The following is a 228879-nucleotide window of genomic DNA, read 5'->3' on the forward strand; positions in this document are numbered from 1 at the left end:
CATCGGCGCGACGAGCTGCGGGAGTTCCTGATGAGCCGGCGGGCCCGGGTCAGTCCCGAGGAGGCCGGGCTGCCGGCCGGGGGCGGGCGACGCCGTACGCCCGGACTGCGCCGGGAGGAGGTCGCGGTGCTCGCCGGCGTGGGCGCCTCCTGGTACCAGTGGCTGGAGCAGGGGCGGGAGATCTCCGTGTCCCCGCAGGTGCTGGACGCCGTCGCCCGGGTGCTGCGGCTGAGCGACGCCGAGCGCCGGCATCTGTACCTGCTGGCCGGGATGAATCCGCCGGCGCCCGAGGTCGCGCCCGAGCAGAAGCGGGCCAACTGCGACGGGCTGCGGCGGCTGATCGACACCTGGATGCCGTATCCGGCGCACATCATGGACCTGTACTACAACTGCGTGATGTACAACGACGCGGCCGCGATCGTGCTCGGCATGCGGCCGGACATCACCCAGAACTGTCTCATCGACTTCTTCGTGGACCCGCTGTACCGGTCGCGCAGCCACAGCTGGGAGCGGAACGCGCGCACGGTCGTGGCACAGTTCCGGGCGGCGTGTGCGGCGCGTCCGGACGACGAGGGGTTCCAGGCGGTGCTCGCCGAGGTGAGCGAGGCCAGCGCCGAGTTCCGGGCGATGTGGGACCGGCGGGACATCGAGGACCAGGGGCAGATCCGCAAGGAGCTGGAGCATCCGCTGGTCGGGCTGCTGGTCGTGGAGTCGACGGCGATGAAGGTGCCGGCCCGGCCCGATCTGAGCATCGTGCTGCACACTCCGCTGGACGAGGCGAACACCGCGGCGAAGCTGGAGTGGCTGGCGTCTCCGGCGGGGCGGCGGGGCGCGATGTATCCCGTGGCGGGGTGACGAACCCCCTTGGCGGGGTGACGAGCCCCCCATGGCGGGGTGCGCGGGCTGTCGCTTCGTATGCTCTGGGCATGACCGAGAGCAACGCGCTTGACCCCGAGGACCGCAAGATCGTGACCCTGGCCCGTTCCGTGCGGGTCCGCAACGGTGTGCCGGAGGGGGCGGCCGTACGGGACGACACCGGGCGTACGTATGCCGCCGGGTCGGTCTCGCTGCCCTCGTTGAAGCTGAGCGCGCTCCGCACTGCCGTGGCCATGGCGGTGGCGTCGGGGGCTACGTCGTTGGAGGCGGCGGCGGTGGTGAGCGACGCGGAAGTCCTGCCGGACGAGGACCGGGCTGCTGTCGCTGACCTCGGCGGTGTGGAGACGCCGGTGTTGCTGGCCGGCCCTGACGGCGTTGTGCGGGTCATCGTTTCCGCCGGCTGACGTACCCGAGTACCAGCCGAACAAGAGGTCGGCTGGAATTCAACCTTGTTGGGTTCCTTCCCTTGCGCATCAATGAAGCCGTTACGCCCGACGGGTCGTCAGATCCGCACCCGCCCGTCGGTGTCCCCCCACATCGCACTCCCCACAGGGAAGGGAAGCGGATCCCCATGAGAGGCAAGCGCACGGCAACGGGTGCGGCACTGGCCGCCGGGGCCCTCGCGGTCACCGGACTGGCCTTCGCGCCCACTGCGGCCGCCGTCACCCCACAGTCGGCGACCATCACCGCGAGCTGCGGCGTCTTCGGCGGTGGCGCGGCCACGCTCACCGCCACCCAGAGCGGCACCTCGGCCACCATCACCCTCACCTCCTCCGCGATCACCGCGCCGGTCGCGGTCGCGCAGGACTCCATCTCCTCCACCCTCACCCTGGCCAAGGCCGGCGGCGGGTCCGTGGTGTTCAGCGGGACCAAGAACCCCGCCATGAACACCGGCGACGCCGTCAGTGTCGGCCCGCTCCCCGGCACCGTCGCCTCCGGTGACAGCCTGGACGCCTACGGCGGCTCGCTGACGATGGTGATCTTCGGGGTCACCGTGACGTGCACGGCGAACGGCCCGCAGTCGCCCGGCCCCTTCGTCTTCGACTGACTGAACTGAGCGATCTGTTCCGGATGCCGCAGAATCCGACGAGAACTGATGATCCGTCAGATTTCTGCGGCATCTCCATTGACTTCTCACCCCGGCTCCACATCAATGCCCCCTGTCGGCGCAGATGAGCCGCTGCGCCCGCAACCCTCAGGAGGGGGCCCCATGGGTTCGACACCCCCAAGACCACGAAGATCCCGACGGTGGCGCTGGGCGTCCCTGTTCGGGGCGACCGCGCTCGCGGTCACCGCGGGCGGCGCGCTGGCCGGTCCGGCCGGTGCCGCCGGCACGAACGTGGACTTCGCCACGCACTGCATCCCGCCCGCCGTCGCGGGCATCCCGCCGATCGACGGCACCACGACCGCGAACGTGTCGGTGGACAACACCAGTCCCAAGGTCGGCGACACCGTCACCGTGACCTACACCGTGGTCACCGCCGCCGCGAGCAACCCCACCGACCTCGCCCTGCCGGCCGACATCATGACCCCGACCGGGAAGGTGACCCTCGGCGGCGCCCAGACCGGGGACGTGACCGTCGCCGGGCCGAAGAAGAACCCGCCGGTGCCGGGGAAGGCCGCCTTCCCGTCCTTCTCCATGACCGGCACGTTCACCGTCACCAAGGCGGGGCAGATCACCCTCTCGCCCGGCGACTACAACATCCACACCAGCTACATCCTGGAGCTGGACACCCCGTGCACGGTCACCAACCCGCCCGCACCGGTGTCGCAGACCGTCACCGCGACGGACGGCACTCCCGCCAACACCCGTTCCATCTCGCTGAGTTCGGCCTCCGGTGACCCGGGTGCCGGTGTCATGGTCAACGGCACCAACTTCACGCCGGGCGCCACCGTCACCCTGGCCGGGCGGTCCGGGGACCGGCAGACGGCCGACACGGCGACCGTCACCGCGAACTCCCAGGGCTCCTTCAGCGGTTCCCTCGTCGTCAACGACAAGACGACGACCGGGATCGTGGCCTACGAGGGCGGCTCCTGGAGCGCGGACAAGGGCGCCGGGCCCGCGGCCTACGCCGTCAACGACAACACCCCCGTCCCGCCCGGCAGTCAGAAGCTGACCACCACCGTCAAGGCGGGCACGCTGTCCATGTCCCAGGCCGGGGACTCCGTCGCGCTGTCGGCGGTCGACTTCGGCAAGGGCGGGGCCTCGACCGGCAAGCTGCAGACGGTGACCGTCCAGGACTTCCGCGGCGGACCCGCGGGCTGGTCCCTGACCGGCAAGGTCACCGACTTCACCGGTCCTGGCGGCAAGATCGACGCGGGCAGACTGAGCTGGACGCCCGCGTGCGCGACCAAGGCCGGCAGCCCCAGCACCTGCAAGGCGGGCTCGGCGGGCAGTGTGGGTGCCTCGGGAGCGACCCTGGCGTCGACCTCCGACGGCACGCTCACCGGCGGTGAGTTCACCGTCGACGCCGCACTCTCCCTCAACGTCCCGGCGTTCACGGCTCCGGGCGCGTACTCCGGTGTGCTCACGCTGACGCTCACCTGAGCGTGCGGGCGTCCGCACCCGCCCGTTCCTTCGTCACTCCTCTGCGGGGGTCCGCACCCATGCGCAAGCTGTACGTCCTCCTCCTGGGCCTGATGCTGGCATGGCAGGCCGCACCCGCCCACGCCGCCGACAACGGCAGCTGGTCCGTCTACCCGGTCGCCTCGAAGATCGCCGCGCGGCCCTACTTCTACCTCTCCGCCGACCCCGGACAGACGCTCACCGACACGGTCGCCGTACAGAACAGGACCGGCAGGCCGCTCACCTTCCGGCTCTACGCGGCCGACGCCTACAACACCGCCAGGGACGGCGGTTTCGCCGTACGCGCCCTGAAGGAGCGCATGCTCGGGGTGGGCGCCTGGGTGCGGATCGCGAAGTCCCGGGTCACCGTCCCCGGGCACAGGACCGTCACCGTGCCCTTCACGCTGCACGTGCCTGAGGGGGCCGAACCCGGTGACCACCCTGGCGCGGTCGTCGCCCTGGACGAGCACGTCGACCCCGGCAGCGGCTCACCGGCCCTCGGGGTGCAGCGGGCGGTCGGCGCCCGAGTCTACCTCCGGGTCAGCGGGCCCACCCTGCCCGCGCTCTCCGTAGGGCAGCTGCACATCAGCCACCACCAGCCCCTCATCCCGGGCATCGGCACCGGCACGGCGACCGTCTCCTACACCCTGCGCAACACCGGGAACGTCATCCTCGACCCCAAGGTGGAGCTGAAGGCGCGCGGGCTGTTCGGCCGTACGCTGCTGGAGCGCGAGCTGACCCGGGTGCCGTCCGAGCTGCTGCCGGGGCAGTCGGTACGGCTCACCGAGACCTGGCGCGGGGCGCCGCAGCTCGACCGGGCGGACGTGACGCTGACGGCGAGCGCGCCCGGCACCCGGCAGTCGGCGAGCGCCTCCTTCCTCGCGCTGCCGTGGCTGGTCGCGGCGCTGGTGCTCGTCGCGGGCGCGGCGGTCGGGATGCTGCTGGTCAGAGCGCGTCGGGGCCGCGTTCGCCGGTCCGTACGCGGACGACCGTCTCCACGGGTACGGCCCACACCTTCCCGTCCCCGATCTTCCCCGTCTGCGCGGCCCTGACGATCGCGTCGATCACGGCATCGGCGTCCGCGTCCTCGACCACGACCTCGATCCGCGCCTTCGGCACCAGGTCGACCCGGTACTCGGCACCCCGGTACACCTCGGTGTGGCCGCGCTGCCGGCCGTAGCCGCTCGCCTCGGTCACGGTCAGACCGTGCACGCCCAGCTCCTGCAGGGCGGTCTTGACCGCGTCCAGACGGTACGGCTTGACGATCGCGGTGATGAGCTTCATGCCTGGGTGTCGACCTTCTGCGTGCTGATGCCGGTGAGGACGGAGTGGGAGACCGGGGCGCCGTGGCCCAGGACCCCGTGATCGTAAGCCGTCTCGGCGTGCACCGTAAGGTCCAGGCCGGTGTGCTCCTGCTCCTCGCTCGCGCGCAGGCCCATCGCCTTGTCGAGCAGCTTGCCCAGGCCGTACGTCACCGCGAAGGAGTACAGCGCGACGGCCACCACGGCGAGCGCCTGCCTGCCGAGCGGGGCGAGCCCGCCGCCGTAGAAGAGGCCTTCCGTACCGCCGGTCATCGCCTTCTCGGCGAACAGCCCGATCAGCAGGGTGCCGATGACGCCACCGACCAGGTGGACGCCGACGACGTCCAGGGAGTCGTCGTAGTTCAGCCTGAACTTCCAGCTCACCGCGTACGAGCAGACGACACCGGCGGCGATGCCGACGACCAGCGCGCCGAGCAGGGACACCGTGCCGCAGGAGGGCGTGATCGCGACGAGGCCGGCGACCGCGCCGGAGGCGGCGCCGAGCGTGGTGGGGTGGCCGTCCCTCTTCTGCTCGACGAAGAGCCAGCCGAGCAGGCCGGTGCAGCCGGCGGCGAGGGTGTTGAGGAAGGCGGCGGCCGCGAGGCCGTTCGCGCCGAGCGCGGAGCCCGCGTTGAAGCCGAACCAGCCGAACCAGAGCAGACCGGCGCCGAGGATCACCATGGGCAGGTTGTGCGGGCGCATGGCGTCCTTCTTGAAGCCGAGCCGCGGGCCGAGGACCAGGCACAGGGCGAGGCCGGAGGCCCCGGAGGCGATCTCGACGGGCATGCCGCCCGCGAAGTCGAGCGCGCCGAGCGCGTTCGCGATCCAGCCGCCCGGGCCCCACACCCAGTGGGCGATGGGAACGTATACGAGGAGCGTCCAGAGGGGGACGAAGACCAGCCACGCCGAGAACCTGGTCCGGTCGGCGACCGCACCGCTGATCAACGCGGCCGTGATGATCGCGAAGGTGAGCTGGAAGGTGGCGAACAGGAGCGTGGGGACGGTGCCGTGCACGCTGCCGGGGCCGAGATGCGCCATCCCGGCGTGCCGGAGTGAGCCGATGAGCCCGCCGAACGCGTCGTCGCCGAAGGCGAGGGAGTAGCCGGCCGCCAGCCAGACCACCGTGACCAGGGCGATCGACACGAAGCTCATCATCAGCATGTTGAGGACGCTCTTCGTGCGGACCATGCCGCCGTAGAACAGGGCCAGGCCCGGGGTCATCAGCAGGACGAGGGCGGTCGCGGCGAGCAGCCAGGCGGTGTCGCCTGTGTCGACGTGCGCGGCGGCGAGGGGCACGGGCGTCTCCAACGGGTGTGCGGGCTCGTCAGAGCGTCACCGGTGGGCGTTTCCGGTTGCGTACGGGTGTGTTTCCGTGACGTTTCGTTGCGCCGGGGTTACCGAAACCTCACGGTACGGCGGGGCCTCGTGGATCAGGGACAATGAACGGCATGAGCGTTCGTACCCAGTCATCCGAGCAGTCGGCCGAGGCCGTCCACCGTGCCGGTTTCGCCTGCTTCGTGGGCCGCCCCAACGCGGGCAAGTCCACCCTCACGAACGCTCTGGTCGGGCAGAAGGTGGCGATCACCGCCAACCAGCCGCAGACGACGCGGCACACGGTGCGGGGCATCGTGCACCGTCCGGACGCCCAGCTGATCCTGGTCGACACCCCGGGCCTGCACAAGCCGCGCACGCTGCTGGGTGAGCGCCTGAACGACGTCGTACGCACGACGTGGGCCGAGGTCGACGTGATCGGCTTCTGCCTGCCGGCGAACGAGAAGATCGGTCCCGGCGACCGCTTCATCGCCAAGGAGCTGGCCGGGATCCGGAAGACCCCGAAGGTCGCCATCGTCACCAAGACCGACCTGGTCGACTCCAAGACCCTCGCCGAGCAGCTGATCGCGATCGACCAGCTCGGCAAGGACCTGGGCATCGAGTGGGCCGAGATCGTGCCGGTGTCGGCGGTGGGCGCCAAGCAGGTGGACCTCCTGGCCGACCTCCTCATCCCCCTGCTCCCCGAGGGCCCGGCCCTCTACCCCGAGGGTGACCTCACCGACGAGCCCGAGCAGGTCATGATCGCGGAACTGATCCGCGAGGCCGCGCTGGAGGGCGTCCGCGACGAGCTGCCGCACTCCATCGCCGTGGTCGTGGAGGAGATGCTCCCGCGCGAGGACCGCCCCGCCGACCGTCCCCTCCTGGACATCCACGCCAACGTCTACATCGAGCGCCCCAGCCAGAAGGGCATCATCATCGGCCCCAAGGGCAAGCGCCTGAAGGAGGTCGGCATCAAGTCCCGCAAGCACATCGAGGCGCTGCTGGGGACACCGGTTTTCTTGGACCTGCACGTGAAGGTTGCCAAGGACTGGCAGCGGGACCCGAAGCAGCTGCGCAGGCTGGGGTTCTGAGTCCTTTTCCCACCCGCCCACCCGACTCGGTCGGCCGAGAGGTGGCCGTCACGGGGCCTGGCTGGGATGGGCGGTGATGTGGCGGTGCTTGTGTGCCCTGGCAAGTGCCTGATGGAGGTCGGTATCAAGTCCCGCAAGCGCATCGAGGCGCTGCTGGGCACGCCGGCCGCGCGGCGGTAGCCGCACATTGATGCACCTGGACCTGCATGTGAAGGTCGCCAAGGACTGGCAGCGGGACCCGAAGCAGCTGCGCAGGCTGGGGTTATGAGCCACCCGCATCGAGAGCCGAAGCAGTCGTTCGGACTCGGCTTTTGATCACTGCCCTCCCCGTACGTCGAGGACCACGCGCCGACCGCGGGTCTCGCCCTGTTCCAGGCTGCGGTGGGCCTCCGCGGCCGCGCTCAGGGGGAAGGACGAGACGGCGCGGGGGCGCAGGCGGCGGTTCGCGAGGAGGCGGTTGATGGTGACGGCGGCCTCGGCGAGTTCGCCGGTGGTGGCATGGGAGATGACGAACCCCCGGATGCTGCAGTCCTTCATGTAGAGGGCGCCTGCCGGGAGTTCGGGGCGCGAGGAGGCGCCGGCCAGCAGGACGATCCGGCCGCGCGGGGCGAGGAGCGGGACGGCGAGGCCGAGGTCGTTGGTGCCGCTGGTGTCGACGTAGAGGTCGACGCCGTTCGGGACGTGCTCGCGCAGGGCGTCCAGAAGGCGGTCGGAGCGGTAGTCGACGACCGCGTCGGCACCCAGGGAACGGCAGTGGTCCGCGTCGCGCGCGGCGGCGGTCGCGACAACCCGGGCACCCGCCTCGACGGCCAGGACCGTCAGCGCGCTGCCGACGTTGCCGGCGGCCCCGGCCACGACCACGGTCTCTCCGGGCCGCAGCTGCCCGTGCGTGAACAGGCCCAGGTAAGCGGTGGCCGCCGGGTGCAGCACGGCGACCGCGGTCCTCGGATCGACGCCCGCGGGCAGGTGGTAGAGACGGTCGGCGGGTACGACGGCCCGTTCGGCCGCGGCGCCCTGCCGTCCCTCGTGGCCGAGGCTGTTGCACCACACGGTGTCCCCGACGGCGAACCCGGGAGCCCCGGGTCCCGCCTCGGCGACCGTGCCCACCAGGTCGCGGCCGACGACGAACGGGAACGGCAGCGGCGTACGGAAGACACCCGACCGTACGAAGGTGTCGACGGGGTTGACGGTGGTCGCGGTGACGTCGACGAGGACATCGGTGGGGCCCGGGCTGGGATCGGGCAGTTCGCCGTGGTGAATGGCCTCCGGGGTGCCGAGCCGTTCGATGTAGGCGGCGCGCATGGCGAGTGGTCTCCCTTTCGAGGGCAGGGGCGTCAACGGGTCCTACGTTGTCGAGTGGATTGGACGGGGCCGGCGGGTCACGGTTTCCGGGGCACGGCCGGCGCACTCTCCGGCCCGCCGATGGCCAGCGCCGCGTCCACCAGCTCCGGTGCCGCCCCGAGGTACTGGACCGGATCGCACAGCGTGGTCAGCTGCTCGGGTGGCAGGGCGTCCGGGTGACCGGCGCGGGCGAGGTGCTCCGACAGCAGGTCGGACAGGGGCCGCCCGGAGCGTTCGGCGGCGGCCGAGGCGCGAGTGAGCAGTTCCTTGGCGGTCGCCCTGCCCAGGTGCGGGGCCAGTGCGGCGGCCACCCGCTCCGAGACGATGCGGCTGCCGGTCAGGCCCAGGTTGCGGCGCATACGGTCGGGGTGCACGCGCAGTCCTTCGGCGAGTTCGGCCGCGGTGTGGGCGGCGCCTCCGGTCAGCCGCAGGCATTCGCGCAGGGGCTGCCACTCCGCGTGCCAGACTCCGCCGGACCGTTCGTCCTCAGTCGTCAGACACCCCGTCAGGGTCGCGGCCAGCGAGGGAACTTGGAGTGCGGCGCTGCGGATCAGGGTGCTCAGGACCGGGTTGGCCTTGTGCGGCATCGCGGAGGACGCCCCGCGGCCGGCCGCCGAGGGTTCCGTGAGTTCCCCCACCTCCGTACGGGCCAGGGTCTGGACATCGACGGCGATCTTGCCGAGGGCGGCGGCCGTGAACGCCAGGGCGGCGGCGAGGTCGGCGATCGGGGTGCGCAGGGCGTGCCAGGGCAGGACGGGCCGGGCCAGACCGGTCTCCTCGGCGAAGGCGTCCGTGAGCAGGGTGAGGTAGTCGGCCACGAGGCGGGGCGGACCGTCGAGGCGGGCGTACTCCAGGTAGCCGGCGAGCGTTCCGGCGGCGCCCCCGAGGACGACGGGCAGTCCGTGGTCGAGCACGCAGGCCAGCCGCCGGTCGGCGTCCAGGACCAGCTGCCGCCAGCCGGCCGCCTTCAGTCCGAAGCTGGTGGGAACGGCGTGCAGGGCGAGCGTGCGCCCGGCCATGGGGGTGTCACGGTGGCGGGCGGCGAGGGCGAACAGGGCCCGTTCGGTACGGGCCAGGTCGGCGCGGATGATGCGCAACGCGCGGGCGGCCACCAGCATCGCGCCGGTGTCGAACACGTCCTGGCTGGTCGATCCGCGGTGCACGTACTCGGCGGCCACCGGGTCGCGTTCGGCCACCGCACGGGTGAACTCCCGCACCAGGCCGACGACCGGGTTGGCCGTCTCCCGGGCGGCCAGAGCCAGCGCCCGCAGGTCGAGTCGGCCGTCGCGGGCGACACCGGTGATGGCGTCGGCGGCTTGCTGCGGCAGCGCGCCCAGCCGTGCCTGAGCGCGGGCCAGCGCGGCCTCGGCCGCCAGCATGGCCTGGAGCCAGGCGCGGTCTGAGACCGCTGTCTCGACAGGGGTGCCGGCGCGCACGGGGGAGAGCAGCCCGGCGTCGAGCCCTGTCCAGCCGCCCGCATCGGCGGTCGGCTCCGTACGGTCATCCTGCACGGTGGACTGCCCCGCAGGGTCTGCCGGGTCGGCCGTCGGTATCGCGGCGGCACCGTTCATACGATCACCTCCAGGGTGTCCGCGGCGGTGCGGTGGCCGGCGGGCGCGTGCGGGGTGGTCGCGGGCTGGAGGGAGAGGATGGCGCGCGCGATGGCGTCGGAGTCGCCGAGGGTGACGGAGTCGACGCCGGGGCGGATGCCGGAGGCGGTGGCCCAGTGGACGGCCTCGGTCGGGATGCCGTACGCGTAGCGGCGCGGGTGGATCCGGCCGCGGGCGTCGACCAGACGGGAGGGGCGCGCGGTGACAGCCAGTCCGCCGGTGGTGTAGTCGCCGGCGGGGGATCCGACGCGGTGCGCGGTGGCCTGCTCGGTGTCCAGGAGGTGCCGCAGCAGCGGGTCGGCGGTGCGCAGCAGGTCCGCCTCGGGCAGCCGGGCCTCGATCAGTGCGCCGGCCCGTACGGGAGGTCCGGGCACGGCCGAGGACTCCGCCACGAAGGCGGCGCCCGCTCCGGAGGGGCCGCCGCCGTCGCCGGAGGCCTCCAGCCGTACCCGCGTCCGTGGCCCGAGCACCGTCAGCACTCCGGCCTCGATGAGCGCGGCCATTTCCTCGATGCGCGAGACCGGCGGGCCGATGGACAGGAAGGCGTTCAGCGGGGTGTACCAGCGGTCCAGGTCGTCGCGGTGGGAGGTGCCGTCCAGCCCGCTGTGGTCGACCGCGAGCCGGACCTCGTTGCGCAGATCGCGCAGGATGTCGAGGGCGGCCTTCAGCGGGCCGCTGAGGTTTCCGGCGCGGGCCGCGGCGACATCGGCGGCCAGGTGGCCCAGCAGCCAGTCGTGGAAGGCCGCGCGGTCGCCGAAGGTCCGGCCGCCGCACGGGTCGGCGAGCGCCTCCCAGTCCCAGCGGTCGGCCGCCTCGATGCCGTACGCGTCGAGCAGCTCGGCCGGATCGCCGTCCAGGGGCAGGGCCAGGAAGGCGTCGGTGAACGCGGCGCGCTCCGCGTCCCGGCCGCGCGCGGTCAGCAGGGTGCCGTAGTAGACGCTCTCCACTTCCCGGGAGATCAGCGGCCACAGGTCCCGGCGCAGGTGCACGGCATCGCCGCGGGCCGCCGACCGGGCCCGCAGGTCCGCGATGAACTCGGGGGTGAGCAGGCGCGGGTGGTAGCGGCCGGTGGCGCCCTTCTCGTTCTCGCCGCGGGCGTGGTACGGGACGCCGCGCCGCGAGAAGGCGTACAACCGGGGTTCCCTGCCCGAGGGTTCGTAGACGAGCCGGTCGCCGTGCCGGGTGAAGGTGCCGCCGCGGCCGGCCGTCAGCAGCGCCATGTGGTCGAAGAAGTTCAGCCCGAGGCCGCGCAGCAGGACGTTCTGCCCGGGGGCGAGGGCGCTGAGGTCCAGGTCCGCGGGGTTGGCGGGCGGCAGGTAGGTGAGGTGGTGGATGCGGGCGAGGCTGGCGGTGCGCGCCTCGGCCGGCGTGGGACGGGCGGGGACATGGCCCTGGCAGAGGACGACGGCGTCGAGGTCGTCGAGCCGGGTGCCGTCCTGAAGGCGCAGGCCCTGGGGGCCGTCGGCGACGCCGTGGGTGTCGGCCAGGGCGACCGCGCGCGAGCGGTGGACGCGCACGGTCACCTGCGCGGGCGCGCCGGCGACCGCGCGCCGGAAGCAGTCGCGCAGGTAGTGGCCGTAGAACGCGCGGGTGGGGTAGGAGTCGGGGCCCAGTCTGCGGGCCTCGGCCAGGGTCTCGGGCGGGTAGTCGCCGGCCTCGCCCAGCAGGGCCAGGGAGGTGGCCCACTCGTGCAGGCTCGGGCCGGGCTCGACGGGGCCCGCGACCCGCACGCTGTCGTCCGTGTAGACGGTGATCTGCGAGGCGACCGTGTTCATCAGCAGGTGCCGGGACTGGTCGGTGCGCCATACCTGGCCCGCGCCCGCCGGGGCCGGGTCGATGACATGGACGGTGACGGGGCGTCGGCCCGAGGAGCGTCGTGCGTAGGCGCACAGCCGTTCCAGGACGGACAGCCCGCGCGGTCCGGCGCCGACGATGGCGATCCGGAGGGGGCCGTCGCCCGGGGTGCGGCGCTCGCCGTCGCCGGGGAGGTTGCTGATGCTGTTCATGCTGTCTCCGAACGGTGGAGGAGGAGGGAACGGGGGATTCAGCCCAGGGCGAGCGCCGGGGCGGTGGTGATCGGCGCCGGGGTCAGCAGCCGGGCGAGTGCGTCGGAGACGATGCCCAGGCCGCCGGGCGTGAGCAGCGATTCCGGGTGGAACTGGACGGACGCGAACGCCGGGCCGCGCAGGGCGTGCACCTCGCCGGTCTCCGGGGCGCGGCAGACCTCGACCGGGCCGGCCGCGAGCGGGTGGGTGAGCAGGTCGCTGTCGTGCACGGCGGCGAAGGTGTTGTAGAAGCCGACCGGCTGGCGCTGTCCGAAGTAGTCGATGCTCTCCTGCTGGCCCTGGTGCGGACTGTCCCTGCGGACGACGGGCAGTCCCAGCAGGGTGGACAGCACCTGGTGGCTCAGGCAGACCGCGAACGTGGGTCGGCCGTGGGCGAGCTGACGCAGGGTCAGTGCGCGCAGTGCCGCGATCTTGGGGTGGTGGATGTCGCGCGGATCGCCGGGCCCGGGCCCCAGCACCGTGAGGTCGTACGCCGAGGCGTCGACGTACGCGTCGTGGTCGCGTACCGTCACCGTCGCACCGAGCGAGCGGATCTGCTGGGCGAGCATCGCCGTGAAGCTGTCCTCCGCGTCGACCACCAGGACCCTGCGGCCGGCCACCGCCGCGGTCACGGCGTTGCGTTCCTCCGGCCGGGCGAACCAGTACGGCGCCAGGCGGGCGTTGCGTCGCTCCAGGGCCTGGCGCACCTGTGGGTGCGCGGCGAAGCAGCGGGGCCGGACCGCGGGGGACGCCTGGGCGGAGGCGGAGGGGCCGGCGGCGGCGTGGGCCGTGGCATGCGCTGTGGCGATGGTGGCGGTGGTGGTGGTCCGGGAGGCGGAGGGCGCGAACGCCCGCCACAGCGCCTGCGTCTTCGCTCGTGTCTCCGCCGCCTCCGCCGCCGGGTCCGAGTGGCGTACGAGGGTGGCGCCCGCGCCGATCTCCAGCCGTCCGGCCGCGTCGATGTCGGCGGTGCGGATGAGGATCGCCGAGTCCAGGGTCGGGCCGTCCGCGTCCCGGCCCAGCAGGGCGATCACGCCGCTGTAGTAGCCGCGGCCGCGCGGTTCGTGCCGGGCGATGACCCGGCAGGCGCTGGCCAGCGGGGAACCGGTGACGGTCGGGGCGAAGAGGCCGGCGCGCAGGATGTCGGCGGGCGCCGCCTCGCTGCGGCCCTCGATGACGTACTCGGTGTGCGCCAGCCCGGACATCTCCTTGAGGTACGGGCCGTGCACGGTGCCGCCCTCGGGGCACACCTGGCCCATCATCTTCAGTTCCTCGTCGACGACCATGTAGAGCTCGTCGCGCTCCTTGGCGTCGTCGAGGAAGGACAGCACACCGGGCAGGTCCGGTCCGGCGGCGGGATAGCGGTAGGTACCGCTGATGGGGTTCATGACGACGGTGCCGCCGCGCTGGGACATGTGGCGTTCGGGGGTGGCGCCGATGAAGGTGCGGTCGCCGGTGTGGACGAGGAAGGTCCAGTAGGTGCCGCGCTCGCGCTCCAGCAGCCGCCGGAAGGCCGCGGTGACCGGCCGCAGGGAGGGGGTGCCGAGTTCGGCGACCAGGGAGCGGCGGATGACGAAGTTGGCGCCCTCGCCCTGCCCGATCTCGTCCTCCAGGACGCGGCGGACGGTCGCGGCGTACGTTGCGTCGTCGGGTTCGAAACGCGGCGTGGACGGCTCGGGGGCGTCCTCGGGCAGGCAGGCGATGACCTCCTCCAGCGGCAGCCGGTGGTGGGTGTGCGGGACCAGCGCGAGCACCGGCTCGCCGTCGTCCTGGCAGGCGAAGCCGCGTTCGGTGATCTGCCGGTAGGGGATCAGCGCGAGGCTGTCGATCACCGGTGCGGCGGGACGGGCGGCGGCGCCGCGCGGGGGCCGGGGCAGGTCGTCGAGCCGGTCCAGCCGCTGGACGTCACCGATCAGGAGGTCCACGAGCCCGGGCCCGCCGGTCTGGGGGCGGTACAGGAGGGCGAACGGGGGAAGGGCGGCGCGGAGCAGGTCCGCGAGCCCTCCTTCGAGGGCCGGCGCCTGGTGCGGGGTCATGTCATCTCCCTTTCGTGGCGGGCGCGTTCAGCGCGCGGCGGTCGCGAGGGCGGGTACGGTGGCGGGTACGGGGTGCAGGGCGGCCAGGACGTCGGCCGTGGTGGGGGTGGCGGCACAGCGCTCGGCGGCGTACGTCAGGGCCTGGACGTGGTAGTCGTAGGAGAAGTCGGCCACCGCGTCGGCGACCAGGAACGGCTGGATGTCCCGGGTGAACGCGTCGCAGGCCGTCATCAGGCAGCCGACGTGCGCGTACACGCCGCAGACGACCAGCTGGTCGCGGTCGGCGGCGGCCAGCCGGTCCGCCAGGTCGGTGCGGGCGAAGGCGCTGTAGCGCCACTTGGTGAGCACGGTCTCGCCCGGCCGGGGCGCGAGCTCGGCCAGGATGCTCCGGTCGGCCGCGTCGGCCCGCATCCCCGGTCCCCACACGTCCATCAGCAGTCCGCGCTCGGCGGGCGTCATGCTGCCGGGCTGCGCGGTGTAGAAGACCGGCATCCCGGCCCGGCGGGCGGCGTCCAGCAGGGCCCGTACGTGCGCGGTGACCGAGCGGCGGGGCTCGGCGTCCGCGGCGTACGGCGCGAGGAAGTACTCCTGCATGTCGTGGACGAGCAGCGCCGCGCGGGACGGGTCGGGCCGCCAGCCGACGGCCTGAGCCGGCCAGGCGTCGCGCCCGGGGAGCGGGTAGGCGGGGATGGGGGCGATGGACATGGTGGGTCCTCCCGGTGCGGAGAGAAGGCGGCAGAGAAGGCGGCGGGGCGAGGGAGAAGGGCGGCCCGGTGGGGAAGAAGGGGGCGGCCCGGTGACGAGAAGGGGCTCGGCGGGCCGTCAGGCGCGCAGTGACTGTCCGCCGTCGACGTAGATGTCCTGCATCGTGATGTGCCGGCTGCGATCGGAGGCCAGGAAGGCGACGGTCTCCGCGACGTCCTCGGGGGTGGCGAGCCGGCGCAGCGGGATGCCCAGCCGGTACGTGGCCGGGTCGCCGTCGATCACCTTCTGCCGGGCGTCGGGGCCGTGCCACAGGGCGTGCTGCATGGCGGTGTCGACGGAGCCGGGCGCGACGACGTTGCACCGCACACCGGCGGCGGCCAGTTCCAGGCCGAGGCACTTGGTGAAGATCGTCGAGGCGGCCTTGGAGGCGGCGTAGGCGGCCATGTTCATCCGCGGCAGCGCGGCCGCGTTGGAGGCGACGGTGACGATGCTGCCACCACCGCGGGCCGCCATCCGTCCGGCCACCGCACGGGAGACGAGGAAGACGCCGGTGGCGTTGCAGCGCAGCACCTCCTCCCAGGTCTCCTGGGTCAGCGCGGCGATCGGGCCGGTGCGCAGGATGCCCGCGCAGTTCACCGCGATGTCGACCGGACCGAGTCCGGCCTCGATGCGGTCCAGGGCGGACTCGACGGCATCGGCGTCACGTACGTCCAGCTCGACCGCCATGTGCCGGGCGGCTCCGGGCAGTTCGGCGATCGCCTCCTTCAGCGCGACGGGATCGGTGTCGCTGGCGGCGATCCGGGCGCCGTCCTCGGCAAGCCGGCGGACGACGGCGCGGCCGATGCCGCCCGCCGCGCCGGTGACCCAGGCGACGCGTCCGTGCAGTTCCATGCGGTGCTCCTCGGGGTGGGCGGGTACGGGCCGCGCGGTGGAGGGACCGGTCCGTACCCCGTCGGCGGGCGGGTACTTCAGGCCGGCGAACCGGCGAGCGAGGCCGTCTCCTTCGGCTCCCGGGCGAGCGAACCGGCGAGAGAGCCTGCGAGAGAGGTCCTCTCCTTCGGCTCCTCGGCCGCCGCGGCGAGCATGCGTCCCAGCTCCAGCCGCTTGATCTTGGTGGTGGCGGTGTGCGGCAGATCGTCGATGCGCCACTGCACGGGATCGGCCATGTCCGGCAGCCCGGCCGCCGCGGCCTTCCAGGCCGCCAGGTCCAGCGGCCGGTCCTCCCGCGTGCACACCACCGGCACCGGCCGGCCGTCCGCGCCCCGTACGACGATGACCTCGGTCAACTCGGGCAGCTTCGCCAGCAGCGTGTCCTCCGCGGTCAGGGTGGAGCCGAAGCCCTCGATGACATCGACCTCGCGGTCCAGCAGGTACAGGCGGCCCAGCCGGTCGCGGTAGCCGACATCGCCCATCCGCCACCAGCCGTCGGCGGTGACCTGCCGTGCGTAGCGCTCCGGTTCGCCGAGGAAGGTCACCGCGCGGCCGTCGCTGCGGACGTCGATGTAGCCGGGGTTGTCGGGCGTGACGGGCCTGCCGTCGCGGCTGACCACCCGGACCTCGGTCATACCGGGGAAGGGGACGCCGACCCGGCGCCCGCCGGCGTCCGCGGCCTGGCGGCGGGTGAAGCAGGAGGCGACGACGGGCCCGGTCTCGCTCTGCCCGTAGAGCTGGACGAACAGCGGGGCCGTACGGCGGGAGGCGTGCAGCAGGCGGTGCACGGTGCGCGGGTGGATCGCGTCGAAGGTGCTGGAGAAGTACTTGACGCGGGCCAGCGGGCCGCGCGGATCGTCCGCCAACTCCTCCCACTCCATGAAGGAGTTGGGGTGCGCTTCGAGGATCCCGGGCCGCAGCCGGGCGAAGAGGTCGGCGGTGTGCCGCGGCGAGGAGTCCTTGAGGACGAGCAGCGGGAAGCCGCGGTACAGGGAGATGGCGATCGCGCTGATGACCCGCGAGTGCACGAAGGAGACGTGCATGGCCACGGTCTCGCGCCCCCGGACCAGGGCGACCGCGGAGGCCTGCGGCCGGTAACGGGCCTGCAGCGTACGGCTGGTGTGCACGGCGAGCTTGGGCAGGCCGGTGGTGCCGGAGGTGTGCGTCACCAGCGCCGGGTGGTCGGCCGGCAGGGTGACCGGGGCGACCCGCGCCACGCCGGCCAGGTCCGTGAGCGCCGTGGCGCCGGGGTGGTGGCCCGCGGCGAGCAGCACGCTGGTCGCGTACTCGTGGACGGTGTCGGGGAGTTCGCGCTCCAGCTTGCTCTGGTCGGTCAGCAGGTGGGCGGGGGCGGCCCGGCGCAGCAGCTCGGCGACCGACGCGCCGTCGAGCTTCGGGGACAGCAGGACGGGTACGCCGCCGATCCGGGAGACGGCGAAGGCCAGCAGGGGGATGTCGAAGCCGTCGGACTTGTGCAGCACGACGCGCTCGCCGGAGCGTACGCCGGCCGCCCACAGCCGGGCGGCGAAGTCGTCGACCAGATCCGCGGCCTCGGAGACGGTCAGCCGGCGGCCGCGCTCGGGGGCGATGTCCAGGTCGTGGTCGAGGGTGATGACGTTCGCCGGGTGCTTGGCCGCGGCCCGGTCGAGTATCGTGCCGAGACCGATTCCCTTGTTGCCGATGCGCTGCAGAAACATGGTGCTTCCTTTTTTCGGAACGGGCGGACGGTGGTGCGGGGAATTTCCGGGTGGTGCGGGGAAGTTCTTCGGGGCGAGCGGGGAGGTGTTTCAGGGCGGGGTGGCCGCTATTCGGCGCTCATGAGCCGGGCAATGCGCTCGACGGTCTTCCGGAGGTCCTTCTCGATCTTCACCTGCCATTCGCGGATGAACTGCGCCCGCTCGGCACGGCACATGTCCGCGGTGATGCCTTCGATGCCCTCGGTGGCCCGGCCCATCCGGAAGTGGTGGGTGAGGACGGTGCCGCCGGGGGTCTCCGCGAGGTCGAAGCCCCAGACGCTCTCCTGTGCGTGGCCCGCGCTGTCGCGCATCGCCCAGCGGAAGGTGCGGCCCGGCTCGGCCGCGGTGACCTCGGCCTCCGTGGTCCACTCGCCGCGGACGACCGGGGCCCAGCCGACGACGTCGGCGGCCCGGTGGTTGGTGCCGCGGAACACCGAGCCGACCTTCGCGGGCGTTCCGTCGACCCAGCTGCCGCCGGTGCACTCCGGGCTCCATTCGCCGCTGCGGGGCAGGTCGCTGACCATGCCGTAGACCTCGGCGGGAGGCGCCGGGACGAAAATCTCGGCACTGGCGCGGAAGGTTTCCTGGGCTTCGAGCATCGTGTTCGTCATGGGAAAGAAACTCGCAGCATTTCCCGGGGTGCGCGATGCTTTCGGCCCAGTGCCCAAAGGATGGGAGAGGGGTGGGACACGGTACGGCGATCCGTCGAAGGGTTCGGATACCGGAGAACCGCGTTCTGGAGCAACGAGAAGCCCCGGCACGGGCTTGCGCCGCGTACCGGGGCCATGAGACGTGCTTAAAAGGAGAACGTGCGTAAAAGGAGAACGTGCGTAAAAGGAGAACCTGCGTGGAAGGAGAATGCGCGTAGAAGGAGAACGGCGCAAGGGGACAATGCGCGGTACCGAAGGCGGAGTTACTCCTTGCGGCCGCGACCGGTCACCGTCAGGAACGCCAGCGCGACGACGGCAAGCACCGCGCCCAGGCCGTACGCGGCCGCCGGCCCGTGGGCCAGCGCCAGGCCGCCCAGGCCCGTACCCGCACTGATGCCCAGATAGATCGCGGAGGAGTTCAGCGACACCACAAGCGGCGCCTCGGACGGCGCGGCGGCGATCAGCCGGTGCTGCTGCGGCGGGGTCTGCGACCAGCTGCTGGCGCCCCACAGCAACACGAGGAGCCCGACGGCGAGTTCGGTTCCGCCGCCGTGGGCCGCGATCCCGCCCAGCAGCGCCAGCGAGCCGCCCATGGCGACGTACGCGCCGGTCAGCAGTCGCACGGCACCCCAGCGGTCGGTGACCACTCCGGCCAGGAGGTTTCCGAGCACCGCCCCCAGCCCGTACAGGAACAGCATCAGCGTGCCGTGTGCGGTGGGGACTCCGACCGCGTGCAGGGTGGGAACGGCATAGGCGTAGACGGTGTAGCAGGCGGCCATGCCCAGCACGGTGAGCGGGAGCACGGCGAGCACTCCGGGACGGCGCAGCGCGTCCAGCCGGTCGCGCAGTGGCACCCGGGGGTTGCCGGGCAGCCTGGGCATGATGGCGGCCACGCCGACGCCGGCGAGCAGGCACAGCGCGGCGACCAGCGCGAGGGCGCTGCGCCAGCCAAGCCACTGGCTTGCCACACCGCCCAGCGGCACACCGAGTGCGGTGGCGATGGTCAGCCCGCCGATGACCACCGCGAGGGCACGGGCCCGCTGTTCGGGGCGGACCAGGGCGGCGCCGACCGCCCCCGCGTTGGGTGTGTACGCGGCGGCGCCGACTGCGGCGAGGACGCGGGTGACGAGCAGCACGGAGAGGCTGGGTGAGAGCGCCGAGCCGAGGTTGGCGAGGGCCAGCACGCCCAGCGCGCCGACCAGCAGGGTGCGGCGCTCCAGGCGCGCGGTGAGGGTGGCGACGACGGGCGCGAGCAGCGCGTAGGCGATTGCGAAGACGGTGATCGCCTGGCCGGCGGCGGCCTGCGAGACGTGCAGCCCCGTGGCCATCGAGGGCAGGAACGCGGCCAGGACGAAGGCGTCGGTGCCGACCGCGAAGGTGCCGAGGGCCAGGACGAGCGTGGAGGTGAGACCGCGGCGCGGCGGCTCGGGGGCCGCGCCGCCGGCCTGTGCCGACTTCGGCGGCCGGGTGGCCGCGGACGTGGTGGACATGACGGTACTCCTGCGGGTGGGGGGGACATCTCCGGGACGGGGCGGACACCTTCCCGGATGGGACGGACACCTGCCCGGATGGGACGGACACCTGCCCGGATGGGACGGACACCTTCCCGGATGGGGCGGATGCGCCCCAGCATCCGCCCGGCGCCGCCGTCCGCGCGATGTATTCGACGCAGCGCCAAAACCAGCGCTCCATGCCCTGGCGCAACGGCGCAGCATTCGACCAACGGCCGAACAGATCGCGGGAATTGACCGGGCTCGCCTAATGTCCAGGGCATCGGACGAGCCGGTCGCCCCACCGGTCACCGATCACCACATTCCCCTTTCTTCAAAGCCACCCCATTCCCTCCCTCCCCAGCCCACACCACACCTGTACCCAGGGGGACCCATGCCCGGTCGGTTTCCACATCAGAAACGGCACGCGATCATCTCCAGCGTCTCTTCGGACTCGCACACCTGGAACCTCGTCTTCCTTCAACTACTGCTGGAGGAGAACGACTTCGAGGTGACCAATCTCGGCGCCTGCGTACCGCCCGACATGCTCACCGAACGCGCCCTGGAGCTGCGGCCCGACCTCATTCTGCTCTCCAGCGTGAATGGCCACGGCGGGCTGCAGGGCGCCGATTACGTCAGGGAATTGAAGAGCCGTGAGGAACTCGCCGACACCCCGGTCGTCATTGGCGGAAAGCTCGGTGTGGCGGGTGAAGCGGACCGCAATCTCGTTCCCGAGCTGCTGGACGCCGGCTTCGACGGCGTGTTCGTCGGCGACGAGGCCGTGCCGGAATTCCTCCGCTACGTCGAGAACCTGAGCCTGGTGACGGCGGCATGAACAGCCCACCCGTCGCCTTCGGTCGTTACGTCGCCGAGCGGGCCGCCGCGGGCTCCCTGGTCGTCCAGCCCCGCCTCGGCTTCGCCACCACGGCCCGGATGCGCGCCGCGCTGGAGGCCGTACGACGTGCCGACGCCGACACCGTCGGCACGCTCACCCTCGACAGTTACACCCGCGTCAACGACCACGCCGCGGCGGCCCGCGCCCTGGCGGCCGGAAAGGACCTGAACGGGTTTCCGCTCGTGGCGCACGGCGCCGACCGCACCCGCGGAATGCTGGACGGACTGGCCGGCCCCGGCTTCCCGGTTCAGGTACGGCACGGTTCCGCACAGCCGCTGCAGATCTTCCGGGCGCTGCTGGACTCCGGTCTGGACGCGACCGAGGGCGGCCCGGTCTCGTACTGCCTCCCCTACAGCCGCGTGCCCCTGCGCCAGGCGGTCGCGGCCTGGGCGGAGTGCTGCCGGCTGCTCGCCGACGGCCCCGGCGACGGGCGCCCCGGGCACCTGGAGAGTTTCGCCGGCTGCATGCTGGGCCAGCTCTGCCCGCCTGGCCTGCTGGTCGCGCTCGGTGTCCTGGAGGGCCTCTTCGCCCGTGGGTACGGCGTGCGCAGCCTGTCGCTGAGCTACTCCCAGCAGGTGCACGCGGGCCAGGACACCGAGGCGCTGCGCGCCCTGCGGGCACTGGCCACGGAGTTCCTGCCGGATGTGGACGTTCACCTGGTGGTCTACACGTTCATGGGGCTCTTCCCCAGGACCCCCGCCGGGTCCGCCGCGATCCTGCGGGACAGCGTCGACCTGGCCAGGGCCGCGGGCGCCGAGCGGCTGATCGTGAAGACGGCGGCGGAGGCCATGCGCATCCCGACCGTCGGCGAGAACGTCGAGGCCCTCGAGTCGGCCGCCGCCCGCGCCCGCGAGGTGCCCGCGCAGCGGCCAGAGGACGGCGCGGACCTGGCGGACAACGAGACCTATGCCGAGGCCCGCACCCTCGTCGAGGCGGTGCTCGACCTCCATCCGGATGTCGGGACCGCACTCGTCACGGCCTTCGCCCGCGGCCTGCTGGACGTGCCGTACTGCCTGCACCCGGACACCGCGCAGCGGGCCCGCGCCCGCATCGCGCCGGACGGCCGGCTGCGCTGGTCCGATCCGGGCCGGATGCCGCTGCCGGCCGCCGTGATACCGGCCGCCGAGCGGCTGCGCCGGGTGGGCTCCGCCGAACTCCTGCAGATGCTCTCGCACAACCAGCGCGCCTACGACGGCATCACCGACACGTACGACCGCACCGCCGACACCCACGATCACCTCCCCACCCGTCCCACCCTCCGAAAGGCAACGGCCCTCGCATGACCACCGACACCACCACCGAATCGACGGCGTCCCCCACCCTCGCCGCCGTCCGTGCCCGCGGCCGGCTCCGCGTCGGCGTCTCCACCGGCATCAAGGGCCTGTCCTGGACCGATGAGCAGGGCGTACGCCGGGGTCTCGACGTGGACACCGCCCGCGCGGTGGCCGCGGCCGTGCTCGGCGACGCCGACGCCGTCGACTACGTCGAGCTGACCCCCGAGCAGCGGATGCCCTCCCTCGCGGACGGCTCGATCGATCTGCTCAGCTGCAACGCCACCTGGACGCTGACCCGCGAGTGCGGGGCCGGGGCCGTGTTCCTGCCCACCACCGCCTACGACGGCGGCGCGTTCATGGTCAAGAAGTCCACCGGCATCACGAAGGCCGCCCAGCTCGCGGGCCGCAAGCTGGCGGTGCTCGGCGGCACGAGCAGCGCGGCCAGCCTGGACGCCTACTACGGGCCACAGGGCCTGGAGGTCACCGCCGTCCCGTTCGACACGCCCGCCGAGGCCCTGGCGGCGTACGCCGACGACAGTGTCGACGGCTACGTCTGCGACCGCATCGTGCTGGCCGGTGAGCGCACCCGGATCGGCGACCCGGACGACCACGTCATCCTGGAGGAGACGATCTCGAACGAGCCGATGGGTCCCGCCGTCCGCGACGACGACCCGGCCTGGCTGCGTATCAACCGCTGGGTGTTCTTCGCCCTGGTCACCGCCGAGGCGGAGGGCCTGACCGCGGCCGGCGTCGCGGCCGGCACCCCATCGGCGCTGCTGGACCGGCAGGCCGGGCTGGGCGCCGCCGCCGGTCTGCCCGCCACCTGGATCCAGGACGCCGTCGGCCAGGTCGGCAACTACGGCGAGATCTACGACCGCAACCTCGGGGCCGCCTCCGGCCTGGGCATCCCGCGCGGCCTCAACGACCTGTGGCTCCGCGGCGGCCTGATCTACGCCCCGCCACTCGCCTGATCCACAGGGCCGGCTCGCTTGGTCCACGGGCCGTGGCCGGCCTGGTCCAGGGGCTGCTGCCCGCCTGATCTACGGGCCGGCTCGCCTGGTCCACGCGCCGTGCCCGGCCTGGTCCATGCGCCGTGGCCGGCCCGGTCCGGGGGCTGCCGCTCGTCTGGTCCACGGGGCTGGCTCGCCTGGTCCACGCGCCGTGGCCGGCCCGGTCCAGGGGCTGACGCCCGCCCGGTCCACAGAGTGTGGCTCGCGCTTGGGCCACGGGCCGCCCCCCATCTGCTCCACTCGCCATCGCTCGCCCGCTTACGGCCGTACCGACCATCCACCGACCGTCCATCGGCCGTGGCCGTCCCCTCCGGTCACGGCCTGTCTCCGGAGACCCGACTCACCTGGAGTTCCCACCATGCAACCCCCCTCCGCTGCCCGGCCCTTGCTCCAGATCGGTACCGCCATGGCCGGCTGGGGCACCATCGGGGCCTTCGTGCTGGCCAGCGGCCAGCCGTCCTTCAACGTGGCCTTCGTACGGTGCCTGCTGGGCGCCGTGGCCATCGCCGTGATCTGCCTGGTGCGCGGCGACTTCCGCGACACCAACCTCACCAGGCGCAACCTGTCCCTGATCGTCGGCGGCGGTGTCTGCCTGGTCTTCAACTGGGTCTTCCTGTTCACCGCGTTCAAGCTGACCTCGATCACGCTGGCCACCGTGCTCTACCACACCGAGCCGTTCTTCGTGCTCTTCATGGGCGCGCTCGCGTTCAAGGAGGCCGTCACCGGGCACAAGGTCGCCTGGGTGGTCCTCGCCTTCGTCGGCCTGGTCGCCACCACCGAGATCTGGAAGCTCAGTTCGGACGACCTCGGCGACGGCTATCTCCTCGGCATGGGCTGCGCCACCGCCGCGGCCGTGCTCTACGGCATCGCCACCGTCACCGCCAAGCAGGTCAAGGGCGTCAAGCCGCAGCTCACCGCGCTGATCCAGTTCACGGTCGGCGTGCCGCTGCTGCTGCCCTTCGCCGACCTCGGCTCGCTGGCGCACGCCGGCAGCCGCTGGGGCTGGCTGGTCCCGATCGGGCTCTTCCACACCGCGCTGCTGTACTTCCTCATGTACTCCGCGGTGCCCAAACTGCCCAGCGCCACCATCGCCGTGGTCGCCTTCGTCAACCCGGTCGTGGCCATCCTCTCCGACCTGGTCTTCTTCGGCCACCACCTCTCGCTGGGCGAGGGCGTCGGCATCGTCCTCATCACTGTGGCGAGCCTGGGCGTCACCCTCGGCTGGCGCGCCTACCCCGTGAGGAAGTCCACCCCGCCCGCCGAGTCCTCTTCTCCGTCTTCCTTCTCCTCCGCACCCACCGCCTCGTCCACGTCCTCCCCTTCCCCGGCACCCGCCGTCGCCGTCGACACCAGGAGCTGAACCACCGTGACCGCCACCCTTCCCGAGACCGGCGCCCGCCCCGTGACCGGCGCCCCCCGCATCGCCCTGGTGGGCGGCACCGGGGCCGTCGGCCGTACCTTCCTCGAACTCATCGCCCAGCGCGGCTTCGAGACCTCCTCGATCCGGCTGATCGCCTCGGCTCGTTCCGCCGGCCAGGTGCTGCCCGTGCCCGGCGGCGCGGAGGCCGTCGTAGAGGACCTCGGCACCTGCGACTTCTCCGGAGTCGACCTGGCGTTCTTCTCCGCCGGTACGCCCATCAGCGCCGAGCACGCCCCACGTGCCGCCGCGGCCGGCGCCCTCGTCGTCGACAACACCAACGCCTTCCGCATGGACCCGGACAGCCCCCTCGTCGTCCCCCAGGTCAACGGGCACCTCCTGGCCGAGCGCCCGAAGAGCGGCATCGTAGCCAACCCCAACTGCTCCACCATCCCCCTCGCCCGGCTGCTGAAGCCGATCCAGGAGCGCTACGGGCTGCGCCGGGTGACCGTGTCCACGTACCAGGCGGCCTCCGGCGGCGGGCAGAGCGGGATCGACGAGCTGCGCGCCGACACCGCCGCCCGGCTTGCCGACCCGGCCGCGCCGGCTCCCCAGAACAGCCGCTTCGGTCCGGGCCTCGCCTTCAACGTCGTACCCGCCATCGACCGCTTCCTGGAGCACGGCGGCACGCTGGAGGAGCAGAAGATGCGCCAGGAGTCCCGGCGCATCCTCGGCCTCGACGGCCTCGACCTCACCGCCACCTGCGTCCGCGTCCCGGTCGTCAACGGTCACTCCGAGGCCGTGGTCATCGACACCGAACACGCCGCGGACGCCGCCGAGATCGCCGCGCTCCTCGCCGCACAGGAGGAGGTGCGGGTGTGGACCGAGGGCTTCCCCACACCCCGTACGGTCACCGACCAGCCCGATCTGGTCCACGTCGGCCGGGTGCGGACCGACCCGGAGAACGCGAACCGCCTCCTGCTGTGGCTGGTCGCCGACAACCTGCGGATCGGCGCCGCGCTGAACGCCCTGCAGATCGCCGAGAAAGCTGTTTCCCACGGCATCGTCGGAGGTGCGCTGTGAGCCTGCACGTTCTGAAGTTCGGTGGATCGACCTTCCCGTCCACGCACCAGTACCGGTCCATCGCCCGCTATCTGCGTCGCCGCATGGCGCGTGGCGAGCAGCTGGTGATCGTCGCCAGCGGGATGCAGGGCGCCACCGAGAACCTCCGCTCGCTGGCCACCTCCATCGACCCCGGGGTGGGCACCGCGGCCCTGCACGGTGTGCTGCCGCTGGCCGACACCACCGGCGCCGGTCTGCTGCGCATCGGCCTGGAGCGCGAGGGCGTGCCCGCCACACTGCTGCACGGCCACCGTACGGGCCTGGTCACCGAGGCCGTCGAGGACCGCGCGGCGCCGCTGCTGCGCACCGAACTCGGCGAGATCAAGGACCTGTTGGACCGCGGCATCACGCCCGTGCTGCCCGGCGGGCAGGGCGCGGACGACCAGCACCGGCCCACCTGGCTCGGGAAGAACAGCTCCGACCTGAGCGCGGTGGCACTGGCGGGCGCCCTGGGCCTGCCGGAGGTGGAGATCTTCTCCGACGTGGAGGGTGTCTACTCGGCCGACCCCTACATCATCGACGCCGCCCGTCCGATGCCGCGGATCGGCTACGAGGAGATGATCACGCTGGCCGGGCACGGTGCGAAGGTGCTGCACCCGCAGGCCGTACGGACCGCCCAGCGGCATGGCGTCCGCATCGTCTGCCGCCTCAACTACGGTGACTTCACCTCGGGTTCGGTCATCGGCGACACCGGTGGTGTGCGGGCCGTGGTGGTCGACCTGCGCTCGGTGGTGGCGTCCTTCCCGGACGCGGCCACGGCCGACGCGGCCTACGAGCGCCTGCTCGCCGACGGCGCCCAGGCCCACCGGCCGCAGGTACCGGGCCGTCACCTGGCGGCCGTCACGGGCGGCTTCTTCGACGTCGGCCGCGCCCTGGCGGACGCCGGGCTGCCGGTCTCCATCGGTAGCGAGCGGCTGGTCACGGCGGTGCGCGACGGCGTGGCGACGATCCATGTGGCGGACGACGAGCAGGCGGCGCGCCGGCTCGGCGCCGAGCTGCACGACGAGCTGACGACGGCGCGGGCCGGGCGGGAGAGGGAGGCGCTGGTCCGGGCCTGAGGCAGGACGGTTCGGGCCTGAGGCAGGACGCACGGTGGCCCCGGGGCGTGTGCCCCGGGGCCACCGTGCGTCGGCGGAGGATGCAGGCCGCGGCCCGCGACGCGGGACGGCTCAGCCGTGGCCCGCGGTCAGCAGTTGCGAGCCCAGCTCCGTCAGCAGATGCTCCACCTGCTTGCCCCGCCGGTGCGTGACGATCAGCCCGGCCCGGCGCAGTGCGGCGGCATGGCTGGAGGCGGTCGCCGCCCCGACACCGAGCCGGCAGGCGAGCTCCGTCGTGCTGCAACCGGTGCCGATGGACGTCAGGGCGTCCGAGCGGGCGCGGCCCAACAGGGCGGCCAGCGGCGTCGGTTCGGTGGCCGCGCGGGCCTCGTCCCGGGTGGCCCGGACCGTGCACGGGTACCGCAGCACCGGCAGCTCGCCGCCGCTGAGCACCGTGGGGTGCGCGGCCACCGCGCTGGGCACCAGCAGCAGCCCGTCCACGCTGTGCTGGGGCGGCTGCACCGCGGGACCCCGGCCGCCGCCCTGCGCCGCGTACGGGGGCGGGGAGACGTACAGGATCTGGTCCGCGTAGGCGATCCGGTCGTGCAGCGTGTCCAGCAGCCGGGCCGCCCCGTGCCGGGCGAGTTGATGCGCGCGGCAGGCGACATCGTCCTCCAGCGCGCGGCGGTGTGCGGGCCAGTCCTCGGCCAGCCACAGGCCGAAGGCGGCGCGCAGCGCCTCGATCAGCTCGCCGATCTCCTCGACGGGCACCGACGGGGGGCCGTCAGTCCTGTCGTACGCGAGGACGGCGGGCTCCGGGCCGAGGGGTTCCGGACCGCCTGGCGAGGGCCCGTAGGCGCGACCGGAGTAGGTGCTGTCGAACGGGCGGCAGCCCTCGGTCATCCTTGCCCGCAGCGCCTCCAGTTCCTCCTCGAAGCCGGGGCAGCTGGTGCGGTCCAGCAGTGTGGGAGAGAGCAGCCTGGCCACCGGCCAGCGGACCGCGCGCAGGGCGGCGGTCAGCCGCCGCACCGTCGCCTCGGTCCGCGCGTCGCGCCGGGGGGCCTCACTGCGGTAGGGGCGGGCCGGCCCCGGTCCCGCGGCCCCCGCGTGCCGGGCGGCCTGGGCGAGCAGTTCGTTCATCGGCGAGACCATGAAACGGGTACGGGACAGGGCGGCGCCGTCCAGGACGAGCGCGGCGCGCAGTCCGGTGCCGAGGTGCTGCCCCCCTGGCGCGAGCGGGGCGCGGGACGAGCCGGTGGAGAGGTCCATGACGGTCACGGGTGCCTTTCGGGATGCGTAAGGACGAGTAGCGATGAGTGGGGATGAGGGCCGGGTGGAGCCCCGGGGTAATCACATTCCTTCTGGAAGGTATGTTTTTGGCCCACAGGGCGGCCCCGGACGGTCGGCTGTCGGGTGATACGGCCGCATGACTGTGCCGCCTGGCCGGTGCGGCTCAGGTGACCGGGCCCGGACCGCCCGCGCGCAACGACGCCAGGAACGCCCACAGTGCCTCCCGCCAGCGGGCCGGTTCCTTCCCGATGGCGGGCCAGCCGGCGAAGACCGCGCCGTAGACCATGGCGAGCAGCACCTGGGCGGCCACCTCGGGCCGCCATTCCGGCGCCAGCCGGCCGAGCCGGTGGGCACCGCGCAGCTGCTCCAGCAGGCAGTGGTGCACCTCCTCCAGGAGGTTGGGTGTCCCGCCGCCACGGCGCCCGCTGTCCGCGGCCAGCCGCAGGGCCGCCCGGATGCGTGGGTCGTCCAGCTGCCGGGCCAGGGCCAGCATCGTGTCGTGCAGGGCCTGTTCGGGGCCGGCGCCGGGTGCCTCGGCCGTGGCGCGCAGCGCGTGCCAGCGCTCGGCGGCCTCGCGCTCCAAGGTCTCCGCGAGCGCCTCCTTGGACGCGAAATGCCCATAGAGCGCACCCTTGGTCGTGCCCAGGCGGTCGGCCACGGACTGCAGGTTGGTCCGTGCGTATCCGTGCGCCGCGATCTCCTCGGCCGCCAGCTCCAGCGCCCGCTCTCTGGTGCGCCGAGCACGTTCCTGCCGCGCCATGCGCCCTCCCTTCCGTTCCGTGCACTCGTCCGTACTCTCGCCACTGGGATGAAACATACCTTCCGAAAGGAATGTTTTCAGCTTCGAACGATACGGGCCGCACCGGGCCCGCATCGCGGCGCCCCCGCTACCGGGGGCCGCCCGAGGCAGGCACGCGTGGCCAGCCCCGGTGTGCGGCATGAGCCGCCAACTCCGGGTCGTCGCCCACGACATGGGGACGCCCCACGGCTTGCAGCATCGAGAGGTCACTGGCGTGATCCCCGTAGCCGTAGGCCCGCTCCGCCGGCAGCCCGTACCGCTCCAGCAGTCCGGCCACCGCCTCGCCCTTCGCCGCGCCGACCATCGGCCGCCGCACCTCCCCGGTGAGCAAGCCGCCCTCCGTGACCAGGAGTTCGGTGGACAGGACCTCATCGGTGCCCAGATCACGGGCGATCGGCTCCAGCATCGGCCGCGCCGACCCGGAGACCAGCACGACCGCGTCTCCCGCTGCCCGATGCCGCCGCAGCGCCTCGACGGTCGCGCCGACGAAGGCGGTCGGCCCGGTGCGGTAGCCCTCGTACCACTGGCGGGCGGCGGCGCGCAGCTCCGCCAAAGGGACCCCGGCGTACCGCCGGAAGTGCGCGCGATTGCGTGCGGCGCGGTCCGGTCCGCCGTCCGGGACGGCCGCCGTACCATGGCGCTCGGCCGCACCGGAGGCCACCCAGTGGTCCCAGAACGCGAGCATGCTCTTCGCCGTGATCAGCGTCTCGTCGACGTCGAAGAAGGCGATCCCCCGCGCGCGGGACAGCGTCCCCGTACCCGCGCCTGAGCCCGCACTCGTCCTCGTGCCCGTCATCGGCCCTCCGCCCTGTCCCGGGCGCCCGCGCCGCCCGCGAACACGGCATGCGCGTACGCCCCCGCCGCCGCTTCGAAACTCACCGCCGGATGGGCCGCCACCGCCGCCGCATCGCGCCACCGCCGCTGCACCGGATCGTCCTCCGCGAGGCCGCCGGCGCCCAGGGCCCGCCACAGCCGTTCGGTCTCGGCCGCGCACAGCTCCACCGCCAGCGCCGCGTCCCGCCGGTTCGCGGCCACGGCGAGCGGGGTCGCCTCGGCGTGGTCCGCCCGGTGCGCCGCCTGTTCCAGCAGCAGCTGAGCGGACTCGATGTGCGCGGTGCTGCGGGCCAGCACCTGCTGCACCGCACCGCTGTCGCGCGCCGCCCGCCCGTCGGCCCCCGTCCTGCCCGCCATCCGGATCTCCCAGTCGCGCACCGCGCCCCGCGCCGCGCCCAGGGCCGGCGCCGCGAACATCAGCGCGGCGACCATCGCATACGGCACGCGGTGGCAGCGCGCCGCCCCCGGCCGTACCCGTCCCAGGTCGGCCAGCGTGAAGGAGCGGTGCTCCGGTACGTAAACCCCGTGCACGGCAACCGAGTTGCTGCCCGTACCACGCAGCCCGAGGGTGCGCCAGGTGTCCGCGACGGTCACTGCCGTCCGCGGCACGGCGAAGACGCGGTGCCCGGCCTCCCCCTCGCCGGGCGTCCTGCTGGCCAGCAGCACCCACTGCGCGTGGTCCACTCCGCTGGCGTACGCCCAGCTGCCGGTCAGCCGCCAGCCACCCGGCTCGGGTAGGGCCTCGCCCTGCGGCGGTACGACCGAGGCGGCGATCCGCACATCCGGGCCGTCGGCCCACACCTCGCGCTGCCCGGCCTCGGGCAGATACGCGGCAAGCCGGCCGTGCGCCGCGTACAACGCCGCGCACCACGCGGTCGACGCGCAGGTCTCGCCCACCGTGGCCACCGCCTCCAGCAGCTCGGCGAACCCGCCCGCGCGGCCGCCCCGTTCCACGGGGACGAAGTGCCGGGCGAAGCCGGCCCGGCTCAGGGCGGCGGCCACCGCGGCGGACAGCCGACGCCGGCCGTCCAGGGCACCGCGGTCGCCCGCCGCCGCCGCGATCACCTCGGCGTACGACAGCGTGCCGGGCGCGGGGTCAGCCGTCCGCCCGTCCGGCTGCCGGACCGGCTGGGGCATCCTCACGTCGAGCATTCCGGCCGTCGGCATCAGGCACCGCCCACGGGGATGCGGGCACCGGTCAGTTCGGCGGTGGCGAGGGTGCGCTCCCCCTGGACGGCGGTCAGGCGCAGGGCTCCGTCGCCCGGCCGGCCCTCGGCCAGGGTGATCCACACCGGTGTGTCGAGCTCGCCGAAGGAGTCGAACGTGATGGACGCCGAGATCGCCTCCCAGCTCTCCGGGTCGCTCGTCGCCCCGGCCGAGGCCGCGCGGGCCGCCTGCCGGAAGGCCTCCAGCAGCGCCATCCCCGGGATGTGGTCGCAGGCGTGGTCGAAGAGCACGGGGTGCCCGAGGTCCAGCCGCAGCTGCCACCGGCCCCCGGCCGCCGCGCCCTGAGCGTCCCTCAGTACGGAGTCGCGGTCGGCGCACCCGGCTCCCGCACGTACCGGCACGTGCCCGGCCGCGCCCGCCACCGCTTCGTCCAGCGTCGCGTTGGAGTGCACGGTCGTCCCGCCGGTCCGGCGCCGCAGCGCCGCGTACCGCCGGCGCTCCATCGTGGTCCAGCGCATTCCGGCCCGGCCGATCCGCACCCCGCCGGCGTACACCTCGACCGCCATGCGCGTGCCGCGCCCGGCACGGGTGCAGTCGATCTCCAGCATCACGGGGGCCGCCTGCGCGCCGCCCGGCGGCAGCGGCGCCTCCAGGGCGAACTCCAGGTCGCACAGGACGAACGCGCGATCGCGCGGCACCTCGTGGAAACGATGCGAGAGGTAGATCGCGGCCTGCCGGACCGCCTCGGCGAGCAGCAGCGGGTCACCCGCGGGCCGGTCGCCCCGGTGCCCGAGGAAGCGGTCGCGGGGCCAGCGGACCGCGACGGTGAAGCGCGCCTCGGCCACCTGGACGGCGTCGCCCAGCAGGACCTCACCGGCCGCGGCCTTGTGCACCAACTCCTTGGGGACATGCGTGCGTTCCGCTATCATCCGGCCCGCGCTGCGGATCGCCGAGGCGGACTGCAGCGTGCAGCGCGCGCCCCTCGGCGCCCTGGACCTGAATCCCCCGCAGGTGCGAGCCGCGTGCGTGCCGCCATGCGCACACTGGTGGTATCCCCCCGGCCCGGTGAGCGCGTCCCCCGCGACGACCACGGCACTGACATCCATGTTGAGCTCCTCCCCAAGAGGGAATCGCCGATGCCCAGCGACGTGCGACCACATCGGAGCGCATACGTACGCGTGCGCACGCATCCCCCGATGCCTCAGCACGTCCTTGAGCAGCGGATTCCTAGATCACAAGGACGATCGCGGGTCGAAAATATACCTGCGGGAAGGTATATTGCAAGGGTCGCCCAACAGGCGGCGCACGATGCGACAGAGGAGAGAGCCACCACCCATGACTCGGACCCCGTCCGCTGCGCAGACAGCGTCAACTTCCTTTCCCAGCAAGAAGATCGCCGCCGCCCGAGGCCCCGAGCCACGCCAGGACCGCGCCGTGCGGACCAAGGCGATCGTGCTGAAGGCGGCCGCCGAGCTGTTCGCCGCCCACGGCTTCCGGGAGACCTCCGTGAAGGACGTGGCCGAGGCGGTCGAGATGACCAAGGGCGCCGTCTACTTCCACTACCCGAACAAGGAAGCCCTCGCCGTCGCCGTCGTGGAGGAGCACTACGCCCAGTGGCCGCGCCTGCTTCAGGAGGTCCAGGCCGAGCAGCTGTCGCCCCTGGAGACCGCGATCGCCATGCTCGACCGCGCCGCCCTCGCCTTCCGTGACAACGTCATGGTCCAGGCCGGGGCCCGCCTCCAGATCGAGCGCCTGCAGATCGACGCCGAACTCCCGACCCCCTACGTGGACTGGACCAACCTCCTGCACTCCCTCCTGATCCAGGCTCAGGAGCAGGGCCAGCTCCGCTCCGACGCCGACCCGGCCGCCGCCGCCCGCGCCCTGGTCGCCGGCTTCTTCGGGATGCAGCACATCTCCGATGTCCTCCACCAGCGCACCGACATCGAGGACCGCTGGCCCGAGGTCCGCGACCTCTTCCTGCGCGCCCTGCGGGCCTGACGAACGCGGCCCGGCTCATTCCACGCCCCGTATCCGCCCCACCAGCACCGCCCCCGCCAGCCCGATCGCCGCCGCCGCCAGGTACAGGACCCGGTAGCCGCCGAGGTAGGTGACGATCGGTGCCGCCAGCGCGGGGGCGGCCACCTGGGGCAGGGCGTTGGCCACGTTGATGACGCCCAGGTCCTTGCCCCGGTCCAGCGCCGTCGGCAGGACGTCCGTCATCAGTGCGAAGTCGACCGAGGTGAACACGCCGAAGCCGACGCCGAGGACGGCCGCCGCCACGATCGCGCCGGGCCAGGTCTGCCAGCCGGCCAGGGCCGCCGTCGCCACCGCCATCAGCACGCCCGACCAGACGACGAACGGCTTGCGCCGGCCCACCCGGTCCGACCACACCCCGCCCGCCACGACGGTCGCCATCAGCGTCAGGCTGTTGACCGCCGTCAGCACCAGCACGCCCTGGCCGGGATCGGGGCGGTGCAGGCGGTCGCGGAGGTAGTACAGCAGGTACAACAGCACCAGCGAGTTGCTGAGGTTGATCAGGAACCGGGTCAGCCAGGCCCAGCCCAGGTCGGGGTGGCGGCGCGGGCTCAGCCAGAAGCCCGCGAGGAAGCCGCGCCAGGACCAGGGCGGGCGGTCCTCGGGCGGCAGCCGCAGGTCGTCGTAGCGCAGGACGTACGGCAGCACGCCCGCCGCCGTGAACACCGCGCACGCGGTGTACCCGGCCCCGGTCCCACCCACCACGGTCGCAAGGCCCGTCCCGCCGACCACGCCCAGGATCTGCGCCGCGCCCAGCCAGCCGCCCACCGCGCCGCGTTGGCGCCGGGGCACCCGGTCCGGCACGGCCGCCGTCACCGCCGCGAACGCCGCGTTCAGCGTGAGCTGCACCAGGCACCAGCCCAGCGCCATGGACCACACCCCGCCCGCCCGCGCGAGCAGCAGCAGCGACAGCGCGCCGCCCGCCGTCCCGGCCACGATCCACGGCGTACGGCGGCCGGGGCGGGCGGTCGTACGGTCGGACAGGGCGCCGAAGAGCGGGTTGGCGAGCAGGGAGACCACCGCGCCGGCGCCGGTCACCCAGGCCAGCATGGTCTCCTTGGACATCCCGGAGCCGGGCGCGAAGTCCTTCGCCTGGGAGGCGAGCAGGATCTGCAGCGGGCCGAACCAGCCGACCCAGATCGCCCCGTTGGCCAGCGACAGGGCGGCCGTCCAGCCACGGCCGACGGGTTCTACGGGTTCGGCGAGGGCGGCGGCGAAGCGGCCGACCGTGGTCATCTCTGCGCCCGGAGCACGTCCCGGAACCAGTGGTAGGAGGCCTTCGGGGTGCGCCGCAGCGTCGCGTAGTCCACGTGCACCAGGCCGAAGCGGCGGGCGTACCCCTCCGCCCACTCGAAGTTGTCCATCAGGGACCACACGAAGTAGCCGCGCACGTCCACGCCGGCCTCCAGCGCGGTGTGCAGGGCGCGGATGTGGGCGTCCAGGTAGGCGATGCGGTCCTGGTCATCGAGGCCGTCGTAGGAGCAGCCGTTCTCGGTGATGACGATCGGCGGGAGTTTGTCGCCGTAGGTCTCGCGGAAGCCGCACAGCAGCTCGGTGAGGCCTTCGGGAACGATCGGCCAGCCGAAGTCGGTCACCGGCCGGCCCTCGATCTCCCGCACCGAGAACGGCAGTTCGGCGGGGAGCGCCAGGCCGCCGTACTCGCTGTCGGTGCCGCCGGGTGCCCCCACCCGCGTCGGCGCGTAGTAGTTGATGCCGTACCAGTCGACCGGTTCGGCGATGACCTTCAGGTCCGCCGTGACGTCCCCCGGCATCAACTCGCCCATCCCGTCCGGGTATTCGCCGAGGATGACCGGCTCGGCGAACAGGCGGTTGAGTAGGACGTCGTAGAAGCCGGCCGCCTCGGCGTCGGCCGGTTCGGCGGAGGCGGGCCAGGTGGGGCCGTGGGAGTTGGCGATGCCGATGTCCCTCGCCCCGGCCGCGCGCAGGGCCCGTACCGCGAGACCGTGGGCGAGGAGCTGGTGGTGGGCCACCGGGAGCGCGTCGAAGAGGAGCCGGCGGCCGGGTGCGTGGGCGCCGAGGGCGTGGCCCAGGAGGGTGTGCTCGGCGGGCTCGTTGAGGGTGATCCACTGGGTGACGCGGTCGCCGAGCCGCTCGGCCACCACGGAGACGTACTCGGCGAACCGTTCCGCCGTGTCCCGCTCCAGCCAGTCCAGCGAGGCGGGCAGGTCCCAGTGGAAGAGGGTGGGCACGGGCCGTACGCCCGCCGCGCACAGCTCGTCCACCAGGCGGTCGTAGAAGTCCAGGCCGCCGGGGGAGTTGACCCGGGGCCAGGAGACGGAGAAGCGGTACGCGTCCACGCCGAGGCCGGCGAGGAGGGCCACGTCCTCCCGGTAGCGGTGGTAGTGGTCGCAGGCCACCGCCGCCGTCGTACCGTCCTTCACTCGCCCCGGTTCGGCCGTGAACACGTCCCACACGGACGCCTCGCGCTCGTCCGCCGCCCCCTCGATCTGATGGGCGGAGGTCGACACACCCCACAGGAAGCCGGCCGGGAACCGAGGTATCGGATTGCCTGCGTCAGTCGCCATGCCGGGATCATCCTTACCCCCGGTAACGTAAGTCAACGCCCCGGCGGGAACCGGCGCTCACGCCCCCTCCTTCAGCACCCGGGACACCAACTCCCGCTGCTCCTCGGTGAGTCGGGGATCGGCCGCGTACACCGTGCGGCCGTCCACGGTGATCTCGTAGCGGAAGCCGTCGGGGACGCCCGCCGGCGGGGTGCCGTGGCCGGACGCGAGGACGCGTTCGGCCAGGGTGTGCCAGGCGTCGGCGTCGGGCCGGGCCGCGGTGTCCACCTCGGCCCGGCGCTCGATCCCCGCGAAGCCGCCCGTGCGCCGTACTCGGATACGCATGGGAACTGTCTAGTACGGAACTACAGCGTCCGCACCCCGACCTGTTCCCACGCCTTCTGCACGGCCTGGAGCTCGTCGCCGGCGCCGTACCGCTCCCGCGCCGCCTTCACCGTCAGCGTGGCGAAGTCGGCGAACTGGGCGTCCGTCTTCAGCGCGCCGCCGGTCAGCACGTCGTACCAGATCTGCCCGGCCTTCTCCCAGGCGTGGCCGCCGATGGCGCTGGCGACCAGGTAGAAGGCGTGGTTGGGGATGCCGGAGTTGATGTGCACGCCGCCGTTGTCGCGGCCGGTGCGGACATAGTGGTCCATGCTCGCCGGCTGCGGGTCCTTGCCCAGGTTGGGGTCGTCGTAGGCCGTGCCCGGGGCCTTCATCGAGCGCAGCGCGGTGCCGTGCACGTGCGGGGCGAGCAGGCCCGCGCCGATCAGCCAGTCGGCCTCGGCGGCGGTCTGGCCGAGGGTGTACTGCTTGATCAGCGAGCCGAACACATCCGAGACCGACTCGTTCAGCGCGCCGGACTGCCCGAAGTACTCCAGGTTCGCGGTGTGCTGGGTGACGCCGTGGGTCAGCTCGTGGCCGATGACGTCGACCGGGATGGTGAAGTCGAGGAAGATCTGGCCGTCGCCGTCGCCGAACACCATCTGCTCGCCGTTCCAGAACGCGTTGTCGTAGTTCTGGTCGTAGTGGACGCTGGCGTCCAGCGGCAGCCCGCGGTCGTCGATGGAGTGCCGGCCGTACGCCTTCAGATACAGCTCGAAGGTGGCGCCGAGGCCCGCGTAGGCACGGTTGACGGTGGCGTCCGACACCGGGTCGGAGCCCTCCGCGCGCACCTGGGTGCCGGGCAGGTCCTGGGTGTGGTGGGCGTCGTAGATCGTGCGGTGCGGCTGGTCGGCGGCGGTGCCCTGGGGCGCGGCGACGGAGGGCGCACCGATGACCGTGGTCAGGCGGCGCTTGGTGCGCTGGTAGGCGTCGTGCTCCAGGGACCGGCGGGCCGGGCCGGAGAGCGCGGCGTCCTCGGCCTGCGCGAGCCGGTCGAGGACGTGCGGCGGCACGATCGTGCAGAAGACGGGCTCGAAGCCCCCGTTGGTCGTCATGCCCGCACCATTGCACTCTGTGACGCCGGTGTCACTAGAGGCCACCATGATTAGTGAAATACCGGGACAGGGAACGCAACGCTCCGTGACGCTGTGGTACGCCCGCTGTGGTGCGGCGCACTATTTATCCACTTTCTAGTGGGTTTATAGGTGCGGTCCCGCATACTGGGACACGCCCCCCGCGCCGGGGCGGCTCGGCTAGGCTGCGGAGCATCATGCGTTTCGGGCTGCTTCTCCTTAGCTGCCGCGGCGAGGGCCTGTAGACATAGGCCGACTCCCTCCCCGCGGAGCTTGGTGTTGCGTCGTCGGCCGTCCACCGGACCCGCACCCGCGGAACCTTCGAGGAGCCACGCAAACATGGCCAACCGCCAGCAGCCCAGTTCCATGCCGATCCACAAGTACGGCCGCTACGAGCAGGTGGACATCCCGGACCGCACCTGGCCGGAGCAGCGGATCACCGCCGCCCCCCGCTGGCTCTCCACCGACCTGCGCGACGGCAACCAGGCCCTGATCGACCCCATGTCGCCCGAGCGCAAGCGCCGCATGTTCGACCAGCTGGTGAAGATGGGCTACAAGGAGATCGAGGTCGGTTTCCCCGCCTCCGGCCAGACCGACTTCGACTTCGTGCGCTCGATCATCGAGGAAGAGGGCGCGATCCCCGACGACGTCACGATCTCCGTACTGACCCAGGCCCGCGAGGACCTGATCGAGCGGACCGTGGAGTCCCTGAAGGGCGCCAAGCGGGCCACCGTCCACCTGTACAACGCCACCGCCCCCGTCTTCCGCCGGGTGGTCTTCCGCGGCTCCAGGGACGACATCAAGCAGATCGCCGTCGACGGCACCCGCCTGGTGATGGAGTACGCCGAGAAACTGCTGGGCCCCGAGACCGAGTTCGGCTACCAGTACAGCCCGGAGATCTTCACCGACACCGAGCTGGACTTCGCGCTGGAGGTCTGCGAGGCGGTCATGGACGTCTGGCAGCCCGGCCCCGGCCGCGAGATCATCCTCAACCTGCCCGCCACGGTGGAGCGTTCGACCCCGTCCACGCACGCGGACCGCTTCGAGTGGATGCACCGCAACCTGACCCGCCGCGAGTACGTCTGCCTGTCCGTCCACCCGCACAACGACCGCGGTACGGCCGTGGCGGCGGCCGAGCTGGCCCTGATGGCCGGCGCCGACCGCGTCGAGGGCTGCCTGTTCGGGCAGGGCGAGCGCACCGGCAACGTCGACCTGGTCACCCTGGGCATGAACCTGTTCTCCCAGGGCGTCGACCCGCAGATCGACTTCTCCGACATCGACGAGATCCGTCGTACGTGGGAGTACTGCAACCAGATGGAGGTCCACCCGCGCCACCCGTACGTGGGCGACCTGGTCTACACGTCCTTCTCCGGCTCCCACCAGGACGCCATCAAGAAGGGCTTCGACGCCATGGAGGCCGAGGCCAAGGCCAAGGGCGTCACCGTCGACGACATCGAGTGGGCGGTGCCGTACCTGCCGATCGACCCCAAGGACGTCGGCCGCTCCTACGAGGCCGTCATCCGCGTCAACTCCCAGTCCGGCAAGGGCGGCATCTCCTACGTCCTGAAGAACGACCACAAGCTGGACCTGCCGCGCCGGATGCAGATCGAGTTCTCCAAGCTCATCCAGGCCAAGACCGACGCCGAGGGCGGCGAGATCACGCCGAAGGAGATCTGGGCGGTCTTCCAGGACGAGTACCTGCCGAACCCGGACAACCCGTGGGGCCGCATCCAGGTGAAGACCGGCCAGTCGACCACGGACACCGACGGCGTGGACACGCTCACGGTCGAGGCGACGGTCGACGGCGAGGACACCGTCCTGACCGGCTCCGGCAACGGTCCGATCTCGGCCTTCTTCGACGCCCTGGAGTCCATCGGCATCGACGTACGCCTGCTGGACTACCAGGAGCACACGATGAGCGAGGGCGCCTCCGCGCAGGCCGCCTCCTACATCGAATGCGCGATCGACGGCAAGGTCCTGTGGGGGATCGGCATCGACGCGAACACGACGCGTGCCTCGCTGAAGGCGGTCGTCTCGGCGGTCAACCGAGCGGCCCGCTGACCACTCCCGACCAGGAGTTTCGGGGCCCCGACCGCTGTATACGGCGGCCGGGGCCCCGGCTGTTATCGGCCACGGGGCCGGTCAGGTCACAGAAAGGTCTCGTACGGGGTACTGACTCAGCCTTGGTGATGTGGCTAACATCACGCCAGCGCCGCGATGTTGCGGCGTCGTTACGGAGGTGCGACGTGCTGCCAGTACGGGGACGAGACGGCCGGACCCTGCGCTTCCTGGGTACGCGCACCGCATGGACACCGATCGGGGACGGCGAGTTCTACTGCCCCGGCTGCGGCGGCGACCGCAACTACCAGCGGCTCACCGGCCGCCGCAGGCTCACCCTGCTCGGCGTTCCCCTGCTGCCGCGCGGCACCGCGGGCCCGGTCGTGGAGTGCGCCGCCTGCCGCCAGCAGTACGGCACCGACGTCCTCGACCATCCCACCACCCGCCGCTTCTCCGCGATGCTCCGCGACGCCGTGCACACCGTCGCCCTCGCCGTGCTCGCCGCCGGCGGCACCGCCTCCCGTACGACCCTGGAGACAGCCGCCGCCACGGTCCGCGCCGCCGGCTTCGACGGCTGCACCGAGGACCAGCTGGCCGCCCTGGTCGAGGCCCTCGCCGCCGACACCGGCCGGGTCCTGGGAGCCGAGTGCGGCACCAGCCTGACCATAGAGCTGCACGAGGCCCTGGACCCGCTCGCCCCGCACCTCGCCCCGGCCGGCCGCGAGTCCCTCCTCCTCCAGGCCGCCCGCATCGCCCTCGCCGACGGCCCCTACACCCCCGCCGAACGCGACGCCCTCACCACGGTCGGCGCGGCCCTGACCATCTGCGCCGACGACGTGACCCGGCTGCTCGCGGCGGCACGGACGCCGTCCTGATACTCCCCCGGGAGTAACGGCGCGTCCCGGTCACCCCCGGCAGTAGCGCCGAACTCGCCTTCACGCCCGACGAACGGCATCCCTTTCGCCGGAAGTCTGGAAGCCGTATCCAGACATCCGCAGTGGAGGGAGGCCCGCGCCATGGAATCCGTGGGGGCCGGGAGAAAACAAGGGAGCCGGGGCCTGCCCTGGCTGGTGCTCGGGCTGTGGGCGGTGCTGCTGGCCGTCGCCGCGCCGTTCGCCGCCAAGCTGGCCGATGTGCAGCACGACCGGGCCACCGACTATCTGCCGGCGTCCGCCGACTCCACCCGGGCCGCGAAACTCCAGGACCGGCTGCCCGGCGGCGAGACCACCGAGCTGGTCCTCGTCTACCACCGGGCGACCGGGCTCACCGCCGCCGACCGGACCACGGCCGCACGGCAACTGAGCCGGATCGCCCACCGCCACACCCTGACGGCCGGCACCCCGCACGGCATCCCGTCCGCCGACGGCACCACCCTCATGTACCCCGTCACCAGCAACGAGCCCGGCACGGACGAGAAGAAGCGGAACACCTTCGTCGACGACGTCCGTCACGTCGCCCACGACCAGGGCGGGTTGAGCGTCCAGGTCGGCGGTCCGGCCGCCCTGGCCACCGACGCCTCCGGCGTCTACGCCTCGCTCGGCGGCCCCCTGCTCTACACCACCGTCGCCGTCGTCGCGCTCCTGCTCGTCCTCATCTACCGCAGCCCCCTGCTGTGGCTGGTCCCGCTCGTCGTCGCCGGCGTCTCCGACTTCCTCGCCCGCGCCGCCGCCTACGGCCTCAACCAGGCCTTCGGCACCACCGTCTCCGGCCAGAGCGCCGGCATCATGACCATCCTCGTCTTCGGCGCCGGCACCGACTACGCCCTGCTCCTCGTCTCCCGCTACCGCGAGGAGCTACGGCGCCACGAACGGCCGTACGACGCGATGCGCGCCGCCCTGCGCGGCTGCGGGCCCGCCGTCCTCGCCTCCTCCGGCACGGTCGCCGCCGGACTGCTCTGCCTGCTCGCCGCCGACCTCAACTCCAGCCGGGGCATGGGCCCGCTCGGCACGGTCGGCGTCCTGTGCGCGCTCGCCGCGATGCTGACCCTGCTCCCGGCCCTCCTGGTGCTGCTGGGCCGCCGGGTGTTCTGGCCGCTCGTGCCCGCCTACGGCAGCACGCCCAGGGCCCGCCGGTCCCTGTTCGCGGCGATGGGCTCCTCGGCCGGGCGCCGCCCGCTGACCGTCCTCGCCTCCGGCGCCGTCCTTCTCGGCGCGCTCGCGCTGGGCACCCTGAACCTGCCCGGTGCGATCAAGCAGCTGGACACCTTCGTGCACCGGCCCGAGTCCGTGACCGCCATGGAGACGGTGGCCAGGGCCTACCCGGAGCGGTCCGCGCAGCCCATCGAGATCATGACCCCGGCCGGGCGTGCCGACGCCACCCTCGCCGTGGTCAGGGGCACCCGGGGCGTGGCCGATGCGCGGCAGGGCCGTACCGGCGGGGGCTGGACCGAGATCACCGTGACCGCCTCCGCACCGCCCCAGTCCGACGCCGAGACCACCACCATCGAGGCCCTGCGGCACCGGCTGCCCGGCTCCCACGTCGGCGGGCCCAGCGCCCAGCAGCTCGACCTGAAGGACACCGGCGCCCGCGACCGCCTGGTGGTCGTCCCGATCGTCCTCGCCTCCGTGCTGCTGATCCTGGTCGTCCTGCTGCGCTCCCTTCTCGCCCCGCTGCTCCTGGTCGCCGCCGTCGTCGCCGTGTGGGGCGCCGCCCTCGGCCTCGGCGGGCTCGCCTTCGGGCCGCTGTTCGGCTTCCCCGGCACCGACCCCGGCCTCGGCCTGCTGTCCTTCGTCTTCCTGGTCGCGCTCGGCGTCGACTACGGCATCTTCCTGATGCACCGGATGCGGGAGGAGTCGGTCAAGGGCGCCGAACCGGCTGCGGCCGCGCTGATCGCCCTGCGCACCACCGGCGGGGTCATCGCCTCCGCCGGGCTGGTGCTCGCGGCCACCTTCGCGGTGCTGACGAACATGGGCCTGGTGCCGCTGGTCGAGCTGGGCTTCGTCATCGCCGTCGGCGTCCTGCTGGACACCTTCCTCGTCCGCACCTACCTCGTGACCAGCGCGAGCGTCGCGCTCGGGCGCCGGGTGTGGTGGCCGGGCCGGCTGTCCCGGCCGGCGCCGGACGCCGACCGCACACCGGAGCCCGTGGGCGCATAGCGGAAGATGAACCCCGTGCAGGCAACCGTCACGAACCTCGTGCAGGCGACCATCGCCGCGTCCCGGCCCGGCCGGACCCTCGCCGCCCTGGATCCCCGGCGGCAGGACGCGCTCCTGGCCGCCGGGCTCGCGGCGCTCGCCTCCGGCATCGCCGTCACCGTCGGCAGCGGCCGGCACCCGGACGCGCTCGGCTGGGCCCTGCTGCTCGGTCTGCACGTGCCGCTGGCCTGGCGCCGGCGGGCCCCGCTCACCGTGCTCGCGGTCATGATCACGCTGATCGCGACCTACCACCAGCTGGACTACAACCACTCGGCGCCCACCGCCGCCTCGATGGTCGTCCTCTACACGGTGGCGGTGACCCACGGCCCCCGGCGCACGGCGTTCATCGGCACCGCCGTCGTCACGCTGATGCTGCTCCTGAAGATCCGACACGGCATGGCCGGGGTCCAGGTGAGCTTCCAGATCACCGGCTGGATCGTCTCCATGCTGGTCCTCGGCGGCTACATCCGCGTCCACCGGGAGAACGCCGCCGCGGCCGTGGAACGCGCCGAACGCGCCGAACGCACCCGCGAGGAGGAGGCCCGGCGCCGGGTCGCCGAGGAACGCCTGCGCGTCGCCCGCGACCTGCACGACCTGCTCGCCCACACCATCACCCTCATCGGCGTGCAGACCTCGGTCGCCGCGCACGTGCTGGAGGCCGACCCCGAGCGGCTGGACCGGACAGCCGTCGCGAAGGCCCTCGACGACATCGCCGAGACCTGCCGGACCGCCCGCGGCGAGCTCCGTACGACCCTGGAGGTGCTGCGCGACCCCGGCACCCCGGACGCCCGCGGCCCGCTGCCCGGCCTCGACGGCCTCGCCGAACTGGCGAAGTCGGCGGGCGCCCGGGTGGAGCTGGCCGTGCGGGCCGACGGGGTGCCGCCCGCCGTCGGCGCCGCCGCCTACCGGATCGTGCAGGAGGCGCTCACCAACGCGGTACGGCACGGCGACCGGGCCGACCTGACCGTGCGCGTGGGCGTGTACGAGGAGCAGGGCGGCCTGCGCGTCCAGGTCACCGACGACGGAGTGGGCGGCGCGGCCGGGGCCGGTGCCGGCCCGCCGGGATTCGGGCTGGTCGGGATGCGGGAGCGGGCCCGCAGTGTCGGCGGCACGGTCGAGGCCGGACCGCGCGCCGACGGACCGGGCTTCGAGGTGAGCGCCGTACTGCCGCTGCGGGAGAGGGCGGGGGAGCAGGGATGATCCGGGTGCTGCTCGCCGACGACCAGACCCTGGTGCGGGCCGCGTTCGCGATGCTCGTGGAGTCGGCGCCGGACATGGAGGTCGTCGGGCAGGCCGGCACCGGGCGCGAGGCCGTCGACCTGGCCGGCGCCGAGCGCGCCGACGTCGTCCTGATGGACATCCGCATGCCCGGCCTGGACGGCATCGAGGCGACCCGGCTGATCGCCGCCGACGAGGACCTCGCCGGGGTCAGGGTCCTGGTGCTCACCACCTACGACACCGACGAGCACGTGGTGGAGGCGCTGCGGGCCGGTGCCTCCGGGTTCCTGGTGAAGGACACCCGTCCGGCCGACCTCCTCGACGCGATCCGCACGGTCGCGGCGGGCGAGGCACTGCTCTCACCGGGGCCCACGGCACGCCTGATCGAGCGGTTCCTGCGCAGCCCCTCGGCGCCGGTGACGGGCGGCCCCGAGTGCCTCTCGGACCGCGAGCGCGAGGTCCTGACGCTGGTCGCGCGTGGCCTCAACAACACCGAGATCGCCGAGGTGTTGGGGCTGAGCCCGCTCACCGCCAAGACTCACGTCAGCCGGATCATGGGCAAGCTCGGCGCTCGCGACCGCGCCCAGCTGGTGATCGTCGGTTACGAGTCCGGGCTGGTGATTCCTGGGACCATGGGCGGGTGACCCCGAAGAGCCGCACCCTGCTCACCACCCTCGCGCTCCTCACCGCCCTCACCGCCGGCCTGCCCGCGACGGCTTCCGCCCGGGCGATCCCCGGCTGCGTCTCGTCGGTGCCGTATGTCTCCGGTCAGGGGGGCTACGCCGCCTACCGCATCCCCGCGGTCGTGGAGACGGGGTACGGCACCCTGCTGGCCTTCGCCGAGGGGCGGCGGGACGGTCTCGCCGACACCGGGGACATCGATGTCGTCCTGCGCCGCTCCACCGACGGCGGCTGCACCTGGGGCCCGCTGACGGTCGTGGCCGACGGACACGGGGACACCCGGGGCAACCCGGCGCCGGTCGTGGACCCGCGCACCGGTGACGTCGTCCTGGTGACCTGCGCCAACAGCGGGACGGCGACGGAGGACCGGATCCGGCGCGGTGCGGCGCAGCGCCGGGTGTTCGTGCAGCGCAGCCGGGACGACGGCCGGCACTTCACGCCCCCGGTGGACATCACGGCCCAGGTGAAGCGGCCCGGCTGGCGCTGGTACGCCACCGGCCCCGGCCACGCCGTCGCCCTCACCCGGGGCCCGCACGCCGGCCGCCTGCTGGTCCCCGCCAACCACTCCGTCGCCCCGCCCGACGGCTCCTCGGGCCCCGGATCCCGGTACGACGGCGGGCACGCGCTCTACAGCGACGACGGCGGCCGCACCTGGCACCTCGGGTTCGTGACCGACACCCGCGACGGCGTGACCAATGTCAACGAGACGACCGCCGCCCAACTCCCGGACGGCAGGCTCTACTTCAATGCCCGCGACCAGTACGGCACCGCCCCCGGCAACCGCCTCGACACCTACTCCGGCGACGGCGGAACCACCCTCGACCGCCCCTACGCCGTCCAGCCCACCCTGAACGACGTCCCGGTCGTCCAGGGCAGCGTCCTCCAACTCCGCGGCCGCCGAGCCCCGTTGCTGTTCTCCGCCCCCTCCGTACCGACCGCCCGCCGTGCCCTGGCGATCTGGTCCAGCACGGACCACGGCCGCACCTTCACCAGGCTGCGCACCCTCTCCGACCGCCCGGCCGCCTACTCCGACCTGGTCCAGCTCGCCCACGACACGATCGGCGTCCTGTACGAGACGGGGAGCGAGCAGGCGTACGAGACCCTGGAGTTCCGCAGACTGACCCTGTCGGGGGACTAGAGCAGTCCCGCCGCCGCCAGGAACTTCCCCACCCTCTCCGTCTCCTCCCCGGACAACGGCACCTGCGGCTCAGCCGTCACCGCACAGTCGATGACCCCCCGCAGATGCAGCGCGGCCTTGAACGCCCCCAGCGCCGACGAGCTGCCGCCCATCCGTGCCGGGTCCCCGGCCGTGACCATGCCGAAGAGCGCGCACAGCCGCTCCTGCTCCACCCGCGCCCCCTCCCAGTCACCCGCCCGGCACATCCGGTACAGCCGGACGTACCCGTGCGGGTCGACGTTGGCCAGCCCCGGCACGGCCCCGTCGGCGCCCAGCGCCAGCGCGGAGTCCACGATCAGCTCGGAGCCGGTCAGCACGCTGAACCCGGGGTGCGCGCGGGCGCCGGTGACGATCTCGCGGAAGGCGCCCAGGTCCCCGCTGGAGTCCTTGATCCCGGCCAGTACCTCGTCGGCGGCCAGGCCCAGCACCACGTCGGCGGGGAGCTTGGTCTGCACGGCGACGGGGATGTCGTAGGCGATGACCGGCACCGGCGACGCGGCGGCGATCCTGCGGTAGTGGTGGACGATCTCGGAGCGATGGGTGCGGGCGTAGAAGGGCGCGGTGACGACCACCGCCTCCGCTCCGGCCGCCGTCACCGCCGTGACGTGGTCCAGGACGCGCGGCGTGGTCATGTCGATGGCGCCGGCCAGGACCGGCAGCTGACCGCCCACATGGGCCACGACCGCCTCCACGACCTGCCCGCGCTGCCGGTCCGTGAGGAACGCGGCCTCGGACGTGGACCCGAGCAGGAACAGCCCGTGCACCCCGCCCTCCATCAGATGGTCGACCAGCCTGAGCAGCGAGGGCACGTCCACCTCGCGCTCCGGTGTCAGGGGCGTGCAGACGGGCGGGACGACACCGGTGAGCGGGGTGGGGAAGGGCATGTCAGGGCTCCTGGCGTGCTGGGTCTGCGAGGCCTGCCGGGTCTCGGGTCGGATCCTCCTCCTCGACAGGATGGTGGCACCGGTAGCGGTGTCCGGGCCGCGACGCGGCCGAGAAGTCCGGCATCACCTCGGCGCACACCCCGTCCGCCCGCCGGCAACGGGTGCGGAACGGGCAGCCGCTCGGCGGCCGGGTCGCGGACGGCACCGGGCCGGTCAGCGGGATCGGGTCGATGGGGTCCAGCAGTCCGGGCGTGGCGGAGAACAGGGCACGGGTGTACGGGTGCCGGGCGGCGTCGGTGACCCGGCCGGCCGGGGTCTCCTCCACGATCCGGCCCAGGTACATGGTGATCACCCGGTCGCTCATCCGCCGTACCGTCTGGATGTCGTGCGAGACGAACACCAGGGCCAGACCGAGGCGTTCCTTCAGGTCCAGCAGGAGGTTCAGGATCTGGGCGCGGACCGACACGTCCAGGGCGCTGGTCGGCTCGTCGGCGACGACCAGCGCCGGGTCGAGGGCGAGGGCGCGGGCGATGGCCACGCGCTGCCGCTGCCCGCCGGAGAGCTGTCCGGGCAGTGCGTCGGCCAGGGCCCGGGGGAGGCCGACCAGGGCCATCAACTCCCGTACCCGGTCCTCCCGTTCGGCCCTGGTCCCGCGGTCGTGGACATCGAGCGGGTCGCGCAGGATCCGCCGTACGGTCAGCCGCCGGTTGAGCGCGGTCGACGGGTCCTGGAAGACCATCCCCACGCCCGCGCCGACCGTGGCCCGGCGCTCTGCGGGCGGCATCGTCCACAGGTCACGGCCCTGGAACGCCACCGACCCCGAGACCGGCCGCTGGACGCCCACCAGCACCCTGGCCAGCGTCGACTTCCCGCACCCCGACTCGCCGACCACGCCCACCGTCTCCCCGGCGGCCACGGTGAGGTCGGCGCCGGTCAGGGCGTACACCCGGTCGCGCCTGAGCAGTCCGCCGGTGCGGGCCTTGTGCACCACATGGGCGCCCCGGACCTCGATGACGGCGTTCACTGGAGAGCCTCCTGAACGGGTACGGCCGGATGATGGCAGGCGGCCGTGTGGGTGGCCGTACCGGCGAGCACGGGTGCGCGGGCGTGGCACACCTCGCTCGCCAGCGGGCAGCGGTCGGCGAAGCGGCAGCCCGCCGGGAAGTCGGCCGGGGCCGGTACGACCCCCTTGATCTGTGTCATCCGTTCCTCGGCCGACTCCAGCGACAGCACGCTGCCGAGCAGACCGCGCGTGTAGTGGTGGGCCGGCGCCGCCACCAGGTCGGCGGTCACCCCGCTCTCCACGATCTGGCCGCCGTACATCACCACCACCCGGTCGGTGACGTCGGCGACCAGCGCCAGGTCGTGCGAGACCAGGATCAGCGCGAAGCCCAGCTCCTCGCGCAGCCGCAGCAGCAGCTCCATCACCTGGGCCTGCACGGTGACGTCCAGGGCGGTCGTCGGCTCGTCGGCGACGATCAGCCGTGGGTCGCGGGAGAGCGCCATGGCGATGAGCACGCGCTGGCGCTGCCCGCCGGACAGCTCGTGCGGATAGCTGCGCAGGGTGCGCTCGGGGTCGAGCCCGACCAGCTCCAGCAGCTCCCTCGGGCTACGGCGGCCCCCGCGCCGGACGAGCTGCCTCAGCTGGGCGCGCACGGTCATCGCCGGGTTCAGCGAGGACAGGGCGTCCTGGTACACCATCGCCATCTCGTGCCCGAGCAGCCGCCGCCGCACCCGCATCGGCTCGGCGAGCAGGTCCCGCTGCCGGAACCGCACCTGGCCGCCGATGCGCGCCTGTCTCGGCTGGAGCCCCATCACGGTGAGCGCGGTCAGCGACTTCCCGCAGCCCGACTCGCCCACCAGACCGAGCACTTCACCGGGGTGCACCTCGAAGCTGACACCGGCGACGATGTCCACGCCCCGGTGCCGGTCCGGGAAGCCGATGGTGAGGTTCTCCACGGCGAGCACCGGCTGACCGGAGGAGTCGGGGCGGGGCCGGGCCCGGGAGCGCAGCCGCCGGGCCGCTTCGGTGAGGCCGGGCAGCTCGAGCACCTCTCCGCTGCCGGGCTCCGGCGCCTGCAGCCGGTCCGAGGGCGTCTCCACCTCCATGGGCGCCGGTGCCGCCCATGCGTCGGACACGCCCTCGGAGAGGATGTTCAGCGACAGCACGGTCAGCAGGATCAGCAGCCCGGGGAAGACGGTCGCCCACCAGCCGCCGGTCAGCACCATGTTCTTGCCGTCGGCGATGACGCTGCCCCAGGACGGGTCCGGGGGCCGCACCCCGGCGCCGATGAAGGACAGCGACGCCTCGAACACGATCGCCTCGGCGACCTGCACCGTGCAGAACACCAGCACCGGGGCGGCGCAGTTGACGGCCACGTGCCGGACCACGATGTGGGGCGTGCGGGCGCCGATCACCCGTTCCGCGGTGACGTAGTCCTCGCCGTACTGGTCGAGGACGTTGGCGCGGACGACCCTGGCCACGGGCGGCGTGAACAGGAAGGCGATGGCACAGATCAGCACGCCGATGCCGCCGCCGAAGACCGCGACCAGGACGGCCGCGAGGGCGATCCCGGGGAACGCCATCACCACGTCCAGGCAGCGCATCAGCGTCTCGTCGACCGCCTTGCGGGAGGTGGCCGCGACCGCCCCGATGACGGCACCCACGACCAGCGCGAGCGCCGTCGCCCCCAGCCCGATCGCCAGCGACCACCGGGCGCCGTACATCAGCCGGCTCAGGATGTCCCGGCCGAGGCTGTCCTGCCCGAGCCAGTGCGCGGCGGACGGATGCCCGCTGCCGCCGACGGGGTCCTGCTGGTCGAGCGGATCATCGGGCGCGAGCAGCGGGGCGAGTACGGCGACGAGGATGACGAAGGCCAGGAAGCAGACGGCGACCTTCGACGGAAGGGGCAGCCGGCGCCGGCCCCGCAGCCGCACGCCGCCGGGCCGGGACAGCCGCTCGGCAAGACTCGCGCGCGTGACCATCAGCCCGCCCTCAGACGTGGGTTGACCAGCAGATACAGGATGTCGATGACGAGATTGACGACGACGAACCCGGTGGCGGTCGTCAGCACCACCCCCTGCACCACGGCCGGATCGCCGTTCTGCACGGCGTCGATCATCAGCTTGCCCATGCCGGGCAGCGAGAAGATCGTCTCGATGACGACGGCTCCGCCGAGCAGATAGCCGACCCGCAGCCCGAGCACGGTCAGCGGATTGACCAGGGCGTTGCGCAGGACGTTCCGGCCGACGACGACCCACGGCGGCAGCCCGCTCCCGATCGCCGTCCGCACGTAGTCCTTGTCCAGCTCCTCCACGACCGAGGTGCGGACGATCCTCGTCAGTTGCGCGGCGACCGGCAGGGAGAGGGCGAAGGCGGGCAGCGCCATGGTCCTGAGCCAGCCGGTGACCGAGTCGGCCGGGTTGGTGTAGCCGCCGGTCGGGAACCAGCCCCGGTCCACCGCCAGGTACTGGATCATCAGCAGCGCCAGCCAGAAGCCGGGGGCGGCCACGCCGACGAGCGAGACCACCCGGATGACCTGGTCCGGGATCCGGTCCCGGTACACGGCCGCCGTGACCCCGCCCGCCAGCGCCAGTACGACCGCGACGGCGAGGCCGAGGAAGGTCAGCTGGAGGGTGAGCGGCAGTGCGGTGGTGACCTGGTCGGCCACCGGGGCCCGGGTCAGGGCGCTGGTGCCGAGGTTCCCGTGGAGGAGGTCGCCGACGAAGTGGACGTACCGGACGGGGAGCGGATCGAGCAGGCCGTTCCGCTCCCGGAAGTCGTGCAGCTGCTGCGGAGTGGGATTCGCCCCCTGGAAGAACGCGGACGCGGGATCGACGTCCGAGAACCGCATCACCAGGAACACGAACAGCACGATCCCGAGCATCAGCGGCACGAGCAGCGCGACACGGCGGAGCAGGATCCGTACGACGGCCGTCATGCCGTCAGACCCACTTGGCCTGGAGCAGGTTGATGCCGGGGTAGGGCTGGGCCCTTATGCCCGTGAGTTTGCGGGGATCCCAGGCGGTCATCAGCTCGTTGTGCACCACCGGGTAGAGCACGGCCTGCTCGGCGACGACGTCGATGTAGTCCTGGACGATCGCCTTCTTCTTCTCCGGATCCGGCTCCCGGGTGGCCCGGTCCATGTCCTTGAAGAGCCGCTGGGCGACGGGGTCGCCGGCCCACCGGGTGTATCCCATCCACAGGTTCTGCGGCCCGTAGTTGTAGTGCATGATCAGGTCGGCGTCGAGCCCGAACTGATTGGGATTGGAGGCCGCGGCGACGACCTGGTAGTCCTGCTTCTGGTCCATCTTGGTGAACACGGCCGTGGTCTCCTGCGGCGCGAGGGTGGTCTCCACGCCGATCGCGTCCCAGGAGGACTTGATGGTCGGCAGACAGTCCACGATCCAACTGACGTTCACAGCAAGGAGGTTGACCTTGAGGCCGCTGACCCCGGCGGCTTTCAGCAGAGCCTTCGCCTTGCCCGGGTCGTAGTCGTAGACGGTCTTGGCCCGCCGGTAGGCGGGGTTGCCCTCGTTGAGGAACGAGGAGGCGGGCTTGCCGTGCCCCTTCAGGGCGACCTGCACCATCTTCTCGGTGTCGATGGCGTAGTGCAGCGCCTGCCGCACCCGCACGTCGTCGAAGGGCTTGTGCCGGGTGTTGAACATCAGGAAGAGGTTGTTCATCCCGGCGCCACCGGCGACCTTCAGGCCCCCCTGCTCCAGCCGCGCGATGTTGGCGTACGGGATGTTGTCGGCGATCTGTGCCCCGGCACCGCTCCCCGAGATCTTCGCGACCCGCGGCGCGGCATCCACGATGGTCAGCCAGTTCATGCGCTTGAAGGCGGGCGGGCGGGGCCCGTTGTAGCCGGCGTACGCCTCGAAGGTGGTGTTGGACTTCGGGTGGTGCGCGGTCTGCCGGTACGGCCCCGAGCCGACGGCCAGCCCCCTGATGGCGTCGTCCCAGGCGCCGGGCCTGGAGAAGACGTGCTTCGGCATGATCTTGGCCAGGGTGAGCCGGGAAAGCCCGTCCGGGAAGGGGAACTTGAGCACGAGCTCGACGGTGCGCGAGCCGGCCTTCCTGACACTGCCGAGCCAACTGGCGAAGAACCCCTTGGCGAGGGTCTGGGTGCCGGGGTCGAGGATCCGGTCGAAGACGAACACGACGTCGTCGGCGGTGACGGGCCTGCCGTCGTGGAAGGTCGCGCCCGAGCGCAGGGTGAACCGCCAGGTGGTGGCGTTCGGGTGCGTCGGCACCTCAGTGGCGAGCGCCGGATACGGCACCCGGGTGATCGGGTCGGTGTCCAGCAGCCCCTCGTAGACATGGTTGTTGGCCGCCATACAGAACGCCGAGGCCGTCTGCGTCGGATCCCAGCTGCCGTCGTTGCCGTAGCCGATCACGGCGGTCAGCGTCCGGTCCTTGCCGGTGCCGCCGCTCCCGGTGTCGTTCGTGGACTGCGGCCCGGAACAGGCGCTCAGCGCGGGCGGCAGGGCGGCGGCCAGACCGAGCGCACCGACACCCTTCAGGAAGGACCGGCGGTGCGGGGCGGGCACGTCAGGGCTTACGTCGTCACGCACGGGTCCTCCAGGGAGGGTGGAGATACGACGTCCTACGTCCGGTTCGGTCAGCGTGACCATAAAAGCGCCGATAGGGGCGGTCAAGGGGGCGCACGCGAAGAGGGGCCCCGGCTCCCGTTCGGGTGAAGATCAGCCGGGCCGCACTGTGAGCAGCGACTCATCGACCGGTCGAACCCCGCCTGAACTGGGGCCATTCATCATCCGCATCAATCTTGCGGACCCCGTATTGGTGTATGGAGCACTTATCTGCCTGTACTGACCCGGCACAACACGCACCAAAACGGGGATGACGGGAATGTACGAAGACCTTCTGGCGGCCGAACTCGACAAGCTGCGCACCCACGGGCAGTACCGCGAGTTCGTCGACATCAACCGGCGGGCCGGGGAGTACCCGAGGGCGCTGCGGCGCGCCGCCGACGGGAGCAGCCACCAGGTCACGGTGTGGTGCAGCAACGACTACCTGGGCATGTCCCAGCACCCGAAGGTGCTGGACGCCATGCACCGGGCGGTGGACGAGTACGGCGCCGGATCGGGCGGTTCGCGCAACATCGGCGGCACGCACGCCCATTACGCGCGGCTGGAGTCCTCGCTCGCCGACTGGCACGGAAAGGAAGCCGCCCTGGTGTTCCCCACCGGGTACGGCTCCAACGACGCGACCCTGCAGTGCCTGCTGCGGGTGCTGCCGGATCCGTACGTCGTCTCGGACGAGCTGAACCACGCGTCGATCATCAACGGCATCCGCAGCACCAAGGCCGCCCCGCCGGCCACCCTCCACTACGTCCGCCCGCGCACCAACCCGCACCCGCACGCCGCCACGCTGGAAGACGCCCTCCTCACCCGGGCGGCGCCGCGGTCCCGGCAGCCGGCGCGGGCCGGGAAAGCCGCCGCCTGACCCGCGTCCCGGCGAGGCCGGGCGTGAGTGAGGTGACGGTCACCCGTTCCCGCTCGATCGCCTGGAAGGCCGTATCCGGTGCCGGGTCGTCGAGGAGGACCACCCTGCCACCCGCCGCGAGCGTGCCGAGGATGCCGGGACCAGCCTCGGCGGTGGGGGGCCCGACCGTCTTCAACATATTGTTTAGCGGCGTCTGCGGGGGAGGGCGTGGGTGAGAATGGGCCCATGACTCTGTTCCGCGACGACGGCATCGTGCTGCGCACCCAGAAGCTGGGTGAGGCGGACCGGATCATCACGCTGCTCACACGCGGTCACGGGCGGGTACGGGCCGTGGCCCGGGGGGTGCGGCGGACGAAGTCGAAGTTCGGGGCCCGGCTGGAACCCTTCTCCCACGTCGACGTGCAGTTCTTCGCGCGCGGGAGCGAACTGGTCGGGCGCGGGCTGCCGTTGTGCACGCAGAGTGAGACCATCGCGCCGTACGGTGGCGGGATCGTGACCGACTACGCGCGGTACACCGCCGGGACGGCCATGCTGGAGACCGCCGAGCGGTTCACGGACCACGAGGGGGAGCCGGCGGTGCAGCAGTACCTGCTGCTCGTCGGGGCGCTGCGCACCCTCGCCCGGGGCGAGCACGCGCCGCATCTCGTCCTCGACGCCTTCCTGCTCCGTTCCCTCGCCGTCAACGGCTACGCCCCGAGTTTCACCGACTGCGCGAAGTGCGGCATGCCCGGACCGAACCGGTTCTTCTCCGTGGCCTCCGGCGGCTCCGTCTGCGTCGACTGCCGGGTGCCCGGCAGTGTCGTACCGTCGCCGCAGACCCTGGTGCTCCTCGGTGCGCTGCTTACGGGAGACTGGGAGACGGCGGACGCGTGCGAGGCGCGGTACGTCCGCGAGGGCAGCGGGCTGGTGTCCGCCTACCTGCACTGGCATCTGGAGCGCGGGCTGCGTTCGCTCAGGTACGTCGAGAAGTAAGAGGGAGACGAGAAGCACATGGTCGTACGCGGGATCCTGGGGCGCCAGCGGCGCGAGTACAAGGCGCCGGAGCCGCACCCGTCCGGTGCCCGCGCGCCCAAGCTCCCCGGCGAGCTGGTCCCGAACCACGTGGCCATCGTCATGGACGGCAACGGCAGGTGGGCGAAGGAGCGGGGGCTGCCGCGGACCGAGGGGCACAAGGTCGGCGCCGAGCGGGTGCTGGACGTGCTCCAGGGGTCGATCGAGATCGGCGTCCGCAACATCTCCCTCTACGCCTTCTCCACCGAGAACTGGAAGCGGTCGCCCGACGAGGTCCGCTTCCTGATGAACTTCAACCGCGACTTCATCCGCAAGACGCGGGACCAGCTCGACGAGCTCGGCATCCGGGTGCGCTGGGTGGGCCGTATGCCCAGGCTGTGGAAGTCGGTCGCCAAGGAGCTGCAGGTCGCCCAGGAGCAGACGAAGGGCAACGACCTGCTCACGCTGTACTTCTGCATGAACTACGGCGGCCGGGCCGAGCTCGCCGACGCGGCGAAGGCGCTGGCCGAGGACGTGGCGGCGGGGCGCCTCGATCCGTCGAAGGTCAGCGAGAAGACCATCCAGAAGTATCTCTACTACCCCGACATGCCGGACGTGGACCTCTTCCTGCGGCCCAGCGGCGAGCAGCGTACCTCCAACTACCTGCTCTGGCAGAGCGCGTACGCCGAGATGGTCTTCCAGGACGTGCTGTGGCCCGACTTCGACCGCCGTGACCTGTGGCGGGCCTGCGTCGAGTTCGCCTCCCGCGACCGGCGGTTCGGCGGTGCCGTCCCGAACGAGGAACTCCTCGCCATGGAGGCCGCGATGAAGGGCGACGAGTCCACCTCGTAGCCACCCCCGGTTCACCCGGGCTGCCGAGGATGCGGGGGCATGAGACGTCTTCCGCCTGTCCTCGCCCTCGGCGCCCTGCTCCTCACCGCGTTACCCGCGCACGCCGCCGACGGCCTCGCGCCCCGCGAGAGTTACGGCACCAAGGCGCCGTACGAGCCCGAGCAGAGCGCACAAACCTACCAGCGGCCCCCGGCCGGTTACGCCGCCGTCTTCACCGAGAACGTCTCCCGGCACGGCTCCCGCGCGGCGACCGGCAGCGAGGACGGCGACCTGATCCTCGGGCTGTGGGACAAGGCGCAGGCCGAGGGCCAACTCACCAACAAGGGCGAGGAGTTCGGGCCGACGGTGCGGGCGCTCACGGCCGCCATGGAGAAGGTCGGGTACGGCAACCTCAGCGGGCGCGGCCGGCAGGAGATGCGGGACACCGCGACGCGCATGGAACAGCGGCTGCCCACGCTGTTCGAGGACATCGCCGACCAGGGCGAGAAGATCGACGTGGTCAGCTCCGGGCAGGGGCGGGCCGTGGACAGCGCGGGCGAGTACACCGGGGCCCTCGCCGCCGCCGACCCCGTGCTGAAGCCGCTGATCGGTCCCACCCGCACCGACAAGGACCTGCTGTACTTCCACAAGGCGGCGGGCGGGGCCGCCTACCGCGACTACATCGCGAACGACCAGCGCCTCAAGGACACGCTGAACGCGATCACCGACCAGCCCAGGACGCACGAGGCCGCGCGCGGTGTGCTGCGCCGGATCTTCAAGGAACCCTTCGTCGACGGGATCACCGACCAGGTCGGCGCCGCGCAGGCCGTCTACAACCTGTACGCCATCGCACCGGCGATGACCGAGGAGAGCCCCGCCCCGGACGGCAAGGGCTGGGACATGGACCGCTACATCTCGCCCGCGGACGCCTCCTGGTTCGGCTACCTCTCCGACGCGGAGGACTTCTACGACAAGGGCCCGGGGTTCTCCGACAGCGACATCACCTACAAGATGGCCGGCGTCCTCCTGGACGACTTCTTCCGGCAGGTCGAGGCCAAGCGCGCCGGCACCAGCGACCTCGGCGCCGAGCTGCGCTTCACCCACGCCGAGGAGATCATCCCGCTGGCCGCGCTGATGGGGCTGCCGGGCAGCACGAAGCCGGCGACGCCGGGGGAGCCGTACACCTACGCCGACAACCCCTGGCGGGGCGCGTCGGTGGCGCCTCTGGGCGCGAACATCCAGTGGGACGTGTACGAGAAGGACGGCCGTTACGTCGTCCGCATGCTCTACAACGAGCGGGAGGTCCCCTTCAGGGCGGGGTGCCGTCCGATCGCGGAGGGCAGCGCCTTCTACGACATCGACGAGCTGGAGCGCTGCTTCGGGCGCGGTTGATCACCGTACGGGGACCGGCTGTACGATTCCGCCTCATGGTCATGGACATGGGGCGGGACGCCGGACAGGGCGTGGTCGAGCTGGCCTACCAGCCGACCGTGGACGACTACACGGCGGCCCTGCGGGAGCGTCGGCGGGTCAGCAAGGCGGGACGCAGGCAGCGCCGGACGGCTGTGGTGGCACTCGTCTGCGGCGCTGTGGGCATCGCGATCGGGCTGACCCAGGGGCATGTACCGCTGTTCCTGATGATCTGGTTCCCCACCTTTGGCGCCCTGCTCCTGCTGTCGCCCTGGTTGCAGGCCCGCCAGCTTTTCCGTCTCGCCGAGCGCCACGGCGCGCACCGCGTGACGGTGACCGAGGCCGGGCTCACCATGACCACCCAGAACGCCTCCACGACGGTCAACTGGGTAGCGCGGCCGCGTTACCGGGAGAACAAGGAGGTGTTCGTGCTGTTCGGCGACGACAAGAACGCGGCATGCCTGACCGTGCTGCCCAAGCGTGGCCTCGCCGGTCCCGCCGATGTGGACAGGTTGCGGGCGACCCTCGACCGCAACCTGCGGCGCGCCTAGGAAACTCAGATGTCCTGAGCCGCGCAGTCAGCACAGGTGCCGAAGATTTCGACCGTGTGTGCCACGTTGACGTAACCGTGTTCCGCCGCGATCGCCTCCGCCCACTTCTCCACGGCCGGTCCCTCGACCTCCACCGCCTTGCCGCAGACACGGCACACGAGGTGGTGATGGTGTTCGCCGGTGCTGCAGCGGCGGTAGACCGACTCCCCGTCGGACGTGCGCAGGACGTCGACCTCGCCGGCCTCGGCGAGGGACTGCAGGGTGCGGTAGACGGTGGTGAGCCCGACCGAGTCGCCCTTGTGCTTGAGCATGTCGTGCAGTTCCTGCGCGCTGCGGAACTCCTCGACCTCGTCGAGGGCCGCCGCCACGGCTGCACGCTGGCGGGTCGCGCGGCCCTTCACGGGCGGTCCAGCGGTCGTCACCGTTGTCTCCTCACGTCTCGCTTCTGCCCGGGCGGCCATTGTGCCAGCCCGGGCTGTCAGCAGTCAGACGCCGATCTTGCTCCCGGCCTCTCGGGTGGCCGGAATCGAGCACTCTGCCGGGTCTCCGGCGGGCCCGGCCGCGGCCGCCGCGCGGGCGCGTCGGCGGGCCAGCGGCGTGGCCAGGGCGGTCAGGGCGACGAACGCGGCGATGGTCAGCAGGACGATTGTCGCGCCGGGCGGCACGTCCTGGTAGTACGAGGTGATCGTGCCGCTGACGGTCACGGCCACCCCGAGCGCGACCGCGATCACGAAGGTCGCCGTGAAGCTGCGGGTGAGCTGCTGCGCCGCCGCGACGGGTACGACCATGAGCGCGGACACCAGCAGCAGGCCGACCACGCGCATCGCGACCGTGACCGTGACCGCCGCCGTGACCGCTGTCAGGAGGTTCAGTGCGCGTACCGGCAGGCCGGTGACCCGGGCGAACTCCTCGTCCTGGCTGACCGCGAACAGCTGGCGGCGCAGGCCGAGGGTGACCAGGACCACGAACGCGGCGAGCAGGCAGATCGACACGACGTCCGACGGCGACACCGTCGACAGCGAGCCGAACAGATACGTCGTCAGGTTCGCGTTGGAGCCGGTCGGCGCGAGGTTGATGAACATCACGCCGCCGGCCATACCGCCGTAGAAGAGCATCGCGAGGGCGATGTCGCCGCGGGTCCTGCCGTACCAGCGGATCAGTTCCATCAGGACCGCGCCGAGGATCGAGACGGCCGTCGCCATCCACACGGGGGACGTCGACAACAGGAAGCCGAGGCCGACACCCGTCATCGCCACGTGCCCGATGCCGTCGCCCATCAGGGCCTGGCGGCGCTGGACCAGGTAGATGCCGATCGCGGGCGCCGTGACGCCGACCAGGACGGCGGCGAGCAGCGCCCGTTGCATGAAGGCGTAGTTCAGGAAGTCCATCAGCTCAGCAGTCCCGTCCGCAGGGGTTCGGAACCCGCGGGTGCGTGCGGGTGTACGTGGTCGTGGCCGGGGAGCGCGTGCTGGCCGACGGCCTGCGTGGGCGGGCCGTCGTGCAGGACGCAGCCGTCGCGCAGGACGACCGCCCGGTCGATCAGGGGCTCCAGGGGGCCCAGCTCGTGCAGCACGAGCAGGACCGTCGTACCGGAGTCGACCTGCTGCTTCAGCGTGCGGGCGAGTACCTCCTGGCTGGCCAGGTCGACGCCGGCCATCGGCTCGTCCATGATCAGCAGTTCGGGCTCGGCGACGAGGGCGCGGGCGATCAGCACGCGCTGGTGCTGGCCGCCGGACAGGGCGTTCACCGAGTCCTTGGCGCGGTCGGCCATCCCGACCAGCTCCAGGGCCTGGTGCACGGCTTCCCGGTCGGCCCGGCGGAAGACGCCGAAGCGGGTGCGGGACAGGCGCCCGGACGACACGATCTCGGTGACCGTCGCGGGCACGCCGCCCGCCGCCGTCGTGCGCTGCGGTACGTAGCCCACGCGCGCCCAGTCGCGGAAGGCGCGCCGCTCGGTGCCGAACAGCTCGACCGTGCCGCCGCTGACCGGGACCTGGCCGATGATCGTGCGGATCGCCGTGGACTTGCCGGAGCCGTTGGCGCCGAGCAGCGCGACGACCTCGCCGCGGCCGACGGTGAGGTCGATGCCGCGCAGCACGGGACGCGCGCCGAGTTCGGCGGTGACCCCGCGCAGGGATATGACGGGTTCGCTGGTCATCTCGTGTCCCCTCACTTCGCGCCCAGTGCCTGCCGGAGCGCCTTGAGGTTGGCCTCCTGGACGGAGAAGTAGTCCTTGCCGCGGGACTTGGCGGTGATGCCCTCGATCGGGTCGAGGACGTCCGTCTTCAGGCCGGCGTCGTTCGCGATGGTCTTCGCGGTCCTGTCGCTGACGAGCGTCTCGTAGAAGACGGTGGAGACGCCGTCGGCCTTGGCCAGGGTCTCCAGGTCCTTCACGCGCGCGGCGCTGGGCTCGGACTCGGGGTCGAGGCCGTTGATGGCCTCCTCGGTCAGGCCGTAGCGCTCGGCGAGGTAGCCGAAGGCGGCGTGGGTGGTGATGAAGACCTTGGTCCTCGTGTGTGCCAGGCCGTTCCTGAACTGCGCGTTCAGGTCGTCGAGCTGCTTGACCAGGGCCGTGGTGTTCTTCCGGTAGTCGGCGGCGTGCTTCGGGTCGGCCTTCTCGAAGGCCTTGCCGACGCCCTCGGCGACCTGGGCGTAGCGCACCGGGTCGAGCCAGATGTGCGGGTCCTTGCCCGCGGACTCCTCGTTCTTGTGGGTGTCGTGCGCGGCCGCGTGGCCGCCGACCTCGTTGCCGTGCTGCTCCAGCGTGGTGAGGGAGGCCGCGTCGATCTTGGTCTTGACCGGGGACTGGGCCACCGCGTCGTCGACGGAGGGCTGGAGGTTCTTCAGGTAGAGGACCGCGTCGGAGTCCTGGAGCGAGGCGATCTGCTTGGGGCTGATCTCCAGGTCGTGCGGCTCCTGGCCGGGGGAGGTGAGACTGGTGACGTGGACGTGGTCCCCGCCGATCCGCTCGGCGAGGAAGGCCATGGGGTAGAAGGACGCGACGACGTCGAACTTGCCGGTGTTCGCCGCCTCCGCCCTGTCGCCGGAGCAGGCCGTGAGGGTGCCGAGGCCGAGGGCGGTCACGGCGGTGAGCGCGGCGGTGGGTATGAGGCGTCGTCGTGCGTTCATGACAGTCATTTTCAACAAATATGGAAACCGTTGTCAAAAAAGACCGGTAAGGGGCCGGTGAGAGCCCGGGAGGCGGGCCGGGGGAGGGGGCCGATTTGGTCCGGGGGGAGCCTGCGCCGGTAACCTGAATCATTCGCTGGAAGCATCTCGCTTCAACGCCCGTCGTCGTAATGAAGAGAGCACCGTGGCCGCCGACAAGATCGACACCATCGTCAGCCTGAGCAAGCGCCGTGGCTTCGTTTTCCCGTGCAGTGAGATCTACGGCGGACAGCGTGCCGCCTGGGACTACGGACCGCTGGGTGTCGAGCTCAAGGAGAACATCAAGCGCCAGTGGTGGCGCTACATGGTGACGTCGCGCGAGGACGTGGTCGGTATCGACTCGTCCGTCATCCTGGCCTCCGAGGTCTGGGTCGCCTCCGGCCATGTCGCCACCTTCACGGATCCGCTGACCGAGTGCACCGCGTGTCACAAGCGGTTCCGCGCCGACCACCTGGAAGAGGCGTACGAGGAGAAGAAGGGCCACGCCCCGGCGAACGGCCTGGCCGACATCAACTGCCCGAACTGCGGCAACAAGGGCCAGTTCACCGAGCCCAAGCAGTTCTCCGGTCTGCTCTCGACGCACCTCGGCCCGACCCAGGACAGCGGCTCCGTCGCCTACCTGCGCCCCGAGACCGCCCAGGGCATCTTCACCAACTTCGCCCAGGTGCAGACCACCTCGCGCCGCAAGCCGCCGTTCGGCATCGCCCAGATGGGCAAGTCGTTCCGCAACGAGATCACGCCGGGCAACTTCATCTTCCGTACCCGCGAGTTCGAGCAGATGGAGATGGAGTTCTTCGTCAAGCCGGGCGAGGACGAGAAGTGGCACGAGTACTGGATGGAGCAGCGCTGGAACTGGTACACGGGCCTCGGTCTGCGCACTGAGAACATGCGCTGGTACGAGCACCCGAAGGAGAAGCTCTCCCACTACTCCAAGCGCACCGCCGACATCGAGTACCGCTTCCAGTTCGGTGGCTCGGAGTGGGGCGAGCTGGAGGGTGTCGCCAACCGGACCGACTACGACCTCGGCGCCCACTCCAAGGCCTCCGGCCAGGACCTCTCCTACTTCGACCAGGAGGCCGGCGAGCGCTGGACGCCGTACGTCATCGAGCCCGCGGCGGGTGTCGGCCGCACCATGCTGGCCTTCCTGCTCGACGCCTACGTCGAGGACGAGGCGCCGAACGCCAAGGGCAAGATGGAGAAGCGGACGGTGCTGCGCCTGGACCACCGTCTGGCCCCGGTGAAGGTGGCCGTGCTGCCGCTGTCCCGCAACCCCGAGCTGTCCCCGAAGGCCAAGGGTCTCGCCCAGGCGCTGCGGCAGCACTGGAACATCGAGTTCGACGACGCCGGCGCGATCGGCCGCCGCTACCGGCGCCAGGACGAGATCGGTACGCCGTACTGCGTGACCGTCGACTTCGACACGCTCGAGGACAACGCGGTCACGGTGCGTGAGCGTGACTCGATGAAGCAGGAGCGCGTGTCGCTGGACCAGATCGAGGGCTACCTCGCCGGCCGTCTGCTGGGCTGCTGACGTCCCCTGAGGTTGCCGTTCCGGGGGCTCCGCCCCCGGACCTCCGGCCTGCGCCCACCCCCACCCGACTCGGTCGGCTGGAGGGTGGGCGTTCTGCATTGTGGGAACCCTGCGTCACGACCTGGCCGCCGCCATCCCCGCGCCGTCCATGTAGTCCCGGACCCGCGTGAGCAGGCCGTCGTGGACATGCAGGACCAGGAGGCCCGGGACGCTGAACGAGGCGCCGGTGGCCGGCAGTGTGCCCAGTACCGTCTGCTCGGCGACGAGCACTCCGGGCTCCATGGTCTCGTAGGTCGCGACCCTCCTGATCTCCTCCACCCGGGCGGGACTCGCTCCCCAGGCCGCCCGGTACCCCGCGCGCACCGCCTCGCGCCCCTCGAAGCGCGAGGGAAAGCCGGGGGAGGTGAAGGGGAACTCATGCACCGCGTCCATGGCGTACAGGTCGGCGAGGTCGTCGGCGGACATGTCGAGCATGGCGCGGTAGTAGCGGTCCAGCACCTGGCGTGGGGTGCGCGGGGCGGGTGACTGAAGGTCGTCCGGCACGGGTCGCTCCATTCGCTCAACGGGCGTTGACCCAGCCAGCCTAGGAGTCGGCCGCCTGTTCGGTCAACGGCTGTAGAGTGAACTCATGTCAGCCCCTCACCAGACCCGCGCCGAACGCCGCCGCGCCACCGAGGCGCGCATCCTCGACCGTGCCCGGGAGCTGTTCGCCGAGAAGGGGTTCGACCGCACCACCATCCGCGCCGTGGCGACCGCGGCGGGCGTCGACCCGGCGCTGGTCATGCAGTACTTCGGCTCCAAGCGCGAGCTGTTCACCCGGGCCGTGCAGGCCGTTCCCGCGCTGCCGGCGGCCACCGACGCCGACGCGCTCGTCGACCAGTTGCTGACCACCCTCGGTCTCAAGCTGGGCGGCCTTCCCGAGGGCACCCTGGCGATGCTGCGCTCCATGCTCACCGACCCGGCCGCCGCCGAGCAGGCCCGCGAGGCCCTGGGCCGGCAGGTCGAGGGCGTCGGCGGCGCGCTGCCCGGGGCCGAGGACCGCGAGCTGCGCGCCGCACTGCTCGTCACCGCCTTGCTGGGCGTCACGATCGGCCACCAGCTCCTCGGCCTGGCCCCGCTGCGGAACGCCCCCGCCGACCGCGTCGCCGCGCTGCTCCGGCCGGCGATCAAGGCCCTGGCGGAAGAACCCCTGACATCTATGGAATGACAGATATTGAAATCTGTCAGCTGTCATGGCACGGTGGAGCCATGACGATGCGAACCCGAACCCTCGGAACCACCGGCCCCCTCACCTCCGCGCTCGGCCTCGGCTGCATGGGCATGTCCGCCCTCTACGGCGACGCCGACCGCGCGGAGTCCGTCGCGACCATCCACGCCGCCCTGGAAGCGGGCGTGACCCTGCTGGACACCGGCGACTTCTACGCCATGGGGCACAACGAGATGCTCATCGGCGAGGCCCTGCGCACCGCCCCGCCCGCCCTCCGCGAGCAGGCCCTGACCAGCGTGAAGTTCGGCGCCCTGCGCGACCCGGAGGGCAACTGGAGCGGCTACGACGGCCGCCCCGCCGCCGTGAAGAACTTCGCCGCCTACTCCCTGCAGCGCCTCGGCGTCGACCACATCGACGTCTACCGGATCGCCCGCCTCGACCCGGACGTGCCGATCGAGGAGACCGTCGGCGCGATCGCCGAACTGATCGAGAAGGGGTACGTCCGGCACGTCGGCCTGAGCGAGGTCGGCGCCGAGACCATCCGCCGGGCCGCCGCCACCGCCCCCGTCGCCGACCTCCAGATCGAGTACTCGCTGATCAGCCGGGGCATCGAGCAGGACATCCTGCCGACCACCCGCGAACTGGGCATCGGCATCACGGCGTACGGCGTGCTCTCGCGCGGGCTGATCTCCGGGCACTTCTCCCGCGACCGGCAGCTGGCCGCGAACGACTTCCGCGCCCACTCGCCCCGCTTCCAGGGCGAGAACCTCCAGCACAACCTGAACCTGGTCGAGGCCCTGCGCAAGATCGCCGAGCAGAAGGGCGTGAGCGTCGCGCAGATCGCCATCGCCTGGGTGCTCTCCCGTGGGGAGGACATCGTTCCGCTCGTGGGGGCCCGTACCCGGGAGCGGCTGAGCGAGTCGCTGGGCGCGCTGGACGTCACCCTGGAGGCGGCCGACCTGGCGGCGATCGAGGAGGCCGTGCCGGCGGACGCGGCGGCCGGCGACCGCTACCCGACCGCGCAGATGGCACACCTCGACAGCGAGCGCTGACCATGGCTGCAGGTACGGTCTAAGGCATGGCACCGCCCTCTGAGACCCTGACCGCCGAACGCATCCTCGAAGCCACCGAGGAGGTGCTGCGCCGCCACGGCCCGGCCAAGGCCACCGTGGTCGACGTGGCCCGCGCGCTCGGCGTCAGCCACGGCAGTGTCTACCGGCACTTCCGCACCAAGGCGGCCCTGCGCGAGGCGGTCACCAAGCGCTGGCTGGACCGGACGTCGGCGAAGCTCGCCGGGATCGTCGTGGCGGACGGCACGGCCGAGGAGCGGCTGCGGGCCTGGCTGGCGGCGCTGTTCGAGGCCAAGCGGCACAAGGCGGGCGACGATCCCGAACTCTTCGCCACCTACACGGTGCTGACCGACGAGAACGGCACGGCGGTCGGCGAGCACATCGCCGACCTGACCGGCCAGTTGACCCGGATCATCGCGGACGGAGCCGGGTCGGGCACCTTCCCGGTGCCCGACCCGGCCGCCGCGGCCCGAGCCGTCTTCCAGGCCACCGGCCGCTTCCACGACCCCTGCTACGCCCGGGAATGGACGGCTCCCGGAGTCGACGAGGAGTTCACGGCCGTCGTGGACCTGCTGGTGCGGGGCCTCAGCTCACCGTCACGGTGACCGGCGAGGAGTGGAACGTGCCGGACCTGGTCGCCACCCGCACGTGATGGGTGCCCTTGGCGGTGAAGGTCCGCTTGATCGTGTAGCGGCCGTTGTTGCCGACCACCGTCCGGTAGTTGAGCGTGGCCCACTTGCCGTTCACCAGGTGCTGGAGCACCAGCGTGGAGCCGCGTCTGACGCCCGTGGCCCGGCCGGTGAACACCACCGTGTCCCCGACCTTGATGGCCGTGCGGTTGGCCGCGACGGTGATCGAGCCCATCACGGTCGGCATCCGCGACGGTTTCATGGTCGGCCTGCCGGTGCGGGTCACCGAGGGCCTGGCGGTCGGCGTCCGCGTCAGCGAGGGCCTGGCGGTCGGCGTCCGCGTCAGCGAGGGCCTGGCGGTCGGCGTCCGCGTCACGTTCGGCATGCCGGTGCGGGTCGTCGTGGGGCTGGGGGTCGTCGTGGGGGTGGGGGTCGGCGCGCTGGGCGCGGCGAAGGCTCCGGTCGTACCGCCGGAGAGCAGCGCCACGGACAGAACACCGGCGCCGAGCGCGCGGCCGTAGCGGTGGTGGCGGAGTTCGGAGTTCATGGTCATCTCCTGTCGATCGCTCGATCGGACGTCTCCCAGGCTGCGCCGACTTCGCTCCGTCGGCCACTCGAGACGCTGCGTGTCCGCCCTTCGATCAAGCAAATGCGCAGGTCAACCCCGGGTTTCCCGGGTTCGTCGACGCCCGCGCGCTCAACGGGAGGGCTGCCGGGCCGCCGCCGGATCCACCGTCGCCTGATGGGCCTCGGCCAGATGCTCCTCCGCCTTCAGCCACGGCAGGAACTGGGCTCCTCTGCGCCAGCCGCACGTGTCGCATCGGATCGTGCGCTGCACCCCCGTGCGCTGGACCCGGACGACGTGCTCCCGGCCGTGCTGGTCCCAGCGGCTGACCTTGCTCGTGCTGTTGTCCTGCGCCATGACGCCTCGCGCCTCCTCGGCTCCTGTGGCACACCCGGCCGGGACAGGAGTGTGCAGCAAGACGAACATCAACAGGGGGAGCTTCACGCGGAGTTGTCCAAGCCGTGGCCCGGCCCCGGCCGCCTCACCCGACCTCGCGCGGCAGCCGCAGGCTGAGCAGCCCGGTCAGCACCACCCCGGCCAACTGCACCAGCAGCGTGGTGACCAGCGCGTCCCGCATGCCCAGGCGCGGCACGAGGGTGAGGAACAGGGTGCCGAGCGTGGCCACACCGAGGGCGAGCGCCGACTGCTGGGTGGTGACCATCACACCGCTGCCGACCCCGGCCCGGGCGGGCGGCACCTCGGACATCACGATCCGGAAGACATTGGGCAGTTGGAGCGCCTGCCCGGCACCGGCCACGGCGGCGCCCGGGAGCAGCGAGCCGAAGTCCAGGTGCGGCCAGTCGCGCCAGGCGGCCAGCACGATCAGCAGCACGCCCACGCCCTGGATCACCGAGCCGGCGGTGACGACCCGGGTGCCGTGACGGGCGGTCAGCCGGGGCCCGGCGAGGGAGGTGAACAGGAACACCACCGCCATCGGTGAGAGCGCGAGCCCGGCCGCGACCGGACCGAGCCCGGCGCCCTGCTGCAGCGCCAGCGCGATGACGAACATGAACCCGCTGAAGCCGATGGAGAACGGCAGGATCAGGACCAGACCGCGCCGCAGCGAGGCCAACGCCAGCAGGCTCGGCGGCACCAGCGGCGTCCGCCCCGCCCGGTCCGCCCGCCGCTCCACGGTCCAGAAGGCGCCGGCCGCGAACGGGAACGCGGCCAGCGACAGCCAGGTCCACAGCGGCCAGCCCGCGGCCCGGCCCTCGGTGAGCGGGGCGAGCAGCGTCAGCAGGGACACCGCGAGCAGGACCGTGCCGGGCCCGTCGACGGGCTCGGGGTGCGGCGAGGTGGTCTCGGGCACGACCCGCACGGCGAGGGCCAACCCCAGTACGACCACGGGCACGTTGACGAGGAACACCGCGCGCCAGCCGGTTCCGGCGACATCGGCGGAGACGAGCACCCCGCCGAGTATCTGCCCGGCGACCATGGACAGTCCGGCGGTCGCGCCGTACAGGCTCATGGCCTTCGCGCGGCGCGCGCCGCGGGTGGTGGCCTGGATGGTGGCGAGCACCTGCGGCAGCATCGCGGCGGCCGAGGCGCCCTGCGCGACCCGTGCCGCGACCAGGCTCCAGGCGCCGGGCGCAAGACCGCAGGCCAGCGAGGTCAGCCCGAACGCGGCCATCCCGCCGAGGAACAGCCTGCGGCGCCCGAACAGGTCCCCGAGCCGCCCGCCGAGCACCAGCAGCACGGCGTACGCGACCCCGTACCCGGCCACCACCAGCTCCAGCACGGCCTCGCTCGCGGCGAGATCGGTGCCGATGGCCGGCAGGGCGACATTGACGATGAAGAAGTCGACGAGCGGCAGCGCCGCGGCCAGCAGTACGGTGAACAGTCCTGGCCCGCCGAGTGCGGGCGGTGCGGCTGTCGCGCGGACGGCCGGTGTGGTGACGGTTTCACTCATGTCCCCGAGCCTGCGCCACCGCGCAGACTGGTACCAGAGTGTCCTGATCCTGGTACAAGAACTACCTGGCAACAGGATGAGGGGGCGGGCACCCTGGAACCATGACCACCATGGCCACGGACCGCAAGACGTCCGCCCCGCAGCCGCCGACCCGTGGCTCGGACATCCGCCGGCACGAGCTGGCCGCGTTCCTGCGCAGCCGCCGCGAGCGCATCAGCCCCGAGCAGGTGGGCCTGCCGCGCGGGACCCGGCGCCGTACGCCGGGACTGCGCCGGGAGGAGGTCGCCCAGCTCTCCGCGGTCGGCGTCACCTGGTACACCTGGCTGGAACAGGCCCGCGACATCCAGGTCTCCGTGCAGGTCCTGGACGCACTCGCCCGTGCCCTGATGCTGGACGCCAGCGAACGCGCCCACCTCTTCCAGCTGGCCGGCACCACCGACCCGACCCCCGCCGCGAGCTGTGCGAGCGTCACCCCGGCCCAGCGCGAGCTGCTGCGCCGGCTGGAGCCGATCCCGGCGTGCATCCAGAACAGCCGGTACGACATCCTCGCCTACAACCTCACCTACGGCCGCCTCCTGTGCGACCTGGACGCGATACCGGCGGAGGACCGGAACTGCATGCTCCTCGTGTACACGAACAAGGACTGGCAGTCCTCGGTCGTCCACCTGGAGGAGACCCAGCGGCTGATGGCCGCCCGCCTGCGCGCGTCCATGGCCGGCCACCTCGGCGAGCCGGCCTGGAAGATGCTCCTGAAGCGGCTGACGGCGGAGTCTCCCAAGTTCCGGGAGAACTGGGAGCGTTACGAGGTGGTCGCGGCCCGCACCAAGACCAAGGAGTTCCTCAACGCCCACGTCGGCCACCTCAAACTGGAGCACACGGACCTGTGGCTGAGCCCCGAACACGGCCCCCGCATGGTGACGTACACCCCAGCCGACGACCAGACCCGTGAACGCCTGGAGAGGCTGTACGACATCGCCTGCGCGGCCGGCGCCTGAGACAACCGGGGAAGAGGGGGACCGACGGCGCCGCCCCCGCACGGGAGCGCTCAGCCGCGGTTCGAGGTTGCCACGGTCTGGCGGATCTCCGAGGACTTGAGGGTCTCGGCCGCGCGTTCCGCCGTGCGGTGGGCCCAGCGGCCGCTGGTGAGGAGGCCGAGGAGGAGGACGGCCAGGCCGCAGGCGGTCAGGATCCACCAGCCGGGGCGGGCCGCGGAGACGAAGGCCTGCTTCATGGGCGACGAACCGATCCCGGAGGCCAGGACCGCGCCGACCACCGCCACGCCGAGCGTCTGGCCCAGTTGCCGGCTCGTGGAGGCGACCGCGGCGGCGACGCCGGCCTGGGTGCGCGGCATGCCGGAGACGGCCGTGTTGGTGATCGGCGCGTTCACGAAGCCGAAGCCGATGCCGAACAGGACGTACCCGACGAGCAGGCCGGTGTTCGACGTCTCCGCCGCGAAGGCCGCGAAGAGGGCGCCGCTCGCCGTCATCGCCGTACCGGCGACCAGCAGCGGCAGGCGGGGGCCGCGGCTGCCCACCAGGCGGCCGGACAGCGGGGCGCACAGGAAGGTCGGCGCGGCCATCGGGAGCATCCACAGGCCCGCGTGCAGGGCGTCGAGGCCGCGGACGTTCTGCAGGTAAAGCGTGGACAGGAAGAGGAAGCCGCCCAGCGCCGCGAACGCGCTGATCGCGATCACCGTGGCGCCGCTGAACGGAGCCGAGCGGAAGAAGCGCAGGTCGATGAGGGGTTCGGCGCGGCGGGGCTCGTAGGCGAGCAGGGCGAGGAGGGCCGCGAAGGCGATCGCGAAGAAGGGGGCCACCGCGGTCGGGCCGTTCTCCGGCGCCGCGATGATCGCGTACGTCAGCGAGCCGAACAGGGCGATGACCAGGAGCTGGCCGACGGGGTCGGGGCGGCGGGCCTTCGGTGCGCGGGACTCGGGGACGAAGCGGAGGGTGAGCAGGAGGGCCGCGAGGCCGACCGGGAGGTTGATCCAGAAGATCGAGCGCCAGCTCACCGACTGCACCAGCAGGCCGCCGACCAGCGGACCGGCCGCCATCGATATGCCGACCACCGCACCCCAGACGCCGATCGCGCGGGCCCGCTCCCGGGCGTCGGTGAAGGTGTTGGTGATGATCGACATGGCGACCGGGTTGAGCATCGAGCCGCCGACCGCCTGCACCATGCGGAACACCACGAGCAGGGTCAGGCTCGGAGCCACGGAGCAGAGGACGGAGCCGATGGTGAACACCGTCAAGCCGGTCATGAACACCCGCTTGCGGCCGATCCGGTCGGCCGTCGAGCCGGCCAGCATCAGCAGCGAGGCGAGGACGAGCGTGTAGGCGTCGATGGTCCACTGCAGGCCGGAGGTGGTGGCGTGCAGATCGCGCTGCAGGGACGGCAGCGCCACGTTCAGCACGGTGTTGTCCAGACTCACGATCAGCAGGCTCATGCAGCAGATCGCGAGCACGAGAAGACGACGGCGGTGGCTCAACTCGGGCATGGACTCATCGTACGCCTACTTCGATAGTGCGTCTAACTAATAGTGTTCCTAAATAGGGCCCCTAAATGATGTGCGGTACACGATCATCGCGGTCGCCCGGCCGGGCTGTCGGCGCAGTGAGGGACAATGGGTTCTTGCCCGTGCTGTACGTCCGTCCCGGAGTCGTCTGATGACCCACCCGCTGTTCATTGGCCCGCACGCCGTGACACCGCCCGTCGTGCTCGCCCCCATGGCGGGGATCACCAACGCGCCCTTCCGCACGCTGTGCAGGGAGTTCTCCGGCGGTAAGGGGCTGTTCGTCAGCGAGATGATCACGACCCGGGCGCTGGTCGAGCGCAACGACAAGACCATGCAGCTGATCAGGTTCGACGCGAGCGAGCAGCCGCGTTCGATCCAGCTGTACGGCGTCGACCCGGCGACCGTCGGCAAGGCCGTCCGCATGATCGCGGAGGAGGACCTGGCCGACCACATCGACCTGAACTTCGGCTGCCCGGTCCCGAAGGTGACGAGGAAGGGCGGCGGCTCCGCCCTCCCCTACAAGCGGAACCTGCTGCGGGCGATCCTGAAGGAGGCCGTGACCGGTGCCGGTGACCTGCCCGTCACCATGAAGATGCGCAAGGGCATCGACGACGACCACATCACCTACCTCGACGCCGGCCGCATCGCCGTCGAGGAGGGCGTCACGGCCATCGCCCTGCACGGCCGTACGGCGGCCCAGCACTACGGCGGTACGGCGGACTGGGACGCCATCGCCCGCCTCAAGGAGCACGTCCCGGAGATCCCGGTGCTCGGCAACGGCGACATCTGGTCGGCCGACGACGCGCTGCGGATGGTGCGGGAGACCGGCTGCGACGGGGTGGTCGTGGGCCGCGGCTGCCTCGGCCGCCCGTGGCTGTTCGCGGACCTCGTGGCGGCCTTCGAGGGGCGTAAGTCCTTCGCGCGCCCCACACTGCGCGAGGTGGCCGACGTCATGGTGCGGCACGCGACCCTGCTCGGCGAGTGGATCGGCGACGAGTCCAAGGGCGTGGTGGACTTCCGCAAGCACGTCGCCTGGTACCTGAAGGGCTTCGCGGTCGGCTCCGAGATGCGGGGGCGGCTCGCGATCACCTCCTCGCTGGCCGAACTCCGCGCGGGACTGGACGAGCTGGACCTCGACCAGCCGTGGCCGGCCGGCGCGGACGGGCCGCGCGGCCGTACGTCCGGCAACAACCGGGTGGTGCTGCCGGACGGCTGGCTGAAGGACCCCTACGACTGCGCGGGCGTCAGCGAGGACGCGGAACTGGACACCTCCGGCGGCTGATCAGTCCTTCTTCGGGTGCGGTGTCGAGCCGAACGCCGTCAGGAAGCGGTCGCGGAACGCGCTCATCTTCCACACCGGGGCGTTGTGGGCGGGACGCAGACCGTCGGTCCAGTTCCAGCTCGAGATCTTGTCGAGGAGCTTCGGGTCCTTGGCGACGATCGAGACCGGGACGTCACGGCTGGCGTGGTTGCCGCTGGCGTGGGCGTTCGGCTGGTGGTCGCCGAGGAAGACCAGCACGGTGTTCTCGTTGCCGTAGCGCTCCAGCCACTCGGTCAGCGCCGTCACCGTGTACTGGACGGACTTGCCGTACTCCTCCTTGGTGTGCGTGTCGTCGGTGAGGGTGTAGGTGGACGGGTGGCCCGCCTTCTCGATGCCGTTGAAGACCGAGCCGTCGCCCAGCTGGTTCCAGGGGACCATCTTGGGGATCGGCGCCCAGGGGGTGTGGCTGGAGGTGAGGATGAGCAGCGACATCCGGGACTTGCCGTCGGCCGGCTTCTTGCTGTGCACGCGGTCCTGGTACTGCTGGAGCGTGTACTGGTCCGGCATCGTCGACCAGCTGAACTTCGGTCCCTTGTAGCCGAGTTCGAAGGCGTTGTAGACCTTGTCCAGGCCGTACCACTTCTGCTCCGGCCAGGCCTTCTGCACGCCCGGCATGACGCCGACGGTGTCGAAGGCTCCGGTCTTCTTGAAGGCGTCGGTCAGGCTCATGTGGTCGCTGGCCATGACCGTGCGGTAGCGCTGCTGGTCGCTGATCCACAGCCCCGACATGGTGGTGGAGTGGCCGAGCCAGCTGCTGCCGCCGTAGGTCGCCGAGGTCAGCCAGCCGCTCTTGGCGTGGAAGCCGGCCTTGGCCAGCGCCTTGGTGCGGGCGTCGAGCGTGCTGTCCACACCGGGCGCCATGAGCGGGTCCTCGATCGCGCTGCGGCCGTAGCTCTCGATGAACGTGAAGATCATGTCCTTGCCGCGCAGATCCGGGACCAGCTGGCTGCCCGGGGTGTTCCCGAAGGCGTCGACCTTCGCGACCTTCTCGAACTCCGCCTCGTCCTTGAGCGTGGCCCTGATCAGGTGGGCCTGGGCCTTCAACGCGGTGGCGGTGCTGTCGGAGGCGAGCGGCACGCCGGACAGCTGGAGGCCGAGGGAGGAGCAGGTGATCCAGACGACCCCGGCGATCAGCGTGCCCCGGGTGGCGATCGCGGTGTGCCGGGCGAGCAGATTGCTCAACCGGACCATGGCCAGCGCCAGCAGCACGAAGAGGAGCAGGACGACGATGATCACCCCGGCCACGGCCGCGAGGGTCTTCGTACGGCCGAGCGAGTCCTCCAGGTACGACTCCGCGTCGCCGAACAGGCTCCAGTCGAGAACGACGTTGAAATCACGGCCCAGATACTGCTTGAAGCCCATGTCGAGCGCGTTCAGCACGGTCATCGCGCCCAGCGCCACCCCGGACACGGCCGCCAGCACCACCCGCGGCCGGCGCGGCAGTGCGATCATCACGGCCGCGCCGATCACGGCTTCCGCGGGAAGCCGCACGAACTGGTCGGGCGCCAGCTGGTCGACGGAGTTCGGCATCACCAGCGCGGCGATGACCAGGGCGGCGGCCAGGACGGTCACGGTGACGGACAGGGCCTGGGCGGCGGTCGGATGCTCCTCCCGCCGGCGCCGTACCCACGCCCTGCACGCGGTCCAGGGGCGCGGGAAGGGGCGGCGCGGGCCGGGTATGGGTACGGCGGGCTGCTCCGGCTCGGCTTCTTCTGCTTCCGCTACGGCTGATTCGCGCGTGCTCATGTCCTGGGACAACCCGGCGTCCTTCCCTACGAGACCCGTCCAGAGTTCCGTACGGTCATTGCGCGGGGCCCGTTCAGGGTACTGAGCAAACACCGGGCAAATACGGTCCCCTAAGCCCCGCCCACCGCCGTCAACAGGGCGAGCGGTGCCGCGGCGGACCGCGCCTCCCGCACACACGCATGCGGATAGGGGACCGGCTCCGGATGGGTGTCCCTCCCGTACCCGGCCAGCACCTCCGGCAGCCGGCACCCCGCCACCGTCGCCGCATCGACCAGCGAACGCGCCACCGCACGGGCCTCGTCATGCAGCCCGTACCGCGCGAGACCGAGCGTGATCAACGCGTTGTCGTGCGGCCACACGGAACCCCGGTGATAGGAGAGCGGGTGGTACGCCGCCTGCCCCGCGGCCAGCGTCCGCACGCCCCACCCGGAGAAGAAGTCCGGCTCCAGCAGCCGCCGTCCCACCACCTCGCCGTACTCCTTGTCCAGCAGCCCGGACCACAGCAGATGCCCGGCGTCGGAGGCCAGCGCGTCGATCCGGCGGCCCTCGCCGTCCAGCGCGAGCGCCGGGAACGACTGCTTTGGCATCCAGAAGTCCTGCTGGAAACGGTCCCGGAGATCGGCGGCGGCCTGCTCCAGCAGCGCACCGTAGGTCTCGTCGCCCCACACCGTCCGCGCCAGCCACGCCGTGCGGCGCAGCGCGTCGTAGGCGTACCCCTGCGCGCCCGCCGCCATCACCGCGCCGGTGGGCCGGGTGCCGTCGGCGCAGCAGATCGCGCCGGGGGAGTCCTTCCAGTTCTGGTTGGCGAGGCCGCCCTCGTCGGCGCGGTAGACAAGGTAGCCGCGCGTGGTCAGGCCGCCGTGGTCCAGCATCCAGCCGACGGCGGCACGCGCGTGCGGCTCCAGGCGCGCCGCCGGGCCGGTGTCCCCGGTCTGCTCGACGTACGCGCCGAGCAGGATGAGGAACAGCGGGGTCGCGTCGACCGAGCCGTAGTACCGCCGGAACGGCACCTGCCCGAAGTGCGCCAGCTCGCCGTGGCGTACCTCGTGCACGATCTTGCCGGGCTGGGCCAGCGGGGACTTGCTGCTGCCGGTCGCCTGGGTCGCGGCGAGCGCGGGGAGCGTGGCGGCGGCCAGTTCCGGGCGGTACGGCAGCGCGAACAGGGACGTGAGCAGGGCGTCCCGGGCGAGGAGGGTGAGGAACCAGGGGGCGCCGCCGGCCGGGACGCGCAGTGCCTCGTCGTCGGGCCCGCGCGCCGGCACCTGGAGCGCGGCCAGGTCGGCCAGGCCCCGCACGCAGGACGCCGCCAGTTCCGGCCAGCCGGTCGGGAAGGCCACGCCCTCCACGAACTCAGCTTCCCGCGCGCGGAGTTGCTCGTGCACGGCCGCCGGGTCGCGCGGCACGCGCAGGGCGCGCTTCTCGCCGTGCGGCCGGGCCATCACCCGGAGCACCAGCTCGGTCGTGCCGTGCGGCGCGAGGTCGAGGGTCCACACCAGGCGGCGGGCGCCCGTGCCGGTCTCCTCCACGGCGTCGGGCGCCGGGTCCGCGGTGATGGTCGTACGGGACTGCCATTCGGCGCGCCGGTAGGTGAACTCGATGCCGTCGTCGAGGACTTCACGGGAGCGCACGGCGCCGGGCTTGGCGTAGGTGCGGTGGTCGGAGCGGAGTTCGAACTGGTCGGTGAAGTCGGCGTCGGCGGTGATGGCGAGCCGGACCGTGGTCGGCACCGGGCGGTTGCTGGTCACCCGGAGCGATTCGGCGAACGAGCTGTCGCCGACGGCCTGTCGGCGGAAGAGGGTGTGGGCCGGAGGCTCCTGCCGGCCGCCACGCGGGACCAGCACACAGCAGGCCGCGTCGCCGTCCGTGACCGGGGTGAGCACCTCGGGCACCGCGCCGTCGACGGTGAGCTGCCAGCGGCTGAGGTGCCGGGCGTCCCGTACGAACAACCCGTCCGGGGAGCCGCTGCCCCGGACCCCGCTGATGTCGCCCCGGTCGCCCACGGCGGCGAACGTCGCCCCGTGCACGAGCAGATGATGCCGGTCCGTCATCGCCGGTGCCCTCCTTCGTCACTCCTGTCGAACGTGCCGCCGCCCGTGGGGGACACGGTGTGCCCGGGGGGCTTGGAAAGCTCTTTGTGCAGGCCTTTGTGCAGGCCGTCGTGCAGCTCTTCGTGCAGCTCGTGGTGCAGGTCGAGGGCGAGCGCGGCGGTCCAGCCGAAGCCGGTCGCGCCGCAGGCCTCGCCGGTGTACGGGTCGACGTACTCCGCGAAACCGGTGGCCTCGGCGAGCTCCAGCACGGCCGCGCGCAGCGCGTCGGCCCGCTCCCGCTCGCCGTGCGCCCGCAGGCCCCGCTCCAGCAGCCAGCTCGTGTTGAACCAGGCCGGGCCGCGCCAGTACCGGTGCGGGTCGAAGGCCTCGCCGAGGAGGTCGTAGCTGGGCACGAGCCGGGTGCGCCCGCCGAGCCCGAAGTGCGGCCCGCACAGCGTCCGCACCAGCGCTGCGGCGATCTCGCGCGGCAACTCGGGGAGGATGAGCGGAACGAGTCCGGAAACACCGCGCTCGGGGATGAGACCGGGGCCGGCTTGTTCGGGGGTCGGGTCGGCGGTGCTGCGCTCGGGGACCGGACCGGAACCGCCCCGCTCGCGGTTGGGGTCGGCGGTGCTGCGCTCGGGGACCGGACCGGAACTGCCCCGCTCGCGGTTGGGGTCGGCGGTGCCCCGCTCGCGGTCCGGGCCGGAACTGCCCCGCTCGCGGCCCGGACCGGACGCGGCCCGCTCGTGGATCTGCCTCCCGCCCAGCGCAGCGTCCCGCAGGTCCCGGCACAGGAACATCCCGTACGCCGGGTCCCACAGCCGGTCCACCAGGACCTGGGTCAGCCGTTCGGCGCGGGTGTGCCGTGCGGTGCCGGCCGCGCCCAGTTCCTCGGCGATCCGGGCCAGCGCGTGTTCGGAGGCGATGAGCAGGGCGTTGAACGCCGGGTCCTCCACGGCGAACTCCCCGCTGCCGTCGGCATAGCCCGCGTCCCGGTAGTCGGCGGCCAGCCGCACGTACCGTCCGTAGTCCAGATCCGTCGGCCGGTCCTCCGGCGCCCCGTGGGCGAGGTCGGCGCGGCGGAAGGAGCGGGCCGGGGCCGGGGTGATCCGGGCCAGCGGGGCGTCCCAGCAGGGGCTGTTGTCCATGCCCTGCTCCCAGGGGTGGACCACGGACACCAGCCCCGCGCCGCCCAGGTCCCGGCGGTGCAGCAGATAGCGGTGCCAGGCGGCCAGCCGCGGGTACACCCGGGCCAGGAAGCCGCGGGCGTGCGACAGCCCGGGGTCGGCGAGGTGCACCAGCCAGGCCGCGAGCGCGTGTACCGGTGGCTGCACGATCCCCGACGTCTGTACCGTGCGCGGGGCGCCCGCCCTGCGACCGGCGGTGGAGGAGCGCCAGAAGTCGGGGCTGGGGAAGTAGGCGTCGAGGGGCACGGAGGGGTTGAAGACGATGTGCGGGACGCGCCCGTCGGCCCACTGGGCGGCCAGCAGCGTCTCCAGCTCGGTCTGGGCCCGCAGCGGCGACACGTGCCTGAGGCCGATCGCGATGAACGCCGAGTCCCAGGACCACTGGTGCGGATACAGGCTCCGGGAGGGGACCGTCGAGCCGCCCGTCCAGTTCGCGTCGAGCACCTGGGCCGCCCGGAGGTGCAGGGGCGTGCCGGAGACCGGCGGACCACCCGCGGTCTCGTACGGCGAGGGCTTCGCGGGCTCCGCGGGACGGACGGTGAGCTGCGTGCTGCTGCGATCCACTCGGGGCTCCCCGAAGACGAAGACGCCCGGCCGGGCCGACCGGGTTTGGTGTTAACCGTCGTAGAGTTACGTCTATTTAACACGCAAAACCCAATATGTAATGCAGGCTTGAGGAACACAAGGGGGTGCGCATGACCGAACGTCCGGGAAGAGTCGGAAGGGCCGGCGGTCCGGCCGCTGCCGGAGAGCTCCTCGAACTGGTCCGCAGCGGACGGGCGGTGACGCGTGGTGCGCTGCAGCAGGCGACCGGACTGTCCCGGGCGACCGTCGGCCAGCGCCTGGACCGCCTCTTCCGGGCCGGCTGGCTGCGCGAGGGAGCCGGCGGCCCGGTCGGCTCGCCGCTCGGCGGCCGCCCCTCCATCACCCTGGAGTTCGACGACTCCCACGCCGTCGTCCTCGCCGCCGACCTGGACACCCGGCACGCCCGCGCGGCCGTCCTGACGCTGACCGGCGAGATCCTCGCAGAGCACTCGGGGACGCTGGTGATCGGGGACGGCCCGGAGGCCGTACTGTCCGAACTGGGCCGCTGGTTCGGCGAGTTGCTGGTGAAGGCCGGGCGTCCGGCGGCGGAGGTCTGCGGCATCGGGCTCGCCGTGCCCGGCCCGGTGGACACCGCCACCGGCCGGGTGGTGCAGCCGCCGATGATGCCGGGCTGGGACGGCTACGACATAACGGGCCGCCTCTCCCGCGCCTTCGCCGAGCACACGGGCGCCCCGGGCGTCCCCGTCCTGGTCGACAACGACGCGAACCTGATGGCGTACGGCGAACAGCGCGCCGGACACCCCGACTGCGCGGCCTTCGTCCTGGTCAAGGTGTCCACGGGCATCGGCGCCGGGGTGGTCGTGGACGGCTCGATCTACCGGGGCGTCGACGGTGGCGCCGGCGACATCGGGCACATCCGGGTCGGCGCGGACGCGCTGTGCCGCTGCGGTTCCCACGGCTGTCTCGCCGCCGTCGCGAGCGGGGGCGCCGTGGCCCGGCGGCTGGCGGAGAGCGGGGTGCCGGCCGCCTCCGGCGCGGACGTACGGGATCTGCTGGCCGCCGGGCATCCGCAGGCGGCGGCGCTGGCCCGGGAGGCCGGTCGGCGGGTCGGTGACGTGCTGGCGACGGTGGTGACCCTGTTGAACCCCGGGGTGCTGATGATCGCGGGCGATCTGGCCGGAACCCCCTTCCTCACCGGCGTCCGGGAACTCCTCTACCAGCGGGCGCTGCCGCGTTCCACGGCCCACCTCGATGTGGTGACCTCCCGGCTGGGGGAGCGGGCCGCGCTCATAGGAGCGGGGGCCCTGGTCGTCGAACACCTCTACGCGCCGGAGCGCGCCGAGGAGCGGCTGCGGGCGCTCGGCGTCTGACCCGGCCGGTGACAGGGGTCCGACGTGGCCGTTCCGGGCGTGTGACGTGGGTGTTTCCGGGTACCGGGAAGCGGTCCGCATGGTGAAATCCGGCGGGCTGTGGCAGCGTGATTCTCGCCACCCTTGATAAGGCTTGCGCTCAGATGAGCGGATCATGGGCGACTGCACTTCTCCAAGGGGTGGCACTGGGTGCCACCCCTTGATCGTTCATCGATCGAAATCAGACGTGCGGGATAGCCGCTCATCTGAGCAGAATGCTCGGGGTTTGGAGGTTCTTGCATTCAAGAAGTGAACACATCTGATGGTGCTGGCTTGCCAAGCCTTGACTTTCGATCCGCTGGCGGACGACTGGTTACGGGCTCATGACGCACAAGTGGACGTACCCATGCGCCTTCGATCTGGGTATGTTCCTCGCCGTCAGGGCAGCCACCGTGGCCTCAAGGAGTCGAGACCCGTGTCGGAAAACAAAGAACCCCACGTAGTGAAGTTCGTTTACGACTTCACCGAGGGCAACAAGGACCTCAAGGACCTCCTCGGCGGCAAGGGCGCCAACCTCGCCGAGATGACCAACCTCGGTCTCCCGGTCCCTCCCGGCTTCACCATCACCACCGAGGCCTGCAAGGTCTACCTGGAGAGCGGCGAGGAGCCGGCGGCACTGCGTGACGAGGTGAGTGCGCACCTCGACGCCCTCGAGTCCCGCATGGGCAAGAAGCTCGGCCAGCCCGACAACCCGCTGCTGGTCTCCGTCCGTTCCGGCGCGAAGTTCTCCATGCCCGGCATGATGGACACGGTCCTGAACATCGGCCTCTCCGACAAGTCGGTGCAGGGCCTGGCCAAGCAGGCAGGCGACGACCGGTTCGCCTGGGACTCCTACCGCCGCCTGATCCAGATGTTCGGCAAGACCGTCCTCGGCGTCGACGGCGACCTCTTCGAGGAGGCCCTCGAGGCGGCCAAGGAGGCCAAGAAGGTCACGGTCGACACCGACCTGGAGGCCGCCGACCTGAAGAAGCTGGTCACCACCTTCAAGAAGATCGTCAAGAAGGAGGCCGGCCGGGACTTCCCGCAGGACCCGCGCGAGCAGATGGACCTCGCCATCAAGGCGGTCTTCGACTCGTGGAACGGCGACCGGGCCAAGCTCTACCGCCGCCAGGAGCGCATCCCGCACGACCTCGGTACGGCCGTCAACGTCTGCTCGATGGTCTTCGGCAACCTCGGCCCCGACTCCGGCACGGGCGTCGCCTTCACCCGTGACCCCGCCTCCGGCCACCAGGGCGTCTACGGCGACTACCTGCAGAACGCCCAGGGCGAGGACGTGGTGGCGGGCATCCGCAACACCGTCCCGCTGGCGGAGCTGGAGTCGATCGACAAGAAGTCGTACGACCAGCTCATGCAGATCATGGAGACGCTGGAGAACCACTACAAGGACCTGTGCGACATCGAGTTCACGATCGAGCGCGGTCAGCTGTGGATGCTCCAGACCCGGGTGGGCAAGCGCACCGCGGGCGCCGCCTTCCGCATCGCGACCCAGCTGGTCGACCAGGGCCTGATCGACGAGACGGAGGCGCTCCAGCGCGTCACCGGCGCCCAGCTGGCCCAGCTGATGTTCCCGCGCTTCGACGAGGACGCGAAGGTCGAGAAGGTCGCGCGCGGCATCGCCGCATCCCCGGGCGCCGCGGTGGGCCGGGCGGTCTTCGACTCCTACACGGCCGTGAAGTGGTCCCGCTCGGGCGAGAAGGTCATCCTGGTCCGCCGTGAGACGAACCCCGACGACCTGGACGGCATGATCGCGGCCGAGGGCATCCTGACCTCGCGCGGCGGCAAGACGTCCCACGCGGCCGTGGTCGCCCGTGGCATGGGCAAGACCTGTGTCTGCGGCGCGGAGGAGCTGGAGGTCGACACCAAGCGCCGCCGCATGACGGTCCCCGGCGGCCACGTCGTCGAGGAAGGCGACGTGATCTCCATCGACGGCTCGAGCGGCAAGGTCTACCTGGGCGAAGTCCCCGTGGTCCCCTCCCCGGTGGTGGAGTACTTCGAGGGCCGCATGCACCCCGGCGCCGACGACGCGGACGAGCTGGTCGAGGCGGTCCACCGCATGATGGCCTTCGCCGACCGCAAGCGCCGGCTGCGGGTGCGCGCCAACGCCGACAACGCCGAGGACGCGCTGCGCGCCCGCCGCTTCGGCGCCCAGGGCATCGGCCTGTGCCGCACGGAGCACATGTTCCTCGGCGAGCGCCGCGAGATGGTCGAGAAGCTGATCCTGGCGGACACGGAGGAGGAGCGCGAGGCGGCCCTGTCGGACCTGCTCCCCCTGCAGAAGAAGGACTTCGTAGAGCTCTTCGAGGCGATGGACGGCCTCCCGGTGACGATCCGTCTCCTGGACCCCCCGCTGCACGAGTTCCTCCCCGACATCACGGAACTGTCGGTCCGCGTGGCCCTGGCCGAGTCCCGTCAGGAGCCGCACGAGAACGAGCTCCGCCTGCTCCAGGCGGTGCACCGCCTGCACGAGCAGAACCCGATGCTGGGCCTGCGCGGCGTGCGTCTGGGCCTGGTCATCCCCGGCCTCTTCACGATGCAGGTCCGCGCGATCGCCGAGGCGGCGGCGGAGCGCAGGTCCGCCAAGGGCGACCCGCGCGCGGAGATCATGATCCCGCTCGTCGGCACGGTCCAGGAGCTGGAGATCGTCCGCGAGGAGGCCGACAAGGTCATCGCGGAGGTCGAGGCCGCGACCGGTACGGCGCTCAAGCTGGCGATCGGCACGATGATCGAACTCCCGCGGGCGGCGTTGACGGCAGGCCAGATCGCCGAGGCGGCCGAGTTCTTCTCCTTCGGCACGAACGACCTGACGCAGACGGTGTGGGGCTTCAGCCGCGACGACGTCGAGGCGAGCTTCTTCACCGCATACCTGGAAAAGGGCATCTTCGGCGTCAGCCCCTTCGAGACGATCGACAAGGACGGCGTCGGCTCCCTGGTGAAGTCGGCGGCGGAGGCGGGCCGGCGTACCCGCCCCGACCTCAAGCTCGGCGTCTGCGGCGAGCACGGCGGTGACCCCGAGTCCGTCCACTTCTTCCACGAGGTCGGCCTGGACTACGTCTCCTGCTCCCCCTTCCGCATCCCGGTGGCCCGCCTGGAGGCAGGCCGCGCGGCGACGCAGTCGGCGGGCAGCGACCACCGCTAGGCCCGTCCGGGCCGGTTGAACCCCGGAGCCGCCGCTGGTCCCCGACCCTCACCGATCGGCGACGGCTCCGGCGCACGAAGAGGAGAGGCGGCACCCTGTGCGGGGGTGCCGCCTCTCCGGCGTTTCTGGTACGAGGAGCGGCGGCTTTCGGCCGCTGTCTGGTTGTCGATCACCTGATGTGGTGGTGATGGGGAGGGTAGATCGTTTCTTTGCGTTTTCATAGCGTTACAGTCCGTGATCGCGCGGTGGCTGTCGGAGCCACCGGCGATGACGGAGGTACCAAGATGAAGAAGGCGTTGACGGGCTTGGCGGCGGCCGGTCTGATCCTTACGGCTGGGGGGACGGCGGCTGCGGCGTGGTCCGCGGCGATTCCTGTGCTCAGGTCGGGAGGCGTCGAATTCGCGGAGGGCCAGTACAAGTTCAATCCCGCGGGAGTGAACCATGGCGCCTTCGAGTGGTCCGGCAAGCTCCGCGACGCGAATGGCGATGACGGCCACAACGTCTACATGCAGGTCCGCGTCGAGGGCCACGACTGGGTCCGGTACGACGGCAAGCAGAAGCGGTCGGTGTGGATGCATCACTCCAATTGGGACGGTGCTCAGCAATACACCAAGAACGCCTACCTGCGTGCCTGCCGCGACCGGGGAAGCCTCCGTCCGGACAACTGCTCTCCCGGGCAGCACTTCGTCAACCACCAGGACTAGTCCGAGCATCCAGAGCCCGGATCCCCGCATCCGGGCTCGCACCCTCCCTAGGGGAACGCCATCAATACGTCAGAAGTCCTGTCCGCGGCGGACGTCGACCTCTTCTACGGTGACACCCCCGCGGTCCGGAACGCGAAGATCTCCCTTCGTCGCGGCGAGGTCGCGGCGATCACCGGGCAGAGCGGCTCGGGCAAGTCGTCGTTGCTGTACTGCCTGGCCGGAGTGCTGCCCGTCGCCCGCGGTGAGGTCCGATTCGAGGGGCGCGTCCTCACTGAGCTGCCCGACGAGGAACTCAGCACCCTCCGCCGCGAGCGCTTCGGGTTCGTCTTCCAGTACGGCGAACTGCTCCCGGAGCTGACCATCGAGGAGAACACAGCCCTACCTCTTCGCCTGGCCGGACAACGCAAGGCCCCCGCCCTCGCCGCCGCGGGCGAGGTGCTCGGTCGGCTCGGCCTCGCGGATCTGCGGCGCCGTCGGCCCTCGCAGGTGTCCGGAGGGCAGAACCAGCGCGTCGCCGTCGCCCGGGCGCTGGTCCACCAGCCGGCCGTTGTGTTCGCCGACGAGCCCACTGGTTCCCTCGACAGTGCCAACGCCGCGGCCGTACTGGAGGAGTTCCTCGCGCTCGCGCGATCCCAGGGGACGGCCGTCGTACTCGTCACGCACGACCAGCAGGTGGCAGCTCGAGCAGATACTCGCTACACGATGTGCGACGGCGCTCTCGCCTCCCAAGGCCGGGAGACGACGTGAGAGAACTGATTCTCGGGCTGCGCCTGCTCCTGGGCAGTGGCCGAGGGAACCGGGTGAGGTTCCTCCTCATGGCCTTGGGCAGCGCAATCGGCGTGAGCTGCCTCGCCGTAGTCCTGACCATTCCGGGGATCCTGGCAGCCCAGGACGCTCGCATGGCCGCACGCCAGCCGACCTGCGCCAGGGACTCACAGGCACACTGCATCGGTTGGCAGGGGGCCCCACGGGAACTGACCAGGACGGACCCGCTCGGCTCCCGGCCCATGACCCGCGTCTTCATCGCGTCCGGTACCAAACACATCGAGCCGCCACCGGGGTTGGTGGCACTTCCGCGTCCGGGTGAGATCGTCCTGTCTCCGCGGTTGCACGAGGTGCTTCATGGGGATCCAGGGCTCGCCCAACTCCTCCCAGGGCGGGAACGCGGGCTTATCGGTGCCCAAGGCCTCGCACATCCCGATGAGTTGTACGCGTACATCGGCGTCTCCCCGCACAAGCTGAGGGTTGCCGACGTCGTGACGCTCTTCGGCGAGCCCGATCCGCCGAGCCCCACGGTGGAGAAGTCGACCCTCGGCATCGTGCGGTTCACGCTGGCCGGTGTCGTACTGCTGCCACTGGCGGTCTTCCTCTCGGTGTGCGCCAGGCTCTCCGCAGCCGTTCGAGCACGGCGGTTGGCCGCACTGCGCCTTCTCGGCTTGAGCGCGAAGGCTGTTCAGCGGGTCAATGCGGCCGAGACGGTGGCTGCCGTACTGCTCGGTGCCGTGGTCGGCCTCGGAATCTACGAGTTGACCAACCAAATGATCAGCCGTGCGGGCCTCCCTGGCTTCAAGTGGTATCCGAGTGATGGTGCCCTCAGTCTCTCGACCATCCTCGTCTGTCTGCTCGGCTGTCCTGCCCTCGCATGGTTCGTGGGGCGGGCGAGTGCCCGGAAGGCGGCGGCGAACCCGCTGGCCGTGCGACGCAGTGCCGTGCAGAAACCGCTCACCAAGTGGGGCTTGCTCCCACTCGTTCCTGGGCTGGGTGTCGTCGTCGGGTACTGCGTGGCGGGTGCGACGGGCCACGCGCCGCGGGACACCTCAGTGTCCGCCGTCCTCATGCCATCAGCCGTCGTACTGGTTGGTGCCGGTCTCGTACTGACGCTTCCGTTTCTCTCACAGGTCCTTGCCCGTAGGGTGGCCCACTCGAGCGGCTCGCTGTCCCTGGGCCTCGCCATGCGCCGCAACGAGGCGGAACCCGGTGGTGCCCTCCGCGTGGCGACCGGGCTGATCCTCTTGGTGTACGCGGCCTCGCTCGTCCAGGGCGTCCTCATCGAACTCGACCAGGTTTCCAGGCACAACTCGCCCGCGCAGATCTACAGCATCGAACTCGACGGTGTGACGGCCGAGCAGCAGCACGCTTTGGAAAGCATCAGGGGCGTTCGGGGGCATGCCATCCGATTGAGCTCATGGACGGAGCCCCGCGTCGACTCGTACCAACCCGTTCTCGACGCGGTGATCGCCACATGCAGCCAGTTGCGAGAGTCGGTGTCGAAGGTCGACGGCTGCGTCGATGGCCGTCCCGTCCGGCTGTTGGACGTGGCCAACGGATCTCCTCATGACGACGTCAAACCGGGAGAGACCTTCCGCTTCCACTTCTGGAAGGACGGACACCGCCGCCTCCAGCCACTGAAAGTCCCGCAGGACGTCCTCCGGTACCGCGACTGGGACGACATCCAGGCGATGGACGCGGACCTCCTCCTGCCGCCGTCCTTCGTCCCCGCCGGTTATCGTCCTGACGGCGCGACCCTGGTCCTGGTCAGTGACTCGGACCCCGCAACCGTCCGAAACGTACTGGACGGAATCGGCGGCGTCGATCCCACGATCGCCGTGGACCCCTACGGTATCAACGTCACCGCCCTCCAGCAGATCGCCGTCGTCAAAACCCTGCTGGCCATCGGCATGGTGCTCGGCCTGATCATCGGTGTGGCCGCCTACCTGGTCGCGGCCACGGACCGCGCCATGGAGCGGAAGCCGCAGGTCACGGCTTTGGCCTTGCTCGGTGCGCGGCCCCGCACCCTGCGGGCCGCGCAGGTTGCGCAGGTCGTGGTGCCGTTGGCCGTAGGGCTCGTATTGGCCGTCGTCACCGGCAAGGCCGCCGAGTCGAGCTACCTCGTCACTGGTGGCGGTGCGATCTTCTGGGACGGGAAGGGCGTGCCGTTGCTGCTCGCCTGTGCGGTCGGGGCGGTAGCCGTAGCCGCCCTCGGCTCGCTGCCGCTCGTCGGGCGGCGGATCGATCCGGAGTTGATTCGGCGGGACTGAGGGGACAGCGGAGTTGGGGCAGTACTGGTGTGGTGCCGCCCCTCTCCGTCCTCGTCGACCGACATGGCAAGGCCCGCCCATCCGCCACGAGGGAAGCAGACGAGCGGGGCCGGTTGGCGGGGGCGGGGTCAGGTGGTGTACTCCAACTCCTTCACAGCTGCCTGTCGCAGGGACGGGGCAAGGCCGCCGAGGTCGAGGCCTTCGAGATAACTCACCAGTTCCTGGCGGGCTTCCTGCACCCGTTCGGTGAGCGTCGGCCCGTGGATGTCACCGGGAAGGATGATCCGGCGGAAGCGCGGGTCGGCGATGATGCCCTCGACGAGCTTCTCGGCGAGCCACACAGGGGTGCGCTCGCGGATGGCGAACGTCAGGTGGACGCTGTGTTCGGCGGCCCCGGCCGCGTGCGGGTTGTGGACCCAGCCCCGGGGCAGGAGAAGCGATTGCCCGGCATGCAGGTCAACCTCCAGGTCCGGGCCGGCGGCTTCCCAGTCGGGGATGTAGTTGTCCCGCCAGACCCGCCAGGACTCGTTGTAGTCGCGCATGGGGGCCCCGACCGCGGGCCGCCACAGTTGCCAGCGCTTGATGCCCGCCGTCTGCACGATGACGGCCATCTGCTGGTCCCAATGGTGCCGCAGCCCCTGGTTGCCGGGAGGGGTCAGGAAAGCGTGGATGTAGTTGCTGTAGCCGGTCTCCCGCTGGATGTTCCGTGAGACGCGCGCCATGAACGGGATGACCCGCTGGAGGTTGCCCAGGCGGAGCGTGAACCCCTTCTCATACAGCTTGCGGAGCTTCGCCGGATCCGTGCGGCCGCCTGCCATGTAGGCGTTCTGGTTCAGGGATGGTCCGGGCGCCTTGACGACGGCGATCTCGCTCACCGGCACACAGCCTGTGTCGACGTAGTCGTGGAGGTAGGCGGCGGTGACCGTCTCGTCGAGGGCCGTCCTGCCGCGCTCGAAGACACGCGGCTCATCGGGCCACTCGGTCAGCAGTTCCGTCACGCCGTTCTCGGGCAGTAAGAGGCTCAGCGACATGGCTTGTCCTTCGGTTCAGGAGGGCGGCAGCGGGCACGCCAACTCGGGGTGATGGCGGTTCGGGCAGCACACGACACTGGTCGAGACGATGTTCCCGGAGCGGTTGTAGTAGGCCCACGTCACATCGACGCCGACTGGCAGGACATCGGTGGCGTAATCGCGCTTCGTGCCCAGGCCGGCGTACGCCTGCCTCCCGTCCTCGCGCTCGAACGGAGGGTTGGCGAGGTAGTGCTTCGTCATCCACTCCAGCGCCACCGCCGGGTCGGTCCATGTGCGGTCGACGGAAGCCTGGTTGCGCTTCAGGAGCCAGTGCCCCGTCATCATGGGCGGCAGGTTCGACGTCGGGAACTCGGCGGCGACCTCTCGGTACCGGGCGAGCGCTCGCTCGGCCAACTTGTCGTCAGTCGCCAGCGGGGCGGGAGGGTCAGGATGCGGTGGGCGCCGGTTGCCTTCCTTGTGGTAGCTCTCCGGTGTCCCGATCCAGGGACCGTACCCGTGATAGTGCCCTGACCAGCTCATTTGTGCCCTTCTAGGGAGTGCGGGCCGCCCCGCGTGCGGAGCGGCCCGCGTGTGGGTGCTGTGGAAGGGGGGCCAGATTAGAGCTTCAGACCCCGCTGGGCGGCGTAGCCGACGACGAACGTGTCGAGCTCGCCCTGAGTGAACCGCAGCTCCTTCCCCGCGCCCTCCGGCTTGCTGTCACGCAGGACGTACGCCTCGGTGGTGCCGGGGATCTGACCGACCTCGACGCAGGACTCGTGCTCGCCCTGGAGGTTGCCGCCGCAGAACTTCTGGAAGCTCGCTGCCTCGATCGGGAGGCCGTAGATGCCGCTCATGGAACACTCCTTCTGGTGCATCCGTGCGCGCGGAGACCGTTTCTCCGCGCTCTGGCGGTGTTGCTGGCCCGCCCCAGGCTCGACCTGTCCAGGGTTGGGGGCCTGGGGCGGTGTCTTGCAGACCCGCCCCGTCGGCGTCTTGCGGGACACCGACGGGACGGGCGTCATGGGGTGCGGCCCTGACCCGGAGCGGCCGCCATGGGGGTGGCGTCAGCGCGGCTTCCTCGCGAGCACCAGGGCGAGGACCGGGGCGGACACTGCCGCCACGTACACGAGCAGCCCGGTGATCGTCTTCACGGCTGCTCGCCCGTCGGAGCCTGGCAGTCCAGCAGCTCGTAGTGACGGCACAGAGCGTTGAGGGAGCGGGCGAGCTTGCGCGCCACGGCCACGCGGACGGCCGGCGTGCATCCGTCGCCGACCCGCAGCTTCCTGTTCGCCTCGTCAACGCAGGCAACCGCGCAGTACCGGCGGACGCTGTTCTTGGGCAGCCGCCTGGCCTTCGCTTCGACCTCGGGGATGAGTTGCGCCAGGTGGCCGCGCAGCATCGTGGTGAGGGTGTCCAGCTCAGTGGGGACGGGCGGGAGTGTGTCGGGTCCGTCGTCCGGCCCGAGCAGTAGGGCCGCGGTCTCGCGCATCGTCGCGATGTCGACCATGCCCATGTCGTTGTCCTGCTTCACAGCGGTGCTCACCGGCTCACCGCCTGCCCAGCCTGGCAGCGCGGGCACTCGCACGGCGGGAACGCGGTGTCCATGCCCACGGGCAGCGGCTCGTTGCCGAACGCCACGGTGACCGTTCCGCGGTCCCGGGTGATCGTGCCGTAGCGGTCCACGGTGTAGACCCGCATCGTCATGCCACCCTTGGGGGAGGTGTCGGGTGAGGCTGTACCGTTCATCATGTTGACGCTCCACGCAGCGTTGGCCATGCCCCGGGACCGTTCGCGCGGTCGCCGGGGTCCGTGCATCGAGCGTCCTCCCCAGCGTTAAGTCACGGGATGACCGGCAGGGGTTACCGAGGCGGTAATACACTCGTTGCTGATTCGGTACGGCGCGACGATGCGCATACGATCACTCCGGAAGTTGGCCCCATGGACGCCGCCACCCCCGGCCCGCTCGCACCCGAAGTCCTCGACAGAGACGACCTGAAGCGAGCCCTGGCAGAGCACGACTTCGCCGCAGCCTTCACCCTCATCAAGAAGTGGGGCGGCCTGTCGCAGAACCGCATCGCGTCCGCCTGCCAACTCACCCCCGGCAAGGTCTCGACGATCATCAGCGGTCAGCAGCAGGTCACCAGCTTCGAAGTGATCTGCCGCATCGCCGACGGGCTGCGAATCCCGGGCCGGATGGTGGGACTTGCCGAACGCCCCTGGGAGAGACAACCCGAGGCTGCAGACTCGCGGCCTCAACAGCCTCCAGCCGCACGGTTATCAGATGACGCGCCCTGGCGCTCCACTGCGACCGTGCACCTGGCCGCAGACCTGACCAGGAGCGATCTCGTGATGGACCGCCGCGCAGTCACCCGCGCCCTCGCCGGCGCCGCCCTGTCCGGCGCCGCCCTCCTCGACTCCCTCGAGGGCTGGCTCCAGCCTGCACCGGCATTCGAGAACGGCCACCGCAGGGGCCGCATCGGCATGCGGGAAGTACAGGAGCTGGAAGCGACGGCGCGCGCCTTCCGAGCCTGGGACCACCGGTTCGGCGGAGGCCTGCGCCGCAAGGCCGTCGTCGGCCAGTTGAACGAGGTCGCGAGCCACCTCGAAGAGCACCAGGCGCCGGACGTCGAACGAGGCCTGTTCCGGGTGATGGCTTACCTCGGAGGCACGGCCGCGACGATCGCGTGGGACTCGGGCCTCCAGCGGCAGGCCCAGTCCTACTACCTGCTCGCGCTGCGTGCGGCCCACGCCGGCGGCGACGCCGTCTTCGGTGCCAACGTGCTCGCGGGCATGGCCCGGCAGATGTTGTACCGGGACCGGCCGCATGACGCCCTGGAACTCATGCACCTGGCGCAGAAGGGTGCGGGCAGGCAGGCCGGTGCGCGTCTGCGCGCGATGCTGCACACGCGGGAGGCTTGGGCGTACGCCGCGATGGGACGCCCGTCTGCCTTCAGGCGCGCCACCGACGAAGCAGCCGAGGCTCTCGCCGACGCCGGAACCGAAGAAGAGCCGTATTGGATCGCCTACTTCGACGAAGCCGAGCTGGCGGGCGTCACCGGCGGCCGACTTCTCGACATGGCCCGGCAGCACCCCCAGGAGCACGCCGAGCCAGCCGCAGACTCCATCCGTCAGGCTGTGAATCAGCGCGGCCCCGAAGCAGGCCGCAGTCACGCCCTTGACACGATCGGCCTGGCAGAGTGCCACTTCCTCATGGGCGACGTGGCTGGAGCCGTCGACCACACGCGGCGCGCCGTTGAAGCCGCCGCTCGCACCCAGTCCGCCCGCGTCCGCACCCAGCTCGGCCAGCTGTACCCGTACACCGTCGGCCGGGCGGCTTCGCAGCGCGTCACGGAAGCCCGCACAATGATCCGCGACCTGCTGTCAAACTGAGGGAGAACCGTGACCAGGATCGCCGTCACCGGGCACATGGACCTGACCGACTCCAGCGTGCCTCTCGTACGTGACGCCCTTGTGGAGACGCTCAAGCCGTATGCTGCGGGCGGAGACCTGACCGGCGTGTCGTGCATCGCCAAGGGCTCGGACTCGCTGTTCGCCGAGGCGGTGCTCGAACTCGGCGGCCGCCTGGTCGTGGTCATCCCCTCGAAGGACTACCGGCAGGCGAAGGTCAGGCCTGACCACGCGGAGACGTTCGACCGGCTCATGGCGGCCGCCGCCGAGGTCCTGGTCCTGGACCACGAGACCGCGAACCGCTCCGCATACGAGGATGCCAACCGCACGGTCCTCCGCCGTGCGGACCGGCTCGTCGCCGTCTGGAACGGCGAGCCGCCATCCCCCCAGGGCGGCGGCACGGCCGACACCGTCATCGAGGCCCGCGAAGCCGGTCTCCCGGTGGACGTCGTGTGGCCAGAGGGTGCGGCACGGCAGCGCTGAAACGCGTCACCGCGTGAGACGGATGCTGCGCGGCTGCCACCGTTCGCGGACGATGACGCCCTCCTTCTCCAGCTGCGTCAGGTGGTGCACCGAGCCGATGCTGCTGAGCCCCACCTGCTCGCCGGCTGCCGTGGCCGTAGCCGCCCTCGGCTCGCTCCCCCTGGTCGGTCGCCGTATCGACGCGGTGCTGATCCGGCGGGACTGAGAGGCGTGGGAGTCGCTCGGGGCGGTACCCGGTGGTGGGTGCCGCCCCTTCGGCTCTTCTGTCCCCCGCTCAGAAAGCGCCCTGCACGTTCACCGGGCCGACCTGGAAGATGCCGGAGCAGATCGTCCACGGCGCCGGGACCAGGGTCGCGGTGCGGGAGGCCGGGGGGTAAATCCGCAGGTAGGTGCCGGTACGGAGGCAGGGGCCGCCGACCGGGCCGTTGGTGGTGCGGACGACCGCCGACGCCGTATGGGCGGGGGCGAGGGTGACCGTGTCGTAGGACCGGCCGCTGCGGGTGGCGGCCGGGCCTGTCTGGTGGTGCGCGGTGTCCAGGACGCTGACGCCCGGGTAGCCGCGCAGGGCACAGCTGGTCGTGCTCGTGTTGGTGAACCGGATCGACCAGTACAGCGACCCCGCCGCGCCTTCCTTGCGGCCCATCGAGAGGTACAGGTCGCCCACGCCGCAGGTCCGGGCGGCGGTCGAGGTCCGTTCTGCCGCCGGGGTCGCGCTCCACGCGGCTCCCGCGGCCGTGAGGCGCAGGAGAGCGGCTGTCAGTACGGCCGCCGGGCCGCGCCTGGGGAGTGTCCGGAGGAATCTCAGAGGATTCGGATACTGAAACATGACACATCCGCCTCCATCGGGCGAAAGGGTGGATGAAGGTCACTGTGTTGGATGCACCCCGGGCCGGAAAAGTTGTGCCCGTCCCTTGTACCCATGCCTCCGGGGCACCTGACACACGGCCGCAACGCCCCTTTCGTAATCATCGCGCATGGTTGATCGTTGGGCCGTGCATCGATGACGAGGACGACGACCGACGTCAGGGGGCGCCGACGATGACGATGAGCCGTAGGGCACTGCTGGTCGCGGGAGCCGGGGTGGCGGCGGCAGGGGCCGGATCAGTCGCCGGCTGCGGGTCCAACACCGGGCGCGGGGGCGGGGACGGCAAGGGGACGGAGCTGTCGCAGTGGTACCACCAGTACGGTGAGGCCGGTACCGAGCAGGCCGTCGAGCGCTATGCGGGCGCCTACCGCAAGGCGCGCGTCAGGGTGCAGTGGCGGCCGGGGAACTACGACCAGCAGACCGCCGCCGCCCTGCTCACCGACTCCGGGCCGGACGTCTTCGAGGTCAACGGGCCGACGCTGGACCAGATCCAGGGCGGGCAGGTCGTCGATCTCACCGATGTGCTCCAGGGCGTCCGGGGCGACTTCAACCCGGCCGTGCTCGCGCCCAAGACGTACGACGGCCGGGTCTGGGGCATCCCGCAGGTCATCGACATGCAGATGCTCTACTACCGCAAGAGCCTGCTGCGGGACGCCGGGGTCCAGCCGCCGGACACACTGGACGCCCTCGTGGACGCGGCGAAGAAGCTCACCAGCAGCAAGGTCAAGGGCCTGTTCCTGGGGAACGACGGGGGAGCCGGTGTGCTCGGCGGCACGCCCCTGTACGCCGCCGGGCTGCAGCTCGTCACCGCGGACGGCAAGGTCGGCTTCGACGATCCCGCCGCCGCCCGCACCCTCGGCAAGCTGCACCGGCTCTACGCCGACAAGTCCCTCCTCCTCGGCGCGCCCGCCGACTGGTCCGACCCGTCCGCCTTCATCCAGGGGCTGACCGCGATGCAGTGGTCCGGGCTCTGGGCGCTGCCGCAGATCAAGAAGGAGCTGGGGGACGACTTCGGTGTCCTGCCGTTCCCGAAGGACGGCGGTCAGGGGAAGCCCTCCGTGCCCGTCGGGGCGTACGGCGCCGCCGTGAGCGCGCGCAGCAGGCACAAGGAGGCGGCGAAGGAGTTCGTGCGCTGGCTGTGGGTCCAACGCACCGACTACCAGGAGGACTTCGCGCTGTCGTACGGGTTTCACATCCCGGCCCGGATCTCCCTCGCCAGGAAGGCCACCGCGCTGCGGTCCGGCGCCGCCGCCGACGCCGTGCGCTTCACCACCGACCACGGCTACGCCCAGCCCCTGCTGTGGACGCCGGCCGCCCAGACCGCCTACCAGGACGCGCTCAGCCGGATCATCACGAGCGGGGCGAGTCCGGAGGGCGAACTGCGGGCCGTCGTACGGAAGGTGAGTGCGGAACTCGCCCGGGTGAAGAAGGTCTCGTGAGGCGCCGCAGGACCCTCTGGTTCTGGGTGTTCGTGGGGCCGTTCGCGTTCGGGCTCGCACTGTTCACCTATGTTCCGCTGCTGTGGAGCGTGGGCCTGAGCTTCTTCGACGCGCACAACACCGTCACGCCCACGCACTTCGTCGGGCTGGACAACTACACGGCGATGCTGGGGGACGACGCGTTCGTCGGCAGCCTGCGGACCTTTCTCCTCTTCACCGCCTTCATCGTGCCGGTCACCTATGTCCTCTCCCTTTCGCTCGCGCTGATGGTGAACCGCCTCGAACGCGCCCGGGCCTTCTTCCGGTCGGTCTTCTTCCTTCCGGCCGCGTGCAGTTACGTCGTCGCCGCGCTGGTGTGGAAGATGTCGATCTTCAACGGGGTGCGGTTCGGGCTCGCCAACACCGTCCTCGGATGGCTCGGCCAGGATCCCGTCGCCTGGCTGGCCGGCACTGATCCGCCCTGGTACTGGCTGGTCATCGTGACCGTACGGCTGTGGCTGCAGGCCGGTTTCTACATGATCCTGTTCCTGGCCGGGCTGCAGCGGATCGACCCGGTGCTGTACGAGGCGGCCGCCGTGGACGGGGCCCGGCCGGGCTGGACGGTGCTGCGGCACATCACCCTGCCCCAGCTGCGGGCCACCTCGGTCGCGGTGGTGCTGCTGCTCGTCATCAACGCCTTCCAGGCCTTCGACGAGTTCTACAACCTGCTCTCGGACGCCCGGGGTTATCCCCCGTACGCCCGGCCGCCGCTGGTCTACCTCTACTACACCGCTCTCGGTCAGGGGCAGAACCTCGGGCTCGGCAGTGCGGGCGCGGTGATCCTCGCGCTGATCATCGCGGTCGTCACGGTGGGGCAGGCACGGTGGCTGCGGCTGGGAAGGACGGACGCCGATGGATGACGCCCTGGTACGGGCCGGGCGGGCGCTCCGGCTGGTGCTGCTGATCGCGCTCGCGCTGGTCTTTCTGATCCCCTTCTATCTGCTGGTGCGCAACGGGCTGTCGAGCGAGCAGGACATCACCTCGCCCGGATGGACGTTCTTTCCGGGCGAGGTGAGGTGGGGAAACGTCCGGGAACTGTTCGACGATCCCTCCGTCCCGTTCGCCCGCTCGCTGCTGAACTCCGCGCTGATCGCCGTCGCGACCACGCTGGGCACCCTGCTCCTGGCGTCCCTCGCGGGCTACGGCCTCGCCCGCATCCCCTACCGGCACGCGAACAAGGTCTTCTACGGCATCCTCGGCACGCTCATGGTCCCGGCCGCCGTCACCTTCGTGCCCAGCTTCGTGCTGGTGTCGTCGCTGGGCTGGATCTCCACCTACCGGGGGCTGATCGTCCCGACGCTGTTCTCCGCCTTCGCCTGTTTCGTGTTCCGGCAGTACTTCCTCGGTTTCCCGCGGGAGTTGGAGGATGCTGCACAGGTCGACGGGCTCGGCTACTGGCGGACGTACTGGCTGGTGGTGGTGCCGAACGCGCGGCCGGTGTTCGCGGCGGTCGGGACGATCGTGTTCCTCGGCGCGTGGAACTCCTTCCTGTGGCCGCTGGTGATCGGACAGGACCAGAACGCCTGGACGGTGCAGGTGGCCCTGTCGTCGTTCACCACGTCCCAGGTCGTGCGGCTGCACGAGCTGTTCGTCGCCGCCGCCGTGTCGATCCTGCCGCTGCTCGTCGTGTTCCTGTTCTTCCAGCGGTGGATCGTGGCGGGGGTGGAGCGGTCGGGGATCGACTGACCTCCCTTCGGCCACGGCGGGCTTGGTCGCGCTCCAGCGCCCTCAGACACAGTCGGAACTACGCCGCGCGCACCTCGTACGCGGCCACCCGCACCTCCTCGTCGTCCAGGCACTGGCCGCTGACCAGGTCGAAGCGCTGCTTCAGCAGGGGCGAGGCGACGAACGGGCGGCCGGCGTGGGTGCCGGTCAGGCCGCGGGAGAGGACGGCCGCGCCGGTGAAGGGGTCCCGGTTGTCGACGGCGTACAGGCGGTCGGCGCGGTCCCGGAACAGGGCCACCTGGCGGCCGTCCGGCAGCAGGGCGGCCACCCCGCGGCCCGGGGTGAGCGCGCTCAGGTCGCAGGCCGTGAACCAGTCGTCGTCGGCGAGCCGGAGCTGGACCTTCAGGTCGGTGGTCTCGACAGCCAGGGTCATCGGGCGCTTCCTTCCAGGACGTCGTCGGCGGGCCGCAGGCCGATGGACAGCAGCGGCAGGTCGGGCTTGATCTGGTCGCGCTCGGGGACGAACGCGACGACCGGGTCCGGGGTGTCCGGGGCGTTCACGAAGGACACGAACCGGGCGAGCTTCTCGGGGTCGTTGATGGTCTCCGCCCACTCGTCGCGGTAATGCGCGATGTGGGCCCGCATGAGCTGCTCCAGCTCGTCGCAGATGCCGAGCGAGTCGTGCACCACCACGTCCCGTACGTGGTCCAGGCCGCCCGGGATCCGCTCCAGCCACACGCTCGTGCGCTCCAGGCGGTCGGCGGTGCGGATGTAGAACATCAGGAACCGGTCGATGAGGCGGACCAGTTCGGCGTCGGACAGGTCCTGGGCCAGCAGGTCCGCGTGGCGCGGGGTGGCGCCGCCGTTGCCGCCGACGTACAGGTTCCAGCCGTTGGCGGTGGCGATCACCCCGAAGTCCTTCGACTGGGCCTCGGCGCACTCGCGCTGGCAGCCGGAGACCGCCGACTTCAGCTTGTGCGGGGAGCGCAGTCCGCGGTAGCGCAGCTCCAGGTCGATCGCCATCCTGACCGAGTCCTGGACGCCGTAGCGGCACCAGGTGGAGCCCACGCAGGACTTCACCGTGCGCAGCGACTTGCCGTAGGCGTGCCCGGACTCGAAGCCCGCGTCCACCAACCGGGCCCAGATCAGCGGGAGTTGCTCCACGCGCGCGCCGAACATGTCGATCCGCTGGCCGCCGGTGATCTTCGTGTAGAGGCCGAAGTCGCGGGCGATCTCACCGATCGTGATGAGACCCTCGGGGGTGATCTCGCCGCCGGGGATGCGCGGCACGACCGAGTACGAGCCGTTCTTCTGCAGGTTGGCCAGGAAGTGGTCGTTGGTGTCCTGCAGGGCCGCCTGCTCGCCGTCCAGGACATAGCCGCTCGCGCCGATCGCCGGGGCGAGCGAGGCGATGATCGAGCCGACGGCCGGCTTGCACACCTCGCAGCCGTCGCCGCCCTGGGCGCCCTCGCGGCCGTACCGGTCCAGCAGGTCCTGGTACGACGTGATGCGCAGGGCGAGGACGATCTCGTACAGCTCCTCGCGGGTCTGGGAGAAGCAGCCGCACAGGCCCTTGTCGACCTCGACGCCGGACGCCTCCAGCTCGGCGTTGACGAGCTGGCCGAGCACCTTGACGCAGGAGCCGCAGCCGGTGCCGGCCTTGGTGCACTTCTTCACCTCGGGCACGGTGGTGCACGTGTGCTCCGTCACCGCGCCGCGGATCGTGCCCTTGCTGACGTTGTGGCAGGAGCAGATGATCGCCTCGTCCGGCAGGGCGGACGGACCGAGCTGGGCCCCCGAGTCGGCTCCGGCGGGCAGGACGAGCGACTCGGGGGAGATGGGCGGCACCGAACCGGTCAGGGCGCGCAGGGTGCCGTACGCCTCCGCGTCGCCGACCAGGATGCCGCCGAGCAGCGTGCCGTCCGGGCCGATGACGAGCTTCTTGTACAGGCCGGTGCGGGAGTCGGAGTAGACGACGTCCAGGCAGTCCTCGGTGGTGCCGTGCGCGTCACCGAAGGACGCCACGTCGACGCCGAGCAGCTTCAGCTTGGTGGACAGGTCGGCGCCGGTGAAGGACGCCTCGTCGGAGGCGATGGTGGCGGCGGCCGTCTCCGCCTGCTCGTAGCCGGGCGCGACCAGGCCGTACACCCGGCCGTCCGCCGCCAGCGCGCACTCGCCGATCGCGAACACATGCGGGTCGGTGACCGTACGGCACTGCTCGTCCACGGTGATGCCGCCGCGCTCGCCGACCGCGAGGCCGCAGTCCCGGGCCAGCTGGTCGCGGGGGCGGACGCCGGCGCTGAACACCACCATGTCGGTGGCCAGTTCGGAGCCGTCGGACAGCTTCATGCCGGTGACCGCGCCGGAGGCGTCCGTGACGATCTCCTGCGTGCCCACGCCCGTGTGCACGCTCAGGCCCATGCCCTCGATGGTCCGCAGCAGCGCCGCGCCACCGCCCTCGTCCACCTGCACCGGCATCAGGCGCGGCGCGAACTCCACGATGTGCGCGGTCAGTCCGAGCCCCTTCAGCGCACCGGCCGCCTCCAGGCCGAGCAGACCGCCGCCGACCACGGCGCCGGTCGTCGCCCTGGTCTTGGCGTACTCCTCGATGGCGAGGAGGTCCTCGATGGTCCGGTAGACGAAGCAGCCCTCGGCGTCCTTGTTCGGGACCGGCGGCACGAAGGGGTAGGAGCCGGTGGCGAGGACGAGGGTGTCGTACGCGAAGACCCGGCCGGACCTGGCGGTGACCTTCCTCGCCTCGCGGTCGATCGTCTCCGCCGGGTCGCCGACGTACAGCTCGATGCCGTGCGTGTCGATGAACTCCATGTCCGTCATGGAGAGGTCCTCGGGGGTCCTGCCCGAGAAGTACGAGGTGAGGGCGACGCGGTCGTAGGCGGGACGCGGCTCCTCGCACAGCACGACCACGCGGTGCGTGGCGGTCAGGCCGCGCTCGGCGAGCGCTTCGAGGAAGCGCTGGCCGACCATGCCGTGGCCGACGAGCACGATCGTGGGGGTGGCCCCCAGGGCGGTGGTCATCAGGAGCCTCCATCATTGGTGAGCAGGTGGAGCAGGGGCCCGCCGTCGGAGGGCAGCGGCTCTGCTCCCTCCCAGGCGCGGGCGAGCGCGCCGACGGTGCCGAGTTCGCCGACGAGGACCCCGCCGACCAGGCGGTCGTCACGGACGACGACCTTGCGGTAGGTGCCGCGGGTGGCGTCGGCGAGCCGTACCACGTCGTCGCCGGGGCGCGCCTCGGTCTCGCCGAACGCGGCCAGGTCGAAGGGGGAACCCGGGCCGTTGAGGGTCAGCCGGGTCAGGGAGCGGGTGCCGGTGTACCGGGCCGCGGGGTCGCCCGCGAGCAGTTCGGCGAGCGCGTCGGCCTGTTCGAGCGCGGGGGAGGCCAGGCCGTAGACCCTGCCGTCGTGCTGGACGCAGTCGCCGACGGCGTGGATGTGCGGGTCGGAGGTGCGCAGTTCGTCGTCGACGAGGATGCCCTTGTGCACGGCGAGACCGGCCTGTTCGGCGAGTCCGGTGCGTGGCCGTACCCCGCAGGCGAGGACGACGAGATCGGCGTCGAGGGCGTAGCCGTCGGCCATCTCCACCGAGCGGACCGCGCCCGCGACCGAGCGCACGTCCCGCACCCGGCACTCGGTGTGCACCTCGACGCCCAGGCCGGTGAGGTGCCGCAGCACCAGCCGGGAGGCGTCCGGGTCGAGCTGGCGTTCCATGAGCCGCTCGGACTGCTGGGCGAGGACCACCTGGGCGCCGCGCACGGCGAGCGCGCGGGCGGCGGAGACGCCGAGCAGGCCTCCGCCGACGACGACCGCGCGCACCCCCGGCCGGACCGCCTTGGCCAGCCCCAGGCAGTCGTCCATCGTGCGGAACGCGTGGACGCCCTCCGGGAGTTGGTGGTCCGGGGTGAACAGACCGCGCAGCGGCGGCAGCACCGGGTTCGACCCGGTGGCGAGCACCAGCGTGTCGTATGCGATCGAGGAGCCGTCGGCGCAACTGACGGTCCGGGCGCCCCGGTCGATGCCGGTGACCTGGGCGCGCAGCAGGCCCTCGGGCGCCGGCAGGCCGATCACCTCGGGGGCGTACCGCCCGGCCAGCACCTCGGCGAGGAGTACCCGGTTGTACGGCGGGTGCTCCTCCTCGCCGACGAGCAGCGCGGGCGTGCCCAGCTCGCCGAGCCGCTGGGCGAGCCGTACGCCCGCGAGGCCGGCGCCGATCACCACCACACGCGTATTCGAGGTCATGCCGTTGAGCGTGCGGCGTGGACGTTACCCGGCCGCATCACGTCTGTTTCCCGTGAGGAACGCTGCGCTCAGCGACACCGTGCAGGGCGTGTGAGGGGTCCGTGCGGGGGCGGAGGCGGGCTGTGAGGCCGGGGTGTGCCGGGGTGGGCTCAGCCGCGGCTGCCCGTCAGATGGGCGAACACCACCACGTTGCCCTGGTAGCCGGTGGCCTTCGAATAGCCGCCGCCGCAGGTGATGACGCGGAGCTCGGGGCGGGGCGCCGCGCCGTAGACCTTCTCGTCGGGGAAGTCGTGCGCCGCGTACACCTCCACTGCGTCCACGGTGAACACGGCCACGGAGCCGTCCCGGCGGTCCACCTCGATGCGGGCGCCCCGTTTCAGCGCGCCCAGGTCGTAGAAGACCGCGGGACCCTCGGCGTTGTCGACATGGCCGGCGACGATCGCGGTGCCCGTCTCGCCGGGTATGGTGCCGGCCTCGTACCAGCCGGCCAGGTTCTTGTTCTGGGCCGGGGGGACGTCCAGGCTGCCGGAGCGGGTCAGGGCCAGGCCCATGAGCGGGGCGTTCACGCGGATCGCGGGGATGCGGATGCGGGTCGGGGTGGAGGGGACGAGGGCGGGCGCCGTGAGCCGCTCGTCCCGCTGGTCCGGGCGTCCCTCGGCCGCGGCGGGCTGGGGCGGCGTGTGCGTCCCGGCGCCGCCGCCGAGCAGCCACACCCCGGAGCCGAGGGCCACGACGGTGACCACGGCTATCGCGGTGTCGCCGAGCCTGGCGCGCCCGTCACGCCTGGTCCTGCTGCGCATGCGAAGCCCTCTCCCGGGGGCGGACCCCGAAGACGGGGGGCCGCACCCCGTAACGCCGGGGGCCGTGCCCCGTGATCCGGGGGCCGGACCCTGGAAAGCCGGGGGCCGTGCCCCGTAAAGCCGGGGGGCCGGACCTCCGTAAGCCGGGGGCCGGACCCCGTGAATCCGAGGCCGGTCTCCGCGGGCCGGCGGCCGGACCCCGCAAACCGGGGGCGAACCCCCGAACGCCGGGGCCGTACCCCGAACTCCGGGGGCCGGACCCCGTGAAACGGAGGCCGGCCCCATAAGCCAGGGGCGAACCCCGAACACGGGGGCGAACCCCCGAGCACCGAGGGGCGAACCCCCGGAGACCTGGGACGGATCCCCGGAGACCCGGGGCGGATCCCCGGAGACCCAGGGCGGATCCCCGAGGGCCTGGGACGGAGCCCCGGGGACCCGGAGCGGATCCCCGACGGCCCGGGGTGGCCCCTGGAGGCCGGGGCGGGCCCCCGGAGGCCGGAGCCGGTCTCATGGGCCCCCTCCCCCTCCGGGCCGCGAGGGGCGTCGGACCCGGAGGGGGCGGGATGTGGCGGTACCGAGTGACGGACAGCGGAGGGTGTCCGTCAGAACCCGTCGCCTCTCGCCCGGCGATGCAGGAGCCAGGTACCGCCCGCGGCGGCGACGGCCAGCGCCGCCACACCCGCCGCGGTCTGCACGGGATCGGCGCCGAGTGCGCCGCCGACCCCCGTCTTCACACTTCCTCGCGGCTGCACCTGCTCGTGCGCCGCGCTCAGGGCCACCACCAGGTCGCCGGTCACCTGCCGGCCGCCCTCGGCACACCTGGCGACGATCTCGTACGTCCCCGGCTGCGCGCTCTCCGGCACCTGGAACTGCCCGATCGCCTCGCCGTTGTGCGAGCTGGGCGCCAGCGTGAAGGCACCGGAGCCCACCGCGCTCGCGTCCCCGGCCGCCGAGCCCCGGTCGCCGCACGCGGCGGTGTTCACCGTGACCTGGCTGCCGGGCGCCACGCTGGAGGGGTACACGTCCAGGCTGCCGGTGCCGGCCCAGGCGGGTGCCGCGGCCACCACGACGAGCGCGGTACCGGTCAGCAGACGGGCGGTGCGTCGCATGGTGCCTCCCGGGGTTCGCGTCTCGGTCCGTCCGTTACCGAGGTAAGTCGCAGTCCGGGAGTTCCACTTCCTGAGGGTTCGTCAGAAATTGCGGTGAACGGGTGGCGCCCCGACCCCCACGCGGCCTGGCCCGTGCGAAGTCGGAGCAGGTCACATGGGGTGTGCGGGCCTGGGAGGGATCGGTGCGAAAAGGACACGAATGGCCGCGCAACCCGATCAGCCGTGTGCGCGGCTCGGGAGACCGTGGGTGCGGATCAGTTCACGTTGACCGCGCTCCAGGCCGCCGCCACCGCGTTGTACTCCGTGCTGCCCGCGCCGTACAGGTCCTTGGCGGCGTTCAGGGTCGCCGTGCGGGCCCCCGCGTAGTTCGTCGAGGAGGTCATGTAGACCGTCAGCGCCCGGTACCAGATCCTGCCGACCTTGTCCCGGCCGATGCCGGTGAGCGTGGAGCCGTTGTACGTCGGCGAGTCGTAGCTGACGCCGTTGATGGTCTTCGGGCCGCTGCCCTCCGCCAGCAGATGGGCGAAGTGGTTGGCGACGCCGGAGGAGTAGTGGACGTCGAGGTTGCCGACCGAACTGCTCCAGTAGTCCGCCGAGTTGCCGTCCTTCGACGGCTTGTCCATGTAGCGCAGGGCGGTGTGGCCGAAGCCGGACTCCCCGGAGTAGGTCAGCGCGGCGGTCTTCGACGTCACCACGGTCCGGGCGACCGGGTTGCCGAGCGAGTCCAGGCCGACCGCGTCGGTGCGCCAGGCGAGCTTGGGGGTGCCGTGCAGGGCGTTCACGGCCAGGTCGGCGGCCTTGGTCGCCGAGACCTTCGGGAGGATCGACGCGAGGGACATCTCGCTGCGGGTGGCTCGGTCCGCGCTGCGGTAGGCGCCGTCCGGGGCCAGGTGGACCACGAAGTCGCCGCCCAGCACGGGCAGTCCGTGGTACGTGCGGTCGTAGCGGACGTGCTGGGTGCCGTCCTTGTCCACGATCACGTCACGGACGCTGGTGTTCTCGGCGGAGGTGAGGCCCAGGCTCGCGCCATGGGCCAGCGCCGACGCCGCGTGCTGGATCGCGGTGGCCCGGGTCGGTCCGGCGTCGGCGTGGGCGGCGAGGGAGAGGGCCATGGTCAGCAGTTACTTCATGGAGATGTGTGAGGAGCCCAAGGGGGTACAGAATCGTTCCCGTGATCACCGAGGAGCCCGAGGGACGCGGCACCCCCTTGCCCTTCTTCGTCTACGGCACCCTCCGCCCCGGCGGGGCCAACCACGACCTGTTCCTGCGGGGCCGCACCGCCTCGGAGGAACCAGCCCGCCTGCCCGGCGCGACGCTCTACGACGGCCCCGGCTACCCCTACGCCGTGGAGCGCCCCGGCGCCGGGATCCGGGGCGAACTGATCATGGCCCGCCCGGAGTCGTACGCCGAACTGCTCGCCGCCCTGGACCACTTGGAGGAGTACGCGCCGGACGACCCGCGCAACCTCTACGAGCGCGTCGCCCGCGACGTCATCCGCACCACCGACGGCACCACCACCCTGGCATGGGTCTACCTGGCCGCCCCGCGGGTCGCCACCGAGCTGCTCGCCACCGGCACCCCCATCCAGGGCGGCGACTGGCTGTCCCGGCGCTGACCGCGCGGATCTCGGTCAACCGGACGCCGTCCAGGGAGGGATCTTGCCCCGCGGAGCGGTCCGCACTACTCCGGTGGCCCCACGACCTCCACCCGCACGGCGCACGACTTGAACTCCGGCATCCGGGAGGTGGGGTCGAGGGCCGGGTTGGTGAGGGTGTTGGCGCGGCCCTCGCCCGGCCAGTGGAACGGCATGAAGACGGTGTCCGGGCGGATGGCGGAGGTGATCCGGGCGGGCGCGGTGGCCCGGCCCCGGCGGGAGGTCACGGCCACCGGATCGCCCTCGGCGGCGCCGATGCGGGCCGCGAGGCGCGGATGCAGCTCCACGAAGGGGCCGGGCGCGGCCGCGTTCAGTTCGGCGACCCTGCGGGTCTGCGCCCCCGACTGGTACTGGGACACCACCCGGCCGGTGGTCAGCAGCAGCGGGTACTCGGCGTCCGGTTCCTCCGCCGTGGCGCGGTGTGCCACGGCCGCGAACCGGGCCCGGCCGTCGGGTGTGGCGAAGCGGTCCTGGAAGAGGCGGGGGGTGCCGGGGTGGAGCTCCCCGTCGGTGTCCCGGGGGCACGGCCAGAACACCCCGCTCTCCTGCGCCAGGCGCCGGTAGGTGATCCCGGAGTAGTCCGCCGGGCCGCCCGCGCTCGCCCGGCGGAGTTCGTCGAAGACCTCCTCCGCGTCGGTCGGGAAGCCCTTCTCCACCCCCAGCCGGGCCGCCAGCTCGTGCAGGACGTACAGGTCGCTGCGGACCCCGGGCGGCGGGGTGACGGCCCGGCGGCGCAGCAGGACCCTGCCCTCCAGGCTGGTCGTCGTGCCCGTCTCCTCCGCCCACTGCGTCACCGGCAGGACCACGTCCGCCAGTTCCGCCGTCTCCGACAGGACGACGTCACAGACGGCCAGGAAGTCGAGGGACCCGACCCGCTCCTCGATGTGCGCCGCGCGCGGCGCCGACACCACCGGGTTGGAGCCCATCAGCAGCAGCGCCCGGATGTCCGTGCCGAGGGCGTCGAGGAGCTCGTACGCGCTGCGCCCGGGACCGGGCAGGGTGTCCGGGTCCACGCCCCACACGCCCGCCACATGCGCCCGCGCCGCCGGGTCGTCCAGCTTGCGGTAGCCGGGCAACTGGTCGGCCTTCTGGCCGTGTTCGCGGCCGCCCTGCCCGTTGCCCTGCCCGGTCAGACAGCCGTATCCGGACAGCGGGCGGCCCGCCCGGCCGGTCGCCAGGCACAGGTTGATCCACGCGCCCACCGTGTCCGTGCCCTTGGACTGCTGCTCCGGCCCGCGGGCCGTCAGCACCATCGCGCTCTCCGGCTCGCAGAACAGCCGTACGGCTTCCCGGAGTTGGGGAACGGACACCCCCGTGATCCGCTCCACGTGCTCCGGCCAGTGCGCCATCGCCACCGCCCGCGCCTGCTCCCAGCCGGTGGTCCGGTCCCGGATGTACTCCTCGTCCGTCCGCCCCTCCGCCACCACCAGGTGCAGCAGGCCGAGGGCCAGGGCGAGATCGGTGCCGGGGCGGGGGGCCAGGTGGAGGTCCGCCTGCTCGGCCGTCCTCGTCCGGCGCGGGTCCACGACGATCAACGTGCCGCCGTTCTCCCGCAGTTCGGTGAAGAAGCGCAGCGACGGCGGCATGGTCTCCGCCAGGTTCGAGCCGACGAGGATCACGCACCCGGTCTTCGGTATGTCCTCCAGAGGGAAGGGCAGGCCGCGGTCCAGGCCGAACGCCTTTGTGCCCGCCGCCGCGGCCGACGACATGCAGAACCGGCCGTTGTAGTCGATCTGCGAGGTGCCGAGCACCACCCGGGCGAACTTCCCGAGGGCGTACGCCTTCTCGTTCGTCAGCCCGCCCCCGCCGAACACGCCCACGGCGTCGGCGCCGTACTCCTGCCGCGTGCTCCCGAGCCGCTCGGCGATCAGGTCCAGCGCCGCCGCCCAGCTCGCCTCGACCAGCCGGCCCCCGGACCGCACCAGCGGCGAGGTCAGCCGCACCCCCGGCGACAGCACCTCGGCCGCCGTACGGCCCTTGCCGCACAGCGCGCCCCGGTTCACCGGGAAATCCGTCCGCTCGGTCACCCGGGCGCCACCCTGCGGCAGGGGCGTGACATTCATCCCGCACTGCAGGGCGCAGTACGGGCAGTGGGTGGGCGTCGAGGCGATCGTTTCCATGCCGCCAGCGTGCGTCGGGCGTGTTACGGCCCCGACCGCTTCCCGTTACACGCCCGGCACGGCGACCTCCCCGCCGCACCGGTGACGCCGTGAGGTCCCTACTGCCGGCTCAGCGAGCGGCTGACACCCGCCGCGATCGTCGTCGCCAGCACCCAGCCGGTGACGATCAGCAGATACGACAGCCACTGGTACCACCCGAGCGGCGCGTACGCCCCCTCCTGGCCGAAGTCGATGATCGGCAGCAGCAGGTCGAGGGTGTAGAAGAGCGGGTTGAACGCGGGCGCCTCGGACGGCTTGAGCGCGGGCGGATGGTGCAGGGCGAAGGCGAGCGTACCGGTGCACAGCAGGAGCAGCAGCCAGCCCGCGGCCCGCATCGGGCGGAAGCCGTAGCCGACGGCCGTGTCCTGGAGCCACCCCCACAGCCGGGCGTACGGCGGCAGGGTACGGCGGTGGCGGCGGAGCTTGGCCAGCTGCACGGTGCGCGCGGCGGCGTCGTCGCCGACCGTGCGGTAGGCGGTGGTCAGCTGCTCGTACGGGTGGGGAAGAAAACCGTCCGGCTCACGTTCCAGCAGGGGAAGACGCTGCTCGGCCGGGAGGTGCGGGGTCAGGACGCGATAGCTGAGCCCGTCGAGCTGGACCTGCCCGGGCCACACCTCGGGGGGCACATGCAGCAGGTCGAGTTGAGCGCGGCGCAGATTGACGGATCCCTCGATGGGCGCGGCGTCCCGCAGCCACAGCTCGCCGATGACAGCGCTGCTGGCGCGCAGGGCCTGGCCGCCCGGGTTGGAGAGCCGGGCGTGGGCGAGGTTGAGCTGACGTGGAATGCGGGCACCGGCCAGATTGACCCGGCCGCGGGTCCGCAGCCGCATGGCGTGCAGATCGGTGCCGACCGCCAGGACCTCGGCGTGCAACGCGGATCCGCCGGGGGCGTTCAGCTCCGCGTCGTTGAGATTGACCTGCCCGCCGACGACCGCCCCGTTCACATGGACCCTGCCGTGCGCGACCAGCTCCGGGGCCCACACGTCCGTGCCCACCTCGGCGTGGCCCAGCTGGAACACCGGCTCCTCGGGGACCTCGCCGGGCCTGCCGAGGTGGGCACCGTTCGCGAAGAGCGCCCCGGACAGCTTCGCGCCCTGAAGCCGTACCGGCCCCGTGATCCGGCAGCAGGTGATCCGCACGACCCCTTCGGCGCGCAGGTTCCCGGCCGTCAGCCCCGGCAGCACCGAGTCGCTCAGGACCAGTGCGACGACCTTCGCCGCGTACAGATCGAGCGCCTCCTCGAAGTGGCAGAGGCGCAGCCGGACCGGATGGCCGACGGTGCCGTACTTGAGGTCCAGCCGCCCGGTGATCCGCGCACCCCACACCTTCAGCCCGGCGATCCGCCCCTCCCGCACCGGCCCGCTGAGCAGCAGCTCCCGCAGCACCTCCGCCCGCAGCGTCCGCTCCGGACCCCATGAGCCGCCCTGCTCGGGGTCCTCGTCCTCGCTCTCCCGGAAGTCGACCCCCTCGCCGAGCGGGAAGGCGTCCCACACCCGGCGCTCGGCCGGCGTCAGGTCCGTGATCTCCATGCTCAGTCCCGCGCCCCCGCCAGCGCCTTGGTGACCCCGTTCTCCCGCGGCCCCAGGAACGTCGGATCCGGGTGGAACACCGCGTCCAGCACCGCCTTGCCCGCCGCGAACACCTCGCGCGTCCCGCCGTAGTACCAGGTCACGTCGTGCTTGTCGGCCACCCCGACCCCGTAGGAGTCGACCCCCGCCGCCTCGCACAGCGCCACCGCCCGCCGGATGTGGAAGCCCTGGCTGATCAGCGCCGCCCGGTCCACGCCGAAGATCTTCCTGGCCCGCACACAGGAGTCCCAGGTGTCGAACCCGGCGTAGTCCCTGACGATCCGGTCGCCCGGCACCCCGTGTTCCGTGAGGTAGGCACGCATGGCGTCGGGCTCGTCGTAGTCCGTGCGGCTGTTGTCCCCGGTGACCAGGACGACCTTGACCCGCCCCGCCCGGTACAGCTGCGCCGCCGCGTCCAGCCGGTGTGCGAGGTACGGCGACGGCTCCCCGTTCCACAGCCCGGCCCCGAACACCATGGCGACCTGCGTCCGCGGGGCGTCCGCCGTCGTGCGCAGCCGGTCCGCCGTGGACACGAACAGCCAGGTCACCGGCAGCAGCGCCAGCACACACCCGGCCATCACGGCCTGCACCAGCCGCCGCTGCCCCGTGCGGGTGCGCGGCAGCCGGGGTCGACGGATCTTCACAAGGCCCCCCAGGGATCGGTTCCGACCGGTTCCGACCATTCAGGACGCCGGCGGCGGCCGTCCGGTTCGCCTCACATCGAGCATCCGTACGACGTGAAGCAGCGGAAAACCCTCGTGACGGCCCGGCAACGGCCACGCAACCTGCCGCCGTCAGGATCCTTGCATGACGGCGTCGCATCCTCCCCGGTCCGAGTCCCGCGTCCACCTCGACAGCACGGCGCACCTCATGAACAGCATCGGCAGCCAGCTCGCCGTCCGGCTCCGGCTGGTCTCCCCGCTCGGCCACCGCCGCACGGCCCCGCCCGCCCTGGTCCTGGTCGCCCACGGCAGCCGCGACCCGCGCGCGCTGGAGACCGTACGGACGCTGGTGGACCGGGTGCGCGAACTGCGCCCCGGCCTCCCCGTCCACCTGGGCCACATCGAGCTGAACGCCCCCCTGCTCCCGGACACCCTCGCCGCGCTCGGCGACGCCCCGGCCGTCCTGGTTCCGCTGCTCCTCTCCCGCGGCTACCACGTCAAGCAGGACATCCCCGAGATGGCCGCCGCCGCACCGGCCCCCAGCCGCCTGGCCGCGCCGCTCGGCCCGCACCCGCTCCTGGTGGAGACCCTCTACGACCGGCTGCTCGAGGCCGGCTGGCCCACGGCCATGGACCCGGTCACCCGCCGTTCCAGCGCGGTCGTCCTGGCCGCCGCCGGCTCCCGCGACCCCGACGGGGCGACCGACACCCGCCGCACGGCCCGCCTCCTCGCGGACCGCCTGGGCGTGCCGGTGGTCCCCGCCTACGCCTCGGCGGCGACCCCGACCGTCCCGACGGCGGTACGCGCCCTGGCGGCCCGCGGCCGGCACCGGGTGGCGATCGCGTCGTACTTCACGGCGCCGGGACGTTTCGCGACGCAGTGCGCGCAGGCGGCACCATGGATAGCCGCGGCCCCGCTGGGCGCGCACCCGGGGATGGCCCGGCTCATCCTGCACCGGTACGACCAGGCGAGGGTGATGGGGCAGGCGGAATTGGCCTCGGCTTGATGCGAGCTGTGGCGGAAACACCCCAGGGGCGCGGGGCTGTATCGATATGCGGCTCCGCCGCGATGGGGGTCCCCCCGGGTCCGAGCGAAGTCGAGGACTTGGGGGGAGCGACCGGCCACAAGGCACCCGCACACGCCACACAAGCGAACCCGGCAGATGACTGGGCGCCCGGCACCACCCTTTTGTCACTGCCGACGCTTACTGTCGAATCATGGAAGGCGCACCCAACGGAACCTACGACCCGGCCTCAGCGGAGCGTTACGCCCCCGAACCGGACAAACGGCCCGGCCGCACCGCCTTCCAACGCGACCGCGCCCGCATCCTGCACTCCGCCGCCCTGCGACGCCTCGCCGGCAAGACCCAGGTCGTCACCCCGGGAGCCCACAGCCAGGTGTGGGACGCCAGCCCCAGAACCAGGCTCACCCATTCGCTCGAATGCGCCCAGGTGGGCCGGGAGCTGGGCGCGGCCCTCGGCTGTGACCCCGACCTGGTGGAGGCCGCCTGCCTGGCCCACGACCTCGGTCACCCGCCCTTCGGCCACAACGGCGAACAGGCCCTGAACGCCTTCGCGGACGACATCGGCGGCTTCGAGGGCAACGCCCAGTCACTCAGACTCCTCACCCGCATCGAACCCAAGCGGTTCACCCCGGAGGGTTCCGTCGGCCTCAACCTCACCCGCGCCACCCTCGACGCCGCCACGAAGTACCCCTGGCCCCGCGGTGCCCACCCCACCGACCCGGCGTCGAAGAAGTTCGGCGTGTACGAGGACGACCGCCCGGTGTTCGACTGGGTCAGAGCGCACGCCCCCGGAACCCGCACCTGCTTCGAGGCCCAGGTCATGGACTGGTCCGACGACGTGGCGTACTCGGTGCACGACGTCGAGGACGGACTGCACGCCGGACACATCGACCCCAACTGCCTGCACGCCGAACCCGAGCGGCGGGCGGTGTTCGAGGTCGCCGTCGGCCGGTACGTCCCCGCCGGAACCGATCCGGAAGAACTCTCCGCCGCCCTCGACCGGCTCCAGGACGAGGAGTGGTGGCCGCACGGCTACGACGGCACGGCGGTCGCCCAGGCCCGGCTGAAGGACGCCACCAGCCAGCTCATCGGCCGGTTCTGCCTGGCCGCCGAGGGCGCCACCCGCGCCGCGTACGGCACCGGCCCGCTCACCCGCTACGACGCCGAACTCGTCGTACCCCGCGAGGCCCGCATGGAGTGCGCGGTGCTCAAGGCGGTCGCGGACCGGTATGTGATGCAGCGCGCCGAGCAGGAGCGGCTGCGCGCGGACCAGCGGGTCGTCGTGGCGGAGCTGGCGGAGGCGCTGACCGCCCGCGCACCGGACGGACTGGATCCCCAGTTTCGGGCACTCTTCGACGGGGCAGGCGACGACCACGCACGCAAGCGGGTGATCGTCGACCAGATCGCCTCCCTCACCGACGCCTCCGCGCGTTCGCTGCACGCGAGACTTACGGGGCATATGTGAGTGGAACATGACCGTCCGTGGCCTGATCGGGTCACTCCCTCTTCCCGCAGCACGGCGTGTGCGGGACGCTCGCATGTGGCGGCACCCTTACGAGGAGGCATCAAGTGGTCGACGCGGATCAGACATTCGTCATCGTGGGGGGCGGTCTCGCCGGCGCGAAGGCGGCCGAGACGCTCCGGGCGGAGGGCTTCACCGGCCGGGTGATACTGATCAGTGACGAGCGCGACCACCCCTACGAGCGACCGCCGCTGTCCAAGGGCTATCTGCTCGGCAAGGAGGAGCGAGACAGCGTCTTCGTGCACGAACCGGCCTGGTACGCGCAGAACGACATCGAGCTGCACCTCGGCCAGTTCGTGGACCGCATCGACCGCAGCGCGAAGACGGTCCGCTTCGGCGACGACGGCACCCTCGTCCGCTACGACAAGCTGCTGCTCGTCACCGGCGCCGAGCCGCGCCGGCTGGACATCCCGGGCACCGGCCTGGCGGGCGTGCACCATCTGCGCCGCCTCGCCCACGCCGAGCGACTCAAAGGCGTCCTCACCGCCCTCGGCCGGGACAACGGGCACCTGGTGATCGCGGGCGCCGGCTGGATCGGCCTGGAGGTCGCGGCGGCGGCCCGCGAGTACGGCGCGGAGGTCACCGTGATCGAGCACGGGCCGACCCCGCTGCACGGCGTCCTCGGCCCCGAGCTGGGCGGGGTCTTCGCGGAGCTGCACCGCGAGCACGGCGTCCGCTTCCACTTCGGGCGGGAGCTCACCGAGATCGTCGGCCAGGACGGCATGGTCCTCGCGGTCCGCACCGACGACGGCGAGGAGCACCCGGCGCACGACGTCCTCGCCGCGATCGGCGCGGCGCCCCGCGTCGGTCTCGCGGAGGCGGCGGGCCTGGAGATCGCCGACCGGGCGCACGGCGGCGGGATCGTCGTCGACGAGCGGCTGCGGACGTCCGACCCGGACATCTACGCGGCCGGTGACGTGGCGTCCTTCCCGTTCGACCTCTTCGGCACGAGCGTCCGGGTCGAGCACTGGGCGAACGCCCTGAACGGCGGACCGGCGGCGGCACGATCGATGCTCGGCCAGGACGTGACCTACGACCGTCTGCCCTACTTCTTCACCGACCAGTACGACCTGGGCATGGAGTACAGCGGATGGGCGCCGGCCGGGTCGTACGACCAGGTGGTGATCCGGGGTGACGCCGGGAAGCGGGAGTTCATCGCGTTCTGGGTGAAGGAGGGACGCGTGCTGGCCGGGATGAACGTGAACGTGTGGGATGTCACAGAGCAGATCCAGAAACTGATCCGCTCCAAGGCCCAGGTGGACACGGAGGCCCTGGCCGACCCGCACGTCCCGCTGGACAGCCTCGCTTCCTGAGGACCGGGACTGTCACACCACCCCCTTAGAATTCACGCGTGGCAGGACGGATCAACGACGAGGACGTGAAGGCGGTACGGGACGCGGTCCCGATCGACGCCGTGGTCTCCGAGTACCTCCAGCTGCGCAGCGCGGGCGGCGGCAACCTCAAGGGCCTGTGCCCGTTCCACGACGAGAAGTCGCCGTCCTTCCAGGTCAGCCCCAGCAAGGGACTCTTCCACTGCTTCGGCTGCCAGGAGGGCGGCGACACCATCACCTTCGTGATGAAGGTGGACCACCTCTCCTTCTCGGAGGCGGTGGAGCGGCTCGCCGCCCAGGCCGGCATCACCCTGCGCTACGAGGAGGGCGGGTACAACCCGGCCCACCAGCGCGGCGAGCGCATCCGCCTGGTCGAGGCGCACAAGATCGCCGCGCAGTGGTACGCCGAGCAGCTCGCCACCGGCCCCGAGGCCGAGACCGGCCGGATCTTCCTCGCCGAGCGCGGCTTCGACCAGGCCGCCGCCGTCCACTTCGGCGTCGGCTACAGCCCCCAGGGCTGGGACCACCTCACCCGCTACCTGCGCGGCAAGGGGTTCAGCGACAAGGAGCTGATCCTCTCCGGCCTCGCCCAGGAGGGCCGGCGCGGGCCCATCGACCGCTTCCGGGGCCGTCTGATGTGGCCGATCCGGGACATCGGCGGCGAGGTCGTCGGCTTCGGCGCCCGCAAGCTGTACGAGTCGGACAACGGCCCGAAGTACCTGAACACGCCCGAGACGGCGATCTACAAGAAGAGCCAGGTCCTGTACGGCATCGACCTGGCGAAGCAGCACATCGCCAAGACCAGCCGGGCGGTCGTGGTCGAGGGCTACACGGACGTCATGGCCTGCCACCTCGCCGGTGTGACGACCGCGATCGCGACCTGCGGTACGGCCTTCGGCGGCGAGCACATCAAGATCCTGCGCCGGCTGCTGATGGACAACGGCTCGGCTCGCGTGATCTTCACCTTCGACGGCGACGCGGCCGGACAGAAGGCCGCCCTGCGCGCCTTCGAGGACGACCAGAAGTTCGCCGCCGAGACCTACATCGCCATCGCGCCCGACGGCATGGACCCCTGCGAGCTGCGCCTCGCCAAGGGCGACGAGGCGGTTGCCGACCTGGCCGAACCCCGCACCCCGCTCTTCGAGTTCGCGCTGCGCCAGGTAGTGAGCCGCTACGACCTGGACACCCCGGCGGGCCGGGCCGCCGCTCTGGACGAGGCGGCGCCGATCGTCGCCCGCATCAAGAACAGCGGCGCCCAGCACGAGGTCGCCGTCGAACTGGCCGGTCTGCTCGGCATCCTCGACACCCAGTTCGTGGTCCGGCGCGTGGCCCAGCTGGCCCGCTGGGCCCGGGAGGGGAAGGGCGCGCAGCAGCAGGGCCGCTCACGCCCCGCCGACCAGCAGTGGGCGGCGGCCCCGCGCCAGGCGGCCTCCGGCCCCGCCCTCACCCTGCGCAACCCTGTCTACGCCGCCGAACGCGAACTGCTCAAACTCGCCCTCCAGCGCCCCGAACTGGTCTCCCCGGCCTTCGACGCCTACGGCGTGGACGAGTTCACCGCGCCGCCCTACGCGGCCGTGCGCCAGGCGGTCGCGGAGGCGGGCGGTGCGGAGTACGGCGTCCAGGACCCGCAGGAGTACCTGGTCCGGGTCCGCGAGGCCGCGCCCGACGACACCGTCCGCGCGATGGTCACCGAGCTGGCCGTGGAGCCGATCCTGCGCCGCACGGTCGACGAGACCTACGCCGGCACGGTCCTGGTCCAGATCCGCCGCCGCGCCGTCGAACGCCGCATCCACGACATCCAGTCCCAGCTGACCCGCCTCGCCACCGGCGGCGACCCCGCCCAGCTGGCCGCCGTACAGAACGAGATGTGGGTGCTGCAGCAGTACGACCAGGCGCTGCGGGAGCGGGGCGCGGAGGCGCTGTGAGGGCAGCCCCGCGAGGTCACGCCTTCGTGGCGGGTGGCTCGACGCCGAAGTGGTTCAGTACCGCCTTCTGACCGGCGACAAGGGCACGCAGCACCCTGCCCTGCGCCTGCTGTCCTGCCACCAATGTACGGAGCAACTCCGCGTCGGCACGCCGCTGGTCGCGCGCCGTTGCCGCGTCGATCTCCGCCGTGGCGGCGAGGTGCCGCGTGCCGGCCTGCTGCTTCTCCACCTGGTCGAGCAGCGTCTCCAACTCGTCCATGCGCCGCCGCAGCTCCTCGATCCCGCTCAACCCATCCCTCTTTCACGTCGGTGCGGTCCAGAGCCCGCATATGCCAGTCGGATGGTCCAACGAACTGAGTAACCGACCGGTCACGGACCGGACGCAAAAAGTCACCGCAAGCCCCTCGTGGCGGGGATGTGTCTTACCCCACACTGGGGGCGGTGCCCGAGTCCGCGGAGCGCAGGCCGTCGACTCTCCGCTCCCGAAGAACCGCTGCCGCACACCTTCAGCAGCGATCATCCTGGAGGTCGCCCCCGTGCAGACCCAGACCCTCACCCAGACCGACAGCGCCACCAGTGCCACCAGTACCACCAGTACCACCGGTACGACCGCGGACGAACCGGACGCGGAGTTGGACGTCCTCGTGGCCGTGCCCCCGCAGAGCCGTTGCGCCCGCCACCCGGAGGCGGTACCCGCCGAGCCCACGGAACCACCGGCGGAGGCGCTCGTGGAGGAGCCCGAGGAGCCCGACGAGCCGCTGGAGGCCGCCGAGCGCGTCGAGACGCCGGTCTCGGCCCGGGCCGACACCGGCGGCCCCTCGGCCGATCTGTTCCGCCAGTACCTGCGCGAGATCGGCCGCATCCCGCTGCTCACCGCCGCCGAGGAGGTCGAACTCGCCCGCCGCGTCGAGGCCGGCCTGTTCGCCGAGGAGAAGCTGGGCAACGCCCCTGATCTGGACAGCGAGTTGGCCCTCGACCTGGACCGGCTGGTCGTCATGGGGCGCATGGCCAAGCGGCGGCTGATCGAGGCCAACCTGCGGCTCGTCGTGTCCGTCGCCAAGCGGTACGTCGGCCGCGGCCTGACCATGCTCGACCTGGTCCAGGAGGGCAACCTCGGGCTGATCCGGGCGGTGGAGAAGTTCGACTACGCCCGCGGCTACAAGTTCTCGACGTACGCCACCTGGTGGATCCGCCAGGCCATGTCCCGGGCCCTGGCCGACCAGGCCCGCACCATCCGCGTCCCGGTGCACGTGGTCGAGCTGATCAACCGGGTCGTCCGGGTCCAGCGGCGCATGCTGCAGGAGCGGGGCTACGAGCCGACGCCCGAAGAGGTCGCCGCCCACCTCGAACTGCCGCCCGAGCGGGTCACCGAGGTGCTGCGGCTGGCCCAGGAACCGGTCTCGCTGCACGCCCCGGTCGGCGAGGAGGAGGACGTGGCCCTCGGCGACCTGATCGAGGACGGGGATGCCGCGAGCCCCGTGGAGTCGGCGGCGTTCCTGCTGCTGAGGGAGCACTTGGAGGCCGTCCTCTCCACCCTCGGCGAGCGGGAGCGGAAGGTCGTCCAGCTCCGCTACGGCCTCATCGACGGCCGGCCCCGCACGCTGGAGGAGATAGGCCGGCTCTTCGGGGTGACCCGGGAGCGGATACGGCAGATCGAGTCCAAGACCCTGAACAAACTCCGGGACCACGCCTTCGCGGACCAGTTGAGGGGCTACCTGGACTGAGCGGGGGCCGCCGGCGCCGGCGGCCCCCTCGCGGCTAGTCCACCTCGGCCACGGCCTGCGCGAACTGGGCCTTGTACAGCCGGGCGTACGCACCGTCGGCCGCCAACAGCTCCGCGTGCGCGCCCTGTTCCACGATCGACCCGTTCTCCATGACCAGGATCGTGTCCGCGTCCCGGATCGTCGACAGCCGGTGCGCGATCACGAACGACGTCCGCCCCGCCGCCAGCTTCGCCATCGCCTTCTGGATGAGCACCTCGGTCCGGGTGTCGACCGAAGAGGTCGCCTCGTCCAGGACCAGGATCACCGGGTCGGACAGGAACGCCCGCGCGATGGTGATGAGCTGCTTCTCACCGGCGCTGACGCCCGTGCCCTCGTCGTCGATCACGGTGTCGTACCCGTCGGGCAGGGTGCGGATGAACCGGTCGGCGTGGGCCGCCCGTGCCGCCTCCTCGATCTCCCCGCGGGTGACCTCCCGGGACGCCCCGTACGCGATGTTCTCCGCGATCGTGCCGCCGAACAGCCAGGTGTCCTGCAGCACCATGCCGATCCCGGACCGGAGTTCGTCCCGGGACATCTTCCGGATGTCGACCCCGTCGAGAGTGATCCGGCCGCCGGACACGTCGTAGAACCGCATCAGCAGGTTGACCAGCGTGGTCTTGCCCGCACCCGTCGGACCGACGATCGCCACCGTGTGACCGGGCTCCACCGCGAGCGAGAGGTCCTCGATCAGCGGCTTCTCCGGGTCGTACCGGAAGGACACGTGCTCCAGCCCGACCCGGCCGCGCAGCTCCTCCGGCCGCTCGCCCGGCACCGGATCCGCCTCCTGCTCCTCCGCGTCCAGGAGTTCGAAGATCCGCTCGGCCGAGGCGACACCGGACTGCACCAGGTTCGCCATCGACGCGACCTGCGTCAGCGGCATCGAGAACTGCCGCGAGTACTGGATGAACGCCTGGACGTCGCCGATCGACAACGCGCCGGACGCGACCCGCAGACCGCCGACGACCGCCACCAGGACGTAGTTCAGGTTCGACACGAACATCATCAGCGGCTGCATGACACCGCTGTTGAACTGCGCCTTGAACGCGGCGTCGTACAGCGCCTCGTTCTGCTCGGCGAACTGCTTCGCCGACTCCTCCTGCCGGCCGAACACCTTCACCAGGGTGTGCCCGGTGTACATCTCCTCGATGTGCGCGTTCAGCTTTCCGGTGGAGCGCCACTGCTGCACGAAGTGCGGCTGCGAGCGCTTGCCGACCCGGGTGGCGACGACGAACGACAGCGGCACGGTGACCAGCGCGACCAGCGCCAGGATCCAGGAGACGTAGAACATCATCACGAGCACGCCGATGATGGTCAGCAGCGAGTTGATCAGCTGGCCCATCGACTGCTGCAGCGTCTGCCCGATGTTGTCGATGTCGTTGGTCGCACGGGAGAGCACCTCGCCGCGCTGGCGCTTGTCGAAGTACGACAGCGGCAGCCGCGACAGCTTCGTCTGCACGGACTCGCGCATCCGGTACATCGTGCGGTTCACGGCCCGGTTGACGAGCCTGGTCGCCACCGCCATCAGCAGGCCGGCCACCAGGAACGTGCAGAGCGCGAGCAGCAGGACGTTCCCGACGGCACCGAAGTCGATGCCCTTGCCGGGCGTGAAGTCGGTGCTCTTCAGCATGTCCGCGATCGAGCCCTGACCGTGGGCCCGCATCCGGTCGAGGACCTGCTGCTTGGTGACCCCGGCCGGCATCTGCCGGCCGATGATGCCGGCGAAGACCAGGTCGGTGGCCCGGCCGAGGATCTTCGGGCCGATCACGCTGAGGGTCACGCTGACGACCACGCACAGCAGCAGGCCGTAGATCGTGAGCCGTTCCGGTCTGAACTGGGCGACGAGCCGTTTGCCCGACCCCTTGAAGTCCATCGAGCGCTGGTCGGGGCCGCCCCCGGCCATCATGCGTCCCATGGGCCCTGCCATCAGGCGGCCTCCGCTTCCGTCAGCTGGGAGAGCACGATCTCCCGGTAGGTCTCGTTGCCCGCCATCAGCTCCCGGTGCCGGCCGGAGCCGACCACCCGGCCCTCGTCCAGCACGATGATCCGGTCCGCGTCCCGGATGGTCGCCACCCGCTGGGCGACGATGACGACGGTCGCCTCGGCGGTCTCGCGGGCGAGCGCGGTGCGCAGGGCCGCGTCGGTGGCGTAGTCGAGCGCGGAGAAGGAGTCGTCGAACAGGTAGATCTCCGGCCGCTGCACCAGGGTGCGCGCGATGGCGAGGCGCTGGCGCTGGCCGCCGGAGACGTTCGTACCGCCCTGCGCGATCGGCGCGTTCAGGCCGCCCTCCAGCTTGCTCACGAAGTCCTTGGCCTGCGCCACCTCCAGCGCGTGCCACAGCTCCTCGTCGGTGGCGTCCGGGTTGCCGTAGCGCAGGTTGGTGGCGACCGTCCCCGCGAACAGGTACGGCTTCTGCGGCACCAGCCCGACCGTCCGCGCGAGCAGCAGGGGTTCGACCTGCTGCACGTCCACGCCGTCGACCAGGACCTCGCCCTCGGTGGCGTCGAACAGCCGCGGGACCAGCCCGAGCAGGGTCGACTTGCCGCTGCCGGTGGAGCCGATCACGGCCGTCACCTCACCGGGCCGGGCGACCAGGTCGATGGACTTCAGCACCGGCTCCTCGGCCCCCGGATAACGGAAGCCCGCACCCCGGATCTCCAGATGCCCGTGGCGGCGCAGCTCGGTGACGGGCGCGGCCGGCGGCACCACGCTGGAGTCGGTCCCGAGGACCTCCTCGATGCGCTCGGCGCACACCTCGGCGCGCGGCACCATCATGAACATGAAGGTGGCCATCATCACGGACATGACGATCTGCATCAGATAGGCGAGGAACGCGGTCAGGTCGCCGATCCGCATCCCGCCGCTGTCGATGCGGTGCGCGCCGAACCACACGACCGCGATCGACGACAGGTTCACCACCGTCATGACGATCGGGAACATCAGCGCGAGCATCCGGCCGGTGGCCAGCTGCATCTCGGTCAGCTCGCCGTTGGCCTTCCCGAACCGGCCCTGCTCGTACTCGTCGCGCACGAAGGCGCGGATCACCCGGTTGCCGGTGATCTGCTCGCGCAGCACCCGGTTGACCGTGTCCAGGCGCACCTGCATCGAGCGGAACAGCGGGCGCAGCCGGCGCACGATGAGCGTGACGCAGATCGCCAGCACCGGTACGACGGCGACGAGCACCCCGGACAGCGGCACGTCCAGGCCGAGCGCCAGCACGATGCCGCCCACGCACATGATGGGCGCCGACACCATCAGGGTGAACGTCATCAGGGCCAGCATCTGGACCTGCTGTACGTCGTTCGTCGTACGCGTGATGAGGGAGGGTGCCCCGAAGTGACCCACCTCACGCGCGGAGAAGGACTGCACCCGGTCGAAGACGGCGCCGCGCACGTCCCGGCCGAGCGCGGAGGCGGTCCGCGCGCCGTAGTACACGGCGCCGATGTTGCACACGACCTGCGCGAGCGAGATACCGATCATCAGCGCGCCGAAGGACAGGATGTAGTCCGTGTCGCCCTTCACGACACCGTTGTCGATGATGTGCGCGTTCAGGGTGGGCAGGTAGAGGGTGGCGCAGGTCTGCAGGAACTGCAGCAGCACCAGGACGGTTATGGATTTTTTGTAGGGCCTGAGATAGGTCCGCAGAAGTCGTATGAGCACGCTGGGTCTCTCGGAGTCGGCGGGGAGGGGCTGGTCGGTTGCCCCTGGCCCCTATCGTCGGGCACTCCACCCGCGTTACCTCAACCGATTAATCCGACAGTGGACCAAGGACCGACGGTGCCTCGGCCGCCGGCCCTACGTCTCACACGCGGAACGCTCCCGGGTGGGTCTGCTCCCGCACCGCCGTGAACTGCTGCCGCACCGCCTGGCCCACGGCCAGCTCGTCGCCCGGCTCCAGCACCTGTGCCGCCGCGCCCTGCCAGGCCGGCGGGGTGCGCGGATCGAGTGTGCCCTGCGACACACCGAGCGCCCAGGCCGCCTGCCGGGCCGCGCCGATCGCCGCGTAGTCCGCGGGCTGCGGTACGACGACCTGCACGCCGAACAGCGAGGGCGCCGAGGCCTGCACGGCGGGCAGCTCGGCGGCCGGGCCGAGCAGGAAGATCCGCCGCACGTCCACGCCCCGCCCGCGCAGCACGTCCAGCGCGTCGCCGAGCCCGCACAGCATGCCCTCGAACGCGGCCCGCGCCAGATGCTCGGGCTTCATCGACTCGCGCCTGAGCCCGGCGAGGGTGCCCGCGGTGTGCGGCAGGTTCGGCGTCCGCTCACCCTCCAGGTACGGCAGCAGGACCAGCCCGTGGGAGCCCGGCGTGGACTTCGTCGCCAGCTCGGACAGGCTCTCCAGGTCCGGCAGCCCGAGGAGTTCGGCGGCCCCGCGCAGGGTCCGTACGGCATTCAGGGTGGTCACGACCGGCAGGTGCATGCCGGTGGCGTCGGCGAGCGAGGTGATCATCCCGGACTGGTCGGCGAGTGCGTCGGGGTGCACGGCCATCACGGACCCGGAGGCACCGAGGGACACGACCGCGTCCCCCAGCCCGATCCCGAGCCCGAACGCGGCGGCCATGGTCTCCCCGGTCCCCGCGGAGATCAGCAGCCCCTCCGGAGTGGTACCGGCCGCGTCCGACGGGCCGATCACCTCCGGCAGCATCGCCTGGTGCCCGAGCGCCAGCTCGACCAGGTCGGGCCGGTAGGCGCCGGTCGCGGCCGACCAGTACCCGGTCCCGGACGCCCCACCGCGATCGGTGGTCCTGCGCACGGGCCGTCCCAGCAGCTGCCAGACCAGCCAGTCGTGCGCCTGGAGCAGTACGGCCGTGCGGCGGGCGTTCTCGGGTTCGGTCTTGGCGAGCCAGCGCAGCTTGGTGACCGGCTGGGCGGCCGACGGGACGCACCCCACGGCCTGCGCCCAGGCCTCGCGACCGCCGAGCGCGTCGACGAGGTCCGCCGCCGCGACCTGCGCCCGCTTGTCGCCGCCGACCAGCGCCGGACGCACGGTGTTGCCCTGGGCGTCCAGAGGTACCAGTGCGTTCTGCTGCGCGGAGACGCCGATCGCCTGCACGCCCTCCAGCAGGCCGCCCCCCGCGGCCTCGCCGAGGGAGAGCAGCCAGGCCTGCGGATCCACGTCGCTGGGACGCCCCTCCATCGGATGCGGGGCGTATCCCTGCCGCAGTACGGCACCGGTGTCCGCGTCGCAGACCACGATGCGAGTGAAATCAGGCGAGCTGTCCAAGCCGGCGACTATCCCCATGCACCGAATTTTGCAGCATTCCTGCGCGTGCGGTGTCCGAGGGCGCCCAAGGGGGTGCCTGTCAGGTGTTGCTCGTGCCCCAGTCGTCCTCGGGCGTGCCGTTCAGGTTCCGCTCGCGCAGGGAGCGCACCCGCTGGGCGACCGTCTCGGGAACCCGGTCGCCGACCTTGTGGCTGACCGTGTGGAAGGCCTTGCCGGCGTACTGGCGGCCCTGCTGGGCGGCGGTCTCGGCGGTGTTGCGCACGGCCGGGTTCTGCGCGATCCGCTGGGCGGACTTCTTCAGCTGCTCGTAGCGCTCGCGTCCGGCCCTCGTGCCGAGTACGTAACCGAGGGCCAGTCCGGCGACGAACGTGAGCCGGTAGCGCATGGCTGCCACCCTTCCCTTGCCTGGGTCTGCTGGAGCGACGTGGGCGCCGGGGGAACCGATTGGCGGAGCACCCCCCTGCTTGCGCTAATGTATGTGTCGCAGCGAGCGCCCGCCCCCTGGCGAATACCCAGGTAGGTACGTTCGATGCAATCGAGGCGATCCTCCGTAGCTCAATTGGCAGAGCAGCCGGCTGTTAACCGGCAGGTTACTGGTTCGAGTCCAGTCGGGGGAGCTTCGGTCCTCCGTAGCTCAATTGGCAGAGCAGCCGGCTGTTAACCGGCAGGTTACTGGTTCGAGTCCAGTCGGGGGAGCGCGATGAACGAGGACCCCTTGGGGGTCCTTTTTCATGCCCGCGGGAACCGCCGCGCCTGCGCCGATGTCCTCAAGGTCACGAGCAGCACGGAAGCCGACCATCCGAGAGCAGGAGATCGTATGAGCGGCTATGCTGCGGCAGACGGCGCGCACACTTGTACGCGACACGCCGCTATGGGGCGGTAGCTCAGCCGGTTAGAGCAGCGGACTCATAATCCGTCGGCCGTGGGTTCGAGTCCCACCCGCCCCACCAAGAGCAGGTCAGAGAAACGTTCTGACCTGCGGAAATGCCCAGTTGCTGCTGGGGCTGTGACCTGCGGTGATGCAGTGGCTGCAGAGGCAGCAGGTCGCCGCGGAAGCGGGGCCAGGGGACATGCAGGGGACGCGGGGGCTCTGAGCCGGAGTGCGAGGCGCCCGCGTGGCGGGGTCGACGGGCCGGGAGAGCGTCACCGAGGCAAGTCGGCGACGGTGGTGTCCCGCCGATCCGGGTCGACCGGGGTCTTTGGGCTCCCTGATGTGCCGCTCCGCGGTTGAATAGCCGGTGTGGCACGGAACGTTGTGGGGTTCGGCGAGGACGATCTGCGGGCGCTGGCCGGGGCTCGGTCGTTCGAGCGGGGGCTGGGTTACCTGGACGCGGTGAACGGTCTTGAGGTGGGGGAGAGTTCGGTCACCGCCGTGGTGCACGGTACGGATGTCTACGAGGTGGAGCTCCACTTCGACGGGGACGAGGGGATCTCTGGGTGGTGCGACTGCCCGTACGGACAGGAGAGCAACTTCTGCAAGCACTGTGTTGCGGTCGGGCTGACCGTGCTGCAGCGGGCCACGGTGATTCCAAGCCAGCGAGCCGAAGCGCGGGCACGAGCTTCCGGCTTGGAGGCGTGGCTTTCGGCGCTGTCACGTGACGAACTCCTGGCGCTGGTGCGGGAGCAGATCGCCGAGGACCGGGAACTGCGTCGGCGCTTGGAGCTGCGAGCCGCCGCTGCTCGTTCCGACTTCGGTGCGGTCCGGGGCCGGATCATCGCGCTCATCGATCCTCGGCCGTTCGCCCGGTACGGGGACGTCGGGTACGCGGATGCCGCGGGGTATGGGCGGCAGGTGGACGAGGCGGCGGCCGCGCTGCGCGCTCTGACCGCCGACGGGCAGGCGGCGCAGATGGTCGGTCTGGCACAGGAGGCGCTCCGGGTGCTGGGGGAGGCGTACGGGGAGATCGACGACTCCGATGGGGTGGTCGGGCAGGCCGCTGCCGCGGTGGCCGAGGCCCATCTGGAGGCCTGCCGAGTCGCCCGCCCTGATCCGAAGCGGCTGGCCGAGTGGCTGGCCGGCTCGGTGCTCGATGACAGTACCGACGTGACGGACCTGGATCCGCTCGACTACGCCGACGTGCTGGGGCAGAGCGGACTGGCCCGCATGCGGCAGCTGGCGACCGAGGCATTCCGGCGCGGGCCGTCCGGCTGGGCGGCGCGGTACCTGATGGAACGCCTGCTCAAGGCGGAGGGCGATGTCGACGCGCTGGTCGCGCTGCACGCGCAGGACCTCGACCCGTCCGGCGCCACACATCTGCTCATCGCCGAGGAACTGGAATCGGCGGGCCGCTCGGACGAGGCACTCGCCTGGGCGGAGCGGGGGCTGCGGGACTGCGCCGCCGAGACACACATCGACGGTCGTCTGGTCGACCATGTGTGCGCCCGGTACGCGAAGGCGGGGCGGGCGGACGACGTGGTCGCGGTGCGGCGGGACCGGTTCCGTGTCGAGCGGTCCCTGGCCGCCTACCGGCAGTTGCGCTCCGCCGCCCGGGCCGCGGACTGCTGGGAGGCTGAGCGCGCTGCGGCGCTGGCCGCCTTGGAGGAGGACGCCCGTCGTGCGCGCGGCGGCCGGCACGGCGGGCCCCTGCTGATCGACGCGTTGCTCGACGACGGCGACCTGGACGCCGCCTGGCGGGAGGCCGTCGGCCGCGCCGGCGACCAGCAGTGGGAGCAGCTCGCCGACCTGTCGCGCCAGACACGCCCGGCCGAGGCGCTCGGCGTGTACCTGCGGCTGGTCGATCGATCGAAGGAGCCGACCGGGGACCGCGCCTACGAGCACCTGGCACGGCTGCTGCTGGGTGCACGTGAGTGCCATCGTGCCCTGGGGACCGAGGAAGCGTTCACCGCACATCTCGCCGGCCTGCGGGCGGAACTGAAACGCAGGCGCAAGCTGATGAGCATCCTCGACCGGCATGGGCTGTGAAGGGGCGGGCCCGGCGCCCGCCCACTGCGTGCTGGACGGCGTATGTCAGTCCTTGAGATCGATCAGTCCTTGAGATCGATCGTCCTTACCGGCTGTCCGGTCGTACGGGCGATCGTCTCGAAGTCGCGGTCGTAGTGGAGCAGTGTCAGCCCCGCCTCTTCCGCGGCAGCGGCGACCAGCAGGTCGACGGGGCCGGCACTGCGGTGCTCGCCCTTGGCGGTGAGCAGTTCCTGGACGACGCGTGCGCGCCGGTAGATGCCGTCGGGCACGGGGCACCAGGTGTAGTGGGCGTTCAGCGCGCGCTTCACGCGCTCCCGGTCCGCTGCCGAACGGGCTGAGTAGAGGACTTCCAGTTCGGTGATGTCGCACAGGGCGACGAGTCCCGCACCGATCCTGTCGTCCCACTCGGCCGTGGTCCGGCCGAGCATGACGCGGGCGAGGGCGGAGGTGTCGATCAGGTAGTCGGCGACGGTCACGCATCTGCTCCTGCGTCACGGACACCGTCCCCGCCGGTCGGCCGGTATGTGCTCTTGTCGAGGAGGACGTTCATGTCCAGTGCGCCCTCGGCGACCAGCTCGCGGGCTTCTGCCAGCGCGCGCAGTCGCCGGTAGCGAGCCGTAACCTCCCGCAGGGCGGTGTTGATGGTGTCGCGCTTGGTCGTGGTGCCGAGTTCCTTGGCCGCGGCCTCCAGTGCCTCGTCGTCGAGATCGATCACGGTGCGGCTCATGGCGCTCCCTGTGTATACGTAGTCGTATATCAATATACATGATCCTTGATGTCTGAGCGAGGGCTGAGGACGGGGGCCGCGATTGCCGTCGCAAGCACCGATTGGGAAGAATGCCGGGACGATGACGTCACGCCCTGTCGAACCGGACCGCGCCGGCCCCGCCGAGGCCGCCCACTCTGCGGGGTCCTCCACAGAGACCCCGTACGCCCCCTTCGCCCACCTCACCGCACCCAACGCCACCCTCTACCGCCAGGTGATGCGCGTGTTCCTGACGGCCAAGGAGCGGTTCGCGGTGCATCTGCGGCCCGAGGACGTGCACGCCGCGCTGCCGCCGGAGCACCGCCCCGCCGGCCCCGACGCCGTCGTCAAGGCGCTGGACAGCCTCGTCGGATGGGGCAATCTGCGGGCGGATCCGGACACCTCCCGGGTCACCGCGGTCGAGGACTTCTACCGCAGACGCTTCATCTATCAGCTCACCCAGGGCGGCGAAGCCGCCGAGCAGGCGCTGTCCGTGTACGACGAGGCGCTGGGGCGGCGCGGAGCACTCCAGGCGGTGGCGCTGCACGACATCGTCACGCACCTGCGGGCGCTGCTCGTGCTCGCCGCGGAGGAGGAGCCGGACGCGGCCAAGGCGCACCTGGCGCTGTCCGCGCTGACGGGTCGGTTCGAGGCGCTGGCGGAGAACGCGCGGGCGTTCATGGGGTCGCTGCAGCGCACCATCGACCTGCACGGCGTCGAGGTGGAGGTGTTCCTCGCCTACAAGGACCGGCTGATCCAGTACCTGGAGCGGTTCATCCAGGACCTGATCACGCTCGGCGGGCGGATCGCCCTGCTCATCGCGGAACTGGAGGACCGGGACAGGGTGGGCCTGCTGCTGCGGTTGGCGGCCGCGCGGGAGGCGGCCGATGCCGCTCCGGACGAGGCGGACACCGCCGAGGCGCAGGCGTACGAGCGGTGGGCGGGGCGCTGGGCCGGACTCACCGCCTGGTTCGTGTCGGCGGACGGCCGCGAGTCCCAGGCCCGCCTGCTGCGCAGCCGCGCACTTGGTGCGATCCCGCAACTCCTGGCGGTCGTACGGCAGCTGAACGAGCGGCGGGCCGGGCGCTCGGACCGGTCGGCGGACTTCCGCGCTCTGGCGCGCTGGTTCGCCGAAGCCCCGGACGACGACGCGCGGCACCGGCTGTGGCGCGCCGCCTTCGGCCTCTACTCCGCCCGTCATTTCACCGTCGACGCCGATACCCTCGCCGACCGCGCGGCGCGTCCGGTACCCCCGGCCACCCCCTGGGCCGAGGCCGAACCGCTGCGGATTAGCCCGCAGTTGCGCCGTACCGGTAGCTACGAGCGGCGCGGCAAGCCCCGCAGAGTGCAGGACCGCTCCGAGCAGCGGCGGCAGCTGGCCGAACTCGCCGCGAAACAGGCGGAGGAGATCGCTGCCGCCCGCGCCCGGCTGGCCACCGACGGCACCACCCGGCTGTCCGCGCTCGGCGAGCTGGACCCGGTGGCCTTCGCCCTGTTCCTCCGGCTGCTCGGCGACGCCCTGGCCACCTGGCGGCCCGGCACGACCACGACCGCGGCGACCAGCAACGACGGCACGATGGAGATCCGCCTCACCGCTCTCGACGACGGGACGAAGGCTGAGATCCGCACGCCGGGCGGGGTGTTCCGGGGCCCCGACCACAGCGTTGAGATCACCGACCTCACACAGGGCATCCCTGCTCGGGAGGTGCGATGACCACTTCCCTGGGCGAGGTGCTGGACAACCGGCGCACCGCCGAGTTCCACAAGGCCGCCCGCGCCCTGTTGAAGGAGCCGCTGCTGCTCGCCCGCGGCCCGAGTGCCGACGCCTACCGCCTGGTCCGCCGGTACGCCGCCGAGCTCCGCGACTGGTTCGACCGCAACACCGGCTGGTCGCTGCGGTTGGACGCGGAGTCCGCGCGGTTGCGCAGGACGCCCGGGACCCTGGCCGACGCGACCCACCCGGCGCGCGAGGCGTCCCGCGCCGGAGTGCCGTTCACCCGCCGCCGCTATGTCCTGCTGTGCCTGGCGCTGGCCGCACTGGAACGCGGGGAGGCCCAGATCGCGCTCGGCCGCCTCGCCGAACAGGTGGTGCTGGACGCCGCCGACCCGCATCTGGCCGCCGCCGGCGTGGAGTTCACCCTGGAACGGCGCGACGAGCGCCTGGACCTCGCCGCCGTCGTACGGCTGCTGCTGCGGTACGGGGTGCTGCGCCGGGTGGCCGGGGACGAGGATGCCTACGTCAGCGGGGCGGGCGACGTGCTCTACGACGTGGAGCGCCGCGTCCTGGCCGGGCTGCTGGCCGCCCGCCACGGCCCGTCACTGATCGACGCGGTCGGATTCGAGGAGCGGCTGGGCGCACTCACCGCGGAGAGCGCCCTGGACAGCGACGAGCTGCGGTTCCGCGCGATCCGCCAGAAGCTCACCCGCCGACTCCTCGACGACCCGGTGCTGTACTACGACGAGCTGACCGACGACGAGCTGGTCTACCTCACCCGCCAGCGCGCCTTCCTCACCGCACGCGTCAGCGAACTGACCGGCCTGTTGCCCGAGGTGCGGGCCGAGGGCATCGCCATGGTCGACCCCCACGACGACCTCACCGACGTACGCATGCCCGAACAGGGCACCCACGGGCACGTCACCCTGCTGCTCGCCGAGCACCTCGCCGCCGCGGACGGCGAGGTGAGCCGGACCGAACTGGAACTGCGCGTGCGCGAACTGGCGGCCGTCCACGGCGCGTTCTGGTCCAAGAGCGCCAAGCAGCCGGGCGCGGAGGGTGAGCTGGTCGAGCAGGCGCTGGCCAGACTGAGCGCGCTCGGCCTGGTCAAGCGCACGCCCGCCGGCGCGACCCCGCTGCCCGCGCTCGCCCGGTACGCGGTTGGCGAGACCGTCGTCGTCGAATCCTCAAGCCGCCCCCAGCGAAAGGCACCACGACCGTGACGGCCCTGCCCCAGCCCACGCCCGGCCGGTGGCGGCCGCTGCGCCTCGGCCTGGTCGACCTCTTCTACTACGACACCGAGGAGTTCTGGTTCCGCGACGGCCGCCTGCTGCTGCGCGGCAACAACGGCACCGGCAAGTCCAAGGTGCTCGCCCTCACGCTCCCGTTCCTGCTGGACGGCGACCTGTCGCCGCGCCGGGTGGAGCCCGACGCCGACCCGGGCAAGCGCATGGAGTGGAACCTGCTGCTCGGTGGGGAGCACCCCCACCCCGAGCGGCTCGGATACACCTGGATCGAGTTCGGCCGCGTCGACACCGACACCGGACAGACGCACTTCCGTACCCTCGCCTGCGGGCTGAAGGCCGTCGCGGGCCGCGGCGTCGCCCGCCACTGGTACGCCGTCACCGACCAGCGGATCGGCCAGGACCTCAGCCTGCTCGACGCGACCGGCACCGCACTGTCGCGTGACCGGCTCGCGGAGGCTCTCGCCGGGCACGGCATGGTGTACGACACTGCAACGGCGTACCGACGGGCCGTCGACGAGGCGCTGTTCGGCCTCGGCGAGCGACGCTACGCCGCCCTGGTCGATCTGCTTATCCAGCTGCGCCAGCCGCAGCTGTCGAAACGGCCCAACGAGGCCGCCCTGTCCCGTGCCCTGACCGAGGCGCTGCCCCCGATGGACCAGGCAGTGATCGCCGACGTGGCGGAGGCGTTCCGCTCCCTGGACGAGGAGAAGGACGAACTGCGCGCGGCGAGCGAGGCCGAGCGGGCCGCCTCCGCCTTCCTGGACCACTACCGGCGCTACGCCCGGGTCGCAGCACGCCGCCGCGCCCGGCTGCCCCGAAGCGAGCACGCTCGCTACGAGCAGCTGCACCGCGACCTGGCCCAGGCCCGGACCGAGCGGGAGCAGGCCGAGGCGGACCGGGAGGCGGCGGCCGGGCGGATCGCGGAACTGGAGGAGACGGCCACGCGGCTGAAGGCACAGCAGGCCGCGCTGCGCGAGGGCCCCGAGATGCGCAGCGCTCGGGAGCTGGAGCAGGCGGCGGCCGAGGCGCGCCGCAGTGCCGAGGATCTGAAGCGCGCCGAGGCCGACCGCCAGGACGCAGCCCAGGCGCACACCCGGGCCCTGGGCCGGCTCGGCACGGCCGAGCGACGCCTCGCGGCGGCCGAGGACCGCATCCGGGACCTGGCCGCGCGCGCCCGGGACACGGCCGCGGCGGCTCGCATCGACGAAGCGCCGCGCACCGACGGGGCGCCGGAGGCCGAACTGCGGCGGGCCGCCGAGGAGGCGGTGGCCCGCAGACGGCGCACCATTGAGCATGTGGAGGAACTGGCGGACCGCACCGACCGGGCCGCCGCCGAGCGGCGCTCCGCCGCTCGCCGCCTGGACGAGGCCGAGACCGAGGCGGGACACACCGCACGGCGGCAGGCCGAGGCGGAAGAAGCCGCCGAGGCGGCGGGCACGGACCTCGTCGCCCGCGTCCGCGCTCACCTGGACGCCTGCGAGGAACTCGCCGTCCCCGATGCCGCCGGGCTGCTCGACGCGACCCAGGACTGGGTGACCCACTGCCAGGGCCCGTACCCGGCACGGGAGGCAGCCGGTCAGGCCCATCGCGCACGCGCGGCACACCTCGCCGATCAGGCCGCCGTCCTCGGACAGGAACTGGCCGGCCTGAAGGCCCGGCGTGCCGAGGCCGAGCGGGAGCTGGCCGAGCTGGAGGCGGGCGGCCAGCGCGGGCCGGCGGCTCCGCACACCCGTACCCCTGGCCTGCGTGAGCAGGTCCCGGGCGCGCCCCTGTGGCGGCTGGTCGAGTTCCGGGACCATGTCACCGCCGGTGAACGGGCGGGTCTGGAGGCCGCGCTGGAGGCGTCCGGGCTTCTGGACGCCTGGGTGTGCCCGGACGGTACCGCCCTGCGTGCGGACGGGCACGACATCCTGCTGTCCCCGCTGTCACCCGCGGGCCCGCTGCCCGACAGCACGCTCGCCGACGTACTCCGCCCGGCCGTGGACCACGGCGATCCCCGGGCCGCGGCGGTCGGGGAGCAGACCGTCGCCCGTCTCCTGACCGGTGTGGGGCTCGGCTCGGGATGGGGGTCCCCCCGCTCGAGCGAAGTCGAGAGTGGGGGAGACACCTGGGTGAGCGCGGACGGTCGCTTCCGCGTCGGCGCGCTGACCGGCAGCTGGTCGAAGCAGGTCGCCGTGTACGTCGGTGAGGGCGCCCGCGAGGAGGCCCGCCGGGCCCGTATCACCGCCCTGCACGGCGAACTCGCCGCATACACCGAGGACCTGGCACGCCTCGACGCGGAACGCGCCACGGTCGCACGGCGACGCGGCACCCTGGACGCCGAACTGACCGGCCTGCCGGACGACGCAGCCCTGCGCCACGCGCACGCCCTCGCCGCCGCGGCCTCCGACACCGCCCACCGGGCTCGGGTCCGCCGTGACGAACGCGCCGCCGAACTCGCCGAGGCATCCCGGCAGGAGGCCGAGGCCACCACCGAACTCGCCGATACCGCCGCCGCGGTGAACCTGCCCACAGGCCGGGCGGACCTCGCCGCCGTCCGCCAGGCCCTGAGCGACCACACCGTCGTCCTCGCGGGGCTGTGGCCCGCGCTCGGCGAGCGCGCCGACGCGGCACGGGCCCTTGCCGACGAGCGTGCCGAAGCCCAGCGGGCCGGGGAGAAGGTGGCGGAACTGGCCCGGCGCGCCGAGGAGGCGGCCCGCATCGCCACCGCCGCCGACGAGCGTCACGCCACCCTGCGCTCCACCGTCGGCGCCGCCGTGGCCGAGCTGGAGCGGCGCCTCGCCGACACCGCCGACGCGCTCACCGCGTGCGACCGCGAGCAGCGCCGGGCCCGCGAGGACATGACGGCCGCGGACCGGCGCGCCCACCTGGCACTCGGGCACATCGAACGCCTGGAGGTGGACGTCCGCGAGGCCACCGCGGCCCGTGCCGTGGCCATCGCCGCACTCCAGCGGTTCGCGGCCACCGGGCTGCTCGCCGTCGCCCTGCCCGAGACGGCCGTACCGCCCTTGGACGCCGGATCCTGGGCGGCCACCCCGGCCATCGCGCTCGCCCGCGCGATCGAGAGCGACCTGTCCGCTACCGACGACTCCGACGGCGCCTGGCAGCGCGTGCAGAAGCGGCTCAGCGAGGAGTACAAGAAGCTCCAGGACGCGCTCTCCCGGGGCGGTCACAGCGCCTCGGCCCGGATGACCGAGGATGGCATGGTCGTCGAGATCGTCTACCAGGGCCGTACCCGGGCCGTCCCCGACCTCGCCGAGGCCCTCGCCGTGGAAGTTGCCGAACTGACCCGCATCCTGTCCGCGCACGAGCGGGAGATCCTCGAAACCCACCTGCTGACCGAGGTCGCCGGCACCCTGCAGGAGCTGATCGGCGCCGCCGAGCGCCAGGTGCAGGCCATGAACGAAGAACTGAAGGAGCGGCCCACCTCCACCGGCATGCGACTGCGGCTCGTCTGGCGCCCCTCGCGCAAGGCGCCAACGGGTCTGACGCAGGCTCGCGAGCGGCTGCGCCAGTCCGCCGACGCCTGGACGGCCGAGGACCGGGCCGCAGTCGGCGAGTTCCTCCAGGCCGAGATCGCCCGCCGGCAGGCCGACGACACCGCGGGCAGCTGGCTGGAGGTGCTCACAGGGGCCCTCGACTACCGCGCCTGGCACGAGTTCGGCATCGAACGCCACCAGCACGGCAAGTGGGTTCCCGCCACCGGGCCCGCCTCCGGCGGCGAGCGCGTCCTGGCCGTGAGCGTGCCGCTGTTCGCCGCGGCCTCCTCCCACTACGCCACGGCCGCCCCCCGCGCCCCCCGGCTGGTCACCCTGGACGAGGCCTTCGCCGGCGTCGACGACGACTCCCGCGCCAAGTGCCTTGGCCTGCTCCATGCTTTCGACCTGGACGTGGTGATGACGTCCGAACGTGAATGGGCCTGCTACCCGCAGGTCCCCGGCATCGCCATCGCCCAGCTCTCCCGTGTCGACGAGATCCCGGCGGTCCTGGTGACCCGCTGGGAGTGGGACGGCACCGCACGGGGCAGGGGCAGTGAACCGGGTCGCCCGACGGGAGGCATCCCCGAGCAGACCGGTCCACGGGCGATTCCGGAGGTGGCCGGAAGCGAGGACGCCGCGTGGGCATGAGCGAGAGGGGCACCAACGAGCGGCAGGACATCAGGGAGTGTACGAGCACCCCCCGGCGGCTCGCCGCACCCGTCGACCGCGACCGGCTGACCCGGTTGCTCGGCGGGGCCGACCTCGCCTGGCTGATCGACCGCGTACGCCACCGTATGGCGCGGGACGAACGCCTCACCGGCTCGGTCACGCTGACCGCCCCCACCTCCGCGCAGCGGGCCGCCGTCGAACGGCTGCTGGGCCGCGCGCCCGGCGCAGGGCGTGGGCTGAGCGTTCGCCTCGAGGCCGTGGACGCCGTCCTGCGCCGCTCCGGCGTCAGCCCTGACGGGCTGGGCGCCGCCGTCACCGCCCTCACGGGACCCGTCACTCGGCTGGCCGACGTACGCGAGCGGGAGGAGCGCGCCTGGCGGGAGGCGTACACGCCGCTCGATGAACTCGTCCGCACTGACAGGCCCCAACTGGACGACTGGGCGGAGAGGGTCGTCTCGGACGGCCTCGTACGCCGGCTCGCCCGCACCCCACAGGTGGCGAAGAACCTGCTGGACAACGCCGCCCAGGCCCTGCGTCGGCTGCCGGTCGATCCCGCCCTGTCCCTGCCCGTCTTCTCAGGCGCCACCTTCGGCGACGCTCACGCCCTCGACGACGGCACCCCGCTCGCCACCCTCGTCCTGTCCGGCATCCGCGCGCTGACCGGCTTCCCGGACGGCAGCGGAGCCGACTGGCGCCGCGAGGCATGGGCGTCGGCCGGGCTCCTCAGGGACGCCCTGTCCGCCACGGTCCTGACCCTCGGCCTCCGCGGCTCCCCCGCCCTTGACTGGTCGGCCGACGAAAGCGAACCCGCGGTCCTGACGCTGCGGCAACTCATCCGGCACCCGCCACGCACGGCACCCGCCGTTGTCCGCGTCTGCGAGAACCCGGCCGTCCTGGCCACCGCCGCCGACGCCCTGGGCACTGCCTGCCCGCCCTTGGTCTGCCTCCAGGGTCAGCCCTCGGCCGCCGCCCTCACCCTGCTGCGCCACCTGCACACCCAAGGAAGCACGTTGCGCTACCACGGTGACTTCGACTGGGGCGGCCTGCGCATCGCCTCGGCCCTGCTGCGCCGCATCCCCTGGCACCCCTGGCGTTACACGGCCGCCGACTATCGCAGCGCGGTCGCCGCCGCCTCACTGGCCCCGCGCCTGACCGGCACGCCGACCACCGCCGCGTGGGACCCGGACCTGCCCGCGGCCCTCACCGAACTCGGCGTGCGCATCGAGGAGGAGACAGTGCTCGACGACCTGCTGGCCGACCTCGGCCACTGAGCGAGGGCGAGCCAGGGGACACGCAGGGGACGGAAGGACCCGGAAGAATCAGGAAAGCCGACGCAGAGCCAGAGCAGCCAAAGGTCTCTGACCTGCGGCTACAGGGAGATCGAGGCAATACCGGGGACTGATCGGAAGATCATGAAAGGACTCATAATCCGTCGGCTGTGGGTTCGAGTCCCACCCGCCCCACCAAGAACGGGTAATAGAATCGTTCTGAACTGGGGAAACGCCTGCGGCGGCGCGAAGTGGGGGCCGGTGTGGCCCCGTTCGCGCCGCCGTGTGGGACGTCGGGGTGCGGCCTCAGGCGGTCGGCACCTTCACGGGCTCCTCACCGCTCAGGGGCTCCTCCTCGACGCGCGGCAGACACCGGTCGAGCCAGGACGGCATCCACCAGTTCGCCTTGCCCAGGAGTTCCATCGCGGCCGGCACCAGCACCAGCCGCACGATCGTCGCGTCGACGAGCACCGCCACCGCGAGCCCGAGGCCGATCTGCTTGACCGCCACGTCGGGCGTGGCGACGAAGCCGAGGAAGACCAGGAACATGATCGCCGCGGCGGCGGTGATCACGCGCGCGGTGACCACGAGGCCCCGGGTCACGGCCGTGGAGTTGTCCGCACCGCGCAGCCACACCTCCCGGATCCGCGACAGCAGGAACACCTCGTAGTCCATCGACAGCCCGAACAGGATCACGAACAGGAAGACGGGCACCCAGGTCGTGACGGGCATCTTCTCCGGGAAGCCGAACAGCTTCCCGGCCCAGCCCCACTGGGCGACGGCGGTGAGCACGCCGTAGGAGGCGGTGACCGACAACAGGTTCATCACCGCCGCCGTCAGCGCGATCACCACCGACCTGAACATCGCGAGGATCAACAGCACCGACAGCACCACGACGGTGGCGATCACCCAGGGGAGCCTGCGCCCCATGAAGTTGGCGAAGGTGACGTTCCCCGCGTTGGGTCCGGTCAGGTACGCGTGCATCCCGGTTCCGGCGGTCGCTCGTGGCAGCGTCGTTGTATTCAGCGTGTTGACGAGCGCGTTGGTCTCCGGGGCCTGCTTCTGCGTCGTGGGGTAGGCGACGATCATCAGGGCCTCGCCGTCGGAGGAGGCGACCGGCGGTGTCACCTCGGCCACGCCCGGCACCGTCCGCAGCGCGCTGACGATACGCGCGCCGTCCGAGGCGGCGGCGTCCGGTCGGGGCAGCTTCGCCGCCACGATCAGCGGGGCGTCGAACCCGGGGCCGAATCCCTCGGACATCGTCGCGTACGCCTTGTAGCCCATCGAGTGACGCGGCTGGGTCGAGTCGTCCGGCATCGACAGCTTCATGGCCAGCGCGGGCGCGGCCAGGGCCAGGATCACCACCGTGGAGGCGGCCACCGCCGTCACCGGGCGCCGCTGGATGAGCCGTGCCCACCGCTCGGCGGGATGCGGTCCGCTCTCCACCGCGTCCGGAGCCTCGCCCGCGGCGGGCCGCCGGCGGCGGAGCGTGAAGCGCGACGGCCTGGCCAGCCGCGTCCCGCTGAATCCGAGGAGTGCGGGCAGCAGCGTCAGCGAGGCCAGCACGGTCATGGCCACCGTCGCGGAGGCGGCCACCGAGACGCCGTTCATCAGCGATTCGCGCAGCACCAGCAGTCCGAGCATGCCGATCACGACCGTGGCCCCCGCGGTGAGCACCGAGCGGCCGGCCGTACGCATCGTGGTCACCGTCGCCGTCTCCGGGTCGGCACCCGACCGCAGTTCGTCGCGGAACCGCGTGACGATGAACAGCGCGTAGTCCACACCCACGCCGAGGCCGATGCCCGAAGCGATGATCGCGGAGTAGGACGGTGCCGGGAAGAGGTGGCCGAGCAGCGCGAGCAGCGACAGGCCGGTGCCGATGCCGAAGAGGGCGGTCGCGACCGGGAGCCCCATGGCCAGCAGCGAGCCGAAGGCGATGAGCAGCACGATCATGGCCGCGACGACACCGAACGCGTCGGAGGATCCGCCGCTGGGCGTGTCGATGGTGTCCACGACGTCTCCGGCGAGGGTGAAGTCCACCCCGTGGCCGGAGGACGCGGTCGCGCTGTCCATCATCTTCTGGACCTCGCCGGTGGGGATGGACGCGCCCGGTTCGTCGAACTGCACCGTGGCGAACGCGATGTGCCCGTTCCGGGAGACGTGCGTGTAGGGGTCGCTCACCTCGGTGACGTGCGGCGCGCCGCGCAGCGGTGCGATGGCCGTGCCGACGCGGGAGCGCACCGAGGCGTCGGTGACGGGCGCCGTGGACTTGATCGCCAGTGTGAAGCGGTCACCCGACTGCTGGTGGAAGTGCTGATCGAGCAGCGTCTGCCCGGGATCGCTGGTGTTGAAGTCGTTGTCGGGGGCGGCGCCGTACAGCTGCCACAGCGTGACCAGGCACGCCAGCGCGGCGATCCAGGCCATCAGTGTGATCCAGCGGTGACGGAAGCAAGCGCGGCCGACGATTCCCAGTGTCGACATCGTGATCTCCTACGAGCCTCGAAGTCGCGTTGCGTGCCGCAAGGCGGACCGGCCCGGTCGCATGGAGGGAGAGAGGAACCTGCCGGGAATCAAACTAGGTCTGACCTAAATTTATGTCAAGCCTAATCTTCGGCCCGCCCTAAAGTTGGGGTATCGTGGCAGCGTGACGACAGGACTGCGGGAGCGCCGGAAGCAGGAGGCCCGGCGGGCGATCTCCGGTGTGGCGATGGAGATGTTCGCGGCCAAGGGCTTCGACGAGGTGACGATCTCTCAGGTCGCCGAGGCGGCCGGGGTGTCGAAGATGACCGTGACCAACTACTTCCCGCGCAAGGAGGACCTCGTCTTCGACCGGGCCGAGGTGATCATCCGCAGCCTGGCCGACGCGGTCGCCGCCCGGGCGCCCGGCGAGAGCCTGCTCACCGCGATCCGCCGGGACTTCGCCGAGCGGATCGCCGAAGGTGACGTCACTCTCGGCGTGCCCACGCCGACGTTCGCCCGCATGGTGCAGAACAGCCATGTGCTCACCGCCCGGAGGCGGGAGATCGCCGACCTGTGCGAGCAGGCGCTCGGCGACGCCATCGTCACCGAGACCGGTGTGGACGACCCGCAGCAGCGGATCGTGGCGGCCCAGCTCGCCTCGGTGCACCGGGTGCTGTTCGCGGAAGGCGCCAGGCGCATCCTGGACGGCCAGTCGCGGGACGTGATCTGCCGGATCCTCGCGGAGGCGGCCCGCCGGGCCTTCGACCTGCTCGAGCCGTCGCTGGGGGGCTACGGCGTCAAGGCCTGAGTGGGTCGGGTCGGGACCTGAGGGGCATCAACAGGCGGATGTCCGTGCATTTCTGACGGTATGTCATGTGGTCCGGGAGGCCCCCGGCTCGGTCCGCCGGCGTGTTCGTCCCTGCCGTCGACCGTCTCGTCCCCGCTGTCGACCGGCCCGATCCGCCGTCAGCCGCCCGGTCGGCGCGCCGGCGGCGGTGTGTCCCTGCGGACCCGGTGGGAGGCGGTGGTTCAGTCCGCCCGCTCGGAGGAATCGGGCCGCTGCGGGTGGCCGTACGGGCGCCGTACGACGGGTATGTCCTGGCGGAGCACGCGCAGATGCGCGTCCGTGAGCGCCTTGCCGGGGTAGATCGCGAACTCGCGGTTCAGGCGATCGCGCAGCTCCTCGTAGACGCGGAGGGCCGCCGCCTGCCGCCCGACCCCGGCGAGCGCGATCATCAGGTGGGCGTGGACGCGTTCGTCCAGCGGCTCCGCCGCCGCCAGCGCGTGCAGGCGGGGCAGGACCCGGTCGTGGAGCCCGAGGCCGCAGGCGACCTCGGCGTACCGCAGGATCACGTCGGCCTGCTGGCGCCGCTGGGCCGCGACCCCGGGCTGGTCGTGCAGCACGTCGAGGTCGGCCAGCGGTTCGCCGCGGCACAGTCCCAGGGCCTGCTCGTACAGGGCGCACGCCCGCACTCTGTCGTCGCGCGTCCGCGCGGTCTCTGCATCGGCCGCCAGCGCCCTGAAGGAGAGCAGGTCGAACTGCTCGACGGGGACGTTCAGCCGGTATCCGCCGCCGGCGGACGCGATGATCTCGTGGCCCTTCTCTCCCGGTGCCAGCAGCCTGCGGAGCCGGCTGATGTGTGCCTGGATCAGGTTCGGCGCGGTGCTCGGGGTCGACTGGCCCCACAGTGCGTCCATGATGGAGTCCCGCCGTACGACACCGCCCGGATTCATCGCCAGCAGTCCGAGCACCGCGCGTCGTCTGGGCGGTCCGAGCGGCAGCGGCGTGCCGTCGAGCGAGGCCTCGAGCGGGCCGAGGGCCCTCAGCCACAGCCCCTGCCGTAACTCTGCCCGGCCCTGTCCCCGCGACGGCCCGGCGTCCGGTGCCGTGGGCTCGCCCGCCGGGATGGTGCGCTGCCGTGGCACCGCCGCGCTGGAAGCCAGTTCCGCGGCTTCCCGGGGGTCCAGGTCGAGCGCCTGCATCAGGGCCGCCTGGGATCCGGGTCTGGGCCGGCGCCTGCGCCCTTGTTCCAGATCGCGAAGGGCGGCGAGGCTGAGGCCCGCCCTGGTGGCCAGTTCCTGCTGGGTGAGCCCCGCTCTGCGGCGATGGTTGCGTATCACGTCAGCCAGGCGAGCTGTGGGCTCCCCGTTCTCTCGGCGCATGCGCTTCCCGTTCCGTCAGCCTCGTGGAGGCAGTTCCGTGTGTCCTTCGGATGAGGGGGGTGGCACAGCCCCTCCATTCAGCGGTGTTCAGGCCACTCGGGCAACCAGTCCCCAAACAAGGGAAGTTAAAGAACCGGTTGGTTGCGTGAACCGGCCGTTCCGGACCCTCCAAAAAGTTAGGTTTGACATAAACTTAGGTCAGACACACACTGTGGGCATGACCCGAGAGACCACCGAGGCACCTCCTGTGACCGGCGGCTCGCGACAGGACAGCGGCCGCCATGGCTGGCGGGCCGTCGCCGTCGTCCTCGTCGGAGCTTTCATGGCCCTGCTGGACACCACGATCGTGAACGTGGCGCTGCCCTCGATCCGCACCGCCCTGCACACCTCGTCCGCCGGCCTGGAGTGGATCGTGTCCGGGTACGCGCTGGCCTACGGCCTGGTACTGGTTCCCGCGGGCCGCGTCGGCGACCGGATCGGCCACAAGCGGCAGTTCATCGCCGGGCTGGCCCTGTTCACGCTGGCCAGCGTGGCCTGCGGGGTCTCCCGCACCACCGGCGAGATCATCGCCGCCCGCGTGGTGCAGGGCATCGGGGCCGGGGTGTTCTACCCGGCCATCTCCGCCACGATCCAGCTCACGTTCAGCGGCCCGCAGCGGTCGAAGGCGTTCGCGACCCTGGGCGCCGTGATCGGGGCGTCCACCGCGCTGGGCCCGCTGCTCGGCGGCCTGATCATCCAGGCCGCGGGCACGGCCGACGGCTGGCGGTGGGTGTTCCTGGTCAACCTGGTCATCGGCGCGGTCACGCTGCCGGCGGCCGCCCGGCTGCTGCCGTCGCCCGTGGCGCGCGTGCGGCGGGGGATCGACCCGGTCGGTCTCGCCCTGTTCACCGCGGGCCTGTTGCTGCTGCTCATCCCGCTGATCGAAGGGCAGCCGAACGGCTGGCCCGGCTGGACCTACGCATGCATCGGCGCGTCCGTTGTGACGCTGGCCCTGCTGGCGGTGTGGGAGGTGCGCACCGACCGGCGCGGTGGGGACGCCCTGCTCAAGCCGACGCTGCTCGCGCGCCCGTCGTTCGCCGCCGGCGCGAGCCTCGCGATCTTCTTCTTCGCCGGCTTCACCAGCGCCTTCTTCGCGCTGTCCATCCTGTGGCAGGTCGGTCTCGGGCACGGTGCGCTGGCGAGCGGGCTGGTCGTGATGCCGTTCGCCCTCGGCAGTCTGGCCGGGGCCGCGACCAGCGCCGCACTGTCGGCGCGGCTGGGCCGTAACGTGCTGCTCATCGGATGCCTGCTCGTCTGCGCGGGCCTCGCGGGTACCGCCGGGGTGCTCCATCTCACGGCGCCGCATCCGGGCGGGTGGCAGCTGGCGGGCCCGCTGCTGGCGGCGGGGCTGGGCAGCGGCATGGTGATCGCGCCCAACCAGGACTTCGTCATGGCACACGTGCCGCGGCAGGAGGCCGGCACCGCCGGCGGCACCCTCACCACCGCGCAGCGCATCGGCAGCGCGCTCGGTATCGCGGTGGTCGGCACCATCCTGTTCGGCACCCTCGACATCCAGCCCGGCCCGGACGCGGCGGCACGGGCGTACGGTCACAGCACCCAGCTCGCCATGCTCGCCGGCGCGGGTCTCGTCCTGATCGCGCTGCTCCTGGTGATCGCCCTCCCACGGCAGGCCCCGGCGCGCCGCTGAGGCCGATGTGCGCGTTCGACGCCCGCGTGGGTTTCGTCCTGGTCGCGCGTCCTGGTCGCACGTCCGGCGGGTACGGCGGCCCCCGTATCGGCGGCTTGAACCGGTACGGAACGGGCGCGCGCAGCCGGTGGTGAACGCGGCGGTCAGCGGGTCGTCGTACGGTTCGTCAGTTGTGTTGCGGACCGCAGGCCGAGGGAGGCGGCGGTGGTGGCGGGGTCGGTCGTGTCCAGGTGGCCGGAGGCGGCGAGGTAGCCGTCCGGGCGGATCAGCAGCCAGATGCCGGGCCGGGCGGCGAGGCCGTCCGCCAGCAAGCCGTCCGGATCCGGCAGCCGATCCGGCACCGTGTCGTCCTCGGCGCCCGCGTCCGGCGCCGGGACCGTGCGGACCCGCAGCACGCCGTCGTACTCCTCGGCCAGTCGGCGCAGCGCCGGGCCGTCCCCGCCCCGGGCGAAGGCCAGCAGCAGCCAGCCGGGCCTGCGCAGCTCGGCCAGCAGGGAGCGCCAGCCGGCCGAGGCCGCCTCCTGGTCAGCGGTGACCCGGGCGACGCGCTCGCCGGCCGCCACCGCGAGCGCGGCGCCGGACCCGGCCGTCGGCTCGGCCGGATAGCTCAGGCCGAGCGCCGACATGCCGGTCATGATCTTCCGTTCGACCCTCGACTTCAGCGGCCCGACATTCCGTACGACCGTGAACACCGTCCGCAGCCAGGCCGCCGCGACCGGGCTGCGCAGCTGCGTCAGCACGGTGACGAACCGGGTGGAATCCAGCAACTTCTGTGCGACCGGGAGGCGTTCGGCGCCGAAGCCGTCGAGCAGGCGCGCATCGGCGCGGCCGCAGCACACGTCGGCGAGCCTCCAGGCCAGATTGCGGGCGTCCTGGACACCGGTGTTGAGGCCCTGTCCGGAGGCGGGGCTGTGGACGTGCGCCGCGTCGCCCACGACGAAGCAGCGGCCGGACCGCATCGCGGGGACCATGCGCTGCTGGATGGTGAACACCGAGACCCAGGTCGGGACCTCGACGGTGACCGGGGCGCCGATGCCGGCCCGGACCTTGCGGGCCAGGCGCGCGGCCAGGGCCTCGCGGCCGCCGGTGTCGAGGCCACCGACGTCCCGGGTGTCGACGAGCCGCCACCTGCCCTCGTCCGGGAACGGCACGAGCATCACCGTGCCCTCGCGGGTGCGCATCCAGTAGATGGAGTCGGGAGGCAGGTCGCAGTGGACTTCGGCGTCGGCGACCAGCCAGGTCTCGGTCTGTCTGCCGTGCATCCGAAGGCCGAGGCGCTTGCGGACGGTGGAGTGCCCGCCGTCGGCGCCGACCAGCCAGGCAGCGCGGACGGACTCGGTGCGGTCGTCGGCCCGCGCGAGCTCGGCCGTGACGCCGTGGCCGTCGTCGGTGAGGCCGACGAGCTTCGTGCCCCATTCGACGCCGACGCCCCGGCACACCACGGCCTCGCGCAGGATCCGCTCGGCGCGGGCCTGGTCGATCATCACCGTGTAGGGGTAGCGGGTCGGCAGACGGCTGTAGTCGGCGTCGAACCGGACCAGCCGGCTGCCGTTCTGGTAGAGCGTGAGGTGGTCCACCTTGCGGCCCTCGGCGAGGATCTCGCGGACCACCCCCATCTCGTCGAACGTCTCCAGCGTGCGGGCGTGCATGCCGAGGGCGCGACTGGTGGCGGCGGGGCCGTCGGCCGCGTCGATCAGGCGGACGGACAGACCGCCTCGGGCCAGCTCGTGGGCGGCGGTCAGGCCGGCCGGACCGGCCCCCACGACCAGGACGTCGCAGACGGCGGTGGACTGGGGCATGGCAGCTCACTTTCTCGCTCGGCGTGGGTGCGGTGAACGCCCGGCGCGGGCGCGGTGAACGGTTCCCCGGCGATGCGGGTGCCCGGGCGCGGGCAGGGCCGTGGCGGTGCCCGGACCGTCCGGGGGCCGGGGGCGGACGCGGTCCGATGGCGGCCGAAGGGGCCGTGACCGGCCCGGCGAAGCTCCGGTCGGCGACGGTGAGTCCGCTCGCTCGCCCGATCCGCCGGAGCCCTGACGGCCCGACAGTCTGCCACGGCACACACGCCCAAGTCGCCCGTCCGCGACCTGCGTTCACCTCCCGGGCCCCGCCCACCGGCCGGCCGCCCCGGTCGTCTCCTCGCAGCCGTCGGCGCTCGCTGTTGAACGCCGCGGTGCCAGCGCTAGCGTCGGCACCGCCGGCCTGCGACCCCCTCCGCGGCGCCGTGTCGGTGATGCCCGCCGGGGCGTGCCCGCCCCGCCCGCCGCCCGGCGGCACCGTCCGGACCGAGCCGTCGCAGGACGGCGTGACTTCGCCCTCGCGAGGGTGCCCGCGTCGCGCGCGTCTTCACCGGCACGCCGGCATCGCACACGCCACGTATCGGGATCGGTTCCGGTCCACAACGACAAGGCAGGTACACATGAGCACCTACGGAATGCTGATCTTCGACGGCGCGGACGAACTGAACTTCACCGGCCCCTGGGAGGTGTTCAACGTCTCCTCGATCCTGCGCGACGACGCGGACACCTCCGTGCTGATCGCCCAGAACCGGGACGTCGTGAGCTGCCAGAAGGGCATGAAGGTGGTGCCGAGCCACACCCTCGAGGACCACCCGCCGCTGGACGTGCTGGTGGTGCCCGGCGGCAGCGGGACCCTGAAGCAGCTTCAGAACCCGGTGGTCACCGAGTGGATCAGGAAGACGGCCCCCAGCACCGCCTGGACCTCCAGCGTGTGCACCGGCGCCTTCCTGCTCCGCGAGGCCGGTCCGGCGCGCGGGCGCCGGATGACCACGCACCACGCCTACACCGAGAAGCTCAAGGCCTTCGGTGATGTCACGGTGGTCCCGGACGCACGGTACGTCGTCGACGGCAACCTGATCAGCACCCAGGGCATCACGGCCGGCATCGACATGGCGCTGTGGGTCGTGGGACAGCTGCACGGCCGGGAGCACGCGCGGGCGGTGCAGTGGCGGCTGCAGTACTACCCCGCGCCGCCGTACCAGGCCGACGAGCCGCAGTAGTCCGCGGTGCGGCCATCCGGACCCGTACCAGCCCTGCCAACGAAGGCGAGGAGACAGTGCCCTTCATCAATCCCAAGGACGGCTACCTCACCGTCATGAACCTGCTGAAGACCGACTCGGCGGAGAAGCAGCAGCGGCTGCTCGGCGCGGCGCGGCAGATCATCGACCAGGCGGATTTCCCCGGATGGGTCTCGAGCACCATCCACAGCGGCCAGGACAGGTTCGGCACGCTGAACTTCATCCAGTGGCGCAGCGCGGAGGACCTCGCGGCGTGGTACGCCGGTGAGATCTTCAACCACCACGACACGGCGCTGTTCCTGGAACTCCTCAGCGTCGCCCGGCTGTTGCAGGCCGAGGCGGAACTGAGCCAGTGCCGCCCCGGACTGGGCGACGTCGCCGAGATCTCACCGGACCACGACGACTACACGGTCGTCGAGGTCCTCGACGTGGCACCGGAAAGCCAGAGCGCCCTGATCACCGCTGTCGGCGCCGCTCACGAATGGCTTGTGGAAACGCCCGGTTACCGTTCGCAGAGCGTGCTGCGCGGCGTGCGCGCCCGCGGTCCCGAGGGCGAGAAAGCCATCAAGGAGGTGGGCGCCGAGAACTCCTTCGTCGTCGTCTACTCCCAGTGGGACAGCAAGGAGACCTACGACGCGTTCCGTGCCGTTCCCGCCGAGCGGCAGCCGCCGGAGCGGCGCGCCACGGAAATCAAGCGGAACGCGCTGACGATTTCCAGCGACTGGAACAGCTATCGGGTCGAGCACTCCGGCTCCGCCGCGTAGCCGGTCGCTCTTACGTACCTGTGTCACCGGGTCCTCCCGGCGCACCCCTGACCCGGGGTGCGCCGGGAGGACCCGCTTTTTTCGTGCCGTTCAACTGCTCAGGCGCAGCGGTTGAACACCGCACGTCCTCGCCGGGGCCGGCCTGTTCAACCGCCCCCGGCCGAACTGGATTTAACCCGGGGTCGCCGGGATCATTTTCGAAGAGGTCACACGATTCCCAGGCGAGGAGTCCATGAGCGACCAACAGTCCATTCCAGCCGAAACACCCGTCCTCATCGTCGGAATGGGGCCGACCGGCCTCATGCTGGCGAGTGAACTCCAGTTGTGCGGAGTCGACTGCCTCGTGCTCGGCACCACGGCGACTCCGGAGTGGGAGTCGCGCGCCCTGGGTTTCACGCCCAGCACTCTCGAGATATTCGCGCACCGGGACATGCTCGAGGAGTTCGGCCCGCTCGAGTTGAGTCACGCCGTACATTTCGCGGGAATCGTCATTCCCGCCGACCGCATTTCGTCCCCGCATCCGTCGGCCATGCGTTTTCCGCAGTACCGGACGGAGGCCGTGCTGCGGGACAGGGCCACCCGCCTGGGCGCCGCGGTCCGGCCGGGACACACGGTGCGCGACGTCCGGGAACACGCAGGAGTCCTTCAGACCCTCGCCGAGGGCCCCGGCGGCCCCGTCACCGTACGCTCCCGGTACGTCGTCGGCTGCGACGGGGCGCACAGCACCGTCCGGAGGGCGGCAGGCCTCGACTTCCCCCTCACCCCGCCCAGCGTGCAGATGCTGCTGGCCGACATCGAGCACGTGGGACTGCCGAACAACCGGTTCGGGAAGAAGACGCCCCACGGCATGGTGATGTCCGGACCGCTCACCGACTCGGTGGACCGGCTGATCGTCTGCGACTTCCACGCCGAGCCCCTCGAACGCGGCACCCGGGTCGAGGCGAAACACCTGGAACAGGCGTACCGGAACGTCACCGGCGAGGACCTCCCGGCGGGCAGGATCCGCTGGGCGAGCTCCTTCAACGACGCCTCCGGCATGGCCCCGTCGTTCCGCAACGGCAGCATCTTCCTGGCCGGCGACGCGGCCCACATCCACCTCCCCGCCGGCGGGCAGGGGATGAACGTCTCCCTCCAGGACGCGGTGAACCTGGGCTGGAAGCTGGCGGCGGCCGTCCAGGGCTGGGCCCCCGACGGCCTGCTCGACTCCTACGACACCGAACGCCGCCAGGCGGCCGCCGAGCTGCTGGCGAACACCCGGGCCCAGGGCCAGCTCTTCCTGCGCGGCGCCGAGGTCGACCCCGTCCGCGCCCTGCTGCAACGCCTCTTCACCGTCCCCGAGGCCGCATCGCTGGCCGCCGACGAGGTCACCGGAATGGCGCTGCGCTACGACACGGGCGACGGCGCCCCCGAGCCCGTCGGCCGCCTGCTGCCCACGAGGCACCTGCGGCTGCCCGGCGAGGAGGGCCCGCCGCACGGGCTGCTGCGCGAGGGCCGCGGACTCTTCGTGCGGTCCGGCAAGGACACCGCCGACGACGAGACCGAGGCCCTCCTGCGCCGGTGGAAGGCGCGCGTGGACGCAAGGACCGTCCCCGGGACGGACGAGCGGACGGACGCCGACCTGCTGGTGCGCCCCGACGGCCACGTGGCCTGGACATCCCACGGGAGCGAACCGCTCTCCGACGCGCTGACGCGCTGGTTCGGCTTCGCCGGCTAGCGGACCTCCGACACACAGAACGGAGCACCCCATGTACAGCACGCTGATCATCGCACGGTTCAGGAAACCGGACTTCGGCGCCATCTCCGAGCTCTTCGGGGAGTTCGACAGGACGGACATGCCGCACCGCATGGGCACCCTGCGGCGGCAGCTGTTCCACTACCACGACCTGTACATCCACGCCCAGGACTTCGCCGAGGACCACGGCCCCGAACAGGTCGAGGCGGCCCGCAAGGACCCGCGGTTCATCCAGATCAGCGAGGACCTCCGCCCGTTCTTCGACCCGTACGACCCCAACTGGCAGAGCCCGAAGGACGCCATGGCGTCCTGCTTCTACCGCTGGCAGCCGTGATGACCGGGCTGTGGGACGTCGTCATCGTCGGCGCGGGTCCGGTCGGAACCCTGCTGGCCGGCGCCGTGGCCCGGCACGGAGCCTCCGTGCTGCTGCTGGAGCGGGACACCGGCATCACCGACCAGACCCGTGCCAGCACCCTGAACTCCCGCTCGATGGAGATCATGTCCGCGCTGGAGGTCCCCGGCCTTCAGGACAGGCCGCGCTCGACGGCGGGGCACTTCGGGGGCATCCCGGTCGGCCTCGACGAGGTCGACAGCCCCTGGGCCGGCCTGTGGCGGATACCGCAGCCCGACCTCGTACGGCTGCTGCGGGACTGGGCGGCGGCGAGCGCGGTCGCCGTCAGGACCGGCACGGCCTTCACCCGGGCCGAGGTCCGGCCGTCGTCGGTGGTCTCGTACGGCGCGGCGGGCGAGACCTACGAGAGCAGGTACCTGGTCGGCGCGGACGGAACCGGCAGCGCGGTGCGGGCCGCCCTGGGGTTCACCCCGCTGCATGTGGCGGCCACCCGGCACATGATCCGCTGCGACGTCAGGGGGATCAGCGTGACACCGCGCAGGTTCGAGCGGTGCGGCGAGACGGTGATGACGGCTGGTCAGATCTCGCCGGACATCGCCCGTCTGATGCTCTACGCGCCCCGGTACCGGGCCACGGACACGGTCACGTTCGAGGACGTGTGCCGCGACTGGTTCCAGGCCACCGGTGAGCGGGTCGACCAAGGCGAGTGCGTCTGGCTGGACCAGTTCTCCAACGGCTGCTCGACCGTCGCCCGGTGGGACGCGGGCAACGTCCTGCTCGCCGGTGACGCCGCCCATGACCAGCCCCCGGTGGGCGGCAGCTCCCTCAACTCCGGTCTGCAGGACGCCCACAACCTGGCATGGAAGCTGGCGGCCCTGTGCAACGGGGCACCCCGCGAACTGGCCGACAGCTACGGACGGGAACGGGCGGAGGCGACGGCGAGGATGCAGGAGAGCGTCCGGGAGCAGGAGACCCTGATCTTCGGGGCCGACCGGCGACCGGGAGAAGCCACGCGGGCCCGGCTGGAGCGGTCCCCCGCGTTCCGGCGGCGGGTCGCGCGCTCCATAGCGGGGCTCGACACCCACTACATGGGCAGCACCGGGACCGGGCCGCGGCTGTCTCCGGCCCGGCTCGCCCAGGCGCTGCGCCGGGAACCGCTGCCGAGCGAGACGGCCGCGCTGGGCCGGCAGGCCGTCATCGTGACCGGGGACCGCGAGCAGGACGTGCGGCTCGTCGTCCGTCCGGACGGGCACGTGGCCTGGGCCACCGGGCATCCGGACACGGATGCGGCAGGCGCCCTGGAACGCTGGTTCGGGGACTTCCTCAAGCCGGTCGTCATGAAGGCGAGCCCGCGGTGACCGGGCGGGCGCGACGGGCCGTGATCACCGGCCTCGGCGTGGTGGCGCCGGGCGGTATCGGCACCAAGGCCTTCTGGGAGATGCTGACCGCCGGGCGCACCGCCACCCGCCCCATCACCCTGTTCGACGCCTCGCCGTACCGCTGCCGGATCGCCGCCGAGGTCGACTTCGACCCGGCCCGGGAGGGACTGTCGCCCAAGGAGATCCGCCGCATGGACCGGGCGGGTCAGTTCGCGGTGGTGGCCACCCGTGAGGCGCTGGCCGACAGCGGGCTCGACGACAGCGTCGACCGCTCGCGGCTCGGGGTGAGCCTGGGCAGCGCCGTCGGCAGCTCGACCCGGATGGAGGAGGAGTACGTCGCCATCAGCGACGGCGGGCGCGACTGGCTGGTGGACCACCGGTTCGCCGTCCCCTACTCCTACTCGTACATCGCCGCGAGCTCGCTGGCGACCGAGGTGGCCTGGGCGGTCCGCTGCGAGGGCCCGGCCATGGTCGTGTCGGCGGGCTGCACCTCGGGCCTCGACGCCGTCGGCCACGCCGTGCAGCTCATCGAGGACGGCACCGCGGACGTGATGGTCACGGGCGCCACCGAGGCCCCGCTGACCCCGATCACGATGGCGTGCTTCGACGCGCTGAAGGCGACCACGCCGAGGAACGACGACCCGGCCGGCGGCTGCCGTCCCTTCCACCGGGACCGGGACGGGATCGTGCTCGGCGAGGGCGCTGCCGTGTTCGTCCTGGAGGAGCACGAACACGCCCGGCGCCGCGGGGCGAACATCCTGGCCGAGGTGGTCGGCTACGCCAACCGCGCCAACGCGTACCACATGACGGGTCTGCGGCCCGAAGGGCTGGAACTCGCCGAGGCGATCCGGGCCGCTCTGGGCGAGGCACGCCTCGCCCCGGGCGACGTCGGTTACGTCAACGCGCACGGCTCCGGCACCCGGCAGAACGACCTGCACGAGACCAACGCGGTCAAGAACGCCCTCGGCAAAGCCGCCTACGAGGTTCCCATGAGCTCCATCAAGTCGATGGTGGGCCACTCGCTCGGCGCGATCGGCGCGATCGAGATCGCGGCCTGCGTGCTCGTCATCCGGGACGGGATCATCCCGCCCACCGCCAACCTCACCGAGCAGGACCCCCAGTGCGACCTGGACTATGTGCCGTTGGCGGCGCGCAGGCAGCCCACCGCCACGGTGCTCACCATCGGCAGCGGCTTCGGCGGCTTCCAGTCGGCGATGGTGCTTGCCGCGCCGGATCGGACGGTGTCATGACCGAGGCCGTCATCACCGGAGTCGGTGTCGCCGCCCCGAACGGCGTCGGCACGGAGGAGTTCTGGAAGGCGACCCTGGCCGGCCGCAGCGGCATCCGCCCGATCCGCCTGTTCGACGCCGAGCCCTACCCGGTGAAGCTCGCCGGCGAGGTCGAGCTCGATGCCGCCGCCTACATCCCCGGCAAGTTCCGCGTGCAGACCGACCACATGACCCATCTGGCCATGTCGGCCACCGTGATGGCCCTCAAGGACGCCGGAGTGGACCCCGCCGAGCTGCCCGAGTTCGACATGGGCGTCACCGTGGCCAACTCCTCCGGCGGGATCATGTTCGGCCAGCGGGAGCTGCAGCGCCTGTGGTCGCAGGGGCCGACGTACGTCTCGGCGTACATGTCGGTGGCCTGGTTCTACGCCGCCACCGCCGGACAGCTGTCCATCCGGCACGGCATGAAGGGGCCGGCGCTCGTCCTCGCCGCCGAGCAGGCGGGCGGGCTGGACGCGGTCGGTCACGCCAGGCGGCAGATACGGCGCGGCACCCCGCTGATGGTCACGGGCGGCAGCGATGCCTCGCTGTCCCCCGGCGGACTGGCCTTCCAGATCGCCACCGGCATGCTCAGCACCGAGGACGATCCGGCCCGCGCCTATGTACCGTTCGACCGCGACGCCACGGGATACCTGCCCGGCAACGGGGGCGCGGTCCTCGTCCTGGAGGAGGCGGCCGCCGCACGGACCCGGGGCGCGCCCGGCCGCTACGGCACCGTCACCGGCTACGCGGCCACCTTCGACCCGCCCGCCGACGACGACGGGCTCGGTCCCGACGCCCGCGCCTACGACCCACCGCGCGGCTCCGTCCGGCTGCCGCGGCTGCGCCGTGCCGCCGAACTGGCGCTCGCCGACGCCGGGATCGGGCCGGACGACATCGACGTCGTCTTCGCCGACGCCTGGGGCCTGCCCGGTCCCGACCTGGAGGAAGCCGCCGCGATCACCGGGCTGTTCGGCCCGCGCGGCGTCCCGGTGACCGCGCCCAAGACCATGACCGGCCGCCTGTACGCGGGCGGCGGCGCCGTCGACCTCGTCACCGCGCTGCTGGCGATCAGGGACCGCGTCATCCCCCCGACCGTCAACGTCAGAACGCAGGCGCCCGGCATCGACCTGGACCTGGTCCTGGACGAGCCCCGCCCGCACACCATCCGGCACGCCCTGGTCCTGGCGCGGGGCCTGGGCGGCTTCAACTCCGCGGTGGTCCTCACCGCGCCGACCGTGAACGCCACGAAATCCGCCACGAAAACCCGAGGGAGCGAATCATGAGCGGTTTCACCGTCCTGCAGCTCAAGGACATCATGCTGGGCATCGCCGAGGAGATCGGACTGGACCTGGAGGGCGAGTTCCTCGACAAGCCCTTCACGGACCTGGCGTTCGACTCGCTGGCCGTGCTGGAACTCGTCACGCACATCCAGCAGGACTACCACCTGGCCATACCCGACGGGGCGGTGGCCGGCTTCACCACTCCGCGGGACGTGCTCGACTACGTCACCGGGCAGCTCCACGAGAGCGTGCGATGACACGCCACAGCCGCATACTCGGCCTCGGCGTGCACCGGCCCGGGCGCTCGGTCGGCAACGCCGAGATCGCCGAGCGCCTGGGCATCGAGGAGGACTGGATCGTCAAGCGCTCCGGGATCAGACACCGGGGCTACGCCGAGCCCGACGAGACGCTGCTGATGATGGCGCGCGAGGCGGCGGGGAAGGCGTTGGCGAGCGCGGGTGTCGAACCCTCGGCCGTCGGCTGCGTCGTCGTGGCGACGACCACCCACCTGACCCAGATGCCGTCCCTGGCCTCGCTGGTGGCCCACGCGCTGGGCGCGCGGAACGCGGCCGCCTTCGACATCCTCGCCGCCTGCGCCGGCTTCCCCCACGCGCTCGCCCTCGGCTCCGACCTGGTCAGGGCGGGCACCGCGGACCACGTCCTGGTGATCGGCGCGGAGCGGATCACCGACATCCTCGACCGCGACGACGCCTCCACCGCCTTCCTGTTCGCGGACGGCGCGGGCGCGGTCGTCGTCGGCCCCAGCGACCGGCCGGGCATCGGCCCGGTCGCGTGGGGCAGCGACGGGTCCCGCGCCGACGCGGTCGGCATGACCGGCTACTGGGACCCCGCGCTGCACGGCGACCCGTCGCTGCCCTGGCCGCGGCTCGGCATGTCGGGCTGGCGGGTCTACCGGTGGGCCAGCACCGAACTGGCCCCCGCCGCGCGCCGGGCGGTCGACGCCGCCGGGCTGACCGTCGCCGACATCGACGTCTTCGTCCCCCACCAGGCCAACCTCCTGATCATCGAGGAACTGGTCCGGCAGCTGGGACTGCGCGAGGACACGGTGGTCGCCCGCGACATCGTCGAGAGCGGCAACACCTCGGCCGCCTCCATTCCGCTCGCCCTGGACCGGCTGCTGGCGGCCGGCGAGGTGAGCAGCGGGATGCGCGCGCTGACGATCGGCTTCGGTTCCGGCCTGGTCTACGCCGGCCAGGTCATCGAGATCCCGTAAGGAGCGGTGATGGCAGACGACAGCACGCGGGTGGCGCTGATCACCGGCGCCACCAGCGGCATCGGCCTGGAGACGGCCCGGACCCTGGGCGCGTCCGGCCACCGGGTGTTCCTGTGCGCGCGGGGCAGCGACGGTGTCGCCGCGGCCGTCAAGGAGCTGAGCGGCGAGGGCATCGAGGCCGACGGCGCCGTGGCCGACATCTCGTCCGGTCCGGACGTGGCGGCGCTCGTGCGCGAGGCCACGCGTCGCTTCGGGCGGATCGACATCCTGGTCAACAACGCGGGGCGGGGCGGTGGCGGGATCACCGCCGACCTCACCGACGAGGTGTGGCAGTCGGTCATCGACACCAACCTCACCGGCACCTTCCGCGTCACCCGTGAGGTGCTGAAGGCGGGCGGACTCGCCGGGCGCCCCTGGGGGCGGATCATCAACATCGCCTCCACCGGCGGCAAGCAGGGCGTGGTGTACGCCGCCCCGTACTCCGCCTCCAAGCACGGGGTGATCGGCTTCACCAAGGCGCTCGGGCTGGAGCTGGCCGGGACCGGGATCACCGTCAACGCGGTCTGCCCGGGATACGTGGAGACGCCCATGGCCGTCAAGGTGCGCCAGGGCTATGCGGCGGGCCTGAAGATCTCCGAGGAGGAGGTGCTCAAGCGCTTCCTGGCGAAGATCCCGCTGGGCCGGTACTCGACACCGCGGGAGGTGGCAGGCCTGATCGGCTACCTGGCCACGGACACCGCCGACTCCATCACCGCGCAGGCCGTCAACGTCTGCGGTGGCCTGGGCAATTACTGAGAGGCAGTCATGCGAACCCGGCACACCGAACACGTCATCACCGTTCCCGCCGCGGCCGACACCGTCTACGACCTGATCGCGGACGCCGAGCGCTGGCCCGCGATCTTCACCCCGACCGTCCACGTCACATACCTGCCGCCCGGTCCCGGTGGCGAACAGCGGCTGAGAATCTGGGCGTTCGCCGGGGACTCCGTGAAGTCCTGGGTCTCGCACCGCACCCTGGACCGCGACGCGCGCCGGATCGGCTTCCGCCAGACCGAGCCGGCCCCTCCGGTGGCGGCCATGCGCGGGGAGTGGGTGGTCACCCCGGCCGGCGACACCTCCCGTGTCGTCTTCCGGCACTGGTTCTGTGCCGAAGGCGACGACGCGACCCTCCTGGACCGGATCGAGGAGGTCGTTGACCGCAACTCGCTGGCCGAGCTGGAATCGCTGCGCCTCGCGGCCGGCCGCACCCACCTGCTGGTGGACTTCGAGGACGAAGTGGCCGTCGGCGGCGGGCAGCGGAAGGTCTTCGGCTTCCTCGCCGAGGCCGGGAAGTGGCCCGGGCTGATCCCGCACGTGGCACGGGTGGAACTGACCGAGGAGCCGCAGGGCGTCCAGCACCTGGAGATGGACACCGTGGAGAGCTCCGGCGGCGACGACATCCACACCACCGTCTCGGTCCGTGTCCTGCTGCCCGCGGACACGATCGTCTACAAGCAGACCACGCTGCCCGCCTTCCTCCACGCCCATGTCGGCTCGTGGCACGTGCGGGAGGACGGCACGACGGTCGCCCGGCACACGGTCGTCCTCAAGGAGGAGGCCATCACCGCGATGCTCGGGCCCGAGGCCACCGTGGAGCAGGCCGGCGCGCTGGTCCGCCGGTCGATCGGCGGCAACAGCGTGGCCACCCTGTGCCGCGCCCGCGAGCTGGTGGCGGTCGGCTGATGACCGGAGTACTCGCGGGCAAGCGCATCCTGGTGACCGGGGTGCTCACCGAGTCCTCCATCGCCTTCGCGGTCGCCCGCCGGGCCCAGGAGGAGGGCGCCGAGGTGCTGCTCTCCTCCTACGGGCGTGCGGGCCGTATCACCCGGTACGTCGCGGAGCGTCTGCCGGCCAAGGCCCCCGTGATCGAACTGGACGTGACCAGCGAGGCGGACCTCGCCGCTCTCCCGGAGCGGGTCGGTGCGTATCACCCGCAGCTCGACGGCGTGCTGCACGCGATCGCCTTCGCGCCGCAGTCCGCGCTGGGCGGCGAGTTCCTCAACACGCCGTGGCCGGACGTGGCGACGGCCGTGCACGTCTCGGCGTACTCCTTGAAGGCGCTCGCCAGGGCCTGCCTGCCGGTGCTGGCCAGGCCCGCCTCGGTGGTCGGGCTGGACTTCGACGCCTCTCTCGCCTGGCCCGGCTACGACTGGATGGGCGTGGCGAAGGCCGCGCTGGAGTCCGTCACCCGGTATCTCACCCGTGACCTCGGTCCTTGTGGCGTCCGGGTCAACCTGGTGGCCGCCGGACCGCTGCGGACCCAGGCGGCCACCAGCATCCCGGGCTTCGCCCGCTTCGAATCCGCCTGGCGGGAACGCGCCCCGCTGGGCTGGGACGTCACCGATGCCGAACCCGCGGCCCGCGCATGCGTCGCCCTGTTGTCGGACTGGTTTCCCAGCACCAGCGGTGAGATCGTCCATGTGGACGGCGGCTTTCACGCCGTCGGAACGTGAACAATTCTCACAAAGAAAGGGCCGGTCGGCTTGCCGACCGGCCCTTTCTCGCACTTCTGCGTTCTGTTTCCGTGAGGTTTCTGTTTCCCTGAAACTGTGTTTCCCCGAGGTTTCCGGGGGTCAGCGTCCGGCGGCCGACGGGTCCGCGATCCGCGCCCTGCCGTCGAGTTCCCTGGCGAAGTCCTGCCACATCTTCGAGTAATGCCGGGCGAGTTGCACGACGATGGCGGCGCAGTGCGGAGGAACCGCCTCGACCGTGTCGGGTAGTTGGGCCTCCCCGACGGCGTTGACGTGCAGCAGGCGGAGCATTCCCTTTCCGCGTTCGTTGTTCCGCAGAGACGGGTCGCGCAGCAGTTTCTCCACGGTGGCGGCCGGGCCGGCGGGAGCCGGCGTTCCGGGGCCCGGCCGCCGTGGCGGATCGGGCGGCGCCGGGGCCGGCGAGGCGATCGGGGCCGCCGCGCCCACACCGCCGTCGCCGGACCCCGCCGCACCGGCCGCGGCCGTCCGCTGCGGCACCGGTGACTCGCCGCGCTCGAGGCGCTTGCGCACGTCGAGGACCGTCGCCGGGGAGATGCCCGCCGCGCGCGCCACGTGCCGCAGCGACGCCCTCGGCTGCCCGGTGAGCAGTTCCGCGGCGCGCCGCCGGGCCTCGCTGCTGTCCAGCGGCCGGACCCTGCCGTCCCTGCCCACCCGGGCGTTCGACTGTGCCGACTCCTCGGTTGAACGTCTCCTGATCGCGGCGACGGTCTTCGCGGCCAGGCCCGTCACCTGGCCTATGGCCCGGTCGGACAGGTGCGGGTGCGTCCCGACGATGCGTTCGGCGGCCGCCCGGCGGTCGGCCTGGGTGAGCGGCAGGCCGTGCGTGACGTTCTCCTGGACGCCACGCAGGAACGCGTCGGCCTCGGTGCCGTCGAAGAACACCACGTCGATGGACTGGCGCCCTTGGAGGGACGCCGCCATCAGGCGGTGCATCCCGTCGATCACCCGCATGGTGCGCCGGTCCACCAGGATGGGCGGCAACGGCCCCTCCGTCTCGGCGAGCCTGGCGATGTGTGCCTTGTCGTCCCCGTTCAGCCGCGGCGACTCGCCGGCCCGCAACGACATGATGGGGACGCTTTCGACCTGAGTCGGATTGATGCCTGCCGGTTGAATCACACTGGCCCCCGATAGTTTCACGCCACCTACCCTCGAATGAAAGCGCTTCTCCTGTGGCCTGATACCGCCAGTCTCTCGGGCGTGCTGTGTTCTCGACTGGTGTTGCGCTGACCGGGAATTGCCGTACCCGGGCGATCGCGGCGAGCGCGTTCACCCACGCGTCACCGAAACAGTTCGCGTTCGCGGGAATCCCTCAACCGATAAGACACCGAGCCGCTGCCGGAAACCGTGAACGAGGCCGGCGCCGTTGTTTCCTTCCTGGCCGGTGAGTTCGCCAGCTACATTACCGGCGCGGCATTTCCGGCGTTCCCCCGCAGGCGGAAACGAGGAGGAGGCTCACGTGGTGACCACGGACAGCACCCGCAGCCGGGTGGCTCAGCTGCGGGCCATCCGGGAACAGGTCACGGCCGGCCCGGGCGAGAAGTCGACGCAGGCGCAGCACGCCAAGGGCAAGCTGACCGCGCGGGAGCGGATCGAACTGCTCCTGGACAAGGGATCGTTCCACGAGGTCGAGCCGCTGCGCCGGCACCGGGCCACGGGGTTCGGGCTGGAGAACAGGCGGCCCCACACCGACGGCGTGGTCACCGGCTGGGGCACGGTGCACGGGCGGACGGTGTTCGTGTACGCGCACGACTTCCGCATCTTCGGCGGCGCGCTGGGGGAGGCGCACGCCACCAAGATCCACAAGATCATGGACATGGCCATCGCGGCCGGCGCGCCCCTGGTCTCCCTGAACGACGGCGCCGGGGCCCGCATCCAGGAGGGCGTCAGCGCCCTGGCCGGCTACGGCGGCATCTTCGCCCGCAACACCAGGGCCTCCGGGGTCATTCCGCAGATCTCCGTCATGCTCGGCCCCTGTGCGGGCGGCGCCGCGTACTCCCCGGCGCTCACCGACTTCGTCTTCATGGTCCGCGAAACCTCGCAGATGTTCATCACCGGGCCCGACGTGGTCCAGGCCGTCACCGGCGAGCAGATCACCCACAACGGCCTGGGCGGCGCGGACGTGCACGCCGAGGTCTCCGGCGTCGCCCACTTCGTCCACGACGACGAGGAGTCCTGCCTGGAGGAGGTTCGCTACCTGCTGTCCCATCTGCCCCAGAACAACCGCCAGACCGCGCCCGCGGCCGTCACCAGGGACCCGGCCGACCGGCGCTGCGAGGAGCTGCTGGACCTGGTCCCCGCCGACGGCAACCGGCCCTACGACATGCGGGCCGTCCTGGAGGCGGTCGTGGACGACGGAGAGTACCTGGAGATCCACGAGCGCTGGGCGACCAACGTGCTCGTCGCCCTGGCCCGGCTGGACGGCCAGGTCGTCGGCATCGTCGCCAACCAGCCCCGGTCCCTCGCCGGAGTCCTGGACATCGACGCCAGCGACAAGGCCGCCCGCTTCGTGCAGATGTGCGACGCCTTCAACATACCCATCGTCACCCTGCTGGACGTGCCCGGCTTCCTGCCCGGCGTCGACCAGGAGCACGGCGGCATCATCCGGCACGGCGCCAAGCTGCTGTACGCCTACTGCAACGCCACCGTGCCGAGGATCCAGCTCATCCTGCGCAAGGCCTACGGCGGCGCCTACATCGTCATGGACTCCCGCTCCGTCGGGGCGGACCTGTCGTACGCCTGGCCGACCAACGAGATCGCGGTCATGGGCGCCGAGGGCGCCGCGGGCGTGGTCTTCCGCCGTCGGATCCAGGCCGCCGAGGACCCCGAGGCCATGCGCCGGCGCGTGGTCGAGGAGTACAAGGCCGAGCTGATGCACCCCTACTACGCCGCCGAGCGCGGCCTGGTCGACGACGTCATCGACCCCGCCGACACCCGCCAGGCGCTCATCCGCTCCCTGCGCATGCTGCGCACCAAGCACGCCGGCCTGCCCGCCCGCAAACACGGCAACCCGCCCCACTGACCGGGGCAGAAGGAGTGAACCCGTGACCACCGTGAGGGAACCCGCCGACCAGCCGTCCGTCCGCGTCGAGCGCGGCACCCTCTCCGACGAGGAACTGGCCGCCCTGACCGCCGTACTCCTCACCCGGGTCGCCCGGCCCGGGGACCAGCCGGTCGCCCCGGTCGTCCCGGCCGTCCCGGGCTGGGAGCGACCGGAGCGCCACGCGTTCTACCGCTCCCCGACCAGCTGGCAGCACTGAGAACCCGTCACCGGCCGGACCGACGAAGGAGAGGCACCGATGGAGCCGCCGCCACGCACCCGCCCGCCCGAGCAGCCCGCCGAGGGCGAGGAACACACCGTGCCCGTGCCCCTGCTCGCCGGGGAGGACGAGGAAGAGGCCGTGCTCGACCCGCACATCCACCGCGGCATCGACTGATCGCCTCGGTGGCCGTGTACGCCGCCCCGGGCCGGGACGCCCCGCACGTCCGGGCCGCCGCCGACTCTCCTTCCCGGGCCTCTGGTTGACCCGTACATGCTTGAACGGCCCGCATCCTGGGCACCCACCTCCTACCGGCGTTCGATCGCCGGGCCACTTCGGCAGAGGGAGGGCGTCATGGACCGTCGCATCCGGGTACGCGTCATCCGACGCCCCGCCGCCCCACGCGACCGGGAGATCGACCGCAGGACGCCGTCGGGGCGCATCCTGCCGTACTGACCGACCGGGTTCGCACAGGCCGGAGGGCGCGGGAAGCCGACCGTGCGTCAGGACGCGCGCAGCGCCCGCGTCACCTCCGGCAGCGGGTCCGCGCGGTGAGCCAGGTCGAGCAGGGTCCGCACGGTGCGTTCGGCCTCGCCCAGGCGGGGGCGCCACTGGGCCATGATGGCGACCGGGCGGATCCGCTCGGCCAGGGGCAGTTCGACCAGTTCGCCCTCCTCCAGCTCCCGCGCGACCGTCAGGTGCGGGAGCAGGGTGACGCCGTGGCCGTGGCCCAGAAGGCGGAGCAGGGCCGCCATCGAGCCCTGGAGCAGGGTCTGTTGGGCGCCGGCCAGCAGGTCACGGCCGAAGCGGTCCACCAACATCTGTGAGGTGCAGCCGCGTTCGGCCACCAGGAAGTCGTGGCACAGCAGTTGCTCGGGAGTCACCGTCTCCCGCCGGGCCAGCGGGTGGCCGGGCGCCGCCACCAGGACCGTACGGTCGTGCCCCACGACCGCGTGCGGGCGGACCGTGCGGGCTCCGTTGTCGTACCGGAACACCAGGTCCGACTCGCCCGCGTCGAAGGCCCGTTCCAGCGCCTCTCGCGGGGCCACCGTCAGCTCGATGTCCGCGCCGGTGCCGGTGCCGCCCGCGCCGTACTCCAGGGCGGCCAGCACCTCGGGCAGCCACACGTGGGCCAGTGACTCCTGCGCCCCGATCCGCAGCCGGGTCCGGTCGCCGCGGGCCGCCCGGCGCATCCGCTCCTCCAGCTCCAAGGACTCGCGCGCGTGCGGCAGCAGCCGGGAGCCCGCCTCGGTGAGCACCGCGCCGGTGCCCGTCCGCACCAGGATGCTCACACCCAAGTCGGCCTCCAGCCGCTGGAGTTGGGCGCTCACGCTGGACTGTGCGTAGCCCAGGGCCTGGGCGGCGGCGGAGATGCCGCCGTGCTCGGCGACGGCGACGAAGGCACGCAGATAGCGGGAGTCCACGGCGGAAGGGTAACCAATCCATCGGACTTTCCGATGCCCCCATCGGAAGTGCGGCGTCGCGAGCACCACGCCGCCCGGGACACGCTGCCCGCATGACCACAGCCGAACCCACCTGCCGGCCGGCCCCGCCGACCGCCGGTCCCGCCCCGCACGGGACCGGCCGAAGCACGTCCCGACTGGCCTTCGCCGCCCTCGCCACCGGCAACCTGCTCGTCCTGCTGGACACCTCGATCCTCAACGTCGCCGTCCCCGACATCCAGGCCTCGCTACACCCGGCCGCCGCCGCGCTGCCCTGGACCGTCGACGCCTACACGGTCGTCTTCGCCGGGCTGCTCCTGGCCGGCGGGGTCATCGCCGACCGCTTCGGCGCCCGCCGCGTCTTCACCCTGGCGCTCGGCCTCTTCGCCGCGCTGTCCGTGGCCTGCGCCCTCGCGCCCGGCTCCGGCGCCCTGATCGCCGGACGCGCCGCGCTCGGCGCCGCGGGCGCCGGTCTGGTGCCCGCCTCCCTGGCCCTCCTCATCCACCAGCACCCGGATCCCGCCCGCCGTACCCGCGCCATCGGTGCCTGGGCGGCGCTCAGCGGACTGGGAGCCGCCGCCGGACCCGTGCTCGGCGGGGCCCTCGTCGAACTCGGCGGCTGGCGGCTGGTGTTCCTGGTCAACCCGCCCCTCGCGCTCGCCGCTCTGCTCCTCGCCCGCCGGCTGCCCACGCCGCCCGCACGGACCGGCCGTGCCCTGGACCGTCCGGGCCTGGTGCTGTCCACCGCCGGTCTCGGTCTGCTCACCTTCGGTCTGGTCGAGGCCGGCATCGAGGGCTGGGGCGCGGCGGCGGCGCTGCTCCCGCTCGCCGCCGCGCTCGGCTGCTTCACCGCGGTGGCCGCCGTGGAGCGCCGGGCCGCCGCCCCGGTCCTGCCGCCCGCACTGCTCGCCCTGCCGAGGGTACGGGCGGCGCTGGTGGCCGCCGCGGTGTCCTGCTTCGCCTACTTCGGCGGCCTGTACCAGCTCGCCGTATGGCTCCAGCACACCTATCGCCTGACCCCGTTCGACGCCGGCCTCGCCGCCCTGCCGCTGACCTTCCCGGTGTGCGTGATGCCGTTCTTCACCGGCCGGCTCGTGGCCCGCCACGGCGCCCGCCCGGTGCTGCTGACCGGCATGGCCGCCACCGTCGTCGCCGGGGCGCTGCTGGCCTGTGCGGCGGGCGGGCACCCGCCGCTGCCGCTGATCGTGGCCGCGGAGCTGGCGCTCGCCGCGGCCGGCACGCTGTCCATCCCGGGCGCGGCCGCGGCGGTGGCCGTCGCGGCGCCGGGGGAGTACGCGGCGACGAGTCAGGGCGCGCTCAACGGGATACGGCAGGCCGGGTCCGCGCTGGGGGTGGCGGTGCTGGGCACGTCGGGCGCGCTCGCCGGCTCCGGTTACCTGCTCATGGGGGTCGGGGCGATCGCGGTGCTGCTGGTCTGCCGTACAGGTGAGTGAGAGACGGCTCGTCTCCGGCGCCGTGCGCGGTCAGGCGGCCAGCGGGTTCAGGACCAGGGGTTCGATCCGGCCCTCCAGCATGGCGCCGATGCCCTGGGCCGCGCAGATGTCGGGCCGCTCGGCGATGTGCACCGGCATCCCGGTGGCCTGCCGCAGCATCTGGTCGAAGCCGGGCAGCAGGGCCGAGCCGCCGACCATCGTGATCCCGCGGTCGGCGAGGTCGGCGACCAGGTCGGGCGGGCAGTCGCGCAGCACCTTGCCGATGCCGTCGAGGACGGCGGTCAGCGGGGTCTGGATCGCGTCCCGTACGGCGGCGGTGTCGACGCGCGCACTGCGGGCGAGCCCGGTGGCCACGTCCCGGCCGTGGATCACCGTGGACGCCGGGCCATGCGGGGTCAGCCCGTTGCCGGACAGCGCCAGTTGCAGCGGACGTACCGACTGGCTGGGCAGGATCAGCGCGTGCGCGTGCCGCAGATGCTGCACGATCGCGTGGTCCACGGCCTCGCCGCCCACCGGTATCCGCTCGGCGGTCACGATGGAGCCGAGCGAGAGGACGGCCACCTGGGTGGCGGCGGCCCCGCACACCATGATCATCGAGGCCTCGGGGAGCTCCACCGGCAGCCCGCACCCCACGGCGGCGGCGATCAGCGTGTCCACCAGCTCGACCCTGCGCGCCCCCAGCCCGACCAGCGTCTCGATGGTCGCCCGCTGGGCCAGCGGATCGGCGTCGTGCGGGGTGCAGGCCGCAGCGCGCAGCCGGAGATTGCGGCGCAGGCTACGGCGCATCTTGTCGCCGAGCAGCTGCCGCAGCATGCGCTGGGCCATCTCGATGTCGACCACCGTGCCGCCCGAGATGGGCCGGACGACCCGGATGTACCCCGGCGTCCGTCCCGTCATCTGCTCCGCGAACTCACCCACCGCTATGAGCGCCCCGGTACGGGTGTTCACGGCGGCGACCGAGGGCTGGTCGACGACGAGTCCGGCGCCCTTCACATACACGCGGGTGCGGGCCGCCCCCAGATCGACGGCGAAGTGGCAGCGGCGCAACTGCTCCAGACTGACGGTCACGGCGGATCCTCCCGAGTGCGCAGGCCTTGGGCGCCCGCCCGGTCGGCGGGTGTCTTTCTCTCCCTGCATCCTGCGCGGGGGCCGGTGCCGGGCGCCTTCTGGAGGGGGCCGGGCGGGGTGCCGCCGAACGGGGGGTCTTCACGGCCTCGGGTGTGTCACAGGCTCTGTGTGGCGCGCGGAGGAGGTAAAAGGCCGAGGCCGGTCGGCACCGCGGGCCGTGCAGCCCACCAGGAAGCCCGCGCCGGCCGCCGCGCCCGCGCACTCGATCCGGGCGTGCCGGGACGCACCCCTCATGAGCGGGACGTCGGCTCCGTGGTGCTCGCCGCCGCCGGGAGCGCCGCCGTGGCCGGCTCGGCGTCCGGACCCCGCGACGACCATGCCAGGCGCACCACCAGCTGCCCCTCCGCCGCTCCCTTGGCGATGACCGCGCCGGCCTCCGCGGTCAGCTTCACCCCGAACTCCAGCTCCACCGAGTCGGGACGCAGGCTGCCGTCGCGGAAGACCCGCAGCGCGGACTGGGCCGCCGAGCGCACACCGTCCAGGGCGCCCTCGAAGGTGCTGGACGCCTGGGCCGCCGGGCCGGCCCCGCCACGGCTGACGAGCTGGGTCCCGGTCTCGGACTCCCCGCTCTCCACGACGACCACGGCGCCGTCGTCCGTGGTGAACTCCAGCAGTCTGCCCATGGTGTTCATCGCCCCCGTGTGCTCGCCGTGCGGCCAAGTCCATTGTGGCCGGAGGTTCCTGACGGTGTCTCGGGTCTCACAAGAGTGAAGTGACCTACGGCCGGGGGTGGTCCACGATCCCCCTGATCACCCCCAGTTCCACCAGATCCTGTGGCCGGATGCGCAGTTGCCCGGCGGTCGCCTCCACGGCTTCGCTCGGCCGTTTGAGGATGGCCGCCGCCAGCTCCGGGGCGATCACCGAGAAGTAACTGTCCGGTGTGGCCCAGGTGTTGCCCGGTGCGGCCAGCGCCAGGGCGCCGCCGGAGCCGCCCTCGCCGATGACCAGCGTGGTGATCGGGACCCGGGCGGAGGCGACCGCCCCGAAGACCTCCGCGATCGCCGCGCCGGCCCCCTGCCGCTCCGCCTCGGCGTCATTGGCCGCCCCCGGAGTGTCCACCAGCGTCAGCACGGGGATGCCGAGCCGGTCCGCGAGCCGGATCAGCCGGGCCGCCGTCCGGTAGCCGGCGGGCCGGGTCGCCGCCCCGGTCTGCGCCGCGTAGGCGACCGTACGGCCGTCCCGCTCGCCGAACCCGCACAGCATGCCGCCGGGATCCGTACCCCCGCACCGGTCGCCGCTGATGTCGCGGCGGTGGGTGAAGCAGGCGTCCAAGTAGGCGTGCGCCCGCGGCCGTTCGGGGGAGCGTGCGCGCCGGACGGCGTCCCAGCCGGTGGCGGGGAGACCGGCCAAGCCCAGCGCCCGTGGCGGGGGCACATCGGTGGCCGGAGCCGTGAGCAGGCGGAGCCACGACCCCAGTACGGTCTTCAGCTCGCCGGGATCCACCACCGCGTCCACCGAGCCCACCGCCAGCTGGGACTCCGCCGTGTACGCGGACGGGTCGGCGTCGGCCGGGCGGACCCGGGAGCCGGCGAAGCCGACCTGGGCGCCCGGCAGGGCCAGGACGACGTCCGCTCCGGCGCCGAGCGTGGCCCAGCCACCGCCGGTCGTCGGGTCCCGCAGGACCGCGATCTGCGGCAGGCCGGCCTCCCGGGTGAGCGCCGACTGCCGGGCCACGCGCTGGAGTTGGCTCAGCGCGAGCATGCCCTCCTGCATCCGGCTGCCCCCGGTCGCGATCAACGGCACCACCGGCAGCCGGTGGGCGCGGGCGTGGGTGTACGCCGCCTCCAGCCGGTCTCCGGTGCGCTCACCCAGGGAACCGCCCAGGAAGCCGAACTCGAAGGCGATCAGCACGGCCGGGGTGCCCTCGACGCGCGCGGTGCCGCAGACGACCGACTCCTCCTCGCCGGTGCGTTCGGCGGCGCGGGCGCGCGAGGCGTCGTAACCCTGCCAGCCGAGGGGGCCGTCGGGCCTCAACTCGCCGCGGGACGCGGGGAATTCCCTGAAGGTGTCCCGGTCGGCGACCAGGGTCAGCATCTCCCGGGCCGAGCGGCGCTCAGACATCGGCCAGCGCCCGCTTCATGATCTTCCCCATGTCGTTGCGGGGGAGCGCGTCCAGGTAGCGGACCACACGGGGGCGCTTGTGCGGGGCGAGGCGACGGGCCACGTGGTCCGCCAACTCCTCGGCGGCGGGCGGTGCCTGCGGGTCCGCCGGGACGATCCAGGCGACGATCCGCTCACCCAGGTCCGCGTCCGGCTCCCCGGTGACGGCCGCCTCCCGCACTCCCGGGTGCTCCAGCAGCGCGTTCTCGATCTCACCGGCCCCGATCTTGTACCCGCCGCTCTTGATCAGATCCGTGGCCTTGCGCCCGACGATCCGCACATAGCCGTCGGGCTCGCGGACGGCCATGTCACCGGTGCGGAAGAACCCGTCGGCGGTGAACGCCGCGGCCGTGGCGTCGGGCCGGTTCAGGTACTCGGTGAACAGGTTCGGCCCGCGCACCTGGATCTCGCCGACGCTCTCCCCGTCGTACGCGGTGATCGGGGTCCCGTCCTCCTCCACGAGCCGCAGCTCGACACCCGGCAGCGGCACGCCCACCGTGCCCGCGCGCGGCTCGCCGTCGGCCCGCACGCTGGTGTTCATGAGCGTCTCCGTCATGCCGTACCGCTCGATCACCCGGCGGCCGGTCGCCGCCGCGATCCGCTCGTGGTCGTGCACGGGCAGTGCGGCCGAGCCGGAGACCAGCAGCCGGGCCCGCCCGAGGGCCTCGGCCAGCTGCGGGTCGCCCGGCAGGGACTCGGCGATGCGGTGGTACATCGTCGGCACCCCGAACAGCATGGTCGCGCCGGCGTTCAGCTCCCGCGCCACGCCCTCGGTGGAGAACCGCCCCAGGTGCCGGACGGCGCCGCCCCGGCGCAGCGGACCGAGGACGCCCAGCACGAGCCCGTGCACATGGAACAACGGCAGCCCGTGGACCAGCACGTCGTCCGCCGTCCACTGCCAGGCGTCGGCGAGCGCGTCCAGGGTGGTGGCCAGGGCCCGGCGGGGCAGGACGGCACCCTTGGGCGGGCCGGTGGTGCCGGAGGTGTAGACGATCAGCGCCGGGTCCCCGTCGCCGGCCGTCTCCTCCGGTACGGCACCGGGCCCGGCGGACGAGTCGACGTCGATCCGTTCCAACTCCCGGAGTTCCTCGGAGAGTTGGTTGCCCGGCGCGGCCAGCACCAGCTTCGGCGCGCTGTCGGAGACGATGTGCGCGAGTTCCTTCCCGCCCGACTTCGGGTTCAGCGGCACCGCGGCCGCCCCGGCGAGCAGCACGCCCGTCACGGCGACGGCGGTCTCCAGCTCCGGGGTGGCCCACACGGCCACCCGGCCGGCCCCGCGCAGCCGGGCGGCGAGCGCACCGGCGGCCCCGGCCAGCTCGCCGTACGTCAACGACCGCTCACCGAACCGCAGGGCGATCTGCTCGCCCGGACCGCTCGTCAGAGCGGGGAAGAGGGAGGACACGCGGCGTACTCCTAACTGTTCGGTTGACCGTCGCCACCCTTCCTACACCAGGACGGCGGCGCGCAGTCAGCAGCTCCATGGGCAAGGTCAACCGCGCTGTTCCGGTTCCGGGCGTGGTTGTTAGCCTCGCCGGAGTCCTGACCCGCGTACGACAGGGAGTCCGCCGTGCCCCGCATAGCCCTCGCCACCTACGACCCCGGCGCCGAGCCCGGCAAGGACACCGACCTGCCGGAGCTGGTGCGGGCGCTCAGGGACGCGGGGGCCGAGGCGGAGGCCCGGTACTGGGACGACCCGGACGCCGACTGGGCCCGCTACGACCTCGTCGTTGTTCGCTCCACCTGGGACTACAGCTGGCGGGCCGCGGAGTTCGGGGCCTGGGTGGACCGGGTCGGCGCGCTGACCCGGCTCGCCAATCCGGCGCCCGTGGTGCGCTGGAACACCGACAAGCGCTACCTCGGCGAGCTGGCGGCGGCCGGCGTGCCCACCGTCCCCACGCGCTACATGGCGCCGGGCGAGCCGGCCCGCCTGCCCGACGACCACGAGTACGTGATCAAGCCGACCTCGGGCGCCGGCGCCCGGTTCGCCGCGCGGTACACCCCCGACCAGCACGAGACGGCGGTACGGCAGCTCGCCCGGATGCACGCCGAGGGCTTCACCGCGATGGTCCAGCCGTATGTGCACGGCATCGATGTCAGCGGCGAGCGGGCGCTGCAGTTCTTCGGCGGCCGGCTGCTGCACGCCAGCCGCAAGGGCGCGGTGCTCGCGCCGGACACCCCGTACGACGCGGAGAAGGTGGCGCATCCCGGCTTGGAGCGGTGGCAGCCGACGGAGGCGGAGCTGGCTGTCGCCGACAAGGCGTTGGCTGTCATACCGAGTGCGTCCGGGTTGCTCTATGCGCGTGTGGATCTTGTGGACGGGGAGGACGGGGAGCCTCGGCTGATGGAGCTGGAGTTGGTGGAGCCGAATCTGTTTCTGTGGCTGCATCCCGGGTCCCTTGAGCGGGTTGTGGAGGCGGTGCTGGCGGCTGCGGACTAGCTCAGCGCACGGTCTCTCGACACGCCTCCGTATACGCCCGTACCAGCGGTCGGCTGCCGTCCTCTCGTCGCCAGGCCAGCACATAGCGGCTCGGTCCGATGCCCCGGACCCGGCGGGTGGTGACGCCGCCCAGGCTGATCAGGGGGGCGTTGCCCTCCGCCACCAGGCAGACGCCCAGGCCCGCGACCAGGGCCTCGTACGTCTCCTCCGCCCCGGAGACCTCCGCGCCGATCCGGGGCGGCCGGCCGGCGCGGGCGTCCAGGGCGAGCCAGTGGTCGCGCAGCCGGCCCGCGCTCGTGGGCAGGGCCAGGAACGGCTCGTCCAGCAGGTCGGTGAAGTCGATCTCGGGGCGGGCGGCGAGGGGGTGGGACTCGGGCAGGGCGAGCAGGCGGGGCTCCTCGGCGACCACGGTCCAGGCGTAGCGCTCCTCGTCGGGCAGCGGGAGCCAGCAGAAGGCGACGTCCACGGTGCCGTCCGCCAGGCCCGCCGTCGGATCGTCCCAGCTCATCTGGCGCAGCCGGACCACCGTCTCCGGGTGTGCGGCGGTGAAGCGGGAGCGGATGGCCGGCAGCAGCCCGCCCCGGCCCGGACTGGTGCTCATGCCCACGACCAGCGTGCTGCGCTCGGCCGCCTTGGCCGCCTCCACGGCCGCCGCGCCCGCCTCCCACGCGGCCAGCACCGTGCGCGCGTGTGGCAGCAGCGCCTCGCCCGCGCCCGTCAGCGCCACCCCGTGCCGGTCACGCCGGAACAGCTCCGCCCCCAACTGCCGCTCCAGCGCCCGGATCTGCTTGCTCAGCGCGGGCTGGGAGACGTACAGCCGCTCGGCGGCGCGGGTGAAGTGCAGCTCCTCGGCGACCGCGACGAAGTAGCGCAGATCGCGGGCGTGGACGTCCATGGTCATAGCCGTTGGTTATCACCGAGGGTCTTGGACGGGCAACGGCATCCGGCGGCAGTCTGGTGCGTGTCGAACCGATCCAGGGATACGGGGAGTTGTGATGAACAAGGTCTGGCTGGTGACCGGGGCGAACAGCGGTTTCGGGCGGGCGATCACCGAGGCGGCCGTCGCGGCCGGTGACGTGGTGGTGGGGGCGGTCCGGCGCCCCGAGGCCCTGGACGACCTGGTGGCCGCGCATCCCGACCAGGTGGAGGCGCTGCGGCTGGACGTCACCGACCTGGCCGCGGTCGAGGCGGCGGTCGGCGATGTCGTGGCCCGGCACGGGCGGATCGACGTGCTGGTCAACAACGCGGGCCGCACCCACGTCGGCGCCGTCGAGGAGACCACCGACGGCGAGCTGCGCGACCTGTTCGACCTGCACTTCTTCGGCCCGGCGGCGCTGGTCCGGGCGGTGCTGCCGCACCTGCGGGAGCGGCGCTCGGGCGCGATCGTGCAGATGAGCAGCATGGGCGGCCAGATGTCCTTCGCGGGCTTCGGGGCGTACAGCGCGACGAAGTTCGCCCTGGAGGGGCTGTCCGAGGCGCTCGCGGACGAGGTGCGGGAGTACGGCGTCAAGGTGCTGATCGTCGAGCCGGGCGCGTTCCGGACCTCGCTGTTCGAGGCCGGCCGGGCCGGGGCCAGCTCCGACAGCGGGGTGTACGGCAAGGTCGGCGAGACCCGGGGCGCGGTGGGCGGCGGCCACGGCAGCCAGCCCGGCGACCCGGCCAAGGCGGCGGCCCTGATCCTGGCCGCGCTGGAGGCGGAGGACACCCCGCTGCGGCTGCCGCTCGGCGACGACGGGGTCAGCGCCGTCCTGGGCCACCTCGACCAGGTCCGCGAGGAGGTCACGGCCTGGGAGAAGCGCACCCGGGCGACGGCCTTCGACGCCTGACCCGGTTGAAGCCCGACCTAGCCGATGACGGCCCACCTCTGCAGCAGCCCCCAGGTGAACTCGGCGACCACCTCGTGCCGTGTGCCGTCCGGGCCGGGGGCGGTGAAGGCGAGCCCCCAGCGGGTGGGGGCCGTGCCCTCCAGGGGGCGGGCCGGGGCGAAGGCGCGGGCGGCCTCGTCGACCGTGCAGGACCAGGGGGCGAGGTCGTCCAGGGTCTTGAGCCGGGGCGTCGGGGCGCCGGGCGCGCGCACCAGCCACTCGTTCCACACCGCCCCGTCCGGCCCGACCAGCACCTCGAAGCGCAGGTCGGGCCAGAGGGGCAGGGCCCAGCGCCGGGCCTCGCAGTCGACGTCGCCGAGGCGGCGCGCAAGGACGGACTCGGGCTCGCCGAGGACCGAGCGGTACCGGGCGGCGGCGGACCGGGAGCGCGGTGAGCGGACCATGGCCTGCCAGCGCTTGTTCGCCTCGCGCATGTCCGCGATCGAGGCCCCCAGCCGCCGGCGGGCGTCCTCCACCAGGTCCGGGTTGTGGTCGGCCATGCGGCGCAGCAGCACCAGCTGGAAGTCGAGATGCATGGCCCCATGGTGCCCGGACCGCCGCTGCCGTCCTCCCGACCCATTGCCCGCGCAACCCTCCATGACTAGCCTGTGTTCGTCATGCCGATCGTCTGTTGAAATCTCGAACAGGCGCTTATCCAAGGGAGGGGGCCGGACGTGGGACGCCTCGTGCCTGCCGTGACCCGGGCTCTCGACATTCTTGAGCTGTTCCTCGACGGGGACGGGACGCTCTCCGCCCCCGACATCGTGCGCAAGCTCCAGCTGCCGCGCACCACCGTGCACGAGCTGGTCACCACGCTCGCCGCACGGTCGTACATCGTGCCCGTGCCGGGACAGCCCGGACGCTACCGGCTCGGCGTACGCCCGTACCAGCTCGGCAGCCGCTACGCCGAGCAGCTCGACCTCGCCGCCGAGGGCCAGCAGGTGGCCCGCTCTGTCGCCGAGACCTGCGACGAGACGGTGCACGTGGCGATCCTCGAGGGCACCGACGTCATCTACATCGCCAAGGTCGACTCCACGCACGCCGTCCGCATGGTCTCCGCGGCCGGCCGCCGGCTCCCCGCCCACTGCACCTCCGTCGGCAAGATGCTGCTGGCCTCGCTGCCGGAGCAGGAGCTCGCGGCACGGATCCCGGACGACGCCGAGCTGACCGCGATGACCCCCAACAGCATCACCGACCCGGCCGCCCTGCGCGCGGCCCTCGCGGAGATCCGGCAGCGGGGCATCGCGGTGGAGAGCCGCGAGTCCAACCCGGACGTCAGCTGCGTGGCCGCACCCGTGCGCGACCGCACCGGCCAGGTCGTCGCGGCGCTGTCGATCTCGGTACCCATGATCCGCTGGAGCGACGAGCGCCGCACCGAGCTGGAGCAGCTGGCGGTGAAGGGCGCGGCGGAGCTGTCCGAGCTGCTCGGCCACCGGAGCGCGGTGTGAGCGGCGGCTACGAGGTCGCCGTACGGGCCGAGGCGGAGCTGGGCGAGGGGCCGACCTGGGACCCGGCGACGGGCCGGCTGCTGTGGCTCGACATCCTGGGCATGCGCGTCCACACCTACGACCCGGCCACCGGCCGGCGCACGGTGCGGACGACGCAGCAGCACGTGGGCGCGGTCAAGCCCCGCGCGGGCGGCGGCCTCGTGCTCAACCTGCGGGACGGTGTGGGCCTGCTGGACCCCGACGAGAGCTTCCGCTGGCTGCACCACGAGCCGGTCCCGGGCCGCCGCGCGAACGACGCCGCGGTGGCGCCCGACGGCTCGCTCTGGGCGGGCACCATGCGGTACGACGAGGCGGCGGGCGGCGGCACGCTGACCCGGCTGACCGGTGCCGGGGCGGTGGAGACGGTCCTGCCCGACGTCACCGTCAGCAACGGCACGGGCTGGAGCCCCGACGGGCGCCTCATGTACTACGTGGACACCCCGACCCGCCGGGTGGACGTCTTCGACCACGACGGCGAACGGGTCCACGACCGCCGCCCGTTCGTGGAGATCGAGGAGGGCGCCGGGTTCCCGGACGGTCTGACGGTCGACGCGGACGGCTGCGTGTGGGTGGCGTTGTGGGACGGGGGAGCGGTGCGGCGTTACACGCCCCGCGGTGAGCTGGACCGGGTGATCGGCCTGCCCACGCCCCGTACGACCGCGTGTGCGTTCGGCGGCGCCGGCCTGACCGACCTCTACGTCACGACGGCCCGCACGGGGCTCTCGGCACCGCACCCGGTCGCGGGCTCGCTGCTGGTCGTACCGGGCGCGGGTCAGGGCGTCGCCCAGCCGGCGTTCGCGGGCTGACCCGTTACCCGCGCGCCCGCTCCAGCTCCCGTACGATCTTCCACTCCTGTGCCGTCAGCGGCGGCTGGGACAGGGCCGGGAGGCTCGGGCCGGTCAGGGCCGCGAGCATGGCGTCCGGGCGCAGCAGCCGGGACGGTCCCGCCGCCAGGCTCGTCACGTCCCAGACGGCGGCGGCCGCGCGGTAGGAGCCGGTGGCCGCCTTCGTCATGCGGCGCGAGTACCGGGCGACGAGGTGATCCGCGACGCCCGGCCGCGCGCCCCGCACCTGGGGGAACCACACATCCTGGCCCACGGCCATCGCCCAGGCCGCCGCGACCGACCTGGCGACCCCCCGCTGCACCCGCCGGGCCAGCCCGGGCGCGCCGGCACCGCCGCGCCGCAGCTGGGCGCCCAGCACCCCGGCGCCGAGCGCGGCCACCGACATGCCCTGTCCGTAGGCCGGGTTGAAGGTGGCCACCGCGTCACCGAGGACGACGAACCCGTCGGGCCAGCGGCGGGCCTTCTCCAGGTAGCGCCGTACGTTGCTGGTGCTGCGGCTGATGCGCACCTCGGTGAGGGGCTCGGCGCCGGAGATCAGCCGGCCCACGATGGGGTCGGGCAGGTCGAGCGTGTACCGCAGGAAGCCCTCGGGGTCGGCGGGCGGCTCGCCGCCCCGGGTGCCGGCGAGGCTCACCATCCAGCGGTCGCCCTCGATGGGCAGGACCATTCCGCTGCGTCCGGGCCGTCCGCCGTAGGGGTCGGCCTGGATGAGCGTCACCGGAAACTGCTCGGCCCCGGCGGGCCTGCGGTAGATGCGGGTGGCGTTGACGAGACCGGCGTCCACGGACGTCTCGCGGATGCCCGAAACCCCGAGTTCCGCCAGCCACTTCAGGACCCGGGAGCCGCGCCCGCTCGCGTCGGCCACGAAGTCGGCCGCGAGTTCCCGCTCGCCGTCGGGCGTCGACACGCGGACGCCTCGGACCCGGCCGGCGTCCCCGGTCAGCCCGAGTGCCTGCACCTTGTGTATCCGCACGTCCGTGCCGGCCAGCACCGTGGCCCGTACGACCCAGTCCAGCAGCGCCCGGCTGCAGGTGAGCATGCGGGGCCCCTCCTGCTGCCAGCGGCGCAGCCAGCCCGCCGGGGTGAGGGCCACCAGGCCCTGGCCGAGGGAGACCTCGTGGGCACCGGCGGCGAGCAGCCGCTCGCGCATGCACCTTCCCGGCACCAGCTCGTCCATGGCGGCCAGGCCACCGGCCATGAGCAGATGGGCATGGCGCCCCTGCGGGAGCCCGCGGCGGTGCTCGGGCCCGTCGGGCAGGTCGTCGCGCTCCAGCACGATCACCTCCTCCACGGAGGCGGACAGCGCCGCGGCGGCCAGCATGCCGGCCAGTCCGGCACCGATGACGACGGCTCTGCGCGGCATGGGGCTCCTCGAATCATCCGGGATCGAACCGGCCAACTTGGGGGCGGGCCACGAAGGTTCAGCCATGGGAGGTCCTCACCGTACCTTCACCCACGCCTTGCGCGGCACGCACGGTCTCCAGGGCCCGCGCCAGCTCCACCAGACCGCTCGGCCCGGACACCTCCGTCGCGTACAGGCGGCTGCCGCTCGGTACCTCCGGCGGCTCCTGGCCGACGGCGGCACACCGCGCGGCGTCCGCGACCATGGCGGCTTCCGCCGCGAGGCGCGCCTCGTGCGGCCCGCGTCCCGCCCGCCGCGCGTCCGCGCGGGCCTTCTCCAGGACGCGGTCGTCGAAGTACGGGGCGAGCGCCAGCAGGGCGTCGTGGATGGACACCTCGCGCCAGTGCAGCCGGTCCTGCGGCAGCTGCCACCACGAGCTGGGGGGCTTGGGGGCGAGGGACGCGAACCTGAGCTGTGACCACAGCGGCCCGAGCCGGCGGTAGTCGCCGAGGCTGTGCCACTGGGTGCGGACCGCGGGCAGCAGCCGGGGCAGGGCGAAGCCCGCGGAACACAGCAGGGCGGCGAGCGACGCCGCCGGCGGGGCGAGGGTGGTGGACAGGAAGTCCAGGTCGTGACCGGTCCAACGGGCCACGACCGCCGTGTACTTGGTGAGCTGGAAGCCGGCCGCGTCCAGCAGCGCACCGACGAGGATCAGCCGCAGCCCGGTCCGCAGGAGCCCGGTGACCTCGCGCCCCCACTTCACGCACATCGTGCACATCACCAGGATCGCCGCGCTGTGCCCGAGCAGGTAGAGCAGGATCATCTCCCGCATGCCCGGGGTGTTCGCGTAGTACGTGTCGAGGTCGCGCAGCCGCTCCGTGTGCGCGTCCGCGAACGCGAACAGCGCGACGATGGCGGCGATCAGTGCTCCGTAGGCGGCCACACAGTGCAGCGAGGCCCGCCGGCGCCGCTCGCGCGGCCCGCCCCGCCACTGGATCAGCAGGACGAGCAGGGAGCAGCTGTACGCGGAGAGCATGCCGTAGGTGAGCGGCGCACCGAAGTTCGGTATGCCGGTGAGGCCGTTGACGGTGGCCAGGGTCAGCGGGGCCGAGCACACGAAGACGAGACCGCCCAGCACGATCGCGGCGCACGTCGACACGGTCAGCGGGTTCCACGGGGCGCTGCGGGGCCGGCGGAAGACAAGGGCGGCGCACAGCACGAGCGCCCCGGCCGCCACGTACACGACGAGATTCACGGCCGCGCCCTCCCCTCCGCTCGGCGCGCGGCCTCCTGGGACGCGCGTGTCGCCCGGACCGGCCTCATGCGGTGCCCGTCGGCGTCGTCGTGCCGTGGACGCGGGCGGACGCGACCAGCGTCGAGGTGGCCAGGGCGTCGGCGATGCCGACGAGCGCCGCGGGAGTCGGGGCGTGCACCGACAGGAGGTCGATCTCGTCACACGGCTCCAGGGGCCGCTCCTGGTGGCGTTCCGCCTCGACCGCCGCCGCGACCACCGCCGCCCACGCGACCGACTCGGCGCGTCCCGCGTCGTCCGTCTCCCGCAGGGTGCTCGCGCGGACCTGCTCGTACAGGTCCCGGTCGAAGTAGGCGTCCAGGTGGCCGAGCGCGTTGTGGATGCTGGTCTGCAGCCACACCAGCCGGGTGGCCGGCGTGGCCCAGCGGGGCCGCGGCAGCCGGAGCGAGCGCCGGGTGAGCAGTTCGTCCAGCTCGCGCTCCAGGGGCTTCAGACGCGCGTACGTCCGCCTCGACCGCTGCCACTCCGTCACGCGGGGCCAGGCCAGCGGGATCAGGATGCCGGTGACGGTGAGGAGCGCGCCCAGCCCGGCGGCCACCGGGGAGACCGTCGTCCCGAGCCGCGACCAGTCGGCCCCGCACCAGCGGGCGATCACGGCGGTGAACTTGGTGATGCTGTACCCGGCGCTGCACAGCGCACCCGTGCCCAGCATGATCAGCCCCACCCGCAGCCGGCCGTCGACCTGGCGCGCCCAGCGCAGGGACGACACCGTGGTGACACCGGCGGCGGCGAGGAGCCCGGCCAGGTACAGCACGATCATCTCGGCGAGGAACGGCGTCGTCGCGTAGTAGGTGTCCAGATCGGTACGGCGTTCCACCGGCGCGTCGCCCAGCGCGAACATGACGGCGATGCCGAGCAGCACGAGTGCGTAGGCGGCGATCCACCGGCGGGCGGTCGGCCGCACCCGCGGCCCGCCCCGCCAGTGGACCACGAGGAGCTGCGAGGCGGCGCTGTACGCCGTGATCGCGGCATAGGTCAGCGGGGCGGCGAGGTTGGGGACGCCGCTGAGCCGGTTGACGGCGCCCACCGTCGGCGGAGCCCCGAGGAGGAAGCACAGCCCGGCCAGGGCCAGCACGGCGCAGATCGCCCGCAGGTACGGGTCCCGCCAGTGGCGGGCCAGGTCCGGCGACTTCACCGCGAGCCCGAGCCACAGCGCCGCACAGCTGAGGTAGTTGATCAGGCCGCTCACCGCTCGGTCCCGCGGTAGTTGAGAGCGGCGGCGATACGGCCGGCCAGGCCCTGGGCGCCGTCGCCGGGTTCGGCGAACACCGAGTCCGCGGAGGCCTCCAGCAGCGGGCGCAGCCGCTGGCCCATCAACATGCCGAACCGGTCCGCCGCCTGCTCCTCGACCAGGCTGAAGTCGGTCCGCGCCGCGCCCGCGTCACCCTGGTTCATGTGCCACACCTCGTGGCAGAAGATGACGATCTGGTGCCACACGGCCGCCCGCCGGTCGACGACCACGTCGTCGTGCGTCTCCCGCTCCAGCCACAGTCCGCTGGCGGTGTGCGGCGGGAAGACCTCCTTGTGGACGACGACCTCGCGGCCGCGCCAGGCGCTGACGGAGGCGACCAGGGCGTCGAAGAGAGCCTCCGGGTCCGCCGGGACCGGGACCCGGATGGGACCGATGAGGGTGTCGGCGAGCCGACGCATCTCCCTGGTCGTACGCACCCTGTTCTCCGTCATCTCGCCGCTGTCACCTGTGCAATATGCCAAGACCCGGCTGGTCTCGGCCACCCCGTGCCGGAAATCCGCCCGTACGTCCGCGCGTTGGCCGGGCCGCCCGTCACCCGGGGGCCGGTGTGCCGGCCGTCGTCGCGTCCGCGCGGGCGCGCACGGCCTCCAGGGCGTCCCGGTGGCGCAGCGCGCAGGAGACCGGGCCGATCTCCCGGAGCAGGTCCGTCGCGTCGGTGTCCGCCAGGCCCTCGTCGGAGAGCGGCCGGGCGCGCTGCTCCACGGCGTCCAGGATCGTCACCGCCGCCGCCAGCGCCTTGGCCTTGTCCGGCGGGTGACCGAGGGCGAGCGCGGCATCGTAGGACCGGCGGCGCAGATCCTCGTCGATACGGCGGCCGAGGGGCAGCAGCATGTCCCGGATGAACGTCTCCCGGTGCGTCAGCCGCAACTCCGGGCGGGCCCGCAGCAGCAGGGGCACCCCCTCTCCCTTGACGCTGCGCATCAGCAGGTACAGCGGGCGCAGTTGGTTGTGGGCGAGCCGGACCCGCCACCGGTCGTGCAGGTACTGGCCGAGGTGCGGCAGGATGAAGCCGACCGCGATCAGGATGGCCGACAGACAGGCCACCGGCGGCGCGACGTCGGTGCTCAGCCAGTCCAGGTCGTGTCCGGTCCAGCGGGCCGTGACCGCGGTGAGCTTGACGGCGTCGAACACCAGGTTCATGCCGTAGCCCGCGCCCAGCGACACCAGTCCCCAGCGCAGCCAGGAGTCGAGCAGCCCGTCGGCGCGCACCCAGTTCCAGATGAGCCGGGACGTGATGAGGGCCGTGGTGCAGTGCGCGAGCAGGTAGAGCAGGATCTCCTCGCGCATGTACGGGGTGGTGGCGTAGTACGTGTCCAGGTCGATGCGCCGCTCGACGGGCACGTCCGCGAGCGCGAACAACACCCACAGGGCGATGATCACCCCCGAGTACACGGCGATCACCCAGCGCTGTGCGCGGCGGGTGACGGCCGAGCGGTCGGACAGCCCGTGGCGCCAGGCGGTGATCAGCAGCAGACAGGCCGCGCAGAACGCGGTGAGCAGTGAATAGACCAGCGGGGCCGCGATGTTGGGGACGCCGGTGACCCGGTTGGTCCAGGCGATGGTGGCCGGCGTCACGAACACGAACACCGCGCAGGCGAGCAGCAGCAGACCGCCCACGGCGCGCAGCAGCGGGTCCTTCCACAGCCGGATGATCGTGGGCAGCTTGATCGCCAGTGCGGTGGCCAGCACCGCGGTCGCGACCCAGAACGCGGCGGAGGACTCGCTGAGCATGCCCGCCGGGCCGAGGTGGTCGGCCAGGGTGGAGGCCGGGCCGGCGCACGTCACCGTGGGCCTCCCGCGCGCCGCCCCCGGTGGCCGAGGGAGCGTTGGACGGGGTCGAGCGGGCGGTCCGAGCTCCGGGACAGGTGGTGCCGGAAGGCGGTGGCGAGCCGGTGCCCGAACGCGTCGGCATCGGCCTCGTCCCGCTCCCGGGAGCCGTCGCGGGCGGCGACGGCGAGCGCGGTCTCCCGCAGGTCGGGCTCCTCGGCCAGCACGCGTGAGGCGGCCGCGCCGGCGCCGGGGTGGTGGCGGTGACCGGCGTGCACGTGCCACAACTCGTGGCCCAGGATGACCAGTTGCTGCACTGCTTCGGCCCGTTCCTCGACGATGACGAGGTCGAAGTCGTGGAACTCCACCCACAGGCCCGTGACCGCGAGCTCGTCGGGGAACCGCTCGAAGCGCAGCTGAACGGGGCGTCCGCCACGCAGGGCGCTCATCGTCGCGCACAGCGCGCGGCACAGCTCACGCGCGTCGGCGGGAGGTCGGGGACGGTCCCGGACCGCGGCGGCGAGGTGTGCCGTCAGCCGGCGCATCGTCAGGCCGGCCGGCGAGCGCCGTCGCAGGCTCCCGGCAAGCCGGGCCGCACTTCTCCGCGCGCCCGCGATGCTCATCGGTCCCCTCTCTGCCGGTCCGAGCGTACGCGTCTGGGCGTGTCCCCGTCATGAGGTCCGGGCGACCTTCGGCAAAGAGGAAACCGCCTACGAGCTTGTGTCCGACCCATTGACGCCGGAAGCGCTTCGATTCTACGGTCCCGTTCGAAGCTACGGGCGATATTCGGTATTTCGAACAGACGGTGGAGACAGGGTATGGGACAACCGGGCATCCGACCTCGGAGCGACCTCATGAGCAAGAGCACCGCCCGCTTCACCCTCGACCCGGGCTTCACGGTGGGCCAGGTCAACGCCCGTATCTTCGGATCCTTCGTGGAACACCTGGGCCGCTGCGTCTACACGGGCATCTACGAGCCGGGCCATCCCACAGCAGACGCCCAGGGTCTGCGCACGGACGTCCTCGACCTCGTCCGCGAACTCGGCGTCACCGCGATCCGCTACCCCGGCGGCAACTTCGTCTCCGGGTACAGGTGGGAGGACTCCGTGGGCCCCGTGCAAGACCGCCCCCGCCGCCTCGACCTCGCCTGGCACTCCACGGAGACCAACCGCTTCGGTCTGTCGGAGTTCATCACGTTCCTGAAGAAGCTCGGACCCGAGGCCGAGCCCATGATGGCCGTGAACCTCGGGACGCGAGGCGTGGCCGAAGCCCTCGAACTCCAGGAGTACGCCAACCACCCCTCCGGCACCGCCCTCTCCGACCTCCGCGCGGCCCACGGCGACAAGGAGCCCTTCGGGATCAGGCTGTGGTGCCTGGGCAACGAGATGGACGGGCCCTGGCAGACCGGGCACAAGACGGCGCAGGAGTACGGCCGGCTCGCCGCCGAGACCGCACGGGCCATGCGCCAGGCCGACCCTTCCGTCGAACTGGTCGCCTGCGGTTCCTCCAGCCAGGCCATGCCCACCTTCGCCGAGTGGGAGGCGACCGTCCTTACGGAGGCGTACGAGCTGGTCGACCACATCTCCCTGCACGCCTACTACGAGCCCGTCGACGGCGATGTGGACTCCTTCCTCGCCTCGGCCGTCGACATGGAGTCCTTCATCGAGAACGTGATCGCCACCGCCGACCACATCGGTGCGAAGCTCAAGTCCAGGAAGAGGATCAACCTCTCCTTCGACGAGTGGAACGTCTGGTACCTCTCGAAGTGGGAGGAGCACGCGAGGACCTTCGAGCAGACGGACTGGCCCGAGGCGCCCCGCCTCCTGGAGGACAACTACAGCGTCACGGACGCCGTCGTCTTCGGCTCGCTCCTCATCGCCCTGCTGCGGCACGCGGACCGCGTCACCGTCGCCTGCCTCGCCCAGCTGGTCAATGTGATCGCCCCGATCATGACCGAGCCGGGCGGCCCGGCATGGCGGCAGACGACGTTCTTCCCGTTCGCTCAGGCCTCGAAGTACGGCCGAGGTCAGGTCCTCGACGTGCGCGTGGACTCACCGACGTACGAGACGAAGAAGTACGGCGAGACGGACCTGCTGCACGCCACGGCCGTCCGCGCGGCCGACGGCACGGTCACGGTGTTCGCCGTGAACCGCAGCCGGACGCGGCCGCTTCCGCTGGAGGTCGCCCTCAACGGGCTCCACCTGACGACCGTCACCGAGCACAGCGCGCTCGCGGACGCCGACCCCGACGCCCGCAACACCCTCGACGACCCCGGGCGGGTCGTCCCGCACCCGGTCGAGGGCACCGCCCTGGCGGACGGCGCCCTCACCGCCGTACTGGAACCGCTGTCCTGGAACGTGATCAGGCTCGCGTGATCAGACCGGCGATCAGACCGGTGTGACCGGAAGCCCGCCGCTCGCCCTGCCGAGCAGCGTCAGGCTCACCCGGCCCGGCCCCGACAGCGTGGTGAACTCCGAAAGGACCGCCAGCGCGAGGGTGTTCGTGCCCCGGGTGCGCAGGACGCCGTTCGGCAGGACGAAGGTGTGCTGCGGGCCCACGTTGTTGATGTACTGGCCCATGTTCCAGCCGTTGAGGAAGATCTGGGCGCGGTAGGCGCGGTAGGGGTCGTCCTGAAGCGTCAGGCCGATCGAGGCGTCGATGTCGGCCGGGACCGCGAGGCGGAAGGTGGTCCGGTACCAGGTCACGCCCTGATACCGGGCGGTGCGCGGGAAGGTCACCGGCTCCCAGTCGTGGTCCCGGAAGCCGGGCAGATGCCAGCCCTCCCGCTCGCCGTACAGGCCGCCGGTGTTCAGCGGGCCGCGCACCGGGTCCGGTGCCGCCGCGCCCTGGATCCGCCAACTCACCCTCGGGGAGGCGCCCTTGAAGGAGGCCGCCGTCAGCCCCCGCGCCACCTTGTGGGTGTCGAGCCCCTTGCCGTCCTGGTCGCGCTGCATACGCCGGACCAGGACCGACAGCACATGCCGGCCGGGCGAGCGCAGCTGCTCGCGGACGGGGAAGACGGCCGTGTCCGCCCAGCTGCCCTTCCGGATGGTCGTGTCCTTGTCCGGCACCGGCATCCGGTGGGTGCCCAGCGGCTCGCCGTCCAGCCAGGCCATCAACAGGCCCTGGGTGCCGGTGCTGTAGGCGAGGGAGACCTCCGTCAGGCCGGTGGTGTCGGTGAAGGAGCCGCGGTACCAGACGTCCCCGTAGTGGAAGCCGTAGTCGTCGGCGAAGAGGACCGGCGATCCGTCGGGGACCGGCGTGGTGCTGAACGTCGTCCTCTTGTCCGCGACCGTCCAGTCCGAGTCGTCGAAACCGGGACCGGCCTCCGGGTTCTCCCTGCGCATCCGCCAGCCGCCCAGCTCCGGCAGCTGCACCTCGGGGACGGCCGGCAGCAGGCCGGTGGTCATCAGGCTGCCGGACAGGGTGACCCGGGTGGGCAGGGTGCGGCCGTTCCACACCAGGGTGTCGATCCCGCGCGGCCCCCACACCTCGATGCTGGTCGTCTCGGTGAGGTCACCCGTCAGGTGGACCTCGGATCCGCGCAGTTCGGCGTGGCGCAGCAGCGCCGGGCCGTACACCAGCAGGGTCCCGGACGGGGTGTCGTACGGGAAGAGGCGTACGGCGGTGGCGTCGTCGGCGAAGAGCAGCAGCAGCGGGGTGTCGGTCTCGCCCTTCTGCACCAGCACCCGGGTCAGCCCGCCCTCGCCGAGCGGGACGTTCACATGCAGGTCGTCGTCGATGTCGAAGGCCCAGGCGGCCTCGGGGTCGAGGCGCATGACGTTCGGCTCGACGGGGCACTTCAGCACCAGCTCGGCCATGTCCTCGTGCCGCCCCGAGAACGCGGCGATGTCCTGCCGCCCCGCCGTCACGCACAGCACGGGCTCGGCGGTGGAGTACTTCAGCGTCCGCCTGCCCAGCTTCAGCCCGGTCGTGAGCAGCCGGGCGTCCCTGCCGGGCACGGTGATCCGCACCCGGCCCGCGTCGGTGGGCAGATCGGCGGTGACCGCCTCGGCGGCGTCGTTGCGGGCGACATAGACGTGCGCGCCGGTGTCCGGGTTGGTCAGGTGGTAGACCTTCAGGCCCTCGGCGTGCACGTCCGCCGCCCGGTCCAGCTTGGCGAAGTCGGGCACGCGCTGGAACAGATGGCCCAGCTGGTGCATCGGCGCGATCTTGTCGGTGACGTTGCGGGCCTCGTCGATGGCGGCGCCGTAGTCGTACGACGTGTAGACGACCGGCGCGGGCAGCCAGCCCCAGGAGGTGCCGCCGAAGGTCATGTAGACGTTGTGCAGGGTGAGCCCGTTGGCCAGGTTGGTCAGGTAGAACCGGCGCTCATAGGCGGCGTCCCGGGTGCGCCGCGACTCGGCGTACCCCTTGCCGTCGAAGAAGGCCCCGCCCCACGGGTCGAACCAGCCGCCGCCGAACTCGGGCACGAACCCGGGCGTGGACGGCGAGGCGCTGGCCCCGCCCCGCGCCCCGCCGGGACCGTAGTGACCCCAGTCCGGCGGGGTCTGCGACGGCGACGGATACCCGTCGAAGCCGTACAGCCAGCCGCCCTGCTCACCGCCGGTGTCGAAGGACCCGGGCACCCAGTACCCGTTCCTGCCCTTGTCGTTGTGGAACAGCGGGACGTCGATGCCGTCCGCCCGCACCTTCCTGTACAGGTGGGACATGTACGCCCGGCCGGCGGCGTCGACGTGGGCGTCGTACTCGTTCTCGATCTGGTACAGCAGGACCGTGCCGGTGCCCTGGGTGAACAGATGCCGGCGGGCGATCCGGTTCACCTGCGTCAGCCACTCGTCGACGTGCCCCAGATACGTCGGGTCGTCGGTCCGGGCCGTGCCCTTCGTCGCCGACAGCCAGCCGGGGAAGCCGCCGCCGTCCACCTCGGCGTTGATGTACGGGCCGGGCCGCAGGATCACGTACAGGCCGGTCTCCGCGGCCATGCGCAGGAACAGGTCCAGGTCCCGGACGCCGGTGAAGTCGTACCGGCCCGGCGCGGGGGAGTGGTAGTTCCAGGCCACATAGATGCTCACGGCGTTGTACCCGTGGGCCCGCATCTTCTGCAGCACGTCCCGCCACAGGGAGGGGCTCGGCAGCCGGAAGGGGTGCAGCTCGCCGGACCACACCACCAGCCGCCTGCCGTCCACGAGCAGCGAGTACCGGTCGTAGCCGATGGTGTGCCGGCAGCCGTCGGCGCTCGGCGGGGCGGGCGCCGGACCGGTCGGCACGCTGCGCGCCGCGTACGCCGAGGGCGCCCCGGGGCCGTCGCTGCCGCCCAGGGCGAGCCCGAGCGCGGTCGAGCCCGCGAGGGCACTGAAGGTACGTCTGCTGAGCGCCAAGGTGGATCCTCCGCGGGCGATCTTACGGGGCGCGGGTGCAGGCCATTCTCCATGCGCCGACGCCCCACAATGGACCCATGAGGATCTCGGCACGGGCGGACTACGCGGTACGGGCGGTACTGGAGCTGGCCGTACGGCAGGCTAACGGCCCGGTGAAGGCGGAGGAAATCGCCGCCGCGCAGGGCATCCCGCACAAGTTCCTGGAAGGGATCCTGGGCGACCTGAGGCGTGGCGGGATCGTCGAGAGCAGGCGCGGCGGAGGCGGCGGCTACCGGCTGGCGCGGGAGGCGGCCGAGGTCACGGTCGCCGATGTGATCCGCGCGGTGGACGGCCCGATCGTCTCGGTCCGCGGCGAACGCCCGACGGGCCTCGCCTACACCGGCAGCGCCGAGCCCCTGCTGCCCCTGTGGATCGCGCTCCGGGCGAACGTCCGCCGGATCCTGGAGGGCGTCACCCTCGCCGACCTCGCGGCAAACGCGCTGCCGGAGCCCGTCCGGGCGCTGGCGGCGGAACCGGCGTCCTGGGAGAACCCGTAGGGACGCGGTGTGAACGACCGGATGTGAATGGCCGGAGTTGTATCTCCCGGGTGTGAGCGCGGCTTTCTACGATGCGGAACGCTTCACAGGCTCCACACAGACCCCCCACATCCGACTATGGGAGAAACCATGGCTGGTGGACTCCTCCTGAGCGGTGCCGTGGCGGCGCTGCTCTCCACCGCGATACCCACCCAGAGACCCGCGGGCGGCCCGGTCGACAACCCGCCCCCGGACAAGATCGTCATCGACGTGGCGACGGTGAACGGCTCCGGCTGCCCCGAGGGCACCGCCGCGGTCGCCGTCTCACCGGACAACACCGCCTTCACGGTGACCTACAGCAGCTACCTGGCCCAGGCCGGCGGCACCTCCGACCCCACGGCCTTCCGCAAGAACTGCCAGCTCAACCTGGTGGTCCACGTCCCCCAGGGCTTCACCTACGCGATCGCCAGCGCCGACTACCGGGGCTTTCTGTCGCTGCAGCCCGGCGCGAGCGCCACCCAGAAGGCCTCGTACTACTTCCAGGGCTCCCCGCAGACCGTCCCCAAGTCCCACCCCTTCTCCGGCTCCTACAACGACAACTGGCAGGCCACCGACAGCACGGACTGGGCCCAGCTGGTCTGGGCGCCGTGCGGGGTGCTGCGCAACTTCAACATCAACACCGAGCTTCGGGTGAACGCGGGCACCCAGAACCCGGACAAGGTCAGCTTCATGACCATGGACTCCACGGACGGGGACATCAGCACGGTGTACCACCTGGCGTGGAAGGAGTGCCCCAGCACCTAGGCGGATCGCCTGGTGCGGGCGGACGCCACGCCGGTCACTCTGAGTATGTGGTGGCCGTTGACGTTTCGCACCGGTGAGCGGTCATCCATGGGTTGACCCGCAGAATCGTTCGACAAGGAGTGATCCTCGCAAGGGGCGCGCGAGGGGCGCAGTTCGCGCCGGTTGATTGCCCTCGCGCGCCGTCTGCAGCGATTACTCAACGTGAGCGCAGCTCTGCTAGTCCTGTGCACGCAGCGTGACGACAGCAAGTCGTCGCGGATCGACGTGCCATGGAAGACGAGGTAGAGCCATGCCCCTCGACACAGCGACCACAGCACCGGCGGGAGCGGAGTCGGAGCAGCAGCAGCGCGATCAGCAGAGCCTGAGCACCGCGGCGGCGCGCAATCTCGCCACCACCACCAAGTCCGAACCGCAGATGCAGGCCATCAGCTCCCGCTGGGCCACCCGCATCCTGCCCTGGGTGAACGTGCCGGGCGCCACCTACCGGGTCAACCGCCGTCTCTCCTACACCGTCGGCGACGGCCGCGTCACCTTCGTCAAGAACGGCTCCAAGGTCCAGGTGGTCCCCGCCGAACTGGGCGAACTGCCGCTGCTGCGCGGCTTCACCGACAAGGACGCGCTCGGCGCGCTGGCCGACAAGTTCGTGCAGAAGGAGTTCGCCCCCGGCCAGGTCATCGTGCAGGAGGGCCGCAAGGCCGACCAGGTGTACCTGATCGCGCACGGCAAGGTCGAGAAGATCAGCGAGGGCCCCTACGACGGGGAGGCCGTGATCGGTCTGATGGCCGACGGGGACTCCTTCGGCGGCCAGGTGCTCGCCGGCCAGAACCAGAAGTGGGACTTCACGGCCCGCGCCATGACCGCCACGACGGTGCTCGCGCTGCCGATGACGGCGTACAAGGCGGTCGCCGAACGCCACCAGGCGCTGCGCCGGCATGTGCAGCACATCAGCGGCAACGGGCAGCGCAAGGTGAACCGGTCGGGCGAGGCGGAGATCGAGCTCAGTGCGGGACACGCGGGCGAGCAGACGCTGCCGCAGACCTTCGCCGACTACGAACTCGAGCCGCGTGAGTACGAGTTGAGTGTGGCGCAGACCGTGCTGCGGGTGCACAGCCGGGTCGCCGACCTCTACAACGAGCCGATGAACCAGACCCAGCAGCAGCTGCGGCTGACCATCGAGGCGCTGCGCGAGCGGCAGGAGTACGAGCTGATCAACAACAAGGAGTTCGGCCTGCTCAACAACGCCGACTTCGACCAGCGGATCTCCACCTACTCGGGCCCGCCGAGCCCGGACGACATGGACGAGCTGCTCAGCATGCGGCGCAAGACCCGGTGCTTCCTCGCCCACCCCAAGGCCATCGCCGCCTTCGGCCGCCAGTGCAACAAGCGGGGCATCTACTTCGGCAGCATCGAACTGAACGGCAACCACCTGCCCGCGTGGCGCGGCGTTCCGCTGCTGCCGTGCAGCAAGATCCCGATCAGCGACGAGGGCACGACGTCGATCATCGCCATGCGCACCGGCGAGGACGACCAGGGCGTCATCGGCCTGTACCAGACCGGCATCCCGGACGAGGTCGAGCCCGGCCTGAACATCCGCTTCATGGGCATCAACGAACAGGCCGTCATCTCCTACCTCGTCAGCACCTACTACTCGGCCGCCGTCCTGGTGCCCGACGCCCTCGGCGTCCTGGAGAACGTCGAGATCGCCCGCACGAACGGGAGCTGACGGCGGTGTCGTTGTTCTCCCGGTTCACGGCACCCGCCGTGCCTCACGACATGACGGGCCTGGCACGGGCCCTGCTGTCGCCCGGCACCCCACCGCCACCCAGTCCGCCTCCGGCCACTCCGGTACTCAAGGCCCCGACGCTTCCCGCCGGCCCCACCGGCCTCGGCACGTCGGGAATCCGCATCCCCTTCACGAGCCAGGCACGGCAGTCGGCAGCCCCGGGGCAGACGGTGGCGGGCGCGGGTCTGTCCCCGGGCGGGCCGCCGGCCGGACCCGCTGGGCCGGACGCCGCGGTGGCCGCGCTCGCCCCCACCGTTCCCGGTGCCCCGGCAGCCACCGCCCGCGCCACCACGCCCGAGCCCTGCCCGCCTCCCGCGTGTCCTGCACACCCCCGACCCCGTCCCTCGTGAGGATCCCCATGTCCAAGATCTCCACCCAGATGGAAAGCATCGCCATGGGCGATGTGCTGCGCACCGACTACCAGAAGTCGGTGGCGGAGTACTGGAACAAGGAGAAGGACCCCGTCAACATCAGGCTCGGCGAGGTCGACGGCCTCTACCACCACCACTACGGCCTCGGCGAGTGGGACCCCTCGGTCCTCGTCGGCCCGCCCGAGACCCGCGACCAGCGCATCATCGAGGAACTGCACCGCCTGGAGACCGCCCAGGCCGACGTCCTCCTCGACCACCTCGGCGACATCACCCCCGACGACCACCTCCTGGACGCCGGTTCCGGCCGAGGCGGCACCAGCTTCATGGCCCACGCGCGCTTCGGCTGCCACGTCGACGGCGTCAGCATCTCCGAGCAGCAGGTCGGCTTCGCCAATGACCAGGCCAAGCAGCGCGGGGTCACGGACCGGGTCCGCTTCCACTTCCGCAACATGCTCGACACCCGTCTGGAGACCGGATCGCGCCGGGCGATCTGGACCAACGAGACGACGATGTACGTCGACCTGTTCGACCTCTTCGCCGAGTTCTCCCGCCTGCTGGAGTACGGCGGACGCTACGTCTGCATCACCGGCTGCTCCAACGACGTCACCGGCATGCGGTCCAAGGCGGTCAGCAGGATCGACGAGCACTACACCTGCAACATCCACCCGCGCAGCGAGTACTTCAGGGCACTGGCGGCGAACGACCTGGTGCCGATGCAGGTCATCGACCTGACCCCCGACACCATCCCCTACTGGGAGCTGCGCGCCAAGTCCTCCGTCGCCACCGGCATCGAGGACCCCTTCCTCACCGCCTACAAGGAGGGCAGCTTCCACTACCTCCTCATCGCGGCCGACCGCATCTGAGACCAGGGCGCATGCGTGGTGCCGTTCGTGCGCGACGTGCGGTACCAGGCCCGGTGGGAGTAGACATGAGAGCACACTGCCTGTGGGGCAAGGCCGTTGTCATCGGCGGCAGTTATGCGGGACTCGTGACCGCACGCGTACTGGCCGACTTCTTCCGCGAGGTCGTCCTCGTGGAACGGGATGCCGTCGACGAGGACACCGGCGCTCATCCGGGTGCTCCGCATGGCTACCAGGGGCACGCGATGCTGGCCAGGGGCGGGGAGATCCTGGAGCGGCTGTTCCCGGGACTGCGCGAGGAGCTGAGAGAAGCGGGCGCGCCGGTGTTCGACTACGGGGAGGGCATCGACTTCCTGCTGCCCGTCGGACGCGCGCCACGGCAGTGCACGGGCGTCCCGGTCCAGAGCTTCACCCGCGATGAGCTGGAACGCCGCCTGCGCCGCAAAGTGCTCGCACTTCCCCAGGTCACGCTGGTGGCATCCACCCGGTGTACGGGCCTGACCCGGGACTTCGCGGGCCGGGTGAACGGCGTGCGATGCCAGTCGCAGAGCGCGAAGCCCTTCCAACTGACCGCCGACCTGGTCGTCGACGCCTCCGGACGGTCCAGCTCCCTGGTGGACTGGCTGAACGAGCTGGGCATCAGCGTGCCACCCAAGCGGACCGTGAAGGCGAAGGTCACCTACACGTCGATGAACTTCGACCGGCCGGCGGAGAGCCACCCCGACCATCCCGACTACTACGTCGCCTACCAGATGCTGTTCGCTCCCAGCGTGCGCCGGGCCGGGGTCCTGCTCGCCGTGGAGCGCAGCCGCTGGACCTGCATGCTGTTCGGGTTCCACGACCAGCCGCCGACCGACGACGAGGGCTACCTGGCGTTCGCGAAGAGCCTGAACACGCCGCACCTGGCCGAACACATCGCCCGGCGCTCCGTGCAGGAGCCCAGCCGCCGCTACACCAACGTCGACAACCAGTGGCGGCCCTTCCACACCGTCCGGGACTGGCCGGACCGTCTCCTCGCCGTCGGCGATTCCGTGTGCGTCTTCAACCCCGTCTACTGGCAGGGCATGACGGTCGCCGCGATGGAGGCGGAACTGCTGCAGCGCATGCTGAAGCGGCACGGCATGACGGGGCGACTGGACGGCCTCGCCCGCGGATTCCAGCGGAAGGTGGGCCGTCTGCTGCTGCTTCCGTGGACGGTGTCCACCAACTCCGACCTGATGTGGACCCCGGACGGTCAGTCTCTCGCCGCTCGCATCGCCCACTGGTACAACATGCGTCTCTTCCACGTGGCGGTGAACGACGCGGCCGTGTGGAAGAGGTTCGTACGCGTGGTCAACATGGTGGCTTCACCGGCCCTGCTGTTCCACCCCCTGGTGGCCCTGAAGGTCCTGAGGGTCACTCACCGGCGTACGTGACGTCGGAGGTGACGCCGGTCCAGTGAGGCGCCCTCGGGCCGGCTAGGCCCCCGCCGCGTTCGGCCAGCTCTGCGCGTTGGGCCACCCCGTGGCCGGCGCCGGAGTCAGGTCCGTGGCCGGCGCCGTCATCCCCCGCACCTGAGCCGCCGTGAGCCCACCCCGGGCCGGCACCCCGGGCGGCGTGGGCGCGACAGCGGCCGCGGGCGCCTGCGCGGGCATCGGGGCCAGCGCAGGCATGGGCCCAGGCGCGGGCTCCGCCATCGGTTGCAGCACCGGCTGCACAGGCTGCTGGGCCGGGGCCGCCATCGGCTGAGGCGCCGCAGGCACCGGCATGCCGGTGCCTGCGGCCGGGGCAGGGGCGGCCGGGGTGGCGGCGGCGCCCAGCGCCTGCGCCTGGGCGGCCAGGCCCTGGAATCCGCCTCCGTTGGTCTCGCTCATCAGCCGGTCCACCGCCGCCGTACCCGAGCTGTAGCTGGTCCCGGTGCCCAGCTCGGGTACGGCGGCTCCCCTCCTGGACCCGTAGAGCACCTGCTCCAGGCCGGACACCAGGCGACGCACGTCGACCTGGGGGCGCACCACGAGTCTCAGGAAGCGGCTGGAGGAGCCGATCTTGTTGCCGCACTCGCGGACCAGGATCCGGTGCTCGGTGAGCATCCGGTCCCGGACCACCGTGCCCTCGGCACCCACGGGAAGGCGTACGAAGAGGAAGTTCCCCTGGGAGGGGTACACCGTCAGGCCGGGGAGCGCCGACAGATGGCTGGCCATCTCCAGGCGGTCACGGCGGATCTGCTGCAGGCTCTGGGCGTACTCGTGGCCGTGCTCCCGCAGCATGAACACCACGTGCTCGGCGAAGGAGTTGAGGTTCCACTTCGGGAGCATCCCGCGCACCTTGGCCGCGAGCGCCGGGTTGGCGACCAGGTAGCCGAAGCGTATGCCGTGCAGGCCGAAGTTCTTGCCGAGGCTGCGCAGCACGATGACGTTGGGGCGGAGCATGGCCTCCTGGACGACGCTCGGATCGGCCTCCGCGTCGGCGAACTCCAGGAAGGACTCGTCGACGATCACCAGGTCCAGGTCCGTCATCGCGTCCATGAACTGGACGACCTGCTGCTTGCGCAGATAGCCGCCGTCGGGGTTGTTGGGGTTGCAGATCACCGCCACCCGGGTGCCGCGCCGGCGGATGAACTCGGCGTACTGGGCGAGGTCCAGCGCGAAGCCGCTCGCCTCCTGGAGCGGGAACATGTCGACCCGCTTGCCCGTCTCCATCGGCTGGTCGGTCCAGCGGCCGAAGGTCGGCACGGGTATCGCCAGGGACTCGCGGACCAGGAGGTGGTCGATCCAGGTGATCAGCTCGGTCGAGCCGTTGCCCATCGCCACGCACTGCGGGGGGAGCTGGAGGAGGCTGCACAGCTCGCCGGTGACGGTGTCGGTGCTGCTCGGGTAGTACGTGATGATCTCGCGCAGCCGGGACGCCAGCTCGTCGTACATGGCCGGGGTGGGGAAGTACGGGTTGCACGGGACGCAGAAGTCCACCGGGCCGGTTCCGTCGCCGCCCTCCCGCGTCAGCGCCGCCATCGAAGGGCTGTGGGCGGTGCCGCCACGGAACAACGAGGTGACGTTGCCGGTCAAAGGGACCTCCGTTTCGGGTGGCCCGCGCGGGGGAGCACGGGCCACCCATGGATACGGAGGTGACGCCAGTGGCGTTCAACTCACCTGTTGTGTGAGCCGGTTCACGCCGAGAACCGGTGGATCGTCGTCGTCCGGTACGTCTGGCCCGGCCGCAGCACCGTCGAGGGGAACTTCGGCTCGTTCGGCGAGTCCGGGAAGTGCTGCGTCTCCAGGGCCAGGCCGTCGCCCTGCCGGTAGGTGTGCCCGGACTGGCCGACGAGGGTGCCGTCGAGGAAGTTGCCCGAGTAGAACTGCACACCGGGCTGGTCGGTGAGGATCTTCAGGGTGCGGCCGGAGGCGGGGTCGCGCAGGGTCACCACGTGCTCGGGCCGCGCGGTCACGCCCTTGTCGAGCACGAAGTTGTGGTCGTAGCCCTTGGCGGTGACCAGCTGCGGGTGGCCGATGCGGATGTCCCGGCCGATCGGCTTGGGGTGGGTGAAGTCGAAGGGGGTGCCCTTGACCCTCGCCAGCTCACCGGTGGGGATCAGGCCCGAGTCGGTGGGGGTGAACCGGCCAGCGGCCAGCCAGAGTTCGTGGTCGTAGATGCTGCCGCTGCCCTCGCCGGCGAGGTTGTAGTAGGTGTGGTTGGTGAGGTTGACGACGGTCGGCTTGTCGGTGGTGGCCTCGTAGTCGATCCGCCAGTGGCCGTGCCGGGTGAGGGTGAAGGTGACCTTCGTCTTCAGCGTGCCGGGGTAGCCCATCTCGCCGTCGACGCTCGTGTAGTACAGGTGCAGGCCGACGTCCGAGCCGGAGACGAAGGGCTCGATGTCCCACACCTTGGTGTTGAAGCCCTGCTTGCCGCCGTGCAGGCTGTTCACGCCGTCGTTCACGGACAGCTGGTACTTCTTGCCGTCGAGCGTGAACCGGCCCTTGGCGATGCGGTTGCCGTACCGGCCGATGGTGGCGCCGAAGTACGTCGTGCCCTTCACGTACGAGTCGAGGTCGTCGTAGCCGAGGGAGACGTTGGCGTACCTGCCGTGCCGGTCGGGTATCTCCAGGGACTGGACGATGCCGCCGTAGGAGAGGACCTTCAGGCGGGTGCCGCCGTTCTCCAGCGACCAGCGGTGGACCTTCGTGCCGTCGGCGAGCGTGCCGAAGTACTCCTTCACCGGCTTACGGCTTCCTGTCGAAGCGGACGCGGCCTGGGCGCTGCCCGTGCCGAGGGTGGTGGCGGCGATACCGGCCGCCGCGGCTCCTGCGATGACCGTGCGTCTGTTCAGTTCCATGTGCGGCTCCCCTTTTTTGGGCGCTCGTTCGCCTCCGGGGCGCTGGATGCCGGTGTCGAGAGCCCGATCGTGCTCAGCGCTTCGCGCCTCCGCGCGTTCGGTCTCTCGACACCGGCGCGCCCCTTCGGCTCACTCGCTTGCTTACGAACCGGACTTGCGCTTGTTCCACACGTCGAACCCGACCGCCGCCAACAGGGCCAGGCCCTTGATGACCTGCTGCCAGTCGGTGCCGACGCTGAGGAGGTTCATGCCGTTGTTCAGCACGCCGAGGACGAGACCGCCGATGATGGCGCCGAGGACGGTGCCGACACCGCCGCTCATGGAGGCGCCGCCGATGAACGAGGAGGCGATGGCCTCCAGTTCGAAGCCGTCGCCCGCCTTCGGCGAGGCCGCGTTCAGGCGGGCGGCGACCACCAGACCCGCCAGGGCCGCGAGCACGCCCATGTTCAGGAACACCTGGAAGGTGATGCGCTTGTCCTTCACACCGGACAGCTTGGCCGCCGGCAGGTTGCCGCCGATGGCGTAGATGTGCCGGCCGAAGACCGAGTTGCGCATGACGTAGCCGTAGCCTCCCACCAGGACACCGAGGATGATCAGCACGATCGGCGCGCCGTCGTAGCTGGCGAGCAGCATCGTGAGGGCGACGATCGCGGCGGTCAGGGCGACCAGCTTGAGCAGGAAGAGGTTCCTCGGCACCACGTCGAGGGAGAACTCCTGCTGGCGGCGCCGGTCGCGCAGCTCCTGCCACACCACGGCGGCGATCAGGACGATGCCGAGGAGCAGGGTGAGGTTGTGGTAGTTGGTGTTGGGACCGACCTCCGGCAGGAAGCCGTTGCCGATCTTCTGCAGGCCGTTCGGGAACGGGCCGAGGGTCTGGCCCTTGAGGAAGATCTCCGTCAGACCGCGGAAGAGCAGCATCCCGGCGAGGGTGACGATGAACGACGGTATGCCGAAATACGCGATCAGGAAGCCCTGTACGGCCCCTGCCGCCGCGCCCACCAGCAGGCACAGCACCAGGGCGAGGGGCCACGCCATATGGTGCTGCACCGTGAGCACGGCCGCGAACGCGCCCACGAACGCCGTGATCGAGCCGACCGACAGGTCGATGTGCCCGGCGATGATCACCAGCATCATGCCGATCGCGAGGATCAGGATGTAGCTGTTCTGCAGCACCAGGTTGGAGACGTTGCGCGGCAGCAGCAGGTCGCCGCCGGTCCAGATCTGGAAGAGGACGACGATCAGGCCGAGCGCGATCAGCATGCCGTACTGGCGCATGTTGCGGCGCAGGCCGCCGAGCACCAGCTGCAGCAGGCCCTCCCCGGCGGCCGGTCCGCCCTTGCCCGGCGGCGCGGCGGCCGGGCTCTTGTCGGTGACGTCCGTGCTCATCGCGATACCTCTTTGTCCTTCGTCATCTGGCGCATCAGCACTTCCTGCGTGGCCTCGGCCCGCGGCACCTCACCGGTCAGCCGCCCGGCGGCCATCGTGTAGATGCGGTCGCACATGCCGAGCAGTTCGGGCAGCTCGGAGGAGATGAAGACGACCGCCTTGCCCTGGGCGGCCAGTTGGTCGATGACCGTGTAGATCTCGTACTTGGCGCCCACGTCGATGCCGCGCGTGGGCTCGTCCAGGATCAGCACGTCCGGGCCGGCGAAGATCCACTTGCTGAGGACGACCTTCTGCTGGTTGCCGCCGGACAGCTTGCCGACCGGCTCGAAGACCGTCGGCGCCTTGATGTTCATGGACGTGCGGAAGCCCTCGGAGACCTGCCGCTCCGCCTGCTCGTCCACCACACCGCGCCTCGCGACCTTCCTCAGCGCGGTCAGCGAGATGTTCCGGTTGATGGTGTCGATCAGGTTGAGGCCGTAGTGCTTGCGGTCCTCGGTGACGTACGCGATGCCGTGCTCCACCGCCTCCGCGACGGTCTTCGTACGGATCTCCGTGCCGTCCTTGAGGACCGTGCCGCCCGCGTACCGGCCGTAGGTGCGGCCGAAGACGCTCATCGCGAGCTCGGTGCGGCCGGCGCCCATCAGACCCGCGATGCCGACGATCTCGCCCCGGCGGACGCTGAGCGACACATCGTCCACGACCTTGCGCTGCTGGTCGATCGGGTGCAGCACGGTCCAGTTGCGGATCTCCAGCGCGGGCGCCGCGCCCTCCTCCGGCTCGTGCGGGGTGCGCTCGGGGAAGCGGTGGTCGAGGTCCCGGCCCACCATGCCGCTGATGATCCGGTCCTCGGTCGTCTCCTCCGCCTTCACGTCGAGCGTCTCGATGGACCGCCCGTCGCGGATGATCGTCACCGAGTCGGCGACCTTGCGGATCTCGTTGAGCTTGTGCGAGATGATGATCGAGGTGATGCCCTGGTTCTTCAGCTCCAGGATCAGGTCGAGGAGCTTGCCGCTGTCCTCGTCGTTCAGGGCCGCCGTCGGCTCGTCGAGGATGAGCAGCTTCACCTCCTTCGACAGGGCCTTGGCGATCTCCACGAGCTGCTGCTTGCCCACGCCGATGTCGGCGACGCGGGTCTCCGGGTGCTCGTCGAGCCCGACCCGGCGCAGCAGGTCGGTGGCGTGCCTGAGGGTGTCGTTCCAGTTGATGAACCCGCGCGTGGCGTGTTCGTTGCCGAGGAAGATGTTCTCCGCGATGGAGAGGTACGGCACCAGCGCCAGCTCCTGGTGGATGATGACGATGCCGCGCTGCTCGCTCGCCCGGATGTCCTTGAACTGGCAGACCTCTGACTCGAAGAGGATCTCGCCCTCGTAGGTGCCGTGCGGATGGACGCCGGAGAGCACCTTCATCAGGGTCGACTTTCCGGCGCCGTTCTCCCCGCAGATGGCGTGGACCTCGCCCTGCCGGACGGTCAGAGTGACGTCCGACAGCGCCTTGACACCGGGAAAGGTCTTGACGATCGAGCGCATTTCCAGGACGGGTCCCGCCATGGTCGTGCCTTCCAATCCGTAGGGGCGGGTGCTTACTTGAGCTCGGACTCGGTGTAGTAGCCGCCGTCCACCAGCACCTGCTTGTAGTTGGTCTTGTCGACGCTGACCGGCTGGAGCAGGTAGGCGGGCACGACCTTGCTGCCGTTGGTGTAGGTCTTGGTGTCGTTGACCTGCGGCTTCTTGCCCTTCAGGGCGTCGTCCACCATGGTCGAGGCGACCTTGGCGAGCTGCCGGGTGTCCTTGTAGACGGTCTGCGTCTGCTGACCGGCGATGATCGACTTCACCGAGGCCAGCTCGGCGTCCTGGCCGGTGATGACCGGAAGCGGGTTGCTGCCCGAGCCGTAGCCGTCGGACTTCAGCGCGGACAGGATGCCGATGGAGATGCCGTCGTACGGCGAGAGCACCGCGTCGACCCGGCCGCTCTTGTAGGACGAGGTGAGGATGTCCTCCATGCGCTTCTGCGCGGTGGTGCCGTCCCAGCGCAGCGTCGTGACCTGGTTGAGCTGGGTCTGCCCGGACTTGACCACCAGCTGCTTCTTGTCCATGTACGGCTTGAGCACGCTCATGGCGCCGTTGAAGAAGTACTTGGTGTTGTTGTCGTCGTTCGAGCCCGCGAACAGCTCGATGTTGAACGGGCCCTTCTTGCCGGCGTCCAGGCCGAGCTTGTGCACGATGTAGGTGCCCTGGAGGACGCCGACCTTCGTGTTGTCGAAGGAGGCGTAGTAGTCGACGTTCGGGGTGCCGAGGATCAACCGGTCGTAGGCGATCACCGGGATGTTCGCCTGGTGCGCCTCCTGGAGCACGTTGTTCAGCGACTTGTTGTCGATCGCCGCGACGATCAGGCCCTTCACGCCCTGCGTGATGAGGTTCTCGATCTGCGAGACCTGCGTGCTGGGGTCGTCCTCGCCGTAGACCAGCTTGGTCTTGTAGCCCATGGACTGGAGGTTCTTCACGACGTTGTTTCCGTCGTTGATCCACCGCTCGGAGGACTTGGTCGGCATCGCGATGCCGATGGTGGCGCCCTTGACGTCACCCGTCTTCTCCTTGCTGCCGCCCGAGCTGCTCTGCCCGCAGGCGGTCAGGGTGAGGGCGAGCGAGGCGGCTCCGGCTATGGCGGCGAGGGCGGCTCTGCGGTTGCGCATGGTGATCAGTCCTTGTTCTTCTCGTCGTTGAGAGGGTTCACGCGTGGCTGGGGAAACGGTTGAGAGCCCCTGGCAGTCGGGATCCGAGCGGCGCCATGTCGCCGTCCGCGCCGTGCCGGGCGAGCAGGTCCAGGGCGAGCCGGCCGCGCCGCACCCGCTCCCGGGCGGTGTCCAGGGTCACGTCCCTCAGGTGGGTGCCCCACGGGTAGATGCCGGGTGCCTTGGACAGACCGAACTTCAGATACAGCGGGGCGCCGCGCCGGATCAGCTCGGCGACCTCGTACATCCGCACATAGCCGCCGAGGTCGTCGGGGGCCTCGATGTACATGTCCATGGGAGCCGCCGACACCCGGCGGATCTCGGTGAGGTGATCCAGCGTCAGATCGCTGGGTACGTTGACAGAGTCGGCGCCGAGCCGCTCGTAGACGGCGTACGAGGCCGGGTTGACGGGACCGATGAGCGCCGAGACCTTCAGGGTCGTGTCGGCCGGGATGATCCCGGCCTCGCGGGCCCGGTGCAGGGTCCACAGCACGCCCTCGTCGGCGACGAGCAGGCACTTGACGCCCAACTCCGTTGCCCGTACGGCGTCCTCGACGCATCCGGCGACGGCGTCGTGGCCCCGTGCGCGCAGTCCGGCCCCCCGCGAGTCGGACCGCACCGAGCCGCCGATGTCCCAGGTGCCGCGCGGGCCGGTGAACAGGCAGAGTTCGATGTCGCGTGCGGCGGTGGCCTCGACCATCTCGGTGATCTCGGCGTCGGTGAGCATCCACACGCCGCTGCCCTGGCTGATCCGGTGGATCGGCACATCGAGGCGCGAGGCCTCCTTCAGGACGACCGCCAGCGCTTCGGGACCCTCGCACGAGGGGATCTCGGTGCGCCAGCGGCCGCCGCCGGGGAAGCTGTGCGCGGAGGCGTCGGCGGGGTCGAGGGCCGGTGCGCCCAGGCCGAGGGCGGAGAGCGTCTGCTCACCGGGTCGGCGGGCCGCCGTGGCGGAAGCGTCGGTCGTCACTAGCTGTCCTTCGTGTCGAGACGTTCGAAATATCGGACGAGGTTCGCGGCTCGGGGCGGAACACGGCCCGGGTCGTGCTGCCAAAAAAACGGCCGTGGTGGTACGCCGGTCAGGGCGCCGTCAGGTCACGCCCTGACCGGCGTACGTCTTCAGGGACGGAGCAGCACCTTGCCCACCTTCGGATCGCCCGCCCCGACCAGCTCGATGGCCTGCGGGAACTCGGTCAGCGGCAGCTCGTGCGTGACCAGCGGCAGCGGGTCGAGCAGCCCGGCGCCGAAGACCCGCACGGTGTGCGCCCAGGCGTCCGGCGGCGCCCCGAAGACGGTGTGCACCTCCAGCTGCCGTACGACGAGATCGGTCGGGTCGAGCCCGTCCGCACCCGGTGCCGGGATCCCGGTCAGCACCAGCCGTCCGCCGCGCCTGAGCAGCGAGGCGGCGGTGCGCGCGGCGGACGCGGACCCGGCGGTCTCGATCACCACGTCGATGTCGTCGGGGAGTTGCTGGTCCTTGGTGCGGAAGTCGCTCGCACCGTAACTCCGGGACAGCGCCTCTCGGTCCCGTCCGGTGCCCACCACCAGCAGCTGGGCCGGCGAGAGGGCCTTCAGGAACTGCACGGCGAACATCCCGAGCGTGCCCGTGCCGACCACCGCGGCCCGTTCCCCGGGCAGGGCGCGGGCCTTCAGCGCGGCGGCCGCGACACAGGCGGCCGGCTCCAGCAGGGCGGCGGCGGTGAGGTCGGCGTCGTCCGGCAGGACGTGCAGCAGCCGGGCCGGGAGGGTCAGCGTGCCGGCCATGGCGCCCGGCTGGGTGAACCCGGTCTCCTCGTAGCCCTCGGTGCACAGGGTGGTCTCACCGGCGTGGCAGCGGTCGCAGACCTGGCAGTTGCGGAAGCCCTCGCCGACGACCTTGCGCCCGACGAGCCCCGCCGGCACCCCGGCGCCCACCTCGGAGACCGTCCCCGACCACTCGTGCCCGGGGGTGAGCGGGTAACGGACGTACCCCTCGGGCCGGTTGCCCTGGTACACCTCGCGGTCGCTGCCGCAGATGCCGACCGCGTGCACGGCCACCAGCGCCTCGCCGGGACCGGGCTCGCGCGGCGTGTGCGGCACGAGCCGGTGCCGGCCCGGGGCCTCGACGACGACGGCGGTGCTCACTTGGTCCCCTTCGGCTTGCGCTGCTCCCAGCCCTCGGCCCACAGGTCGAACCGGGCCTGCTGCTGCGGGAACTCCGCGGCCGCGTCGACGTCCAGCTCGACGCCGAGACCGGGCGCGTCGGACAGCTGGAAGTACCCGTCCACGACCTGCGGCGCCCCCTTGACCACCTTCTTGATCTCCGCGTCCGCGAAATCGTTGAAGTGCTCCAGGATCTTGAAGTTCGGCGAGGTGAAGCCGACCTGGAGGGAGGCGGCGGTCAGCACCGGGCCGCCGACGTTGTGCGGCGCGACCAGCATGTAGTGCGTCTCGGCGGTGGCGGCGAGCTTGCGCGTCTCCCAGATGCCCCCGATGTGGCCGACGTCCGGCTGGATGATGTCCACGGCCTGGCTGTCGAACAGCTCGCGGAACTCGATCCGGTCGTGGATCCGCTCACCGGTGGCGACCGGGATGTCCACCTTGGCCGCGACCTTCTCCAGGGCCTTCAGGTTCTCCGGCGGCACCGGCTCCTCCAGCCAGGCCGGCTTGAAGGGAGCCATCTCCTTGGCCAGCCGGACGGCGGTGGCGGGGGAGAAGCGGCCGTGCATCTCGAGCATCAGCTCGGCGTCCGGCCCGATCGCGTCCCGCACGGCCTCGATGAGCGAGACGGCGTACAGGGTCTGCTGATGGTCCAGCTCGAAGTGCCCGGTGCCGAACGGGTCGATCTTCAGCGCCTTGTACCCGCGCTCCATGACCCCCTGGGCGGCCTTGTGGTAGGCCTCCGGCGTCCGCTCGGTCGTGTACCACCCGTTGGCGTACGCCTTGACCCGGTCCGTCACCTTCCCGCCGAGCAGCTGCCACACCGGCACGCCCAGCGCCTTGCCCTTGATGTCCCAGCAGGCCATCTCGACGACCGCGATGCCGGACATCACGATCTCACCCGCACGGCCGAAGTCGCCGTACTTCATCCGGCGGACGAGGTCCTCGACCGCGAACGGATCCGAGCCGAGAATGTGATTGGCCTCGGCCTCCCGCAAGTAGCCGATCAGCGCGTCGGTGTGACCGAGCATCCGGGTCTCGCCGACTCCCGTGATCCCCTCGTCGGTGTGCACTTGGACGTAGGTCAGGTTGCGCCACGGTGTGCCGACCACGTGCGTGCTGATTCCGGTGATGCGCACGACAGTTGCCCCTCAGCTGTTCGAGATTTCGTCACGCGTTCGAAATGCTGGCGTGACAGTAAGGACGGGGCGGTCGGGGTGTCAATGGGTCGAACAGGTAACGGTTTCGACAAGCCTTTCGAGAATTCTTTCGCTTTCTACGAAACTTTCACAGTCGTGCCTAGGAACCTGACCGATGGGGAATCTAGTCTTCCGGCGTCATGGACTACTGCCACCCGTGCCAACGGCACCTCAACGGCGCCCTGGCCTGTCCCGGGTGCGGAGCTCCGGCGCACGCCGCCGCGGAACCGCCGGCCGCGTACGCGCGCGCGGGCACGGGTGGGACGCCCGGCTACGGCGTCCCCCAACACTACGAGCCGCAGCAGTACGAGCCCCAGCAGTACGGGTCCCCGGAGTACCGCGTCCCGCAGCAGTACGAGCCGGCCGGTCCGCAGCAGGCGGCGTGGCCCGGGGAGCAGGAGCAGCCGCACGAGGACTGGGGAGCCGAGGCGGAGTACGACCCCGAGCCCGATTCCGAAGCCGCGGCCGACGGCGACCACGGACCGGAGTCCTCGGCCGACCCCACCACGGACACGGACCCCGAGACCGACCCCGAGGCCGGTGGCCGGGCCGCGCGGCGCCGGGTGCGTGGCGGCGCCGCGGTGGGCCCCGCCGACGCCGACGCCAGTCGCCGCGACCGCAAGGCCGCCGCACACCGGCGCCGTCGCCGGCGTACGGTGCTGATCACCGCGGGGTTCGTGCTGGCCGCGGGCAGTCTGGGCCTCGCCGAACTCGGCAAGGACGCGCCCTTCTCGCCCTTCTCCAGCGGACAGCCGGACCCGGCCGGGAACGCGGCGGCCGACGGCGGTACGTCCTCCGCGTCCCCCGGCGCCACGGCCGATCCCGCCTCCGACACCTCCGGCGCGACCGGCTCGGCCTCCCCGCACGCCTCCGCGTCCGCCTCCAAGTCCCCCAAGGACAAGCACTCCAAGTCGCCCGAAGCCAAGGACACCGGCAAGGCGCAGCAGACCGTCGCACCGGGCGCCGGAACCACCCCCAGGGCCCCCGCGCCCACCGCCACCTCCCACCCCACCCCCACCAGCGCGCCCACGACCTCGGCCCCGTCCCCCACCCCGTCCCCCACCAAGACCTGCACCCGCTTCCTGTGGTGGTGCACCTGAGCCGACTCGCGCACCCCGGCCCACCTCGCAGGTATCCGGCATGGTGCGCGTGCGTGCCGGTGTCCATCTGCGCGCCACCCCCGCGCCATCCGCCATCCGGGGTGGCTATGACGCTGGGGTGACACCCACGGGGCTCCGCGGCGGTTGAGTCGAACAGGTACGTCGCGCCGTACCGGTCTCGGGAACGTCCGGAGCGGGCGCGGGCGTTGTGCCGAGAGGGAGCAGCGAGCAGCGGCTCGGTTGAGGAGAGCGGATGACGCAGCAGATCACCGTCCACGGCACGGTCGCCGAGGGCTTCGAGGCGGTGCGCGAGGAGTTCGCTGCCTTCGTCGCCGGTGAACGGGACGACTACGAGGGCCAGTTGTGCGCCTATGTGCACGGGCGGCGGGTCGTCGACCTGTGGGCGGGCGCGGAGGCGGACTCGCTGTACGGTGTGTTCTCGTCCACCAAGGGCGCCGCCCACCTGGTGGTGGCGCTCCTGGTGCAGGACGGCACGCTGGAGCTGGACCGCAAAGTCACCTACTACTGGCCCGAGTTCGGCGCCGAGGGCAAGGGCGCGGTGACGCTGAGAGACCTGCTGGCGCACCGTGCGGGGCTGGTCGGTATCGACGCCGGGTTCTCCGCCGAGGAGACGGCCGACGACCGGGCGATGGCCGAACGGCTCGCCGACCAGAAGCCGTTCTGGCGACCGGGCACGGCGTTCGGCTACCACGCGCTGGTGATCGGCGCCCTCACCGGCGAGGTGGTCCGCCGGGCCACGGGCCACACGCTCCAGGAGGTGTACGAGGAGCGGGTGCGCGCCCCGTACGGCATCGACTTCTTCCTGGGCCTGCCCGAGTCCGAGGAGCCCCGCTTCCGTTCGGCCCAGCCGATGCTCCCGACCCCCGAGCAGCAGGCCTGGCTGGATGCCCAGCCGACCGGTCCGCACACCCTGACCTCGATCGCCTTCAACACGCACGTCCCGGAGCCGGGCACACTGGCGGACTACGCCAACTCCCGTCTCGTACGGGCCAAGGGACCGGCGTCGGCGGGCGGCGTCGCCTCCGCGCGGGGGCTCGCCACGATGTACGCGGCGGCGATCAGCGAGCTGGACGACCGGCCACCGCTGCTGAAGCCGGACACGGTCGCCGAGGTCGGCCAGATCCACTCCGTGGGCTACGACCTGGTGGCCCGCGCCCACAAGTCGTACGGCCTCGGCTTCCAGGCCACCGCCGACATGTGGCACCCGGTCCTGGGCGCCGGCACCTTCGGCCACAGCGGCGCAGGCGGCAGCCAGGCCTTCGCCGACCCGCGCAGCGGCATCGCCTACGGCTACACACGCCGCCGGACGGCGTTCCCGGGCGGGGCGGCACCGGAGAACGACGGGTTCGTGCGCGCGGTACACCGGGCGGCGTTGAAGAGCAGCTGACGCCGGAAAGAGAGAGACCGCACCCCACGTCCAGGGATGCGGTCTCCGCAATACGCAACGACGAGTGTCAGGCCAGCGTCACGGTGATGTTCCCCCGAGTCGCCTTCGAGTACGGGCACACCTGGTGGGCCTTCTCGACCAGCTCCCGGGCCGTCTCGGCGGACACGTTCGGAATGCTCGCCGAGATCTCCACGATGATCCCGAACCCGTCCTCGTTCTTGCCGATACCGACCTTCGCGGTGACGGTCGACCCGGAGACATCGGCCCCCTCGGCCCGGGCGACGACGCCCAGAGCCCCCTGGAAGCAGGCGGAGTATCCCGCGGCGAACAGCTGCTCCGGGTTGGTCCCGGCGCCGCTGCCGCCCATCTCCTTGGGCGGGTTGACGACGACGTCGAGTCGGCCGTCGTCCGTGGCGACCCGGCCGTCCCGCCCGTTCTCGGCGGTGGCGACGGCGGTGTACAGGACGTCGGACTGCGTGATGGGCATGCGGTGGTCCTTCTCCTCGGTCCGCCGCGACTCGCGCCCACGATCGACGGCGGATTTCGGAAAGAAGTTACCGCATGCCGGAAACGACAGGGAAGGCCGGACGGGGTCTCAGAGCTTGACGATCATCTTGCCGATGTTGTCGCCGCGCAGCACCCCGAGGAACGCCTCCAGGTTGTTCTCGATGCCCTCGACGACGGTCTCGCGGTACTTCAGCTCGCCCGAGGCGACCCAGGGCCCGACCTTCTGGACGAACTCCGGCTGCAGGTCGTAGTGGTCGCCGACCAGGAAGCCCTCGATGCGGCCCCGGGTCTGGATGAGGCGGGCGAGGTTCCTCGGGCCCGGCGCGGGCTCGGTGTTGTTGTAGACGGAGATCATGCCGCAGACGGCGATGCGGCCACCCTGGTTCAGTGAGCCGATCGCGGCCTCCAGGTGCTCCCCGCCGACGTTGTCGAAGTACACGTCGATGCCGTCCGGCGCGGCCTCGCGCAGCTGCTCGGCGACCGGGCCGTTCTTGTAGTTGAACGCCGCGTCGAAGCCGTACTCCTCGACGAGCAGCTTGACCTTGTCGTCGGACCCGGCCGAGCCGATGACCCGCGAGGCTCCCATGAGCTTGGCGAGCTGCCCCACCTGGCTGCCGACGGCGCCCGCCGCGCCGGAGACGAAGACGATGTCGCCCTCCTTGAGGGAGGCGGTGCGCAGCAGGCCGGCGTAGGCGGTCAGGCCGGTCATGCCGAGCACGCCGAGGTACGTCGACAGGGGCGCGGCCGCGGGGTCGACCTTGACGGCGTGCTGCGCGTCCATGACCGCGTACTCGCGCCAGCCGAAGAAGTGCAGGACGTGGTCGCCGGCCGCGATGCCCTCGGCGTTGGAGGCGATCACCTCGCCGACCGCGCCGCCCTGCATGACCTTGCCCAGCTCGAACGGGGCGGCGTACGACTTCGCGGCACTCATTCGGCCGCGCATGTACGGGTCCACGGAGAGGTACTTGTTCCGTACCAGCACCTGGCCCTCGCCGGGGGTGGGTACGGGGGTCTCCACGAGGGCGAAGTCCTCGGGCTTCGGCCAGCCGACGGGACGGCTCACCAGGTGCCACTCACGGTTGATCATGACGGGCCTTTCTCAAATACTTCAGAACCTGAAACAACCATGCTCCTGAATATTTCAGGATGTCAAGTAACCGGCTATCCTGGAGCGCATGTCCACCCCATCGCAGACCCGCCGCCCCGACGCCCTGACCATGGAGGTCGTCGAACTGATCGGCGACGTCGTCGCCCGCTTCTACGCGGACTACGAGAAGGCGGCGGGCGAGCACACGCTGACCGGACCCCAGGCCCGGCTGCTCAGCATGCTCTCGCTGGAGCCGCTGCCCATGCGCAAGCTGGCGCAGAAGCTGAAGTGCGAGCCGTCCAACGTGACCGGGATCGTGGACCGCCTGGAGTCCCGGGGGCTGGTCGAGCGCCGCCCGGACCCCGCCGACCGCCGCGTGAAGCTGGCCGTCGCCACGGACGAGGGCGTGCGCATGGCCAAGGACCTGCGGGAGGGCCTCCGCTTCGCCCGCGAGCCCCTCGCCGGGCTGTCGGAGGAGGAGCGCCGCTCCCTGCGCGATCTGCTGCGCCGGATGCTGGACGCCTGAGGGGGCGCGTGCCGGGCGGCGGGGGATCGGTAAAGTCTCCGCCATGCGCGATCTCGGGGTGGGGTTCGGCCATCTGCTGAAGGGCCAGCGCTGGATGGCCCGGCACGGCCGGAGTTACGGCTTCGGGCTGCTGCCCGCGCTGATCACCCTCGTGCTCTACACCGCTGCGCTGGTCGCGCTCGCGGTGTGGGGCGAGGACGCGGTCACCTGGGCGACGCCGTTCGCCGACCACTGGTCCAGTCCCTGGCAGGGTCTGTTCCGCGGCTTCCTCACGGCTGTCCTCTTCGCTCTCGGGCTGCTGCTGGCCGTGCTGATGTTCACGGCCGTCACCCTGCTGGTCGGCCAGCCCTTCTGCGAGAACCTGTCGGAGCAGGTCGACGCCGACGTCTCGCCCGACGGCACCGCCCCGCGGTCGGACCTGCCGCTCCGGCGCGAACTGTGGATCTCGGCCCGCGACAGCCTGCGCGTCCTCGTGCGGGCCGCGCTGTGGGGCGTGCTGCTCTTCGCCCTCGGCCTCCTGCCGTTCGCCGGCCAGACGGCCGTCCCGGTGCTCGGCTTCTTCGTCACCGGCTTCTTCCTCACCGAGGAACTCACCGCCGTCGCCCTCCAGCGCCGGGGCGTGGACCTGCGCGCCCGGCTCGCCCTGCTCCGCTCCCGCAAGGCCCTGGCCTGGGGCTTCGGCGTGCCCCTCGGCCTGGCCTTCGTGATCCCGTTCGTCGCGGTGTTCCTGATGCCGGGCGCGGTCGCGGGCGCGACACTGCTCGCGCGGGAGCTGCTGGGGGAGGAGGGCGAGGAGGGCGCGACCGGCTGAGCGGCCCTCAGCCCACCGGCTCGCCCAGCAACCGCAGGAAGTCCCGGAACGCCCCCGGCATGTCCACCGACTCCGGGTCCAGTAGCCACTGGTACTGCAGCCCGTCCATCACGGCGACCAGCAGCGGGGCGGTGCGCTCGGGGGTGAGCCCGTTCGGCAGCCGGTCGCCGTACTCGGCGCGCAGCATCGACGCCATGGACTCACGGACCCGGGCGCACCGCTCGGTGAAATAGGAGCGCGCCGGATGCCCCTCCGTCACGCTCTCGCCGAGCAGCGCGGAGAAGGTCTGGATGATCGCCGGCCACATCGCGTTGTACTCCACCAACGAGGCCAGCAGATCCACCCGCCACTGCGTGACCGGCACCGCGTCCCACCGGTCCCGCTCCTGGAGCACGGCCACCAGCAGGGCGTCCTTCGTGGGGAAGTAGTGCAGCAGACCCTGCTGGGTGAGGCCGACGCGCTCGGCCACGGCGGCGAGGCTCGCCCCCCGGTAACCGCGCTCGGCGATCACCTCCAGGGCCGCCCCGACGATCTCCGCGCGCCGCGCCCTCCTATGCGGCTAAGCCGCCGCCGCTCTCGCGGACGTGGTTGCTCGCCGTGGGGGTTGCTCAATTGATGGTTGCGGTCACGACTTCTTCGCAGGCGACCGAGGCAGGATTGAGGGGCCCATGGACTTCAGCGAGGAGGCGCCGTGAAGGTGGAGATCCCAGCCGATCAGGCCCGCGAGGCGGTCGTGGATGAGGCGCTGCGGCGGCTCGACCTGGACGCCAAGGCGCGGTTGCTGGCCGGCCAGGACATGTGGACCCTGCCCGCCCTGCCGCAGATCGGTCTCGCGTCCCTCGTCATGTCCGACGGCCCGATCGGCGTCCGGGGCGTGCGCTGGACCGCCGACGACCCCTCCGTCGCCCTGCCCTCGCCGACCGCGCTCGCTGCCACCTGGGACCCCGAACTCGCCCGCCGGGCAGGTGTGCTGCTCGCCCAGGAGGCCCGGCGCAAGGGCGTCCACGTCCTGCTCGCGCCCACCGTCAACCTGCACCGCTCCCCGCTCGGCGGCCGGCACTTCGAGTGCTACAGCGAGGACCCGTACCTCACGGGCGTGATCGGCAGCGGCTATGTCACCGGCGTCCAGTCCGGCGGAGTCGGCACCACCGTCAAGCACTTCGTCGCCAACGACGCCGAGACCGACCGCTTCACCGTCGACAACCTCGTCTCCGAACGGGCCCTGCGCGAGCTGTACCTGGCGCCGTTCGAGGCCATCGTCGGCAGCGCCCGCCCCTGGGGCATCATGACCGCGTACAACTCGGTCAACGGCACGACGATGACCGAGCACCACCACCTGGTCAACGAAGTCCTGCGCGGCGAATGGGGCTTCGACGGCGTCAACGTCTCCGACTGGATGGCCGCCCGCGACACGGTCCGCGCCATCGAGGGCGGCCTGGACGTGGCCATGCCCGGCCCGCGGACCGTATACGGCGACGCCCTCGCGCAGGCCGTCCGGGACGGCAGGGTCGCCGAGGCCACCGTCGACGCGGCCGTACGGCGGGTCCTGCGCCTCGCCGCACGCGTCGGCATCCTGGAGGGCGCCGAACCCGTCGTACCCGAACCGCCCGCGCCCGTCGACGGCGAGGCCCTCGCCCGGGAGATCGCCCGCCGCTCCTTCGTCCTCGTCCGCAACGAGAACGCCGCCCTGCCCCTGAAGCCCAATGGCACGGTCGCCCTGATCGGCGCCGCCGCCCGCGACGCCCGCGTCCTCGGCGGCGGCTCCGCCACCGTCTTCCCGGCCCGGATCGTCTCCCCGCTCGACGGCCTCACCGCCGCCCTCCCCGAGGGCACCCTCAGCTACGCCGTCGGCGCCGACCCGGCCACCGAACTCGCCTTGGCCGACCGGGGGTTCAGCCTCAGGGCCGTCTGCCGCGACGCCGACGGCGAGGTCATCGGCACCCGCTCGACGCCCAGCGGCCTGGTCCAGTGGATGGGCTCGGACCTCCCGGAGGGCGTCACCCACGACCGCCTGCACACCGTCGAGCTCACCGGCACCTTCGTCCCGCGCGCGAGCGGCCCGCACACCTTCGGCGTCAAGGGCACGGGCCCCTTCACGCTCGCCATCGACGGCACGACGTACTACGACGACGTCCAGCGCCCCGACAAGGACGACCCCTTCGAGGCCTTCTTCGGCGCCCCCGTGCCCCGCGCGCAGGCCGAACTCACCGCCGGCGAACCGGTCGAGGTCTCCCTCACCCACGTCGTCCAGCTCCCCGAGGACATCCCCCTGCAGGTCGTCGCCTTCGGGCTCGCCCACTCCGAGCCGCAGCGCGACCCCGACGAGCTGATCGCCGAGGCCGCCCGGGCGGCCCGGAACGCCGACACGGCCGTGGTCATGGTCGCCACCACCGACCGCGTCGAGTCCGAGGGCTTCGACCGTACGGACCTGAGGCTTCCCGGCCGCCAGGACGACCTGGTCCGCGCGGTCGCCGCCGCCAACCCGAACACGGTCGTGGTCGTCAACTCCGGCTCCCCGGTGGAACTGCCCTGGCGCGAGGAGGTCGCCGCCGTCCTGCTCGGCTGGTTCCCCGGCCAGCAGGGCGGCGCCGCCCTGGCCGATGTCCTCACCGGTGCCCACGAGCCCGGCGGGCGGCTCCCCACCACCTGGGGCTCCCTCGCCGACGCCCCGGTCACCCAGGTCGTCCCGACCGACGGCGAACTGCCGTACGCGGAGGACCTGTTCATCGGTTACCGCGCCTGGGAGAGGGCCGGCCGCACCCCGTCCTACCCCTTCGGCCACGGCCTCGGCTACACGGACTGGTCCTACGAGTCCCTGGACGTCGACGGCACCACCGCGCGCATCCGCCTGCGCAACACGGGCGAGCGGCCCGGCCGCGAGGTCGTCCAGGTCTACGTCTGTCCCGCCGAGCCCGGCCCCGGGCGCCCGGCCCGCCGGCTCGCCGGCTTCGCCTCCGCCGAGGCCGGTCCCGGCGAGAGCGTCGAGGTGACCGTCACGCTGCCGCGCCGCGCCTTCGAGAGCTGGGACGAGACGGCGAAGGCGTGGGCGTGTGTGAAGGGTTCGTACGAGATCGCCGCCGGACGCTCGATCGCGGACCGCAGGCTCACCGCGCCGATTAACGTCTGATCCGGGACAAGTCCCCCACGAGCAGCCCCGGTCCGGGACCTGACCTCCGGACCGGGGCTCAACGTACCCGGCTGCTGAGGGGCGTGGCACCGAGGGGCACGTTCCGCAAGCCCAGGAGCTAGTGCCCCAACAGGCAACGTTCGCCCCGTCGCGACGCCCGGCACGCTCCCCCACTGCCTTAGGGGCGTGGGAGGTGCCCCCACTCGCCGCACCGGGCACAAGCCCAAGTACATCCAGTACGAGGACTTGCACCCGGCACTCCCCCAGCCTTCGGCCGGGGGGGACCCCCAGAGCACGCACCGGACGTCGCTCCTTGACGGGCAAACGTTGCCTGCCGGGGCACTAGCGGACCCCGAACCCGTACACCGTTTCCGAACGGAACACCTCGCCGGGCCTCAGCACCGTGCTCGGGAACTCCTTCCGGTTCGGGGAGTCCGGGAAGTGCTGGGTCTCCAGCGCGATGCCGTCTCCCGGGGCGAACGGTTCGCCCAGGTGGTCGGCGGTGTACAGCTGCAGGCCCGGCTCGGTCGTCGCCACGGTCAGGGTGCGCCCGGAGGCCGGGTCGTGCAGCTCGGCGACCTCCTCCGGGGCGTCGGTCACCCCCTTGTCCAGGACGAAGTTGTGGTCGTAGCCCGAGCCGACCTTGCGGGGGGTGCGGAAGTCGAACCGGGAGCCGGTGACGTCCTGAAGGGCGCCCGTCGGGATCAGGTCCGCGTCGACCGGGGTGAAACGGGCTGCGGCGAGCCGCAGTTCGTGCCCGCCCGCATGGCCCGAGCCGGCCAGGTTGAAGTAGCTGTGGTTGGTGAGGTTGATCACGGTCGCCGCGTCCGTGACCGCCTCGTAGGCGATCCGCAGCGCGCCGGACGCGTCCAGGGTGTAGGTCGCCGACACCTCCAGACGGCCCGGGAAGCCCTCCTCGCCGTGCGGACTCACCCGGCTCAGCCGCACCCCGTCCTCGACGGGCTGCGCGGCCCACACCCGCTTGTCGAAGCCGAGTGCACCGCCGTGCAGGGAGTTCGGGGCGTTGTTCGGCTCCAGGGCGTAGACCACGCCGTCCAGCGGGAAGCGGGCGCGCGCGATCCGGTTGGCGTACCGTCCGATCAGGGCGCCGAAGTACGGCTCCGGGTGCGTGAGGTAACCGTCCAGGTCCGCGAAGCCCAGCACCACGTTCGCCGACCGGCCCTCCCGGTCCGGCACCTGGACCGACCGCACGATGCCGCCGTACGTCAGGACCTCCACGCGTGTCCCGGCGCGCTCCAGCGTCCAGCGGTGGACCTCGGTGCCGTCGGAAAGTGTGCCGAAAAGTTCGCTCATGTGAAAACAGTAGGCGATGAGTGTCCTAGGCAACCGGATCGGCCGCGATGATCGTCCGGTACGCGATCGCCGCGAGCCGCGCCTGCCCGTCCCTGCTGGGGTGGAACCAGTCCCAGTGGCTGAGCTGGTCGGTGCCGAAGCGGTAGTCGTAGACCGCGTCGTTGTCGAAGCGGCAGCGGCTGTCCTTGGCGCAGACCTCCTTCAGCACCTTGTTGTACTCCACCACCCGCTGCTGCACCCGGTCCCGGCGCAGCACGGCCGCGCCGGTCAGATCGTCCGCGCCGGACAGCATCGACGGGCAGATGCCGAGCTTCCACACCTCCTTGCCCAGCGGATTGGCCCGCCCCTCGGACCACAGCCGCTTCAGGTTCGGCACGCTGGCCACGTACACCTGGGTCTTCGGCGACGCCTCGCGCAGGGTGCGCAGCGCCTCCTCGAAGTCCGCGCGGAAGGCGGCCACCGAGGTCATCGCCCGCGCCGAGGACCGGCAGGCGTCGTTCGCGCCCACCATCACCGTCACCAACCCCGGGGTGTGCGCCGCCGCCTGGTCCATCTGCCCCGGCAGGTCCGCCATGCGGGCGCCGGTGACCGCGTAGTTCCAGCTGCGCTCCGCCGCGCCCGCGGCCCCGAGCAGCCGCACCGCCAGGCTGTCCACCTGCGTGTCACTGCCGGTCGCCCAGGACACCTCGGGGCAGTCCGAGAGCACCGTGCACGCGTCGAAGCCGCGGGTGATGGAGTCGCCGACCGCGGCGATCGAGTCGGGGCTGCGGTTCCACACCGGCGCCGGTCTGGCCGTACGCGCCCTGGTGCCCTGCGGCGCGGGCGCGTTCCCGCCGCCCGCGTCACACCCGGCGACGCCCAGCACCGCGGCCGCCACGAGGCTGAGCGCGGCTCGCGTACGGCTGCTCGGCTTCCACATCCCCTGCCGATCCCCTCGTCGTCGGACCCGGTACCACCAGGTCGTCGTATGTGCTCCCACTCATAACAACGCGTGAGGGTTCCCGACCGGGCGCCCGGGAACGGAGCACCCCCGTACAAGCGTCCCCCTGGGTGAATGGCGGAGGTTTCCTGGCACCGGGACCGACGGTACGTCACACTCCTTGCACCGACGCAGGGTAGCCTCGCCATCAACGCGGCCGTCGTGCCACTGCCGCCAGCCAGTCCGCAAGATGTCCCGCTCTGCCCGGAGGTTCCGGTGACGACACGTGGAGTTCTGTACGTGCACTCCGCGCCGCGCGCGCTGTGCCCGCACGTCGAGTGGGCCGTCGCCGGGGTGCTCGGCACGCGCGTCAACCTCGACTGGATCCGGCAGCCCGCGGCCCCCGGCACCTGGCGCTCGGAGTTCTCCTGGCAGGGGGAGGCGGGCACGGCCTCCAAGCTGGCCTCGGCCCTGCGCGGCTGGCACCTGCTCCGCTTCGAGGTCACCGCCGAGCCCTGCCCGACCGCCGAGGGCGAGCGCTACAGCTGCACCCCCGACCTGGGCATCTTCCACGCCGTCACCGGTCTCCACGGCGACATCCTCATCCCCGAGGACCGCCTGCGCGCGGCGCTGACGCGGTCCCAACGGGAAGAGACCGACCTGGAGGCCGAGATCGCCAAGCTCCTCGGCAAGCCGTGGGACGACGAACTGGAGCCGTTCAGGTACGCGGGAGAGGGAGCACCGGTCCGCTGGCTGCACCAGGTGGTCTGAGCAGGCGGTACGACATCCGGGCAGACTGATACGAGCAGACGGTACGAAAGGGGCCCCCACCGGCTGGTGGGGGCCCCTTCGGTCACGTACTCACAGCGTCCGGAACGCCAGGACCACGTTGTGCCCGCCGAACCCGAACGAGTCGTTCAGCGCGGCGATGCGGCCCTCGGGCAGCTGACGGGCCTCGCCCCGCACGATGTCCGCGTTGACCTCGGGGTCGACGTCGTCGAGGTTGATGGTCGGCGGGGCCGTACGGTTGACCAGCGCCAGGATCGACGCCACGGTCTCGATGCCACCGGCACCGCCCAGCAGGTGACCGGTCATCGACTTCGTCGCGGAGATCGCCATGTGGTCGACGTCGTCGCCGAACACCTTGCGCAGCGCCTTGATCTCGGCCACGTCACCCTGCGGCGTGGACGTGGCGTGCGCGTTCACGTGCACGACCTCGGCCGGCTTCAGATCCGTGTTGTCCAGCAGGTTCTGCAGCGCGTGCGCGATGCCGTTGCCCGACGGCTCCGGCTGCGTGATGTGGTGGCTGTCGGCGGAGACGCCCTGGCCGACGGCCTCGGCGTAGATCCGGGCGCCGCGCGCCTTGGCGTGCTCCTCGGACTCCAGGACGATCACGCCGGCGCCCTCACCGAGCACGAAGCCGTCACGCGCGGCGTCGTAGGGACGGGAGGCGCCCTGCGGGTCGTCGTTGTTCTTGGACATCGCCATCATGTTGCCGAACGCGGCGATCGGCAGCGGGTGGATGGCGGCCTCGGTACCACCGGCCACGACCACGTCCGCACGCCCGGTGCGGATCATCTCGATGGCGTACCCGATGGCCTCCGCGCCCGAGGCGCAGGCCGAGACCGGGGTGTGCACACCGGCGCGGGCACCGAGCTCGATGCCGACGTTGGCCGCCGGGGAGTTGGGCATCAGCATCGGCACGGTGTGCGGGGAGACGCGGCGTACGCCCTTCTCCTTGAGGATGTCGTACTGGTCCAGGAGCGTCGTCACGCCGCCGATGCCGGAGGCGATGACCGCACCGAGACGGTCCGGGTTCACGGACGAGTCCTCACCGGCCTTGGCGGTGAAACCGGCGTCCTTCCAGGCCTCCTGAGCGGCGATCAGCGCGAACTGCGCCGAGCGGTCCAGCTTGCGGGCCTGCGGCCGGGGGATGATCTCGCCGGGCTCGACGGCGATCTGCGCTGCGATGCGGACCGGCAGGTCGGCCGCCCACTCCTGCTCCAGAAGGCTGACACCGGACGTGCCGGCGACGAGGGCCTCCCAGAACGAAGCTGCGTCGCCACCCAGCGGTGTGGTTGCGCCGATACCGGTGACGACCACGGTGCGATTGGTCGGGCTCACGGGAATTCTTTCTCCAACGGATGCGGGATTCGACGGCGCCACCGCCGGGTGGCGGGGCCTTGCAGCCTCAGGGCCTAAAAGGTGACTCAGGCCTGGTGCTTGAGGATGTAGTCGGTCGCGTCACCGACGGTCTTGAGGTTCTTGACGTCCTCGTCCGGGATCTTCACGTCGAAGCGCTCCTCGGCGGCGACGACGACCTCGACCATGGACAGCGAGTCGACGTCCAGGTCGTCGGTGAAGGACTTGTCCAGCTGGACGTCCTCGGTGGGGATCCCGGCGATCTCGTTCACGATCTCGGCGAGACCGGCGACGATCTCTTCCTGAGTGGCGGCCATGTCAGGCGCTCCTTCTTCGATGTTCCAGACGGTTTGTGGCAGTTGTCCCCCTGCCGAATCGCATGATCCGGCACGGAGTGCCTAGGGGAGGGTAACGACCGTGGCGGCGTAGACGAGACCCGCCCCGAATCCGATGACGAGCGCGGTGTCGCCGCTCTTCGCCTCCCCGGTCGCCAGGAGCCGCTCCATCGCGAGCGGGATCGAGGCGGCCGAGGTGTTGCCGGTGGTGCGGATGTCACGGGCGACCGTGACATGCTCCGGCAGTTTGAGGGTCTTCACCATCGAGTCGATGATCCGCACGTTGGCCTGGTGCGGGATGAAGACGTCCAGCTCTTCCGGGCTGATGCCGGCCGCGTCCAGCGCCTGCTGGGCGACCTTCGCCATCTCGAACACGGCCCAGCGGAAGACCGCCTGGCCCTCCTGCGTGATGGCGGGGAACTTGACGTTGCCGTCGCTGTCGAGCGGCAGCTGGGACAGGTCGCCGAGCCGGAACCGGTCCCAGGGGACGGTCTGCTTGATGGTCTCGGCCTTGTCGCCCTCGGAGCCCCACACGGTCGGGCCGATCGCCGGCTCCTGCGAGGGGCCGACGACGACCGCGCCGGCGCCGTCGCCGAACAGGAAGGCCGTGGCCCGGTCCTCCAGGTCGGTCAGGTCGCTGAGCCGCTCCACGCCGATCACGAGCACGTACTCGGCGGAACCTTCCGCCACCATGCCCTTGGCGAGGGTCAGGCCGTAGCCGAAGCCCGCGCAGCCGGCCGAGATGTCGAAGGCGGCGGCCTTGTTCGTGCCCAGCTTGTCGGCGATCTCGGTGGCGACGGCCGGGGTCTGGCTGAAGTGCGAGACGGTCGAGACGACCACGGCACCGATCTGCTCCGCGCCGATGCCGGCGTCCGCGATCGCCTTGCCGGCCGCCTCGATCGACATCGCGGCCACGGTCTCCTCGGGACCGGCCCAGTGCCGGGTCTCGATGCCGGAGCGCGAGCGGATCCACTCGTCGGAGGAGTCGATCTTCTCGAGGATCACCTCGTTGGGCACCACCCGCGTCGGCCGGTAGCCGCCGACCCCGAGGATGCGCGCATACGGGGCACCCTTGCTGGGCTTGATCTTCGCCATGTACGGGCTCCTTAGGCGCCGGCGTGCTCAGCGATGAGCGCGCGAGCCGCGTCGAGGTCGTCGGGGGTCTTCAGGGCCAGCGTCGTGACGCCGGGCAGCGCCCGCTTGGCCAGGCCGGTCAGTGTGCCGCCCGGGCACACCTCGATGAGCGCGGTGACGCCCAGCTCCTTGAAGGTCTCCATGCACAGGTCCCAGCGCACCGGGTTGGCGACCTGTCCGACCAGCCGCTGAAGCACCTCGGCGCCGGTCGTGACGGCCTGGCCGTCCTTGTTGGAGACGTAACGGACCTTCGGGTCGGCGGGGACCAGCTCCGCGGCGGCCTTGGCCAGCGTCTCGACGGCGGGAGCCATGTGGTGGGTGTGGAAGGCGCCGGCGACCTTCAGCGGGACGACCTTGCGGACGCCCTCGGGCTTGTCCTCGTTCAGCGCCGCCAGCTGCTCCAGCGTGCCCGCGGCGACGATCTGGCCCGCGCCGTTGACGTTCGCCGGGGTCAGGCCCAGCTTCTCCAGGTGCGCGACGGAGGTCTCGGGGTCGCCGCCGAGCAGCGCCGACATGCCGGTCTCGGTGACCGCGGCGGCATCCGCCATCGCCAGACCCCGCCTGCGGACCAGGCTCAGCGCGGAGGTCTCGTCCAGCACGCCCGCGAAGACGGCGGCGGTGATCTCGCCCACACTGTGGCCGGCGACGGTGTCCGGGGCACTGTCACCCAGTGCCGCGGCGGACAGGATCCCGGCGGCGACCAGCAGCGGCTGGGCCACCGCGGTGTCACGGATGGCGTCGGCGTCGGCCTGGGTGCCGTAGTGCACCAGGTCCAGTCCGATGGCGTCCGACCAGGCGGCCACGCGGTCGGCGGCGCCGGGCAGTTCGAGCCAGGGAGTCAGGAAGCCGGGCGTCTGGGCGCCCTGGCCGGGAGCGACGAGTACGAGCACTCTCACACTCTCTCTTGGGGACGGCCACGGCCGCCCGTGGGGACAGGGACGAAGAACACGAAGGGCTTTTGTGGGCCCCCGACAAAACCTATGCCGGAGTCTCGCCGTCGGCCAGACGCCCGAGGATGAGCGCGATCCGCAGCGTGAACGCGGATCGTACATCCGATGGCGACCAGCCGGTGACGTCAGTCACACGTCTGAGCCGGTAGCGCACGGTGTTCGGGTGAACGAAGAGCATCCGGGCCGCGCCCTCCAGGCTGCTCGCCTGCTCCAGATACACACTCAGGGTTTCCAGCAGCGCCGAACCGGCCTCTTCGAGAGGTCTGTAGATCTCCTCCACCAACTGCTCCCGGGCGCTCGGATCGCCCGCGATCGCGCGCTCCGGCAGCAGATCGTCCGCCAGCACCGGCCGCGGCGCGTCCTGCCAGGCCGAACACGCCTTCAGGCCCGCGGCGGCGGCCTGCGCCGACCGCGTGGCGGCCAGCAGATCGGGTACGACGGGCCCCGCGACCACCGGTCCGGCGGCAAAGGGACCGATCAGCGACTTGGCGACGGCGAGCGGGTTGCTGCTGCCTCCGGCGATGACGACGAGCCGATCCCCGAGAACCCCCGTGAGCACCTGCAACTTGGCATGCCGGGCGGCCCGCCGGATGGCCTCGACGGTCAGCTCACTGTCGCCGTCCGGCGCCGTTCCCAGCACGACACACACATGCTCCGGTGAGTTCCAGCCGAGCGCGGCGGCCCGGCTCACCGCCCCTTCGTCGGCCTCCCCGCTCAGCACGGCGTTGACGACCAGCGACTCCAGCCGCGCGTCCCAGGCACCGCGTGCCTCGGCGGCCTGGGCGTAGACCTGCGCCGTGGCGAAGGCGATCTCCCGGGCGTACACGAGCAGCGCCTCCCGCAGCACGCTCTCGTCACCCGGCGCGGCCACCTCGTCGATCGCCGACTCCATGACCTCGATGGTGGTGCGCACCATCTCCACGGTCTGCCGCAGCGTGATGGCCCGGGTCAGCTCGCGCGGCGCGGTACCGAAGACATCGGTCGAGATCGCCTGGGGGGCGTCCGGGTGCCGGAACCACTCGGTGAAGGCCGCGATGCCCGCCTGGGCCACGAGCCCGATCCAGGAACGGTTCTCCGGGGGCATGGCCCGGTACCACGGCAGGGTCTCGTCCATCCGCGCGATGGCCTGTGCGGCGAGCGACCCGGAGGACTTCTCCAGCCGCTTCAGGGTCGCGGCGTGCGGGTGGACGTCGAGTGCGTGGTGATGGGCGTGAGGTTCGCGGCTGCGGGATTCGGGTTCGGGCACGGGACAAGACTGCCTTATCGGGACGGGACCGTGTGCCGCCGGGGCTGTGCTTGATGGCTCGGTCGCCTACGGGGGCGCCTCCCTCGCGGCCGGTGGCGTCGGGACAGTGGGCGTTGGTGGGCCCTCGCCGTATGTTCGGTGGGCCCTTGCCCCTGCCCGGCCGGGCTAACGTGGTGCCCGTGATGGACGTACGGCGCGCCGACGAGCGCTACCCGGGGGGCGAGCCGGAGGCCGGGATCGAGTCCTGGCACGCCTTTTCCTTCGGCCCCCACTACGACCCCGACAACCTCCGCTTCGGCGCGGTCATCGCCTGCAACGAGGAGCGGCTCGCGCCCGGTGCCGGCTTCGACGAACACCCGCACAGCCACACCGAGATCGTCACCTGGGTCGTCGAGGGCGAGCTGACCCACCGCGACTCCACCGGCCGCGGGACGAAGGTCCGCCCCGGCGACGTCCAGCACCTCAGCGCGGCGGCGGGCGTCCGGCACGTGGAACGCAACGACGGCTCGTCGCCGCTCACCTTCGTCCAGATGTGGCTGGCCCCACGGGAGCCGGGCGGTGAGCCGTCGTACGAGATCATCCCGGGCATCGCCGACTCCACGCCCTACGCCGTCCCGGAGGCCGGCGCGATGCTTCACATACGGCGCCTGGCGGCGGGGGAGCGGACGGCGGTGCCGGACGGGGCGTACGTGTACGTCCACGTGGTGCGGGGTGCCGTCCGGCTGGGGGAGGAGGAACTGGACGCGGGGGACTCGGCGCGGATCACCGACGCGAGGGGCCTGGAGGCGGTGGGGGCGAGCTCGGCGGAGCTGCTGATGTGGGAGATGTCGTAGCCGCGGGCGGTGCGTCAGCCCCGCAGCTCCCCGAGCACCGCATCCGTGAAGACCGGCCACGCCTCGATCGCCCACGGCCCGAACGCCCTGTCGGTCAGTGCGGCGCACGCCACTCCCGCGTCCGGGTCGATCCACAGGAACGTACCGGCCTGCCCGAAATGCCCAAAGGTGCGCGGTGACGAGGAACTTCCCGTCCAGTGCGGCGACTTGGCGCCCCGGATCTCGAAGCCCAGCCCCCAGTCGTTCGGGTTCTGGTGGCCGTACCCCGGCAGCACCCCCTTCGTCCCCGGGTACTGCACGCTCATCGCCTCGGCCACCGTCCGCGGATCCAGCAGCCGCGGCGCCTGCACCTCCGCCGCGAACCGCAGGAGGTCGGCCACCGTGGACACGCCGTCCTTCGCCGGGGAGCCCTCCAGGGAGGTGGCCGTCATGCCCAGCGGCTCCAGCACCGCCTGCCGCAGATACTCGGCGAACGGAATGTCCGTCGCCTTGGCAATGTGGTCCCCGAGCTGCTCGAACCCGGCATTGGAGTAGAGGCGGCGCTCACCAGGAGGCGCCGTCACCCGGTGCTCGTCGAAGGCCAGCCCGGAGGTGTGCGCGAGGAGGTGGCGGACGGTCGAGCCGGGCGGCCCGGCCGGCTCGTCCAGCTCGATCGCGCCCTCCTCGTACGCGACCAGCGCCGCGTACGCGGCCAGCGGCTTGGTGACCGAGGCGAGCGGAAAGCGGTACCCGGCGGGGCCGTGCGTCCCGAGGACGGTCCCGTCGGCTCGTACGACACCCGCCGCGGCGGTGGGGACGGGCCAGTTCTCGATCAGCGCCAGGCTCTGCAACGACATGCCGGCGAGCCTAATGCCGGCTCACAGCTGCAACCGCATCGAGGGGTCCGGCTTCCGTACGAAGCCCAGCGAGGCGTACAGCGGCTCCGCGTCGGCGGACGCGTTGAGGTCGACCTGGGCGGCGCCCCGGGCCCGGAACCACTCCAGCAGCTCCTCCATGCAGGCGCGCGCGTACCCCCGCCGCCGTGCGTCCGGGTCGGTGGCGACGCTGAAGACGTACCCCACCCGTCCGTGCGGGTTCCCGGCCCGCCCCATCCGGTACTCCAGCGTCCCTGCCACCAGCGCTGCCAGCGCCCCCGGCCGGTCCGGATGGTCCACGACGAAGGCCACGAAGTCCCCGTCGGCCTCGGCGAGCCGCTCCCGCAGCGTCGGCAGCGACTCGGAGTGCCAGTCGGTGAGTCCTGTGCCGCCTCCGCTGCCCAGCGAGTCGATCATCACCTGGCGCAGACGCAGCACTTCCATGGCATCCTCGGGCGTGGCCCGGCGTACGAGACTCATGCCCCGCACGCTAACCAGGAGCGCCTCTCCGCGTCCGCCGATTTCTTACCTGATCCGCTTGCTTGGAGTGCACTCCAACCCCATAGCGTTGTGGTCATGACGGTGATGCAGACCACGCCGGCGGACACCGAACGCACGGCCCCCGCAGACATCTGCTCCGCCCCGCCCAGACGCCATCCGCGCCCCGACGGCCAGGACCGCTACACGATCAGCGAGGTCGTCGCGTTCACCGGCCTGACCGCGCACACCCTGCGCTGGTACGAGCGGATCGGCCTGATGCCGCACGTGGACCGCTCGCACACCGGCCAGCGGCGCTACAGCAACCGCGATCTGGACTGGCTGGACTTCGTGACCAAGCTGCGGCTGACCGGCATGCCGGTGGCGGACATGGTCCGGTACGCGGAGCTGGTCCGGGAGGGCGAGAGCACCTACGGGGAACGGCGGGAGCTGCTGGAGTCGACCCGCCGGGACGTCCTGAACAGGATCGCCGAGCTGCGGGACACGCTCGCCGTACTCGACCGCAAGATCAGTTTCTACGCGATGGAGGGGACCACGCGATGACCGACGCCAGGATTCCGACGGTACGGCTGGGCGAGAGCGGACCGGAGGTCGGCGTCCAGGGCCTCGGCTGCATGGGCATGAGCTTCGCCTACGGCCCCACCGACGCCGGCCAGGCCCGCGCCGCGCTGGAGCGGGCGCTGGAGCTCGGTGTGACGCTGTACGACACGGCGGACGCGTACGGCGCCGGGGAGAACGAGCGGTTCCTGGCCCCGTTCTTCGCGGCGCACTGCGACGAGGTGGTCATCGCCACCAAGTTCGCCCTGTCGATCCCGAAGGACGACCCGACCAAGCGGATCATCCGCAACGACGCGCCGTACATCCGCCAGGCCGTCGAGGCCAGCCTGAAGCGGCTCGGCGTCGACGTGATCGACCTGTACTACATGCACCGCCGCGATGTGAACGTCCCCATCGAGGAGACCGTCGGCACGATGGCGGAGCTGGTCCGCGAGGGCAAGGTCAAGCACCTCGGGCTGAGCGAGGTCACCGCCGGCGAGCTGCGCGCCGCGCACGCCGTGCACCCGATCGCGGCCGTGCAGTCGGAGTGGTCCCTGTTCAGCCGGGACATCGAGGCGAAGGTCGTACCGGCCGCGCGGGACCTGGGCGTGGCCCTGGTGCCGTACTCGCCGCTCGGCCGCGGCTTCCTCACCGGTTCCTTCACCCACGCCGAACAGGAGCTCACGGCCGACGACTTCCGCCGTCAGCAGCCCCGCTTCACCGGCGCCAACGCGAGCGCCAACGCGGCGCTGCTGGAGCCGGTCCGTGCGATCGCCGAGGCACATGACGCCACCCCCGGCCAGATCGCCCTGGCCTGGGTGCAGCAGCGCGCCACGCTCGACGCCCTCCCGGTCGTCCCGATCCCGGGCACCCGCAAGCCGCACCGGGTGGCGGAGAACGCGGCGGCGACGGCCATCGTCCTGACGGATGCGGAGCTCGCCCAACTGGAGCCGATCGCGGCCAAGGTGGCCGGAGAGCGCTACGCGGACATGACGTTCACTTCCGCCGGAAGGGAATGACTCAGAGTTCCGCCAGCAACGCCGCCTTCTTGGCGGAGAACTCCTCGTCGGTGACCAACCCGGCCTGGTGCAACTCCCCGAGATGGCGGATCCGTTCGGCGATGTCGGCGGGGTCGCGCCGGGACGGGGCCGGTGCCACGGGTACCGGCCCCCGCGTGCGTACGGCGGCCAGGACGGCCGCGGCGAACGGCAGCGACTCGTGCACCGGGCCGTACCCCAGCCCGAAGACCACGGCTCCCGGGTCCTGGTCGGGCGGCAGGGCGGCCGACTCGGCCGAGCGCCGCACCAGCCGGAGGTGTCCCTCGAACACCTCCGGCGACCGCCACTCCACCCCGCTCAGTTCCGTGACCGGAAAGCTCTGGTCGCCCGCCTTCCACTTCGCCGAGGACGCCCCCGTCCAGGACCAGCGGAACTGCACGGCCGTACCGTCGAAGCTCGCCTTCCCGTCGTACGCCTTGAACGACAGCGGCCCCTCGGGCGCCGGCACCAGATGGCGGTCGGTGGGCCCGGACTCCGTCAACAGGCCCTTAAGTTCGTCGGCGTAGTACTCGGCGAGCGTCTCCCGCTCGGCCGGCAGCACCAGCCGGTACGGATCGGAGCCCTCCTTCAGCTGCCCGGCCGCCGCCTCCAGCAGCGGATCCGCACCGGCGCGGGGCAGCAGCCGCAGGACGACCGTGCCGCGCCTGCCCGGGGAGAGCGTCACGCCCTCGACCGCGGACAGCGCAATCCGCCGCTCCCCGAGCGCCTGGAACAGCTTCGGTGTCCGAATCCCCCGTTCGTAACGGATGAGCACGGAGTTGGACTCGAACTCCCAGACGGCATGAAACCCCGCCAGTACGTCACCCATGCGGCTCATCGTATGCGGCACGTGCTCCTCCGTCGCCACCCGCGCAGACCGCACTTCCTGCTGTTTCTACGCGCGTCCGGCCGTGGTAGTGCCGGACACACCGGCCTGGCACAGGTCGTCCTCGCGAGCGCACGTCACCTCGCCGTACGCCCCGACGCCGACGTCGGCGAGGTTGCGCAGACTGTCGGTGCCCGGCTGGAAATAGCCGGCGTGACCCTGCGCGTCCCGGGCGGACAGCACCCGCGCACCGAACGCCGAGGACACCGGATCCGCGCCGTGCCCGAGCCCGCCGAGCTCCAGATACGGCACGTCCTGGATCCAGTCGCTGGCGTCCCGCATGGCCCACACCCGGGCCGTGGTGTCCAGATGGGAGGCGCTGGAGACCCGCATGCCGGGGCTCGCGGCCACCGCTATGTCGGTCACCCGGCGCGGCATGTCGTGCGCGGCCACCCCGCAGACCACGGAGCCGTAGCTGTGGCAGACCATCGCCACCGGGGCACGGCCGGGCAGGCCGCCCAGCAGCGCGTTCAGCCGCAGGGCGCCGTCCTCCGCGCGCAGCCCCGTGGCCGCGTCCACGCCGAGTCCGTCGGGCGCGGTGTAGTCGGCCCAGGCGATCACGGCCGTACGGGTCGCGGGACTCTGCGCGCGCTCCGCCGCGTACAGCGCCTTGGCCATGCCGACCGGGGCGGTGTACTCGCGGTTGGTCCGCTGGAAGGTGAGCAGATCGGTGTCGACACCGGGGACGACGACCGAGATCCGCTGCGCCGTGTCCAGATCCCCGAACACCTCGGCGATACGGCCCGAGCCCTCGGGGTCGAAGGCGAGGATCTGCCGGCCGGGGCTCAACAGGTCCTCGTAGCGGTGCATACGACGGCCCGCGTCCTGCTGTCCGGCCGCGCTGAGCCGGCTGTCGCGCATGCGCTCCTTCTCGACCTCGCGCTGCTGCTCCATGGCGATGTGGTTGGCGCGGTAGCGCAAGGAGACCGGGGCGCCGTTCATGTTGCCGACCGCGAGCGGGTAGCGGCGGGCGAGACGGTCCTGGTCCTCGGGGGAGAGGGCGGCGAAGAAGCGACCGAGCCGGGCCGGGGCGGCCTTGGGGTCCGGCAGATGGAGGCCGTGGATGCTGCCGTGCCGCCACTTGGCGAGCGAGGCCTGCAGTGCGGTCGACTCCCTGTGGCTGTGCAGGGCGGTCCAGCCGGTGGTCGCGAGCATCACGAAGACCACGGCCAGCGCCAGCAGGGCGCGCCAGACGTTCAGTTGCGGGGAGGTGTCGAAGGAAGTCACTGGGAGGACACACTAGGAGAACGGGAGGGTCTCGGGGTAACCGAGTGACAGGTATCACGTTTCGTCAGGCGTCGAACGCGGTGTCAACGATCTTGATTTGAGCGCCAGTTCCCGATGAGTGCCGAATCCACCAGATCGAGGTAGGACGCGGTGAGTTGACGGATGGCCTCCAGGCTGAAGTCGTCGCCGGTGCACCACTGCCGTTCGGTGACCCTTATCACTCCGCCGAAGACGGCCACGGCCAGCCGCGGCCTGGGGTCGGCGTCCACGTCCACGCCCTCGCGCTCGGCCAGCAGCCGCGCGATCGTCTCCTCCGTGGTCGCCGAGCGGCGCAGATGGGCGGCGAGCAGCGCGGGCGTCGACTCGATCGTCCGGTACATGCGCAGGTACAGCTCCACCGGGACGGCCGTCTCGACGGTCTCCCGTATCCCGTCCCAGCCCTCCAGTACCGCCTGCCGCAGCGCCTGAAGCGGCGCCTCGTGCGGCGGACGTGCGCGTACGGCCTCGACGAAGCGCTCCTCCGTCATCGCCTGGACCGCGAAGGCCGCGTCCTCCTTGCCCGCGAAGTAACGGAAGAAGGTGCGCTGCGAGACGTCGACGGCCTCGGCGATCTCGTCGACGGTCGTGTGCTCGTACCCCTGGGTCGTGAACAGCTCCAGAGCGGCCCGTAGCAGCGCTTCCCGGGTGCGCTGTTTCTTGCGTTCGCGCAGTGTTTCCATAGGTGTCAGTTACTGACTGATGAAACCGTTTGTCAATTGTCAGAGGCTGTCACTAGGCTCGAACGCATGACTAGTCAGACGACCATCGACGCGACGGGGCCGGGGGACACAGCACCGGACGCCCCGCTCGGGTCGGCTCCGGCCGCGGGGCTGCGCGGCCATCCCTGGCTCACCCTCATCACCGTCGCCGTGGGCGTCATGATGGTGGCCCTCGACGGCACCATCGTGGCGATCGCCAACCCGGCGATCCAGAAGGACCTGGGGGCCACCTTCGCCCAGGTGCAGTGGATCACCAACGGCTACTTCCTCGCCCTCGCGGTCTCCCTGATCACCGCGGGCAAGCTCGGTGACCGCTTCGGCCACCGGCAGACCTTCCTCATCGGCGTGACCGGCTTCGCCGCCGCCTCCGGCGCCATCGGCCTGTCCCACAGCATCGCCGCGGTCGTCACCTTCCGTGTCTTCCAGGGCCTGTTCGGCGCGCTGCTCATGCCGGCCGCCCTCGGCCTGCTGCGGGCCACCTTCCCGGCCGAGAAGCTCAACATGGCCATCGGCATCTGGGGCATGGTCATCGGCGCGTCCACCGCGGGCGGCCCGATCCTCGGCGGCGTCCTCGTCGAGCACGTCAACTGGCAGTCGGTGTTCTTCATCAACGTGCCGGTCGGCGCGCTCGCCCTGGTCCTGGGCACGCTGATCCTGCGCGACCACCGTGCCGCCCGCGGGCGGAGCCCGCTGAATGAACACGGCGCGCCGCGCTCCTTCGACGTCCTCGGCATCGCGCTGCTCTCCGGCGCGATGTTCTGCCTGGTCTGGGCCCTGATCAAGGCGCCGAGCTGGGGCTGGGGCGACGGCCGGACATGGCTCTTCATCGCCGCCTCCGTGGTGCTCTTCGCCCTGTTCTCGGTCTGGGAGACGAGGGTCGCGGAGCCGCTGATCCCGCTGGGTCTCTTCCGCTCGATACCGCTCTCGGCCGGCGTCGTCCTGATGGTCCTCATGGCCATCGCGTTCATGGGCGGGCTCTTCTTCGTGACGTTCTACCTCCAGAACGTCCACGGGATGAGCCCGATCGACGCGGGCCTGCACCTGCTGCCGCTCACCGGCATGATGATCGTCGGTTCGCCGCTCGCCGGCGCCGCGATCACCAAGCTCGGCCCGCGCATCCCGCTGGCCGGCGGCATGGCCGCGACCGCGATCGCCATGTACGGCATGTCGACGCTCAAGGCCGACACCGGCAGCGGTGTGATGTCGGTGTGGTTCGCGCTGCTCGGCCTCGGCCTCGCGCCGGTCATGGTCGGCGCGACGGAGGTCATCGTCGGCAACGCCCCGATGGAGCTCTCGGGTGTGGCCGGCGGCCTCCAGCAGGCGGCCATGCAGATCGGCGGCAGCCTCGGTACGGCCGTGCTGGGCGCCGTGATGGCCTCCAAGGTCGACGGCGACCTGCCGGGCAACTGGACCGGCGCCGGACTGCCGCAGCTGACCCCGGGTCAGCTCGACAAGGCCTCTCAGGCGGTGCAGGTCGGTGTCGCCCCGGTGCCGAAGGGCGTGCCGGACCAGGTCGCCGCGAAGATCACCGAGGTCGCCCACCACACCTTCGTCTCCGGCATGAGCCTCGCCTCCCTGGTCGCCGCGGGCGTGGCGGCGGTCGCCGTCCTCGTCGCGCTGCTCACCAAGCGGGGTGCGAACGCGGAGGCGGGTGCGGGCGTGGGCCACATCTGAGGCTCTCCGCCCGGGCGTCTTCCGGGCGGATTTCCCCTATCAGGATGACTTCGCTAAAGATCGCTCGCACCGGGCGCGCCTCGCGGGTCACAGTGGGTCAAGTCCTCCGCAGGACATGGGAGGACACCGGGCCGCGGGGCGCGCACCGTGGAGGGGGCGGTGCGCGCCTTGGCCTGCGGCGCCTTGGCGGTTTCGGCAACTGGGGTGGGGGTACCGGTTCGTTGCGGGGTGCGGGTCCGCTGTGGCCGGTCGCGCAGTTCCCCGCGCCCCTTGGGGGGTTGCAGTTCCGCCGCCTTTGAGCGTCGGCAAGCGACCCCACCCCGGCCGGCCACAGCGCCGGGCACCCGTCAACTCCGCCAGCCCTCCTCACCCGGCGTCCGGATGTTCCCGTTGGGCAGCATTCCCAACTCCCCCTTCCCCGCGCCCCGAAGGGGCGCGGGGAACTGCGCGACCAGCCACGCAATCACCCGCGCCCGGCAGCGAACCGGCAGATCCTCCCCGATTGCCGTCGGTCAAAGCCGAGCGGTGGGGGTGCCCCCGCTCGAGTGAAGCCGAGAGTGGGGGAGGCTACGCGTCGCCACCAGCCGCCCCCGGATGCGCCGCTGACACGTCCAGCAGTTGGTACCGGTCGATGGCCTGCTTCAGCGCCGACCGGTCCACCTTGCCCTCCCGGGCCAGTTCGGTCAGCACCGCGACGACGATCGACTGGGCGTCGATGTGGAAGAAGCGCCGCGCCGCGCCCCGGGTGTCGGCGAAGCCGAAGCCGTCCGCGCCCAGCGACTGGTACGTGCCCGGCACCCACCGCGCGATCTGGTCCGGAACCGATCGCATCCAGTCGGACACGGCCACGAACGGCCCCTCCGCGCCGCTGAGCTTGCGCGTCACATACGGCACCCGCTGCTCCTCCTCCGGGTGCAGCAGATTGTGCTCCTCGCACGCCACCGCCTCGCGGCGCAGCTCGTTCCAGGAGGTGGCCGACCAGACGTCCGCCCTCACGTTCCAGTCCCGGGCGAGGATCTGCTGTGCCTCCAGCGCCCACGGGACCGCCACGCCCGACGCCATGATCTGCGCCGGGATCGTTCCGCCCGTGCCCTCACTGAGCTTGTGGATGCCCTTGAGGATGCCCTCGACGTCCACGTTCGCCGGCTCGGCCGGGTGCTGGATGGGCTCGTTGTAGACGGTCAGGTAGTAGAAGACGTCCTCGCCGTGCGGGTGGTCCGCGTCGGCGCCGTACATGCGGCGCAGGCCGTCCTGGACGATGTGCGCGATCTCGTAGGCGTACGCCGGGTCGTAGGCCACGCACGCCGGGTTGGTCGAGGCGAGCAGCTGCGAGTGGCCGTCCGCGTGCTGCAGGCCCTCACCGGTCAGGGTCGTGCGGCCGGCGGTCGCACCCAGCACGAATCCACGCGCCAGCTGGTCGGCCATCTGCCAGAACTGGTCGCCGGTGCGCTGGAAACCGAACATCGAGTAGAAGACGTAGACCGGGATCAGCGGCTCGCCGTGCGTGGCGTAGGCCGAGCCCGCCGCGATCAGGGAGGCCGTACAGCCCGCCTCGGAGATGCCGTCGTGCAGCATCTGGCCGGTCGGCGACTCCTTGTAGGCCAGGAGCAGCTCCCGGTCCACCGACTCGTACTGCTGGCCCAGCGGGTTGTAGATCTTCGCGCTCGGGAAGAAGGAGTCCATGCCGAACGTGCGGTACTCGTCCGGCGCGATCAGTACGAACCGCTTGCCGATCTCCTTGTCCCGCATGAGGTCCTTCAGGAGCCGGACGAAGGCCATCGTCGTGGCGATGGACTGCTGGCCGGTGCCCTTCTTCACCGTCGCGTACGCCTTGTCGTCCGGCAGCGGCAGCGGCTTGGAGCGCACGACGCGCGTCGGGACGTACCCGCCGCACTGCTTGCGCATGTCGTGCATGTACTGGATCTCGTCCGTGTTCCGGCCCGGGTGGTAGTACGGCGGCGGGCCGGACTCCAGCTCCTTGTCGGAGATCGGCAGGTGCAGCCGGTCCCGGAAGCGCTTGAGGTCGTCGACCGTCAGCTTCTTCATCTGGTGCGTGGCGTTGCGGCCCTCGAAGTTGGGGCCCAGCGTCCAGCCCTTGACGGTCTTGGCCAGGATGACCGTCGGCTGGCCCTTGTGCTCCAGGGCCGCCTTGTAGGCCGCGTAGATCTTCCGGTGGTCGTGACCGCCGCGGCCCAGCATCAGGATCTGGTGGTCGGTCATGTTCTCGACCATCGCGCGCAGCCGCTGGTCGTCGCCGAAGAAGTGCTCGCGGATGTAGGCACCGGACTCGGTGGCGTAGGTCTGGAACTGCCCGTCCGGGGTCGTGTTCATCTTGTTGACCAGGACACCGTCCCGGTCCTGCGCGAGCAGCGGGTCCCAGGAGCGGTCCCAGATCAGCTTGATCACGTTCCAGCCGGCGCCCCGGAAGATCGACTCCAGCTCCTGGATGATCTTGCCGTTGCCGCGCACCGGGCCGTCGAGCCGCTGCAGGTTGCAGTTGACGACGAAGGTCAGGTTGTCCAGGCCCTCCCGGGCCGCGATGGACAGCTGGCCGAGCGACTCCGGTTCGTCCATCTCGCCGTCGCCGAGGAACGCCCACACATGCGACCTGGAGGTGTCGGCGATGCCGCGCGCCTGCATGTAGCGGTTCATCCGCGCCTGGTAGATCGCGCCCAGCGGGCCGAGGCCCATGGAGACCGTCGGGAACTCCCAGAAGTCCGGCATCGAGCGCGGGTGCGGGTAGCTGGACAGGCCGTCCGGGTACTTCGACTTCTCCTGGCGGAAGCCGTCCAGCTGGTCCGCGGTGAGCCGGTCGAGGAGGTAGGCGCGCGCGTAGATGCCGGGGGAGGCGTGGCCCTGGAAGAAGACCTGGTCGCCGCCGTCGCCCTCGTCCTTGCCGCGGAAGAAGTGGTTGAAGCCGACGTCGTACAGCGAGGCCGAGGAGGCGAAGGTGGCGATGTGGCCGCCGACGCCGATGCCGGGGCGCTGGGCGCGCGAGACCATCACGGCCGCGTTCCAGCGGGTGGCGTTGAGGATCTTGCGCTCGATCTCCTCGTTGCCGGGGAAGAACGGCTCGCTCTTGGTCGGGATCGTGTTGACGTAGTCCGTGCTGCGCATCTCGGGCACGGCCACGCGCCGCTCGCGGGCCCGCTCGATCAGCCGGAGCATGAGGTAGCGGGCCCGCTCCCGGCCGCGCTCGTCCACGGCGGCGTCGAGGGAGTCGAGCCACTCCTGGGTTTCCTCGGGATCGAAGTCAGGAACCTGACTCGGAAGGCCGCCAATGATGATCGGATTGCGATCGGATCCGGAAGCCACGCTGTTCCTTACCTGTCAGAGGGCCGATACCTGTCAGGGGGCCGATTTTCTGCACCTGCCTGCACCGTCCCCCATCGTGTACCTCGGGACGGTGTACGTCATCTCCTCGGTGTCACCCGCCGGTCTCCATCGGTCAAAACGCAACGATACGCCCGGGGTGTGACGTGCTTGGCAAAGCCGTTCGAGGGGCGTATCACCGGATGATTCTGAGATGATTTCGAACGGCGCAAACCGGGCACATCGGTGTGATGTGGGTCACCCGGAATCGGGATACGGTGCCAGGAGTTGCGGCGACACGGCCCGGATCGTCACCGTTTCGGCGGTCCGGACGGCCGGGTACTTGCGCGATCCGTCCCGCCCGTGTGGACTACGGCCAATGCTTCGCGCACGCGCGTGGCTGAGATATTCACCAAGACATGATCAGGAGGCAACCCGTGAGCGCGACCGCGGACCACGCGGAGGAGCGGACGAACCCTGCCGCCAGGCTGGGGTTCCAGCCCGGGCAGGTGGTCCAGGAGATCGGCTACGACGACGACGTCGATCAGGAGCTCCGCGAGGCCATCGAGGAAACCATCGAAGGCGACCTCATGGACGAGGACTACGACGACGTGGCCGACGCCGTTGTGCTGTGGTTCCGTGACGACGACGGCGACCTGACGGATGCGCTGGTGGATGCCACCACGTACATCGAAGAGGGCGGCGCGATCCTGCTCCTGACGCCGAAGACCGGCCGTTCGGGGTACGTGGAGCCGAGCGACATCCAGGACGCCGCCACGACGGCCGGACTGACGGCGTCGAAGAGCGTCAGTGTGGGCAAGGACTGGAGCGGCAGCCGGCTGGCCACGCCGAAGGCGGCCAAGTCCAAGAAGTGACCTGAGGGTCGTCGTCCGGACGGGCCGGCTTCGCCCGGCCCGTCCGGAAGCCCCCGGTGATCGCTGCGTAGGGTGGATCCGAGCGCTTTGCTGTGCGCTCGACCCGAACGGCCCACCGAAGGGATGCACGACGATGGCGATCCAGGTCGGCGACAAGGCGCCCGACTTCGAGCTCAAGGACAACCACGGCAAGGCCGTGAAGCTCTCGGACTTCCGCGGCGAGAAGAACGTGGTCCTGCTCTTCTACCCCTTCGCCTTCACCGGCGTCTGCACCGGCGAGCTGTGCGAGCTGCGCGACAACCTGCCGAAGTTCGAAGGCCGCGACACGCAGCTGCTCGCCGTCTCCAACGACTCCATCCACACCCTGCGTGTCTTCGCCGAGCAGGAGGGCCTGGAGTACCCGCTGCTCAGCGACTTCTGGCCGCACGGCAACGTCTCGCGCGCGTACGGCGTCTTCGACGAGGACAAGGGATGCGCCGTCCGGGGCACCTTCATCATCGACAAGGAGGGCGTCGTGCGGTGGACCGTGGTCAACGGCCTGCCGGACGCGCGCGACCTGAACGACTACGTGAAGGCGCTCGACACCCTGTAGGCCGACCGTGGCCGACACCTGGGATTCTCCGGCTCCAGGGTCTGCGGGGGGCGGGAACCCGTCACTAGGATCGGTTCGTTGATCCCATATCCGAAGCACGACGGGGCTCCCCGCCCCTGGACACCACATGGAGGACCCGTGGGAGTCAGCCTCAGCAAGGGCGGCAACGTATCGCTGACGAAGGAGGCGCCGGGCCTGACCGCGGTCCTCGTCGGTCTGGGCTGGGACGCCCGCACCACGACCGGCGCCGACTTCGATCTCGACGCCAGTGCGCTGCTGCTGAACAACTCCGGCAAGGTCGTCAGCGACCAGCACTTCGTCTTCTTCAACAACCTCAAGAGCCCGGACGGCTCGGTCGAGCACACGGGCGACAACCTCACCGGTGAGGGCGAGGGCGACGACGAGGTGATCAAGGTCAACCTCGCCGGCGTCCCGGCCGACGTCGAGAAGATCGTCTTCCCGGTCTCGATCTACGACGCCGACAACCGCCAGCAGTCCTTCGGCCAGGTCCGCAACGCCTACATCCGCGTGGTGAACCAGGCCGGCGGCTCGGAGATCGCCCGCTACGACCTCAGTGAGGACGCCTCCACCGAGACCGCCATGGTCTTCGGCGAGCTGTACCGGCACGGCGCGGAGTGGAAGTTCCGCGCGATCGGCCAGGGCTACGCCTCGGGCCTGCGCGGCATCGCACAGGACTTCGGCGTCAACGTCTGATCCCGGCAGGGTCACGACACCTGCACCGTCCGGCGCCGCACCGTTTACGGGCGGCGCCGGACGCGCAGGACAACCAGGGAAAGCACCACTAGGGGAGGACCAGCATCATGGGCGTCACACTCGCCAAGGGAGGCAACGTCTCCCTCTCCAAGGCCGCACCGAACCTCACGAACGTCACGATCGGGCTCGGCTGGGACGCGCGGTCCACCACCGGCGCCCCCTTCGACCTGGACGCCAGCGCGCTGCTGTGCGGCGCCGGCAACCGCGTCCTGGGCGACGAGTGGTTCGTCTTCTACAACCAGCTCAAGAGCCCCGACGGCTCGGTCGAGCACACCGGCGACAACCTCACCGGTGAGGGCGAGGGCGACGACGAGACCATCCTCGTGGACCTCACCAAGGTGCCGGCCCACTGCGAGAAGATCGTCTTCCCCGTCTCCATCCACATGGCCGACGAGCGCGGCCAGACCTTCGGCCAGGTCTCCAACGCCTTCATCCGGGTCGTGAACCAGGCCGACGGCCAGGAACTGGCCCGCTACGACCTCAGTGAGGACGCCTCCACCGAGACCGCCATGATCTTCGGCGAGCTGTACCGCTACCAGGGCGAATGGAAGTTCCGCGCCGTCGGCCAGGGATATGCGTCGGGCCTGCGCGGCATCGCCCTCGACTTCGGCGTGAACGTCTCGTAGCGAGGCGCTTTCCCGCCAGGTCTGTGCTGTGGCTTTTCGGTGAGGGTCGCCCTCGACGGTACCGCCGACCGCGTGTCCCTCTACACTGGGTCAACGTTTAGTAAAGCCGAGTACGGCGCGGGGGAGCCCCGTACTGACACGATTGGGTAGCCAGTGCTTCTGAAAACCTTCGGCTGGTCGTTCGCGGTCACCGCGCTCGGCCTGGTCGCCGCGGTCTTCTACGGGGGGTGGGAGGCCTTCGGCGTCGTGGCGATCCTGGCCATCCTCGAGATCTCGCTGTCGTTCGACAACGCGGTGGTCAACGCCGGCATCCTGAAGAAGATGAACGCCTTCTGGCAGAAGATCTTCCTCACGGTCGGCGTTCTCATCGCGGTGTTCGGCATGCGGCTGGTCTTCCCCGTCGTGATCGTCGCCCTCACCGCCAAGCTCAACCCCGTCGACGCGGTCCACCTGGCCTTCGCCGACAAGGACCGCTACCAGCAGCTGGTCACCGACGCCCACCCGGCGATCGCCGCGTTCGGCGGAATGTTCCTGCTGATGATCTTCCTGGACTTCATCTTCGAGGACCGGGACATCCAGTGGCTGCAGTGGCTGGAGCGACCGCTGGCGAAGCTCGGCAAGATCGACATGCTGTCGGTCTGCGTCTCGCTGATCGTCCTGCTGATCACCTCCTTCACCTTCGCCACCCAGGCCCACCAGCACGGCGGCGCCCACGCCGACAAGGCGCAGACGGTCCTGATCGCCGGTATCGCCGGCCTGATCACCTACATGATCGTCGGCGGTCTGTCCGGGTACTTCGAGGACCGGCTGGAGGAAGAGGAGGAGCGCGAGCACGAGGAGGAGGAAGAGGCCGCCCGCACCGGCAAGAAGAAGTCGGCGGTGCTGCTGGCCGGCCAGGCCGCGTTCTTCATGTTCCTCTACCTGGAGGTCCTGGACGCGTCCTTCTCCTTCGACGGCGTGATCGGCGCCTTCGCCATCACCAACGACATCGTGATGATGGCCCTCGGTCTCGGTATCGGCGCCATGTACGTCCGCTCGCTCACGGTCTACCTGGTCCGCCAGGGCACCCTCGACGACTACGTCTTCCTGGAGCACGGCGCCCACTACGCCATCGGCGCACTGGCCGTGATCCTCATGGTCACCATCCAGTACGAGATCAACGAGGTCATCACCGGTCTCGTCGGCGTCGTCCTGATCGCCCTGTCCTTCTGGTCCTCCGTCCGCCGCAACCGCGCCCTCGCGGCCGAGGGCGAGGGCACCGACGAGCGGGCCGAGGTCTCCTCAGGGGTGTGAGCCCCGGTCCCCTACGGGACAGATCCGGGTCGTGACGGGGTGTGGCACGCCGCCCGGCGAGGAACGCTCTGAATCGGGGCGGCCGACGCGCTCGGCCGCCCCGACGGCGTGGTGAACGAGTACGTGAACACCTGGGGGCGGGAATGGGTTTCTTCGACGGGCTGCGGGGCGCCAACGCGGCCGACTTCGACGCGGGCAACTCGACGAACACCATCGAACTCACCAGGCGGCACCAGACGGTGTCCCTGAACAAACAGGACGCGGCCACCGGCCACCTGCGTATCAACCTCACCTGGCGGATGCGCACCTCCGACTTCGACGGCAACCAGCGCACCAGCCTGCTGAGGCACCCCTTCAAGGCCCTCAGGCCACCGGAGGTCCTCGGCCACGGCCAGAGCATGGTCAACGTCGACCTCGACCTGGGCTGCCTGTACGAACTGACCGACGGCACCAAGGGCGTCGTCCAGCCGCTCGGCAACTACCTCGGAGACGTCAACGCACCGCCGTACATCAAGCTCAGCGGCGACGACCGGTTCGGCTCGGCGTCCGGCGAGACGATGTACATCAACCTCGACCATCGCGACGCCATCAAGCGCCTGCTGGTCTTCGTCTACATCTACGACCAGACCCCCGCCTTCGACCGCACCCACGCCATCGTCACCCTGTACCCCAGCAACGGCCCCCGCATCGAGATAGGCCTCGACGAACGCCATCCCCAGGCCCGCTCCTGCGCGGTGGTGCTGATCGAGAACCTCAAGGGCGAACTGCTCGTCCGCCGCGAGGTCAAGTTCGTCTACGGCTTCCAGGGAGAGCTGGACCGGCTGTACGGGTGGGGACTGCAGTGGGGGCGGGGCTACAAGACCAAGGTCGACAGGTGAGGCGGAAGGCCCTGCTCACCGCCCGATGAACTGCGGCCCCTGCGGAGGCAACCGGAAGTTCGGATCCACCGGCCCCACAGCCGCCGGCACCGGCTGGGGATACCCGTACGCCGGCGGAGCCGAGGCCGGCTGCGGATAGCCGTACGCGGGCGGCTGCTGCGGCACGGCGGAGGTCGGCGGCTCGGGCAGAGCCGCCGGAGGCTCCCCCTCGTCCACCGAGATCCCGAAGTCCGTGGCGAGCCCCTTCAGCCCGTTCGAATACCCCTCGCCCAGCGCGCGGAACTTCCAGACCTCCCCGCGCCGGTACAGCTCACCGCAGATCAGGGCCGTCTCCGCACCCGTCTCCGGCTTGATCTCGAACCGGGCCAGCGGCTCGGCGTCGGCGACCGCGGCGTCGTACAGCAGGATGCACAGTCCCGGCACCCGGTCGAAGGTCACCCCGTCCGCGGACGCGACCAGCAGGATCCGGCCGACGTCCGGCTCGACACCGGGCAGGTCCGTCTGGATCGTGTCGGTCAGCCCCTCGGCGACGCGCTTCTTGCCCAGCCGCCACACCTTTCCGGAGGGGTGCCGGGGCTGGTTGTAGAAGACGAAGTCCTCGTCGGAGCGCACACGGCCGTCGGGACCCAGCAGCAGCGCCGATGCGTCCACGTCCGGGACCTCCTGCCCGGGCGTCCAGCGCAGCACGGCGCGGACCGTGTCGGCTTCCAGCGGGACGTTCGACCCCTTCAGCATCGCGTGCGTCATGCGGTCATCCTGCCTTCTCGGTCCTGGTCACGACAATGCGGGGGTGGCGTCCCCGTGCGCCGCCGACACGGGCGAGTTACCGGAAATTCATGCCCGCTGGGAACCCCGGACATGGATCCCTACGTACTATTACCGGCCACCCTTTACCGAACACAGAGACTCGGGCCAGCGCCCTGAGGGAGTCCTATGCGTCATTTCGGGCACATCGCCCCCGAGGTGCGGCAGCGCCTCTTCCACCGGGAGCCGTGCGCGTTCAGCGCCGACTCTCCGGCCCGGCTGCTCGCCGCCGCCCTCGGCGCCACCCTGTACAGCCCGGCAACCCGGCCGCGGCTCGCCGACGACATCGTCAAGCAGGCCGGGAACGGCGTGGTCTCGATGGTGCTGTGCCTGGAGGACTCGATCGACGACGCGGACGTGGTGGCCGGCGAGGAGAACCTGGTCCGCCAGTTCGCCGACCTGGCCGCCCGGCCCGGCGTCGAGCCGCCGCTGCTGTTCGTCCGGGTACGCGCCCCCGAGCAGATACCCGACCTCGTACGGCGCCTCGGCCCGTCCGTGCGGCTGCTGTCCGGATTCGTGCTGCCGAAGTTCACCGAGGAGCGCGGCATCCCCTTCCTGGAGGCCCTGGCGGCCGCCGAGGCGGTCAGCGGCCGCCGGCTGTTCGCCATGCCCGTCCTGGAGTCCCCCGAGCTGCTCTACCGCGAGTCCCGCGTGGACACCCTGGAGGGCATCGCCCGCGCGGTCGACAAGTACCGCGACCGGGTCCTCGCCCTGCGCCTCGGCGTGACCGACTTCTGCTCCTCCTACGGCCTGCGCCGCGCCCCCGACATGACCGCCTACGACGTCCAGGTCGTCGCCTCGGTGATCGCCGACGTCGTGAACATGCTGGGCCGGGCCGACGGCACCGGGTTCACCGTGACCGGGCCCGTGTGGGAGTACTTCCGGGTCTCCGAGCGCATGTTCAAGCCGCAGCTGAGGCAGAGCCCCTTCCTGGAGGGGCAGGCCGTCGAACTGCGCGAGAGGCTGATCGAGCACGCCATGGACGGACTGCTGCGGGAGATCTCCCTCGACCAGGCCAACGGCCTGCTCGGCAAGACCTGCATCCACCCCTCCCACGTACTGCCCGTCCACGCGCTGTCCGTGGTCAGCCACGAGGAGTACAGCGACGCCCAGGACATCCTGCGGCCCGAACGCGGCGGCGGGGGTGTACTCCGGTCGGCCTACACGAACAAGATGAACGAGGTGAAGCCGCACCGCGCCTGGGCCGAGCGGACCCTGCTGCGCGCCGAGGCCTTCGGCGTGGCTCACGAGGACGTCGGCTTCGTGGAGCTGCTCGCCGCGGGAACAAGGAACGCATGAAGAACGCAGTGAACGACGGGGTCTGGTCCGGCAGCTGGGTCGCCGAGCGGCTCGGGGTCGAACTCGTGGGGGACGACGGCCCGGACGACGGCCTGCGGGGCCTGCTCGGCCTCGCCCTGCGGCGCAATCCCAAGCGGGCGCATCTGCTGGTCTCGAACGTGCTCGGCAAGCACGTTCCGCAGTCGCCGACGGCGGTCTACGGCCATGGCTTCCGGCTCGGTCGCCGGGTCGCCGAGCTGCTCTCCGCGGCCGAGGCGCGGAACGCGGTGGTCCTGGGATACGCGGAGACCGCGACCGGGCTGGGCCACGCGGTCGCCGACGGGCTCGGCACGGCGCCGTATCTGCACTCCACGCGTCGACCGGTGACCGGGGTCGCCCGGGCGGGCGGGTTCGAGGAGTCGCACTCGCATGCCACGTCGCATCTGCTGCTTCCCGAGGATCCGGAGCTGCTGTCCGGTCAGGGACCACTGGTCCTGGTCGACGACGAGTTCTCCACCGGGAACACGGTCCTGAACACCATCCGTGAGCTGCACGAACGCCATCCACGCAAGCGATATGTCGTGGTCGCTCTGGTCGACATGCGCTCGCCCGAGGACGCCGCCCGGATGGAACGATTCGCCGCCGGGATCGGCGCCCGGGTGGACTTGGTCGCCACCGCCTCCGGGACGGTACGGCTGCCGAAGGACGTGCTGGAGCAGGGGCAGCAGTTGGTCGCCGAGCATGATCAGCGGCCCGACTCGCCCGGAGCGTCGTACGGCCGTGTCACCCGCACGGACCTCCACTGGCCCCCCGGCCTCCCCGACGGCGGCCGGCACGGCTTCACCCCCGCCCACCGTGCCCGCCTCGAAGCCGCGCTCCCCGAGATGGCGGCCCGGATGGGCGACGCCCTGCCCCCCGGCGCCCGTCGCGTCCTCGTCCTCGGCTTCGAGGAGCTGATGTACGCCCCGCTGCGGCTCGCCCGGGAGC

Annotated in this window: 199 protein-coding genes, 3 tRNA genes and 2 pseudogenes (2 of these 204 only partly in view); 102 read left to right on the plus strand and 102 right to left on the minus strand. The window is 71.7% G+C overall.

Annotated elements, in window-relative coordinates:
* From ACWC2T_RS00495 to ACWC2T_RS00515, 5 genes are all read left to right on the plus strand, one after another.
* Positions 1-855 carry the 3' portion of a helix-turn-helix transcriptional regulator gene (locus ACWC2T_RS00495; protein ID WP_450668699.1) on the plus strand. It extends 9 nt beyond the left edge of the window, so the window shows 855 of its 864 coding nt (coding positions 10-864); the start codon falls outside the window, past its left edge; its stop codon occupies positions 853-855.
* Between the two features lie 71 nt (positions 856-926).
* The gene (locus tag ACWC2T_RS00500; protein WP_450668245.1) at positions 927-1280 is read left to right on the plus strand and encodes a cytidine deaminase; all 354 of its coding nucleotides are present in this window, start codon (positions 927-929) and stop codon (positions 1278-1280) included.
* Positions 1281-1447: 167 nt separating this feature from the next.
* Positions 1448-1924 carry a hypothetical protein gene (locus tag ACWC2T_RS00505; RefSeq protein WP_450668246.1) on the plus strand — a complete coding sequence of 159 codons (477 nt, stop codon included), beginning with the start codon at positions 1448-1450 and terminating at the stop codon, positions 1922-1924.
* A 162-nt stretch (positions 1925-2086) separates the two neighbouring features.
* Positions 2087-3424 (plus strand): beta-xylosidase, encoded by a 1338-nt coding sequence (locus tag ACWC2T_RS00510; protein ID WP_450668247.1) that lies wholly within the window; start codon positions 2087-2089, stop codon positions 3422-3424.
* 59 nt (positions 3425-3483) lie between these two features.
* The gene (locus ACWC2T_RS00515; protein ID WP_450668248.1) at positions 3484-4494 is read left to right on the plus strand and encodes a WxL protein peptidoglycan domain-containing protein; all 1011 of its coding nucleotides are present in this window, start codon (positions 3484-3486) and stop codon (positions 4492-4494) included.
* Here the strand turns inward: ACWC2T_RS00515 and ACWC2T_RS00520 are convergent.
* Both ACWC2T_RS00520 and ACWC2T_RS00525 read right to left on the minus strand, forming a co-directional pair.
* Entirely contained in the window at positions 4388-4726 is a 339-nt protein-coding gene (locus ACWC2T_RS00520; protein ID WP_450668249.1) for a P-II family nitrogen regulator, read from the minus strand. The genes ACWC2T_RS00515 and ACWC2T_RS00520 overlap by 107 nt on opposite strands.
* Entirely contained in the window at positions 4723-6039 is a 1317-nt protein-coding gene (locus tag ACWC2T_RS00525; RefSeq protein WP_450668250.1) for an ammonium transporter, read from the minus strand. Before ACWC2T_RS00525 ends, ACWC2T_RS00520 begins: the two co-directional genes overlap by 4 nt.
* 152 nt (positions 6040-6191) lie before the next feature.
* On the opposite strand from ACWC2T_RS00525, the gene era reads away from it, so the two are divergent.
* Positions 6192-7145 (plus strand): GTPase Era, encoded by a 954-nt coding sequence (gene era, locus ACWC2T_RS00530; RefSeq protein ID WP_450668251.1) that lies wholly within the window; start codon positions 6192-6194, stop codon positions 7143-7145.
* A gap of 315 nt (positions 7146-7460) precedes the next feature.
* Here era and ACWC2T_RS00535 read toward each other — a convergent pair whose 3' ends face one another.
* From ACWC2T_RS00535 to ACWC2T_RS00575, 9 genes are all read right to left on the minus strand, one after another.
* A complete protein-coding gene (locus ACWC2T_RS00535) occupies positions 7461-8447 on the minus strand; it encodes an NADPH:quinone reductase (RefSeq protein WP_450668252.1) in 987 nt (328 codons plus the stop codon).
* A gap of 77 nt (positions 8448-8524) precedes the next feature.
* A complete protein-coding gene (gene pcaB, locus ACWC2T_RS00540) occupies positions 8525-10057 on the minus strand; it encodes a 3-carboxy-cis,cis-muconate cycloisomerase (protein ID WP_450668253.1) in 1533 nt (510 codons plus the stop codon).
* A complete protein-coding gene (locus tag ACWC2T_RS00545; protein WP_450668254.1) occupies positions 10054-12102 on the minus strand; it encodes an FAD/NAD(P)-binding protein in 2049 nt (682 codons plus the stop codon). The genes pcaB and ACWC2T_RS00545 overlap by 4 nt, the downstream gene beginning before the upstream one ends.
* A 38-nt stretch (positions 12103-12140) precedes the next feature.
* The gene (locus ACWC2T_RS00550) at positions 12141-14177 is read right to left on the minus strand and encodes an anthranilate synthase family protein (protein ID WP_450668255.1); all 2037 of its coding nucleotides are present in this window, start codon (positions 14175-14177) and stop codon (positions 12141-12143) included.
* A 27-nt stretch (positions 14178-14204) separates the two neighbouring features.
* Positions 14205-14882, minus strand: coding sequence for an isochorismatase family protein (locus ACWC2T_RS00555; RefSeq protein WP_450668256.1), 678 nt, complete (start codon positions 14880-14882; stop codon positions 14205-14207).
* A gap of 117 nt (positions 14883-14999) precedes the next feature.
* Entirely contained in the window at positions 15000-15773 is a 774-nt protein-coding gene (locus tag ACWC2T_RS00560; RefSeq protein ID WP_450668257.1) for a 2,3-dihydro-2,3-dihydroxybenzoate dehydrogenase, read from the minus strand.
* Positions 15774-15850: 77 nt separating this feature from the next.
* A complete protein-coding gene (locus ACWC2T_RS00565; RefSeq protein WP_450668258.1) occupies positions 15851-17509 on the minus strand; it encodes a class I adenylate-forming enzyme family protein in 1659 nt (552 codons plus the stop codon).
* Between the two features lie 107 nt (positions 17510-17616).
* Positions 17617-18159, minus strand: coding sequence for an SRPBCC family protein (locus tag ACWC2T_RS00570; RefSeq protein ID WP_450668259.1), 543 nt, complete (start codon positions 18157-18159; stop codon positions 17617-17619).
* 302 nt (positions 18160-18461) lie between these two features.
* Entirely contained in the window at positions 18462-19688 is a 1227-nt protein-coding gene (locus ACWC2T_RS00575; RefSeq protein WP_450668260.1) for an MFS transporter, read from the minus strand.
* Between the two features lie 394 nt (positions 19689-20082).
* Here ACWC2T_RS00575 and ACWC2T_RS00580 point away from each other — a divergent pair, with 394 nt between their 5' ends.
* The 6 genes from ACWC2T_RS00580 (at position 20083) to ACWC2T_RS00605 (ending at position 26404) form a co-directional block, all read left to right on the plus strand.
* Positions 20083-20523 (plus strand): cobalamin B12-binding domain-containing protein, encoded by a 441-nt coding sequence (locus tag ACWC2T_RS00580; protein ID WP_450668261.1) that lies wholly within the window; start codon positions 20083-20085, stop codon positions 20521-20523.
* Positions 20520-21866, plus strand: coding sequence for a methylaspartate mutase (locus ACWC2T_RS00585; protein WP_450668262.1), 1347 nt, complete (start codon positions 20520-20522; stop codon positions 21864-21866). The genes ACWC2T_RS00580 and ACWC2T_RS00585 overlap by 4 nt, the downstream gene beginning before the upstream one ends.
* Positions 21863-22828 carry an amino acid ABC transporter substrate-binding protein gene (locus ACWC2T_RS00590; RefSeq protein WP_450668263.1) on the plus strand — a complete coding sequence of 322 codons (966 nt, stop codon included), beginning with the start codon at positions 21863-21865 and terminating at the stop codon, positions 22826-22828. Before ACWC2T_RS00585 ends, ACWC2T_RS00590 begins: the two co-directional genes overlap by 4 nt.
* A 397-nt stretch (positions 22829-23225) precedes the next feature.
* Entirely contained in the window at positions 23226-24227 is a 1002-nt protein-coding gene (locus ACWC2T_RS00595; protein WP_450668264.1) for a DMT family transporter, read from the plus strand.
* A gap of 6 nt (positions 24228-24233) precedes the next feature.
* Positions 24234-25307: an aspartate-semialdehyde dehydrogenase gene (locus ACWC2T_RS00600; RefSeq protein WP_450668265.1), complete on the plus strand. Its 1074-nt coding sequence runs from the start codon at positions 24234-24236 to the stop codon at positions 25305-25307.
* Positions 25304-26404 carry an amino acid kinase family protein gene (locus ACWC2T_RS00605; RefSeq protein ID WP_450668266.1) on the plus strand — a complete coding sequence of 367 codons (1101 nt, stop codon included), beginning with the start codon at positions 25304-25306 and terminating at the stop codon, positions 26402-26404. The genes ACWC2T_RS00600 and ACWC2T_RS00605 overlap by 4 nt, the downstream gene beginning before the upstream one ends.
* Before the next feature lie 111 nt (positions 26405-26515).
* Here the strand turns inward: ACWC2T_RS00605 and ACWC2T_RS00610 are convergent, their stop codons facing one another.
* From ACWC2T_RS00610 to ACWC2T_RS00630, 5 genes are all read right to left on the minus strand, one after another.
* Entirely contained in the window at positions 26516-27661 is a 1146-nt protein-coding gene (locus ACWC2T_RS00610) for a hypothetical protein (protein ID WP_450668267.1), read from the minus strand.
* A 175-nt stretch (positions 27662-27836) separates the two neighbouring features.
* Positions 27837-28433 carry a TetR family transcriptional regulator gene (locus ACWC2T_RS00615; RefSeq protein ID WP_450668268.1) on the minus strand — a complete coding sequence of 199 codons (597 nt, stop codon included), beginning with the start codon at positions 28431-28433 and terminating at the stop codon, positions 27837-27839.
* Positions 28434-28560: 127 nt separating this feature from the next.
* Complete coding sequence (locus ACWC2T_RS00620) at positions 28561-29268, minus strand: HAD family hydrolase (RefSeq protein WP_450668269.1); 708 nt, start codon at positions 29266-29268, stop codon at positions 28561-28563.
* Positions 29265-30443: an acyl-CoA dehydrogenase family protein gene (locus ACWC2T_RS00625; RefSeq protein WP_450668270.1), complete on the minus strand. Its 1179-nt coding sequence runs from the start codon at positions 30441-30443 to the stop codon at positions 29265-29267. Before ACWC2T_RS00625 ends, ACWC2T_RS00620 begins: the two co-directional genes overlap by 4 nt.
* Before the next feature lie 29 nt (positions 30444-30472).
* On the minus strand, positions 30473-31402 hold the full coding sequence (locus tag ACWC2T_RS00630; protein ID WP_450668271.1) for a ScbA/BarX family gamma-butyrolactone biosynthesis protein: 930 nt from the start codon (positions 31400-31402) through the stop codon (positions 30473-30475).
* 406 nt (positions 31403-31808) lie between these two features.
* Between ACWC2T_RS00630 and ACWC2T_RS00635 the strand changes: the two genes are divergently transcribed.
* A complete protein-coding gene (locus ACWC2T_RS00635) occupies positions 31809-32471 on the plus strand; it encodes a ScbR family autoregulator-binding transcription factor (protein ID WP_450668272.1) in 663 nt (220 codons plus the stop codon).
* A 15-nt stretch (positions 32472-32486) separates the two neighbouring features.
* On the opposite strand, the gene ACWC2T_RS00640 is transcribed toward ACWC2T_RS00635, so the two are convergent.
* The 4 genes from ACWC2T_RS00640 to ACWC2T_RS00655 are packed head-to-tail and all read right to left on the minus strand — an operon-like array spanning position 32487 to position 36468.
* The gene (locus ACWC2T_RS00640; RefSeq protein ID WP_450668273.1) at positions 32487-33743 is read right to left on the minus strand and encodes an MFS transporter; all 1257 of its coding nucleotides are present in this window, start codon (positions 33741-33743) and stop codon (positions 32487-32489) included.
* Positions 33740-35053, minus strand: a complete 1314-nt coding sequence (locus tag ACWC2T_RS00645) for a GH1 family beta-glucosidase (protein ID WP_450668274.1) — start codon at positions 35051-35053, stop codon at positions 33740-33742. Before ACWC2T_RS00645 ends, ACWC2T_RS00640 begins: the two co-directional genes overlap by 4 nt.
* A 57-nt stretch (positions 35054-35110) precedes the next feature.
* On the minus strand, positions 35111-35377 hold the full coding sequence (locus ACWC2T_RS00650; RefSeq protein ID WP_450668275.1) for a protealysin inhibitor emfourin: 267 nt from the start codon (positions 35375-35377) through the stop codon (positions 35111-35113).
* A gap of 20 nt (positions 35378-35397) precedes the next feature.
* Positions 35398-36468: a M4 family metallopeptidase gene (locus ACWC2T_RS00655; protein WP_450668276.1), complete on the minus strand. Its 1071-nt coding sequence runs from the start codon at positions 36466-36468 to the stop codon at positions 35398-35400.
* A gap of 357 nt (positions 36469-36825) precedes the next feature.
* Between ACWC2T_RS00655 and leuA the strand changes: the two genes are divergently transcribed.
* The 6 genes from leuA (at position 36826) to ACWC2T_RS00685 (ending at position 44715) form a co-directional block, all read left to right on the plus strand.
* Complete coding sequence (leuA, locus tag ACWC2T_RS00660) at positions 36826-38547, plus strand: 2-isopropylmalate synthase (RefSeq protein ID WP_450668277.1); 1722 nt, start codon at positions 36826-36828, stop codon at positions 38545-38547.
* Positions 38548-38732: 185 nt separating this feature from the next.
* A complete protein-coding gene (locus tag ACWC2T_RS00665; protein WP_450668278.1) occupies positions 38733-39419 on the plus strand; it encodes a TerB family tellurite resistance protein in 687 nt (228 codons plus the stop codon).
* A 141-nt stretch (positions 39420-39560) separates the two neighbouring features.
* Entirely contained in the window at positions 39561-41639 is a 2079-nt protein-coding gene (locus ACWC2T_RS00670) for an MMPL family transporter (protein ID WP_450668279.1), read from the plus strand.
* 6 nt (positions 41640-41645) lie between these two features.
* Positions 41646-42878 carry a sensor histidine kinase gene (locus tag ACWC2T_RS00675; protein ID WP_450668280.1) on the plus strand — a complete coding sequence of 411 codons (1233 nt, stop codon included), beginning with the start codon at positions 41646-41648 and terminating at the stop codon, positions 42876-42878.
* A complete protein-coding gene (locus tag ACWC2T_RS00680; protein ID WP_450668281.1) occupies positions 42875-43540 on the plus strand; it encodes a response regulator in 666 nt (221 codons plus the stop codon). Before ACWC2T_RS00675 ends, ACWC2T_RS00680 begins: the two co-directional genes overlap by 4 nt.
* On the plus strand, positions 43537-44715 hold the full coding sequence (locus ACWC2T_RS00685; protein ID WP_450668282.1) for a sialidase family protein: 1179 nt from the start codon (positions 43537-43539) through the stop codon (positions 44713-44715). The genes ACWC2T_RS00680 and ACWC2T_RS00685 overlap by 4 nt, the downstream gene beginning before the upstream one ends.
* On the opposite strand, the gene ACWC2T_RS00690 is transcribed toward ACWC2T_RS00685, so the two are convergent.
* The 5 genes from ACWC2T_RS00690 to ACWC2T_RS00710 are packed head-to-tail and all read right to left on the minus strand — an operon-like array spanning position 44712 to position 51215.
* Positions 44712-45638 carry a dihydrodipicolinate synthase family protein gene (locus ACWC2T_RS00690; RefSeq protein ID WP_450668283.1) on the minus strand — a complete coding sequence of 309 codons (927 nt, stop codon included), beginning with the start codon at positions 45636-45638 and terminating at the stop codon, positions 44712-44714. The genes ACWC2T_RS00685 and ACWC2T_RS00690 overlap by 4 nt on opposite strands.
* Position 45639: 1 nt before the next feature.
* Positions 45640-46662, minus strand: a complete 1023-nt coding sequence (locus tag ACWC2T_RS00695; protein ID WP_450668284.1) for an oligopeptide/dipeptide ABC transporter ATP-binding protein — start codon at positions 46660-46662, stop codon at positions 45640-45642.
* A complete protein-coding gene (locus ACWC2T_RS00700) occupies positions 46659-48623 on the minus strand; it encodes a dipeptide/oligopeptide/nickel ABC transporter permease/ATP-binding protein (RefSeq protein WP_450668285.1) in 1965 nt (654 codons plus the stop codon). The genes ACWC2T_RS00695 and ACWC2T_RS00700 overlap by 4 nt, the downstream gene beginning before the upstream one ends.
* Positions 48623-49579 (minus strand): ABC transporter permease, encoded by a 957-nt coding sequence (locus tag ACWC2T_RS00705; protein WP_450668286.1) that lies wholly within the window; start codon positions 49577-49579, stop codon positions 48623-48625. The genes ACWC2T_RS00700 and ACWC2T_RS00705 overlap by 1 nt, the downstream gene beginning before the upstream one ends.
* Positions 49580-49583: 4 nt before the next feature.
* Positions 49584-51215, minus strand: coding sequence for an ABC transporter substrate-binding protein (locus ACWC2T_RS00710; RefSeq protein WP_450668287.1), 1632 nt, complete (start codon positions 51213-51215; stop codon positions 49584-49586).
* Positions 51216-51510: 295 nt separating this feature from the next.
* Between ACWC2T_RS00710 and ACWC2T_RS00715 the strand changes: the two genes are divergently transcribed.
* From ACWC2T_RS00715 to ACWC2T_RS00735, 5 genes are all read left to right on the plus strand, one after another.
* Positions 51511-52107, plus strand: coding sequence for an aminotransferase class I/II-fold pyridoxal phosphate-dependent enzyme (locus ACWC2T_RS00715; protein WP_450668288.1), 597 nt, complete (start codon positions 51511-51513; stop codon positions 52105-52107).
* A gap of 225 nt (positions 52108-52332) precedes the next feature.
* Positions 52333-53079: a DNA repair protein RecO gene (recO, locus tag ACWC2T_RS00720; RefSeq protein ID WP_450668289.1), complete on the plus strand. Its 747-nt coding sequence runs from the start codon at positions 52333-52335 to the stop codon at positions 53077-53079.
* A gap of 18 nt (positions 53080-53097) precedes the next feature.
* A complete protein-coding gene (locus ACWC2T_RS00725) occupies positions 53098-53949 on the plus strand; it encodes an isoprenyl transferase (RefSeq protein WP_450668290.1) in 852 nt (283 codons plus the stop codon).
* 39 nt (positions 53950-53988) lie between these two features.
* A complete protein-coding gene (locus ACWC2T_RS00730; RefSeq protein ID WP_450668291.1) occupies positions 53989-55320 on the plus strand; it encodes a histidine-type phosphatase in 1332 nt (443 codons plus the stop codon).
* A 35-nt stretch (positions 55321-55355) separates the two neighbouring features.
* Positions 55356-55889: a YcxB family protein gene (locus ACWC2T_RS00735; RefSeq protein ID WP_450668292.1), complete on the plus strand. Its 534-nt coding sequence runs from the start codon at positions 55356-55358 to the stop codon at positions 55887-55889.
* Between the two features lie 5 nt (positions 55890-55894).
* Here ACWC2T_RS00735 and ACWC2T_RS00740 read toward each other — a convergent pair whose 3' ends face one another.
* The 4 genes from ACWC2T_RS00740 to ACWC2T_RS00755 all read right to left on the minus strand — a co-directional run bounded on the left by ACWC2T_RS00740 (position 55895) and on the right by ACWC2T_RS00755 (position 59018).
* Entirely contained in the window at positions 55895-56311 is a 417-nt protein-coding gene (locus ACWC2T_RS00740) for a Fur family transcriptional regulator (RefSeq protein WP_450668293.1), read from the minus strand.
* A 63-nt stretch (positions 56312-56374) separates the two neighbouring features.
* Positions 56375-57277, minus strand: a complete 903-nt coding sequence (locus ACWC2T_RS00745) for a metal ABC transporter permease (RefSeq protein ID WP_450668294.1) — start codon at positions 57275-57277, stop codon at positions 56375-56377.
* A complete protein-coding gene (locus ACWC2T_RS00750) occupies positions 57277-58047 on the minus strand; it encodes a metal ABC transporter ATP-binding protein (RefSeq protein ID WP_450668295.1) in 771 nt (256 codons plus the stop codon). The genes ACWC2T_RS00745 and ACWC2T_RS00750 overlap by 1 nt, the downstream gene beginning before the upstream one ends.
* Positions 58048-58058: 11 nt before the next feature.
* A complete protein-coding gene (locus tag ACWC2T_RS00755; protein ID WP_450668296.1) occupies positions 58059-59018 on the minus strand; it encodes a metal ABC transporter substrate-binding protein in 960 nt (319 codons plus the stop codon).
* Positions 59019-59202: 184 nt separating this feature from the next.
* On the opposite strand from ACWC2T_RS00755, the gene ACWC2T_RS00760 reads away from it, so the two are divergent.
* Positions 59203-60585, plus strand: coding sequence for a glycine--tRNA ligase (locus ACWC2T_RS00760; protein ID WP_351203141.1), 1383 nt, complete (start codon positions 59203-59205; stop codon positions 60583-60585).
* Between the two features lie 114 nt (positions 60586-60699).
* Here the strand turns inward: ACWC2T_RS00760 and ACWC2T_RS00765 are convergent, their stop codons facing one another.
* Positions 60700-61128: a nuclear transport factor 2 family protein gene (locus ACWC2T_RS00765; protein WP_450668297.1), complete on the minus strand. Its 429-nt coding sequence runs from the start codon at positions 61126-61128 to the stop codon at positions 60700-60702.
* 85 nt (positions 61129-61213) lie between these two features.
* On the opposite strand from ACWC2T_RS00765, the gene ACWC2T_RS00770 reads away from it, so the two are divergent.
* From ACWC2T_RS00770 to ACWC2T_RS00780, 3 genes are read left to right on the plus strand one after another with little or no spacing between them, the layout of a single operon-like run.
* Entirely contained in the window at positions 61214-61792 is a 579-nt protein-coding gene (locus ACWC2T_RS00770) for a TetR/AcrR family transcriptional regulator (protein ID WP_450668298.1), read from the plus strand.
* Positions 61793-61833: 41 nt separating this feature from the next.
* Positions 61834-62844, plus strand: coding sequence for an aldo/keto reductase (locus ACWC2T_RS00775; protein ID WP_450668299.1), 1011 nt, complete (start codon positions 61834-61836; stop codon positions 62842-62844).
* 26 nt (positions 62845-62870) lie between these two features.
* Positions 62871-63467, plus strand: coding sequence for a TetR family transcriptional regulator (locus tag ACWC2T_RS00780; protein WP_450668300.1), 597 nt, complete (start codon positions 62871-62873; stop codon positions 63465-63467).
* Here ACWC2T_RS00780 and ACWC2T_RS00785 read toward each other — a convergent pair.
* Positions 63448-63726 carry a hypothetical protein gene (locus ACWC2T_RS00785; RefSeq protein WP_450668301.1) on the minus strand — a complete coding sequence of 93 codons (279 nt, stop codon included), beginning with the start codon at positions 63724-63726 and terminating at the stop codon, positions 63448-63450. The genes ACWC2T_RS00780 and ACWC2T_RS00785 overlap by 20 nt on opposite strands.
* On the opposite strand from ACWC2T_RS00785, the gene ACWC2T_RS00790 reads away from it, so the two are divergent.
* Complete coding sequence (locus tag ACWC2T_RS00790) at positions 63713-64012, plus strand: hypothetical protein (protein WP_450668302.1); 300 nt, start codon at positions 63713-63715, stop codon at positions 64010-64012. The genes ACWC2T_RS00785 and ACWC2T_RS00790 overlap by 14 nt on opposite strands.
* 176 nt (positions 64013-64188) lie before the next feature.
* Here the strand turns inward: ACWC2T_RS00790 and ACWC2T_RS00795 are convergent, their stop codons facing one another.
* Together ACWC2T_RS00795 and ACWC2T_RS00800 are read right to left on the minus strand one after the other, a co-directional pair.
* A complete protein-coding gene (locus tag ACWC2T_RS00795; protein ID WP_388759708.1) occupies positions 64189-64413 on the minus strand; it encodes a hypothetical protein in 225 nt (74 codons plus the stop codon).
* A gap of 124 nt (positions 64414-64537) precedes the next feature.
* Entirely contained in the window at positions 64538-65965 is a 1428-nt protein-coding gene (locus ACWC2T_RS00800; RefSeq protein ID WP_450668303.1) for an MFS transporter, read from the minus strand.
* Positions 65966-66066: 101 nt separating this feature from the next.
* Between ACWC2T_RS00800 and ACWC2T_RS00805 the strand changes: the two genes are divergently transcribed.
* The gene (locus ACWC2T_RS00805) at positions 66067-66960 is read left to right on the plus strand and encodes a helix-turn-helix transcriptional regulator (protein ID WP_450668304.1); all 894 of its coding nucleotides are present in this window, start codon (positions 66067-66069) and stop codon (positions 66958-66960) included.
* A gap of 50 nt (positions 66961-67010) precedes the next feature.
* Here the strand turns inward: ACWC2T_RS00805 and ACWC2T_RS00810 are convergent, their stop codons facing one another.
* The gene (locus tag ACWC2T_RS00810) at positions 67011-68462 is read right to left on the minus strand and encodes an MFS transporter (RefSeq protein ID WP_450668305.1); all 1452 of its coding nucleotides are present in this window, start codon (positions 68460-68462) and stop codon (positions 67011-67013) included.
* A gap of 169 nt (positions 68463-68631) precedes the next feature.
* On the opposite strand from ACWC2T_RS00810, the gene dusB reads away from it, so the two are divergent.
* Positions 68632-69762, plus strand: coding sequence for a tRNA dihydrouridine synthase DusB (dusB, locus tag ACWC2T_RS00815; RefSeq protein ID WP_450668306.1), 1131 nt, complete (start codon positions 68632-68634; stop codon positions 69760-69762).
* On the opposite strand, the gene ACWC2T_RS00820 is transcribed toward dusB, so the two are convergent.
* The 3 genes from ACWC2T_RS00820 to ACWC2T_RS00830 all read right to left on the minus strand — a co-directional run bounded on the left by ACWC2T_RS00820 (position 69763) and on the right by ACWC2T_RS00830 (position 75328).
* A complete protein-coding gene (locus ACWC2T_RS00820) occupies positions 69763-71547 on the minus strand; it encodes a CDP-alcohol phosphatidyltransferase (RefSeq protein WP_450668307.1) in 1785 nt (594 codons plus the stop codon).
* A 110-nt stretch (positions 71548-71657) separates the two neighbouring features.
* Positions 71658-73595 (minus strand): amylo-alpha-1,6-glucosidase, encoded by a 1938-nt coding sequence (locus ACWC2T_RS00825; RefSeq protein ID WP_450668308.1) that lies wholly within the window; start codon positions 73593-73595, stop codon positions 71658-71660.
* Positions 73592-75328, minus strand: a complete 1737-nt coding sequence (locus ACWC2T_RS00830; protein ID WP_450668309.1) for an MGH1-like glycoside hydrolase domain-containing protein — start codon at positions 75326-75328, stop codon at positions 73592-73594. Before ACWC2T_RS00830 ends, ACWC2T_RS00825 begins: the two co-directional genes overlap by 4 nt.
* Before the next feature lie 131 nt (positions 75329-75459).
* On the opposite strand from ACWC2T_RS00830, the gene ACWC2T_RS00835 reads away from it, so the two are divergent.
* From ACWC2T_RS00835 to ACWC2T_RS00855, 5 genes are all read left to right on the plus strand, one after another.
* A complete protein-coding gene (locus ACWC2T_RS00835) occupies positions 75460-76680 on the plus strand; it encodes an ROK family protein (RefSeq protein WP_450668310.1) in 1221 nt (406 codons plus the stop codon).
* A gap of 454 nt (positions 76681-77134) precedes the next feature.
* Positions 77135-79855, plus strand: coding sequence for a pyruvate, phosphate dikinase (gene ppdK, locus ACWC2T_RS00840; RefSeq protein ID WP_450668311.1), 2721 nt, complete (start codon positions 77135-77137; stop codon positions 79853-79855).
* A gap of 284 nt (positions 79856-80139) precedes the next feature.
* Positions 80140-80559 (plus strand): hypothetical protein, encoded by a 420-nt coding sequence (locus tag ACWC2T_RS00845; RefSeq protein ID WP_450668312.1) that lies wholly within the window; start codon positions 80140-80142, stop codon positions 80557-80559.
* Positions 80560-80619: 60 nt separating this feature from the next.
* Positions 80620-81306: an ABC transporter ATP-binding protein gene (locus tag ACWC2T_RS00850; RefSeq protein ID WP_450668700.1), complete on the plus strand. Its 687-nt coding sequence runs from the start codon at positions 80620-80622 to the stop codon at positions 81304-81306.
* Positions 81303-83597, plus strand: coding sequence for an FtsX-like permease family protein (locus ACWC2T_RS00855; protein ID WP_450668313.1), 2295 nt, complete (start codon positions 81303-81305; stop codon positions 83595-83597). The genes ACWC2T_RS00850 and ACWC2T_RS00855 overlap by 4 nt, the downstream gene beginning before the upstream one ends.
* A 128-nt stretch (positions 83598-83725) precedes the next feature.
* On the opposite strand, the gene ACWC2T_RS00860 is transcribed toward ACWC2T_RS00855, so the two are convergent.
* The 5 genes from ACWC2T_RS00860 to ACWC2T_RS00880 all read right to left on the minus strand — a co-directional run bounded on the left by ACWC2T_RS00860 (position 83726) and on the right by ACWC2T_RS00880 (position 86383).
* Positions 83726-84628 (minus strand): JmjC domain-containing protein, encoded by a 903-nt coding sequence (locus ACWC2T_RS00860; RefSeq protein WP_450668314.1) that lies wholly within the window; start codon positions 84626-84628, stop codon positions 83726-83728.
* Positions 84629-84643: 15 nt separating this feature from the next.
* Positions 84644-85021, minus strand: coding sequence for a hypothetical protein (locus ACWC2T_RS00865; RefSeq protein ID WP_450668315.1), 378 nt, complete (start codon positions 85019-85021; stop codon positions 84644-84646).
* Positions 85022-85224: 203 nt separating this feature from the next.
* Positions 85225-85461 (minus strand): DUF397 domain-containing protein, encoded by a 237-nt coding sequence (locus ACWC2T_RS00870; RefSeq protein WP_450668316.1) that lies wholly within the window; start codon positions 85459-85461, stop codon positions 85225-85227.
* A gap of 293 nt (positions 85462-85754) precedes the next feature.
* Positions 85755-86150 (minus strand): DUF6415 family natural product biosynthesis protein, encoded by a 396-nt coding sequence (locus ACWC2T_RS00875; RefSeq protein WP_450668317.1) that lies wholly within the window; start codon positions 86148-86150, stop codon positions 85755-85757.
* Positions 86147-86383 (minus strand): hypothetical protein, encoded by a 237-nt coding sequence (locus tag ACWC2T_RS00880; RefSeq protein ID WP_450668318.1) that lies wholly within the window; start codon positions 86381-86383, stop codon positions 86147-86149. The genes ACWC2T_RS00875 and ACWC2T_RS00880 overlap by 4 nt, the downstream gene beginning before the upstream one ends.
* 162 nt (positions 86384-86545) lie before the next feature.
* Here ACWC2T_RS00880 and ACWC2T_RS00885 point away from each other — a divergent pair, with 162 nt between their 5' ends.
* The 3 genes from ACWC2T_RS00885 to ACWC2T_RS00895 are packed head-to-tail and all read left to right on the plus strand — an operon-like array spanning position 86546 to position 88703.
* On the plus strand, positions 86546-87997 hold the full coding sequence (locus ACWC2T_RS00885; protein WP_450668319.1) for a helix-turn-helix domain-containing protein: 1452 nt from the start codon (positions 86546-86548) through the stop codon (positions 87995-87997).
* Between the two features lie 9 nt (positions 87998-88006).
* Positions 88007-88498, plus strand: a complete 492-nt coding sequence (locus ACWC2T_RS00890; RefSeq protein ID WP_450668320.1) for a hypothetical protein — start codon at positions 88007-88009, stop codon at positions 88496-88498.
* Positions 88499-88550: 52 nt separating this feature from the next.
* Complete coding sequence (locus tag ACWC2T_RS00895; RefSeq protein ID WP_450668321.1) at positions 88551-88703, plus strand: hypothetical protein; 153 nt, start codon at positions 88551-88553, stop codon at positions 88701-88703.
* Between the two features lie 69 nt (positions 88704-88772).
* Here the strand turns inward: ACWC2T_RS00895 and ACWC2T_RS00900 are convergent, their stop codons facing one another.
* Positions 88773-89162 (minus strand): DUF4232 domain-containing protein, encoded by a 390-nt coding sequence (locus tag ACWC2T_RS00900; protein WP_450668322.1) that lies wholly within the window; start codon positions 89160-89162, stop codon positions 88773-88775.
* Between the two features lie 374 nt (positions 89163-89536).
* On the opposite strand from ACWC2T_RS00900, the gene ACWC2T_RS00905 reads away from it, so the two are divergent.
* From ACWC2T_RS00905 to ACWC2T_RS00915, 3 genes are read left to right on the plus strand one after another with little or no spacing between them, the layout of a single operon-like run.
* Entirely contained in the window at positions 89537-90802 is a 1266-nt protein-coding gene (locus tag ACWC2T_RS00905) for an ABC transporter substrate-binding protein (RefSeq protein ID WP_450668323.1), read from the plus strand.
* Positions 90799-91701: a carbohydrate ABC transporter permease gene (locus tag ACWC2T_RS00910; protein ID WP_450668324.1), complete on the plus strand. Its 903-nt coding sequence runs from the start codon at positions 90799-90801 to the stop codon at positions 91699-91701. Before ACWC2T_RS00905 ends, ACWC2T_RS00910 begins: the two co-directional genes overlap by 4 nt.
* The gene (locus ACWC2T_RS00915; protein ID WP_351203181.1) at positions 91694-92527 is read left to right on the plus strand and encodes a carbohydrate ABC transporter permease; all 834 of its coding nucleotides are present in this window, start codon (positions 91694-91696) and stop codon (positions 92525-92527) included. The genes ACWC2T_RS00910 and ACWC2T_RS00915 overlap by 8 nt, the downstream gene beginning before the upstream one ends.
* Positions 92528-92585: 58 nt before the next feature.
* Here the strand turns inward: ACWC2T_RS00915 and nirD are convergent, their stop codons facing one another.
* The 6 genes and pseudogenes from nirD to ACWC2T_RS00945 all read right to left on the minus strand — a co-directional run.
* On the minus strand, positions 92586-92939 hold the full coding sequence (gene nirD, locus ACWC2T_RS00920; protein ID WP_450668325.1) for a nitrite reductase small subunit NirD: 354 nt from the start codon (positions 92937-92939) through the stop codon (positions 92586-92588).
* Complete coding sequence (gene nirB, locus ACWC2T_RS00925) at positions 92936-95542, minus strand: nitrite reductase large subunit NirB (protein WP_450668326.1); 2607 nt, start codon at positions 95540-95542, stop codon at positions 92936-92938. The genes nirD and nirB overlap by 4 nt, the downstream gene beginning before the upstream one ends.
* Positions 95542-96759, minus strand: a complete 1218-nt coding sequence (locus ACWC2T_RS00930) for an NAD(P)/FAD-dependent oxidoreductase (protein WP_450668327.1) — start codon at positions 96757-96759, stop codon at positions 95542-95544. Before ACWC2T_RS00930 ends, nirB begins: the two co-directional genes overlap by 1 nt.
* Before the next feature lie 149 nt (positions 96760-96908).
* Positions 96909-97559 carry a class F sortase gene (locus tag ACWC2T_RS00935; RefSeq protein WP_450668328.1) on the minus strand — a complete coding sequence of 217 codons (651 nt, stop codon included), beginning with the start codon at positions 97557-97559 and terminating at the stop codon, positions 96909-96911.
* A 602-nt stretch (positions 97560-98161) separates the two neighbouring features.
* Positions 98162-98668 (minus strand): hypothetical protein, encoded by a 507-nt coding sequence (locus ACWC2T_RS00940; RefSeq protein ID WP_450668329.1) that lies wholly within the window; start codon positions 98666-98668, stop codon positions 98162-98164.
* Positions 98669-98922: 254 nt separating this feature from the next.
* Positions 98923-99789: pseudogene (locus tag ACWC2T_RS00945) on the minus strand (M4 family metallopeptidase); the annotation flags it as partial.
* Positions 99790-99839: 50 nt separating this feature from the next.
* Here ACWC2T_RS00945 and ACWC2T_RS00950 point away from each other — a divergent pair.
* Positions 99840-100283, plus strand: coding sequence for a gamma-glutamylcyclotransferase family protein (locus ACWC2T_RS00950; RefSeq protein ID WP_450668330.1), 444 nt, complete (start codon positions 99840-99842; stop codon positions 100281-100283).
* A 65-nt stretch (positions 100284-100348) separates the two neighbouring features.
* On the opposite strand, the gene ACWC2T_RS00955 is transcribed toward ACWC2T_RS00950, so the two are convergent.
* From ACWC2T_RS00955 to ACWC2T_RS00965, 3 genes are all read right to left on the minus strand, one after another.
* A complete protein-coding gene (locus ACWC2T_RS00955) occupies positions 100349-102442 on the minus strand; it encodes a molybdopterin oxidoreductase family protein (protein ID WP_450668331.1) in 2094 nt (697 codons plus the stop codon).
* A 98-nt stretch (positions 102443-102540) separates the two neighbouring features.
* Positions 102541-104010 (minus strand): membrane-associated oxidoreductase, encoded by a 1470-nt coding sequence (locus ACWC2T_RS00960; RefSeq protein WP_450668332.1) that lies wholly within the window; start codon positions 104008-104010, stop codon positions 102541-102543.
* Between the two features lie 2 nt (positions 104011-104012).
* A complete protein-coding gene (locus ACWC2T_RS00965; protein ID WP_450668333.1) occupies positions 104013-104732 on the minus strand; it encodes a SanA/YdcF family protein in 720 nt (239 codons plus the stop codon).
* A gap of 124 nt (positions 104733-104856) precedes the next feature.
* On the opposite strand from ACWC2T_RS00965, the gene ACWC2T_RS00970 reads away from it, so the two are divergent.
* The 4 genes from ACWC2T_RS00970 to dnaG all read left to right on the plus strand — a co-directional run bounded on the left by ACWC2T_RS00970 (position 104857) and on the right by dnaG (position 110513).
* Positions 104857-105717, plus strand: a complete 861-nt coding sequence (locus ACWC2T_RS00970) for a sirohydrochlorin chelatase (RefSeq protein WP_450668334.1) — start codon at positions 104857-104859, stop codon at positions 105715-105717.
* A gap of 211 nt (positions 105718-105928) precedes the next feature.
* Positions 105929-107200 carry a deoxyguanosinetriphosphate triphosphohydrolase gene (locus tag ACWC2T_RS00975; protein ID WP_450668335.1) on the plus strand — a complete coding sequence of 424 codons (1272 nt, stop codon included), beginning with the start codon at positions 105929-105931 and terminating at the stop codon, positions 107198-107200.
* A 104-nt stretch (positions 107201-107304) separates the two neighbouring features.
* Entirely contained in the window at positions 107305-108570 is a 1266-nt protein-coding gene (locus tag ACWC2T_RS00980) for an NAD(P)/FAD-dependent oxidoreductase (RefSeq protein ID WP_450668336.1), read from the plus strand.
* 38 nt (positions 108571-108608) lie between these two features.
* Entirely contained in the window at positions 108609-110513 is a 1905-nt protein-coding gene (gene dnaG / locus ACWC2T_RS00985; RefSeq protein ID WP_450668337.1) for a DNA primase, read from the plus strand.
* A 16-nt stretch (positions 110514-110529) separates the two neighbouring features.
* Here dnaG and ACWC2T_RS00990 read toward each other — a convergent pair whose 3' ends face one another.
* On the minus strand, positions 110530-110802 hold the full coding sequence (locus ACWC2T_RS00990; protein WP_450668338.1) for a hypothetical protein: 273 nt from the start codon (positions 110800-110802) through the stop codon (positions 110530-110532).
* A 126-nt stretch (positions 110803-110928) separates the two neighbouring features.
* On the opposite strand from ACWC2T_RS00990, the pseudogene ACWC2T_RS00995 reads away from it, so the two are divergent.
* A pseudogene (locus ACWC2T_RS00995) lies at positions 110929-112237 on the plus strand (RNA polymerase sigma factor).
* 34 nt (positions 112238-112271) lie between these two features.
* On the opposite strand, the gene ACWC2T_RS01000 reads toward ACWC2T_RS00995, so the two are convergent.
* The 4 genes from ACWC2T_RS01000 to ACWC2T_RS01015 form a co-directional block, all read right to left on the minus strand.
* A complete protein-coding gene (locus ACWC2T_RS01000) occupies positions 112272-114200 on the minus strand; it encodes an ABC transporter ATP-binding protein (RefSeq protein ID WP_450668339.1) in 1929 nt (642 codons plus the stop codon).
* Entirely contained in the window at positions 114200-115933 is a 1734-nt protein-coding gene (locus ACWC2T_RS01005) for an ABC transporter ATP-binding protein (RefSeq protein WP_450668340.1), read from the minus strand. Before ACWC2T_RS01005 ends, ACWC2T_RS01000 begins: the two co-directional genes overlap by 1 nt.
* Positions 115934-116075: 142 nt before the next feature.
* Positions 116076-117515, minus strand: a complete 1440-nt coding sequence (locus tag ACWC2T_RS01010; RefSeq protein WP_450668341.1) for an FGGY family carbohydrate kinase — start codon at positions 117513-117515, stop codon at positions 116076-116078.
* Between the two features lie 61 nt (positions 117516-117576).
* Entirely contained in the window at positions 117577-117882 is a 306-nt protein-coding gene (locus ACWC2T_RS01015; RefSeq protein WP_351203223.1) for a YtxH domain-containing protein, read from the minus strand.
* A 159-nt stretch (positions 117883-118041) separates the two neighbouring features.
* Between ACWC2T_RS01015 and ACWC2T_RS01020 the strand changes: the two genes are divergently transcribed.
* From ACWC2T_RS01020 to ACWC2T_RS01035, 4 genes are all read left to right on the plus strand, one after another.
* Positions 118042-118114, plus strand: a tRNA-Asn gene (locus ACWC2T_RS01020).
* Positions 118115-118120: 6 nt separating this feature from the next.
* A tRNA-Asn gene (locus ACWC2T_RS01025) sits at positions 118121-118193 on the plus strand.
* Between the two features lie 177 nt (positions 118194-118370).
* Positions 118371-118447, plus strand: a tRNA-Ile gene (locus tag ACWC2T_RS01030).
* A gap of 290 nt (positions 118448-118737) precedes the next feature.
* Positions 118738-120420: an SWIM zinc finger family protein gene (locus tag ACWC2T_RS01035; protein ID WP_450668342.1), complete on the plus strand. Its 1683-nt coding sequence runs from the start codon at positions 118738-118740 to the stop codon at positions 120418-120420.
* Positions 120421-120482: 62 nt separating this feature from the next.
* Here the strand turns inward: ACWC2T_RS01035 and ACWC2T_RS01040 are convergent, their stop codons facing one another.
* Both ACWC2T_RS01040 and ACWC2T_RS01045 read right to left on the minus strand, forming a co-directional pair.
* Positions 120483-120896, minus strand: a complete 414-nt coding sequence (locus ACWC2T_RS01040) for a PIN domain-containing protein (RefSeq protein WP_450668343.1) — start codon at positions 120894-120896, stop codon at positions 120483-120485.
* On the minus strand, positions 120893-121147 hold the full coding sequence (locus ACWC2T_RS01045) for a type II toxin-antitoxin system VapB family antitoxin (protein ID WP_450668344.1): 255 nt from the start codon (positions 121145-121147) through the stop codon (positions 120893-120895). The genes ACWC2T_RS01040 and ACWC2T_RS01045 overlap by 4 nt, the downstream gene beginning before the upstream one ends.
* 121 nt (positions 121148-121268) lie before the next feature.
* On the opposite strand from ACWC2T_RS01045, the gene ACWC2T_RS01050 reads away from it, so the two are divergent.
* The 4 genes from ACWC2T_RS01050 to ACWC2T_RS01065 are packed head-to-tail and all read left to right on the plus strand — an operon-like array spanning position 121269 to position 129545.
* Entirely contained in the window at positions 121269-122879 is a 1611-nt protein-coding gene (locus ACWC2T_RS01050) for a TIGR02677 family protein (protein ID WP_450668345.1), read from the plus strand.
* A complete protein-coding gene (locus ACWC2T_RS01055) occupies positions 122876-124102 on the plus strand; it encodes a TIGR02678 family protein (RefSeq protein ID WP_450668346.1) in 1227 nt (408 codons plus the stop codon). Before ACWC2T_RS01050 ends, ACWC2T_RS01055 begins: the two co-directional genes overlap by 4 nt.
* A complete protein-coding gene (locus ACWC2T_RS01060) occupies positions 124099-128253 on the plus strand; it encodes a TIGR02680 family protein (RefSeq protein WP_450668347.1) in 4155 nt (1384 codons plus the stop codon). The genes ACWC2T_RS01055 and ACWC2T_RS01060 overlap by 4 nt, the downstream gene beginning before the upstream one ends.
* Positions 128250-129545 (plus strand): TIGR02679 family protein, encoded by a 1296-nt coding sequence (locus ACWC2T_RS01065; RefSeq protein WP_450668348.1) that lies wholly within the window; start codon positions 128250-128252, stop codon positions 129543-129545. Before ACWC2T_RS01060 ends, ACWC2T_RS01065 begins: the two co-directional genes overlap by 4 nt.
* Positions 129546-129848: 303 nt before the next feature.
* On the opposite strand, the gene ACWC2T_RS01070 is transcribed toward ACWC2T_RS01065, so the two are convergent.
* A complete protein-coding gene (locus ACWC2T_RS01070) occupies positions 129849-132023 on the minus strand; it encodes an MMPL family transporter (RefSeq protein WP_450668349.1) in 2175 nt (724 codons plus the stop codon).
* A 163-nt stretch (positions 132024-132186) separates the two neighbouring features.
* On the opposite strand from ACWC2T_RS01070, the gene ACWC2T_RS01075 reads away from it, so the two are divergent.
* A complete protein-coding gene (locus tag ACWC2T_RS01075) occupies positions 132187-132810 on the plus strand; it encodes a TetR/AcrR family transcriptional regulator (RefSeq protein WP_450668350.1) in 624 nt (207 codons plus the stop codon).
* Between the two features lie 221 nt (positions 132811-133031).
* Here the strand turns inward: ACWC2T_RS01075 and ACWC2T_RS01080 are convergent, their stop codons facing one another.
* Entirely contained in the window at positions 133032-134123 is a 1092-nt protein-coding gene (locus ACWC2T_RS01080; RefSeq protein WP_450668351.1) for a BTAD domain-containing putative transcriptional regulator, read from the minus strand.
* Between the two features lie 259 nt (positions 134124-134382).
* Here ACWC2T_RS01080 and ACWC2T_RS01085 point away from each other — a divergent pair, with 259 nt between their 5' ends.
* Positions 134383-135852, plus strand: coding sequence for an MFS transporter (locus ACWC2T_RS01085; protein ID WP_450668352.1), 1470 nt, complete (start codon positions 134383-134385; stop codon positions 135850-135852).
* A gap of 143 nt (positions 135853-135995) precedes the next feature.
* Here the strand turns inward: ACWC2T_RS01085 and ACWC2T_RS01090 are convergent, their stop codons facing one another.
* On the minus strand, positions 135996-137651 hold the full coding sequence (locus ACWC2T_RS01090; protein WP_450668353.1) for an FAD-dependent oxidoreductase: 1656 nt from the start codon (positions 137649-137651) through the stop codon (positions 135996-135998).
* A 617-nt stretch (positions 137652-138268) separates the two neighbouring features.
* Between ACWC2T_RS01090 and ACWC2T_RS01095 the strand changes: the two genes are divergently transcribed.
* The 12 genes from ACWC2T_RS01095 (at position 138269) to fabI (ending at position 149390) form a co-directional block, all read left to right on the plus strand.
* Complete coding sequence (locus ACWC2T_RS01095) at positions 138269-138868, plus strand: DJ-1/PfpI family protein (protein WP_450668354.1); 600 nt, start codon at positions 138269-138271, stop codon at positions 138866-138868.
* Positions 138869-138924: 56 nt separating this feature from the next.
* A complete protein-coding gene (locus ACWC2T_RS01100; protein WP_450668355.1) occupies positions 138925-139650 on the plus strand; it encodes an antibiotic biosynthesis monooxygenase family protein in 726 nt (241 codons plus the stop codon).
* 232 nt (positions 139651-139882) lie between these two features.
* Complete coding sequence (locus ACWC2T_RS01105; RefSeq protein ID WP_450668356.1) at positions 139883-141364, plus strand: FAD-dependent monooxygenase; 1482 nt, start codon at positions 139883-139885, stop codon at positions 141362-141364.
* Positions 141365-141395: 31 nt separating this feature from the next.
* Complete coding sequence (locus ACWC2T_RS01110) at positions 141396-141716, plus strand: TcmI family type II polyketide cyclase (RefSeq protein WP_450668357.1); 321 nt, start codon at positions 141396-141398, stop codon at positions 141714-141716.
* Positions 141716-143092: an FAD-dependent monooxygenase gene (locus ACWC2T_RS01115; RefSeq protein ID WP_450668358.1), complete on the plus strand. Its 1377-nt coding sequence runs from the start codon at positions 141716-141718 to the stop codon at positions 143090-143092. The genes ACWC2T_RS01110 and ACWC2T_RS01115 overlap by 1 nt, the downstream gene beginning before the upstream one ends.
* Entirely contained in the window at positions 143089-144363 is a 1275-nt protein-coding gene (locus ACWC2T_RS01120) for a beta-ketoacyl-[acyl-carrier-protein] synthase family protein (RefSeq protein ID WP_450668359.1), read from the plus strand. The genes ACWC2T_RS01115 and ACWC2T_RS01120 overlap by 4 nt, the downstream gene beginning before the upstream one ends.
* Positions 144360-145667 carry a ketosynthase chain-length factor gene (locus tag ACWC2T_RS01125; protein WP_450668360.1) on the plus strand — a complete coding sequence of 436 codons (1308 nt, stop codon included), beginning with the start codon at positions 144360-144362 and terminating at the stop codon, positions 145665-145667. The genes ACWC2T_RS01120 and ACWC2T_RS01125 overlap by 4 nt, the downstream gene beginning before the upstream one ends.
* Positions 145664-145921, plus strand: coding sequence for an acyl carrier protein (locus ACWC2T_RS01130; protein ID WP_450668361.1), 258 nt, complete (start codon positions 145664-145666; stop codon positions 145919-145921). Before ACWC2T_RS01125 ends, ACWC2T_RS01130 begins: the two co-directional genes overlap by 4 nt.
* The gene (locus ACWC2T_RS01135) at positions 145918-146898 is read left to right on the plus strand and encodes a beta-ketoacyl-ACP synthase III (RefSeq protein ID WP_450668362.1); all 981 of its coding nucleotides are present in this window, start codon (positions 145918-145920) and stop codon (positions 146896-146898) included. The genes ACWC2T_RS01130 and ACWC2T_RS01135 overlap by 4 nt, the downstream gene beginning before the upstream one ends.
* A 9-nt stretch (positions 146899-146907) precedes the next feature.
* Positions 146908-147693, plus strand: coding sequence for an SDR family NAD(P)-dependent oxidoreductase (locus tag ACWC2T_RS01140; RefSeq protein ID WP_450668363.1), 786 nt, complete (start codon positions 146908-146910; stop codon positions 147691-147693).
* A gap of 9 nt (positions 147694-147702) precedes the next feature.
* Entirely contained in the window at positions 147703-148620 is a 918-nt protein-coding gene (locus ACWC2T_RS01145) for an aromatase/cyclase (RefSeq protein WP_450668364.1), read from the plus strand.
* Positions 148620-149390: an enoyl-ACP reductase FabI gene (gene fabI, locus ACWC2T_RS01150; protein WP_450668365.1), complete on the plus strand. Its 771-nt coding sequence runs from the start codon at positions 148620-148622 to the stop codon at positions 149388-149390. The genes ACWC2T_RS01145 and fabI overlap by 1 nt, the downstream gene beginning before the upstream one ends.
* A 120-nt stretch (positions 149391-149510) precedes the next feature.
* Here the strand turns inward: fabI and ACWC2T_RS01155 are convergent, their stop codons facing one another.
* Positions 149511-150494, minus strand: a complete 984-nt coding sequence (locus ACWC2T_RS01155; RefSeq protein WP_450668366.1) for a ParB/RepB/Spo0J family partition protein — start codon at positions 150492-150494, stop codon at positions 149511-149513.
* A 391-nt stretch (positions 150495-150885) separates the two neighbouring features.
* On the opposite strand from ACWC2T_RS01155, the gene ACWC2T_RS01160 reads away from it, so the two are divergent.
* The 3 genes from ACWC2T_RS01160 to ACWC2T_RS01170 are packed head-to-tail and all read left to right on the plus strand — an operon-like array spanning position 150886 to position 152863.
* Positions 150886-152448 carry an acyl-CoA carboxylase subunit beta gene (locus ACWC2T_RS01160; RefSeq protein WP_450668367.1) on the plus strand — a complete coding sequence of 521 codons (1563 nt, stop codon included), beginning with the start codon at positions 150886-150888 and terminating at the stop codon, positions 152446-152448.
* Positions 152449-152470: 22 nt separating this feature from the next.
* On the plus strand, positions 152471-152686 hold the full coding sequence (locus ACWC2T_RS01165; RefSeq protein ID WP_450668368.1) for an acyl-CoA carboxylase subunit epsilon: 216 nt from the start codon (positions 152471-152473) through the stop codon (positions 152684-152686).
* A gap of 39 nt (positions 152687-152725) precedes the next feature.
* A complete protein-coding gene (locus ACWC2T_RS01170; RefSeq protein ID WP_450668369.1) occupies positions 152726-152863 on the plus strand; it encodes a hypothetical protein in 138 nt (45 codons plus the stop codon).
* A 326-nt stretch (positions 152864-153189) separates the two neighbouring features.
* Here the strand turns inward: ACWC2T_RS01170 and ACWC2T_RS01175 are convergent, their stop codons facing one another.
* Positions 153190-154110 (minus strand): LysR family transcriptional regulator, encoded by a 921-nt coding sequence (locus ACWC2T_RS01175; protein WP_450668370.1) that lies wholly within the window; start codon positions 154108-154110, stop codon positions 153190-153192.
* A 92-nt stretch (positions 154111-154202) separates the two neighbouring features.
* Here ACWC2T_RS01175 and ACWC2T_RS01180 point away from each other — a divergent pair, with 92 nt between their 5' ends.
* Positions 154203-155582, plus strand: coding sequence for an MFS transporter (locus tag ACWC2T_RS01180; RefSeq protein ID WP_450668371.1), 1380 nt, complete (start codon positions 154203-154205; stop codon positions 155580-155582).
* Between the two features lie 30 nt (positions 155583-155612).
* Here the strand turns inward: ACWC2T_RS01180 and ACWC2T_RS01185 are convergent, their stop codons facing one another.
* The 4 genes from ACWC2T_RS01185 to ACWC2T_RS01200 form a co-directional block, all read right to left on the minus strand.
* Complete coding sequence (locus tag ACWC2T_RS01185) at positions 155613-156650, minus strand: rod shape-determining protein (RefSeq protein WP_450668372.1); 1038 nt, start codon at positions 156648-156650, stop codon at positions 155613-155615.
* A gap of 290 nt (positions 156651-156940) precedes the next feature.
* The gene (locus ACWC2T_RS01190) at positions 156941-157342 is read right to left on the minus strand and encodes a CU044_2847 family protein (RefSeq protein ID WP_450668373.1); all 402 of its coding nucleotides are present in this window, start codon (positions 157340-157342) and stop codon (positions 156941-156943) included.
* A gap of 85 nt (positions 157343-157427) precedes the next feature.
* Positions 157428-158771 carry a carboxyl transferase domain-containing protein gene (locus ACWC2T_RS01195; protein WP_450668374.1) on the minus strand — a complete coding sequence of 448 codons (1344 nt, stop codon included), beginning with the start codon at positions 158769-158771 and terminating at the stop codon, positions 157428-157430.
* Positions 158764-160212 (minus strand): acyl-CoA synthetase, encoded by a 1449-nt coding sequence (locus ACWC2T_RS01200; protein WP_450668375.1) that lies wholly within the window; start codon positions 160210-160212, stop codon positions 158764-158766. Before ACWC2T_RS01200 ends, ACWC2T_RS01195 begins: the two co-directional genes overlap by 8 nt.
* Positions 160213-160377: 165 nt before the next feature.
* Between ACWC2T_RS01200 and ACWC2T_RS01205 the strand changes: the two genes are divergently transcribed.
* Positions 160378-161247, plus strand: a complete 870-nt coding sequence (locus tag ACWC2T_RS01205; protein WP_450668376.1) for an ATP-grasp domain-containing protein — start codon at positions 160378-160380, stop codon at positions 161245-161247.
* A 1-nt stretch (position 161248) separates the two neighbouring features.
* Here the strand turns inward: ACWC2T_RS01205 and ACWC2T_RS01210 are convergent, their stop codons facing one another.
* Positions 161249-162148: a LysR family transcriptional regulator gene (locus tag ACWC2T_RS01210; RefSeq protein WP_450668377.1), complete on the minus strand. Its 900-nt coding sequence runs from the start codon at positions 162146-162148 to the stop codon at positions 161249-161251.
* A gap of 94 nt (positions 162149-162242) precedes the next feature.
* Here ACWC2T_RS01210 and ACWC2T_RS01215 point away from each other — a divergent pair, with 94 nt between their 5' ends.
* The gene (locus ACWC2T_RS01215) at positions 162243-163073 is read left to right on the plus strand and encodes an SDR family NAD(P)-dependent oxidoreductase (RefSeq protein WP_450668378.1); all 831 of its coding nucleotides are present in this window, start codon (positions 162243-162245) and stop codon (positions 163071-163073) included.
* Positions 163074-163090: 17 nt separating this feature from the next.
* Here the strand turns inward: ACWC2T_RS01215 and ACWC2T_RS01220 are convergent, their stop codons facing one another.
* Positions 163091-163648, minus strand: a complete 558-nt coding sequence (locus ACWC2T_RS01220; protein WP_450668379.1) for a hypothetical protein — start codon at positions 163646-163648, stop codon at positions 163091-163093.
* 138 nt (positions 163649-163786) lie between these two features.
* Here ACWC2T_RS01220 and ACWC2T_RS01225 point away from each other — a divergent pair, with 138 nt between their 5' ends.
* On the plus strand, positions 163787-164560 hold the full coding sequence (locus ACWC2T_RS01225; RefSeq protein WP_450668380.1) for an IclR family transcriptional regulator: 774 nt from the start codon (positions 163787-163789) through the stop codon (positions 164558-164560).
* Positions 164557-165405, plus strand: coding sequence for an SMP-30/gluconolactonase/LRE family protein (locus ACWC2T_RS01230; RefSeq protein ID WP_450668381.1), 849 nt, complete (start codon positions 164557-164559; stop codon positions 165403-165405). Before ACWC2T_RS01225 ends, ACWC2T_RS01230 begins: the two co-directional genes overlap by 4 nt.
* Positions 165406-165409: 4 nt before the next feature.
* Here ACWC2T_RS01230 and ACWC2T_RS01235 read toward each other — a convergent pair whose 3' ends face one another.
* From ACWC2T_RS01235 to ACWC2T_RS01260, 6 genes are all read right to left on the minus strand, one after another.
* Positions 165410-166807, minus strand: a complete 1398-nt coding sequence (locus ACWC2T_RS01235) for an FAD-dependent monooxygenase (protein WP_450668382.1) — start codon at positions 166805-166807, stop codon at positions 165410-165412.
* A 58-nt stretch (positions 166808-166865) separates the two neighbouring features.
* Positions 166866-168041, minus strand: coding sequence for an MAB_1171c family putative transporter (locus ACWC2T_RS01240; protein WP_450668383.1), 1176 nt, complete (start codon positions 168039-168041; stop codon positions 166866-166868).
* 64 nt (positions 168042-168105) lie between these two features.
* Positions 168106-169287 carry an MAB_1171c family putative transporter gene (locus ACWC2T_RS01245; protein ID WP_450668384.1) on the minus strand — a complete coding sequence of 394 codons (1182 nt, stop codon included), beginning with the start codon at positions 169285-169287 and terminating at the stop codon, positions 168106-168108.
* Positions 169284-169748, minus strand: a complete 465-nt coding sequence (locus ACWC2T_RS01250) for a toxin (protein WP_450668701.1) — start codon at positions 169746-169748, stop codon at positions 169284-169286. The genes ACWC2T_RS01245 and ACWC2T_RS01250 overlap by 4 nt, the downstream gene beginning before the upstream one ends.
* 133 nt (positions 169749-169881) lie before the next feature.
* The gene (locus ACWC2T_RS01255; RefSeq protein WP_450668702.1) at positions 169882-171081 is read right to left on the minus strand and encodes a DUF6545 domain-containing protein; all 1200 of its coding nucleotides are present in this window, start codon (positions 171079-171081) and stop codon (positions 169882-169884) included.
* Positions 171082-171131: 50 nt separating this feature from the next.
* On the minus strand, positions 171132-171740 hold the full coding sequence (locus tag ACWC2T_RS01260) for a toxin-antitoxin system, toxin component family protein (RefSeq protein WP_450668385.1): 609 nt from the start codon (positions 171738-171740) through the stop codon (positions 171132-171134).
* A gap of 231 nt (positions 171741-171971) precedes the next feature.
* Here ACWC2T_RS01260 and arfA point away from each other — a divergent pair, with 231 nt between their 5' ends.
* The gene (gene arfA, locus ACWC2T_RS01265) at positions 171972-173492 is read left to right on the plus strand and encodes an arabinosylfuranosidase ArfA (RefSeq protein ID WP_450668386.1); all 1521 of its coding nucleotides are present in this window, start codon (positions 171972-171974) and stop codon (positions 173490-173492) included.
* A gap of 12 nt (positions 173493-173504) precedes the next feature.
* Here the strand turns inward: arfA and ACWC2T_RS01270 are convergent, their stop codons facing one another.
* Positions 173505-176459: a glycoside hydrolase family 35 protein gene (locus ACWC2T_RS01270; protein ID WP_450668387.1), complete on the minus strand. Its 2955-nt coding sequence runs from the start codon at positions 176457-176459 to the stop codon at positions 173505-173507.
* 77 nt (positions 176460-176536) lie between these two features.
* Between ACWC2T_RS01270 and ACWC2T_RS01275 the strand changes: the two genes are divergently transcribed.
* The 5 genes from ACWC2T_RS01275 to ACWC2T_RS01295 all read left to right on the plus strand — a co-directional run bounded on the left by ACWC2T_RS01275 (position 176537) and on the right by ACWC2T_RS01295 (position 182207).
* A complete protein-coding gene (locus tag ACWC2T_RS01275) occupies positions 176537-176995 on the plus strand; it encodes an RrF2 family transcriptional regulator (protein ID WP_450668388.1) in 459 nt (152 codons plus the stop codon).
* A 129-nt stretch (positions 176996-177124) separates the two neighbouring features.
* Entirely contained in the window at positions 177125-177778 is a 654-nt protein-coding gene (locus ACWC2T_RS01280; protein ID WP_450668389.1) for a DUF4360 domain-containing protein, read from the plus strand.
* A gap of 289 nt (positions 177779-178067) precedes the next feature.
* A complete protein-coding gene (locus ACWC2T_RS01285; RefSeq protein WP_450668390.1) occupies positions 178068-179501 on the plus strand; it encodes a family 2B encapsulin nanocompartment shell protein in 1434 nt (477 codons plus the stop codon).
* A gap of 418 nt (positions 179502-179919) precedes the next feature.
* Positions 179920-180795 carry a geranyl diphosphate 2-C-methyltransferase gene (locus tag ACWC2T_RS01290; protein WP_450668391.1) on the plus strand — a complete coding sequence of 292 codons (876 nt, stop codon included), beginning with the start codon at positions 179920-179922 and terminating at the stop codon, positions 180793-180795.
* Between the two features lie 65 nt (positions 180796-180860).
* Positions 180861-182207 carry an FAD-dependent oxidoreductase gene (locus ACWC2T_RS01295; RefSeq protein ID WP_450668392.1) on the plus strand — a complete coding sequence of 449 codons (1347 nt, stop codon included), beginning with the start codon at positions 180861-180863 and terminating at the stop codon, positions 182205-182207.
* Positions 182208-182249: 42 nt separating this feature from the next.
* Here ACWC2T_RS01295 and ACWC2T_RS01300 read toward each other — a convergent pair whose 3' ends face one another.
* The 8 genes from ACWC2T_RS01300 to ACWC2T_RS01335 all read right to left on the minus strand — a co-directional run bounded on the left by ACWC2T_RS01300 (position 182250) and on the right by ACWC2T_RS01335 (position 192490).
* A complete protein-coding gene (locus ACWC2T_RS01300) occupies positions 182250-183833 on the minus strand; it encodes a pyridoxal phosphate-dependent aminotransferase (protein WP_450668393.1) in 1584 nt (527 codons plus the stop codon).
* A gap of 101 nt (positions 183834-183934) precedes the next feature.
* Positions 183935-185098, minus strand: coding sequence for an aldose epimerase family protein (locus ACWC2T_RS01305; protein ID WP_450668394.1), 1164 nt, complete (start codon positions 185096-185098; stop codon positions 183935-183937).
* Positions 185099-185239: 141 nt separating this feature from the next.
* Positions 185240-186484, minus strand: coding sequence for a multiple monosaccharide ABC transporter permease (gene mmsB, locus ACWC2T_RS01310; protein ID WP_450668395.1), 1245 nt, complete (start codon positions 186482-186484; stop codon positions 185240-185242).
* The gene (gene mmsA, locus ACWC2T_RS01315) at positions 186481-188031 is read right to left on the minus strand and encodes a multiple monosaccharide ABC transporter ATP-binding protein (RefSeq protein ID WP_450668396.1); all 1551 of its coding nucleotides are present in this window, start codon (positions 188029-188031) and stop codon (positions 186481-186483) included. The genes mmsB and mmsA overlap by 4 nt, the downstream gene beginning before the upstream one ends.
* Positions 188032-188063: 32 nt before the next feature.
* Positions 188064-189173: a multiple monosaccharide ABC transporter substrate-binding protein gene (chvE, locus tag ACWC2T_RS01320; protein WP_450668397.1), complete on the minus strand. Its 1110-nt coding sequence runs from the start codon at positions 189171-189173 to the stop codon at positions 188064-188066.
* Positions 189174-189210: 37 nt separating this feature from the next.
* On the minus strand, positions 189211-190182 hold the full coding sequence (locus ACWC2T_RS01325) for a hypothetical protein (protein ID WP_450668398.1): 972 nt from the start codon (positions 190180-190182) through the stop codon (positions 189211-189213).
* 149 nt (positions 190183-190331) lie between these two features.
* Positions 190332-191336, minus strand: coding sequence for a zinc-dependent alcohol dehydrogenase (locus tag ACWC2T_RS01330; protein ID WP_450668399.1), 1005 nt, complete (start codon positions 191334-191336; stop codon positions 190332-190334).
* Positions 191333-192490 (minus strand): mandelate racemase/muconate lactonizing enzyme family protein, encoded by a 1158-nt coding sequence (locus ACWC2T_RS01335; protein ID WP_450668400.1) that lies wholly within the window; start codon positions 192488-192490, stop codon positions 191333-191335. Before ACWC2T_RS01335 ends, ACWC2T_RS01330 begins: the two co-directional genes overlap by 4 nt.
* A gap of 200 nt (positions 192491-192690) precedes the next feature.
* Between ACWC2T_RS01335 and ACWC2T_RS01340 the strand changes: the two genes are divergently transcribed.
* The gene (locus tag ACWC2T_RS01340; RefSeq protein WP_450668401.1) at positions 192691-193650 is read left to right on the plus strand and encodes an SCO2400 family protein; all 960 of its coding nucleotides are present in this window, start codon (positions 192691-192693) and stop codon (positions 193648-193650) included.
* 253 nt (positions 193651-193903) lie between these two features.
* Positions 193904-195058, plus strand: a complete 1155-nt coding sequence (locus ACWC2T_RS01345; protein ID WP_450668402.1) for a serine hydrolase domain-containing protein — start codon at positions 193904-193906, stop codon at positions 195056-195058.
* Between the two features lie 67 nt (positions 195059-195125).
* Here the strand turns inward: ACWC2T_RS01345 and ACWC2T_RS01350 are convergent, their stop codons facing one another.
* Together ACWC2T_RS01350 and ACWC2T_RS01355 are read right to left on the minus strand one after the other, a co-directional pair.
* Entirely contained in the window at positions 195126-195545 is a 420-nt protein-coding gene (locus ACWC2T_RS01350; RefSeq protein WP_450668403.1) for an organic hydroperoxide resistance protein, read from the minus strand.
* 108 nt (positions 195546-195653) lie between these two features.
* On the minus strand, positions 195654-196652 hold the full coding sequence (locus ACWC2T_RS01355; RefSeq protein WP_450668404.1) for an NADP-dependent oxidoreductase: 999 nt from the start codon (positions 196650-196652) through the stop codon (positions 195654-195656).
* An 88-nt stretch (positions 196653-196740) separates the two neighbouring features.
* On the opposite strand from ACWC2T_RS01355, the gene ACWC2T_RS01360 reads away from it, so the two are divergent.
* Both ACWC2T_RS01360 and ACWC2T_RS01365 read left to right on the plus strand, forming a co-directional pair.
* A complete protein-coding gene (locus ACWC2T_RS01360) occupies positions 196741-197178 on the plus strand; it encodes a MarR family winged helix-turn-helix transcriptional regulator (RefSeq protein ID WP_450668405.1) in 438 nt (145 codons plus the stop codon).
* A 43-nt stretch (positions 197179-197221) separates the two neighbouring features.
* Positions 197222-197989, plus strand: coding sequence for an EI24 domain-containing protein (locus ACWC2T_RS01365; RefSeq protein WP_450668406.1), 768 nt, complete (start codon positions 197222-197224; stop codon positions 197987-197989).
* 7 nt (positions 197990-197996) lie between these two features.
* Here ACWC2T_RS01365 and ACWC2T_RS01370 read toward each other — a convergent pair whose 3' ends face one another.
* The gene (locus ACWC2T_RS01370) at positions 197997-198521 is read right to left on the minus strand and encodes a TetR/AcrR family transcriptional regulator (protein WP_450668703.1); all 525 of its coding nucleotides are present in this window, start codon (positions 198519-198521) and stop codon (positions 197997-197999) included.
* 159 nt (positions 198522-198680) lie between these two features.
* On the opposite strand from ACWC2T_RS01370, the gene ACWC2T_RS01375 reads away from it, so the two are divergent.
* Positions 198681-201116 carry a beta-glucosidase gene (locus ACWC2T_RS01375; RefSeq protein ID WP_450668407.1) on the plus strand — a complete coding sequence of 812 codons (2436 nt, stop codon included), beginning with the start codon at positions 198681-198683 and terminating at the stop codon, positions 201114-201116.
* A gap of 342 nt (positions 201117-201458) precedes the next feature.
* Here the strand turns inward: ACWC2T_RS01375 and ACWC2T_RS01380 are convergent, their stop codons facing one another.
* Together ACWC2T_RS01380 and ACWC2T_RS01385 are read right to left on the minus strand one after the other, a co-directional pair.
* Positions 201459-202430, minus strand: coding sequence for an aldose epimerase family protein (locus ACWC2T_RS01380; protein WP_450668408.1), 972 nt, complete (start codon positions 202428-202430; stop codon positions 201459-201461).
* Between the two features lie 25 nt (positions 202431-202455).
* Positions 202456-203349 carry an SGNH/GDSL hydrolase family protein gene (locus ACWC2T_RS01385; RefSeq protein ID WP_450668409.1) on the minus strand — a complete coding sequence of 298 codons (894 nt, stop codon included), beginning with the start codon at positions 203347-203349 and terminating at the stop codon, positions 202456-202458.
* 276 nt (positions 203350-203625) lie between these two features.
* Here ACWC2T_RS01385 and ACWC2T_RS01390 point away from each other — a divergent pair, with 276 nt between their 5' ends.
* Positions 203626-204120 (plus strand): DUF3145 domain-containing protein, encoded by a 495-nt coding sequence (locus tag ACWC2T_RS01390; RefSeq protein ID WP_450668410.1) that lies wholly within the window; start codon positions 203626-203628, stop codon positions 204118-204120.
* 90 nt (positions 204121-204210) lie between these two features.
* On the opposite strand, the gene fabF is transcribed toward ACWC2T_RS01390, so the two are convergent.
* The 5 genes from fabF to ACWC2T_RS01415 all read right to left on the minus strand — a co-directional run bounded on the left by fabF (position 204211) and on the right by ACWC2T_RS01415 (position 209156).
* Complete coding sequence (gene fabF / locus ACWC2T_RS01395) at positions 204211-205473, minus strand: beta-ketoacyl-ACP synthase II (protein WP_450668411.1); 1263 nt, start codon at positions 205471-205473, stop codon at positions 204211-204213.
* An 86-nt stretch (positions 205474-205559) separates the two neighbouring features.
* A complete protein-coding gene (locus ACWC2T_RS01400; RefSeq protein ID WP_018545314.1) occupies positions 205560-205808 on the minus strand; it encodes an acyl carrier protein in 249 nt (82 codons plus the stop codon).
* Between the two features lie 81 nt (positions 205809-205889).
* Positions 205890-206921 (minus strand): beta-ketoacyl-ACP synthase 3, encoded by a 1032-nt coding sequence (locus ACWC2T_RS01405; protein ID WP_450668412.1) that lies wholly within the window; start codon positions 206919-206921, stop codon positions 205890-205892.
* An 11-nt stretch (positions 206922-206932) separates the two neighbouring features.
* Entirely contained in the window at positions 206933-207850 is a 918-nt protein-coding gene (locus ACWC2T_RS01410; RefSeq protein WP_450668413.1) for an ACP S-malonyltransferase, read from the minus strand.
* An 88-nt stretch (positions 207851-207938) separates the two neighbouring features.
* Complete coding sequence (locus tag ACWC2T_RS01415; RefSeq protein ID WP_450668414.1) at positions 207939-209156, minus strand: PucR family transcriptional regulator; 1218 nt, start codon at positions 209154-209156, stop codon at positions 207939-207941.
* Between the two features lie 182 nt (positions 209157-209338).
* Between ACWC2T_RS01415 and ACWC2T_RS01420 the strand changes: the two genes are divergently transcribed.
* Complete coding sequence (locus tag ACWC2T_RS01420) at positions 209339-209989, plus strand: pirin family protein (RefSeq protein WP_450668704.1); 651 nt, start codon at positions 209339-209341, stop codon at positions 209987-209989.
* 14 nt (positions 209990-210003) lie between these two features.
* Here ACWC2T_RS01420 and ACWC2T_RS01425 read toward each other — a convergent pair whose 3' ends face one another.
* Both ACWC2T_RS01425 and ACWC2T_RS01430 read right to left on the minus strand, forming a co-directional pair.
* Positions 210004-210825 carry a serine hydrolase domain-containing protein gene (locus tag ACWC2T_RS01425; protein ID WP_450668415.1) on the minus strand — a complete coding sequence of 274 codons (822 nt, stop codon included), beginning with the start codon at positions 210823-210825 and terminating at the stop codon, positions 210004-210006.
* Positions 210826-210846: 21 nt separating this feature from the next.
* Positions 210847-211323 carry a GNAT family N-acetyltransferase gene (locus tag ACWC2T_RS01430; protein ID WP_450668416.1) on the minus strand — a complete coding sequence of 159 codons (477 nt, stop codon included), beginning with the start codon at positions 211321-211323 and terminating at the stop codon, positions 210847-210849.
* Positions 211324-211419: 96 nt separating this feature from the next.
* On the opposite strand from ACWC2T_RS01430, the gene ACWC2T_RS01435 reads away from it, so the two are divergent.
* Both ACWC2T_RS01435 and ACWC2T_RS01440 read left to right on the plus strand, forming a co-directional pair.
* A complete protein-coding gene (locus ACWC2T_RS01435) occupies positions 211420-211884 on the plus strand; it encodes a MerR family transcriptional regulator (RefSeq protein WP_450668417.1) in 465 nt (154 codons plus the stop codon).
* Complete coding sequence (locus tag ACWC2T_RS01440) at positions 211881-212897, plus strand: aldo/keto reductase (protein WP_450668418.1); 1017 nt, start codon at positions 211881-211883, stop codon at positions 212895-212897. The genes ACWC2T_RS01435 and ACWC2T_RS01440 overlap by 4 nt, the downstream gene beginning before the upstream one ends.
* Position 212898: 1 nt before the next feature.
* On the opposite strand, the gene ACWC2T_RS01445 is transcribed toward ACWC2T_RS01440, so the two are convergent.
* The 3 genes from ACWC2T_RS01445 to ACWC2T_RS01455 all read right to left on the minus strand — a co-directional run bounded on the left by ACWC2T_RS01445 (position 212899) and on the right by ACWC2T_RS01455 (position 215747).
* Positions 212899-213744: a DUF4429 domain-containing protein gene (locus ACWC2T_RS01445; RefSeq protein WP_450668419.1), complete on the minus strand. Its 846-nt coding sequence runs from the start codon at positions 213742-213744 to the stop codon at positions 212899-212901.
* Positions 213745-213810: 66 nt separating this feature from the next.
* Positions 213811-215028 carry an alpha/beta hydrolase gene (locus ACWC2T_RS01450; RefSeq protein ID WP_450668420.1) on the minus strand — a complete coding sequence of 406 codons (1218 nt, stop codon included), beginning with the start codon at positions 215026-215028 and terminating at the stop codon, positions 213811-213813.
* Between the two features lie 83 nt (positions 215029-215111).
* Entirely contained in the window at positions 215112-215747 is a 636-nt protein-coding gene (locus ACWC2T_RS01455; protein ID WP_450668421.1) for a TetR family transcriptional regulator, read from the minus strand.
* Positions 215748-215813: 66 nt separating this feature from the next.
* Here ACWC2T_RS01455 and ACWC2T_RS01460 point away from each other — a divergent pair, with 66 nt between their 5' ends.
* Positions 215814-217460 carry an MFS transporter gene (locus tag ACWC2T_RS01460; protein ID WP_450668422.1) on the plus strand — a complete coding sequence of 549 codons (1647 nt, stop codon included), beginning with the start codon at positions 215814-215816 and terminating at the stop codon, positions 217458-217460.
* A 567-nt stretch (positions 217461-218027) separates the two neighbouring features.
* On the opposite strand, the gene aceE is transcribed toward ACWC2T_RS01460, so the two are convergent.
* Entirely contained in the window at positions 218028-220775 is a 2748-nt protein-coding gene (gene aceE / locus ACWC2T_RS01465; protein WP_450668423.1) for a pyruvate dehydrogenase (acetyl-transferring), homodimeric type, read from the minus strand.
* Positions 220776-221209: 434 nt separating this feature from the next.
* Here aceE and ACWC2T_RS01470 point away from each other — a divergent pair, with 434 nt between their 5' ends.
* From ACWC2T_RS01470 to ACWC2T_RS01495, 6 genes are all read left to right on the plus strand, one after another.
* Positions 221210-221647 carry a DUF3052 domain-containing protein gene (locus tag ACWC2T_RS01470; RefSeq protein WP_351203372.1) on the plus strand — a complete coding sequence of 146 codons (438 nt, stop codon included), beginning with the start codon at positions 221210-221212 and terminating at the stop codon, positions 221645-221647.
* Between the two features lie 133 nt (positions 221648-221780).
* Positions 221781-222239: a peroxiredoxin gene (locus ACWC2T_RS01475; protein ID WP_450668424.1), complete on the plus strand. Its 459-nt coding sequence runs from the start codon at positions 221781-221783 to the stop codon at positions 222237-222239.
* A 138-nt stretch (positions 222240-222377) separates the two neighbouring features.
* Entirely contained in the window at positions 222378-222953 is a 576-nt protein-coding gene (locus ACWC2T_RS01480; RefSeq protein ID WP_450668425.1) for a TerD family protein, read from the plus strand.
* Positions 222954-223060: 107 nt separating this feature from the next.
* A complete protein-coding gene (locus tag ACWC2T_RS01485) occupies positions 223061-223639 on the plus strand; it encodes a TerD family protein (RefSeq protein ID WP_055704056.1) in 579 nt (192 codons plus the stop codon).
* A 153-nt stretch (positions 223640-223792) separates the two neighbouring features.
* A complete protein-coding gene (locus tag ACWC2T_RS01490) occupies positions 223793-224932 on the plus strand; it encodes a DUF475 domain-containing protein (RefSeq protein WP_450668426.1) in 1140 nt (379 codons plus the stop codon).
* 143 nt (positions 224933-225075) lie between these two features.
* A complete protein-coding gene (locus tag ACWC2T_RS01495) occupies positions 225076-225810 on the plus strand; it encodes a TerD family protein (protein ID WP_450668427.1) in 735 nt (244 codons plus the stop codon).
* 15 nt (positions 225811-225825) lie between these two features.
* On the opposite strand, the gene ACWC2T_RS01500 is transcribed toward ACWC2T_RS01495, so the two are convergent.
* On the minus strand, positions 225826-226557 hold the full coding sequence (locus ACWC2T_RS01500) for a TerD family protein (protein ID WP_450668428.1): 732 nt from the start codon (positions 226555-226557) through the stop codon (positions 225826-225828).
* A 186-nt stretch (positions 226558-226743) separates the two neighbouring features.
* Here ACWC2T_RS01500 and ACWC2T_RS01505 point away from each other — a divergent pair, with 186 nt between their 5' ends.
* Together ACWC2T_RS01505 and ACWC2T_RS01510 are read left to right on the plus strand one after the other, a co-directional pair.
* Positions 226744-227913 (plus strand): HpcH/HpaI aldolase/citrate lyase family protein, encoded by a 1170-nt coding sequence (locus tag ACWC2T_RS01505; protein ID WP_450668429.1) that lies wholly within the window; start codon positions 226744-226746, stop codon positions 227911-227913.
* Positions 227910-228879 carry the beginning of a phosphoribosyltransferase gene (locus ACWC2T_RS01510; RefSeq protein ID WP_450668430.1) on the plus strand. The gene runs 1484 nt beyond the window's last position, so the window shows 970 of its 2454 coding nt (coding positions 1-970); its start codon is at positions 227910-227912; its stop codon lies off the right edge, out of view. The genes ACWC2T_RS01505 and ACWC2T_RS01510 overlap by 4 nt, the downstream gene beginning before the upstream one ends.

It is taken from the genome of Streptomyces sp. NPDC001393, from assembly GCF_053597455.1.

Coding starts and splice junctions, on each gene's coding strand:
- ACWC2T_RS01065 (WP_450668348.1), top strand. CDS start 128,250: ATGAGCGAGAGGGGCACCAACGAGCGGCAGGACATCAGGGAGTGTACG.
- ACWC2T_RS00755 (WP_450668296.1), bottom strand. CDS start 59,018: ATGAACGCACGACGACGCCTCATACCCACCGCCGCGCTCACCGCCGTG.
- ACWC2T_RS01210 (WP_450668377.1), bottom strand. CDS start 162,148: ATGACCATGGACGTCCACGCCCGCGATCTGCGCTACTTCGTCGCGGTC.
- ACWC2T_RS01000 (WP_450668339.1), bottom strand. CDS start 114,200: ATGGCAGGGCCCATGGGACGCATGATGGCCGGGGGCGGCCCCGACCAG.
- ACWC2T_RS01010 (WP_450668341.1), bottom strand. CDS start 117,515: ATGGGGATAGTCGCCGGCTTGGACAGCTCGCCTGATTTCACTCGCATC.
- ACWC2T_RS00885 (WP_450668319.1), top strand. CDS start 86,546: ATGGACGCCGCCACCCCCGGCCCGCTCGCACCCGAAGTCCTCGACAGA.
- ACWC2T_RS00775 (WP_450668299.1), top strand. CDS start 61,834: ATGACGATGCGAACCCGAACCCTCGGAACCACCGGCCCCCTCACCTCC.
- ACWC2T_RS01250 (WP_450668701.1), bottom strand. CDS start 169,748: ATGCGTCGGCTCGCCGACACCCTCATCGGTCCCATCCGGGTCCCGGTC.
- ACWC2T_RS00595 (WP_450668264.1), top strand. CDS start 23,226: ATGCAACCCCCCTCCGCTGCCCGGCCCTTGCTCCAGATCGGTACCGCC.
- ACWC2T_RS01475 (WP_450668424.1), top strand. CDS start 221,781: ATGGCGATCCAGGTCGGCGACAAGGCGCCCGACTTCGAGCTCAAGGAC.
- ACWC2T_RS01380 (WP_450668408.1), bottom strand. CDS start 202,430: ATGAGCGAACTTTTCGGCACACTTTCCGACGGCACCGAGGTCCACCGC.
- ACWC2T_RS00580 (WP_450668261.1), top strand. CDS start 20,083: ATGCCCGGTCGGTTTCCACATCAGAAACGGCACGCGATCATCTCCAGC.
- ACWC2T_RS01045 (WP_450668344.1), bottom strand. CDS start 121,147: ATGAGCCGCACCGTGATCGATCTCGACGACGAGGCACTGGAGGCCGCG.
- ACWC2T_RS00735 (WP_450668292.1), top strand. CDS start 55,356: ATGGTCATGGACATGGGGCGGGACGCCGGACAGGGCGTGGTCGAGCTG.
- dusB (WP_450668306.1), top strand. CDS start 68,632: ATGACCCACCCGCTGTTCATTGGCCCGCACGCCGTGACACCGCCCGTC.
- ACWC2T_RS00880 (WP_450668318.1), bottom strand. CDS start 86,383: ATGGCCAACGCTGCGTGGAGCGTCAACATGATGAACGGTACAGCCTCA.
- ACWC2T_RS00620 (WP_450668269.1), bottom strand. CDS start 29,268: ATGACGGGCACGAGGACGAGTGCGGGCTCAGGCGCGGGTACGGGGACG.
- ACWC2T_RS01435 (WP_450668417.1), top strand. CDS start 211,420: ATGACGGTGATGCAGACCACGCCGGCGGACACCGAACGCACGGCCCCC.
- ACWC2T_RS01340 (WP_450668401.1), top strand. CDS start 192,691: ATGGACTACTGCCACCCGTGCCAACGGCACCTCAACGGCGCCCTGGCC.
- ACWC2T_RS00970 (WP_450668334.1), top strand. CDS start 104,857: ATGACGGCGTCGCATCCTCCCCGGTCCGAGTCCCGCGTCCACCTCGAC.
- ACWC2T_RS01220 (WP_450668379.1), bottom strand. CDS start 163,648: ATGCATCTCGACTTCCAGCTGGTGCTGCTGCGCCGCATGGCCGACCAC.
- ACWC2T_RS00545 (WP_450668254.1), bottom strand. CDS start 12,102: ATGAACAGCATCAGCAACCTCCCCGGCGACGGCGAGCGCCGCACCCCG.
- ACWC2T_RS01430 (WP_450668416.1), bottom strand. CDS start 211,323: ATGAGTCTCGTACGCCGGGCCACGCCCGAGGATGCCATGGAAGTGCTG.
- ACWC2T_RS01445 (WP_450668419.1), bottom strand. CDS start 213,744: ATGGGTGACGTACTGGCGGGGTTTCATGCCGTCTGGGAGTTCGAGTCC.
- ACWC2T_RS01215 (WP_450668378.1), top strand. CDS start 162,243: ATGAACAAGGTCTGGCTGGTGACCGGGGCGAACAGCGGTTTCGGGCGG.
- ACWC2T_RS01190 (WP_450668373.1), bottom strand. CDS start 157,342: ATGAACACCATGGGCAGACTGCTGGAGTTCACCACGGACGACGGCGCC.
- ACWC2T_RS01400 (WP_018545314.1), bottom strand. CDS start 205,808: ATGGCCGCCACTCAGGAAGAGATCGTCGCCGGTCTCGCCGAGATCGTG.
- ACWC2T_RS01495 (WP_450668427.1), top strand. CDS start 225,076: ATGGGTTTCTTCGACGGGCTGCGGGGCGCCAACGCGGCCGACTTCGAC.
- ACWC2T_RS00805 (WP_450668304.1), top strand. CDS start 66,067: ATGACCACCATGGCCACGGACCGCAAGACGTCCGCCCCGCAGCCGCCG.
- ACWC2T_RS01110 (WP_450668357.1), top strand. CDS start 141,396: ATGTACAGCACGCTGATCATCGCACGGTTCAGGAAACCGGACTTCGGC.
- ACWC2T_RS00940 (WP_450668329.1), bottom strand. CDS start 98,668: ATGCGACGCACCGCCCGTCTGCTGACCGGTACCGCGCTCGTCGTGGTG.
- mmsB (WP_450668395.1), bottom strand. CDS start 186,484: ATGAGCACGGACGTCACCGACAAGAGCCCGGCCGCCGCGCCGCCGGGC.
- ACWC2T_RS00635 (WP_450668272.1), top strand. CDS start 31,809: ATGACTCGGACCCCGTCCGCTGCGCAGACAGCGTCAACTTCCTTTCCC.
- ACWC2T_RS00630 (WP_450668271.1), bottom strand. CDS start 31,402: ATGATAGCGGAACGCACGCATGTCCCCAAGGAGTTGGTGCACAAGGCC.
- ACWC2T_RS01070 (WP_450668349.1), bottom strand. CDS start 132,023: ATGTCGACACTGGGAATCGTCGGCCGCGCTTGCTTCCGTCACCGCTGG.
- ACWC2T_RS00975 (WP_450668335.1), top strand. CDS start 105,929: ATGGAAGGCGCACCCAACGGAACCTACGACCCGGCCTCAGCGGAGCGT.
- ACWC2T_RS01195 (WP_450668374.1), bottom strand. CDS start 158,771: ATGTCTGAGCGCCGCTCGGCCCGGGAGATGCTGACCCTGGTCGCCGAC.
- mmsA (WP_450668396.1), bottom strand. CDS start 188,031: ATGGCGGGACCCGTCCTGGAAATGCGCTCGATCGTCAAGACCTTTCCC.
- ACWC2T_RS01420 (WP_450668704.1), top strand. CDS start 209,339: ATGGACGTACGGCGCGCCGACGAGCGCTACCCGGGGGGCGAGCCGGAG.
- ACWC2T_RS01385 (WP_450668409.1), bottom strand. CDS start 203,349: ATGTGGAAGCCGAGCAGCCGTACGCGAGCCGCGCTCAGCCTCGTGGCG.
- ACWC2T_RS01135 (WP_450668362.1), top strand. CDS start 145,918: ATGACACGCCACAGCCGCATACTCGGCCTCGGCGTGCACCGGCCCGGG.
- ACWC2T_RS00680 (WP_450668281.1), top strand. CDS start 42,875: ATGATCCGGGTGCTGCTCGCCGACGACCAGACCCTGGTGCGGGCCGCG.
- ACWC2T_RS00795 (WP_388759708.1), bottom strand. CDS start 64,413: ATGGCGCAGGACAACAGCACGAGCAAGGTCAGCCGCTGGGACCAGCAC.
- ACWC2T_RS00730 (WP_450668291.1), top strand. CDS start 53,989: ATGAGACGTCTTCCGCCTGTCCTCGCCCTCGGCGCCCTGCTCCTCACC.
- ACWC2T_RS00655 (WP_450668276.1), bottom strand. CDS start 36,468: ATGACGACCAACGGGGGCTTCGAGCCCGTCTTCTGCACGATCGTGCCG.
- ACWC2T_RS00895 (WP_450668321.1), top strand. CDS start 88,551: ATGACGCCCTCCTTCTCCAGCTGCGTCAGGTGGTGCACCGAGCCGATG.
- ACWC2T_RS01050 (WP_450668345.1), top strand. CDS start 121,269: ATGACGTCACGCCCTGTCGAACCGGACCGCGCCGGCCCCGCCGAGGCC.
- ACWC2T_RS00915 (WP_351203181.1), top strand. CDS start 91,694: ATGGATGACGCCCTGGTACGGGCCGGGCGGGCGCTCCGGCTGGTGCTG.
- fabI (WP_450668365.1), top strand. CDS start 148,620: ATGACCGGAGTACTCGCGGGCAAGCGCATCCTGGTGACCGGGGTGCTC.
- ACWC2T_RS00590 (WP_450668263.1), top strand. CDS start 21,863: ATGACCACCGACACCACCACCGAATCGACGGCGTCCCCCACCCTCGCC.
- ACWC2T_RS00870 (WP_450668316.1), bottom strand. CDS start 85,461: ATGAGCGGCATCTACGGCCTCCCGATCGAGGCAGCGAGCTTCCAGAAG.
- ACWC2T_RS00570 (WP_450668259.1), bottom strand. CDS start 18,159: ATGACGAACACGATGCTCGAAGCCCAGGAAACCTTCCGCGCCAGTGCC.
- ACWC2T_RS01355 (WP_450668404.1), bottom strand. CDS start 196,652: ATGATCAACCGTGAGTGGCACCTGGTGAGCCGTCCCGTCGGCTGGCCG.
- ACWC2T_RS01305 (WP_450668394.1), bottom strand. CDS start 185,098: ATGGAACTGAACAGACGCACGGTCATCGCAGGAGCCGCGGCGGCCGGT.
- ACWC2T_RS00960 (WP_450668332.1), bottom strand. CDS start 104,010: ATGGAGATCACGGACCTGACGCCGGCCGAGCGCCGGGTGTGGGACGCC.
- ACWC2T_RS01145 (WP_450668364.1), top strand. CDS start 147,703: ATGCGAACCCGGCACACCGAACACGTCATCACCGTTCCCGCCGCGGCC.
- ACWC2T_RS00715 (WP_450668288.1), top strand. CDS start 51,511: ATGTACGAAGACCTTCTGGCGGCCGAACTCGACAAGCTGCGCACCCAC.
- ACWC2T_RS01130 (WP_450668361.1), top strand. CDS start 145,664: ATGAGCGGTTTCACCGTCCTGCAGCTCAAGGACATCATGCTGGGCATC.
- chvE (WP_450668397.1), bottom strand. CDS start 189,173: ATGCGCAACCGCAGAGCCGCCCTCGCCGCCATAGCCGGAGCCGCCTCG.
- ACWC2T_RS01280 (WP_450668389.1), top strand. CDS start 177,125: ATGGCTGGTGGACTCCTCCTGAGCGGTGCCGTGGCGGCGCTGCTCTCC.
- ACWC2T_RS00535 (WP_450668252.1), bottom strand. CDS start 8,447: ATGCGCGCCGCCTACATCGAACGGCTCGGCACCCCGGAGGCCATTCAC.
- ACWC2T_RS00560 (WP_450668257.1), bottom strand. CDS start 15,773: ATGGAACTGCACGGACGCGTCGCCTGGGTCACCGGCGCGGCGGGCGGC.
- ACWC2T_RS01500 (WP_450668428.1), bottom strand. CDS start 226,557: ATGACGCACGCGATGCTGAAGGGGTCGAACGTCCCGCTGGAAGCCGAC.
- ACWC2T_RS00555 (WP_450668256.1), bottom strand. CDS start 14,882: ATGTCCATCGCCCCCATCCCCGCCTACCCGCTCCCCGGGCGCGACGCC.
- ACWC2T_RS01440 (WP_450668418.1), top strand. CDS start 211,881: ATGACCGACGCCAGGATTCCGACGGTACGGCTGGGCGAGAGCGGACCG.
- ACWC2T_RS01090 (WP_450668353.1), bottom strand. CDS start 137,651: ATGCCCCAGTCCACCGCCGTCTGCGACGTCCTGGTCGTGGGGGCCGGT.
- ACWC2T_RS01235 (WP_450668382.1), bottom strand. CDS start 166,807: ATGCCGCGCAGAGCCGTCGTCATCGGTGCCGGACTGGCCGGCATGCTG.
- ACWC2T_RS01460 (WP_450668422.1), top strand. CDS start 215,814: ATGACTAGTCAGACGACCATCGACGCGACGGGGCCGGGGGACACAGCA.
- ACWC2T_RS01115 (WP_450668358.1), top strand. CDS start 141,716: ATGACCGGGCTGTGGGACGTCGTCATCGTCGGCGCGGGTCCGGTCGGA.
- ACWC2T_RS01255 (WP_450668702.1), bottom strand. CDS start 171,081: ATGCTCAGCGAGTCCTCCGCCGCGTTCTGGGTCGCGACCGCGGTGCTG.
- ACWC2T_RS00785 (WP_450668301.1), bottom strand. CDS start 63,726: ATGGGCTCGATCACCGTCGCGGCCAACCGCACGGCCATCAAGGTCGGG.
- ACWC2T_RS01485 (WP_055704056.1), top strand. CDS start 223,061: ATGGGCGTCACACTCGCCAAGGGAGGCAACGTCTCCCTCTCCAAGGCC.
- ACWC2T_RS01125 (WP_450668360.1), top strand. CDS start 144,360: ATGACCGAGGCCGTCATCACCGGAGTCGGTGTCGCCGCCCCGAACGGC.
- era (WP_450668251.1), top strand. CDS start 6,192: ATGAGCGTTCGTACCCAGTCATCCGAGCAGTCGGCCGAGGCCGTCCAC.
- ACWC2T_RS00860 (WP_450668314.1), bottom strand. CDS start 84,628: ATGTCGCTGAGCCTCTTACTGCCCGAGAACGGCGTGACGGAACTGCTG.
- pcaB (WP_450668253.1), bottom strand. CDS start 10,057: ATGAACGGTGCCGCCGCGATACCGACGGCCGACCCGGCAGACCCTGCG.
- recO (WP_450668289.1), top strand. CDS start 52,333: ATGACTCTGTTCCGCGACGACGGCATCGTGCTGCGCACCCAGAAGCTG.
- ACWC2T_RS00820 (WP_450668307.1), bottom strand. CDS start 71,547: ATGAGCACGCGCGAATCAGCCGTAGCGGAAGCAGAAGAAGCCGAGCCG.
- ACWC2T_RS00905 (WP_450668323.1), top strand. CDS start 89,537: ATGACGATGAGCCGTAGGGCACTGCTGGTCGCGGGAGCCGGGGTGGCG.
- ACWC2T_RS00700 (WP_450668285.1), bottom strand. CDS start 48,623: ATGGTCACGCGCGCGAGTCTTGCCGAGCGGCTGTCCCGGCCCGGCGGC.
- ACWC2T_RS00575 (WP_450668260.1), bottom strand. CDS start 19,688: ATGTCCACCACGTCCGCGGCCACCCGGCCGCCGAAGTCGGCACAGGCC.
- ACWC2T_RS00965 (WP_450668333.1), bottom strand. CDS start 104,732: ATGGTCGGAACCGGTCGGAACCGATCCCTGGGGGGCCTTGTGAAGATC.
- ACWC2T_RS01350 (WP_450668403.1), bottom strand. CDS start 195,545: ATGCCCATCACGCAGTCCGACGTCCTGTACACCGCCGTCGCCACCGCC.
- ACWC2T_RS01295 (WP_450668392.1), top strand. CDS start 180,861: ATGAGAGCACACTGCCTGTGGGGCAAGGCCGTTGTCATCGGCGGCAGT.
- ACWC2T_RS00845 (WP_450668312.1), top strand. CDS start 80,140: ATGAAGAAGGCGTTGACGGGCTTGGCGGCGGCCGGTCTGATCCTTACG.
- ACWC2T_RS00780 (WP_450668300.1), top strand. CDS start 62,871: ATGGCACCGCCCTCTGAGACCCTGACCGCCGAACGCATCCTCGAAGCC.
- ACWC2T_RS00645 (WP_450668274.1), bottom strand. CDS start 35,053: ATGGCGACTGACGCAGGCAATCCGATACCTCGGTTCCCGGCCGGCTTC.
- ACWC2T_RS00750 (WP_450668295.1), bottom strand. CDS start 58,047: ATGACCAGCGAACCCGTCATATCCCTGCGCGGGGTCACCGCCGAACTC.
- ACWC2T_RS01155 (WP_450668366.1), bottom strand. CDS start 150,494: ATGTCGTTGCGGGCCGGCGAGTCGCCGCGGCTGAACGGGGACGACAAG.
- ACWC2T_RS00500 (WP_450668245.1), top strand. CDS start 927: ATGACCGAGAGCAACGCGCTTGACCCCGAGGACCGCAAGATCGTGACC.
- ACWC2T_RS00705 (WP_450668286.1), bottom strand. CDS start 49,579: ATGACGGCCGTCGTACGGATCCTGCTCCGCCGTGTCGCGCTGCTCGTG.
- ACWC2T_RS00550 (WP_450668255.1), bottom strand. CDS start 14,177: ATGACCCCGCACCAGGCGCCGGCCCTCGAAGGAGGGCTCGCGGACCTG.
- ACWC2T_RS00810 (WP_450668305.1), bottom strand. CDS start 68,462: ATGCCCGAGTTGAGCCACCGCCGTCGTCTTCTCGTGCTCGCGATCTGC.
- leuA (WP_450668277.1), top strand. CDS start 36,826: ATGGCCAACCGCCAGCAGCCCAGTTCCATGCCGATCCACAAGTACGGC.
- ACWC2T_RS00675 (WP_450668280.1), top strand. CDS start 41,646: ATGAACCCCGTGCAGGCAACCGTCACGAACCTCGTGCAGGCGACCATC.
- ACWC2T_RS00955 (WP_450668331.1), bottom strand. CDS start 102,442: ATGGAAACGATCGCCTCGACGCCCACCCACTGCCCGTACTGCGCCCTG.
- ACWC2T_RS00935 (WP_450668328.1), bottom strand. CDS start 97,559: ATGCGCAGCAGGACCAGGCGTGACGGGCGCGCCAGGCTCGGCGACACC.
- ACWC2T_RS00725 (WP_450668290.1), top strand. CDS start 53,098: ATGGTCGTACGCGGGATCCTGGGGCGCCAGCGGCGCGAGTACAAGGCG.
- nirD (WP_450668325.1), bottom strand. CDS start 92,939: ATGACCCTGGCTGTCGAGACCACCGACCTGAAGGTCCAGCTCCGGCTC.
- ACWC2T_RS01405 (WP_450668412.1), bottom strand. CDS start 206,921: ATGGCGAAGATCAAGCCCAGCAAGGGTGCCCCGTATGCGCGCATCCTC.
- arfA (WP_450668386.1), top strand. CDS start 171,972: ATGAGCAAGAGCACCGCCCGCTTCACCCTCGACCCGGGCTTCACGGTG.
- ACWC2T_RS01105 (WP_450668356.1), top strand. CDS start 139,883: ATGAGCGACCAACAGTCCATTCCAGCCGAAACACCCGTCCTCATCGTC.
- ACWC2T_RS01455 (WP_450668421.1), bottom strand. CDS start 215,747: ATGGAAACACTGCGCGAACGCAAGAAACAGCGCACCCGGGAAGCGCTG.
- ACWC2T_RS01095 (WP_450668354.1), top strand. CDS start 138,269: ATGAGCACCTACGGAATGCTGATCTTCGACGGCGCGGACGAACTGAAC.
- ACWC2T_RS01275 (WP_450668388.1), top strand. CDS start 176,537: ATGAGGATCTCGGCACGGGCGGACTACGCGGTACGGGCGGTACTGGAG.
- ACWC2T_RS00565 (WP_450668258.1), bottom strand. CDS start 17,509: ATGTTTCTGCAGCGCATCGGCAACAAGGGAATCGGTCTCGGCACGATA.
- nirB (WP_450668326.1), bottom strand. CDS start 95,542: ATGACCACCGCCCTGGGGGCCACCCCCACGATCGTGCTCGTCGGCCAC.
- ACWC2T_RS00585 (WP_450668262.1), top strand. CDS start 20,520: ATGAACAGCCCACCCGTCGCCTTCGGTCGTTACGTCGCCGAGCGGGCC.
- ACWC2T_RS01505 (WP_450668429.1), top strand. CDS start 226,744: ATGCGTCATTTCGGGCACATCGCCCCCGAGGTGCGGCAGCGCCTCTTC.
- ACWC2T_RS00745 (WP_450668294.1), bottom strand. CDS start 57,277: ATGGACTTCCTGAACTACGCCTTCATGCAACGGGCGCTGCTCGCCGCC.
- ACWC2T_RS01260 (WP_450668385.1), bottom strand. CDS start 171,740: ATGAGCATCGCGGGCGCGCGGAGAAGTGCGGCCCGGCTTGCCGGGAGC.
- ACWC2T_RS01180 (WP_450668371.1), top strand. CDS start 154,203: ATGACCACAGCCGAACCCACCTGCCGGCCGGCCCCGCCGACCGCCGGT.
- ACWC2T_RS00505 (WP_450668246.1), top strand. CDS start 1,448: ATGAGAGGCAAGCGCACGGCAACGGGTGCGGCACTGGCCGCCGGGGCC.
- ACWC2T_RS01015 (WP_351203223.1), bottom strand. CDS start 117,882: ATGCGCTACCGGCTCACGTTCGTCGCCGGACTGGCCCTCGGTTACGTA.
- ACWC2T_RS01170 (WP_450668369.1), top strand. CDS start 152,726: ATGGAGCCGCCGCCACGCACCCGCCCGCCCGAGCAGCCCGCCGAGGGC.
- ACWC2T_RS01360 (WP_450668405.1), top strand. CDS start 196,741: ATGTCCACCCCATCGCAGACCCGCCGCCCCGACGCCCTGACCATGGAG.
- ACWC2T_RS00670 (WP_450668279.1), top strand. CDS start 39,561: ATGGAATCCGTGGGGGCCGGGAGAAAACAAGGGAGCCGGGGCCTGCCC.
- ACWC2T_RS01140 (WP_450668363.1), top strand. CDS start 146,908: ATGGCAGACGACAGCACGCGGGTGGCGCTGATCACCGGCGCCACCAGC.
- ACWC2T_RS01345 (WP_450668402.1), top strand. CDS start 193,904: ATGACGCAGCAGATCACCGTCCACGGCACGGTCGCCGAGGGCTTCGAG.
- ACWC2T_RS01285 (WP_450668390.1), top strand. CDS start 178,068: ATGCCCCTCGACACAGCGACCACAGCACCGGCGGGAGCGGAGTCGGAG.
- ACWC2T_RS01085 (WP_450668352.1), top strand. CDS start 134,383: ATGACCCGAGAGACCACCGAGGCACCTCCTGTGACCGGCGGCTCGCGA.
- ACWC2T_RS00520 (WP_450668249.1), bottom strand. CDS start 4,726: ATGAAGCTCATCACCGCGATCGTCAAGCCGTACCGTCTGGACGCGGTC.
- ACWC2T_RS00650 (WP_450668275.1), bottom strand. CDS start 35,377: ATGCGTATCCGAGTACGGCGCACGGGCGGCTTCGCGGGGATCGAGCGC.
- ACWC2T_RS00825 (WP_450668308.1), bottom strand. CDS start 73,595: ATGACGGACCGGCATCATCTGCTCGTGCACGGGGCGACGTTCGCCGCC.
- ACWC2T_RS01290 (WP_450668391.1), top strand. CDS start 179,920: ATGTCCAAGATCTCCACCCAGATGGAAAGCATCGCCATGGGCGATGTG.
- ACWC2T_RS00625 (WP_450668270.1), bottom strand. CDS start 30,443: ATGCCCCAGCCGGTCCGGCAGCCGGACGGGCGGACGGCTGACCCCGCG.
- ACWC2T_RS00640 (WP_450668273.1), bottom strand. CDS start 33,743: ATGACCACGGTCGGCCGCTTCGCCGCCGCCCTCGCCGAACCCGTAGAA.
- ACWC2T_RS00510 (WP_450668247.1), top strand. CDS start 2,087: ATGGGTTCGACACCCCCAAGACCACGAAGATCCCGACGGTGGCGCTGG.
- ACWC2T_RS01055 (WP_450668346.1), top strand. CDS start 122,876: ATGACCACTTCCCTGGGCGAGGTGCTGGACAACCGGCGCACCGCCGAG.
- ACWC2T_RS00770 (WP_450668298.1), top strand. CDS start 61,214: ATGTCAGCCCCTCACCAGACCCGCGCCGAACGCCGCCGCGCCACCGAG.
- ACWC2T_RS00690 (WP_450668283.1), bottom strand. CDS start 45,638: ATGCCCTTCCCCACCCCGCTCACCGGTGTCGTCCCGCCCGTCTGCACG.
- ACWC2T_RS01425 (WP_450668415.1), bottom strand. CDS start 210,825: ATGTCGTTGCAGAGCCTGGCGCTGATCGAGAACTGGCCCGTCCCCACC.
- ACWC2T_RS01365 (WP_450668406.1), top strand. CDS start 197,222: ATGCGCGATCTCGGGGTGGGGTTCGGCCATCTGCTGAAGGGCCAGCGC.
- ACWC2T_RS00835 (WP_450668310.1), top strand. CDS start 75,460: ATGACCGAACGTCCGGGAAGAGTCGGAAGGGCCGGCGGTCCGGCCGCT.
- ACWC2T_RS00930 (WP_450668327.1), bottom strand. CDS start 96,759: ATGACCTCGAATACGCGTGTGGTGGTGATCGGCGCCGGCCTCGCGGGC.
- ACWC2T_RS00615 (WP_450668268.1), bottom strand. CDS start 28,433: ATGGCGCGGCAGGAACGTGCTCGGCGCACCAGAGAGCGGGCGCTGGAG.
- ACWC2T_RS00800 (WP_450668303.1), bottom strand. CDS start 65,965: ATGAGTGAAACCGTCACCACACCGGCCGTCCGCGCGACAGCCGCACCG.
- ACWC2T_RS00515 (WP_450668248.1), top strand. CDS start 3,484: ATGCGCAAGCTGTACGTCCTCCTCCTGGGCCTGATGCTGGCATGGCAG.